The organism is Pedobacter sp. 22226 (assembly GCF_052045455.1).
Lineage (GTDB): Bacteria > Bacteroidota > Bacteroidia > Sphingobacteriales > Sphingobacteriaceae > Pedobacter > Pedobacter jeongneungensis.
In genome coordinates, this window is record NZ_JBQEPB010000002.1 from 230,019 (window position 1) to 460,704 (window position 230,686).

The window sequence follows — 230,686 nt, forward strand, 5'->3', positions numbered from 1 at the left end:
TTACCACTAAAAAAGGAACTTCCAACTCGCAGCGGGTTACTTACGATGCTGATTTTGGCATTAATACCCTGGCTGCGCACCATGTTAAAATGCTCGATGCCAATGAATATGTAAAAGTTCAGGATCTGGCTTACGATAACATTAAAGTGTACGATCCGGTAGGATGGGCAGCAGGTAATTATGCTTCAACGCCTGTTCCTAAAGCAGCAAGGATAGCATTGCCGCAGTTTTTTGACAGTAACGGAAATCCATTGTACAATACCGACTGGTTAAAAGAATCTACCCAGAACAAACTTTCGCAAAACCACCAGTTAGGGTTTACCGGTGGAAATGAAAACAATACATACGGCGTTTTTGTGGGATACCGCGATGATGAAGGCTTGTTATTGAATTCTTATTTAAAGCGTTATTCGGGCAGGTTTAACTTCGAAAGTAAAATTAAAACCTGGTTAAAAGTGGGTGGTAATTTAAGCTACAACAACCAGAACGAAAATATTGTAGATCAGGGAACAGGCGGACTAAACTCAGTGCGTATGATTACTGAAGCATTTCCTTTCCTCCCAATTAAATTGGCTGATGGTAAATGGGGTGATAATAAGCTGATTCCATGGGCTGAGGGCGGTTCTAACCCGGTACACATTTTAACCGATCAGCGTTATGGCATGGTTACACAAACCTCATTGGGAAGTGTTTATTCGACCATCAGTTTCAGCAAAGACCTGGAATTCCGTACCCAGTTGGGCGCCAATATAGTGAGCCGAAACATCAATGAGTATAACGCGAAACAATTATACGGCATCTCAGACGGACAAAACGGAACGGCTAACGTAACCAACGATCGCGAAACTTTCTGGTCGTTAGAGAATTATTTAACCTATAACAAACGTTTTGCCGAATCGCACGCCATTAATGCTTTATTGGGTATTTCGTGGCAGGCCACCAATTTCTTCAGCAATACAAGCCACGCTGAAAACTTTGTGACCGATTTTTACGGAAACAACAATATGGGGTCAGGCAGTAAATCCATTACCGTGGGTTCGAGCCGTAACCGGTCTGCTTTTAACTCTTATTTTGGAAGGGTAAATTATGCTTTTCAGGATAAATATCTCGTAACGGTTACCGGTAGGGTAGATGGATCGTCGAAATTTGGCGATAACCATAAATTTGCCTTTTTCCCTTCGGCAGCATTGGCATGGAAAGCTTCAGACGAAGATTTTCTTAAAGGAAACAAAACCGTTTCTAACTTAAAATTAAGGGCCAGTTACGGTTTAAGTGGTAACTCTGAACTTCCGGCTTACCAGTCATTGGCTACTTTGGTTAACAACTCGGCCATCATTAACGATACCAGGGTAACGGGTATCGGGATCGGAAGGCTGGCCAATCCGGATCTGGTTTGGGAAAAAACTGCGCAGGTTGATGCGGGTCTGGAACTGGGTTTATTTAACAACCGCATTAATTTAGAAGCCGATTTGTATTACAGGAAAACAACTGATATGTTGCTTGACGCACCGGTGCCTCGTACTTCAGGTTTCTCGGTAATCAGGAAAAATGTGGGTTCGATGCAGAACAAAGGTTTGGATTTAGGTATAAACACGGTAAACATTCAAACGGACGATTTTACCTGGAAAACCAGTTTCAACATTTCTCTTAACCGTAATAAAGTGCTTTCTTTGGCTACGCCGGATGATATTTTTGGTGTAGGTAACCCGAATTTCACTAACCAGACGGGTATTATCAGGGTAGGCGAGCCGGTAGGTTCATTCTGGGGATTAGTGCGTTTAGGCACCTGGAGCGAGGCCGAAAGGGCAGAGGCTGCTAAATATGTGAGCTACCGTGGTGGTAAAACATTGCTTCCGGGCGATATTAAATACCTGGATGTAAACGGTGATCATGCCATTACCGATGCCGACCGTCAGATTATCGGAAACGGTACGCCAAAAGGATGGGGATCGTTCTCCAACTCCTTCCGTTATAAAAATTTAGACCTGATTGTAGAACTTCAATATTCTTACGGTAATGATGTACTAAACATGACGCACCACTCTGGTGAAGACAGACAGGTACAGGCCAACAGTTTTGCCAGTGTATTAAACGCCTGGACGCCTCAAAACCAGGATACACCGATTGCGGCGATCAGGGATCAGGCTGCTGGTTATGTTACCAACGTAGATACCCACTGGCTGGAAGATGGTTCTTTCATCCGCGGTAAAAACCTTTTACTGGGTTATACCTTTAACAAAACGCTGGTAGAAAAATTGCGCTTAAACAGGCTTCGCGTTTATGCATCTGTTCAGAATTTCTTCCTGGCTACCAAATATACCGGTAACGATCCGGAGGTAACCACCTATGGAAACGTATTTGCACAGGGACAAACATTTTTTGATTATCCAAAACCAACCACTTTTATGGTAGGCCTAAACATTGGATTATAATATTAACTTAAGAAAGAATATTAAAATGAAAATCAATATAAAAAATATCGCTGCCCTGTTATTGCTAGGTGGCGCTATCATCGGAAATTCGGGATGTAAGAAGTTTTTGGATGAAACCGATCCGACCAATCTTTCGCCCAACAGTTTTTATACTCTGCCAGAACATGCCGAAGCAGGTATTGCAGCGGTTTATTCGGAAATCAGGTTTATTGGCAATGGTGCTGGTATTTTCTCCAACAACTGGCAAATGCTCGATGCACCGACGGGGATCCAGACTACAGAAACTGCGCAAAACTCAGATCTGAACAACTTATATTCACTGATTTATGATGGTTCTAACCTACATATTAACCAAAACTGGAATGGTTTTTACAAAGTGATTGCGCAGGCCAATTTAGTGTTGGATAAAGTACCGGGCATTAACCCGATGGATGCTGCACAAAAGAAAAGGATTCTGGGAGAAGCGTCTTTTATCAGGGCCTGGGCCTATTTCTACCTGGTGCGTTTATGGGGCGATGTGCCGTTAATTACCAAGCCGATTACCAGTCCTAATGATCCTAATTTTGCCCCTTCCAGAACACCACAGGAGCAGGTTTACAAACAGATTGTAGATGACCTTGTTTCGGCGGAAGCTGCAGGTTTACCTTACATGGATGGAAGCGGACGTGTTTCTACAGCTGCTATTAAGTCAGAACTGGCTAAAGTTTATTTAACCATGGCTGGTCAGCCACTGAACAAAGGTGCTGCCTATTACAGACTTGCGGCTGATAAAGCAAAAGAAGTGGTTGATTATGCAACTGCAAATGCAGGAAGTCTTGGTTTGTACACCACTTATGGTGCCATACACGATGCTAAAAACGATAATAAACTGGAACACCTTTTCGGCATTCAATATAATGATGCAGCCGGCGCAGGTAATCCCTTACAATCGTCTTATTTACCATTGCACCAGCCTTTGGTTTCAAAAATCGACGGTATTGGTACTTCAATTCCTACCCAGAGTTTTTACGGCTCTTACGAGGCAGGCGATTTAAGGGCGAAAAACAGGGATGGCTATTTCTTTACCGATTATTATACCGATGGATTTAAATTACCATTGATTAACCGTGGCAAGCCTTATATTTTTAAACACTTTGATATCATCGCAAATGGTACGCTGGGTGTAGAAGGTACCAGCAGGAGTGATTTAAACATTCCGCAGATTCGTTTTGCCGAAACGTTGTTAATTTATGCGGAAGCGCAGAACAGGGCCGATGGAGCGCCAAATGCGGCAGCTTATACCGCGGTAAATGCCATCAGGAAAAGAGCACAACTGGCTGATCTGGCAGGTTTAAGTCAAACACAGTTTGAAGAAGCTGTATGGAGAGAGCGCTGGCATGAACTATGTTACGAAGGTATTACCTGGTTCGATATGGTGCGCCTGCGTAAAGTGTACAATGAAGATACCAATGGTTTCGATAACTTTGTTGGCCACATTAACAAAAGTGTAAACCAACCTTTGCAGACTAAACATTTGCTGTTCCCGATTCCTACACCAGAAATCAAAAATAACCCTAATTTAACTCCAAATCCGGGTTATTAGAAGGGATTTAATGGTCGGTGTTGCACCGGCCAAAAATAATATTTAATAAAGAACGGGTGCCGGATATAGTCTGGCACCCGTTTTTGTTAGCGGGGTTGAATAAAAGTTTCCTCATTCCTGCGCAGGCAGGAATCATTATGTAATCCTAATGGTGGGTGTCTCACCGGCCATAAATATTGGTCACCCGGTTTTTCTAATAAACTATTTTCGAACCATCGTTTTTGTTGCAGTGGGGATGGAAGGAAAAAAACGATTTTATCACTTTTTATTTGAGTAATTGTGCATTACAAATGCAAATCTCACTAGTCCTCGTTAAAGACCGAAGCAACGCGTAGTGAGAATTTACGCATGATTCTCCGTGTTTTTCTGCGCTTCTGTAGCAAACAATTACAGAAAATACATGATACCTTATCTATGTGTATCTGTGTCATCTGTGGTCAAAAATCCTTGTTCAGCCTTCAGGATAACAGCAGCCGAAGAGTCTTTTACAGTTAAAATGTCGAGATCCCCAAATTAATTACATCGTTGTAAATTCAAACTGACGCAGTTTTTGGGCTTATCTGGATTATAGTTTTTTACATCTCGCCCCACTCGTTTTTATATTAGATAAAATAAGCCTAACCAAATAACCATGTTCAAAAATCAACCAACATACCCCAAGGGTGGTATTATTCATTTTTTTTCCGGCTGATTTCTCATTTAATCAGAAAACCTTTTACCAGTTTTTGTTCAGCCGTACCCATTTCAATATTGAGATTTTATTGCGAACATGAATCTGGCAGGTTTTTACTTAGGTAAGAATCAACAGCAACTAACCATTAACTAAACTATAAATATGAGTAAGATTTACAATCAGAGGGGTATATTCCTATACCTCAAGCGCACCTGTACGGGTAAAGCAAAAAAAATAATCATGATGCTCCTCGCGCTCTTTGCAGGTTTCAATGCTCTTGCACAAACCACTGTTGTGGGTACCGTTAAAGATAATAAAGGTGTAACGCTTCCGGGGGTAAATGTAAAGGTGAAAAACACACAGGTAGCTACACTTACAGATGCCCTGGGTAAATACACCATCAAAACCGAAAGCAATAACCCAACGCTTGTTTTTACCTTTGTTGGCTTCACTACACAGGAAGTTCCTTTAAACGGGCGTTCTACAGTTAATATTACTTTAGAGGATGCTTCGCAAGGGCTTAACGATGTAGTGGTAATCGGTTATGGCACGGCACAGAAAAAAGATGTTACCGGGGCTGTTTCGAGCATTAAAGCTACCCAGCTCGAAAACGAAAATCCAAATAGTGTAACCGATATTCTCCGCGGTAACATTCCGGGTTTAAGTGTGGGGTTTAACAATAGTGCCAAAGGTGGCGGAGATCTCCTGGTGCGTGGAAAAACTACCCTTACCGGTACTACCACGCCACTGATTGTGTTGGACGGAGTGATCTATATCGGTCAGTTATCTGATATCAACCCCAACGATATCGAATCAGTAGATGTACTTAAAGATGCCAGCTCGCTTGCTGTTTATGGGGCAAAAGCTGCAACAGGTGTAGTGGCCATTACCACTAAAAAAGGTAAAAGCGGTGCACCAACCATTAATGTAAATGTAAACTTTGGCATGGCAACCCTGGCGGGCGACCAACCGGTGTACGATGGCCCGGGTTTTTTAAACTGGCGTGCCGATGTACAACGCAGTGGTGGTGTTAATCCGCCATACATTTATAATGATCCGAATAATTTGCCGGAAGGGGTAACCCTTACCCAGTGGTTAAACGGGCAAACGACTACCAATCCAACTGACCTTTGGCTAAGCCGGCTGGGCTTATTGGCCAATGAAAAAGCGAACTATCTTGCCGGAAAAACAACCAACTGGTACGATATGCTTTTTGTAACAGGGCAACGCCAGGATCATACCCTGAGTTTGAGCGGTAAAAAAGAAGAAGTTTCCTATTACATGTCCTTAGGGTACCTTAAAAACGAAAGCATTATTGCGGGTGGCGGTTTCAGTACTTTCCGTACCCGTTTAAACCTGGAAGGTAAAGCCGCCAAATTTTTAACCCTTGGTATGAACCTTCAATTTGCCGACCGTGATGAAGGGGCAATTGAAGCACAGTTTTCGCAGCTGCCTGATTTATCTCCTTACGGCGATTTTTATAATGCTGATGGTTCTTTAAGAAGAATCCCGACAGATGATAACGGCCTTAATGCCCGTAACCCCTTTCTCGATCCTACTTATAATTCGAGGTTACAAAAGCAAAGTACCTTATTTGGGAGCATTTATGCCAAAGTACAACTGCCTTTTGGCATTACCTATCAGGCCAATTTCAGTCCGGGTTTAGATCAGTACCGCACTTTTAACCACCTTTCTTCTAAAAACCCTAATGTTGCTACCCCGGGCGGTTCTGCAACAAGGGCACAGGAAACCAGGTACAACTGGCAGTTAGATAACCTCTTAAAATGGAACAAAACTTTTGCTAACGATCATAATGTAGATGTAACCTTACTGGTGAATGGCGAAAAATATTCAACCTGGTACACCCTTGCAGGTAATGAAGGTTTTGCCCCAACAGATGTACTTGGTTACCACAATATACAAAGTGGCAATAAACCAACCGTAAGCAGTGATGATAAGGTATATACCGGCGATGCCTTACTGGCCAGGGTAAATTATTCGTACAAGGGCAAGTACGCTTTAACAGGCTCCATCCGTAGAGATGGTTACTCTGCATTCGGTGCGGCTAAAAAACGTGCTAATTTTCCGGCTGCTGCTGTAGCCTGGACAGTAAGCGAAGAAAGTTTTTTGAAATCGGCTAAATGGATCGACTTTTTAAAACTCCGTTTGTCATACGGTATCAACGGAAACCGGGAGATCCGCGATAACAATAATGTGATCGATCCTTATGTGGCCATCCAAACCTTAGATGGAGGAAAATACCAATCGGTTAATGGCAGCGGAACACCGGCTGAAGTAAATACTGTTGTTAACAGCTCTCGCTTAGGCAATCCAAACCTGGAATGGGAAAAAACCAAATCTTTAAACCTGGGTCTGGATTTTGGCTTTCTGAATAACAGAATCAGCGGATCGCTTGAGTTATACGACAAAAAAACATCCGATCTTTTAATCAGCCAGACGTTACCTTCTGCAGGGGGCTATGTAAATGTTAATGCCAATTTGGGTCGCGTAAACAACAAGGGGATAGAGCTGGGCATTACCACCAAAAATTTTACAGGCGGTAACATTACCTGGAGCAGCACCGCAAATTTTTCGCTTAACCGGAATAAAATTGTGGCTTTGGCAACACCGAATGACGATCCCGGCAACGGATGGTTTATCGGTAAAGATATCGACGTGATCTGGGAGTATAAAATTTTAGGCGTTTGGCAGGAAAACGAAGTGGCAGAAGCCAATAAATTTAATAAAGGCATTAAACCGGGCGATTTTAAATTGTTGGATGTAGATGGTAATTATGTGTATAACGATCTGGATAAACAGTTTATCGGTTACAGAAGTCCGAGGTTTAACTGGTCGTTCCGCAACGATTTCAATATTTATAAAAACTTCGATTTTTCATTCCAGTTCATATCAAGCTGGGGCCAGCTCAGGGCCGATAACCAGACCAAAAACCAGCCGGGAAGCGTTGGCTTTGGCCGCTCGAGTTCGTACGTGGTACCTTACTGGACTCCAGGTAATCCCATTAACGATTATGCGCGTTTAAATTCTGGCTTAAGTGGGGTAAGTTTCAACGCTTATCGCAAAAGTTCATTCATCAGGTTAAATACCATTGCCCTTGCCTACAGTTTGCCAAAAGATTTTTTGGGTAAACTTAAAATCCAGAACGCAAAAATATATGCCAATGTAAGTAATGCAGGCGTATATGCGCCAAACTGGAACCAATGGGATCCGCAAACTGCAGACGGTAACGGAAATCCTGTGCCAACCCCAAGAGTTTACACTTTCGGACTGAATGTTACCCTTTAAAAAAAATGAAGATGAATATCACATATAAAAAAATAATTCAATTTGTAGCCCTCGCTGTGCTTTTATCAGCAAATGGATGTAAAAAATCGAATCTCGATTCAGAATTACTATCAAAGCTGGAGCCTCAAACCGCTTTAACGAGTGTTGCTGCGATGAAAGCGGCCATTGCGGGGATTGGAGCCAATGTGCGTAAAGAGTTTACCGGCGATATGGCACCCATTGTTACCGAATCTATCTTTTCGGAAGTAGCAGTAGATGGAACAACCGATAAAAGTACGCAGGCACAGGATATGGATACCAGGGTAACGCCGGATGCCAATTTGGATAACCCGGATTTTAACAGAATCGGGTTTTACTGGACCGAAGGTTTCAGAGGCGTACGGATGGCCAATACTGTAATTACCTATATCGATAATGTAACCTATAAAGATGAAGCCGAAAAAAATGCCATCCTTAGTGCAGCCTACTTTTACCGCGCTTATTACTATTACCGTTTGGTACATCAGTTTGGCGATGTGCCCTTAAATTTAAAAGACATAACCGCACCAAAGCTGGATTACTATTCGACCAGGCGCGAGGTGATATTGAAAAAAATGCAGGAAGATCTTTTGTTTGCCGAAAAATGGTTAAAAGATGGTGTAGACCGTGGCGATGTAACCAAAGGTGCCTGCAGTCACTTACTTACAAAGATTAACCTGGCTTTAGGCGATTTTGATGCAGCCATTACCTCTGCCAATAACGTAATCAATAGCGGTACCTATAGTTTAATGCGCAACCGTTTTGGCAGTACCGCCAACGACGCTACCAAAAATGTGGTGTGGGACCTGCACCGAATGGATAATAAGGCCATTGCAGCTAACCGCGAAGCCCTGTTTTTAACCATCGACAGGGAAACCTTGCAGGGCGCTACCGACCTCGGCTCGCAGGTAATGCGTAATTGTGTTCCGGCATGGCACTTTGCCAATTTAAAAACACCATCGGGAGCTACCCAGGCCATTGTTGATGGCGTAAATGTAGAAATTCCCTTAACTCTAATGTATGGCAGGGGAATTGGACGTTATCGTGGCACAGCTTACAGCACTAAAAACATCTGGACAGATAATACCGATTACCGCCATGCGCCTGGTATGTGGATGAACATGACCGATCTGGTTTATAACAACCCGGCACTTAAAACCTCTGCCAATGCAACAGAAAAGGCATTATATGGTAAACCATTGGTTGATGTAACACCTGCCAACGTAAATAATATGTTTTTAAATAAAGGATTGGATACCATTCGTCATTTCTTTGGCTGGCCACATTACAAAACATTTATTAATTCTACCAATGCGCTGGCCGTTGATAAATACTGGACGCCACCAAGAGGCACCAATACCGACTGGTACATCTTCCGTTTGGCAGAAACTTACCTGCTAAGGGCCGAAGCATACTATTGGAAAGGTAATTTAGCTTTGGCCATGGCCGATTTAAACCAGGTACGTTCGAGGGCAAATGCCGCATTATTAACCGTTGCATCAGCAATTACCATCGGAACAATATTAGATGAAAGGGCAAGAGAGCTTTATTACGAAGAGCCACGTAAAACCGAGCTTACCCGTATTGCTTATATTTTTGCCATAACCGGGAAGCCAGCATACAATGGGAAAACCTATAACCTGGCCTCTTTTTCTGACAATAATTTCTTTTACGACAGGATTATTGAAAAGAACGATTTTTACCGCAATAAAGTGCCAACCATAATGGGGGTAAACTTTAAAATTTCTCCTTATCATGTACTCTGGCCTGTTCCGGCAGCAGCACAGCGTTTTAATACTGGCGGCCGTATCAATCAGAATAAAGGATATACCGGTTACGAAAATAATGTACCGGCACTTGATAAAATTCAATAATTATTACTTGTTAAGGGGGGGAGCGTTTTTATAAACGCTAACCCCTTATTCTTAACTTTTAGTAAGTTATAAGATACCAAACTTCAAACACTACCCGCCCCACACTTTTGTAACGCCAAATATCCCTTACCTATGGAAAATAAACCTGTTACATTAAAACTGATTGCAAAAGAACTCAAACTATCCATTTCTACAGTTTCCAAATCATTAAAATATTACCCGCGGATAAAAGAGAGTACAAAACTCAGGGTAAAAGAGCTGGCTGCACGGTTAAATTTTACGCCTGATATTTCGGCATTAAGACTCAGGGATCGTAAATCGCGGATTATTGGCATTATTTTGCCCAATCTTTCCGATCATTTTTTTACCCGTAGTATTTATGGAATGGAGCAGCTGGCAACGGCTAATGGTTATAATATCATTATCAGTCAATCGCACGATAATTTTGAAATGGAAGTAAATGCTGCCGCAACACTTTTAGGTTCGCGGGTAGATGGACTGATTGTGGCCATTTCGAAACAGACATCGGATTTTGCACATTTAGACCAGTTCGAGAAAATCGGGATCCCTGTGGTTTATTATACCCGCAATCCTAGTTTTAACCTCAACTGCCATAAAGTTTTAGGGAATACCCATCAGGGCTGCTATATGGCAACCGAATACCTCATCAATAGGGGGCATAAAAAAGTGGCCTACCTTGGCGGACCAAAAATGGTTAATTTTAGTCACGATCGCTTTTCGGGTTATATCAATGCCCTAAAGGATAACGATATACCTTTTAATGCCGATTATGTAGCTTATACCGATTTCGACGATGCAAATACACTTACAGCCATTAAAAACCTGTTCAGTGATCCCGAAAATGGTCCGACAGCATTGGTAGCTTTTAAAGAAAAACTGCTTTTTGATACCATAAAATTCCTTAGGTCTATAGCACATCCCGAACTTAAAAAACTCGAATGTATTGGCTTTGGTAACGATCCGATTATTGCCTACCTCAGTTCGCCTCCAATAGCCTCAATAGAAGAAAATCCCGAATCGCTGGGCGAGCAGGCTGTTGCTTTATTGGTTAAACTCATTCACGGCGATATTGATGCCAAAGATTATAAAAAGGTAATTGTAAACTGTAACCTGAAAATCCACCAAACAGCATAATCAACCATTAAACAAGGGTTTTAGTGCTGTAGCGTATGCCTTAAAGCGATCATTATTTCAATCGTTGTAACAACAACAGGAAGGGGTTTTTCTGTTTTTAAGATGGGCTTCGTCTGTTTGGGCTTACATTTTTATTTAAGTTAGTGTATCAGATAAATCACTAACCAAAAAGATAAAAAAATCATTAACAATCCCGTAATAAACTATCCAGGATAGGAGTTACACTTCGCAAAAACACTAACCAAATTTAAATCTAAACAAAAATTACAATGAGTCAAAAAATGAACCCGATGCATTTTATCGCATCCCTATTGCTTGTACTTTCTCTAAGTTTTTATGGCTGTGAGAAAGATAAAACAGAAGAGTCAACCCCGGGCAGTATTAATTCTCCGGAGAAGCTGGCCGCTGCCAATCCCGCTGCAGCCGCCGCAGCAGTTTATCCAAGTAACATTAACACCGGATTTAACCATGCCGATGGTGCTTATACTTATGGCGAAGCCAGTGCCGATTTTGGTGGTGCCAGTTTAACCGGCTGGAACGAAAGCAGGGCCTATATTTCGGGCAACTGGGCCAGGGCTACTTTAGCGCCCAATTCAGTATCGAATGGTTTAATTGCAGGTGCTGATATTTCGGACGGTTCTGCTTACGAAGCTACTTTTAAAGTCCGTTTCCATAGTCAGTTTGATTGGAGCAGGGGCGGAAAAGTTGGTTTCGGCTTCCTCATTGGTGAAGGAAATACCGGATGCGATATTGCCAGCGATGGTAATGGCGGAAGTTTGCGCCTGATGTGGTACAATACTGGTAGCCGCGTATTCTTTCAGCCTTATGTGTACCACAGAGATATGGCCGGCCCTTGTGGCGATACCTTTGGTAAATCATATCCTTCATCAGGCAGCCTCGTTAAGGGCGATACCTATACCGTTCACCTTTATGTGAAAAGCAACACCGGATCGAGCAAAAACGGTTGGGTACAGGTAATCATCAACGGTACAACGGTATTGGATCAATCAATCCGCTGGACAACCAACGATGCACAACGTTTAATCAACAGGTTATCGTTCCATAATTTTAGAGGCGGAAAAGATGTTGCCGTATGGGGCTCAAGTCAAACCAGTTACATTTATTTTGATGATCTTGTGGTAAATAAGATCAACTAATTATAATCGATCTGTTTTAAAAGAGTAACCGTCATTTCGACTGGAACGCAGTGGAATGCCTGCCCGTACAGGCGGGGAGAAATCTATCTCGGGATAGATTTAGCTTCGCTGAGCCTTCGGGTTCTCGGCTGCATTGCACTCTGCTCGAAATGACGTTATTTTTTTAGGGTGTAAACTCATCTGTTATTCACATTAATTTCAATAAAATACCAGAAATGACGACTTATTTTTCGACCACCTCATCCTTAACGTTTTTAAAGCCATTATCCCTAATCGTATTATTAAAAGGAGCAACATTCTGCATTACCGGCGAAGGATATCTTTTCGTATCAAATTTCCCAGTCCAGTCTGCATCCTTACTATCGCCGATCAAAATTCCTGTTGTGGCGTTTGAAATTGTGTTGTTTTTTATCATACAATCACTTGCAGCAATATAAAAACCAATTTCATCTTTTCCTTTCGCCATGCCATACATTAACCTGATGGCTGTTGCAATGCCATCAATTTTATTATTGATGATCTGATGGCCGGTTCCATTGATGCGGATACCGCCTGTACCACCTTTAAAAGTATTATCCGCAATTACGCAATCGTGACCGCCACGCATCACCAGTTCGCCATCATTATCTTCGAAATAATTGTTCAGGTATTTATTGCCACTGCTTTTATTGCTGATCACTTCATTTTCGCCATTGCAATGGATAAACCGGTTTTTCCACACCGTAGTTTCTGGTTTTTGATTGCCCAGCAATACCGGATCCTGACCAACCTGCACACATTCGCCACCATTCGCATTTGGCCAGCTTACTTTGTTTTTATCCCTGAAAATGTTGTTTTTAATCAGTGTAAATTTTGGGCAGGCATCTTTGGTTATTTTAACCTGCACATCCTGATTATCTATATTCGAAATAAAATTACAACCCTCAACTATGTTATTGCTACCGTTCCCTGAAATAATAACCAGGGGCGTAAATTGAGTTTTAACCTGGTTTGAAGAAAAACTGCAGTCCGATATTCGGCAATTATTACTGATACTAAGTTCGATAAGTACACCAGTTTTAGTTATCACACAATCTTTAAAGTTAATTCCTTTAATAAAAACATATGCTCCTGAAATACTGAATATTGGTTTGGTAACATTACCTGAAAAAGTAACCATACCTGGTTTTTCTGCCCGTATCATGATAGGTTTTGCCGAAGTTCCCTTGTTATGGATACTTAAAGACCAATCAGTATAATTTCCATTTTTAATCTCTACCTCATCTCCAGGTACGAATAAAGATTGAACAGTCTTGAACTCCTGTTCTGAGCCAATATAGTACACTTTGGCAGAGACTTTTTGCATGAAGATTAAAGATAATAAAATGCAGATACTGAGTTTCCGGATCATCATTAGTGCAGGTGTTACGTTTCTTCAAACATACTAAAGCAAAGGCTGATATCATGATTAATAAATCGATTTTATCATCAATTTTACAGCATTTAATAGGCGTATGAATGGTTTTTACCTATGCAGTTGGCGCCTGCCCAAAAAAATAAAAGGTACGAGAGGCCTTTTTTAATTTATTAGGCTTATTTTTGCGGCAATTATAGAACCATACAGGCCATATTTTATGCCTGTAAACCTCGACAATCATTAGAAAACAAATAATTATCAATGACAAACGACAAAAAAGAAATATTCGAAAGCGTAGCACAACGTTTAAAAATTGAAGGTTTTAATGTAGTAAACCGCGATGAAACCCGTCCATGGGGTGGTTTCTTTGTGATAGATGAAGCGCAGGCACAACAATTTGCCGATACTTATTTTGATGGATTAAATGTAGAAGACCTTAAAATTGGTGGTAAATTAAGTCCGAAAATTTTAATCGTTGCTCCAAACACACGTCTTTCGTGGCAATATCACCACCGCAGGGCCGAAATATGGCAAGTAGTAACTGGTACTGTTGGTATTAAAACCAGCCAGACTGACGAAGAAGGTGAAGTGAAAAAATATGCTCCGAAAGATCAAATCAAATTACAACAGGGCGAGCGTCACCGTTTAATCGGTTTAGAAGACTGGGGAGTTGTGGCAGAAATCTGGCAACATACCGATGCTTCGAACCCATCAGATGAAAGCGATATTGTTCGCGTTCAGGACGATTTCGGCAGATAATAAAATATACACATAAGATCCTGTTCTATCACATTGGAACAGGATTCTCTTAGTCTAAACGCTTAAACCAAAGCAGTTTTTCTATACGCTGGAAAACTAAACGCCCTCAAACTACGTTTATAAAGCATACACATCATACATGATCATCTTCATTTTTTTTCTTTGTCATTGGTTTTTATCCCTGTTTAGTCAAACCTTTTTCCTTCACCGTTACTCATCGCACAAGATGTTTAAAATGGAGCTTTTTTGGGAACGGTTTTTCTACCTGGTATTGCTGATCTCGCAAGGTTCATCATTTTTAAATCCAAGGGCTTACGCCATTTTGCACCGGATGCACCATGCATACAGCGACACAGAAAAAGATCCGCATTCTCCACATTTTTTTAAGGATGTTTTCGGGATGATGATTGCTACGAAGAACATGTACATGAATTACCTGCAGTTTAAAATACAGCCTGAGCCTGCTTTTCAGGGAAATTATCCTGAATGGCCGATTGTAGATAAAATTGGCAATTCGTGGGCCTGGAGAATTGCATGTGGTTTATTTTACATCGGTTTTTATATTGCTTTTGCCAACCACTGGTGGCTGTTTATCTTATTGCCGATCCACTTTTTAATGGGACCACTGCATGGTGCAATTGTAAACTGGTGCGGGCATAAATACGGTTACTCTAACCATGATAACGACGACCACAGTAAAAATTCCTTACCCTGGGATTTCTTATTAATGGGAGAACTTTTTCAGAACAACCACCACAAAAAACCCAATAGCCCAAATTTCGCCACTAAATGGTGGGAATTTGATCCAACCTATCCGGTAATGAAAGTTTTGCACTGGATGAGGATTATTAAAATCAGGAAGGTTTAAGAGGAGGGTTAAGCTTAAAGACTTAGCCCAAAGCCATGGTTTGTGTACCATGGTCTGTGTCCCCACAGACCATCAAGTTCTCCTAATTGATTGTTAGGGAACTTATTAGCCACGGATACACTGAAAACACAGATTTGCCCCGCGATCGTCGTTTCGACCGCAGTGGAGAAATCTAATTTGTTTCATACTTTTTTGTGTACCATGGTCTGTGTCCCCACAGACCATCAAGTTTTCCTAATTGATTAATTGTTCGGGGAACTTATTAGCCACGAATGCACTGAAAACACAGATTTACTCCGCGCTCGTCATTTCGACCGCAGTGGAGAAATCTAATTTGTTTCATACTTTTTTGTGTACCATGGTCTGTGTCCCCACAGACCATTAACAAAATTTGGTCGTTTCTTTTTCCTTCCTTATACTATTTTGTGTTCTCTAAACCTGACAGCAGCTAAAATCCTTTTTGATCGCACTACCATTAATATGCTGTCATGCTGAGGCACGAAGCATCTGTTCCCTATAAAACGGACGCCTGAATCAGCGCACAACAGCACCACAAAAAGATTGAAGCGAATGGCAGGACTATCGTAACCGAAACGAACAGGAACCTGCTTTTCAAAAAAACACTACTTCTTTATGCCACGGATGTACAGAAAACACGGAAAATAGCCCGCTTTTGTCATAGAAGCGGAGTTGAAGAATAATTCAGATCTTTTAATCAAATCCTTTTTGCTTATCTTACCGTATATACTCCAACCTGTTTTAAAATTCAATCATTTGATGATCAATTTCCTCAAAATCGTTTTCTCTGCACTGCTCGTTTTTATGTGCTATAAAGTAATAAGTACCTCATTAGAAAGCAATTTGTTCGAACAATGGGATTTTCTGGGCAGCATCCCATGGATGCGTGCCACCTTATGGGATTTTTATGCTAATATCTTCATTATTACCCTTTGGATGTTCTATAAAGAAAAAAGCATTATTCTTAAAATCTCTATTGCCGTTTTGTTCGTATGTTTAGGAAGCATAGCAACCCTGGCTTATGTTTTAGTGCATTTATTCAAACTAAAAGATGGCGAAGGTGTTAGAGAATTGCTGGTAAAAAGGTAGAAGGCAAAAGGTATAAGGCTGAAGGTGAAAACCTAAAGTAGAATGCATTTCCTTAAACCTTATGCCCTAAACCTTAAACCTTTTATGGATTACAAACATCTACTATTCATCGCACTCATTTCGCTAATTGCCTGCTGTTTTATTATGGCCATGGTTTGGCTTTGGGCTAAGAAAATAAAAAACGCTGGCGTGGTTGATGTTTTCTGGGCGCTTAACTTTCCGGTAATTACTCTGATCACTTTTTTTATGTCTGACGGTTATGATCCCCGAAAAATATTAATCTGTGGCATGTTTTTACTGGCCGAATTGCGATTAGGTATTCATCTTTGGCAAAGGGTAATAGGTCATCTGGATGAAGAAGAGGGAAGATACCAACAGCTCCGTAAAGAATGGGGCGATAAAGCCGACCGAAACTTCTTCGTGTTTTTTCAGTTTCAGGCGATTTCCAATGTTATCCTTGCCGTTCCGTTTTTTATCATCACGGCAAATCAATCGCAGGGAATTTCTGTTTTAGAATTTATTGGAGCTTTAGTGTGGGCAATTGCGTTTTTCGGAGAAATGATTGCCGACAGACAGCTTGCTGCATTTAAAAAAGATCCGAGCAATAAAGGCAAGGTTTGCGATACCGGATTATGGTACTACAGCCGCCACCCCAATTACTTTTTTGAGTGGTTAACCTGGATAGGCTATTTTATTTTCGCGCTGGCTTCTCCATGGGGTATTCTGGCCATCATTAGTCCAGCCATTATTTTATATTTATTAACAAAAGTTACCGGCGTTCCAAATAATGAAGAGCAAAATCTGCGGAGTAAACCTGTAGCTTACAAGAAATACCAGGAAACAACGAGCGCCTTTTTTCCGTGGAAGAAAAAATAGTCGGAAGACGGAGGTCCGAAAGACCGAAGTTTAGGGCGGCTGGCAAATTCGAACAAGTAAAATTAACATCAACCAATCCGCCATTAGGCGTTTTGCGTATAAAATAATAACACCGGACATCCGACTTCGGACTTCCGACCATCAAACTCCAAGCTTAAAATGTGGTACGATAAACTTTTAGAAAACGATAAACTTCCGGATACCGCTTTGCGTATCGGCATCAGAAAATTATGTAAACAGCGCCTTGACGATGAAACACTGGGCGATGAAGAATTACAGCAGGAAAAATTTATGGATCTGGTTGCAGAGCTGAAACAATCGCCAATTGCCGTAAACACAGCCGATGCCAATGAGCAGCACTATGAGTTGCCTACCGAATTTTTTCAATACTGTTTGGGTAAAAACTTAAAATATAGCAGTGGTTATTGGAAACCGGGCGTTAAAGATATTGATACTTCAGAAGATGATATGCTTTCTTTAACCTGCAAAAGGGCAGATTTACAAAACGGGCAAAATGTTTTGGAACTTGGCTGCGGCTGGGGATCGCTTTCTTTATATATGTCGGCTAAATTTCCAGAAAGTACTTTTACTGTGGTATCTAATTCGGCCACGCAAAAAATCTTTATCGATGAAACGGCAAAACAACGCGGAATCCAGAATTTAACGGTTTTAACTGCCGATATGAACACTTTTACCATCGCTGATACTTTCGATCGTGTGGTTTCGGTAGAAATGTTTGAGCACATGCGTAACTATAAATTTTTGTTGAACAAGGTGGCTTCTTTCATGAAACCTGATGGAAAACTTTTCGTGCACATATTTACCCATAAAACCCTGGCTTACAAATTTGAGGTGATTGATGAAACCGATTGGATGAGTAAATACTTTTTTACCGGAGGGATTATGCCTTCAAACCACTTGTTTTTCTACTTTAATGATGACCTGAAAATTGATAAACACTGGGTGGTAAACGGAACCAATTATGGCAAAACTTCCGAAGCCTGGTTAAGCAATATGGACAAACATAAAAAAGAAATTATGCCCATTTTAGAACGCACTTACGGTAAAGATCAGGCTGTAAAATGGTGGGTGTACTGGAGGTTGTTCTACATGTCATGCGCCGAACTGTTTAATTACAATAAAGGAAACGAATGGATGGTGTGCCATTATTTGTTCGAAAAAAACAAATAATGTAAAAGGTAAGGATGTAAGATGGATAATGGAGGCAGCGATATGCCCGTCATTCATCTTACATCGTCCATTTTCCATCCTTCATTTATATTACCTTTTCCATCATCCATATTACGTTTTCCATTTTACATTATCATCTTACATCATGCAGACACTCGCCATTATCGGCTCCGGAATAGCAGGCATGGGTTGTGCCCATAAATTGCAGCATAAATACGATATTACCCTTTTCGAAGAGCTCGGTTATATCGGTGGTCATACCAATACCATTACGCTCGAAGAAGATGGCAAACCCATTTATCTGGATAGTGGTTTTATGGTTTTTAACTATCAAACCTATCCAAATTTAACAGAAATGTTTGCTGAAATTAATGCCCCGGTAATTAAAACCGACATGTCTTTCAGTGTGCAGTTTCTGCCTAAAAAATTAGAGTACAGTGGCTCAAGCTTAAACCACCTTTTTGCACAGCGAAAAAATTTGTTCAATGTTTCTTATTTAAAAATGTTGATGCAGATTAACCGCTTCAATAAGCAAAGTGTAGAGATTTTGGATAAACCTGAATATCAGGATTACTCGATTGGCAGATTTTTTAAGGAATTTGGTTACAGTGATGATATGCTCTGGCAATACCTCATTCCAATGAGTGCTGCCGTTTGGAGTGCTCCAATGGAACAAATTCTGGATTTCCCTGCCATTACGCTCATCCGCTTTTTTAAAAATCACGGTTTTTTGGGTCTGGATACCCAGTATCAATGGTACACGCTGCAAAATGGAAGTCAGGCTTACCGCGAAAAACTGATTGCGCCATTCCGCGACAGGATCAAAATCAACAATAAAATCGTTTCTGTAAGGCGTTTGGAAAACGGTAAAGTTGAAGTAGAAAATCAAAAAGGCGAGAAATTCGAATTCGATAAAGTAATTATGGCCAGTCATGCCGACCAGACTTTCGAAATCGTAAAAGATAAAACCGCTTTAGAAGCCGAACTGCTTTCTAAATTTAAATACCAGCTAAACAAAGCTGTGGTGCACACCGACGAAAAGCAGATGCCGGAAACAAAACTGGCCTGGAGCAGCTGGAATTACCGTGTAGAGAAAAAGAACGATAAATTATTGCCAAGCACCATTTACTGGATGAACAGTTTGCAGGGTGTTTCTAAAAAACAGAATTATTTTGTTTCCATTAACCCTACCGGAACGTTAAATCCGGAAAAGGTTATTAAAGAAATAGATTATCATCATCCTTTGTTTGACGTTCCTGCCATGCAGGCGCAGGAACAATTGCACAGGTTAAATGAAACCGGCCCGATTTATTATTGCGGCAGTTATTTTAAATATGGTTTTCATGAAGATGCGTATAAGAGCGCGGTGGATTTGTGTAGGGGACTGTAATGTAAGTTACCGTCATTTCGAGCGAAGTGCAACGTAGTCGAGAAATCTGTCTAGAGATAGATCTCTCTCCCGAATATTCGGGACGTTCCGGTCGAGATGATGAATCGAAAGATAATCCACAAGAAAAAGCGTAAATTGTAATTACAATGGAATTTAACTCAAACATCTACACTATTTTCCTCGGTCTGTGTCCTCACAGATCGAATATTAATTAAATGGACTGTGAGGACACAGGCCATGGAATAGAGCGCGGTGGATTTGTGTAGGGGACTGTAATGTAAGTTACCGTCATTTCGAGCGGAGTGCAACGTAGTCGAGAACCCGAAGGCTCAGCGAAGCTAAATCTGTCTAGAGATAGATCTCTCCGCTACACTGCGTTTCGGTCGAGATGACGAATCGAAAGATAATCCACAAGAAAAATCGTAAATTGAAGTAATAATAATGAATTTTACATCAAACATATATACCGCTAAGGTCATGCACCACCGCCTGGCACCCAAAAAACATTCTTTTTGGTATAACGTGTATATGTTTTACATCGATCTGGATGAGTTAGATCTTCTTGCCCAAAAACTTCGCTGGTTTAGCCGGAATAAATTTAACCTGTTTTCCTTCCGCGATGCTGAGCACCTGCAATTGCCAAAAGAAAATCCGGACCAGAGCAAAAACACAAGGCAACATGTTGAAGATTATTTAAAAGAAAATGGCGTTGATGGCACTCAGCTTAAAATCAAACTGCTTACCAATCTCAATGTTCTGGGTTATAATTTTAATCCCGTTTCCTTTTATTATTGTTTTGATCAGGAAGAAAATCCGGTTTGTTGTGTGGCCGAAATCAGCAATACTTACCGCGAAATGAAACTTTTTTTCTTTGGGAAAGATGAGCTGGACGGCGATACCTTTAAAAAAATCACCACCAAATATTTTTATGTTTCGCCTTTTATCGATCACGATGATTCATTCGATTTTAAATTAAAAGTTCCAGCTGATACGCTCGATATTAAAATTAACGACCTGGATAAGACCGGTAAATTATTTTTTATCAGTACCTTAATGGGTGAAAAAAAACCTTTAACCAACTCGGGATTGCTGCGGTATTTTTTCTCTATACCCTTAATTCCCTTGCAGGTAATGGGCATGATCCACTGGCAGGCCTTTAAGCTTTGGTTAAAAAAAATACCATTTCATCCAAAAGCCAAAAACCCTGAACTGCAACGCAACGTATATAAACCCTATAAACCACAAATTAAATAGATCAAAAATTATGAACACGCTTACCGCTACCAGAACATCATCGGGTTTTTTCGAAAGAGTAGTGCTTAACGCACTTTCCAAAATGACTTTAGGGAAATTGGAACTTTCGCTGCCTAACGGCGAAACTTTGGTTTTTGGAAACGGTGAACATAAAATTGAAGCGCATATCCAGGTTAACCACCCTGATTTTTTTAAATCAATTGCCCTTTATGGCGATATCGGCTTTGGTGAAGGTTATACTTCGGGCCTTTGGGATACCACCAACATCACCAATGTAATTAAATGGGTAATCCTGAATATCGAAAACGCACCTTCGGTTACCGGTAGCAAGGTAAAATCTATTGCGTTGGGCATTTTTAAATGGGTAAACAAGATTTATCATGTGCGCAGGGCAAACACTTTGGCCGGATCGCAGAAAAATATTTCGGAACATTACGACCTGAACAACGAGTTCTTTGCTACTTTTTTGGATAAAACCATGACGTATTCCAGCGGTTATTTTAACCCGGAAGATTTAAGTTTAGAAGAATCGCAATATGCAAAATACGACCGTCTGGCCAGGCAGTTAAAAATTAAAGCGACCGACCATGTGCTGGAGATTGGAAGTGGCTGGGGCGGAAATGCCATCTTTTTAGCCAAAAATTATGGCTGTAACGTTACTTCAGTTACCATTTCGAAAGAGCAGCAGAAACTGGCCATGGAGCGGGTTCGTGCAGAAGGACTGGCCGGTAAAGTTTCGGTCATCATCAAGGATTACCGTAAAATTGAGGGTACTTTTGATAAGATCGTTTCTATTGAAATGCTCGAGGCAGTTGGTCACCAGTATTTGGAAACCTATTTCGAAAAATGCCAGGAGCTTTTAAAACCAGATGGAATTTTTGCTTTTCAGGTCATTACTTCACCCGATTGCAGGTACGATAAATTGCGTAATGGGGTCGACTGGATCCAGAAACATATTTTTCCCGGTTCGCTACTGCCTTCGGTAGCCGCCATGAACAAAGCCATAAATGAAACCGGCGATTTAACCCTGGTCGATTTAAAAGATATGGGTTTAGATTATGCCCGCACCCTTCATTTATGGTTCATCGAATTCAATAAAAACCTCGATAAAGTGAAAGCACTGGGCTTTGATGAAACCTTTATCCGCAAATGGAATTATTACCTGAACTATTGTGAAGCAGCCTTTGCCATGCGGAATATTAACGTAATGCAGATGGTTTACTCGAGACCGAATAATATTTCACGATAGGGATGTAAGATGTATTATGTAAGACGGATGATGGGGAATTTCCATTTTCCATTATCCATCTTCCATTTTACATGTCTCCTTTTACCGATAAAACCATATCATTCACCGAATAAAATATAGAGTTAGAATAAAAAGTATAGCGTATAATTGTAACAAAATGCAATTTGCGCAGACTAATTACAAAAGACTAACTCTTAACATGAAAAAACTTTTACTTTTAACCTTCACCCTCGGGATATTTTTTACTGCACAGGCCCAATTTCCGGGCGGCTTTGGTGGTGGGGCCAAAAAAATTACTGTTACCGGACGTATCACTGCAACTATACTTGATTCAGTAACAAAAAAACCGATTGATTACGCAACGGTTTCATTAATTACCGTGAAAGATAATAAATCTGTAAATGGTGGAGTAACCGACGAAAAAGGAAAATTATCACTGCTAAATATTGCTCCCGATTCTTATAAACTGATGATCGGTTTTATGGGTTATAAAACAAAAACAGTTTTGGTAACCACAACGCCATCAAAGCCGGATAATAACATTGGGACGATTTATATTTCAGGTTCAGAAAATACCTTAGCTGATGTTCAGGTTCAGGGTACAAAAGCAGTTATCGAAAATAAAATCGACAGAATGGTGTACAATGCAGAGGCTGATGGCACCAACGCCGGTGGCGATGCAACTGACGTAATGCGTAAAGTACCGATGTTATCGGTTGATATGAATGGTAATGTGCAACTGCGTGGTGGTGCGGTTCGTGTGTTAATTAACGGTAAACCTTCTGGTACAATGGCAAGCAGCGTTTCTGACGCCTTAAAAATGATCCCTGCTGAGCAGATTAAAAGTGTAGAAGTAATTACCAGTCCGTCAGCTAAATATGATGCTGAAGGTTCGGGAGGTATCATCAATATTATTACTAAAAAATCGAATGCACAAGGGGTAAGTGGTACGGTAAACGCTTCAGCAGGCACACGCCAAAACAATGGGGCTTTTAACATCACGGCAAAAACAGGTCGCTTAAGTGTAAATGCCAACCTGGGTACAAACCTGGCTTATGCACAAAATTCGAGGGTAGTTATTGTAAACAACACTACGGTGATAGATCCCGTAGATAATACGGTTACGGCTAATAATGTATCGCAAGATGGTTATTCGAAATGGAGTCGTAAAGGTTACAACGGCAGTTTTGGCGCAGATTACGATTTTAATGCCTATAACAACATCAGTACAACCGTAAAGATGAACAGTTTCTCGAACGGAGGTCCGGGGGCAGCCAATTATATTATTAATGGCGCACCTGCCAACAATATCAGTGATATGGATATGACTTTCGATAACCTGGACTGGAACGTTGATTATAAAAAGACATCTAAAAAAGAAGGAGAAGAATTTAGTATTTCAGGTCAGCTTTCTACAGGTAAAACCCCACTGCACTTTAGCAATATTTTATTTTCAGACTTATACCCTAACGGAGCGGCAACATCAAGCTCGAATACCGGTAAGAACAAAGAATATACTGCTCAGACCGATTACACCTATCCATTTACCAAAAGCACTATTTTAGAGGTTGGTGTGAAAGGTATTTTCCGCGATATTTCGAGTACTTATGATAATGGTGGAGCACAGGATTTTGATTATAGCCAGAACGTGGCATCGGCATACGGGGTAATTAGTTTCGACCTGACTAAAAAAATTAAGTTTAAAGGAGGTTTAAGGGGTGAATACACAAAAATCGACTTCAATACCAGGGATAATGGAATAGAAACAAATGATTACCTGAATCTCTTTCCAAGTGCAATTATCTCAAGAACCTTAAAAGGAAATGCTACATTGAAATTGAGCTATAACAGAAGGGTTCAACGTCCAAGCCAATCTTATTTAAATCCATTCAGAAATACGAGTGATCAGTTTAATATCATGCAGGGTAACCCGCAATTGAACCCTGAATTAAGTGATAATTTTGAATTGGGTTATTCTACCTTTATCAAAGGATCGGTAATCAATGCCTCAGTTTTCTATCGTCGCACTGGCGGGGTTATTGAGAGCTCAATTTCTTCTACCAGAGATGGAAGTACCAACAAAACACTTACCTCATATTTAAACGTAGGTACGGCACAAACTTATGGCTTAAACGTTTTCGGGTCTTATAATCCAAAACCAAAATGGACTTTAATGAGTAATATCGGTTTAAATACTTATGAGGTATCAAATACCGCAACCAATGTAAGCACCGGTACTTTCCTTAACTATAACATTTTTGCCCGTTCTGCTTATGGGTTTGGTAAAGGATATAACTTTGAATTATTCGGCGTGGTAAATTCTCCAAGAAGAACATATCAGGGTAAAACAGATGCGATGATTTTTTATGGTGCATCATTCAAAAAGGATATTCTGAATAAAAAAGGATCTATCGGGATAAATACCTTGAACCCTTTTACAAAAGATCTTCATATCCAAACCGTAAACAACTCCATTACTTCTACGGGAACAGTTTTTCAGAGTCAAAACATTTACTATCCGTTACGTTCTTTTGGTGTTAACTTTAGCTACTCTTTTGGTAAACTTAAATTTACCGAGAAGAAAAAAATCAAAAACGACGATATCAAACAAGATCAGCAACAAGGTGGCATGGGCGGCGTTCAGCAATAAAAACCCAATCTATATATATCTTTTAAAAGTCTTTCCACTAACCCGGAAAGACTTTTTTGTTTAACACCTGAGTAAATGATGCCTTAAATGACTTAACAGGCCTCAGGTTTTACCTCAAAAGTTTTATCACCCAAACCACCTGAGCACACCTTAGTTTATCTATAATTTTCTTCAGGTTAATAAAGCAATTGATAAAATTGTTCCTTTAATACCATATTATTAATTTTTAAGGTCGTATTCCGGTTTTTTTTAAGGTATTCATAATATTTGTGGCTTTATGCGGTTTTATGAAGCTGTTATTTGCTTGTTTTTGCAGGATATGCAATTTGTAATGTAAAAAATACTTTAAATTCATTGCGCTAATCGCGTTTTATGCGTTTTTGTGTGGTTAAAAACTTATATTGCAATTAACTAACAAATCATTTACCCTAAATAATCCAGATATGAGAAAAATCTTTACCTCACTCGTTTTTCTGTGCATTTTACTTACCGGCCTTACCACATTGGCCCAGGTAAAAACCATAACAGGAAAAATAACTTCTTCTGATGATGGCGGTCCGTTGCCCGGAGTAAGTATAAAAATTAAGGGAACTACAACGGGTACCTCTACAGATGGAAATGGTAATTTTACGATACAGGCACCATCGCCTGCCGCAGTGCTTGTAATCAGCCTTATCGGATATAAAGCACAGGAAATTACCATTGGCAGTAAAACGACAGTTAATGCGGCCCTGGCTTCAGATGCGCAGGAATTACAGGAAGTAACCATTTCTACTGCTTTAGGTATTACCAGGCAGGTTAAATCACTAGGTTATGCCGCGCAAAGTGTTAGCAGCAGCGATTTAAACTATAACCACCAGCCCAACCTCCTTAATGCCTTACAGGGAAAAGTTGCAGGTGCTACCATTTCAAGTACTGGTGGTGGTCCGGGGCAGGGGGCAAGTATCCGCATCAGGGGCGTTAACTCCATCGATCCTAACATTTCAGGTGATCCTTTATACGTAATTGATGGAGTACAGATTGATAACTCAACCTCTACCGCCGGTGCCAATCCTGATGGAACAGCATTTGGCTCGAGAGGGGTAACCAACAGGGCTTCAGATATCAATCCCGAGGATATTGAAACCATCAATATTTTAAAAGGAGGTGCCGCTACCGCACTTTATGGATTAAGAGGGGCTAATGGCGTTGTGGTCATCACCACCAAAAGAGGCAAGCAAAACGGTGTTAGTGTTAACTTTAACAGCAGCTACGGCTTCGATCAGGTACTAAAATCGCCAGATGTGCAAACAGAATATACCCAGGGTGTTTTAGGTGTTTATACCAATCCGCCAGGTGGTATAGGTCCGGCTTGGGGTCCAACCATTGCCGAAGCAAAATTAATCGATCCAACACACCCTGATCAGTTATTCAATAATTACGACCGCGCTTTCGGTACCGGCCAGCAGGTTAAAAATTCATTGTCGGTAACAGGAGGAAGTGATGCCATTAAATTTTTCTCTTCCATTTCGCAGCTTTACCAAAAAGGGATGATGCCCAATACCGATAACAAAAATTTTTCCGGAAGGTTAAATACTGATTTCACCATTAGTCCGAAGTTTAAAGCATCGGTTAATATGAATTTCACCAATTCGGGTGGTTATACGTATAGTGCTGATCGTTTTGGAGAAGGTTTGGCCTATTGGTCGCCACGTTATGATGTTGCCGATTATCAGAACGCAGATGGATCTCAAAAATATTTAGGAACAAACAACCCGATATGGGGTACGGCCAACAACAAGTTTAAAGGCGATGTTAACCGGTTTATTGGTGGGGCCAGCCTGAGTTACGATGCTGCTAAATGGCTTAATTTTTCTTATCGTTTAGGGGTAGATACCTATGGTGATAACCGTGTGCGCACCGCCCGCGGACCAATGTATGCTACTGAAGCCATGTACGACAATGCGCAGGGTTTTTATGGCGAGTACAACACTAAATTCAGAACCATTAACAGCACTTTCGTAGCTACGTTTAATACAAAACTAACTGACGATATTACCGGAACGTTAAGGCTCGGACAAGAACTCTACGACCGAAAATCGAAAGAAGTAGGTACTTTGGGTAGTATTCTTGGCGTGTATAATTTCTTTAATTTAGCCAATGCCGGTGTATTAACCCCAACGCAAACGCTTAAACAAAAAAGACTGGTGGGTTATTTCGGAGAAGCGACTTTTGATTACAAAAATTACCTTTTCTTAACCATTACCGGAAGAAACGATATTACCTCAACACTGCCAAAAGCAAGCAGGTCATTTTTCTACCCTTCAGCAAGTTTAAGTTATGTATTCTCCGATCAGTTTAAGTTGCCTGCTGCCATTAGTCAGGCCAAGTTACGTTTGTCTTATGCCAGGATCGGTAAAGATGCATCCGAATATTCTACTTTTACAGGTTATACACCTTATACCGCTTTGCCAACCGGAACAGGAGGTTTAACCATTGCTCCGAATCTTGGTAACCCCGATCTCCGTCCAGAATTTACCAATACCTACGAGGCTGGTTTGGAAATGTCGTTCTTTAAAAACCGCTTAGGTTTCGATTTTACTTACTATTACTCATTAAGCAAAGATCAGATTATCCAGACACAGGTTTCTTCTGCAGTGGGTTACGTCACCAAATCGATCAATGCCGGCGATATCAGGAACAGGGGAGTGGAGCTGGTATTAAATGGCAAACCCATTGTATCAAAAGATTTCAGATGGGATGTAAACGTTAATTTTTCGGCCAACAGAAATATGGTGCTGAGCATGCCAAACGGGATATCGGAAATTGTATATGGCGCTGCAAGAGGTTATGGCAACGCCGGGGTAACCATGAAATTAATTAAAGGACAGCCTTATGGCAATATTTACGGCAGTTATTTTAACCGTTATTATGGAAGCACGCCTGAAGACCCGGTTGTGCTTGATAAAAACCTTCCATTGTTAATCGGCGCAAACGGTTTCCCGAGTATTTCGGGCGGAAAACAGAAACTTTTGGGTAATTCTCAGCCAAAGTATATTATCGGCATTGGTAACACCTTTAAATACAAGGATTTCAGTTTAAACGTATTGTTTGATGCCCGTTTAGGATTTGAAAAATACAACTGGCTGGAAGATTTTTATTCGGCTTTCGGATTACCGGATTATACTGCAGACAGAAGAACGGTGAAGGTATTTGATGGCGTATTGGCTAATGGTCAGCCAAACACAAAACCGGTTTATATGGGGCAGCGGATAGGTCCTGATGGTGTTGATTACGGTGAAGGATATTACCGCATTTACTACCGTAACGTTTCTGAGCCTTTTGTAAGCGATGCTTCGTGGGTACGTTTACGTTCGGCCAGTTTAACCTATAACTTGCCGGCAAACTGGTTGCCTGCCAAAGCAATCAAGAATGCTTCGCTATCGGTTACCGGAAATAATTTATGGTTGTGGACGAAATATTATGGTGTAGATCCTGAATCTAGTTCTTACGATTCGGGCAGTAATAACGATGGTTCTGCTGGTTTTACCTATCCATCTGCCCGTACAATCATGTTCACGCTTAATGTTGGTTTTTAAATAGAAATACGATGCAAAAAATTATAAAATATACATTGTGCTCAGCTTTAATTGCAACACTAGGCTTGCAAAGCTGCAAAGACAGTTATTTTGATTCACTGTCTGATAATCCGAACCAGGTACCGGTAGCTACATTAAGCACTTTACTGGCTACCTCAACCTATAAAGCAGCAAATAATAATTACTTCATCGGCAGCATTATTGCCCCTTACGTGCAGTACACGGCCAATCCGGCAGCCAATGGAGCTGGTGATACTTATCAGGCCATCGATTTTACGGCCACCTGGGATGCACTTTATTTTGCGATGGCCGATGCCAATGAAATGAAAAAACTGGCGGTGGCACAAAGCTCAAGCGAATATAAAGGCGTAGCCGATGTGCTTATTGCCTATAACCTTACGCTGGTGAACGATTTGTGGGGAGATGTTCCATTTTCGGAAGCTTTTAACATCAATAACCTGACGCCGAAGTACGATAAACAACAGGATGTTTACAATCAGGCCATAGCACTTTTAGATGAGGCCATTGCAGAACTCGCTAAAACAGATGCAACCGTTAAACTGGCGCCAACCAGCGATTTAATTTATGGCAAAAGTACAACTGAAAGGGCAAACTGGTTAAAAATGGCATATGCTTTAAAAGCCAGGTTATTAAATAAGATTAGTAAAACAAGTGCTTATAATCCAACAGCTGTATTGGCAGCGCTCAGTAATGCTTTCACCACAAATGCAGATGATGCCAGTATGGCAACTTTTAAAGAGCGTAATCCATGGGCCAACGTTGCGCTATCAAATTCGCAGCAATCGTTGGGAGGCTGGCTTTCTGAACAATTGATCGACGCTTTAAATGGCACAACATTTAACGTTTTTGATCCCCGGATAGAAAAGATCACCGATAAAACCGTAAATAACATTTACATCGGAACGGTAAACGGTGCAGGTAACAGATTGCCAGGAGCAAATACCACAAAGGATGAATGTTATATTTCGAGAAACTCCCCCTGGACCAGCGATACTTCACCGATATTCATCGTTACCTTTGCTGAACTAAAATTTATAGAAGCTGAAGCTTATTTTAATACCGACAAAACCAGGGCTTATGCCGCATACCTTGCCGGTATAAGTGCCAATATGGATAAGTTTCAGGTTACTGCAGCAAATCGTGACGCTTACCTGGCAAATCCGGTAGTTAATGTTGGAGCCGCTGCTTTAACCAAAGATCTCATTTTTAAAGAAAAGTATATTGCAACCTACTTAAATCCCGAAGCCTGGAATGATGCTCGTCGTTACGATTATAAGTACAAGGATTTTACCCTGCCTGTTAACAAGGCACTTCCTGATTTTATCCGCCGTTTAGATTATACCCAGGGTGAAAGAAGTAAAAACGGCAATAACGTTCCTGTTGATGTGCCAAGAACAACCCGTTTGTGGTGGGATCAGTAAGATAAAGCTAATGGCGTTTGGCGGAGAGCGTTTAATATACTTTTCGCCAAATGTTATTTGCCAAGATTATCCGCTCACCCCCATACGCTTAGCGCCAAACTATATGATAAATGAAAAAAGTATTATTTTTCCTGCTGCTTCTATTCTCTGCCTCCAAGATATTCGCCCAGTCTTTTAGCTTAAAATCTGTTCTATCTTATCCCTTTCCTACACAATTAGTGGCATCGACCATTGATTCTAAAATTGCCTGGGCAGCGAACGAACAAGGAAAAAGAAATATTTATATCGCTCAGGCGCCAGATTATAAGGCCGTAAAAATTACAGATTATACCGAAGATGACGGGCAGGAATTAACCAGCTTATCTGTTTCTGCTGATGGAAAATGGATTGTATTTGTGCGTGGCGGAGATCATGGCGGGCGAGATGGTGGTCCGGTTAATGCAAACTCATCGCCAATAGCGCCGAAAGTGCAGGTATTTAGCGTTCCTTTTGAAGGTGGTAAAGTAGTGGCTTTAGGTGAAGGCGATAATCCGGTAATTTCGCCTAATAGCGACCAGGTTATTTTTGCTAAAAGTGGTCAGATAATGATTAGCCCGGTTGACGGAACATTGGCCGCTAAAAATTTATTTTATGCCAAAGGGATAAACGGTGCTTATAAATGGTCGCCGGATGGAAAGAAGATTGCTTTTATTTCTAACCGTACAGATCATTCTTTTTTAGGGATTTACAGCGACCAGCAAACCCCGGTTAAATGGTTGTCGCCTTCGTTTTCTAAAGATAATACTCCCGTATGGTCGCCCGATGGAAATGATATTGCATTTATCAGAACGTCCGGGGTTGGCGGTGAAACAGATTCGGTTTTAACCAGAAAACATCAGCCCTGGGCCATATGGACGGTTAATGTAAACACAGGGAACGGAAAACAAATCTGGAAAGCGCCCGAAACTTTTCGGGGTTCGTTTCCTTCTATCGATGGTGGCGCAAACTTATTGTGGGCCAATGGAAAAATCATTTTTACTTCTTATGAGGATGGCTGGCCACATCTTTATGCCATCAATCCGGACGGATCAAAGCGGTTGTTGCTTACACCTGGCAATTTTGCAGTGGAGAATATTAAGTTAAGCACTGATAAAAAGATACTGGTTTTTGCGGCTAACGTAGGAAATGATAAGGATGATCTGGATAGGCGCCATATTTATAAGGTTTCGGTAGATAAAGCAAATTTGGAGTCCTTAACTTCGGGAGATGGCATAGAAGCTCACCCCATTATTGCAGCTGATAATCAAACTTTTTTCTGTTTAAGTTCTACTGCCGAAAGGCCACTTTTACCAGCTTTAATTAATAACAAAAAACTAAAACTGATCGGCGAATCGCTTATCCCTGAAGATTTTCCGTTAAAGGATATGGTTGTCCCTAAACATGTAAGCTTTAAAGCTGCTGATGGAAATACCGTTTATGGTCAGTTGTTTTCACCAAAAAAAGCACTTAGAAACCACCCGGCAATTGTTTATGTGCACGGTGGACCGCAACGGCAGATGTTTTTAGGCTGGAACCCGATGGATTATTATTCGATAGATTATGCTTTAAATCAGTTTCTGGTTAATTTAGGTTTTACTGTGCTGTCTGTAAATTACCGATTGGGAATTGGCTATGGTTATGATTTCCATAAACCTGTGCGTGCAGGAGCGCAGGGCGCATCAGAATATCAGGATATTAAAGCTGCCGGCGAGTGGCTGGCTGCACAGCCCAACATCAACAAAGATAAAATCGGGATTTACGGCGGTTCTTATGGCGGATATTTAACTGCATTGGCCCTGGGTAAAGATTCTAAACAGTTTGCTGCCGGAGTAGATATTCATGGCGTTAACAATCGGTTTACAACTTTAGATCAGGAAGGACGAAAACCTGCACCAGATGCAGCACTTGCTGCAAAAATTGCCGAAGAATCATCACCGGTTAGTTATGTAAACACCTGGACTTCCCCCACCTTGATTATCCATGCTGACGACGACCGTAACGTTGCCTTTAATCAAAGTGTCGATCTCGTTAATCGTTTTGAAGATAAAAAATTTGATTTCGAATTTCTGGCCATCCCGGATGATACCCATCACTGGATGAAGTTTTCTAATGGTTTAAAGGTAAGCCAAGCAACTGCTGATTTTCTTAAAAGAAAGTTGATGGATAAAAAGTAAATATAACCCGTCATCTCCGACTAAAACGGAGAGATCTGCCAAGATTAATTTCTTGGCTACTCTGCACTTCGTTACCAATCATGCTATTTATTAATCCATTAATAATAAGTGATTAATTCGTCGCTGGCATTTCCACCCAGCTAGGCCATTGCATTGTGTTCCCGTTTTACTTAAATCCGGCCTAACAAATTTTTCGGGCTCCACCGACCAAGCCAACTTACCGGCTTCAAAAGAAAAATTTTCAGCCGGCGTTTTATTAATAAGCTGTTTATCTTTTTTATTTGCATTAATGAGCTCGGCAAGCCTCGGTTTTGGTTCTTTTTGACGCCAAAAAGAAGGAGCCCTTCGGCGGCGGCGAGCCGAGAAAAGATCGTGAAGATGGGGAAAAAGATAATTCCCAATGTTCGGTAGAAAGATCTACCTAAATAGATTTCCCGGCTTCGTTGCACTCTGCCCGAAATGACGATAACTGCAAGGAGTGACCCCTCGAAGACGATAACCTACTTAACTCTTTTTAATCCTTTTTAAAACCATTAAACTCAACGGATTAAAAGAATAGCCCGAAATATTGTTCTGCAGCATCACAACCGATTGATCATAAAATAAGGGTACAACTGGCGAGTAATCCATCACCATCTGATCCATTTTACGGTAGAGCTCGAAGCGTTTTTCGTTATTTGTTTCGTAATAACTTTGCTCAAAAAGCTGATCAAATGCCTTGTTGTAAAAAGCCGTATAATTTGGCCCGTAAGGTACTTTGTTTTTGGAATAAAACATCGAGAGGAAATTTTCTCCATCACCATAATCGGCCAGCCATGAGCCACGGAAAAAGTTTACATTGTTTTTCGACATTAAATCCCTTAAACTGGCACTCGGACTTACATCTATTTTAACTTTAATGCCAATAGCCGTTAATTCGCCCTGAATAAATTCAATCAGATCTTTATAAGTGGTTGTGGTGTTTAAGGTTACCTCGGGCATACCTTTACCTTCAGGAAAACCTGCTTCTGCCAGCAATTGCGCGGCAAGTTTAGGGTTATAGGCATATCCATGTACAGCCAGACTATCAAAACCAGGCATTCCCTTAGGGATAAAACCGGAGGTTGCGGCAACACCAATGCCGTTTCTTAAATATTTGATTAGCCTGTCGCGGTCAATTGCATAATTAATTGCCTGTCTGATTTTTCGCTGTCTTAACGGCGATTTTTTAACAATAGAAAGGTTCGTATCCACCAATATTCCAACATATTCCGTACACAAATAAGGACTTTTCGTCAGCGTAAACTTTCCCTTATATTTCGAAGTCATCTTGCCGCTTTTAGTAAGAATATCATCGCGGTAACTTCCATCCACATTGTAATAAAAATCCAGATCCTTTTTCAGGAAACTCATAAAGCCACTTTGCTTATCGGTTATAAATGTGGCTTTTACTGCATCAAGGTAAGGCAGAGCTTTCCCTTTTCCATCCTTTTCAAAATAATGCGGGTTTTTCAAAAGCACCAATATTTCACCTTCTTTCCAATACTTAAAAGTGAATGGGCCGGTACCTATCGGATGGCTTCTGAAATCCTTACCATAATGTTCTACCACTTCTTTGGGTACTACCGAACAATATTGCGTGGTAAGCAAACTCATAAACGGCGGAAAAGGACGAACCAGTTTAATCTGGAAAGTAGAATCGTTTATAGCAATAAAATTGTTTTTATCTTTCACCTTATCACTAAAAATCCATCCGCCCGATGAAGCCACTTTTGGATCAATCAATCGGTAAAAACTATACACAAAATCGCTGGCGATTACTTTTCGTCCCTTTCCGTTTTTAAAAATCGGATCGTCGTGGAAAAAGACATCATTACGCAGGTTAAAAGTATAGGTTAGCGCATCATCCGAAACCTGCCAGCTTTTGGCAACGCAGGGAATGGTTTGAAGGGATGAATCGATCTGTACCAGTCCGTTAAAAATCTGGTTGGTCATCCAGATGGCGTTCTGGTTGCGCGCAAAGGCTGGATCGATAGAGGTTAAACCCTGATCGAGGTTGATGTTGAATACTTTTTTGTCTTTATGATCATTATTTTCCTTGCACGAAAAGACTAAAATGACACAAAAAATCCAAAATATATACTTAAATGAGCCTCGCATGCGATCAGGAATGTTATTTTTGCACAAATTAATAAATTTAATGCAGATGTCTTTTTTAAACGATTTATTTATTGGCCTCGATGCTGCTAAACAGGAAGAATTACAGGAACGTTTAGATTTAGTGGAGCACAAAATTAAATTTATGGATAAAATGCCCGTGGCCTGTCTGGATACCAGCAATAATCCGGGTTATTTTTTGTCTGAAGAAATTGCATGGGCAGGCGGCATGTTAGAAACTGATATTTTAAGCGCTGTTTTCATTATTTATTATCAGCCAGGCAAAACCCTTACCGATTTGATGCGCGAAGTACCTTCTGTATTGGATGCCGATTGGCCAGCCGTAAAAAATAACCGCATTATTTTATTAAACGATGATGTAGAACGCGAAAGAACGGCCGAAAATGCAGTTTCCTTAATAGAAGATATTGCCGAAATGTTACATCCGGGTTCATTTATTTTCGGCCATGAAGGCGATAAGTGGATCAGGTTTGAGGTTTAAGGGGGATGTAAGATGGAAAATGTAATAGGTAGGATGGATGATGGAGGATGGAAAAGGTAATATGGAAAAGGTAAGATGGAAAATGGATGATGGGGCTGCAACCTTCCAACATTTCAACCTTCCAACATTTGAATTTTTTAATATTTAGTGCTTGCGCTCGTTTCCAAACGAGTGCATAAATAGCCATACGATTTTATCGTTAAAAAATGACATTCGTTTTAATTCGCCAGGTGGGTTTCCAACTTTAAAACATTTGAACATCGCTTCTCAACCTTTAAACCTCTCTAATCTGGTATTCCTCTATTTTCCGGTAAAGCGTGGTTAAGCCAATACCCAATAACCTCGAAGTTTCAGTTTTATTTCCTTTCGTATGAATAAGCACCTTTTGAATGTGTTGTTTTTCAATTTGTTGCAGGTTATAATCGTTTTCTATCGGTGCAAATTCGAAAAATTCAGGAGGAAGGGCAGTTGCGCTTAATGTATCACCATCTGATAAAATAACCAATCGCTCGATCACGTTTTTGAGCTCGCGGATATTTCCTTTCCAGCTGTGATCGCTTAGAATGGACAAAATCTTATCATCCATTTTTGGTGTTGAGCGGTTTACCTTATCTGCAAATTCTTTTAAATAATGTTTCGCTAAGGCAGGGATATCGGCTTTACGCTCGCGGAGCGGTGGCAGCACAATAGTAAAAACCGAAAGCCGGTAATAAAGGTCAGACCTGAATTTCCCTGATGCGGCATCTGCTTTTAAATCTTTATTGGTGGCGGCTAAAATCCGAACGTTTACCTGTTGGGTTAAGGTATCGCCCACTTTTATAAAAGTCTGGCTTTCCAGTACGCGTAATAATTTTGCCTGCAAATCGAGGTTCATTTCGCCGATTTCATCAAGCAGTAAGGTGCCGCCATTGGCTTCTTCCAATAAGCCTTTTTTATCTTTATTGGCACCGGTAAATGCACCAGCTTTGTAACCGAATAATTCACTTTCCAATAAATCAGGACTAAAACCACTGCAGTTTAAGGCTACAAATGGCTTTGCAGCTCTTGGGCTTTCATAATGAATGGATTGAGCAAAAACCTCTTTCCCCGTTCCGGTTTCGCCTAATAAAAGCACGGTAGTATCGGTTGCACTTACCTTTTTAGCCAGGTCAATGGCTTCTTTTAAGGTTTTTGATTGACCAATAATGGTTTCGAAACTGTGCTTTTTGGCGATTTTGTTTTCCAGATCAGAAACCCTGCGCTGCAGGTTCGATTTATCCATTGCCTTATATAAAAGCGGAATAATTTTATCGTTATCATCACCTTTAACGAGGTAATCAAAACCACCGTTTTTAATGGCTAAAACACCATCGGCAATGGTTCCGTAAGCAGTAAGGTTAATAATTTCTACATAGGGTTTTATGGCTTTAATCTCTTTAACCAGCGCAACCCCATTTACATCAGGCAACTTTACATCACTGATGACAATGCTAACATCATTGTTTTTAAGTAATTTAAGTCCTTCTTTTCCAGTGCCGGCCTGTAAGGTTTTAAAACCTTCAAGTTCTATAATCCTGGAAAGTAAACTGCTGATTTTCTTTTCATCATCGATGATGAGTACCATGCCATTCATAGGTAAAAATTATGCTGCAATATTAAGTATAAAAATGACGAAAGTTAACTGTATATTGGGTTAACTGATTAATTGTTTAAATCGGTTAATTGCGAAACGCTGCATACCAAACTCAAAGCTGCTTAGTTGCGCCTATTGCTCAATCGATATTCACGTTTGATTATTGCAATTTTGATTATTGGTTATTTGAGTTGAATAACTGTCTTTATAGCTAAGTTGAACTATTGTCTTAGGACTATAGACTCTATTTCCCCGGTCTGTGTCCTCACAGAACGGAAGAAAAAGAGCGGGGTGGTCTGTGGAGACACAGACCACGGGACGATGGACTTAGGACTATAGACTCAAGACTAAGGACTAAATTGTACCTTTTTCGTTTCCGTGGCGTTAATTAAAAGCTTTTTAAGCATATTTGATGTGCAAAACAAATACTATGTTTAAAAGATTAACGGCAATATTCATATTATGCTTTCCTGCAATATTTTGCACTGCCCAACAGGTACGTCCGGCAAAATCTGCGGAGATTTACAGAGAACTCAAAACCTTAAAACACCTGCCAAAGGTTTTATATTTAGCTGCCCACCCCGATGATGAAAATACAGGTTTATTATCATGGCTTATCAACGATCAGAATGTAGAAACGGCTTATTTATCGCTTACCAGGGGTGATGGTGGACAAAACCTTTTGGGTACCGAACAAGGTGCAGCTTTGGGCTTGATCAGAACGCACGAACTTTTAGAAGCCCGCAGGTTAGATGGCGCACAACAGTTTTTTACCCGGGCCATCGATTTCGGTTTCTCAAAAAATACCAATGATACCTTTAAGCAATGGGATGCCGATAGCATTACGGCGGATGTGGTTTGGGCGATCAGAAAATTCAGACCGGATGTGATTATCTGCCGTTTTCCTCCAACTGCTGCAGCTGGTCATGGACAGCATGCTGCTTCTGCTGTGGTGGCAGAAAAAGCTTTTAAAGCTGCTGCCGATAAAAATATTTTCTCTAACCAACTTAAATATGTTTCGGTTTGGCAACCAAAAAGGTTATTGTGGAATACTTTTAGGTTTGGCTCAGTAAATACCACAGCCGAAAACCAATTGAAAGTTACCGTTGGTCAGTACGATGCGCAATTGGGCATGGGTTATGGCGAACTGGCTGGCTTAAGCCGGAGTTTGCACAAAAGTCAGGGTGCAGGAACGCAATCGGTGGCGGGTGTACGCTCCGAATATTTTACACCTGTTTTAGGCGATCCGGCTAAAAGAACATTATTTGATGGCTTAAGCCTCAATTGGTCTGATAAAGGCATTGGAGATATCGACGAACTGATTGATATTGTATTATTATCTTTCAATTACAACCAGCCCGATAAGAGTTTGCATGGACTGCTGATGTTAAGAAAGAAAATTGCCGAATTACAAGATCCTGCTTTAAGAAAAGATAAACTGGCCGCTATCGATCACATCATTTTAAGTTGTGCAGGTTTTATGGGCGAAGTGGTAACCAACCAGCCCGAAGCCATCGCAGGCAACGGATATAATTTTCGTTTAAACTTAATTTCGAGATCGGCTACTCCGGTAACTGTAGAAAGTGTAAACTGGTTAAATCAAACCGATAATTTAAACAGAAATCTATCAAGCGATTCACTAATTACCATAGAGCGTAAAATCCAGATTCCTGCAGATGCGGCACCCACTGAACCATATTGGCTCGCCAAACCCGCAAAAGACGCCGCAACTTTCAGCGTAGCCAACGATACTTTAATTGGATTACCAGAAATGCAGTCGCCGCTCAATGTGTTGTTATCATTAAAAATTGAAAGTGAAAAATTTGCCGTACGCTTACCTTTATCCTATAAAAAGCTAGATCCCGTTAAAGGCGATGTGGTAGAAGCCCTGCGCATTATCCCACCACTCGATTTAAGTTTTGCTGAACCTGTTTATTTCGCCAGGGAAAAAGAAGCACTAAGTGTTACGCTGCGCTTAAAGGCAAATAAAAATATCAATTATGGCAAAGTAAGTTTCAAGATCGGTAACCAGGTAATAAAAACTTTTCAGGGAATCAATCTACCCGAAAATACCATTACCACCAAAGATTTCCTGATCCCGGCTGAAGACCTGGCTAAAATAAAAGCAAGCCAGAACAAGCTTGAAGCTGTTTTCTCGTCAGAGGCAAATGAATATTCGAGAGGGCAGGTGTTGATTCAGTATCCGCATTTACCAACCTTGCAATATTTTGTTCCGGCGGCTACCTGGTTAATTAAAGGTGATGTAAAAGTGTTGGCCAAAAAAATCGGGTATATTGAAGGTGCCGGCGATTTAATTCCCGAATTTTTAAGACAGGCAGGTTTACAGGTAGATGTATTAACCGAAGCTGATATACTGAATGCCACAAAATTAGCTAGTTATGATGCGGTTGTAACCGGAGTTAGGGTTATTAATACCGAAAAACGCATTAAAAACTGGCAAACCGCTTTGCGTGCTTATGTAGAAAACGGCGGAACGATAGTAATGCAATATAATACCACGCAGGATATGGCTTTACAGGATTTCGGAATTTATCCGTTCTCTATCGGAGGCAAAAGGGTAACTGAAGAAAATGCCGAGGTTAAATTTTTAAATCCAAACCATAAATTGTTAAATTATCCAAACAAAATTACTGCTGACGATTTTAAAGGCTGGGTACAGGAACGAGGCGCTTATTTCCCTGATCAATGGGATACTAAATACGAACCGCTTTTCGAAATGCACGATACGGATGAAGAACCACTTCAGGGATCAACGCTTTATGCAAAATATGGTAAAGGAAATTTTATTTACACACCTTTAGCCTTTTTCAGGCAGTTGCCTGCAGGTAATGTTGGTGCAGCCAGGTTGTTTTTTAACTTTTTGTCGGCCGGCAAGTGATACTATCACTCAAAAAATAACTAATTTTTATTAAATTTGATATATGGATACCATTAGAATTAACATATTAAATCCAAAAGCTACTAAACTGTTAAAAGACCTGGCAGCTTTAAATCTTATTTCTATTCAAGATGTTTCCAAAAATGGATTTGCAGAAGTATTAAAAAAATTGCGCGCCAAATCTAAAACCGTCCCTACATTCGAAGAGATAACTAACGAAGTAGAATTGGTTAGATCTAAGCGCTATGCAGAATCGGAAAAGTAGAATTATTCTTGATACGAATCTTTGGATTAGCTTTCTGATCACAAAGGACTTTTCAAAGCTTGATGAAATCATATTCTCTAAAAAGAGCACTTTAATTTTTAGTCAGGAATTAATAGAAGAATTTCTTGAGGTAGCTAAGCGTCCAAAATTTAGACGTTATTTTGTTCAAACAGATATAGAAGATTTACTGGAAACTATAGATGAATATGGCGAATTCATTATGGTCAAATCTAAGATTAATGTTTGCAGAGATGGGAAGGATAACTTTTTACTTTCACTTGCGGTTGATGGAAAAGCTGATTTTTTATTAACTGGTGACCAGGATTTATTAATTTTAAAAAAGATCGGCAAAACAAATATTTGTACAATTTCGTCATTTTTTGAAAAAAAGACTGTTAAAGCGAAATAATCATTTTGCAATCCTGGTCATAAAAGTATCATTCCTAAAAATGAAAAATCAATTTAAAAAATGGAATACCTGGTACATATTACTCGCGCTGGCGCTGTTGTTCCAGATCGCGTTTTATTACCTCTTTACTAAATTCTGGGCATGAGTAATATCGATTGGGCAGTATTGATATTTACTTTGTTCGCTGTAGTTGCTTATGGCGTTTTTATTGGTCGTGGGCAAAAAAGCAATGCTTCGTACTTAAAGGCCGATAATAAAATGCCCTGGTACATTGTGTTGCTGGGTATTATGGCTACACAGGCCAGTGCAATTACTTTCCTATCAGCCCCGGGCCAGGCCTATACCGATGGCATGCGCTTCGTGCAATACTATTTTGGTTTGCCATTGGCCATGATTGTAATCTGTATTACGTTTATCCCGATTTTTCAGCGCCTGAATGTTTATACTGCTTATGAGTATCTGGAGAACCGGTTTGATAAAAAAACAAGGGTTTTAACCTCACTGCTTTTTCTTTTTTCCCGTGGTTTATCAACGGGGATCAGTATTTATGCCCCTAGTATTATTCTTTCGAGTGTTTTAAACTGGAATATTTATTTAACCAACATCCTAACCGGTGGAATACTGTTGATTTACACTTATGTTGGTGGCGCCAAAGCCATTGCGCATACACAGAAACTTCAGTTTTTAATTATTTTGGGTACCATGGCTTTTGCCGGATACCTCCTGGTGCAGAACATGCCCAATGGAATTGGTTTTAAAGATGCACTTTATTTAGCGGGCAAATCGGGGAAGCTAAATGTAATTACCACCGAATTCGACTGGAAAGATAAATACAACATCTGGAGTGGTTTAATCGGAGGTTTTTTTCTGGCACTTTCTTACTTTGGAACAGATCAGAGCCAGGTGGGGAGATATATTACTGCAAAAGACAATACCAATGCAAAAATGGGACTGCTCCTAAACGGATTGGTTAAAATCCCGATGCAGTTTGCCATCCTGTTGATTGGAGCCTTATTATTCGCTTTTTTCTCTTTAAAACCTGCGCCCATATATTTCAACGAACGATCTTACCAATATTTAAAAGAAACCCAACCTCAGCAGGCTGCAGCTTTTGAAAAGGAACACAATACCCTGGAGCAGAAATTTAATGCACAATCCAAACATATTTTGGAAGAAAAAGAAAAGCAATCTCCATCTTTAAATAACTTGATAGCAGATTTTAAGTTAACCCAAAAACAGGTAAAAGAATTGCATGGCAGGGTAGAGGAAGCCATCAACAAATCGAATTACAATGCTGAAAAAACAGATACCAACTATATCTTTTTATACTTTGTAAAAAATACGCTCCCCGTTGGGATGATCGGATTACTTTTTGCGGTGATCTTTTTGGCCAGTTGGGGTTCAATTTCGGCAGCGCTGAATTCTTTGGCTGCATGTTCTTTAAAAGATGTACACCTTATTTTTGGTAAGAAAGAAGTAGACGACGAAACCGAATTGAAATATAGCCGACTGCATACCCTGGCCTGGGGTATTTTTTCTATAGCTGTAGCCATGTTTGCTACGCAAATGGGCTCGCTGATTGAAGCGGTGAATGTTCTGGGTTCACTTTTTTACGGACCGATACTGGGGATTTTCCTGGTGGCATTTTATTTTAAAAAAATAAACGGAGCATTGGTATTTATCGCGGCAATCCTCTCAGAAATAGCGGTTATCGCGGTTTACGAATTTGATATTGTTTCCTTTCTGTGGCTAAATGTGATCGGTGCTTTTGCCGTAATTTTATTCTCAGTATTGGGCCTGTTATTTTATCAGCCTAAAAACGCAATTAGCAAATCGCTTTAATTTTTACTTCCGGAAGATATTTGCCACTTAGTTGCATAAACAAAATTCGATACCTTTATTTTAACCAATTAAATAAATTAACGAATATGAACAACGCCTGGGTTGACCGGTGGAACGACCGTTACAGTACCGATGAGTTTGCTTATGGCGAACAGCCGAACAATTATTTAAAAGAACTATTAAAAAAAACTCAATTCCGGTAAAATACTTTTTCCTGCCGAAGGTGAAGGTCGTAATGCTGTTTTTGCAGCCAAACAGGGTTGGGAGGTTTCTGCCTTTGATATTAGCACTGAAGGTAAAAACAAAGCCCTCCGGCTGGCAGAAAATAATCGGGTGAGCATCGATTATCAGGTTGGCGAATTACAAGACTTAAATTATAAAGAAGAACAATTTGATGCCATCGCCCTGATTTATGCACACTTCCCGGCCGCAATTAAATCTGCTTATCATAAATTACTCAGTGCTTATTTACGGAAGGGCGGCATCGTAATTTTCGAAGCCTTTAGTAAAAATCACCTCGATTACCTCGCCAGGAACGAAAGTGTTGGCGGACCGAAAGAAATCGACATGCTGTTTTCTGTTGAGGAAATAAAATCAGATTTCCCTGATTACGAAATTATTATTTTAGAAGAAAAGAAAATTGAACTGAATGAAGGTTTGTTCCATAACGGGCAAGGTTCGGTAATCAGGTTTGTAGGTCAGAAAAAATAAAAAATCTACTTTGAAATAATAAAGCGTTTCTAACGTTTTTAGACACTGGGATTATAGTTTTATTCAACCTAAAGCCATAAATTCGTAAAATCAAAAACAACAAAAACAGATAAATATAATTCTATGAAAACGATGATTAAATCAATCGCGTTGCTATTTACAGCAATTACCGTTTCTGTAAGTGCAATGGCTCAAGATGCTCAGCCAAAGCCAAGTCCTGCGGCTACCGCAACCGGAAAAGTGAAAGGCGCAACCATCACCATCAACTACAGCAGTCCTGCAGTAAAAGGACGTAAAATCTGGGGCGGCCTGGAAGCTTTCGATAAAGTATGGCGTGCCGGTGCAAACGAGGCAACTACTTTCGAAACTGATAAAGATATTGTGGTAGAAGGTAAGCCTTTAGCAGCCGGAAAATACAGTTTCTTCTTAATCCCTAAAGAAAGCGGAACCTGGACAGCAATTTTTAACAAAGAACCTAAGCAATGGGGCGCCTATAAATACGAAGAAGCAAAAGATGCTTTACGCGTAGAAGTGAAAACCAAAGCATTAAAAGCTACACAAGAGCGCTTGGTTTATAAAATTACCAAAAGCGGTTTCTCTTTGGATTGGGATAAAATCTCAGTTCCGATTACCATTAAATAATAAAGAAATAAATTTATTTAGAGCCGTTGCGATGTAAAATCGGGACGGCTTTTTTTATTGATTGTTAGTCGGGATTTGGAATCCCGTCTAAATAACTCAGGATTTGTAATCCTGCTAAAAGGTAAAACCTGATCATAAACTCAGAATATTAGTAAGGACCGGATTGCAAATCCGGACCAGCAATGGAATAGAATTGTAAAGAACCTAACACATAATATCTACTTCACATTAAAACATTATTTTAGGCCGAATTACAAACAAACCCCATAATGAAGTTTTCCATTAAATTACTGGCCTTACTGCCGCTTCTTACATTAAACGTTTTAGCACAAGAAAAAACACAGAATTTTTCAATAAAAACTGCAAAACCTGTAGATCAGGTAAATGTTTTTTTAGGCTCTTCTGCCGATCATGGACAGATGTCGCCGGCCGCTTCGGCACCATTTAGTATGTTAAGCATCGGTCCGCAAACTTATCCTAAAACACATACTGGCTACGAGTACCTGGCGAAGAAATTCGAAGGTTTTACCCACAACCGTTTCGAAGGCGTAGGCTGTCAGGGATCGGGCGGAAATATTTTTATCAAACCTTTTTTAGGTGCCGATCCGGCGCAGTCAGAACTGATTAAAGCTTCAGAAAAAGCAAGTCCCGGATATTACGAAGTAGGTTTCGAAAATAAAATTAAAGCAAGTTTTACCGTATTAGGCAAAGCCGGAAAACATGCCTATCAGTTTCCAAAAGGAGACAAAGGCTTTTACCTTGATTTAGGATATGCTTTTAACGGTGCTTTTGTAGCCGAATCGCATGATGTTAATGGAAATACAGTTAGTGGCTGGATCACTTCAAAAACAACCTGCGGTGCCGGTAAATATAAAATATTCTACTATCTCGAAATTGCCGATAATGTATCGTGGAAAGTGGTTGATGAGCATAAATTAATTGCAACGCTAAAAGGCGATTTAACTTCAACAGGAATCAATATCGCGCTATCTTCGGTAAGTGTTGAGGCGGCCAAAGCTGCTATCAATAAAAATTCCTTCAATACGGTAAAAGAGCAGAGCAAAGCCGATTGGAATACCAATCTTTCTAAAATTGCAGTGAATGGCGATATGGAAAGCGCCAAACTGTTTTATTCACTTTTATACCGTACCATGCAATCGCCTTATGTGATCTCAGAAACGGATGGACAATACCGCAATACCAAAGGAGAAATTCAAAAAGATAAAGAGATCCGATACAATGGCTGGGCCATTTGGGACAATTACCGTACGCAATTGCCATTGCTTTCGCTGATCGAACAAGACCGATATGCTGGCATGATTACCTCAATCGCTGATCTCTATAACTCAGGCAAAAAAGATTACGCCGGGCAAAATGAGCCTTCAAATACCGTCCGTTCTGAGCATGCCATAGTTGTATTGTTAGATGCTTACCGGAAAGGTTATCCGGTGGATTTTAATAAAATTGCCGATTCATTGGTTAAAGAAGTGAATGGACTCGATTATAAATCGCCGGATAAAGCGCTGGAATCAAGCTATGATAATTGGGCCCTGGCTGAAATTTTTAAGATTTTAGAAAACAAGGAGAAATCAGATTTTTACCTGAATAAAGCCCTGGAATACAAAAAATACTGGAATAAGGATTTTAAAGACCTGAGCAAAAATGATGTAGACCGTATGCAGGCACGGGGTTTATATCAGGGAACCATCTGGCAATACCGATGGTTTGTACCTTACGATTTTAAAGGATTGATCGAGCTGGATGGCGGAGAAGAATCGTATCTCGCCAAACTGGATGAGTTTTTCGCCCGTGATCTGTATAACCACGCCAATGAACCCGATTTACAGGTGCCCCTAATGTATAACGTAACCACATCGGGCTATAAATCGCAGTATTGGATGCATCAGTTGGCTGCCGATACGGTGATCCAGAACTATTTTAATGATAACAGTCGCGGAATTGGCAGTTATATTGGTAAAATCTATAGAAACCAGCCCCATGCTTATCTGCGGACTATGGATGACGATGCCGGTGCGATGAGTGCCTGGTATATATTTGCGGCCAGTGGATTTTCGCCCGCCTGTGTGGGCTGGCCGGTATATTACCTAAATGTGCCCTTATTTCCATCGTTAACCTACAATTTGCCAAAAGGTAAAACTTTTACCATCGAAACGGAGAACTTTAGCCTTAAAAACAAATATATCAAAGCAGTTTTCCTCAACGGGATGCCTTTTAAGAAGAATTATATTACCCAAGAGGAGATCAATAGCGGAGGAGTACTCAAGATTGTTGCTTCGGCTGTTCCGGTCAAAATTTCGGATATGGAGAACTGGATTTCGAGCCTCGAAAAATAATTTTAGAAAAATTATCCTAAAATGGCAAACTTATTTTTAAAAAACATGTTGTTCTAGTATAAATTCAAGATCATGGCACCTTTAAAATTAAGCGAAGAACAAAATGCAACACTAGGCAACAAAAACACCTTAGAACAAGTTAACGAACAACCTTTAGAACTTCATCCCGAAGCATATAAAGTAAAAGGCCCGTCACCTGATAAGATGAAGACGGTATCGTCATCATTAAGGAACTATGCCCACGGTTTGTACGGATTGTTGTAAAAACGCCTTCAAAAAAAATCTTATTATACCAAAGTATATCAAAGCAGTTAAAATAATTTTAGCTGCTTTTTTTAATAAGTCAAATTTTAAAAACCTGACTTTTTCAATCCCTATGAAACAAAGCGCCGGAATCCTTCTCTTCAAAAAAACAGATCAACACATCGAATTTTTTCTCGTGCATCCGGGCGGACCTTTTTTTGCTAAAAAAGACCTTGGTTTCTGGACTATTCCGAAAGGAGAACTGAATGAAAATGAAGCGCCTTTAGCTGCGGCTATCCGTGAATTTGCTGAAGAAACGGGTAAAAACTTATCGGGCGATTTTATCGAATTAAGCCCTGTTGTTCAAAAGGGCGGAAAGAAAGTTTTGTGCTGGGCGATAGCAGGTGATATCGATGCTGAAAGCATTGTGAGTAATGCCTTCGAAATAGAATGGCCACCCCGCTCTGGTAAAAAACAAAGTTTTGCCGAGGTTGATAAAGCCGCATGGTTTACATACAACGAAGCGGTTAAGCACATTAACGAAAGGCAAATTGCCTTGCTCGATGAAGTGATTGAGAAATTAGGCAGTTAATTCGAAGTGTGAAATTTCTTTTTCTGCCCCATTGATAATCATCGAAAGCTGATGACTGCCCAAATGGAATTTTCTTGTGGTAATCAGTACAAATTTTTGTTTGCGAATAACGTTAACACTCGCTCTGGCAGGATAAATACGCTCCGAAATTTTATACACTTTTTTAGTATTCTGCCCATTTTGCTTTTTATAATAAATGGCATATTCCAACCGTACTTTTTGTTCTGTTGGATTTTCATTGGTGATGGAAAAAGAAAACTCTAAACTTCCGCCGATTTTAACCTCAGGCGTAAGGATTTTAAAATCACTTAACAAAATGCCTTTATCATCTAAACCATAATGTTTAAGAATGTCGGCATGGCCCTGTTTAAGCAATGTCCGGCTGCCATGTTTAATAATCGCATCGGTATCACTCCCCAAACCCGACCAGTTTTTGGCAATATTTAGCACCACCTGCGGATGATCTTTTGCAATATCGTTTAAACTGTTGGCTACGCTCCGCCTTACATATTCAGACGGATCGGTTTTTAGGTTTTCGAGTATGGGTAAGATTGAGGTTGGATCTTTTTTCAGAAATGGGATGCCCATTGCCCAGGGCAAACGCGGTCTGCTGCCTTCGCTGGCCAATCGCCTCACTTTATGGCTCTCGTGCAGCGACCATTGCTGCATCCTTGAGATCATTTGATTTTCGTACTTTAAAATAAAAGGACGCACCGCAAATTCGCAGCTCACAAACTGGGTAATAAATTCAAGTGCCTCAACTGAGTTTTCAAAATCGTTTATCCCATAAGTTTCGATATAATCTGGCAGAAACATATACGCTAAACCGTCCTCACCAATGCCCTGAATCCTCAATTGTGCGATTGATTTTTTAATCAGCTCTATTGTTTGCGGATAGTTTTCAGGTAAGAAACCGTTCAAAACTTTTGAGGTGTGTTTCATCCGCTCTTTTAGTTCTTTAGACGCAAAATCCGGAGTGAAGATCTTTTTGATAAATTTTTCTTTGCCGAAATCCGGGATGGCAGCCGCTAAGGCACTGGTTAATCGGTCATAGAAAGCAGGAGAATATAAATCTTTAAGCGGACTGGCCATATACTGTAAATCTTGATCTCAAAGTTAAGTTTTCTTTTCCCTGTTCAACATCATTTTTACCAATTATTGAGCGATTTCAGCTTTTTCTTTGTCACATTTGTTTATCATAAAAACAACGAAATGAGCACAACAAAAATAGGTTGGATTGGCCTGGGCAACATGGGAATTCCAATGGCCGGGCAATTAATAAAAGCAGGTTATGAAGTTACCGTTTATAACAGAAGCAAAGATAAAGAAACTGCTTTAAAAGAAATTGGTGCACTGGTTGCCGAAACGCCTGAAAATCTGGTTAGCCAAACCGATGTACTGGTATTAATGGTATCTGATGATGCGGCAATTGAGCAGATTTTTAACGGAGCAAACGGACTTTTCAGCGCCGATGTTTCAGGTAAAGTCATTATCAATATGAGTACCGTTTCTCCTGCTATTTCAAAAGAAATGGCTACGTTAAGTAAAGAGAAAGGCGCTCAATATTTAGATGCGCCGGTTTCAGGAAGTGTAAAGCAGGCCGAAACCGGGCAATTGGTGATTATGGTTGGTGGAGATGAAACTGCTTTTGAACAGGTTAAACCAATCCTCGAAAAAATGGGTAAAATGGCCGTACGTTTGGGCGATACCGGATCTGGTAATGTGGCAAAACTGGCAATAAATTCTTTACTGGCATTGTACACTCAGGGCCTGGCTGAAACGGTGATATTTGCCAACCAACAAGGCATTGAAACCGAGGCCCTGCTTAATCTGATCAATAATGGGGCTATTGCCAATGTTTTTACCAAAATTAAAGGCGATGCCATTGTAGCAGATAATTATAAACCTGCATTTGCCCTTAAACATATTGTAAAAGATTTAAATCTGGCAAAAAATATTGGCCTTGGTTCTCCTTTGGCCAAAACCGCATTAAATACTTTTGAAGCAGCAACTGCAAAGTATGGAGAAGAAGATTTAATTGCAGTAATTAAACAGGTAAAAGGATAGAAAGTTCCCTCTTCAAAATACCGTCATTTCGAGCGGAGCGCAACGGAGTGGAAATCTATCTCGAGATAGATCTCTCTCTCCCGAATATTCGGGACTGCGTTTCGGTCGAGATGACGATTCCTTTTTTATTGCAATACTTCTTAAACTTTCAATCCTCCAAATGTGCTTCCTAAAATAATAGCCAGTACTATTAAGGTAATTACTACATAAAGTTTATCCTTTTCGAGTATAAATGCAAACAGTGAGAATATAATCCGCATAATCGGGGTGATAATTAAAAGCAAAACCCCGAACTGGATAATGGCCATGGGTTTAAAAGTGAAAATGCCCATAAAAATGCCATCAAAAGTAATAAAGTCACTCTCTTCTCCTTTAAAAATGTGATAATCAGGACGACCTTGTGCGCCACTTTGCACCAAAAAAAGTATGCCACCCAATAAAACCACCAAACTTGCAGCGATTACGCCGAACCTTAATAGTTTGCCTACAATCTTTTCAACATCGCGGTCTTGTATTAAGTGTGTTGAGATGATATTTTTCATTTGTATTTAATTTAAAATTTGTGATGATAACCGTTGTAAATCATTTCCAGGGCAACGAATGTGATGGCAACGCAAAAGATAATTCTCAGGGTTGCAGGATTAATTCTGGTTAATAATTTAGCTCCTGTAAAAGCGCCGCCCAATACGCCCAGCACTACCGGAAAAGCAATGCCCGGATCCATATAACCCCGTTGCAGATATACTACAGCACTGGCAGCGGCAGTAACCCCGATCATAAAATTACTGGTGGTTGTACTTACTTTAAATGGTATTTTCATGGCTGTATCCATCGCCAATACTTTTAGTGCCCCTGAGCCTATACCCAGCAAGCCCGACATTACGCCTGCTACCGTCATAATCGAAAAGCCTGCCCCAACATTTTTAAGTTTATATTCAACGGTTCCCGTTTCTGTGGGATAGCTGCCGTTGAGTTTCAACAGGGCAGAAAGTGTACTTCCTTCGGTTAAAGCCTCCTGGTTCTTTTTTCTTAAAGTCATGGCGGCAGAAAAGAGAAGCACTGCGCCAAAAAGAATGGCAATGGTATTGGTTGGGGTATATATCGCAAGTAAAGCGCCTATCACCGCCCCAACGGTAGTGGCAATTTCTAAAAACATCCCCAGCCTGATGTTGGTAATCCCTTCTTTAATGTAAGCACTTGCCGCACCTGATGAATTGGCAATAGACGCCAGCAGGGCAGCACCAATGGCATAGCGGATATCTACATGAAAAACGAGTGTAAGCAAAGGAATTACAACTACCCCTCCACCGAGTCCGGTTAGCGAGCCCACCAGGCCTGCAAGGTATGCCCCGAGTACTAAGATCAGGGTAAAAGTTAAAATTGACATGATTTTATATTTAATGGTTATTATTCAATATGGTAGTAATGATTTCGAGGGCAGCATCAGTATTCCTGTTATTTATGGCATCAAATAATGCCTGGTGCAAATGGTGGCTCATGGCAAAATGGGCAATACCTGAAGGTGCACGTTTGGCAAAAAAATCGCGGATAATTACCGTAAAACTTTCATAAAGATCACTTAATACACGGTTTCCTGAGGCGCGGGCAATAGCGAGGTGAAACTCAATATCGGCATTGGTACAAGCTGTTTTCGATTCATTTTCAATGGCCAGTTTTCGTTTTTCAAGCGCTTCGCTAATGGTTTTAATATCTGTATCATTTCGGTTTTGAGTTGCCAAACGCACAATTTCTTGTTCGAGCAAAGCCCTTACCTGATTAATTTCATCAAAATCAGAACTCCGTAAACGCTGCTCAATAGGTTCGGCGGGAACAGCATTAACCTTGGTCCCAAAACCTTGCTGTACAGTAAGGATTCCGGATAAGGTTAACAATTTTATAGCCTCTCTGATGGTGGAACGGCCAACCTGATATAATTCCATCAAGGCTGGTTCTGAAGGGATTTTTTCCCCTGTTTTAAACTTGCCTTCCTTTATATCATTTCTGATTTTGATCGCTATTTGTTCAAAAAGCTTACTTTTCTGTTTCATGTTTTCTTAAATAACACCACAAACATACGATGTTTTATTTAAACATCAGATGTTTAATGTCTTTTTTATATCATTTTTATCACGAATAGAATTAGAGGCTTCGTCTTGTTTTCCCGCATCTTGCTAACGCTATTTTGAATACTTGCTAATTTTACCTAATTTGTTTTTCGGTGCTTCATCCGGCACTGGTTAACAACTGGTTACTAACAAAAAGATGTGTACCATCGTTCCTGATGTACATACTATTAAACTATGGCTATAATCAAGAAGATCAGATCCATCTTTAAACGCATTACCGACTTCCTTTCCCCGTCAGATCATTTACCTGGCACTGCCGGGAAATTAATCATCGCTTTTGTGGTTGTATTCCTGTCGGTAATGCATGTTTTATACCTTTACGACCATATTCCCCCTTTATATCTTATTGCTTATCTGTTATTTTACATTGCCTGTGGAATCGTTTTATCCATTCTATGCGTTTGGCTGCTAAAATTGCTCAAATGCATTCCTTCAACATATCAGGTTGCCATTGTATTTAGTTACCTGGCGGCTTTTTCTTTTTTTCATCTTCCCACCACCTATGGCTGGTTGTTAATCCTGCTGATCATTGTATTACCGGTACTGGTGCTAACAGGGCTCTACCAATGGAAAAAGGGCAGTTTATTTCCTTTGAAGAGCCCGAAACGGATGCTCTGGTTCTTTATCCTGGTTATTTCTTCTGCGGCTTTCGTTGCCGGGCTAGTTATTTTATTCGGGCAGGGGAGCAAGCCGCAAGCGGTTGTTAATTATAAAATGAAGGGTAACCTGCCTGCAGTGCTCACGCTCCCTGATCCGTCAATAAAAGGGCCTTACAAACCATTTTTTCTCACTTATGGAAGTGGAAAAGATAAATGGCGGAGAGAATTTGGCGACCGTGTAAATATAAAAACAAGCAGCGTTAATGGTTCGCGGTTGCTTACTTCCTGGACCGGCGTTTCGGGAAAACTGAGAACCATGTATTTTGGTTTCGATCAAAAATCTTTACCCATGAATGCATTGGTATGGTATCCCCGTGAAAAAAAGGGACCTTTACCTTTGGTCATGATCATCCACGGAAACCATGTAGGCCAGCAGGCTTCCGATCCGGGTTATACTTTCTTAGGAGAGTTGTTGGCCAGTCGCGGTTACATGGTGGTTTCGGTAGATGAAAATTTTTTAAACCTTTCAATAACCGATCTGGATGTATTTGGTGGCGGTTTAAAAAACGAAAATGCTGCAAGAGCGTGGTTACTTTTAAAACATCTTGAACTTTTGCGCAATTGGAACAAAACACCTGGCAACACTTTTTATAAGCGGTTGGATATGAATAAAATTGCCATCATCGGGCATTCCAGAGGGGGAGAAGCCGTAACCCATGCTGCAGTATTTAATAAACTTAGCCATTACCCTGATGATGCCAGAGAGAAATTCAATTTTAATTTTAATATCGGTGCGGTTGTAGCCATTGCTCCGGTAGATGGTCAGTATAAGCCCGGAGGTACTTTAACAGTTGCGAAGGATATCAGTTTTTTTGTGATTCAGGGCGCACTTGATATGGATATGCAGACTTATGGAGGACTGGCTACACTGAAACGGATTCAGTTTTCGCCAGGTTTTAGTGGTTTTAAGGCGGGTCTTTACTTAAGTGCAGCCAATCATGGTCAGTTTAATTCGGTATGGGGGCGGAGAGATGATACGGGGCCTGGTATCAACAGGTTTAACTTAAAACAGCTGATGGAGGAGGAAGAGCAGCAAAAAATATTGTGCGTGTACATCAGCTCATTTCTGGAAACGACAATTAATGGTGAAGCGGGTTACAAACCCTTGTTTATGGATGCCAGGTTTGGAAGAAACTGGCTACCGGAAAAGATTTACATGAACCAGTTCGAACCGGCCGGCAAAACGATACTGGCTGATTTTGATGAAGATGTAGATGTGAATTCGGCAACGGTGAATGGCGGACGGATTACGACCAGTGGCTTAAGGGAGTGGAAGGAACAACAGAATAAATTTTTGTGGGGAATGCACATTACAAAGGCTATTTATTTAGGATGGGACAGTGTAAAACACCAGAATGGTTTTTTCTCACTTAACCTTACTGCCCCGCTTTCTCTATCCGGAAAAATGTTGAGTTTTTCTCTCGTTGGCGGGAAGGAAAATACTGCCGGCCTTCTCAAACCGATTGATTTTACCATCGTACTAGAAGACAATAACAAACACAAGTTATCCTTTCCTTTGAGCAGTTGTAGCGTGTTGCAGCCTCAGATCGCTAAAAACCTGAGTAAGTTTGCCCTGCTTAACGATTATCCAAATTCGGAAGCGGTGCCTGATTTTTTCTATTTCGATATTGGCAGGCTCATGGGTAACCATACAGAATTTCAGATGAACAACCTTAAAGTCATAAAGTTTATTTTTAATAAAAGCAGGTCGGGAGATATTATTCTCGACGATCTTTCGCTAATCAATAAACTATAAAATCTTTATAATAAATTCATTTTAATCGAGATAGCTTTCTGTAAATCTTTGTGGCGATTGGTTATTGAGCAGGCTTTCTCCGTACAAGCTATCTAACTGCAAATTCTGTTCTGATCTTAAAGTAGAATCCGGATCAAGGTAAGAGATTAAGAGATCCGGAGGGATCCGGTTGTACAGGTCCGGATAAATACGCCTGAATAAGCAAGTCCTGTTTTCGATATTTTGCAACCTGAATAAAATGTTTCTGTTGTTAACGTCAGTGATTGCGTGATACAGAAAATAAAAGTGAAATAAAGAATCGAGCACGGGGTACCATGCACAGCCTTCCTCAAATTCGCAGTGATCTATAATAAATAAGGTTGAGCGCTCTATTGCCAGCACGTTAAAAGTATGACCGGTATAGCTAAAATCGTCACAGATATAGGTGCTGCCTGCGCTTCCCAGCCATATATTAGCCTGTTCCTGGTTTTCATCAGTAACATATCCGTTTACCAATCCTTCAGCTACGTATATAATTTTGCCATTTGCAGCCTGGTTATTGGGTTCAAAAAGTGTTTCTCCCTGATCTATATTTCGGAAGGTCGTATGCCTGTATAAAAACCTTATGGCCGCTCTGTCTTTCTTCCTGTCTAACAATGAAAGAAATACCTTTAAAAAATATTTAGTATAGCCTAGTTCCATGTTGTTTAATTGAGTTGAGTAACATATTTCATTTGTTTTGGTGTTGATAATACGGTATTCTTAAATCCCATACGCCATATTCCGGGCTGGCATTCATATTTAAAACGTTTTAGCTTAACATGGCTCCTGTTTAAATATTTATCCGGTCTGGTTAAAACCGGCAATTGCTAAATTCTATAACTCAGATCAATTTTCATCTGATTTTAATCAATGCGTACCTTGATCTTTCTCATCTGTAGCCTGAATTTAGCTTGTAGCCATTTAAAACTGATGTTATTAACAGGCAATATTAATTTTTCATCATCATTAAGGAATTGATGTCCAGTACAATAATATTATTGCCGTCCTTTTCAATAAGTCCTTCTTTTGTAAAATCGCCTAATACCCGGCTTAAAGTTTCGGTTGCAATGCCTACCAGGCAGGCCAGGTCATATCTTGGGAGTATAAATCTGCCATTTTCCGCATCATGGCCAAGTTTGGTTAGTCCTATAATCGCCTTGGCAATCCGCTTACGTACCGAATAATATGCAATATCCAGCAGCTTCTCGTCGCGTTCGCTTAAGGTTTGTGCAAGATCTTTGGCAAAAACGCTGAATATTTCCGGATAGTCGGTAATCAGGTGCTGCACCTCTGCAAATGGAATGGTTAGTATTTCGGTACTGTCAATGGCTTCGGCAATTTCTTTGTTTTCTGTGCCCAATAATGTTCCCTGTAATCCAAAATATTCGTGCGGACCATACACTCCGGTAATAAGTACATTGCCTGCGGCATCGGCTACATAAGTTTTAATTTTTCCCGATAAAATATAGTGGAGACCCAATGCACGTCTTTCTCCCCTGTAATAAAGCACCTGGTTTTTCTTAAACTTTCTGGGTAAACTTCCTTCAAACCTTGATCTCAGCCACGACATATCGTCTCTGCTGTTGTGTATATTTCTTAGCTGCGTATGCTGTTTCAAAAACAATTCGTGCTGCAGCCTTTTCTTTCTCAGCCTCACCTCCACCTGGTTGAGTAATTCCCCATCATCAAAAGGATCCATGAGGTAACCATCGGCACCGAGTTCCATTACCCTGCGGGCAAGATCATAATCTTTACCGGTTAATAACATAATAAAACTGATGCCTGCGGTTTCCATAAATTTGTTAACCACGCGTAGTACTCCAAATCCATCTATTTCTGACACATTTATTCCTGAAATAATCACATCTACAGGGTTTTTCCTGATGATGTCTATTGCCTGCTTGCCACTGTGTGTCGATTTTACATTGTATTTACCGATTGTAAGTATTTCGGTGATTTTTATTCTTAAATCAAAATCCTCTAGTATAACCAAGATTTTAGATCCCTCCATTTAAATTTTATATTTAATCCTAAAGGCAATAAGTTCCTTTTAGATAAGTAAAAAAGGTATTAAACCTTATTTCCGGACCTTGTATTTCCATGATTAAAAGCTTCCTCACCGATATTAAATATGAATGACTAAAAAAGAGAAAAGACAATTGGTGGCAGTACGGGTTATGTTGAAAACTGAGTGCAACTTTTTTTGGTTAAACTCATCACTTACCGGATAAACCGGAACGGAATGGACAAGTACGGGTATATCATTGTTTAATAAACAGAGAATTTTCATTTATGGTTGTTTAATAAAAACATCTTCCGGAACAGAACCACGCCAAACAGCACCGGCAGGGAAGAACGTATTGATTACACTGGAAATTATATTAGCTGACCTGTTAAAAAAACAGTACATTTTTTTAACATGAGTTTCTAAGAAAAGCATTTCTTTTAGGTTTTTATAGGGATTAATAGACAAATATCCAATAAAAATGAGCATAAATATGCATAAATCGATTGATAATTGTCAATTTAATTGTTGATTGTGATCAAAGAGGCAAAAATTAGTATTCTTGAATGTGGTATAATGTAGTGTTTAGCATTATAAGTTCTGATTTTACTGCCTGATTAAACAAGTAAACGGGCGGTATGAAAAAAGCAAATTGTTTTAAATCTTCTGTATCTGATGTGTTAGCTGGTTATGACAATTTTTAATTCGTTTTAGGTAAAATGATGCTTCTATGCTGTGTGGGGGAATAATACAGGTTAAAGGAGGTGGTGCTGCCAACAAAAACCACAGGACTATTTACCATGACCGGATTTAGTTTTTCAACAGAATCAGTGTTTTTTGTACTGTTTAAACAATGCTGAATATCTTCATCTATCCGCAAAATTGTAGTGAATGTGGTTAAAAGGCAGCAGCTTGCAAACAAATGGAAAGACAGGTAGCTAAACTGGAACATTCTGATGTGAAAAAGAACAATCCAGAGGCAAAGCAGCAGGCTGAGTGAAATACAGATAAATAGAAGTGAGATTTTAATTTCCTGAAAACTGATTAGTGCCGGTAAAAATGCGAAGGGCAACAGGCCGATTAAAAAAGCCGAATTTCTGGTACACCGTTGTGTAGCTGTATCAAAAATCCAGGAGTGAACAACAAAGGCTATCGTGATGATTAAAGGCAAAATGACGATAAACGCTGATTTTTCCAGATAGCTTAATCCTCTTTGCGAGGATGCCAGGTCGGCAAAATCGTAAAGGCTTAGGATTTCGATGTTAAAACTTGCAAAAAAATAATTTTCTCCAAAGCCAGTCAACAGCACAAGGAAAACGGTTGTTAATATCAGGTAACTGATAAATAAGGTTGAGATGTTGTTCGTTTTATCTGCCATCATAATTATAATTAGGTTGTGCAGGGTAGGGGTAAACGGAAACAGGCGACATGGGATAGATTTTATATCCAAATTTGCTGAGCTGCTGTTACATCTCCTTTGATAAACATTAAGACGGTTGATGATTGTAATCAAAATCATTTTTTGATCCTGAAAGATCTGGTAAGAAACCCTTGCAGCTTAATGTTTTTCTGAATGGATTTCTCCAAAGCACAATATTTGTTCATGGTGAATTGTTTATATTTATCTGTAAATCAGTTATTTAAAATATTAATTAAAAAATAAGTATCCTAATATTTGCATCGTACGAAAAACATCGTACCTTTAGCATATGAAAAGTTTACAACCTGAAAATAACCTGCCCGAACCTACCAAAGCTGAACTGGAAATTCTCCAGGTATTATGGGAGTTTGGTCCGTCAACCGTTCGGTTTGTAAATGATAAGCTGAATGAACAAAGAGAGGTTAATTATACCTCAACTTTAAAGCAGATGCAGATCTTAGCTGAAAAAGGAATTTTAAAACGTGATGAGAGCCAAATGAAACACATTTATATTCCGGTAGAAGCAGAAGAAAAAACCAAAGTTCAGTTGTTAGACCGTTTCGTAAATACGTTGTACAAAGGCTCAGCGTCGCAGTTAATGATGCAGCTTTTAGGAAATGAAAAAACATCAAAAAAAGAAATCGAAGAGATTAAGCGGCTATTGGATAGCATGGACTAATTAATAACAACAGATTCTAAAGAACCACGATAATGGAATTCAAATTAATTAACCTTTTGCCTCAAAACTGGCTTCATGCCCTGGGCGCCACCTTGTTCCACTCGTTGTGGCTTGGTATAATTTTAGCTTTGCTGGCCGGTTTGGTGATGTTTACCACCCGTAAGGCAAGCGCTACATGGCGTTATAACCTGCTCACGGCATGTTTAGGTTCGTTTGTAATCGCAATAGGTTTCACTTTTTATCAGGAACTCCAGGAACCGGTTTACGCCGCACAATCTCAGGCCGTTCATCAAACTGGAATTAACCTGCCCAATGTTATTACAAATCAGCAGGCAGTTACAAACGTGCGCTATGATATGTATTCTGGTCTTAACAGAATCCTTTCCTTATGGAATGCTTACGCTTATCAGATCGTATGGGTGTGGTTCCTGATCATCTGTGGAAAAAGTATCCAGTTAATGGTAGGTTTAAACGGTGTATATCACCTGCGTAAGCATAAAACCTATGCTGCCGGTAAAAAATGGGATGAAAAATTAAATGAACTGGCCCAAAAACTGGGTTTAAGTCAACACGTAAAGGTTATGCAATCGGGTATTGCACAGGTACCTATGGTGGTCGGCCATTTTAAGCCTTTAATCCTGATCCCTCTGGGCTTGCTAAATGGTTTGTCGAATGCAGAAGTAGAAGCCATTCTTTCTCATGAGCTGGCGCATATTAAACGTAAGGATTACCTGGTAAACCTGTTACAAAGTTTTATCGAAATCGTATTTTTCTTTAACCCGGCAGTACTTTGGGTATCGCAATTAATAAAAACAGAACGCGAGCATTGCTGCGATGATTTGGCCATCGCCTGTGTAAACGATCGCAAAAACTACGTTCAGGCCCTTATTGTGTGCCAGGAATTTAAGCAGCGTGCACCTGCTTATGCCATGGCCATAACCGGTAAGAAAGGTAGCCTGCTGCACAGGGCAAGCAGGATGTTATTCAACACCAATTCAACTTTAAACAAAATGGAAAAAACAATATTAACCATCGCCCTGGTATCGGTAGTGGTTTGTACTGCAGCCTTTAAAAGCATTGGCAGTGCAAAAACAGTTACCAAAAAAGAGATAAGCACTTCAATTGTAGCTTTACAGGATACCACCAGGAAAAATAAACCTGCCGAAAAAAAATCAGGAGATCAACTGGAAAAAGAGATCAACGCAAAAATGGACCGCCAGTTGAAACAGCTGGATGAAAAACAAAAGCAACAGGAAACAAAGGAAGATTTAAAAGCCAGACAAGCAGATGAAAAAGCTATAAAGGATGATGCAAAAAAAGCAAGGGAAGATGCAAGGGTGAGGGAAGAAGATGCTAAAGCAAGAATTGAAGATGAAAAGCTTAAAAAGGAAGACGAGAGGTTGGCGAAAGAAGATACTAAATTAGCTTCTGAAGATGCAAAATGGGCTCAGGAAGATGCAAAATGGGCAAAAGAGGATGAGAAATGGGCCCAGGATAATAAAAACAGTAAAAGTCATCAGGTACCAAGACCACCTCGTCCGCCACGCCCGGCAAGTGCACCAAGAGCGCCTCGAGCACCAAAACCGCCTGTAGCCGTACCTGCTATGCCAGCTTTACCTGCCGTGCCGGCAACTCCACCTACTCCACCTACTCCTCCAATACCTCCAACACCTCCAACGCCTCCGACTCCACCAATTTATAATGGAAAGACCAGCACAAAAACGGGTTCGCAGCGAACAGTTACTTCAAAAACGGTAACCAATGGCGACGGACATGATTATACCAGCGAAATTAATCAGGAACTGATGAAAGATGGCATTATTAACAGCACCAATAAACTCTCGTACAAACTTAATAAAGACGAGCTGATTGTAAACGGTGTAAAACAAAATGCTGATGTTCAGCAAAAATATAAAAAGAGGTTTTTAAAGAATGATGGCCACTCTTTGATGTACAATTTCCTGGTCGAAAACAATAAAAACTAAAATCTAAAAGCGCTAATCCAATCTCACCATCATGAAATTTAAAATCATGGCTTTTTTAGCCGTATGGATGAATATTGCCCTTACTTTTGCTCAAGCCCAACAATCTCCATCCCGAATTTATGGTCGTGTATTGGATGCCGAAGGAAAAAATATTGAATTTGCCACTGTAGCCTTGCTTAAAGATTCAGTATTGTTTAAAACCACCTTCACTGAGAAAGATGGACTGTTCAGTTTCGATAAACTGGCTTTTGGAAAATACCTGATTAAAATATCGGTGGTTGGTGCTCCGATTTATAAAACCGATACCCTGGTTTTAGACACCAGCCACCCGGTTATGGCCTTATCTGAGATCAAAATTAATACGGGCGCAACCAATTTAAAAGAAGTGAATGTTTCTGGGCAAAAGGCTTTTGTGGAGAGGAAGATCGACCGGACTGTGGTAAATGTTGATGCACTGATTTCTAACGCCGGAACAACGGCTTTGGATGTGCTAAGCAAATCGCCGGGGGTAAATGTAGATCAGAACGGGGTTATTTCGCTTAAAGGCAAAAACGGGGTGGCCATTTTTATTGATGATAAGCCAACTTACCTGTCGGGTGCCGACCTCGATAATTATTTACGCTCGCTGCCTTCTTCGTCGCTTGATCAGATCGAACTGATGACAAACCCGCCAGCCAAATATGATGCTGCAGGAAATGGCGGTGTGATTAACATTAAAACGAAGAAAAGTAAAACTGCAGGGTTTAACGGGGGAATTAATCTGAGTTTAAATCAAGGTGAATTAACCCGATCAAACAATAGTTTTAATTTTAATTACCGTAAGGATAAAATCAATGTTTTTGGAAATTTAAGTTATAACCTGAACAACAGTTTTACTGATCTTGACCTGAACCGGAAATATAAGAATGATGATGGTAGTGCCAAATCCTACTTTAATCAGAACTCTTATTTCCGCAGGCATGGCAATACGCTTAACCTGAAAACAGGACTTGATTATTATGTTTCGGATAATACCACCTGGGGTATAGTGCTTACAGGAATGAACCGGATTTCGAAACAGGTGAACAACAATACCAGTAACTTATCCAATGCATCGATGCAGCTCGATTCGGTAATTAGGGCCGAAAATATCGACCAGATTAAATACCAGAATGCAGGCGTAAACTTAAATTACAGGCATAAGTTTAAACAGGCCGGCAGAGAGCTTACTTTTGATGCAGATTATTTGCTTTACCGCGACCAAACGGATCAGACGTATTACAATTTCAGTTACCTGCCCGGCGGAGCATTAAAATATCAGGATATATTAACGGGTAATCTGCCTTCTGATATTGATATTTATACGGCAAAAATGGATTATTCGCATCCGCTCGAAAACAAGTGGAAACTGGATGCGGGCGTTAAAACTGCTTATACCAAAACAGATAACATTGCCGGTTATTTTAATACTGCCGGAGGAAAAACCAGCGCCGATTACGAAAAGAGCAATCATTTTCTGTATGAAGAAAACATTAATGCGGCTTACCTGAACATGAGCAGGGAAGGAAAGTGGTTTTCGTTACAGGTAGGATTGAGGTATGAAAATACAGTGTCTAACGGGCATCAGCTGGGTAACCTGATTAAACCCGATTCGAGTTTTAAAAGAACCTACAATAGTTTGTTCCCAACCGTTTATTTCTCTTATAAACTGGATACCGCCGGCAATAACCAGTTGGGCTTAAACTATGGGCGAAGGATCGACCGCCCTTATTATCAGGATCTTAATCCGTTTTTTTCTCCATTAGACAAATTTACTTACTATGTGGGGAATCCATTTTTAAAGCCATCGTTTACTCAAAGCATAGAATTGTCGCATACCTATAAAAATAAATTTACCACCACTTTAGGCTATGGCTGGGTGAGGGATGAAGTGAACGAGACCATAGAAATTGTAGATGGTACATATTACAGTCGCCCGGCAAATGTCGGTAAAACAACGGTGGCAAATGTTTCGGTAAATGCAGAAATCGATATCACGAAATGGGTAAAACTGAATGCCTATGTTGAGTATGCCAGAATGGTTTCGAAAACAGATTTTTATACCGGTTTTCTCGAAACACGAGGAAGTTATTTAAGGGCTAATCCAAACCTGCAGTTTAAAATCAGTCCGACGTGGAATGCTGAAGTAAACATGCGTTATCAGAGTAAATTTTCGAATGTACAGTTTTTATTAAGCGAAGTACATGAGTTTGGCGCAGCAGTACAGAAAAAACTTTCAGCAAAAAGTACGTTGAAATTAACGGCTAATGATATTTTCAGAACCCGGGTTTATAATGGCGTAATCAATAACCTGGCTGCAACCGAAGCAAACTGGGTAAACCGGCAGGATTCGAGATCGGTTATGGTGAGTTACAGTTACCGCTTTGGAAAGGCATTTTCTACACCGGCTAAACACGAATCTTCAGGAGCGGATGCTGAAAAAAACAGGGTAAAGAATTAGAAAGCTAGTTTGCCAGTGATTTTTAACTAGCCGTCATCCCGACTGAAGTGCAGCGTAACGGAGAGATCTGCAAAGATTTTTAAGCCAACTCATTAATGTTCTGACCACCTAAGCCACCTGAGAACAGCTAAGTTTAATTTGGAAAGGATGAGACAAAATCGGAGACAATCAATTTCCGTGTTCTCCGAGTTTCCGTGGCAAAAATAAGCAAGGTTCGTGGGGACACGAACCCTGGATGCAGCAAAAAAATAAGAATATATTTCTTTAGTGTGGTCGTCATTCCCGCGCAGGCGGGAATCTTAAAGCTTATTGCATTAAGATTCCCATTCGGAGCTGGGAATGACGATCTCGTTAAACAATCTGGTTCAGCACCAGCACACCAACCAATCCTAAAACAGAAACCAAACTTTCCATCATGGTCCAGGTGCGAAAGGTTTCTTTCAGGCTCAGGTTAAAATATTCTTTAAACATCCAGAAACCCGTATCGTTTACGTGCGAAAACATTAAACTTCCGGCGCCTACCGATAAAACCATTAACTCTGGTGGAGCGCCAGGGCCGATTAATGGCAATACCATTCCGGATGCGGTTAGTGCCGCTACCGTTGCCGAGCCAAGGGTTACCCGGAGCGATGCCGTAATTAACCAAGCCAATAATAACGGCGATAAATTTAAACCTCCGGTAAGTTGTTTTACCGTTTCGCCCATACCGCTATCGATCAATATCTGTTTAAATGCACCGCCGGCAGCAATAATTAAAATAATCATTGCAATACTTTTAACACCTTCAGCGCATGATTCCATTGCTTTTGAAATACTCGTTTTTTGAACAGCAAGGGCAATAATAACCGAAATTAAAAGTGCCGCGGTAGGATCGGCCAGAAAAACAAATAAGGGTTTGCCGGTATAATCCATTTTAAAACTGCTGCCTATTGTTCCGGCGATGATTAGAAATACCGGTAAAAGTGCCGTAATGAAACTGCGGGCAGCCGATGGTAAGTTTTCTTCCTCATCAATTTTGAAATCCTGAAGGTTGGCTGCCTGATCGCGTTTAATAATCAGTCTCGGAAAATAAATCCCAGCAATAATGGCAATCGGGATGCTTAAACCTAAGCCATAAATCAATGTTTTACCAATATCGGCATGGAAAATTCCTGCTAGAGCCACCGGACCAGGATGAGGAGGCAAAAAACCATGTGTTACCGAAAGCGCTGTAGCCATCGGAATGCCAATGTAAAGTTTCGAAAGTCCGGTGGTGGCCGAAATGGCAAATACCAGCGGAATGAGCACTACAAAACCTGCGTTATAAAACAGGGGTATTCCGACCAGCAAGCCTGTTAACAGGACCGCCCACTGGATGTTCTTTTTACCAAAGGCCCTGATCAGGATGAAAACAATCTTTTTAGCCGAGCCACTGTCTTCAATCAGTTTTCCCATCATGGCACCAAGCGCCAAAACCATCACCATACTGCCAAGCGTACTACCTATTCCGTTGCTAATAGAGGTCATTACCTTTGTAGCAGGCATCCCCAATAAAAGGCCTGTAATAATTGCTACTGCAATTAAAGCAATCATCGGGTTGATCTTTTTCAAAATCAGAATGAAAAGCAGCAGGATGCCGAAAAGTAGGATGAGTAATGACATTTGGTTAGGGATTAGGTTAATGTTTTTTTACCACAGATGCACACAGATAAACACAGATCTTAATTTCTAATGCATCGTGTTTACTTTTTTACAGTAATGGTTCTTCCGGTAACGAGGTTAAATTCGTAAATCCGGTACAGGCCATCATCACTAATCTCTATGTTTTCTACCAGGCCGGTTTTGCTAAAGGTATCGGTTACCATATCGCCGATTTTTACTTCCTGAAGAACATCGTTGGGCGTATCGTTATTTAATCTGATCATAAAAGTAAAAGTATTGATTATTCGTAAAACTTAAGGTAGATTAAAATGTAAGATGTAAAATGGTTGATGGAATTAAAATCATTAATAGTAATCGCTTGATATATAATACCTTAACTTTTATTCATAAAAAATAAGTGAAATTAATCCATTCCCGGCTTTGTGTCCTCGATGCCTATATCTGCTTTCCCGGTGATTAAGTTAACGCAAAACACCACACGCTAATCGCATGGCAATTCCTGTTTTACCCCTCCGTTCTCAGTATCTTTAAAGGCGGCTGGTTTAATATACTTCTTGTACTTAATACACCTGTAATCACGACCAGTAATACAATTGAACCAAATAACAGCACAGTTGGTATAAAGGGTGGAACAAATGCAGCATCAAATGTAAATTTGGCCAGTGCCCAGCTTCCGCTGATGGCTAAAATTAACCCTGCGCCGGCTGCAAACGCACCTAAAAAGAAATATTCGATGGCATTGATCGCCAAAATCTGTTTTCTGCTGGCGCCCATCGTGCGCAGTAAAATGCTCTCTTTTATCCGCTGGTTTTTGCTGGTTAACACTGACGAAATAAGCACAATCCACCCGGTAACCATACTAAAGCCCGCCATAAACTGGATTACGAAACCGATTTTACTCAGTAATTCATCCAATAATTTTAATACCAGGTCTAAATCGATCACCGAAACATTAGGGAATTTTTGGACTACTTCGCCCTGAAAACGGGCAGAAACTTCGCCTGATGGCACCCTGGTCATTAATACATGGAACTGTGGCGCCTCTTCCAGTACTCCGGCAGGAAAAACTACCCTGAAATTGGTCTGCATCCGGCTCCAGTTTACTTCCCTCAAACTGCCCACAACGGTAGGGATCATCATACCCTGAACATTGAAAAGGATTTTATCGTTGAGGCCAACATTAATAGATTGGGCATAACGCTGATCTAAAGAAATATAAACCGTTTCATTTGGTTTTATTTTTCCGATCCATTTACCTGATGTAATTTTCTCTGCTGCGGTTAAAGTATCCTGATAAGTGGCCCTGATCTCGTTGCGGTATGCCCTACGGTTATTCGTATCGGCACTAGCTTTCTTCCCGTTAATTTCTTCTATCCGCATGGTAATTACCGGTACCTGGTTCATTAATGGTAATTTGAAAGCTTTGGTTAAACTGTCCAATCCTTCCTTTTGCGTATTCTGGATATCAAACATCACCATGTTGGGCTGGCTGGCTCCTGATGAAAGCGTAACCCGGCTCATTAATATGCCCTGAACAAAAAACAGCGTACAAATGAATGCAGTAGATAAGCCTATGGAAACCGTTAACATCAATGTTTGATTATTTGGACGGTAAAGATTGACAAAGCCTTGTCGCCACAAATAGCTTGATGAGTTGGGCAAGAGTTTTCTCAACAGGAACATCAATAATTTAGACAGGGCAATGAGCAGTACAAAAGCAATGGCTATACTCAGGGTAAAGGCGAATGTTTGTACCCAGGTTTTCATCTGCAAATGGGTAAAACCGGTAATAAAGGCCGCCATTAACAAATACACCAGCCAGGTTAAAGGATCTCTTCTGCCGCCAGCTTTTTCGAAAGATATCCGGATGGCGTTTAATGGCGAAATTTTCCGTACAGAGAGGAGTGAGGGGAGTGCAAACAGGATGGAAATAATCAGTCCCAATAAAATCCCCTGACCAACGGCCGGCCACGAAACCTGCATGGTAATTTCGACCGGAAGAAAATCTTTTAACACCAGAGGCAGTAAAAACTGAATCCCGGTCCCCAAAATTGCGCCCAAAACTGAGGCAATTAACCCGATAATAAACACCTGGATGAGGTAGATTAAAAAGGCATGACGCGATTTTAACCCTAAACAGCGCAAAGTTGCAATGGCGCTTAATTTCTCCTGGATATAAACATGGATGGCACTGCCAACACCAACGCAGCCCAGTAAAAGGGCAATAAATCCTGACAAAGCAAGAAAACGGTTAACATCTCTAAACGACCGACCCGTTTGCTCTTTCCGCGATTCAACCGTGTCGGCATCAAAACCCTCTTTTTCCAGCCGGGCATCCTGTTTTTTTACCCAGGCATCAATACCAGACGGATCGTTATACCTAAAATAGAATTTATTATTGATGCGGCTTCCTGTTTTAATGAGGTTGGTTTTATCGAGAAGCTTCAGCGGGATATATACTGTTGGAGCAATGCTGGCGCCAATCCCGGTTTGTCCCGGCGCTTTGGTGAGCGTGCCGAGTATCTTGAAATTCAGATCACCAATTTTGACTGAATCACCCACTTTGGCATTAAACTGCAACATCAAAGTTTGATCAACAAGGGCAGTTCTTCCGGATTGAAAGTTTTTTGCTGCCTCCAGAGGAATGGTTTCTATCGTGCCATAATAAGGATAATTTCCTTCCAGGGCTTTCATCTGCACCAATCGGCTGCCTCCGCCTTTCTGGAAATAAATCATTGAGGCAAATGTTTTCTCCTGCGAGCGTTCGTCGCCCAGCGTATCGAGTATTTTTTGCATCGCTTTGCTTACCCCTTTGCGGCTATCCAGCACCAGGTCGGCACCTGTAAGTTCTTTAGCCTGTGCATCAATGTCTTTTTGCAGGTTATCTTTAAAAGAATACACGGCCACAAGCGCTGCAATGCCTAAAACGATGGATGATATAAAAAGAAATAAGCGTGCGCGGTTTTTCCGGCTATCCCGCCAGGCCATTTTAAACAGCCAAGAAAATTTAATGCTTTGCGTTGGAAGGCTATTAGGCATAAGAAGGATTTTCGTCTGAAATGATTACGCCACCTTTGATTTTGATCGTTCTGGATGTTCGGGCTGCAAGTTCTAAATCGTGTGTTACAATGATTAAAGTGGTTCCGGCATCTTTATTTAAGTCGAAAAGTAGTTTAATTACTTTCTCACTTGTTTCTGCATCCAGGTTTCCGGTAGGCTCATCGGCAAAAAGAATAGCCGGCTGGTTAGAAAACGCCCTTGCCAGCGAAACCCTTTGTTGCTCGCCACCCGATAATTGAATGGGATAATGATGAGAACGATCGGCAAGGCCAACTTTATCCAGCAACTCCAGTGCATGAGCTTTTATATTTTTTGCACCCCTTAATTCTAAAGGAACCATTACATTTTCGAGCGCAGTTAAAGTAGGTAACAGCTGGAAATTCTGAAAAATAAAACCTACATACTGGTTCCTCACCGCCGCGCGTTCATCTTCACTGAGTTTTTCCAGCGCAATTCCATTCAGCTCAACGGTTCCGTTACTGGCCCTGTCTAAACCTGCACATAAACCGAGCAGGGTGGTTTTACCGCTTCCGGATGGACCGGTTATGGCCACAGTTGACCCAGCTGCGATAGAAAAATTGATGTTATCCAAAACGGTGAGTTCCCGCCCGGCACTTTGGTAAATTTTGCTTACATTTCGGATATTCAATATGCTTTCCAATAGCTTATATTTTTAAGGTTTGCGTATAGATTTTTGGCCAAACATAACCGGGCGATGCCTGTTATTAATGGTTTAACGATAATTAGATATAGTATTATTAAATATGTTACGAAAACGATTAATGGGCCTATTTGTTTTGAGCCTCATGCTCTTAAGCTGTGGAAACCAGCAAAGTAAAAGCAATACTGGTAAAACTTTAGATTCGGCTGACCAAAAAACTGCAGTTCCGTCAGCTAAAAAGAAAAATATCCTCTTTTTTGGTACGAGTTTAACAGCAGGTTACGGGCTCGATCCGACGGAAGCTTACCCGGCCCTGATCCAAAACCGGATTGATTCTTTAAAAATGCCATATAATGTAATTAATGGTGGCTTAAGTGGCGAAACTTCTGCAGGTGGCAAAGGAAGAATCGATTGGCTGCTCAAACAACCTGTAGATATTTTTGTGCTGGAACTTGGGGCAAACGATGGTTTACGCGGATTGCCTGTGGCACAAACCATTAAAAACCTGCAAGACATTATAGATAGGGTGAAGGCAAAATATCCTGACGCAAAAATGGTGATTGCCGGCATGCAGGTTCCGCCGAATATGGGGGCTAAATATGCAGCAGATTTTAAGAATATTTTTCCTGACCTGGCCAAAAAGAACCAGATGGCCCTGATTCCGTTTTTATTGGATAAAGTGGGTGGGGTGCCAAAATTAAACCAGGCCGATGGCATCCATCCAACTGCAGAAGGAGATAAAATTTTAGCCGAGAATGTTTGGGTGGTATTGAAGGGCTTATTGTAAGCTTTCTTAGTTTTTACCGCAGAGATCACAGAGAAAGCAAAGAGGGAACCTGACCAGGGTGAATTAGGGCTGCATTATCTTAAGATGATTGTTTTTATTTGTACCATTAAAGCCGGATAAAATGCGATAAATCGTCATTGCGAGGAACGATGCAATCCTACAACTATGGGTAGGCTCTGCATGAATTTAATTTCAATAATTAACGATCGTATTAAGATTGCTTCGTGCCTCGCAATGACGATCTTTCTATAAAAAGGGTAAAGAACTGCGATTAAACTTCTCACTCCTGCCTGAAACTTTTAAGCGTGCCATCATTGTTAAACTGGATATCGTAGCGCTCGCGGCTGCCGTTTATTGTTCTGGGAGCCCAGCGCATACCCTTATCCCAAATGGTAATGTAAGCAGCTGATGTTGGCTCTGCCCCTTCAACCTGGGTGGCTTTAGCATTATAAAGCTGTATTACCTTATGTGCATCTTTAAAATGCATTCCGCTTAAAGGGAATGTTCTGCGAGTGATATCACTGGCCAGTACCGGCTTCGGTGCAGACCATTTACCATCGCGGTATTCATAAGCATCAACATATTTAGGGTTAACAGGATGCTGCAACATCAGGTTTATGGACCATTATCGTAAAAATGAACCGACTGGTACACCATAATTTCTTTGTTACGGTATTGTGGTAAATTTTTCAAATGATCTTCAGCTTTTTCCAGATCTGAGGCGCTTAACATTCCTTTTTTAGCCTTAGCTACCGGTTTATCTGTATCAGTTTTTTTAAGATCGCCTTGCGGGAGTTCCATCTCCTTTAAAAACTTATTTACCCTTTTCTGAATTTCTTTGGCTGCTAAAGGATCGTTCTTTTGCTTTAACAATTCGATGTCGTGGAACATTTCTTTTGCTTTAAGTTCCATTTCGGGGGTGTTAACAGTATCGTCATTAATCACTATTGTTCTTTCCTGGTGGCGCTGTACAGCAGTGGCTGTACTGGTTTTAGTAGATCCGGTATATTCGCCATTTGTATCAAAGTGATTTTCTTTATTATATTTTTTAACCAGCGAATCGTTTGGATGAAAGGTTTCATCTATGCTTTTGGTAATATGGTTGCAACTCAGTGTAAGCAAGCTGAAAAGTATAAACAGGCTATAAAATTGCTTTGGGTTTTTCATCAGAATTCTCCTTCAACTTCATTTAAATCTCTTTCAAAAGCAGCATGCTGCGGATCCTCCTTAAGATAAAAAATAGAAACATATTCCTGTTTGGTCATATCCAGATCGAGCAGATTTACAATCCTTTTGATGTTCACCCTGTGCTTATGGTAAAACTGATCTGTAAATTCGAGCTCAAAATTAATCATGGGTTGCTCATTGATGTAAGTTCCGGTTTGGCTGGCTTTTAACAATCGGGCGTTTGTTTGCGTACCTTTAAATTTAATCTGGAACAATTTATCAGGTTTGCCAATAAATTTTCGAAGGATAAAAGTTCCAAAAGCACGGTAAAGCAGCAACATAAATGCACAGGTTAACAGAGGATGGCCAATACTCATAAAACGCCAGCCCATGCCCCCGCTTTCCGAATAATAAGAATAAACATAATAAGCAACAACAATAGCAGCAAAGCTTAGCCAGGCCAGGTTGCTAAGCATAATAATCCCTTTTCTGATGCCTGCTTCTGTAGTCGCAAAAATAAAATAGGGAGCATTTTTTACTTCTTTATCCAACAAAATACCAACAGTTTTGCCAACTTCGTAACGGCGCTCATAAGGTTTAGCATCGTTTAACGTGGTTATTTGAGTAACGGTACTGCCCACCAGGTTTTTAAACTGAAGCGTAAGTTCGTAGCTATCGTAAGCTGCTCCCGGTTTCGAAATTTTTGTCGATTTTAATATTTTGGCCTCGCGCGGTTCGCCGGTTATTTTGAGTTTTTCTATGTTCCGTTTGATCAAAAAGGGACGGACTACCCATTTCCGGTAATAACCAATTAACAATATGGTCCAGAACAGGATAGATAGGGTAAGCAAAGCAAGCGAATACCACGCATTGCTGCCTACCAGGTTGGGCATGTTTTCGCTTTTGATGTTGTAATATAACAACATGGGGAATGGGATAGCGAAAAAGAACATATAGATGCTCCAGAATATCGAAAGTCCTTTACTGATGTTGTGGTTCATTACTGCTTATTAATTTAATGTTTTGTATCGTTCAAAACTCGGGTCAATGGCAGGGTAAAATGCAGGTTTTTAATTTCCTGTATCATCGTGTATATTTAATCTTCATTAAAATATTGTCCAAACCATTTATCAAAGTTTTCTTTGTGTTTTTCCTGTGCGGTTTTAATTAATTCGTCAGGCTCTTCAATCTGGGTGAGGTTGTAATCGCCTTTCATCCATTTTAAGTACTGGCTAAAGTCTTCACTTTCTTCGTAGCTCTTTTTATTCTTGTAAAAATAGGCCTGATCAAAATCCACCCAGATTTCGGCATCATAGGTGAGCAGGTGCAAAAGCTGCAAAATGTTTTCAGCAACAATATGAACGCCACCTTCATCTCCAAAAACGACAATAGGCATCTGGTTCAAGGGTTGGTTACTTCCATCGTTCCATATCGTGTAAAAAGATCCGGTACCATTGGCCTGTGCAAAAGGGATTAACCGGTTTAAAAATTCTTCATCTTCGCTCCAGCTACGTAGTCCTGATTTATCGTCTATCAACACACCAAAACCCTGGCTGTAATTTTCGAAGGCAGAAATATTGTTCTGAAAATAAATTAGTTTTTCAAGTTCAACAGGGATTTCCCTCAAACCTAAATTTTCTTTAAAATCTGTTATGTTTATCATAGGTAGGTGAATTATAGAATTAATGAATGATTGAATGTAGGAATTAATGAATGATTGAATGTGGGAATGATTGAATGTGGATTTATTGAATGATTGGATGAAATTGCAATTGTTAAAAAGGCATCTTTTTTACTTCGATTCCGTTATCTTTCGCATATACATCGGCAATTTGCCAAAGCTTATTGTATTTCTGTACAAATGCATCATAACTTTTGTTATCCATTTCGGTTATGGCCACATTGATATCGTTTTCCGGGGCATGGCTATCAATCATTTTTGCAACCTTCAGGTGATCGGTTTTATAGCTTTTCAGCACAAAGGCGTAAAGATCCAGCGCCGCATCAATCATCGGTTTTGTTTTTTTTGTAGGCTGCAGGTCTTTTATCTTTTTTACATTGCGTTCTACAGTTGTGATTGAGTTATTTCGAAGGTATTTCTCACAGGTATTAAAATCCGGGGTGTTTGCACCTCCCTTAATGTACCTTAGATAAGTATTGAAATATTGCCCGCCAAAACGCGATATGGAATTGGTGTTCAATGCTACCCGGTCAAAATATTCTTCGGGTGTGTTTAAAGAAAATTCGCATGCGGTGATGGTTAAAACCATCACCATTAGCATGACATTTTTGAAATTGAGGCGCATAAACATCTTTTTAGTATTTACCCACAAATGATGACTTGTCTTCGAACATTTTACCAATCAGCGGAACAGGTTTCAGTGCGCCATTGGCTGCATTAATAATCCCCAAAATCCACAGGATAATGAAAGCATAACCAATGAGACCTAAAAATGACAAGGCAGGCACTATACTGGCGATAATGGTAAATGCGACATTAAAAATAATGCTTACAATGGCGAGCCCTAACGATTGTCTTAAATGGTATTTAAGTAAGGTGTCAGCTTTGTCTTTCCCGATGAAATAGGCAATTAACCAACCAATAATGGTGATGTAAGAAATGATTGCAAGAGATTTGTTGTTCATGATTTTAGATTTTTAGTGTGAAAATTATTTGATTCAAAGTTGGCGCTAATCATCAGGTTTTTAAAGCTTTTGGCGCCTACAGAGCATCTACAGGTTTTTTAAAAAACGTCTACAATACATCTACAGGTGTTGTTAATCTACTGTTAATCAGCGATTTGTTATTTGTTTCGGTTTTTGTTTTTCGTCTACAATCATATCGGGGTTTCAATCTTTATGTTAATTTTACAATATGAAACATCTTGTTTTTAAAAAGATATTACTCTTAGCCGGAATATTTTCAGGTTGTTTTGCAGCCGGTGCGCAGACTTTACTGGATAGTACTGCGCTCGATAACCTGAGCGAAAAAGATAAACCGGCATTGCTTACACAGCTGGCGGAGCGGAGCAGGATTAACGGCGATTATAAAGCGGGTATTGCAAAAGCCGGAAAGAGTGTAGCATTGGCATTAAAGTTTAAAAACTATACAGAAGCTACAAAGGCCTATACCGTAAAAGTGGCCATATATACCACTACTAAGGAATTTATGCTATCGAAAAAGGCGAGTGATACCACTTTGTCTATTGCCCAACAGTCGCGCAAGCCCATTGCTTTAGCCTATGCTTATTATGCACAAGCCTTGTTCTATAATGCCATTGATAACAGTGAGCAGATTACCAGATACTGCCAGCTCGCGTTAAAATCGTTGGGGGAAACATCAGATCCGTACCTCAGTGCCAAAATATATTACCAGTTATATATGCTAAACTCGCGGAGGGATGATGTTAAAAATGTAAATAAATATGCCATTGCAGCTACTGAAAATGCCTTAAAAACAACCGATTATAACCTGTTGAGCAATTGTTATACTGCTTTATCGGTTGCGGCCGATTATAACTATGCCAGTACCAAAAATGAAGCGTTACGCGATAGCATCATCTATTATTTAAACAAGGCACAAAATCTTTACCTGCAATACCCCAATTATGTTGCCCGAAAAACTTATGCCATTTCCTGTATCAATAGTGCCGATTATTATTTAAGGTACTTCTCCGATACCGATCAAACTGCAAAGGCAAATGCGATCCGTTATGCCAGCATGGCGAATGAGGTGATGAAGGGTGCAATTAATGGTGAAGAAGTACGGGCAAGTAGCCTGGGCATTTTAAGCGAATATGCTAAAAGGGACAAAAACTTTGTAATGGCCGATGCTTATTTGCAGGAAGCCTATAGCGTATTGATAAACAAAAAGGTACCTTATTATTATACTTTAATTAATGTGGTAACCGCACTATCAAACTTTTATGAGCAGCGCGGCAACTACGAAAAAGCACTCGATTTCCAAAAAAAAGCAACGGCGTTTAATAACAAGTATTTCGATGAAAAGCGCACACTAAATGCCCAGAAACTGGAAGTGCAATACGAGGCCGAAAAAAAAAACAATGAAGTAAAGCTGTTAAAACAGAGCGAACAATATGCCAGGCAGCAGAAATACCTTTATATTGGAATTGCCATTGCCTCCATATTAGGCCTTATATTTATGTTCCGCTCTTACCATTTCAGGTTAAGGTATTCGCTACAGCGTGAGAAACAGTTGCATTTGGAAAAACAGGATGCCGAACTGCAAATGAAACTCGAAAAAGAGGAGCAGGCCAGGTTAAAAGCAGAGCAGCTTTTATTGGAAAGCCAGCAGCAACAATTGCAGAAAGAAGTAATGGCCAGTCAGTTACAACTGGAGCACAAAAAGGAAATGCTTTTTCAGATTAAGGAAAAACTTAGCGATAACCACCCGCTTAACATCAATAAAATCTGGAACGAAGAGTTGTTGCTGGATAATGATTTCGAAGAGGCTAAATTTCAGATCCAGCAGGTTCATCCCGAATTTTTTTCTTTATTAAATCAAAGGGCGCAACAAAAACTTACTCCGCTCGATTTAAAACTCTGCGCTTATCTTCATTTAAAACTGGATACCAAAAAAATTGCCCAATTGATGCATGTGGAAGCTAAAAGCGTACGCATGAGCCGCTACCGGATAAAGCAAAAGTTGGGTCTGGGGAAAGATGAAGACCTGAAATTATTTTTACAGGATATGGGTTAAGTGCAAAAATCCGGGTAACTAATCCAAATGATTGTTCAAATTATACTGTTTTTGTGCTTCGGCCAATAGCTGTTCTTTCTTGCGGATCACTTTGTGCAGTTCCACACTACTTTTAAGCAATTGTGAATGTTTTTGTATTGCCGCATCGCGTACTTCCCTTGTATTTGCTTTATCCTGACTTATCTGTTGTTGCGCAATATCCAGCCGGTCAGAAATTTCCAATGCTTTAACCGCTTCATAATAATTAATTGTTGCTGCTTTTAACTCATCGCCATGCTTAATATGATCTGTTTGCAAGGCGTTTATTTCTTTAATAATTTTATTAAAAGCCTGTTCTTCTTCGTTAATGGCCTGTTGGGCGCAATGAAAATCGCCATTAATCAGGCATTTTAGTTTCCGCTCATTAGGACCGTTTTTGCCCACCATAATATTAAATACAGCCCGGCCTTTTTCTTCAAGGGTTATTTTTAAACCGGAAGCTTTTTTCGACTGACAGGAGATTAAACTCAAAATCAGCATCACGAAAAAGATATTTCTTAGTTGCATAACAGTTTCAATTATTGCTTTGCTAAAATTACAGATGCTATTTAAACCCGATTAAATTTCCCGGGTTATTTACGGTTCAGGTCGGTAATTAACAAAGGGTTATCCTTTTTCAGGTTTTTAATCAGTTCTTCAACTGCCCCAACGGTTGGGTTTTTCTTCAGCTCTTCTACCTCAGTATCGGTAATACCCACTAATTGCAGAAAACTGAGTTCGCCATGTGGCGTTTCAATTTTTCCCAGTTCCGGATCCAACGCAAAAACAAAACCCGTTATCTGGGTATCGGTATTTAACCTTATTGGTCCGTTAGCGGGAATGAAGTGGTTTTCTTCAAACCATTTACCACTCGAAAATACATACCTCGCTAAATTGTTCATTACCTCTATGGCCCAGATGGGATCGCTTTCATCATCTTTAAACGGCGCCAACCTGAAGGTAAATTCAAAGCCCCATTTGCTAAATTCGCCACCTGCTTTTTCTTCGTCGTAATAAAGTTCACTCATGCCATAGCTAATGATGTGCCGGTGAAAGTGCTGGTGGTTGCTGTCGTAAATACTCGCACCATCTATCGGGTCCGTTCCGCCGGCCATGTAATGGATTCCGCACAAAGGTGGATAATGGCGTGCTTCAGTTGTACCGTAAATTTTTTCCAGCTGATCATCTATGGCCTGCCATCCGGGGGTATCATCGGTGGTAAACTGTTGTTTATAGGTTTCAGGGTTCATCATAAGGTTGATTAAATGTGTTTTTAATTGCTGTTCAAAGATTTTGCCATTTTAATATTTAAATACGATTACAACATATTTTTACTGGTGCTTGCCGCTTGTTTTTGCAGCGAGAATATGGTTGTTCCGTCAATTGCCAGCATTTTAACATAAAAACTGATCTGAGGCGACGTATTGCTGCCATTTGTGCTGTAAAAACTTTCGGATGAAGCTGCAACCTGTGCATCGGTAAAAGCAATCTTTCGCAATTTTTTAATGTCGTTAATGCTTGCCATCGTAATTATGCCAGAGGTGTTTTTCAGTCCGCCAGCCAGCCATTTCAATAAATATTCATCGGGCGCCTGGCCCAGCTCCATCGAAATGCTGCAACTGCCATCGCTTATTAATTTACCTTCATTAGGTTCGTAAAAAGGATTGTTTAAAGAGTAACTGGCGCCATAAAGCTTATAGCTGTGGCTGGTGTTGGTGGTTTTGTCTGTTAATTTTAATTCTACTTCTGCCTGTGCTTCACTTTGGGCAACTGCATTAAATCCGCAAAACAATAACAACAATATTATCGTCCGGCTATACCATTTCGTTTTCATAGGAGGTGGTTTTAAGTTGAGGTTAAGAAGTGAAATTGAATTTCCCTTCAAATATTTTTCCGATTAGGGGAACAGGTTTTTCCAGCTCATTATTGGCTGCTACAATACCCAGCAGCAACAGCACAAACGGGATTAACAAAATAAGGTAAAAAATAGTTCCAAGAGCGGGGATAATGGCCAGGATAACGCTACTTACTATACTTAACAGGATAGAAGTAATGATGAGGCCAAGCGATTGCCCTAAATGATAATTGACCAAAGTGCTTTTCTCTGTTGATTTTTTAAATTCCAGGTAAGAAATGATCCATCCGATCAGGGTGATGTAGGCAATTACGGCCATTGTTTTCTGTTTCATAACTTTAATTTTTTAATGAATTGAATAACACAAAATTACCTGCACGGTAACCATCAGCCAAGAAAACACAGACTACACTACAACTACCTGTTTCGAAAAAAGCGTCTACAAGGAGACTACAAAAGCCGTTTTAAACCGCTATATCCCAATTATTTGTTGTAATTCTGTTGCTGTAATTATTTCTTTCCTAATTTTGATTATGCAGCTACCACTGAAAACATTATTAAGTATTTTATTTTGCATTATCCTTTTTTCGAAAAATGCAGAAGCACAAAAAATCTATCTCGATTCCTTAAATCATTTACTGGAGCAAAATGGCACCACTAAAGAAACGCGGGTAATTATATTGTGCAAAATGGCCAGGGCTAATTTTGAGAAAAACCTTTCACTTTCTTTTAAACAGGCCGATGAGGCGCTAAAAATCGGATCGGAACTAAAGGACGGGAAAAGCAAGGCAATGGCTTTTGCTACCCTGGTACATTTATATGTTTGGAAAAAAGACCTGAAAAATGCCTACCAAAGCCTTGATAGTGCACTGTATTATGCCCAAAAAACAAAAGATCGTGTTGCCCTTGGTTTTGTATGGTTTAGAAGTGGCTGGTTAGATCTCATCAATGATGAAAATGATAAGGCCACAACCAAGCTTTTAAAAGCACTTGATTATTTTAAGGGGCAAAATGCCAGTGATTACGAAAGTACCATATACCATTACCTCGCCAGCTTTTATGGCTATGGCAACAATCCATCAAAACAGCAGAAATATGCCCGTTTGTGTTATTTAACGGCTATAAAAAGTAAACAGGTTGATTTATTGAATAACGCCTATTTTACCATCGGTCAAACCTATTTTGATCGTTTTAAACTCGATACCCTTAAACGCAGCCTGCTCGATTCGGCCTTGCTTACCTATAAAAAATCACTTCAGCTCTCTAAAAAACAAGAGGGCCGGATGCTTATATACAGTAATACTGCTGCCGCAGCTTTAAATACGGCGAATGCCTATTTTCAGTATTTTCCTGCCAGTTACCGCGATAGTGCCGAAAAGTATGTAGCTATTGCAATGGGAATAGCTGAAAAAACGAATTTAATGGAAGTTTTGCTCAACTGTTATGGTTTAAGAAGCGAGTATGCCCTGCGTGATGGCAATTACGATGCAGCAGAAAAACTGTTGCTTACCGGACTGGGCAAAATTGAGGGTGGAGTAGTGAAAATGCCGCTTACCCAAGCCAGGATTTACCAGGGCCTTGCCAATATTGCAGAGAAAAAAGGAGATAAAGCAGCCGCACTGAAGTATTTAAAAGCTTACGTTACCCATTATAAAAAGGCATTTGATGAAGAAAAAATAAATAACACCATCAGGATTGAAGCACAATACCAATCAGAAAAAAAGGAACAGGAAATTGCTTATTTGCAACAGCAGACGCGATATACCAAAAAACTGAATGTTTTTTACATCATTTCGGGCTTAACAGGTATTGCAGCGCTGCTTTTTTTACTCATCTCTTATAATTATAAACTTAAAGCTTCCATCAGGAAACAGGAGCTGATCGACCAGGAAAAAGGTGCGGCAGAGTTAAGGGCACAGTTAAAAGAAGCAGAAACGATGCAGCTCCAAACCGAGCAGATTTTATTAAAAGAGCGCCAGGAGCGGTTAGAGAAAGAAGTACTGGCCGGTAATTTACAGATTGAAGAAAAAAATGAACTGCTGGAAATTATATCCGGCAAGGTAAACACCGAAAGCCATCTTTCTCTTGATGCGCAGATTAAGAGAATTGTAAACCAGCAGAAAAAGATGGATAAGGATTTTGAAGAGCATAAAACCGATTTTTTCGATACCAATCCTGCCTTTTTCGAACGCCTGCAGCAAAAGGCAAATTATACACTTACCCGGCTCGATTTAAAATATTGCTCGTATATGCTCCTCGGCCTCTCCAATAAAGAAGTTTCTATCCGTTTGGGCATCGAACCTAAAAGTGTGCGCATGAGCCGTTATCGTTTAAAACAGAAACTTGGACTAGGAAAAGAAGACGATTTAAACCTTTTTCTGCAACAGTTGGGTTAGCCTCACTTAAAAAAAGCCGGGAATTTAACTTCCCGGCTTTTAAATTTAATTTTTAGCCAGTGTTGGCCGTGGCTGGTAATAAAATTCCTCTTCGTCTTCTGCTATAACTGCTGTGTTTTTTTGAGCAGGAACAACCGGTGCCGGCTCATCTACCCTTACCACAGGGCCATTTTTTGCCAGTTCGCTGCCTGCAACTTTCGATTTAAATATTGGCCACAATAACTGTGCATACCATTGGTCGCCTTCGTAATGAGAAATGCCATATGCTTTCGGATATTTTCTCGTAATTAAAGCCGTGCCAAAAATTATATCCCATAAAAAAAACATGTTGCCAAAATTACCTTTATAATAGCCCACACCATCATCGGTGGTGGCGGCATGGTGTGCATGGTGGGTAGCAGGCGTAGAAATTGTTCTTTCCAATACCCAGGCCAGTGGATGCAGCACTTTATATTTATAAAAAGGTTTGTCCCACGGAATGCTCGAATGTGCCAATGTGGTAATGGTGCCCTTAATGCCCCGCACCACAATTGCAGGTATGCCCAATCCCAGATATACAAGTGCCGTGGTGAGGTAAGTTTGTGAGAAAAATAACGTATAAATGGCGTTCTGCCTGCTGGCCATGGTCATGCCCATATAGGATGCCGAATGGTGCGTACGGTGAAAACGCCATAACCATGGAATTTCGTGGTGCAGCCTGTGGTACCAGTATTGTGTAAGGTCATCTGCAATGGCAATAATAATGCAGCCCCAAAAAAATGGAACCCACTCAAAGGTGTTTTTTAACCCCGGAAGCACGGCCGGTAAAAATTTTAATCCATAATAAGCCACAACTGGCCTGATCACCAATCTTGGTAACGTAAAGCAGGCAATATCAACAAAACGCTCGTTTTTTGGCCACTTGCCTTTATAAAGTCCAAAAGAGAATTCGAGTACCCCAAGAAAGAATACTAAAAAAGGAAAACCGAAACCATTCAGGTTTTCGATGATGTTTCTGATAAAATTAATCACTGGTTCCATTGTTTGATGAATTTTTAGGGTTTACAGATTTACTTTTTTCAGCTTTATGCTGTTGTTTTAGCCAGGGCCGCTCGCCGGTAATGTAAAAGGTTATAAACATTAACGCAATCGGCAATACATAGATGAATAGGCTTAATACCGCATTTCTAATGATTTTTTGTCGGGTTTTTTCTTCGAGTTTCATGGTTCATGATTTAGTTTTTGTGAATGATCTGGGTTGATGGCTTATCGCCCAATAAACGCTGGGTGAGGTAAAGACCACCAAAAATGATGATAAAGGGGATCAGCGTGACAATGATGCCAACCAATATCTTTTTACCTAAAATGCTAAAGTCTGATGCTGTCATATTTTCTTTCGTTTTTATAAATGAATAATTAATTATATCCCGGATTTTGGGTAAGCAGCGTATTAAGTTCTCTCTCAGTCTGCGGAATAGGGAAGAGGATATTCTTTGAGGAAACAGCCGATTTCTCCGGGATTTTTTTCAGGGCATCCACATAAACAGTTGCGCCCTGCCGTACCAGATCAAACCATCGGTGCCCCTCCTGGATAAACTCTTTTCTGCGCTCTAAAAAAACAGAATCCCGAAAAGCATCTGCGCTTAAGCCTGGGGTTAAATCGGCAATTTTTGCCCTTGCTCTAACCCTGTTTATCGCACGATAAGCCTCAGCATCAGGACCGTTAATGTTATTAATTACCTCTGCATAAAGCAATAATATATCTGCATACCTGATTACCGGGTAATTAACCCCGCTTTGGGCCTGCGTATTTAATGGGGTTAAAGTATAATCAACAAATTTGTTAAAATAGGGGGTATAGGCGTTTTTGAAAACCACATATTTCCCCGTAGCCGCATTATAAACAGAATCGTAAAAGGTGGTTTCGCGCCTCGTATCAGCTGCAGAAAAAAGTTCGTAAACACTTTTGTTTGCCGGCACATCAATAGGGAAAGTGCCCGTATTAAAAGAGGTAAAACTCTGGCTCAGGTTCTGTACCACATTTTTAGCCCCTAAATTGCTTTCAAACTGTACCGAAAAAATATGTTCGATACCATTTTTGGTCGCTTTTTGAAAAACATCCCTATAATTTGGAAACAGGGCATAACCATAACCTCCATTAATTACCGTGTTAAGGTGAACCAGTGCATTTGGCCATAATTTTTGCGTAACATATACCTTGGCCAAAAGTGCATGCGCCGCACCCGATGTTGCCCTGCCCAAATCTGCACTGCCATAACTCTTAGGTAAACTGGTGGCCTCGGTTAAATCGGCAATAATTTGCTGGTAAACCGTTGCAGTAGCACTTCTTTTAACCAATAGATCTTCAATGTTTACGCTTTTAGGCTCGTGCAGCACCAAAGGCACATCGCCATATAATCTTACGAGGTTAAAATAAAGCAGGCCCCTTATAAATCTCGCTTCGCGTACCAGCCTGTTTTTTAATACGGTATCTGCCGAAACATTGGGTATATTATCAATGGCAATATTGGCCTTATTAATGCCGAAGTACAATTGTTGCCAAACCTTCTGTATCCTGCTGTTTGATGGGATATAAGTAGATACACCCAGTGCCCGTACATCGGGGTTGGTGTTGCTGGGACTAAAAATCTGGTTATCGCTGGCATTTTCGACCAGTAAATTAAGCTGACGGCCATATAAAGGGAAATCGCCGTTCGGATCGCTGTTTAAAGAACTGTAAACTGCATTAACCGAAGAAATGGCATCAGACTGTGTTTTAAAAAACTGCGAACCCACAATAACCGAACTCGGATTTTCTTCGAGCTTTTTGCATGCTGTGGCCGTAAATATGATGAGGATTAATAACCAGATTATGGGTTGGGTGATTGTTTTTTTCATCTGTATATCAATATTATAAAGTGATAGATAGGCCAGCCAGAAAGGTTCTGGTGGCGGGATAGGTTCCAAAATCGATGCCCTGCTTAGTATTGTCGTTGTCGTAAAAATTAACCTCAGGGTCTAAGCCGGTGTAATGCGTAACCGTAAATAAATTTTGGGCAGATACATAAAACCTTAAACTTTTTAGCTTAATCTTATTTGCCCAATCCGTTTTAAAGGTGTAGCCTAACGATACATTTTTAAGCTTTAAGTAGGAGGCATCCTCAATTAAACGGTCGGTTACCTGCGGTACAGGCGAATTGGTTACCCGGGCAACCGTAGTGTTTTGGTGCTGTGGCGTCCATCGGTCTAAAAGCGTGGCAGAAGCATTTTGTGTAAGCGTTGGCCGCTCCAAACTCTGCTGCAATAAATTGAATACTTTATTGCCATAAGATCCCTGAAAAAATACTGATAGATCTAACCCCTTGTAATTAAATGTATTGTTTAAACTGCCTGTAAATTTTGGCTGTGCGCTGCCCAGGCTATGTTTATCGGCTGTGGTAATCACTCCATCCCGGTTGCTATCCACATATTTCGTGTCGCCGGCCTGCTGCGGCACCCCGCCCAATAATGGTGTGCCATTGCTAAGATCCGCGCTTGTTAAAAGTCCGTTGGTGTTATAACCCCAAAAAGTACCAACTGGTAAACCAACCTCCACAATTACCGGCGATACCTGCCCTGTTGGTGCTACCGGGAAGAAACTTTTAACATTTTCGCCCAAATTGAGCACTTTATTGCGGTTTGCGCTAAAAATGATCGTGCTTTTCCAGTTAAAATCCTGCGTTTTAATGTTTTCCGTATTCACAGAGAACTCAATACCCCGATTGGATACACTTCCGATGTTTTTTAAGGCACTGGCATAACCCGTGTATAAAGGCAAGGGCACATTAAGTAATAAATCGGTGGTTTTTTTGCTGTAAACATCAAAAGTAACAGAGATGCGGTTGTTTAAAAAGCCCAGGTCTACGCCTGCATTATACTGTGTGGTGGTTTCCCATTTCAGGTCGGGATTTGCAATCTGGATCGGAGATATTCCCGTAACCAGTTTGCTGCCCAGGTAATAATTGCTGGGCGCTAACACAGAAAGCGAACTGTAAGGCGGGATCTCCGAATTACCTGTTTGCCCCGCACTTAAACGGATTTTAAAGCTGTTTACTACATTTTGCAGCGGCTTAAAAAATTCCTCATCATTTACATTCCACGAAACCCCAACGGAAGAAAAGAATCCCCATTTGTTTTCTTTGCCCAGTTTGGATGAGCCATCAGCCCTTTCGGATAAAGTAATGTTGTAACGGTGGAGGTATGAATAATTAATACGCGCCAAAACAGAATTCAGGCTCGAACTGTGTGCCGCCGAGCTGGGCAGGTTGGCAATGCCCGCATACGATAAATTATCAAAGCTGGTTAAATCATTTGGGAACTGTTGTGCAGAGGTGGTAAAAGATTTTCCGTTTTCGTACTGCGTACTGTAACCTACAAGTGCATTAAAAAAATGTTTTTCAGCGAAGGTGTGGTTATACGTTAAGGTATTTTCGTTAAGCCAGCTCAATGCATTTCCCGAGCCCAGTGCAGCATAACCTTTGGTGGCATAGCCTGTAGAGCCCCCGGCGGGTGAGGCCGTAGAAGACGGTGCATAATATTGCTGGTTCGTATTTAAAATATCTACCCCGGCAGTTACCTTTAAGGTAAGGTCTTTTAAAATTTTATATTCTGCAGCCGCATTGCCTAAAATCCTGTTCAGGGTATTCTGGTTGGTGGTTGTTGCAATATCCTGTAGCGGATTGGTTGGCGTGGCATTTAATGGATTGCTGGTATTATAGCTGCCATCGGCATTTTTAATCTGGGCAACAGGAGCCGTGAGGATTAAATTTGCATAAGCATTGCTAAAGTTGATGCTGTTGTAAGCGCTGCCCGCCAGTTTATTTTCTATCGACCTGCTTCCGAAAAAGTTGGCTGTAACCTTAAATTTCTCAGAAATGTCTTTTTCGTAATTAATCCTGGCCGAGTACCTTTCATAACCCGAATTGGTAATTACACCATCCTGCTTAAAATAATTGCCCGAAATTAAGTACCTTGATTTTTCATCTCCGCCTGATACCGAAAGCTCCTGGTTAAAAATTGGTGCACTGCTTAATGCCGAACCTTGCCAGTCGGAACCGGTTCCGAAGGCCGCAATCTGCGCATCGGTATAGGTTTTCGCTACCCCATCGCTCGTGTTAATATCATTGATCAATGCCGCCCACTGGCTGCCGTTTAGTAAATTTAGCTTCCGGGCTACCCGCTGCGTACCGTAATAAGCGTTATAATTGACATTGTTAACTCCTTTTTTCCCTTTTTTTGTGGTAATGATGATCACCCCATTGGCCCCTCTTGAACCATATATCGCTGTTGCTGAGGCATCTTTTAATACTTCTACCGATTCAATGTCGCTCGGGTTAATGGTAGAGAGCGCATTCGAACTTGTACCGATCGATCCCACGTTTGCATTATCATTGTTATTGTAAACGATAAAGCCATCAATTACATAAAGCGGGGCATTGCCGAAAGAAATGGAATTACCGCCCCTGATCCTTACTGTCGCAGTACCACCCGGCTGACCTGAGTTTTGCGTTACACCAATGCCGGATACACCACCCTGCAGCAGGTTATCGAAACTTGCCGATGGCTGTGCCAGTAAGGTTTTAGAAACCGAAGCCACGGAGCCGGTAACATCACTTTTTTTCTGTGTACCATAACCCATTACCACCACATCGTTCAGGTTGCCTGCCTTTTCTGAAAGTAAAATGGCAACCGGACTTCCATCAACCACAATTTGTTTGGTTTGATAACCAATAAAGCTGATGATAAGGGTATAAGGGAACTTTTGGCCGGTACGAAAAGAGAAACTGCCATCGGCAGCAGTAGTAACCGCATGTGTGGTTCCTTTAATGGACAATACCACATTACCGATTGGCTGTTTACTTACCGAATCTTTTACCGTTCCTATTAAAGTAGAATTGATGATCGGGTTACGCTCATCCTGGGCGCTTGCATTTTTTGTAAATATGGCAATTGCAAGAAATACCATCAGCCTAACGGCTATTTTTTTTCTATGGATAGATTTTTCCATATATTTATACAGTTTTATTTAATAATCTTAATTGTTGGTAAAACTTGGTAACCAGAAGTGATTGGCGTTACGCTGGTTATCAAATAATCTCCGGCAGGGCTTCCCTGTCGGTTTTGTTTTTTTATAGACGCTATTTCATTTTCTTATGCTGTTTTAACAGGTTATACGCTTCCAGTTAACCTAGGCCATTAATTATTTTTATTAAAATTTGAGAAAAAGAGCGCTGCCGGTTAGCAACAACAGGAAAGGCACATTCGCATGGTAACAAATTGTAAATGGTGCATTGTTCTTTTATTTATCGTTGGGTTTAACAACATTATTTTGACAAATATAAAAATATATTTTATATAAACTATAAAGACTATGGATTTAGTATTCTTTTTTTGAAACTGAATATTTTTTGTCTTTGTACTTGTCTGTCAGCAGGAAATAAAATTTGTTTTACCACATAAGTTAAAACAGCTGCCCTTGTTAATGTAATCTTCTCTTACAAATTCCACTTTATAAATAGGGTGATTATACGGTGTTTTAATACGTAAAAATGTAGTTATTTAGGGTAGTATATGCCTGTGCATTCCAAAGGTAATATTAACCAAATACAAACATAAACTGCTCAAAAATGAAAACACTCAAACTGGAAGAAAGATTAGATGAAGTATGGAAACACTGCCAGCGGGGATTAGTTTATCCTTCACCCTTCGCTATTTTTACCACTTTTTGGACCAAAATACGCGTACAACGTTCGCAACTGGCCGATCTGATGGCTTCCGTAAGGAAAGAAATCAATACCAATACCGAACTTAAGGATAGAAACACCTCGGTAATATTGGGCGTTTCCTTTAAAAACTGGGCAGGAATCTGCAATAGTGATAAGTTGCCATTGCCAAAAGGGATGCGCCTTAATTTCCCATCTGAAACCGACCCTTATACTTCTGATGTTTTTGATGCCTCAAAAGGTGTGTTCGATGATACCGAAGGCGATATCTGGTTCCACATTAAAAGCGACAGTAAAAATGCCTGCGAAGTGGTGTTGGAGCTGATTGTAGAAGCCCTGAAAGAGGTAACCAAACATTATTTTGCACAGGATGCTGCTTCAAAATCAAACAGTAAAGACGGCAATAAAGGTAAAGTGCTGGGCTGCCGTTTTTCTGAAAACCTCAACAATCCTTCCGATCCGATAACCATTGCCAAACATACCCTGATCGGGGGCGAAGATATGGACCATTTTGGGGGTTCATTTGTACTGGCACAACGTTTTGTGATCAACTGGAACCAGATCAATATGATGACCGAAGATCAGATTGAAGACCTGATTGGCCGTAAAACCGACGATACCATTATCCCGGACCGCGATTCGCGCAGCCACATCAAATCGGCAAGGTTGCAGGATGAGCAGGGCAATACCACACCGATATTGCGTTTAGGTTTGCCTTTTGGCCGTGCAAAACAATCTTCTATCGGTTTCAGGGCGCCAAAATCGGTCACTGTTTCTGATGAAGAAGGCATTTATTTTGCAGGTTTTGCCAAAGAAGCATCCATTCTCGAAAATATCATGAGCAACCAGATTGGTGGCGATAAAGGCTTTATGAACGATCGTTTGTTCAATCACCTCAAATCTGATCTCGGCGGGTTTTTCTATATCCCAAGCATTAACGATCTGGGCCTGGATCAACATCCCGATTACCGCAATAATTTCTCGTTTATGGAAAATGGCGACTGGTCGAGGTTTCCGGGGGTAGACTGGTCGAGGTTAGACCGCCATTATCAGGATGCTTCCAAAAACGGGCTGATGTATTATAACCATCAAAACTACCTGTTTACCATGGCTACGGGCATTAACAGGCACAACCAGTATTTTAAAGTGCCTACTAACCGCATCCTGAGCCTAATGGAAAACATTTTTTCTTTATGGCAGGATAACTGGTATTTTAACCGCAAGCAGGAAGAAATTAAAGAAGACCTGCAATATTATATCAATGCTTACCAGGGCGCCGATAAACCTGCCAACATCATGAAAGAATCCATCATGGTGAGGAAAGGATGGGCCGTACGCATGAGTTTACAGCTGTTTAGCTCGCCCGAATATGGTTTCCGCGGGCGTAAAATCCGCTTTCCTGACGGAAGTTTACATGCCTATTCTGCCTTTATCGAATCGAAAGGAGAATGTGTATATGGCTCGGATACCTACCGGATTTCTCCCGAAGAAATTATTGTGGGCGCCATGCCGAACCTCTCTTTAGGTGAAGGGCGTTATGTGATGAAATACCTTTCAGAAACCGAACGCATGGATGGCTTTTTGAGCAACCTGAGTGAGGCTTCCGGCGTAGGGCACGTTATCCCGCATTATGAAAAAGCCATACAAAAAGGCTTAAAACAGATGAAGGAAGAGGTATTGGCTTACGAACAACAAGCCACCACACCCGAACTGAAAGATTTTTACCGTTCCTCTTATTTATCTTTAGAAGGCATTACCGAATACATCCTGAACTACGAAAAATTAGCCAGGGAAACGGCCGGTAAAATGGCCGAAGGGCAGGCCTGGGAAAAAGCCAATTTACTGGCAATTGCTGAACGGATGAAAAAACTTTCGGCAGATAAACCCGAAACTTTTGTAGAAGCCGTGCAGTTTATCTTTACCCTGCATTCTTGCCTACACCTTAATGGCGAACCTACTGCTATTGGCAGAATGGACCAGCTGTTACAGCCCTTCTACGAAAAAGGGGAGATATCGGAAGATGATGCACAGGAAATTATCGATGCTTTTTACATCAAACTGGATGAAAAAGTGCAGCAGAACCGGATCTTTATGGAAGATCACCAGCCTTTTGGCAACCTGGCCATGGGCGGTGCCTCTGGTCCTTACCCGCAAGGTGCCTCTTTGGGCCAGTGGATCCAGCAGATTACCGTAGGCGGAACCGTTGCGGATGGTGTAGATTTTGCCTTGAGTAAACCTGCTTATAATGAAGTAACCAAACTTTTTATCCGCGCTTCGGGCAGGTTGCCTTTAAACGCGCCTTGTTTATCCCTGCGCACCCGCAAAGATATTCCAAAAGAAATTCTTGAAGAGGCTGCACACGCCATCCTTTCGGGCGGTGCTCATCCGATATTACTTAACGATGAAAAAATTATTGAAGGGCTTTACCACAGTGGCGATGATGTGGGGGGAAATCTCGGCACTGAAAACAAAAGCTGGAATTCTGCCGTAAGCATGCAATCGGCACAGAATTACGCCTGCGATGGTTGTTACGAACCTCAGTTCCCCGGAGAAAACTGGTTCTCGCTCGGTGGATTTTCTACTTTACAACCTTTAGAATGTGCCTTGAACCAGGGCAGAACTTATTCTTCTGCAGGTCAGTCGTACCTTTTCGGACAAAATGTATCCCTTAATTCTAAACCGGCCGATCAGATTAAAAGTTTTGATGAGCTCGTTAAAATCTATTTTCAGCATTTCGAACTGTTAAACCGTAAAGCCTTTAACGGACAGTTGATGGGGTTTGGCGCCAATACCAGATTCTGCCCTTCGCCGATACTCAATGTACTAATGGATGATTGCCTGGCCCGCGGATTAGACTTTTACAGTGGAGGTACCAAATACAACATTTATGGCCCTTGCTACATTTCGTTAAGCTCAACGATTAATTCTTTATATGCCATTAAAACAATGGTATTCGATGATAAAAATGCCGTAACCACCCTGCCCGAACTGTTAGAATGTTTATGCTGCGATTGGGGTTATAAAATGACGGAGCCTTTCATCAGTACTCTGGCAGGAGATTCTCGCATTACCAGCCGTTCTGACCGTTTTAAACGTTTAAGGGATATTGCATTAAGTTTACCACGCTATGGCCGAGGATATCAGGAAATTGATACTTTCGGAAACAAAATTGTAGAAGGCATTGCGAGGATTTCGGTTGAAACCTTTACCAGGCCACTGCCGCAGATGTACAGTGCTTTGCAAAACCTGGCGGCACGTTATGGTACCGAAGAACACCCTTTCGGAATTCAGATCCAACCGGGTGTGGGTACTTTCGAAAACCATGTAGAAATGGGTGCCTGGAATGGTGCCAGTGCCGATGGACGTAGATTGGGCACTGCAGTAGCCTCCGATTTAAGTTCGGCCCCAAGCCCGATGGATTTACCGATCGACCACCAATATGCAGGTTTTGAAAATTCGCTTGCGGGATTTGAAGGAAAAGGTACCGACCTGATGACGGATGGTGCGCCAACTGATTATAACATCGACGAAAATTACCCTGCAGATAAAATTGTAAAGGTGATGCAGCAATTTGCCGAAGGTCATTCTTCGAATATCCTAACCATAACCGTGGCCAGTCCTGATACTTATGGCCAGGCCGTAGGCTCACCCGAACAGTTCGATCTGTTGCGTGTACGCACAGGTGGCTGGTCTAATTTCTTTACTTCGGTGTTCCCGCTTACGCAGGATCAGCACAGAAGAAGACCGGTTTCTAAACCGGAAATGGTAGCAGTTGATAAAATGGAGGGAGATATTAGTAAATGCCCGTTCCATCATAAAATGGTGGAGGGGTAGGAAATAAGGGCAAAAGCCTGAAATATTTTTTCAGGCTTTTGTCCTATAAATACAATTATAGTCCCTCGCTTTCACACGCGTGCCGCGTGTACATTTTTCGCCATAATCAATAAGCCTTGCATAAGTAATCAGCTTTGTTAAACTCATTGATCCTTCATATCAAAAAAATCCAAAACCCTCGGAGCTATTTTCAAATCCGGGCGGAACAACATAATGCCACTAATAAAATGTTTTTTTAATTCCTCTCCATTCTTAATCGAAAAAGATGTTTCAAAAGTAATGGCTTTACATACAATTTCGTTCGCAACATCATCCCGATGGTAAACAAGCAATTCTATACTTACATCATCGCCATCCGATAGATCAATATCGTACTTTTTGCCAGGGTTGGGCCGTAATGCATCAAAAGTAATTGATTTAACCGTTTTAAAATCTTCAACATGATGAAAACCCTGCTGATCAACAAGCACCGCTGTAATTTTATTTTCTTTCGCCTGAGCAAGTTGCTTAAAGAAAGTTCGGAACAGAAAAAACAGTAGACATGTTGCAAATATGGCTGGTAATATCTTTAAGCTAGTATCTGTTTTGTTAGAGAAAAGAATGGTTACAGTTAATGCGATTATACCTAAAGCGGTTATTGCATAAAGCAGGTAGCCAACTGCTTTTGCCAGAAATGTTGCTTTTTCTGCCCGTTCCGATTGTTTGGCTTGAAATTCATTTTCTGGAAAAACCATTGCATTTTAAGCTAATAGAGTAGCGGTATTTTCTTATATACCGGTAGTGTAATCAAATTTATAATAAGAATATTAGATACCCTTGCAGGCGCAAACATGCTGTGGATACGTGTTTTTTAATTTATAATAGCGTAAAGATTAATGCAGTGACCCTTCGTGCCCCAGGATGACAATTAGCGCGCAGAGCTATAAAGTGTTAAAAACGCTTACAGGTTTAAAACTAAATTTTTGAAATAAGGTTGCATGGGCCAGATCATGACGTCCGACCCATTTTTTACAGTTTTTCTCTACGGTTAGGACGACAAAGTTTGATCAAAATCCCGAAGCTCGTAAGAATGGTAAAGGCACCCACAATGACATTAAATTTTTCGATCATATTTGTTTTGGTTTGTTAATCCCAAATTATCAATTTTTCGTTATAAAAGAAATGCCTGTGAATAAAATAGTTATAAAAATTATTAACATTTTAATAAACATGTGTAAAAGACGTTTATTATCAGCTGCTTTAAAATCACTTTACTAAGTCCATCTGTTTTTAAAATTTTAAATCTGCAGGAATGATATAATAAAGACATTTCGGATAGATGATACAGATTATAAGGCAAATTTTAAAATAGCGTTATCTGGATTAAGCTGCTTATATTCAGTTCTATAATAATAATTGATCATCAACATCTCCTCAAGCTGGCGGATTCTTCTCCAGTCTTTACATGCACCTTTCAGGTTTCCGGGCATTTGTTTGTAAATATCCTTCGATAAAGCTTTCTACATCATGAAGTTAATAATTTGTTAGCATTGGTTAAGAAACGAGTGTTTACAAATACTAAATATAATTTACTTTGGTTCGTGCTTAACAACAATTAAACAGTAGGAATTTTTAAAGGAAATATTTGTATTTCGATTTTATTGATCAAAGAATAGCCGCTGTTTGATTTCCTTTAAGTTTTGCCAAAATAACAAACAAATATTAATTACAGTGAATAGCATTTAAATCTTCGATAAGGATACTAACTCTCAAAGTTTCCATACCAGCAAAAAATCACTATACAACAAACAAATTAAAAATCATTCATTATGAAGTTAAATCTCTACAAAAGAAGAATAGAGAGGAATGTCAGCAGAATTGCAATCCTTTTACTCTCGATAATCTTTTGCAACATCCGGGCCAGCTCGGCGGCGGACGGAAAATTACCCCTTTCTACAACAGTGCTGAAAAATCAGCAGAAAATCATTATTGTTAAAGGAACAGTAAAAGAAAAAGTTAATGGAGCAACCATGCCCGGTGTTAGTGTATCTGTTAAAGGAACTTCAACCACAGTATCTACAGATGCAAACGGACAGTACCAGATCTCAGCACCCGAAAACGGCACCCTGGTATTCAGATTTATAGGTTTTAAAATGATGGAAACACCTGTTGAAGGAAGAAGCCGGATAGATGTTTCCTTAACCGAAGATGCTGCACAGCTTAAGGAGGTAAATGTAGTTTCGACCGGTTACCAGGTTTTAGACCGTAAATTATTTACCGGTTCGGCAACATTGGTTAAGGCATCAGATGCACAGCGCAATGGTGTGCCCGATGTAAGCAGGATGTTGGAAGGACAGGTTGCAGGGGTAAGTGTACAGAATGTTTCGGGTACATTCGGAGCCGCTCCAAAAATACGTGTACGTGGTGCAACATCACTTTCAGGTGATAACAAGCCGCTTTGGGTAGTAGACGGGATTATACTGGAAGATGTGGTTAATATTTCTAACGATGCCCTTTCAACCGGCGATGCCAATACTCTGATCGGTTCATCTGTTGCCGGTTTAAACCCCGATGATATCGAGAGTTTCAGCATTTTAAAAGATGCTGCCGCTACGGCTCAGTACGGTGCACGCGCCATGAATGGTGTGATTGTAATTACCACGAAAAAAGGACGCGCAGGCGAGGGGGCTCCTAAAATTTCGTACACAGGGAATTATACCACCTATTTAAAACCACAATATTCGGATTTCGACATTATGAATTCTGCAGAGCAGGTAGGGGTATTAACTGAACTGGTTAATAAAGGTTTTTTTAACCATGCATCAGCATCCAGAGGTGCCGATGGGGGTATTTTCTCGAAGTATTACAATTCATTATACGATTATGATGAGGCTACCCAAACATTTAAAACCAAGAATGATATTGCCACGCGAAAGGCATTTTTACAAAGATATGCTGAAGCCAATACCGATTGGTTTGATCTCTTGTTTAAAAACTCTTTGTTACAGGAACACTCAATAAGTATTAACGGCGGAACTGAAAAATTTCAGACTTACGCTTCAACATCTTACCTGCACGATAGTGGGCAAACATTAGGTAATGGTGTTGACCGATATACCGGTAATTTTAGGGCCAATGTGAAAATGAGCAATAAACTGAGTGCTGAGGTGCTGATAAACGGTTCAATCCGTGATCAAAAAGCTCCGGGGACATTAAACCGGAATTCAGACCCGGTTTATGGTACCTACTCCAGGGATTTTGACATCAACCCTTATTCTTACTCTTTAAACACAAGCCGTGCATTAACCGCTTTTGATCAGAACGGCAACAGAGAATATTTTACAAAGAATTATGCCCCTTTTAATATTTTAACAGAGCTGGAAAATAACTATTTAAAATTAGGTCAGATCGATTTAAAAATGCAGGGCGGAATTAAGTATCAGATCATTCCATCGTTAAAATATTCAATTGACGGCGCTTACCGTTTTGCCAAAACCGAACGCCAAACCTACATCCTCGAAGGCGCTAACCTGGCCCTGGCCTATCGCGCAGATCAGGATGCAACCACAATCGGATCAAACAAATATCTCTACAGCGATCCCGATCAGCCTTATGCAGATCCTACAGTAGTATTGCCTGACGGTGGTTTTTATAATACCCAAACCGATAACCTTAAAAACTTTTATTTCCGCCAGAACCTGGAGTTCGATAAAACATTTAATACAAATCACAGGCTTAACGTATTCAGCTCAATGGAAGTTCGTTACATCGATCGCCAGGCCGAAAATTTTGACGGGGTAGGTTACCAGTACGAAAACGGAGGTGTGGTTAACCCTAGTTATAAATACTTCAAATTTGCACAGGAATCAGGCTTCCCTTACTACGGAATGGCTACCTACAGAGATCGCTTTTCTGCATTTTCGCTAAGGGCTGCCTACTCTTATAAAGATAAATATAGCTTTAATGCTACCACGCGTTACGATGGTTCCAATTTATTGGGCAGTAGCAGGCGGGCAAGGTGGTTACCTACATGGAATGTTTCGGGTGCATGGAATATAGATCAGGAATCTTTCTGGCCTAAAAACAACATTCTTAGTTCTGCCAGGGTAAGGGCAACCTACGGTTTAGTGGCCAATCTGGGCAATGCCAATAACTCATCTGCACTTTTCTATAATCAGATTACCAGAAGACCTTACGAAAACGAAAAAGAAACAGCAACTTACATTTCCAGTCTGGAAAATTCTGAACTTACCTGGGAGAAACTAAAGGAATTTAATTTAGGTGCCGATTTAACCTTGCTTAATGACAGGCTTAACCTTACTGTTGATTTATACAAAAGAAATATTTATGATTTGATCGGCAGCATCCGTACATCAGGTATTGGCGGGCAGTTTACAAAAAATGCCAACTATGCTGATATGAGCGCTAAAGGTTTAGAGTTTACCGTTGCGGGCAATCCCGTTAACGGAACTGATTTTAAATGGCGTACGCAATTTAATTTTGCTTTTAATAAAAACGAAATCACCAATCTTCAGGTAAGTCCGAATATTTTCAGTTTGATTGATGCAGATGGTGGTGCGCTTATGGGATATGCACAAAGAGGACTTTTCTCCCTTCAATTTGCCGGCTTAGACCACAATAATGGTTATCCGTATTATATCGATCAAAACGGTAAAAGAAACTCAAATGTCGATTTACAAAGTACAAAAACCGCTTACCTTAAATATGAAGGACCTGTTGATCCTACTTTTACAGGTGGTTTTTATAACCAGTTCCGCTATAAAGCCTTTACACTTTCTGCACTGTTTACCTTTGCAACCGGTAATAAGGTGCGTTTGGGAAATGTTTATTCGGCAACCTATCCTGATTTTTATGCCATGTCTAAAGATTTGCTTAACCGCTGGATCAAACCTGGCGACGAACAGTTTACCAATGTACCGGCCCTTTTAGATTCGTACCAGACAGGTACACAGGTTAAAGATGTTAATGGAAATACCATTTCCGCAGTATATCCTTACAATTTATATAATTTCTCTTCAGAACGGGTAGCCAGTGGCGATTTCATCAGGTTTAAACAAGTTTCGCTGGGCTACGAACTTCCTAAGGAATTTTTAAGTAAACTGAAAATCGCCTCAGCACAAATTTCGTTTGTAGGCAACAACCTCGCCCTGTTATATTCAGATAAGAGACTTAACGGACAAGATCCGGAGTTTTTTGCCTCAGGTGGCGTAGCCTTGCCTATCCCAAAACAATACACTTTATCACTCAAAGTTGGTTTTTAAACAGCATAACAATGAAATTGAATCATACAAAAACTTTATTTCTTGCACTAACAGCATTGTTAACCACACAATCGTGCAATAAATATTTAGATACAGAACCCGATAACAGAACTGAGATCAATACAATTGACAAATTGTCTCAATTGGTTACTACTGCCTATCCTGACCGCGATTACCTGTATTTTACAGAGGCAGCTTCAGATAATTCAGAGGATAAAGGAAACGGTATTGGCGATTTAACCAATGTGATTTCTACCCCTTATGCCTGGCAGGATTTTATAGGGAACGATACCGGTTCTCCAACCGCTTATTGGAATGCCTGTTACGAAGCTATTGCTGCTGCCAACCAGGCACTTGAATCAATAGAAAAAAATAATTTCGGAAATGCGGCCTTACCATACAAAGGCGAAGCTTTGGTTGCCAGGGCTTACGCACACTTTATGCTGGTTAACTTTTTTGCCAAAGTGTACGAAATCAACGGAGCCAACAATTCGCCCGGTGTACCTTATGTAACTCAGCCCGAAACCAAGGTAATCCAGAATTATGACAGGGGAACGGTAGCTTCCACCTATCAGAAAATAGAAGACGATTTAAAAGCAGGGATGGCTTTGTTAAACGGAACGGCTTACGATGTTCCGAAATATCATTTTACACCTGCAGCTGCCAGTGCTTTTGCTGCCCGTTTCTATTTATTTAAAGGAGAATGGCAGAAAGTTGTCGATTTTGCTACTGCTACAGTGCCGGCAGGCGATTTTCTAAGCAACATCAGGCCCATCAATACCACTTTGAGAACTTATGGCACAACTGAGTTTAATTTGGCTTTTACGCGTTCCGATCAAAAATACAACCTGCTGCTGGCCACCACTTATTCTCTTTTTCAAAGACAAAATAGCCCAAGGCAGGGCTATGGACAAAATCTTGTTAAAATGTTTGGGGTAAACTACAATTTTACAGGCAAAGCAACCGGGCATAAAATTCTGTTTAATGGGGTGCCCAATTATACCACCTATAAATATAAAGAGCTGTTTTTCAGAACAACCCCTAACGCACCAAGCGGTGTACCATACATTATGATGCCGCTTTTTACTGCTGATGAAGCGTTAATGAACAGGGCAGAAGCTTATGCAGAATTAGGACAATTGGATAATGCGGTAAAGGATATCAATACTTTTTACAGCACCAGAATTTTATCTTACAGCCCCGCAACTGATGCGGCCACAGCGGCAAGATTATCAACTTTTTATAATCTTCCTGATCAAAAACAGGCCGTGATCAAAACCATTTTAGAAACCAAGAAATTCGAATTTTTACAGGAGGGAATCAGGTGGCTGGATATCATCAGAAAGGGGCTAACTGTAGTGCATAACAAGTACGATAGCAATAACGATCAAACATTTGTGGAATTAAAAGCCGGCGATAACCGCAGGGTTTTCCAGATCCCAGAAGAGGCTAAGCTTTCAGGCGTGCCATTAAATCCAAGATAATTAAATTAATAAAGTCATGAAAAATAATTTAATCAAAACTTTCTTAGCACTGTTCCTTGTCATCATGATGTTCTCATGTAAAAAGGAAGCGCCTTTAAATGCTGAAAACAGTACAATAAACCTGGATAATCCAGTTGCGAATACCGAGTTAGACCAATGGTTGAAGACCACCTTTTTAGATGAGTATAACATTGATGTGGTTTACCGTTACAACAGGTTTTTGCATGGTAACGATAAAGATATTGCTGCGGTAAACGTAGATAAGGTAAGGCCGCAAATGGAAAACATTTTACAGGGTTTTATTTTACCATATCGTAAAATTGCAGGAGCAACTTTTATTAAAAGGCTGGTGCCCAAACAATTTGTGCTTTACGGATCACCTTCGTATAATACTGATGGATCAGCAATTGCAGCTACTGCATCTGCAGGCCGGAACATTACCATGTATAATGTGAACAATTTTGATGTAAACAGTGCAGCTGTCAATTTTGATAAACTAAGGACTATCCACCACGAATTTACACATACTTTAAACCAGATTGTGCCGATGCCGGCAGATTTTCAGACCATTACAAAATCTACTTACCTGGCCACCTGGACAACCACACTCGATGCAACCGCAAGGGCAAACGGTTATGTAACCAGTTATGCATCATCATCGCCGTTCGAAGATTTCGCAGAAACAACAGCGTATTTACTGGTAAATGGTCAGGCCTGGTTCGATTTAAGGGCCGCAGGTGCAGGCGCAGTTGGTAAAGCTGCTTTAAAAGCAAAAGAAGCCAGTGTGGTGCAATACTTTACAGTTAATTTAGGTATTGATTTTCGTGCTCTACAGCGCGAAATTCAGGGAATTGTGAGAGATGGATACAAATATGTTCCCACCAGTTTTGGTTATTTTGTTGGGCAGGATTTAGGCGCTACCGCAGATAAAACGGTATTACGGACCCTCACCATCAATTTAGAAGATGCATTATATACTAAGTATGGTATTTCTACCGAGTTTGCAACTGCCTACAACAATTTTAAAGCACAGGTGGCTGCCAGCCCGGCGTTTTATGCTTATCACGTAGATAACATCCAGCTGAGGTTCGAAAGTGCAACCTCTATGGTGGTGAGATTAGCCTTTACCGGAACCCAAAATATTGGTCCTACACAATATATGGCTGATTTTTCTTTCTCATTTACTTCCAACTCTAATACCGGAGAACTGGTGTTTACTAAAATTGCACAGGGTACAGGTACAACCTTTGGTAACGCAACCCAGTTCCTTACTGCATTTACCAACACCTTACAACCTTACCTCACGGGCAAAACTTTTATTGCAGACTGGATCCCTAAAAATGTATCACTTACCGATTTCAATACTTTCGGCGGTTTTTATGTAAAGGGAAACCCCGCAAATTATTTTTACGGCCAGTTTGCTTATTAACATAAAGGAAGTCATTCAGCATTTTATCAACAACGATAAAAATTAAATAAATGAAAAAACTATTATTTCTATATATATGCCTGTTGAGTTTAGCAGGCTGTAAAAAATCAGATTTTGAATCTAATTTCGGGCAATCGCCCGAAACAAGGTATCAGGAAGAACTTGTTAAAGTAAATACGGCTTTAACCGGGGCGGACAACGGCTGGGTGGTTAATTTAGCTACCCAGGCTGGAGGTGGTTATGCGTTTTATATGACTTTTGACGGCACCAAGCAAGAAGTTAAAATGTACGGAGATTTGAATGATAACACTGCTACCAGGATCGGTACCTCAACCTACAGGGTGAAGGCCGATGTGGGCGCTACATTAATTTTTGATACCTACAATTATATTAACTGGCTTCAGGATCCTAATCCGGCTGCATTTGGCGGCGATAGGGCTACCGGCTTTAAAAGTGATGTGGAGTTTACCTTCGATCATATGACCGCTGATAGTTTGGTAATGATTGGAAAAAAATATAAGCAAAAACTATCAATGGTGAAGGCAACAGCGGCACAAAAAGCAATTTATGAAACTGGTGGTTATAAGGCAGCTATAGATAACTTTAAGAGCTTTTTTGTAGCTAAAAATCCATACATAGAAATTGCCGTAGGAGGTAAAAATATTAAGGTGGCAATATCTTTAAATACTTCAAATACTGTATTGTCGGGTAAAAGAGTTACCTTTTTAAATGTGAGCGACGATGGTGTTTCCACATCTGTTATCGGAAAATATTCCACAACCCTTGATGGAATTAATATTTTAAATGATGGTTTGGTTTATCAGGGGATAAGGTTTGTTAAGTTTGCTTTAAAAGATGCCACAACCATTGTCCTTTATGATAATACAGGAAAGGAGTATGCCATTAAATATAGTACAATACCCATTTTCCCCTTGTCTCAGCTATTCGGAAAAGTTTATACCAGTCTCTCATTGGTAAATGCTACAACCTATCCGGGTTGGGGTGCCGATTATGTAACCAGAAGGGCTACAGCAGCCAGAGAAATGCTGGTGACCAATAAGTTTGGACTTACCCTTGCTGAGATGTATTACACTTTTAATTTTGTGACTAAAACAATGGTATTAAAAGTAAATCAACCTCAAAATGGTACACTTTACGTGGCCAATATCACTTATGGTTTTACAAAAAGCGATGCAGGTGTATTTAAATTTACGTATCAAACAGCTGATGGTAACGGGGCAGATATTTATCCAAATCTGGCTGCATTACTGGCACAGCGCTTAAATGTTGACGATTTTACAATCGATTACTTTGTGCATCCAATAACAGGCGAAGTTTTGGGACAGTTTAAAAGTGTTCAGAACCCTACTTTTACTTTCTCAGGATCACTTCAATAGAATTTGCTGAAACCACTTTGTACAATTTCTGTAAATGGATCTTCTTTTTAGGAAGATCCATTTTTTATACCTGGTTTTTTAAGTAAACTTAACGCTTTTAAAAAGTTATTTTTTATAAACTTTGTACAGATATACTAAACTTAGCTTTATCTTCGTTTCAAGTATTTCTATATATAAGAATGACCGCTAACCAAATCCCAAATCAAAATTTAATATACCATTTGGCACAAATACATCCCCAGTATGGTTTAAAAGCGGTTAACATTCAACCTATTCAAAGATCTATATTCTATTATTTACCTGTAAAAACCCCTATGAAAACAAAAACTACCCTATCAAACGGCCTTATCGTTCTTGGTTTATTATTATTAGCCATCGGATGTAAAAAGGATCCTAAGCCGGTTGAAACCGGACCAACCACACCAACTTATTCTTTTACAGGTACCACTGCCGACGAACTCATGTTTGAAGATGGTGAGGCAATGGCGACCATGATTAGCGAAAACAGGCGGTTTAATGTAAGCAATGTATTGCGGATAACAGCCGTAAACAATACCACCATCGAGGTGGCTAATTTCGCTCCCGTAGATATTACCGATGCCACCATCCTGACCACTATTGCCGGTCAGCCCCAAAAAATCCAGCTGTTTCATATTGCAACCATTAAAGGGCATCGCGTTAAGCAGATACCTTATCCGTTTATTACCGGACAGACCGAATACCTGGATGTTAATCAGAAAACTGTAGACCTATCGGCTTATAAAACCAAAGGGATTGCTCCCGCTGATATCAGTTTCGAATTTACAGGCACCACGCCGCTTATAGAGAAGCTTAAAAAGCTGAGCATTATAAAGTGGCAGCCTAAAATGGAGGATTTTGATCCTCAGAATTTAGACAATAACTGGCTGGATGAACCAACAGCAAAACAATTCAGGATGTTTACCGGCTTCATGATCAACTTTGCCTACATGTACACCGATGCCACCATGAAAAGCCGTATTGTTAACGAATATGTGATCGGTAACGATGGCACAACCCCACTAACCACTGCCGAAAAGGAAGCAGACTGGATTAAGGCGCAAACACGCACCAAAATCAATTGCGGTTTAACCGATACCCGTAAAGTTAACGGCCTTGGTGGCGGAAGCACTTTTGGTATGCCAGACTGGGTTACTTTAAATTTTATGACCAATAGTTATACCACGCCTTTTCACGAAATGGGGCACGTGCTGGGTTACAATCATAGTTCATCAATGACTTACCCTCAAAACAACAGAGGCAACGTACCCGTATTTATGGCCAGGCAGAATGAAATGAATGCGGCCGGTGATTTCCCGGTGAGGTTAAATAATTACTATAAACCTGATGACATCCCTACCCCTAAAGCAAGTGCTGCGGCATCATTAAAAGCAAATAAATTAACTGAAGAGGGGATTCAGTAACCGGATAAACAGGCTGTAAACTTTTTGGAGATGAATTTCTCCAAAAAGACAGCATTTAAAGGTGTTGTTTAATGCTTCATAGCGTTCTGAGGGCTGGTTGTCGCAATTACCCCCTTAAGATGTCTGGAACATGCCTGACTTTATACCGTATTTAGGTGTTATTTTTGATTAAAATATTTACCTTAAATCATTTAGCTATGTTTCCTATTAAACCACACCTCTGGTTCGCCCAGGATAAAGCCAGAGAAGCCGCCGAATTTTATGCATCACTACTGCCCGGTTCGAGCCTCAATTATGTGAGTCATTTCGACATGCCGGGTGGCGGCCAGTGCGAAACTGTCGAATTTACTGTTGCAGGACAGCCTTTTCTGGGCATTAGCGCAGGGCCGGGTTTAACTGTTAGTCCTGCCATATCTTTCATGATCAATTTTGATCCTTCCCGCGATCCAGATGCTGCCAGACATATCGATGAAGTTTGGAACAAGTTACTCTCTGGCGGAAAGGTGATGATGCCGTTAGACCGCTATCCTTTTAGCGAACGCTATGGCTGGCTAAGTGATAAATATGGCATTTCATGGCAGTTAATCCTCACCAATCCTGCCGGAGAAGAAAGGCCGGTAATTGTTCCCTCCTTGTTATATACGGGCGATGTTGCCGGTAAAGCCAGTGAAGCAATAGATTTTTACTGTTCGGTTTTTAAAGATGGCAAACGTGGCACCACCGCACCCCGTACCGAAGATATTGGCCCCGACAAGGCCGGAACATTAATGTATGCTGATTTTTACATCAACGGTAGCTGGCTCGCTGCAATGGATAGTGCCCATCCGCATGGCTTCGGTTTTAACGATGCCGTGTCGCTGCTGGTTGTTTGCGATACACAGGAAGAGGTTGATTATTATTGGTCGGCATTAACTGCCGGAGGCGAATCCGGACAATGCGGCTGGTTGAAGGATAAATACGGTGTATCCTGGCAGGTAGCTTCAACCTTAATGTTTGAAGCACTTAAAAATGGAAGCCCTGAGCAGGTTGCAAGGGTTACGCAAACATTTATGACCATGAAAAAAGTTGATGTTGCCGCTTTGCAACAGGCCTATAATGGTTAGGTGAACACTTATATTAAATAAAAATGATCATGCGGATACTTAACCCACATGATCATTTCTTCATTTCTCAAAATAACAGGCTTTCTACGGCCGGTTATTTAAATCCTTTTGTTATTCAGCTGCTGCTTCGGCATTTATTGCGCTTACGGCGATTTCAGTAAGTGCTACATCTGTTGCTTTTTCGTTCTCCAGCGTTTGCCCTAAAAGCTCAGCCACATCACTGCGGTCTAAGTTTTCGGCAAAAACTTTTAGTGTACCATAAGTAGCAATTTCATAATGTTCTACTTTCTGTGCTGCAAGGATAAGTCCTGCATCGCGGATCATTGTACCTGCATCCGTGTCTTCAATAATACTTGTTGCCTCTTCAAGTAGTCCAGCCATAGCATCACATTTTTTTGCTGCAGGTTTTTCGCCAAGTAAACCAAATACCTGTTCTAAAGTATCAATGTGGGTTTGGGTTTCCTGTGTGTGTTTCTCAAAAGCTGCAGCAAGTTCAGTACTGGTTGCAGCTTTTTTCATTTTCGGAAGTGCTTTTACCAGATGCTTTTCTGCCCAATAAATATCTTTTAACTCATCCACAAAAAACTCGTGGAATTCAGAAGGTTCTATTTTACCAGCGGTATTGCCACTAGCTTTTTTAGTTGTTGTTTTGCTGGCAGCCTTGGCTGTAGCTGTTTTTGTTGTAGTTGCCATATCCTTAATTATTAATTTTCGTTTGACTTAAGAACTGCGCTCAGCACAAATGGTTTAGGGAAATAAACAAACAGGTAATTTTACGGTGATTTATACGTATTTATCCCATCACGAGTTTGTTACCTTTTTTTGATTTATCTGGTAAAACGCAAAACAATTTTTCAGGTACAGTTATTTTTAATGAAACACCGTTATGGAAAGAACAGGATTTAAGTCGTTCGTGAACAGGTATTTAATTTGCGGAATGTTGGATTGGAGAAACGCTGAAAACAAGAAGTTTAATCCCGGTGAAGGCCGATAAAACCGGACGCATCAAGGCGTTCGGTTTTTTTTGTTGAGTTAAAGATTCACTCCTTTGCTAAAATGAACAGCATTATTTAAAACTTTATGGAATGAGGAGTGTTATTTCAAAGCCTGACAATTTCGACAATCCAAGAAAGCCTTGTCCTGATCAAGGTTTAACCATAATGAAAAATATCATTTTAGCAGAAGATCATAAGGTCATCAGGAACGGACTTAAAATGCTCCTCGAATCTACAAACGAATATAAAATCGTTTATGATGCCAATAATGGTCAGGAAGTGATCGATGCAATCGGTAGGGGAATACAGGCAGACCTGATCGTTTCAGACATTGGTATGCCTGTGATGGATGGAATTACGATGGTTAGCGCATTAAAAGAACAAGGCATTCAGATTCCGGTACTGATTATTTCCATGCTGGAAGATGATTCCCATCTTTACCAAGCCATAAGGGCAGGGGCTAAAGGGTTTCTTACTAAATCTGTAGATTCAGACGAATTGTTTTTTGCTATTTCAAGAATTGTTAACGGAGAGCGCTATATCTGCTCTGGACTTTCTGTAAAGATAGTTGACCGGGTTATTGATTCAACCATTTTACCTGGCGGCGTTATGCAGGGAGCCGAACTTTCTTCCAGAGAGATCGAAATTCTTCAGCTCATTGGCCAGGGACTTACCAATATAGAAATGGCCGATAAGTTATTTATTTCACGCCGGACTGTTGAGGGCCACCGCCAAAACCTGATCGATAAAACCGGTGCCAAAAACACAGCTGCATTAATGCGTTTCGCCTACACCAAAGGAATTCTAAACTGATAAAACGCCTGTCTCATGGTGAAAATAAATGGTATTTATCTTTTAAAGCGAAACTCAAAAAATAGCATTTCAGGTATTTTGCGCAGATAAAAACGTATTTTCCACAAGTAAAGCTTCTGAAGCACCCTATGGTGTTTTTATCATAATGTATAAAAAAGAGGAAAGTAATTTAATCATTGCTTTCCTCTTTTAATTTCTTAGCGGTATTGTTTAAGGTATTTTTTTAACAGGATCCTGGCCTCATGGATGTATGTTTTAACCGTTCCCAGCGGCAGTTGCAGTTCATCAGCAATTTCATGGTATTTGTATCCTTCAAAGTAGCGGATAAAAGGAACTGAATATTTTTCGGGCAACATGGCCAGCGCCAGATTAATATCCTGCATAGCAAAACTACCTACTGAGCCATTGGTGGTTGCACTATGATAAAGATTGGCAGAAGTAATATCGTCTTCCTGTACAGTACGATCGCGGGTTTTAAGGTTTTTTTTGTAATTGTTGATAAAGGTATTCTTCATGATCACAAAGAGCCATCCTTTAATGTTCGTACCATCTTCAAATTTAGATACAAAGCGGGTAGCCTTGAGCAAGGTTTCCTGCAGCAGGTCGTTCGCATCTTCGGGATCTCTTGTGAAATTAAGCGCGTGCGATCTAAGTGACGACGCGTGAAAACTGATGGTCTCACTGAATTCTTTCTGTGTCATAACTTTTTGTTTTAGCGTATAACCATCCGAAACAAATCCTATACCATTTGCACGTACCATTATATGCCTAATGGTACCATACAGGTATTTTTCGCGCACCCCGTATTTATACCTGCCTAAGAAAAATTCGGTAGTCATCATAATGGGATATCACCCTGTGGTTACGTTTAGTATCTGGTTAATATATGGTGCCAATCCGTTAATTGCCGACCACTATTGTGCCTGGCATTTGTTAAATTTGTTTGCCTGTTTTCAAAATCAATAATTGCCTGCATGCCCGTGTAGCATTTATCCCGTTAGTTGCTGTTTATGAGCCATTTCTTTAAACCCTTTTTAACATTTATTCTGGCATTTACGCTATACTTTAATGCGCATGCTCAAAAGCAAAACCTTGCTGCCAAACCGAATATCCTGCTGATTTTTGCTGATGATCTTGGCTACATGGATTGTGGCTTTACCGGAAGCAGGATGATGGAAACCCCTAACATTGATGCGCTTTCGAAAAAAGGTATGGTATTTACCAATGCTTATGCAGGGGCAGGCAACTGTGCACCCAGCCGGGCAGCGTTAATTAGCGGGCAGTATTCGCCACGTACCGGTGTGTACGCAGTAGGGAGTACAACGCGTGGCCCTGTTGATCTGATGCGGCTCGCTCCCGTGCGCAACAATGTTTCGCTCAGTCCATCTTTTAATACCATTGCCGAAGGATTGAAAGGTGAGGGATACGCTACTGCTATTTTTGGTAAGTGGCATTTGGCAGCTTCGAAGGAAACTCAGCCCCAGGCACAGGGATTTGATTTATATACAGAAGGGCCGAAAGAACAATCGGCTAAAGGGAGTAATGAAGCTGCTGATCCAAAAGGCGTGTCTTATTTAACCGATGCGGCCATTAAATTTATGCAAAACACAAAAGATAAGCCGTTTTTCGCTTATCTGGCGCACAATGCAATCCATTCGAAACTCGAAGCAAAAACAGAAACAATAGCAAAGTTTAAGAAAAAGGGATTAAGTGATAAAATGGCCGTTTATGCAGCCTGTACCTACGATTTTGATGCCAGTGTTGGCGTGGTAATGGAGTTTTTAAAAAAATCCGGACTCGAAAAAAATACCCTCGTAATTTTTACCAGTGATAATGGTGCCACACAACAATCTTCGCAGGAACCGCTCAGGGGAAATAAGGGATCGTATTATGAGGGAGGCATCAGGGAGCCGTTTATTGCTTACTGGCCGGGTCATATTAAAGCAGGCTCAGTAAATGCTGCGCCGATTATTAACCTCGATTTATACCCAACCTTTATGTCGTTAGCTGGCAATAATAAATTCAGGGGCGACGGTGAAGACCTGATGCCGCTTTTATCAGGACAAAAAACCGAAACCATCAGGAAATCGATATACTGGTATTTTCCGGGTTACCTCGATAATCCTGTAATCAGGGGAAGGGATAGGGTATTCCGCACCAGGCCGGTTGCCGTAATCAGAAAAGGAGATTTTAAACTTCTGCTTTACCTCGAAGAATGGATGTTAGATGGCGGTAAAACCAGAATTAACGAAAACAACGCTGTAGAACTATACAACATTAAAACCGACGAAGGGGAACATCTGAACCTGGCCAATACCAGCGAAGCAAAAAGAGATGAACTTCTGGCTGATCTTTTAAGCTGGATGGAAAAGACCAAAGCCCCGCTGCCCACTAAAATTACAGCGACCAATAAACCTGTTCAAGGTACGGTAAGCGGCGAAAATTAAGTATAAAATATAGCGAAAGATTTACCACATTTACCAGATGAAACCTGTTTTTTACCTTCTGATTTTAACCAATATATTCCTTACCGGCAGTAGCCTTGCGCAGGAAAAAAATAAAAAGACACCAAATATCATTTTTATACTCACCGATGATTTGGGTTATGGCGATGTTGGTGTATTCTTCCAAAATAAAAGAGCCGCAGATCAGGATAGGAGCAAGCCATTTACCCTAACACCACACCTCGATGAAATGGCCGCATCAGGGGCTACACTTCAACAGCATTATTGTGCTGCTCCGGTTTGCGCGCCATCAAGGGCATCGCTTTTGTTAGGGCAGAGCCAGGGACATGCCAATGTGAGGGATAACCAGTTTGATAAGGCGCTGGCCGATAATTATACCTTAGGTAATGTAATGCAAAAAGCAGGTTATGCTACGGTAGCCATTGGCAAATGGGGATTACAGGGCACCAAAGAATGGTCTGCCCATCCCTTAAACAGGGGTTTTGATTATTATTATGGTTACATGCGCCACTCCGATGGGCACGAGCACTACCCTAAAGAGGGTTTATACAGGGGAAAGAAAGAGGTTTGGGAAAATAAAACCGAAGTGAGTAAAGGTTTGGATAAATGTTATACAGGCGATTTATGGACGGCAAGAGCCAAAAAATGGATCATAGACCATAGCAAAAGCCAACATCCCGGTCAGCCGTTTTTTATGTTTTTAGCCTACGATACCCCGCATGCTGTTTTAGAGCTTCCTGCTTCCGCCTATCCTGCCGGTGGCGGGCTTAACGGTGGTTTACAATGGCTCGGAACTGCCGGGAAAATGATTAATACGGCCACAGGCACACCCGATAGCTATACACATCCCGATTATATTAATGCCACCTACGATGATGACCATAACCCGGCCACTCCTGAAAAACCATGGCCCGATACTTATAAAAGGTTTGCTACTTCAACAAGAAGGATTGATGATGAAGTTGGAGACATTTTACAGCTGCTTAAAGACCTCAAAATTGATTCGAATACGCTGGTGGTTTTCAGTTCCGATAACGGGCCATCGATAGAATCGTACCTTCCGAAACCTCAAGTGCCATACAGTGCTAACTTTTTTGATAGTTTTGGTCCGTTTGACGGAATAAAAAGAGACGTGCTGGAAGGTGGCATGCGGATGCCGGTTATTGCCAGGTGGACAGGGCACATCCCAGCCCACGCTATAGTAAATTCACCCAATATCTCTTACGACTGGATGCCAACTTTTTTAGATGCGGCCAGCTTACCTGCCCCGGCGGTATCGGATGGGGTTTCTTTGTTACCATCCCTAACTGGAAAAGGCAGCCAAAAGGAAAGTATGATTTATTCTGAATATTTTGAAGGCGGTAAAACACCATCTTATCCGGAGTATGCAAGTGTAAACCGTGGGAGGGTAAGGAACCAGATGCAGATGATCAGAATGGGTAATTTGGTGGGCTTAAGGTATGATATAAAATCGCATGCTGATCAATTTCAGATTTTTGATGTACTTAAAGATCCGCATCAGCAGCATAATCTCGCCGGAAGCGAAAATATGACTGCTCTTCAGGATAAAATGAAAAATAAAGTGCTTCAGGTGCGCCGTGTTGATGAAGAAGCTAAAAGACCTTACGATACTGAAGCAGTGCCCGCCATTGCAAATAATGCTGTAGTAAGTAATGGATTGTTATGGAAAACTTACCGTACTGCGGTAGAATGGGTACCCAACACCAATGGGCTAACGACAATTGCCGGTGGAAAAAGTGCAGGCCTAAGTCCTAAAACCAGCGATGCAGGCAACCTGGTTGCTATGGATGGATTTATCAAAATCCCTGCTGACGGAGATTATACCTTTTACCTGAGTGCAGAAGCTAAAGCATTGCTGAGGATCCATGATGCTGTGCTGATTGATGCTGATTTTGGTTATGCTCCAAAAAGTGTAAAACAAAGTACAATCAGGTTAAAAGCAGGTTTGCATCCCATTAAACTTTATTATCGAAAACCTGCAAAAGGGGAAGCAACTGTTAATCTGGAATGGTCTGCCGCTTCATTTAACAGGCAACCTGTTCCGCAGAGCGCATTCTTTAAATAGTGCAAACGAAAAAAGCCTGAAATCTTTTGATTCCAGGCTTTAATTTTTTCGGGCGGAGAGCGAGGGATTCGAACCCCCGGACCTGTTACAGTCAACAGTTTTCAAGACTGCCGCATTCGACCACTCTGCCAGCTCTCCGCTGCAAAAGTAGGAATTTGGAGCAAATCTGCAAACCTTTTCCAGTCAAATATTTTAATTAATGTTTTAAGCCTTGCTAATCATTTAGTTAGAGGGCATAAAAAAATCAAAAACCATCGATATACAGCTCGTTTAAGCCGTTTATATTATAGTTTGGCATTTGTATTTTACACTAAACGGCCTGTTTCGGATAAATTTTCTGATATTCTACCGATAAAATTCCATTTCCTTCGATGGCAAAACAGATTAAACCAACTAATACCGATACCGAAAACCAAAATTCTGAATAAGGCTTAAAAATGCCACCTGAGCTATTGATAAAAAATACGGCACCAATAAGTATGGGTAAATTAATAAGGCAGAATGTACGCGTGTAGGTGCCCAGGGTAATGGCTATGCCCCCTACAATGTGTAATACGATAATAAAATGTGCCAGTAAACTAATGCTTATTGCCGTACCTAAGAAAGCGCCCCTCATTAAATTGCTAAAGGCTTGCATATTGATGTAAAAATCAATGCCCTTCCAGATTAAAACAAGGCCTAATATGATTCTAAAATAGTCTAACCATTTTGGGTGGTGATGATCGCCCCAGTTTTCGATTTTCTTAAGCATGTTCATAACTTCTATATTTTGGTTAATACAATTTACGCATAATAAAGGAGAATAACAATGGCTGCTTAATGGTTTGATTTTGAGGATGTAAATGGAAGCAACTGGTAGATGAGAAGAAATTTCGTTATTGCGGGGAGGAACGATGTTAAGTGCCTGCCCATACATTCGGGGACAAATATTTTACCAGATTATTTAATCAGATTTAAAAGATTTCTCCATTACGCTACCGATGAAAATCGGTGAGCTTCAGTCGAAATGACGGTACTGTTTTAAGTAAATTCTCCTGTTGTTCATATTAATTTTATAACCATAAATTATCCCTTTTTCTTCTCAGCAAGCCTGCTGTTTAAATAATCAGTGGGCGACATACCAAACTGTTTGGCAAAGTTTCTGCCAAAGTGCGATTGTGAGCTGTAGCCTACCATTTCTGATATTTCATATATTTTCAGCATGCCTTCATTCAAAAACTCAGCAGCTTTTTTCAATCTTGCTAAATTGATCAGCTCATTAGGGCTCAGGTTAGAAATAGATTTGATTTTGCGGTACAAGGTAGGGCGGCTCATGTTCATTTTTTCGGCCAGGTGTTCTACATCAAGGTCGGGGTTGCTGATGTTTTTATTAATGGTATCCTGCAGTTTCTCCAGAAAAATCTCATCTGCTTTAGAATAGGCAATACTTTTAATATGCAACAGGGGAGAACTGGAGAAATATTCTTTTATTTTGTTCCTGTTTTTAATCAGGCTGGAAATCTGTACCTGGAGAAATTCTGGCGAAAAGGGTTTTTCTACATAAGCATCCGCACCCAGTTCCAGGCCTTCTATTTTCGATTGCAGCGAATTTTTTGCTGTCAGCAGGATCACGGGGATATGGCTAAACTCCAGGGTTGATTTTACTTTCGCACAAAATTCAAAGCCATCCATTTCGGGCATCATCACATCGCTGATAATGAGCTGAACAATTTCGTGCTTTAAAATTTCCAAAGCTTCCACACCGTTTCGGGCTTGCAATACCTGGTATTTTTCTTCCAGGTCATCAGATATAAAATCGAGGATGTCTTCATTATCATCGACCAATAACACTACGTTTTTCTCTACTTCCTGGTGATCTTTCATGGTGAGCGTACCTACAATTTCTTCCATTTTCCGTTCAGGTTAAATTCTATAAGTTGATGGATGGGCAGTTCTAATACAAATATATTAAAATCGTGGTCATTAATATCCAGGTACAATTCGCCGCTATGCAGCTGTGCGAGCGATTTGGAAATGGAAAGGCCAATGCCGGTTCCGGTAGCAATCTGAGTTTCTTTGGCCCTGAAAAAGGGTTCAAAAATCTTCTCCTTAATTTCGAAAGGTATTTTATGACCATCGCTTTTTACGCATACCTTAAATCTATCCTGTTCGGCCGATTTCGATAAACTGATTTCGGCTGTCGTTTTTCCGTATTTAATGGCATTATCGGCCAGGTTACTGATGATTTTATAAAAAGCTTCAACATCGATATAAGCCTGAAATGCTTTTTCGGGCAGGTTGATGGTATAATTAATATTGTGCTGTTCGGCTGCGGGCTGAAACTGGAGAAAAACATCCTTTAATATCTCCTTAATATCGGCCTTTACAAAATTGAGCGAGAAATCGCTGGTTTCGGTTTTCCTGAAATCGAGTAACTGATTGGTGAGTTTGAGCAGGCGGTCGGTATTGCGCCCCATAATCCTCAAATTCTTTTCAATGGCAGGTACCTCATCAGCCTGTTTAATCAGTTTTTCCATCGGGCCGATAATCAGCGTTAATGGTGTTCTGATTTCGTGGGCAACGTTGGTGAAGAATTCGATCTTTGCCTGATACACTTCCTTTTGCTTTTCATGTTCGAAAACTTCCATGCGCCTGCTGTTTTTCAGTGCAATTTTTTGATGGTACCGCCGCACTAAAAAGAAAATAAGGACTCCGGCAGCCACTACATAAATAAAATAAGCCAACGGACTAAGGTAAAAAGGAGGGAGGATTTTGATGAGCAATTTTACATTTTTGCTGCTCCAGGTATTGCTGCCTTCTACCATTGCCTTTACTTCGAACACGTAAGTGCCAGGTGCCAGTTTGGTAAAATACACCTTCCGGTTGGTTTTTAAATATTCCCAGTCTTTATAAAGCCCGGTCATTTTGTAGGCGTATTCCGTCATTTCGGGCGAGCGGTAACTTAAAGCGGCAAAATCAATGCTGAATGAAGATTGGTTGTGGTTCAGCTCGATGGTATCGGTATATACGATCGATTTATTGGATATCGAATCGGCACCATTTAAACCTGTTCCGGTACTGTTGATCTGAAATCCGGTTAAAAACACTGGTGTTTGGTAAACCGTTGGTTTGAGGTCGGCAGGATCAAAGCTGATTAATCCCTTTACGCTTCCAAAGTAAATCCTCCCATCCTTGTCCTGATAAGCCGAATTGTAGTTAAACTGATCGGTAAGCAAACCATTCGATTTTGTATAGGTTTTGCTCAGGCCCGTAGCCGGGTCAAAATGAATAAGTCCCCTGGTGCTGCTGATCCAGAACTTATGCAAACTATCTTCTTCAATGCGAAACAGATAATTACTGGGGAAGCCGTTCTTTACACCATAACGTTTAAACCGGCGTGTTTTTTTATCAAATCTGGAAAGTCCGCCGCCATCTGTTGTGATCCAGATGTTGTGTTTGCTGTCTTCAAAAACACTGTTAATGGTGTTGTGGCTCAGGCTTTTTAAGTCATTCGCTTTATTACGGTAGTTTACGGCCCCGGGTTTGGATAAATTAAACTGAAAAACGCCATCATTAAAGGTGCCTGCCCAGATATTGCCATCATGATCTTCAATTACCGAATCGTAAAAAAGAAATGGAAGGCCCGCAATAGGTTCAAAATCGTCGCGTTTGCGGTTATAGCGGTAAATGCCATTAATGGTGCCTACTAATATTTCGCCAGCACGTGTTTTACAAAAGGTAACAATAAAATTGGTGCGTAAAGCATTACCAATGCCGGCCTGATAATGTTTAATTACCTTTTCGGTTTTCAGGCTGATCACATCCAGCCCGTGTTCAAAAGTACCTACCCAGAGTTTATCGCCATCTACCAGCAGGCCGTGAATATTGGAATAAGCAATGCTCCCCGGTTTTCCATCCGGAAGAAAATGTTTAAATGTTCCGGTTTTAAGGTCGAGCTTGTTCAGTCCGGCATCTTCCGTCCCGATCCAGAAATTTCCGGCCTGGTCTTTCGTAATTTCCCTTACATCGCTTCCACTGATGGAGTTGCTGCCTTTTTGCGGAAAATATTTGGTGAACAGCGAGGTATGGCTCGAATAATAATTTAGCCCGCCAAAATAAGTGCCTGTCCAAACGCCTCCTTCACGGTCCTGACAGATGGTATAAACCGCATTATCACTCAAAGAATAATCGTTATTGTACTGTTTTTGGATGTGTGTAATCTTTTCCGTCTCGTCGTTATAGATGTAAATGCCCGATTCGGTGGCAATCCAGAATTCATGAAGCCCGGTTTTTTTAATGTCCCTTACAAAAATCGGGGTTTGATCGTCGTTTAGCCTGATGATATTCTTCGATTGTAAGGTAGTCGGGTTAAATAATTTGACTCCCTGGTTGGTGGTACCAATCAGCAGCTGACCACTTTCGGTTTCTGCAATGCGCGATACCCAGCCATATTCGGGCTTTTGGTTTTTACCATTTACATTAAAGCTCTCAAAATTATTTTGTTTCGCGTTGTATTTTTCAAGCGTTCCCCTGCCGGTACTGATCCAGACACTCCCGTTTTTTAATATTGTAACCAGAGAGGCATCGAAAGGGGCATTGCTGGTAAAAAGCTTTATTTTTCTGGTGCTTTTATGATAGAGGTATATTTTAAAGGAAGATAAGATCCACAGGTTTCCGTTTTGGTCGCTACCCAGATCGATAATGCGCATGCCTTTGGTTTCTTTAATGAGGGAAAAGCGTTCTTTTGAGGGATTATAAGCATAAACACCTTCGTTGGTACCTACCCACAGGGTTTGCTCCTTGTCGTAATGCAACGCATAAATGAGGTCGTTGCCTAAACTCCCTGCCTTATCAGGGTCGTGGCGATAGGTTTTAAAAGAATAACCATCAAACCTGTTCAAGCCGTCTTTCGTGCCAAACCACATAAAGCCATTCCCATCCTGTACACTGCAAAAAGCCGTATTGTTCGAAAGTCCGTTTTCTACCTGGTAATGCCTGAAATAGTAAGGCTGTGCCGAAAGCAGTTTGGCAGAGAACAACAGATAGAAAAGGATGATAATTTTTTTCAAGATGTTTTGGTCAGCAGCTTCAAATATATTAAAGAAATGTCTGGCTTTTGGCCTAAATAAAATTTGAGAGGATAAGTAGAAAGATTGAGACGGAGAGGTTTTGTGCTACGGGGCAAATGCTGTTATTTGTTCTCTGCTAACCAAAGCTTCCCACAAGTGAAAATTTTTAAAGCCTCTTTTTTATTGATATTGCTGTTTTTGTCGCTGGCTGTAACCGCACAACAAATGCGCATTGCACCCTCCCCCTTGTATCGCGATCCGGTTTATGATGGCGCTGCCGATCCGGTACTGGTATATAACCATGCCGAAAAAAGCTGGTGGATGCTTTATACCCAGCGGAGGGCGAATGCACAAACCAACGATGTGGCTTATTGTTATGGGACTAATATCGGTGTAGCCACTTCAACCGATCACGGACAGACTTTTGTGTACAAAGGAGCACTCGACCTTGATTTTGAACCCGGTGTAAATACTTTTTGGGCGCCTGATGTAATTTACGAAAACGGTACTTACCACATGTACCTGGCTTACATTCAGGGCGTGCGCAACCATTGGGGCGGCACTGCTAAAATTGCACATTATACCAGCAAAAACCTCTGGAAATGGAAATATAAAGGCTTTATCTCTTTAAACTCAGAACATGTAATTGATCCTACCTTGCTGAAAATGCCTGATGGGAAATGGCACATGTGGTATAAAGACAGCTCGAAAGGCAGCATTACCATGACAGCTGAAAGCAAAGATTTACAGCATTTTACGGCGCAGACCGAGCCTGCCATTGGTGGTGCGCCGCACGAAGGCGCCAAGGCATTTTTCTTTAATAACTGGTACTGGATGATTACCGACGAATGGCACGGGCAAAGGGTGTACCGATCGAAGGATGGCAAAAGCTGGGAGAAACAGGTAATGGTACTGGATGTACCCGGCCACAGGCCTGAAGATACGCCAACAGGCGCCCATGCCGATGTTCAGATAATTGGTGGTAAAGCTTATATATTTTATTTTACGCATCCCGGTCGTAAAACGCATTTTGAAGGAACGCTGGATCAGGATTTTACTTTTTCTTATGCCAATAAACGTACGTCCATCCATGTTGCGGAGCTCGAATTTAAAAACGGTACGCTGGTTTGCGACCGCGATAAACCTTTCGATTTTTACCTGGGGCCTTAATTTCCAATGATTTGTTGCCGCGCATGGCGGGAAGGTTTTATTGCCACAATGATTTGACGCTGCGCACGGCGGGAGGCTTCATTGCCACAATGATTTGGTGCTGCGCATGGCAGGAAGGTTTCATTGCCACAATGATTTGGTGCTGCGCACGGCGGGAAGGTTTTATTGAAACTTTTGAATGTATCCGTTAAATGGAGCGATTTGCGCATTTTAAAGATCCTTCGCTGCGCTCAGGATGACAAGCAAAACAGGATGAGAAATTATTTTTTAAAGATCCTTCGCTGCGCTCAGGATGACAAAAAAATCCCTGATGTAAATGTCATTTTCAATGAATCCCTTGAAAACCCATCCACACAAATCGAGACAAAATGAAGAAATATTGATACAAATGCGTATCCCGCTCTAATGCTAAAAAGCGAATCTTTGGAAAGAAATAAATCGAACTAAAACCATTTACTTCTAGTAACTAACCAAATCCCTAACCTAATATGAAAAGAAGTTTATTCTCCTATGGCGGCTTTGTACGCATGGATTGGTACCTGCTTCAAAAAGTGTTTTTGAAACGCAAAATCCTTTCCGTTATTCTTACTTCAATTACCTTACTCTTACTTTCATTTCAACTCAGCGCGCAGGAACAAAATACCGTTACCGGAACCGTTACCGACGAAAAGGGCGAAACTGTTGTGGGTGCGAGCATTAAAGTAAAAGGTACCAGCACCGGAGCTACCACTGATGCCGATGGAAAATTTAAAATTCAGGTGGCCGATAAAAATGCAACGCTGATTTTTATTTACGTAGGCTATGTCAATCAGGAAGTTGCACTTGCCGGTCGTACACAGGTTAACGTTAAACTTAAACCTTCCGATAACGACCTGAGCGAAGTTGTGGTGGTGGGTTATAACACCCAGAAAAAGGAAGCCATTACCGGAGCCATCTCTTCCATCAGCAGTAAAGACCTCGAAAAAGTACATGGCGGTTCTACCGTTAGTACCGGCCTTGCAGGGAAACTGCCGGGTGTATCGTTCAGGATGCCTGACGGCAGGCCGGGTTCGAGCGCCAACATCCAGATCCGTAATATGGGTAATCCATTATATGTTATCGACGGGATCCAGCAGGATGCAGGGCAGTTTAATAACATTTCGCCCAACGATATCGAAACCATTACCGTACTTAAAGATGCTTCGGCTGCAATTTATGGCAGCAGGGCCGCTAACGGCGTAATTTTGGTAACCACCAAAAGGGGGAAAAACAGTACACGCAATACGTTCAGTGTTGATGCCTACACCGGTTGGCAAAACTGGGTACGTTTCCCCGAAACTACCGATGCTTACCAGTGGAAACTTGGGCAAGCTACTGCCGAAATGAATCAGAACGGGACTACCAATGTTACACAGGCAGAACTCGATAAATGGAAGGCCGGAACAGAATATGGCTATCAAAGCCAGAACTGGAAGGATATCATCATCGCGCCAAATGCACCACAGAGCTCGGTAAATTTAAGTGCCTCTGGTGGTACCGATAAAGTGAACTACTATTTTTCAGCTACCCGCTTAGATCAGAAAGGTGTTTACGGAACAGCACGTGAGTTCGATTTTAACCGGACCAATATCCAGAGTAATATCGAAGCCAAAATAACCGACCGTTTTAAAGTTGGTATGTTGATTAACGGCCGTATCGAAAGCCGCGATCAGCCGGGTGTACCGGGTGGCGACGATTATTTTGCAGCCCGTTTTGCCCTGTTGCGTAACCGTCCCACTGAACAGGCTTATGCCAATGGAAATCCAAATTATCCGAATGATATCGGCCACAATACCGAACAGTTTGCCGTACAGAGTAAAGCCTTAACCGGTTACTGGAAATCAGACTGGAGGGTTTTGCAAACCAATTTATCTGCAAGTTACGATACGCCTATAAAAGGTTTGGAGATAAAAGGTTTGTACTCTTATTATATTGCTGATAATGTAATTAATGGGCATGAGTACACTTACAATGTATATACCTACCACCCTGAAACTGGTATTTATGAAGAAAAAATAGGAAGCTCTAATCCCTACAGGGAGCGTAGAAACGAACAAATTTATACCAATACCTATCAGTTACAGGCCAACTACAACCGTACTTTTGGTAAACATACCGTTGGTGGCGTTTTGGTAGCGGAGCGTTTAGACCGTTTTAGAACTTACACTTTCCAGCATGCGGTACCACAAACCAATATTCTGCCTGTATTGCAGTTCGCTGATATGGACGGGCAGGATTTTGCCGATATTCAGGAAGAGGAGGCCCGCGTTGGTTATGTAGCCAGGTTAAACTATAACTACGATAACAAATATTACCTGGAACTTTCCGGTCGTAGAGATGCCTCATGGAAATTTGCACCCGACAGACGCGTAGGTTACTTCCCTTCAGCTTCAATAGGATGGAGAATTACCCAGGAAAAATTTATGAAGTCTCTTCTTGGAGAAAGCACCATCTTAAACGATTTGAAATTGCGTGCTTCTTATGGGGTATTGGGTGATGATGATCTTCGCATATTAGGCGGTAGCGTTCCCCTCGATCCGTTTGCTTATATTCCCGGGTACCGTTACAATCAGGGTACAGTAATTCTGGATGGAAAAACCATTACCACCTCAAGAGATAAAGGGCCGATTATTAACAATTTAACCTGGTTAAAAAGTAAGATTACAGATATCGGCTTGGATTTCACCATGTTCAACAATAAACTTAGCGGAACAGCAGATTATTTCTATAGAAAACGTAGCGGTTTACCTGCAGTTAAAAAAGATGTGGTGGTTCCGATAGAACTGGGTTACTCTTTAACAGAAGAGAACCTGGAAAGTGATGCCCAGTATGGTGGAGAATTTGCCCTGAACTACCACGATAAAATAGGTGAGTTTAATTATAACGTTGGCGGAAACATTTCCATTAGCAGGAAAAAACTTCTGGATGAGTATAAACCACGTTACGGCAACTCGTGGGACAATTACAGAAACAGCAGAAACCAGCGTTACACTGATATTTTCTGGGGGTATGAAGTAACCGGACAATTCCAGAGCATTGATGAAATCAACAATTACAAGGTGAACATTGATGGTCAGGGAAACCGTTCTTTATTGCCCGGCGATTTAATTTATAAAGATCAGAATGGTGACGGGATCATTGATGGATTGGATCAAAGACCCATCGGATACACCACAACCGGGCAGCCAAATGTTGGTTTCGGGTTCACCATTGGTGGTTCTTACAAGAACTTCGATTTTACTGCCGATTTTTCAGGCGGTGCGTTGTACTCCTGGAACCAGAACTGGGAGCAGCGCTGGGCATTCCAGAACGGAGGCGCCCTGCTTCAGAATTTTGCTGATGATAGCTGGCACCGTACCGATCCTTACGACTTAAATAGTACCTGGATACCCGGTAAATACCCTGCACTCCGCTTTAATGATAGCGGCCACAGCAACTATAACAAAAATTCTACTTTCTGGCTGCACAATGTAAGGTACCTGCGTGCCCGTACGCTTGAAATTGGTTATACCATACCAAAAAGATGGGCCGAAAAAATCAAGATCCAGAATGCAAGGGTATATGTAAACGGTTATAACCTCTTCTCTTTCGATAACCTGAGCGATTATGGTGTAGATCCTGAAATTGCAGACGATAACGGGTTGCAATATCCACAGAACAAGTTTTTTAATATCGGTATTAAATTAACGCTGTAACATGAAAAAGACTAATCAGATGAAAAAAATTATATATGCATTTGCTGCCATCTCCGTGTTGAGTTTTGCGCAGTCGTGTAAAAAAGATTCAGAATTTTTAGATAAACAACCCACCAGCACCCTGCCAATTGAGGCGGTATGGAAAGATCCGAACCTGGTACTTACCGTTGTTGGCGATCTTTACGACCGTTTTCCCGATTACCAAACCATAGAGGCATGGTGGGCCTTTACCGATTTCGACGAAGGCTTTGCCTCTGCCGGCGGCGATTATTTCCGTCACCAGAATTTAGAGTATGGTTATGATGCCTGGAGATACTGGGACATGGGTGTTTATGGTTATATCCGCGACCTGAATATGTTTATTAAACGCGGACAGGAATCTACCGCTTTAAAAGCAGAAGACCGCGATCGTTTCCTGGCCGAAGCGCGCTTTATCAGGGCAGGAGTTTATTTCGAAATGGTAAAAAGAATGGGCGGAGTGCCGTTGGTCACCACCGTTTTAGATTACGATTATAGTGGCGATCCAAGCTACCTTCAGTTTCCAAGGGCAAAAGAAACCGAAATTTATGATTTCGTAATTTCTGAGCTCGAAGCGGTAAAAACCATATTACCCGATAATGCAGGCATTCAAAGCAGGGCTACAAAAGCTGCGGCACTTGCCATGGAAGCCAGGGCAGCACTATATGCCGGATCGATTGCCAAATACAGCAACTCGCAGTTAACCTTGCCGGGTGGCGAAGTAGGTATTCCATCGGCCCTGGCCAATGGCTATTTCACCAAAGCCTTAGCTGCAGCCAAAGAGATTATTGATGGTGGTAAATATTCATTGTATAAAAAGAACCCAAATTTATCTGAAAATTTTTCTGCATTATTTACCGATAAAGGCAATAATCCTGAGGTGATTTTTGCAAAGGATTTTAAATTAAAAACCAATAAAGTACATGGTTTTACCATCGATAACCAGCCACGTTCTTCTGCCGAAGAAGCACAGGGCGGGCGTTTAAATCCATCCCTTAACCTGGTTCAATCGTTCGAAAAGCTGGATAATACTTATGCTTCCCTTGCTTCAGTTGATGTAAATGGCAATCCGGTTTATTATGCTAACATTACCGATATTTTTGCAGATCGCGATGCACGTTTAGCCGGCACCGTAATCCTACCCGGAACACAGTTTAAAGGTAAAACCGTTGATATCTGGGCGGGTATTCAGCTGGCAAACGGTTCAATTATTACAGGCGATAATTTTGGACAGATAAAGGACAAAGTTTTGCCGGATAACCAGGCTGCCGTACAGGTAGTGGGTAAAGATGGCCCTGTTGACGGACTCGAATTTAGTGCACAATCAGGTTTTTATGTCCGCAAGTATTTAGATCCTGCAACCGGCTCCGGTCAGATTGGTACCCGGAGCGATGTTTGGTGGATCCGCTACCGCTATGCCGAAGTATTATTAAATGCGGCCGAAGCCGCTTTCGAACTGGGTGATCCGGCTACTGCCGCTAATTACATCAAACCGGTAAGAGATCGTGCAGGATTAACTACCGCATTAACTCCTGCGCAAATCACTTTCGATCGCATTGTACACGAACGTAAAGTAGAATTTGCTTTTGAAGGACATGAACTTTGGGATATGAAACGCTGGAGACTGGCCGATAAAGTGTGGAACGGCAATAACATGTCGGCGGCAGATTTTATCAATGCCACCAACATTGGCAGCGCTACACGTACCAGTACACAGGTATTTGGTTTGTGGCCGTACAAATATTATAATCCCGGCAACGCCAACCATTTGAAATATATTTTTAAAGTGATTAAACCAAGCCGCGTAACCGCTGCGCACCGTTTCCGCATCGGTAATTACTACTCTTCAATCGGGCAGGATGTGCTTAACGGAAACCCTAAAATTGTAAGAAACCCTAACCAATAAGCAGATATAGATATGAAAATTAAATTTTATTTCATGATTGGGGCACTTATTGCCGTACTTTTTGCTTCATGTAAAAAAGATAACTACGATGCACCCGAAGCCGACTTTACCGGAAGGATCGTTTATAAAGGAGAACCCATCAGTGTTCAATACGGACAAGTTAATTTCGAACTCTGGCAATCAGGTTTTGGCAATTACTCTGCGCTTAATGTCAATGTAAGCCAGGATGGAACCTATTCTGCTAAATTGTTTAACGGAGATTATAAATTGGTTTTTTCGCCAAACCAGGGACCGTTTTTATGGAAAAAGAATGCTGCTGGCAGGCAGGATACCATTGCTGTAAACATTAATGGAAATAAAACCCTGGATATAGAGGTAATGCCTTACTATATGATTCGCGGGGCAACACTTACCGCTGCAGCAGGTAAAGTAAATGCTTTTTGCAAACTCGAAAAAATCATTACCAATGCCGATGGCAAGGATGTCGAAAATGTATCCCTGTACATCAACAAAACGCAGTTTGTAGATGGTGGCAATAACATTGCCACCCAGCAGATTAGTGGTGCAGCCATCGCCGATCTAAATAACCTGAACATGAGTGTAACGATCCCGGTCATAACGCCCACCCAAAATTATGTTTTCGCAAGGATTGGTGTTAAAATTGCGGGAGTAGACGACCTTATTTTTACGCCTGTTACTAAAATAAACTTTTAGTTAATGACAGTTATCCAAGAAAAAAATCGTCATCTCGACTGTAGCGCAGCGAAATGCCCGCCTGCTTCGGGCAGGGAGAGATCTAATAGATTTCTCGGCTACGTTGCACTCCGCTCGAAATGACGATCTCTTAAGATGATATATTTATACTTAAAGTTTCGTCATTCCCATGCAGGTTGGGAATGACGATTAATCTAAATATTATTGATTATCAGTATCTTACCTTTATTTAATCATGATTAAATGAAATATCTTTTTACCCTTTTTTTATGCTTTTCCTTATGTTTCATTAGCAAAAAAGTTCTTTCTAAACAGCTGAATGATACCCTTTACCTTGCTGATCCAACCATTTTTGTAGATAATGGCACTTATTATTTATATGGAACCAGTAGCGATGAGGGTTTTTTAGTATATATTTCTAAAGACCTTAAAAACTGGAGCAAAAAGCCTGAAAATAATGGTTTTGCCTTAAAAAAGGGCGATGCTTTTGGCACGAAAGGCTTTTGGGCACCTCAGGTATTCAAGAGAGGCCATACTTATTTTATGGCTTATACTGCCGATGAGCAAATTGCCATTGCCCGGAGCGAAAGTCCGCTGGGGCCATTTAAACAGGAAACACTGAAAGCAATATCAGGGGCAGGAAAACAGATCGACCCTTTTGTATTTACTGATAGCGATGGGAAAAATTACCTCTACCATGTTAAACTTGACAGAGGCAACCGCATTTATGTATCCGAACTGAAGGCTGATTTTTCCGATGTAATCCCTAATACTGCAAAAGAATGTTTATCCGGAACTGAATTGTGGGAAAATACGGCTAAAACCGATTGGCCAGTAACTGAAGGTCCAACTGTTTTGAAAAAAGATAAACTTTATTACCTTTTTTATTCTGCAAACGATTTTCGAAATCCTGATTACGCGGTGGGTTATGCCACTTCGGGCTCAGCAACGGGGCCGTGGACGAAACATGCGGGAAACCCGATCATTAGCAGAAAAATTTTAAAATTTAATGGTACCGGTCATGGAGACTTTTTTACCGATAAAGATGGCCATTTGCAGTATGTATTTCACACCCACCACAGTAACCAAAAAGTATCGCCAAGGGCAACTTCAGTTATTAAAGCAACTTTTGTGAAAGATAAAAACGGCATAAATCAGATGCAGATTGATCCCGAAAGTTTCCGGTTTTTAAGGCAAGGTGTAAATTGATTGCTTTTGTAGAAATATTGAAACAAATAGAAGCAGATTTAAGAAAAGAAATTGCTTTTTTTAAAATTTTAAGAAACACATCAAACAGACCAATAGAAAGTAAGGCTTAATAATGAATAACTGGAAGATAAAATTGCTTTTTGCTTTATGCCTGTTGATGACGGGAAGATTAAACGCACAAACATTTACCAACCCGCTATTGCCCTCTGGTGCCGATCCTTACAGCTTTTATAAAGATGGTTATTATTACTATACAAATTCTTTAGGCAACAGGGTCGATTTATGGAAAACCAAAAGTTTGGCTGATCTTAAGAATGCAGAACGGAAAACCATCTGGAAAGCACCCGCCGGAACAATGTACAGTAAAGAAATCTGGGCACCCGAAGTGATGTTTTTAAGGGGGAAATGGTACGCTTATTTTGCTGCCGATGATGGCAACAATGATCACCACCGGATGTATGTACTGGAAAACGCATCGGCCGATCCGATGAAAGGAGAGTGGATATTTAAAGGTAAAATTACCGACCCCACTGATAAATGGGCCATTGATGGCGATGTAATTGATTTTAAAGGCCAGTTATACATGATCTGGTCCGGTTGGGAAGGAGACCGGAACGGTAAGCAGGAAATTTTTATCGCCAAACTTAAAAACCCATGGACGGTAGATGGAAACCGTGTTAAAATTTCTACCCCAAAATTCGATTGGGAAAAAATAGGTGATTTGGGCGGTGGTGCACATGTTGATGTAAATGAAGGACCGCAATTTTTGGTTCATGACGATAAAATTTTCATCATTTACTCGGCTAGTGGCTGCTGGACAGATTTTTACGCACTGGGTATGCTTTCTGCCTCAGCAAAAAGTAATCTGCTCGATCCTAAATCATGGACAAAAGCTGGTCAGCCTGTTTTTCAGCAGTCGTCAAAAGATGGCGTTTATGCCCCTGGTCATAATTCGTTTTTCAAATCGCCCGATGGAAAAGAAGACTGGATTCTTTATCACGCCAACGATAAACCAGGGCAGGGTTGTGGTGGTTTCCGCTCGCCAAGGGCACAACGATTTGACTGGAATGCCGATGGTACGCCAAACTTTGGGATCCCCATAAAGCCTGGCGAAAGTTTAGCCATCCCCTCAAACCGCAATAAAAAATAAATCAGATATAACAGATATGAACCTAAAAAACTATGTTTTCCTTGCTGCAATGAGCCTTAGCATCAGCACAGGGTTTGCACAAAAAACAAAGAAAAACCCCGAACCCGCAAAGGTTTGGTCGGTAGAGAAAGCCAATGCCTGGTATAGCGAGCATAAATGGCTCACCGGCGCAAATTATATTCCATCTAACGCCATTAACCAATTGGAAATGTGGCAGGCTGATACTTTTTCGCCCGATCTGATTGATAAAGAACTCGGCTGGGCCGAAGGCATCGGCTTTAATACCCTGCGTGTTTTCCTGTACAGCAAAGCCTGGAGCCAGGATCCTGCAGGTTTTAAAAAACGAATGGACCAGTTTTTAACCATTACGCAAAAACATGGCATAAAACCCATGTTTGTATTTTTTGATGATTGCTGGAACAAAACTTCTGCCATTGGCAAACAACCAGAACCCAAAACAGGCATCCATAATTCTGGCTGGTTACAGGATCCGGGCGATCCGGCTTTTAAAGAAGAAGCCAATTTCCCTGAACTGGAAAAATATGTAAAAGATGTGCTTACCCATTTTGCACACGATAAAAGAATTTTGCTTTGGGATTTATATAATGAACCCGGAAACAGTGGCAAACTGGAAGCAACTATTCCTTTGTTAAACAAAACCATCAGTTGGGCGCGTGCCGTTAATCCCGATCAGCCGATTTCTATCGGTTTGTGGAGCTGGGGTTTCGAAAAACTGAATGCCATTCAGCTGGCCAATTCAGATATTGTAACTTATCATAACTATGAGGCACCAGATTGGCACCAAAGAACCATCGATCTGTTAAAAGCCAGCGGCAGGCCATTGATTTGTACCGAATACATGGCACGATCTCGCAACAGCCGTTTTTCTAATATTCTGCCTATGCTTAAAAATGAAAACGTTGGCGCCATTAACTGGGGCTTTGCTGCAGGCAAAACCAATACAAAATACGCCTGGGATACCCCATTAGCCGATGGATCGGAGCCGATTGAATGGTTCCACGAAATTTTTCAGCCCGACGGAACACCATACCGCCAGGATGAAGTTAACCTGATTAAAAAACTCAATAATAAATAAAACATTATTGTCAGATTATAAAGATATTGTCATCTCGACCGGAGCATCGCGTAGTGGAGAGATCTGCCCGGATAGATCTCTCCCTGCCCGAAGCAGGCGGGCATTCCACTGCGTTTCAGTCGAGATGACGACAGTATGTCAATGGTAGCCTGTCGAATGAATGCTGATCTAATAATATTGCCAAACCTAACCTAAACACACAAATTTTAAACCAATGAATAAAAAAGTATCTGTTTTCTTATCACTGCTGGGGCTCTCACTTTCCCTGTCCGCACAGCAGCAAGACAAATCTTGGAGCATGGTAAAGGGAAAAATTACCTCACCATGGGCACTGGATGTAAACCCTAAAAACGTATTGCCGGAGTATCCCCGCCCACAACTTGAACGGACAGGCAACTGGAAAAACCTGAACGGCCTTTGGGATTATGCCATTTCCGGTAAATCACAACGTCCGGCCATTAACCAGGGTAAAATTTTAGTTCCTTTTGCTGTAGAGTCTGCACTTTCGGGTGTTGGTAAAACAGTTGGCAAAGATAGCCTGCTTTGGTACAAAACTGTATTTACGGTGCCATCGAATATGAAGGGTAAAGAAATTCTGCTTCATTTTGGTGCGGTAGACTGGAGGACAACAGTAAGCCTTAATGGTAAGGAAGTGGGTAAACACGAAGGCGGTTTCGATCCTTTTAGTTTTAATATCACCCCATTTTTAAATAAAAGTGGCAATCAGACGTTAACTGTAGAAGTTTGGGATCCGACAGATGACGGCCCTCAGCCAAGGGGAAAACAGGTAAAAAAGCCAGAGGGAATCTGGTACACTCCGGTAACCGGAATCTGGCAAACGGTGTGGATTGAAGCCGTAAATAAAACACACATCGATCACATTAAGATAACGCCTGATATCGATCAGCAATCGTTAGCGGTTACCCCATTTTTAACCGGCGCTGCTTCAGGCAATCAGGTAAAAGTTTCGGCTTGGGATGGTACAACAAAAGTAGCAGAACAAACAGGCGATGGCAGCAATGCGATTACCCTAAAAATTGCCAATCCAAAACTTTGGAGCCCAAAAAGTCCGTTTTTATATGATTTAAAAGTAGAATTGCTTGCCAAAAATAAGAAAGTAGACGAGGTGAAAAGTTATTTCGCCATGCGCAAAAGTTCGGTCGGAAAAGATGAGAATGGCATTCAGCGCATGTTGTTGAACAACGAATTTGTTTTTCAGTATGGTCCGCTTGATCAGGGATGGTGGCCGGATGGTTTATACACCGCGCCAACCGATGCTGCTTTGAAATTCGATGTAGATAAAACCAAAGAAATGGGTTTTAATATGATCAGAAAACACATTAAAGTAGAACCAGCCCGTTGGTATTACTATTGCGATAAAGCCGGAATGCTGGTTTGGCAGGATATGCCAAGCGGCGATTTGGGTAACGGCTGGGAAAACCGTCCGGGTATTTTAGACCATGGCTCAGATCAAAACAGAACTGCAGAATCAGAAGGTTATTACAAAAAAGAATGGAATGCCATTATCGATGCACTTTACAATGTACCATCTATCGTAGTTTGGACACCTTTTAACGAAGCCTGGGGACAATTTAAAACCGTAGAAATTGCCAAATGGACCAAAGAGAAAGATCCTTCGAGATTGGTAAATACCGCAAGTGGAGGTAACTTCCATCCGGTTGGCGATATCATCGACCTTCATAATTATCCACATCCGGCAATGCCAAGCCCTGATTATTTTGGCAAAGATTATGCCCTGGTACTGGGTGAGTTTGGTGGTCTTGGCCTCCCGATTGATGGCCATGTGTGGCAACAGAAAAATAACTGGGGTTACCAGAGCTTTAAAAACAAAACCGATTTATTTAACAAATATGCCGAGTTTACTAAACGCCTGGAACAATTGATTCCGCTTGGGCTTTCGGCAGGTGTGTACACCCAAACCACTGATGTAGAAGTAGAAACGAACGGTTTGATGACTTACGACAGAAAAGACATCAAATTTTCAGAAACACAAATGAAAGGGCTGCACGATAAATTATACCAGATAAACGTACCGGTGCAGAAATAAACCGAATTTTATCACTGCAAAATTTTAATAAAGCTGGATCATTTAATAATGGTCCGGCCTTATTTTTTGTTCAGGTTTAATTAAATAACTTTATGAAAGATTTATCAGACAACCCATGCAGCAACAAAATTTTTCAAAATTCCCGGTTTTAAATACAGAGCGGTTAGTACTTCGCAGGCTGGCTTTAACTGATGCCAACGAAATTTACCAATCGCGCTCAGATGCTACAGTTGCTGAACTAATAGGAAAAGCCCCTTTTACAACTATTGATCAGGCTGTTTCCTATATCAATATGATTGATGGCGTAATCAATAAAAATGAATCCATATTCTGGGCAATTTCTTATCAAAACACTCCAGCAATGATTGGAACCATCTGCCTGTGGAATTTCGATATACCAAATGCAACTGTAGAACTCGGGTATGAATTGCTTGAGGCGTTTCGAGGCAAAGGAATTATGGCAGAGGCCATGGTTTCGGTTCTTGAATATGCATTTATCGAAATGGGAGTTGAAAAAATAATTGCATGCCCGTCCGGCGATAACCTGCCCTCAGTAAAACTGCTCGAAAAAATGGGATTTGAACTGTCTCAAGATCATTTTTCAACTACACATGAAGGCGTTCCCGGTATGCTTACCTATGTTATTACTGCAGGAAAATAAAGTTTGCATTTTCCTGTAATGGCATGCAGTCTGCAACGATTTAACCAAATTAAACACCAGCTTAAAGGCTATAGCATGATGATAAAAACAAATAACCGTCTTCTTTTGCGCTACGTAATGGCAATAACTATTAATCTGCTCCTCATAGCGAATATTTTATATGCACAAACTGTTATAGAACCAGTAATTGCCGGCGATTTTGCCGATCCATCAGTTATCCGCGCTAATAATCAGTATTATGCCGTTGGTACTTCTTCCGAGTGGGCGCCACATTTCCCGGTTTATACCTCTAAGGATTTGTTAAACTGGAAACAATCAGGTTATGTTTTTGAGCGTGCACCAGAGTGGACTTCGGGATCGTTTTGGGCGCCTGAATATGATTATCACGACAAAACCTATTTCATTTATTATACCGCAAGGCGGAAAAAAGATAATGTTTCGTGCATTGGCGTGGCTACCTCAAGATATCCCGACAGGGGCTTTGTTGATCAGGGCGTTATTATTGACTATGGGAAGGAAGCCATTGATGCATTTGTTTACCTTGATGGCGATACGCGCTACATTACCTTTAAAGCTTATGGTTTGGATAAGCGCCCGATTGAGATTTTAGCGTATAAACTCGCTAAAAATGGACTTAAAACAACAGGTGAGCCTTTTTCATTGCTTAAAGACGATCAGCGGATAGGTTTAGAAGGGCAGAGTATTATGAAGAAAGATGGATATTTCTATCTTTTTTATTCGGCCGGAAACTGCTGTGGGGCACAATGCGATTATAACGTAAGGGTGGCGCGATCGAAATCATTTGCGGGGCCATACGAGCTTTATGTTGCCAATCCGTTATTAATGGAAAACGAATACTGGAAATGTTCTGGCCACGGCACTTTTGTAAAGGCAGCAAATGGAAAAGATTATTACCTCTACCACGCCTATAACAAAAAGACCAATGTTTTTTCGGGCAGGCAGGGGATGCTTGCGCAATTAAGCTGGCCTGAAAAAAATGGATGGCCCGTGCTTAAAGAACAATCAGGCCCAACGCTTAATCAGGATTTAAAAATAACATTTACCAGCCCTGAATTTGATAAAAGATGGCAATGGGATTTCAGAAACTCAATGCCGGCAATTAAACAGCAAAACGGGCAGCTTCATTTATCCGGAAGTATAAATAAAGATAACCTTAGTGGGATCGCATTAACTCTGAGGCCTGTATCAGCAGTTTTTGAAGCAACTACAACGGTAACCAATACCAATAATGCCTTAAAAGGTTTAGTGTATTATGGCGATGCTGGTGCCGCTTTAGGAATAGGGGTAATTGGAAACGAAATAGAATTTTGGAAAGTAGAAAATAAGATCAGAACCGTGCTTTCTAAAATAAAAATACCCTTCAATAGTCCGGTAGAACTTAAAATGAAAATTGAGGATGATTTGAGTGTTATGGCTTTTTTTAAGCAGGAAAATCAGGGGTGGCAAAATGTTCCGGTTAATGAAAAAATTACCGTTAATTTCTTACCACAATGGGACAGGAGCCCTCGTATTGGTCTTCTCTTTAAAGGCAGTGTTAATCAGGGTGCTGATTTTTCTGCTTTTGAATTAAAGTATTGATTTGTTGGAGGTTGCATCATAAACAGGATTGCTATGCTGAGCTTGTTGAAGGATCTGCCTTAAAACCGTAAAAGGCGTTTCGACAAGCTCAACGCGACAAAATTCCAGAATAATCGGGTATTTATGAAATCAATTAATTCTACCACTAAGCCCTCGCTAGTCTAAACTCATTGTAACACATAATTACATTAAACCCGAGGAAAATGATGGTCTCTGAACTTACTTTCAGTTTATTGATGTCAACCCCCAAAACTGAGGAAATAAATAAAGTAGCGAAAACCAGAATCGCACTTAAAAAGATGCTGATAAAGGCCGAACGCAATAACATGGTAATCCTGAACAGGTTTGCCTTAAAGAAATATTCCGGACTCCGGATCATCTGCACCAGATTCACCATGATGAAAAATCCGATGAGCAGCACGTAAATGTTCATGTAAGGCGTTGCATTATCCCACGATAGCAGGTTAAAATATCCTTTAGAAACAAAATAAGCAACAATGCCGAGGCAAATGATGATTTTAACAATCATCCAGAATTTTTTACCTGAAAGCAGGACGTACAATTTTGGGTATTTAAGCCTGTCAATTTGCTCAGCAATTCTCATTAACTTTAACGATGGGGGTAAGAAAGGGTTAAACATGCCCAATAGTATAAGCATAATGGTGCTGCTAAACTGAAAAACAGCATCACTCATCAGGCGGTCCATCTTTTCCTGATTCAGTATCGCATCATTTGAATAGGTAAATATTGATAACGAAATCAGCACAATAACCACAAAGTGAAAGATAACGCCGGTATAACTGCTAAAACCTGGTGTACTTAATTGCTCACCTTCATCATTTTGTTGCTTGTTACCGGATGAAAATTTTGCGGAAAGCGCTTTAAGAGAATCTGCTGTGCCCCTTGCCATTAATGCGATGGCCAGCACAAAAATCCCGATACCTAAAATTAAACTGGCTATACCTGCCGCTTCGAAACTAAACAGGCCCAGCAAAAATATGATGGCACCAATAGTAGGAGCAACATGTTTATACTTTATTTTGGTTAAGCCATGCATATTAAGCAGCAGCGTGTAAAATAACCCGAATGCAGCACCTATTGCAATGGCCATGAATAATTTTTCGGTGATACTTCCGGGCATAATTTAGCTTAATAATTTTTTAGAGATCATCATCAAAAAAATCAGGATTTTAATTCCATCGATAATATAGGGAAGGGCTTGCCGGCAGCATCGTACTCACTCCGTTCGATGGTTACAAAACCTAGTTTTTCGTAAAAACCTACCGCCTGATGGTTCTGCTCATTTACATCAACCAAAGTTGCACCATGTTCTTTTTTTGCAAAATCGATCAACTTTCTTCCCAATCCTTTTCCACGTGTTTCCGGATGAATAAAAAGCATCTGGATCGATTCACCAGTAATGCCAATAAAGCCCATAATATTCCCTTCAACCCCGATGCTATACAATTTTACCTGATCAAAATATTCAGTTAAAATTAACGAACGGTACGTAATAATATCACTTTCAGAAAGGAAATGGTGTGTTGCCCTAACCGAACTTTCCCACACGGTAATCAGTTTTTCGTACTCCTTTTTGCCCGCCTGTTCAATTATGGCTTCTTTCATTCAATGAATATTTAATTATTATAGTTGCCTGTTTCTATGATGTAAGGCAGTTTTTAAACATTTTGTGTTGATATTTTGATTTTGCATCGTGCCACAAACTTAGCTGATCTCAGTTGGCTAAGTTGCTTATAATAAATTGTTTATTGTTAATTTTTTCTCGCAAAATCAATTCTGTTATCCGTTTTCCACCTTCCATTTGATTACTTTCAGTTCATCGCCTATACTAATGATTCCCGGGTGCTGGTGCAGTAAATTTTGCCCGAACAGGATTTTTTTGTTGATGGTGCGGTAGCTGGCTAATGTTCTCAGCGGTTCCTGTCCTTTTTCGCCCGTTTGCTGATCGATGGTAATCAGTACGCATCTGGCGCAGGGTTTTACGGCAGAAAATAAAGTTCCGCCGATGGAAAAAGTATCAAATCGGTCTTCAATATGTGGTGTTCCACCCGTAAACACAAAATTAGGCCTGAAACGGTCCATCCTGATTGGCTTTTGAAGTTTTTCATTCAGTCCGTTCAAAGAAGACTGGCCAATAAGCAAACAGGGATAACCATCGGCAAAACTCACCACTTCATCATTTAAAGCATACCTCGGGTCAACCATCCGTTTCTCTGCCACAGGCATTTTTACCAGTTTTACTTTAAATTGCAGGAAATCAGAAAACCAGTTGCTTACCTCTGTATTTACTTCAACGCCGGCAGTGGTATCATTCCAGATTACAACGGGAATCTGCGTTCCATTATCTTCCTCCAGATCAAAAGAAATACTTTGGTTGGCTTGGATTTTATGCGAAATAATTAACCGGTTATCACTGATTGATACCGCAAGTAAAGCCAGTTCGAAATATTTTCTTTGGGTAATAAATGTTCCTTCTTCATCAACAAGCATCCATCTCCTGTCGTATTGGAGGCCTTTTTCTTCCAGCCTGGCCTTTTCCAAACTGATCCCTCCCAATGATTTGATGGGATAAATGTGGAGCTCAGAGAGGAAAAAACTGTCCATGTCATCCATCATTTAAAGTATTTCGATCCCTTTCTGTTCAAATGCTTCAAAAATCTGTGCATTAATCATGCTTTTAGTCAGATCGGCCTTCGAAATATCCTTACACCAGAAATAAATATTGATCTTACTGTTCAGTTTACTCACCGGACTGATCATAATTACCGGTTCTTTGCTGATAAAAACATTGTTGTTTTCGGTAATAATTTCCCTGATCAGGTTTACCACATCTGTCGTATTAAATGGCTTGGCAACGGATAAAGTAATATTTACCCGCATCTGGTTGTTGCTCAGCGTCCAGTTGATGATATTGTTGGACAGAATAGCGCCATTTGGAATGATGATTTCGGCACCTTCATCGCTAAGCAGCGTACTGGCCCGAACGCCGATTTCTTTTACACGGCCTTTTTTATCGCTCAGTTCTACAATGTCGCCGATACGGATTGTTTTATCAAAAATAAGGATGATACCCGAAACAAAATTGCTTACAATATTCTGTAAACCAAGTCCGATACCCACACCTAAAGCACCCAATATCACCGTGATTTTATCAATAGGCAAACCTGAGGCCGCAACAGCAATTAAAAAGCCTCCGATTAGTAAAACCAAGCGGGTAACCAGTAATTTCGATCGTTCGCCCTTATTATCATCAAAGCTGTCGTCGCCTGTATCGCCAAAGAAATAAGCAATGTATTTTTGTAAGAAATTGGCAATCCAGATAATGCCCAGAAAGAGCACCACCCCGCCGAAAGTAAAAGAGAAACTGCCGATAATTCTTTTTTCATTCAGGATTTCCATTACCGATTCGTACAGGCCGTTAAAAATATTCAGGTTGGTGGTAAAAATCACAAACCAGATAATGGTGGCACCTATACCTGTAAGCCTTTTCAGTCCTGCAATTACCGGCTGCCAGTCAAAATATTCAGGAAAACCCTTGCGGATCCTGCTGCTTTTCATCTGCAATAAAAACGCCTCCACCAGCACTTTTGCCAAAATGGTGAGCGATATCGCATTTAACAGCGAACTTACCCCTGTAGAATAAAAAATCTGTGTAAGGGTAAAACGGCCAAATAAATTGCAAAAAGTGGCTATAATGGCAAATCCCGTGTAAATAAATCCGGTAAAGAGGATCATCCGGTATCTTTTTGTTTTTTCATCCAGCATTTTCCAAACCATAATGCCGTAAGCTACCGAACTCACTGTTAAGAAAAGCAAGAGCCAGCGCTGGTACCTAGGTGGCATGCCTAAAAGACGAAGAAAAACCGGTGCAAGCAGCAGTACCACAAAAATGCACCAGTAGTAAAATAACTTTTTGCCCAGTTTTTTACGGAAAAATACCGTAAGCAGTATGGCGAGTATCACCTGTACAGCTTCTATGTAAAGTGCCGGTGCCCTAAGGTCGAAAATTGGGGCCAGGGTAAAAAGTGTGATAAAAGTAATCAGGTAAGGCTGAGGACTAATCAGTGAAAAACCATCAAGCGTTTCTAAGCGGCCGCGTTGTTTCACACTCCTGAAATTAAAAAACACCCAGAAGAAAAATACAGCGCAGGTAAATAGTAAAAGCAACCGGCTGCTCCGTGTATAAACAAAATAATAGCCCGATATTTCCTGTTCGCCCTGAATGAACCTGCGGAACCCTACACTTTTATTGGCTGGTTTATTTACCGATTCCCAAAGGTAACGGCGCTCCTTGCCAAAAGCTTTAATGCTTACTGCTTCAAGTTGATTATCAGTAAGGTACATCAATTCCTTAATGTTGATCAGATTGGCCGAAGTTCTAGCCTGAAAATTATTGATCGTTAAGGTCGTATTTTTAAGCAGGCTATCCATCACCACCCGTTTCTTGCCCAGTTCGCTAAACTGATCCTTAAACAAAATGCGCACGGTAGGCGAGGTAAATAATTTAATCAGCACTGTATCTTTCCGCAGGTTCAGGATTTCCGTTTTCAGTGCCCGCAGTTCTTTTTCATATTCATCAAGATCAGCTAAACAATCTTTATTATTGCTCCGAAGCTCTTCCAGTAAAGTCTGGTCCATCTGCAGGTTCTGCAGGTTCAAGGTACGATCGCTCTGCGTTAACCTGCTTTTTAAAAGGGCCAATGCAGCTTCATCTTGTGTTAAATGTGCCCCAATGGGCTTTAGTTTCTTAAAAGAAGCTACGGTAACCGGCACTTTGTTCACCGTTTCAAATACTTTTTCCAGATGTGCAAGATAATCGCCCTTTGTTAAGGTAGCAGAGTCGGCAAGAATCGATACATCCTGACCTTTATCTCCCTGGTTCTTTTTCTGAGCAAATGTATTTGTTGAAAAAAAGAAGGTAAAGAAAATTAGAGAAATATAAATGATGGTTATAGGAAATGGTTTTCTGATAATCATTGATTTGAAAAGTATGGATTAAGTACCTCAATAGAAACTTATTGTTCAAAAATAGGGATTAGAATTGGTTTTATGCATGGTTTACAAGTCGATTACGGCAATTGTAGACCATTAAGCTTAAATGAATCAAAATTAATGCCTTTCTTGACAGAGATTAACCGATTTATACTAACATTTACCTGTATTTGCAGTTTAAACAACAGGATAACCCGGGCGATAATTAATTAACGAACCAACCGATGAGTAAAGCCGGCATTTATTATACCACAATATTATTCTTAACTATCTTTTCAACCACCGCACTTGGTCAGAGTACACGGCGATTGGTAAAAGATTTCGACCACGACCTTAAAAAAGATACCGTGTACATTAATAGTGATACCAAAACACTAGTATGTAAACTGTCTGGTCAGAAATTTAAGAAAATAGAGAGTCAGAAGATCTGGAAACTCAATTTTGGGAATACGCTCGTTGCCCTTAAGGATGGTTTCGAATTTTGGAACGATTACGGCAGGTCGGGCTTTATAAGCACATTTGCCTATAATAAAAAAGAGAAAAAAATGCAGCTGGTGAAGATGAAGCAGACAGATTATGAAATAAGCGGTACCTATTCAGGAGAAAACGGCGGGACCTCAGTTGTAGATTTGCTGACCAATAAATATACTGCTCATTTTAGGGTTTTACGCAATAAAAAGATTGTCGAATTACCTGTAATCAATCGTATAATGATTTTTCCTAAAACCTACCTTGAAAATTTTAGTGATGATATTAACTTCGATTATGAGGAAAAATGTGTGGCCCTTTATAATCAGTACCAGGCAAAAAAATAAATAGTATTCGAAATCTGAAAGAATAAGGAACCAGGGAATTTATTCCCCGGTTCTTTAATTTTAATCCGGTTAAGAAACCAGATCCGGATTGATCATGTTAACTAATTATTGCTTTCCTAAAAGGTAATAAATTGCTACTTTATCGTTAGCGGTAAAAGCGCCTGGCGCATTGCATGAACGCATCCATGAATTAGCATCAGTTTTTGGCGTTCCAGGGATTAAACTGGCAGTTAATGTTAAATCAGGAATTTTTTTGCCATTCGCATCAAGCAAATATTTGGTTCCTTCCGGATTGGTCAGATAAACAATCGTTGGTTCACCTGTTGATCCGATACCGCAAGATCTTCTGTCCACATAATCTGTATGTCTGAATCCAACGCAATGTCCGAGTTCATGGGCAACCACCGCTGCAAGCTCAGTAGCAGTAAAATCTGTTGCATTGTAATATTGATTATTTAGCGCAAATCCCGGACCAGGCTTACCATCTGCAGTTGGAAATCCGCCTGCCTGTCCTAAAATAATCTGGCCGTTAGCATCTCTGCCACCAAGATCTTTCATGGTAACTACAATATCTGATGTTCCGGTCGAACTTGTCTCCAAAACAAAAGTCGTTTTCAGTTTTAGGTCATTATATCTCTTAATGGCTATCGTAGTGGCATCCGTTACAAGTTTTTGTAGATTACCACCATCAACCTTAATTTTTATTTGTCCGTTGTTAATATATTTAGCAGCTAAAGTATAACCCGATTTATACTGCTCGGTGCTGGGGCCGGTTTTTGCCGTTAGTTGCTCCCTTAGCTCTTTTTGGTGGGTAAGATCTTTTGCAGACATTAAAATATCTCCCTCAACAAGATAAGAATCTCCTATTTTTTCTGCGTCGGTAGTAGAAAATCCAGCTTTCATGATAAGGATTTCTTCTGCCTCCGTTAACTTCGATTGGTTTGGCGCTTTTGTATCAGATAATTCATCACCTCCATTTTTTTTACAAGATGGCAGGGCCATAATCAGAAATACAGCAAATGAGCATATCATCAAACCCAGCTGCTTTGTTTTTTTAAAGTTTTTCATTTTTAGTTAAAATAAGTGGTTAAAAAATAGTTAGTTCTCCGCTTGCAGATCGCGACTACAGGCAGATAGTTACCCAGGTGTTTTAACAAAAAAGGATGTGATGAAATTTATTTTAGGAATAATACTCAAAGCTAGGAACATATTAACTGCCTCAAAATCCTTTATCAGAATTTTACACGAATCCTGAGTAAAAGGCCTTAATATTTTACTGTGTAGGTATTTTATTACTTTTTTTTACACGAAACTATTATTCTGACTGTTGATTTATAATACATTATGAGGTGATAGTAATGTTATAATGAGAAAAACCGCGTTCAGTTTAAGATTGAATGGCCTGATCGTATTTGAAGATATTATATGTTTTTTTCAAATTTTCTTGTCCTGATGAAATGAGAAATTTATCCTGTAAAGAAAATTGAATTACCTTTATACCAATACTGCAAAGGTTTTAACATCTGAATTATTCCGGCAACCTTATGAAAAAACAAAGCAAAATTATCGCCCTTTTAGCATTTGTACTTTTGTTGGCCATTGTATTGGGTTATAAATATCATTGGCTTAATGCTGATAAATCACCTCAGCAAACAACAGATAGCGTGGCCAATGCCATTGTACACGTTGCTGCGAAAGAAACGTTGGTAACTATCTCAAAAAAAACAGAAGAACAAAAAGAAATAGGCGGTGCCGAATTTCCGGAGAGCGGTAATACCATTGATGACTTTGTAACCAGCCCCTATATTATCGCGATGGATGCTAAAGGTTTGTTAGATGACGACGATCTGGAAGATGTGGTTCTGGTACTTCAGAACAAAACAGACAGCACCGATCTCAGGCCGGTTTTGGTGTTGTTAAAACAGGCTACGGGTGGCTATCGTTTGTACGCAACCTCCTGGCAGGCTATTGGTGCAGCATATATTAACGGCGATTATCAACAGTATGATAGTGAGGATATTACAATAGATAAAAATAAAACCTTAATCATATCAACTTACGGTAGTGGTCCGGTTGGTAACCGCGAAACCAGATATAGTTTTAAGAACGGTGAACTTGTTCTTACTTACATGGAAACATATAATGCCGGGGCAGGCCAGCAAACCATTGCGAAATATGATGTACTGGCCCGAAAAATAACAGTTGAAGATATTAATACCATGAAAGAAGACATGCCCGCAAAGCTCAGTTACGGAAAACTGCCTCCGCATAAGCCATATCTCTTTAAAGAAGTTGATCCGGTAAGTGTTTTCTCAGAGTAAATATATTGAGAATCAATTTTTTTAATTGTAGCGGCAGGGGTTTATTATCCGTTTATAACTGTAAAATCAAACACCTAACCAAAATAATGAAAAGATTATTACCGATGATGTTATTGCTGATCGTGATTTCAGCATGTAAAAAAGAGAAACAGGGAGATTATTCTGAAACAATTACCAAAGGCGAAAAATGGGGCATTCAGATTGGCAGTACACCAGCTGAGGTATTTGCCCAGTTGCAGCAGGCCGGCAAAACACTTGATTTTCAGAATGTAGCAATTTACGGCCGTAAGCCCTATAGTTCTCCGGAAAAACTTGCCGGGATTCTTCCATTTTACTATGCACTAACGGTGTATAATAATACCGGAACTTTAGATCGCGCTGTATTTTTATTTAGCGGGGATAAAGTGCAACAAATTGCAACAGGTGGCGGACTTACCTCTGATGTTACGAAATGGCCAGATGGAGCTGCTGATGATACGGCAATTAAAATAGATGATCCTGTTAGTGAAATGGGGGCAAAACTGCTGAAAATTCATCAGCTGCCGGCCTATGCTGCTTATGGATTTGTGCTTTCTGATAAACCTTTAAACAAAGCGTATGATCCTGATCTGAATAATTATACCGACTGGCAGTTTGTATTTTCTGATTTTATAAGTTCGAACGTTATCGGATCATCAACTGTAAAATTACATTTTAGCGCAGGCAGGTTAGAGCGGATGGACCACGATTACCGGGAAGGGCAAATTTTTAATTAAATGGATTGAATTAACAAAAAAGGGCGGCAAAATTATATTTTGCCGCCCTTTTATATATGCTGATGACTTATTTAGCCAGTGATGCAATTTGAAGTGTTTGCTGATTGTTCATTTCGGTTTTTAAAGCTGCAAAGCGATCTAAATTTAACTTTTGTGTTTTTCCCATTACCAGAATGTGGTTTTGAGTAGCGCCTTTCAGTTTTAAATCGGCTTTACCTTCAATCACAGTATATAAACTCTCTGTTTTTGAGTTGATTTCGGCAACAGCGTTTTCTTTTAAGAATAACTGAAGATATTTGGTGTCTAATTTACCTTCTGTTTTTACCACTGCATTTTCAGAAGCCTGTACCCTGTAAATGTTTTTTACATAAACTGTAATTTTCGCAACATCTGTACTTGCAGAAGTAATTTTTAGCGCATCTCCATCCTGAATCACTTTAACACTTCCGGCATTGTCGTCATTATAACTTACGCCTTCTTTTTGGCACTGCACCAGTGTAACTTCTACATTTCCGCTTACAACAACTTTACTGAAGTTGTGTGGAGCCGAAACTTTGACTGGTTGTTTTTCATCAGCCATTACGCTGGTGGTAAAAATAGATGATGTTAAAACGATTGCTGCTAAAAGCGATTTTGTTAAGGTTTTGATTGAGGTTTTCATAATGCTGTTTTTTATATTTTTAAATAATATTTTGTTTCTGTTTTTGTAGATAAGATGCCGTTAAGGGCAAAACGTTGCACCAGAAAACAGGGTATTATACCAACACAGCGTATTCGTCGACGAACGCCCGATATCAACAGGTGAAAAGATGAAATTATTTTTTCGGAGATTGTAATTATTGGCTGAATGCCTGAACTACAGTAAGCATTAGAATGATGCCCGGGGGAAGATTATTAACGATTGATTTCCAGCACGTAAAAATTCATCGTCATTTTATTTTTTGGCCTGTAGGTAGAATCGTCCGATTTGACTTTCTTCAGGAACTCCTCTTTATCATATGCTGCTACCAATTTATTCAGCGAATCTTTAACCTGGATTTTAAAGTCATTTGGGAAATAGGTGCTGTCGCCCACCTCTACAGGTAGCATGTGTTGCGAGGAATGGTATGTTCCTGTAGTTAAATTTAAGGTATCACTTACTTTTTTAATTTTATTTTCCTTTTTATATGCATAAGAAATAATTATGCTGCGACTGGATTGGGAGCGGTTTTTCATATCTAACCATTTATGCCGTGCCGCTTCCTCAGCATTTCTTTCCCGGGGATCGGTTGAAGTAAGAAAAAGGATGGCAGCTATGGCAACAAGGAGAACAATTATGCCTGCCAACAGCCCGACGGTGCCAATAATTTTAACTTTTAAAGACTTTTTTCTAAAAAATAAAAGGTTTGCAAGCAGCAGTATGGCGAAAATGCAAAAAAGGAAAAAAATAGTCATAATGTTGCGTTTTTAACGGTCAAATGTTATTAGCTTGTCGTTTGGTAAGTCATATTCATACAGTTTATCTGCCTCATTGTCGAAATATAGCCATTGTATAGTATTTATGCGATGTTCTGCACTTGCAGCAATACCAATCAGCACATATTCCTTATTGTTACGGGTTTGTTTTTCAATGGAATAATTTATTTCTTCCTTATTTTTTACCAGTTGTTGTAAAAGTTCATTTTTCGAATTGGCTACGTAATATTCAACCATTGTATAAAGTTGATCCAGGTATGGTTTTGAATAATTTTCTTCTTGTGGCCAATGGTATTTTAGTGGTTTGCGGTATGCTTTTCTGAATTTTGAAGCGTTTCCGTCTTTCAGCTTTGCTACAGAAACAAGCTTATCTGCCTGTTGTGGCGTATCGCCATCGCCTGCAATATAAATGGTGTCGGTAGTCCATGTAACAGCTATAGTATCACCTCTTAACAAGCTTCTGTCGTCGTTACCATCATTAACAAATGAAAATTTTTTATCCTTTCTGCGGGCTATAAGTAAAAAATAATCTCCGTCATCATTATAGCCCACAAATTCCATGGTATCCGTTTTATGAGGATTATTTTCAACTGTCTTTTTTACTTCGATTGTTTTTTTGTTTGTGTCGGCAACCGTAAGCTTATTCTTTTTCTCTGAATCTGCATGACAGGAAATTAAGGTGCAGATCACTAAAATCTTCCATACGTTGCTCAGTTGAACCTTCATTTGTTGAGTAGCATTATTTTTTATAGGATGAGCCGTAAATATATGTTTTGTAGCTGAAAAATTTGAGCAAAAAAAAAGCGACAAATCAATTGTCGCTTTGTATGATTATTTGTAGTTAATTATTTGCTTAATGAAGCAGTTTGGATAGTTGCTGGCGAAGTCATTTCTGTATTTGAAGCCGCAAATTTATCCAGGTTTAATTTTGGTGTGCTGCCCATTACTACGTTGTGGTTTTGAGTAGCTCCGCTTAATTTTAGATCAGCATAACCTTCCATTACAGTATATAAACTTTCTGTTTTCGAGTTGATTTTGGCAACAGCGTTTCCGGTTAAGAATACCTGAAGGTATTTAACATCAAGTTTACCCTCTGTTTTTACGCTGGCATCATCAGAGGCCTGTACCCTGTAAATGTTTTTCACGTATACCGTAATTTTTGCCGGACTGTTATCTGTTGAGGTAATTTTTAGTGCCGATCCATCCTGGATCACTTTTACATTTCCGGTATTTTCATCGGCATAGCTTACACCTTCGGTACCATTCTGGATCAGCGTAACTTCTACCTTTCCGCTTACTACTACTTTATCGAAGTTTTTTGGTGCCGACATTTTTGCGGGTTGTTTTTCGCCAGCCATTACACTGGTACTGAAGATTGAAGCGCTTAATACTAAAGCTGCCATTAAAGATTTTGCTGAGGTTGAGAATAAAGTTTTCATAATGCTTTTATTTATATTTTTAATTAATAATTTGTGATTGTTTGATAATGAGACGCAAGGAATTGGGAAACGTTTCAGCCCGTTTGGCCGTATTATACCAACACAGCGATATTCTCGACGAACGGCTGTTAAAATCGGGCGAAAAAGATTGCATCTGGCGTTATTTATCTTGTTACTGTTTGAATCGTTACCTTTAAAAACCAATATTAATGACATGCATGCTTTAGTTTCACATAAAAGAGCGGATTTGTTTCACTGGCACATAAATCTGGTGCAAATCTTATTGATTTTTTTTCCTTTTTTTATTTTCGAAAAGGCCATTGCACAATCTTCCTCACAGAGCCGGATAATCCAGGTGGAGAATAGCCTTACTGAAAGAATCCGCTTCAGTGGTTCAAAGCCAATGAATATAAAGGACAGAATGAAATTCTATAAAGTGCCCGGATTGAGCATTGCAGTAATCAAAAATTATAAGATCGATTTCGTAAAAGCTTATGGAATGGCTGATGCTGAGTCAGGTATAGCAGTTAACGATAAAACGCTTTTTCAGGCCGCATCCATAAGTAAATCGCTGAATGGGCTGGCGATCATAAAACTTTTCGAATCTAAAAAGCTCGATTTATATGCTGATATCAATCAATATCTTAAAAGCTGGAAGTTCCCTTATGATTCGCTTTCTAAGGGAAAGAAAATCAGTACCGCGAATCTGCTCAGTCACACCGCGGGCCTGAATGTGCATGGTTTTGCAGGATACGAAAAGGGTAAGCCTCTTCCTTCCCTTATCCAGATTTTAAACGGAACCCCACCTGCAAATTCAGCGCCAATACGCTCCATATTTGCACCGGGCCTGCGCGATCAGTACTCTGGCGGTGGGATAACCATCAGCCAATTACTGTTAACGGATATTTCTGGTCAGCCTTACGAAAAATATTTAGCTGAACAGGTACTCAGGCCCCTGGGGATGCTCTCGAGTACTTTCGCCCAGCCAGCGGTAAATGTAGCAAAAGGCTTGTTGGCAACCGGATATAATTCAGAAGGAAAACCGATTACTGGAAAATACCACATTTATCCAGAACAGGCCGCCGCCGGGTTATGGACAAATCCGACAGATCTCTCTAAATATATTATTGAAACGCAGCTCTCTCTGGCTGGAAGATCTTCAAAAGTGCTCGATCAGCAAAACACTAAACTACGTCTCAGTCCTTATATGAATGTTGACGGAGCTGCTTTAGGTGTTTTTATTGAAGATTATAACGGGATAAAATATTTTGGGCACGGAGGAGCCAATGAAGGATTCAGGTGCGGCTATTACGGAAGTATGGAAGGCGGCAACGGTCTGGTAATTATGGTCAATTCAGATAATGGAGAAATTATCCAGGAACTCATCAACAGCATTTCTACGGTATATAGTTTTAAAGGGTTGAGTAAATCCAGGACCATTACTATCGCATCGGTTTCAGATCATGATCTAAACAGTTATCCGGGCAAATACCAGCTTACACCCGATCTGGTGTTAACCATCAGCAGGGAAGGGAAAAAACTATATGCCCAGGCCACCGGACAATCACGAATTGAAGTTTTCGCAGAAACCAGTTCGAAGTTTGTTTTTAAGGATATACAGGCAACAATGGAATTTGTAAAAGATGAGGACGGTGTGGTTAAAGAACTTATTTTCATCCAGGGGGATACCATCCATGCAAAGAAACTTTAGGTTTGCCTTTAAATCCAGCCTTTTCTTTTATCCACGGGGCTAAAACGCAAAAAAAGAGCGGTGGGTGTCCATCGCTCTTTTAATTTTTTAGTATTGCTTATTTAGACAGCGCTGCAGTTTGGATAGTTGCTGGCGAAGTCATTTCTGTTTTTAAAGCCGCAAATTTATCCAGGTTTAATTTTGGTGTGCTGCCCATTACTACGTTATGGTTTTGTGTAGCTCCGCTTAATTTTAGATCAGCATAACCTTCCATTACAGTATATAAACTTTCTGTTTTCGAGTTGATTTTGGCAACAGCATTTCCGGTTAAGAATACCTGAAGATATTTAACATCAAGTTTACCTTCTGTTTTTACGCTGGCATCATCAGAAGCCTGTACCCTGTAAATGTTCTTCACATATACCGTAATTTTTGCCGGACTGTTATCAGTCGAAGTAATTTTTAGTGCCGATCCATCCTGGATCACTTTTACATTTCCTGTATTTTCGTCTGCATAGCTTACACCTTCGGTACCATTCTGGATCAGCGTAACTTCTACTTTTCCGCTTACCACTACTTTATCGAAGTTTTTTGGTGCCGACATTTTTACCGGTTGTTTTTCGCCAGCCATTACACTGGTACTGAAGATTGAAGCGCTTAATACTAAAGCTGCCATTAAAGATTTTGCTGAGGTTGAGAATAAAGTTTTCATAATGCTTTTATTTATATTTTTAATTAATAATTTGTGATTGTTTGATAATGAGACGCAAGGAATTGGGAAACGTTTCAGCCGGTTTAGCCGTATTATACCAACACAGCTATATTCTCGACGAACGGGGGTTAAAATCGGGCGAAAAACAGTTCATTTTTAATAGAAATTTTAGATCTGTTGCTTAAATGCGTTAGAATTAACATTCATAAAACACCTGCTTAACGGCCTGTTAATATTTTTGCGCATGAATCACTTTTGTAGTATCGTATGAAAATCTCCTGTAGTATTCTTATTTTGTTATTATCCAGTATTGCAATTGCTTCGCAAGCGCAAAGTCCTGCTGAAAAATTAAAGACGGTTTTTAGGGCTAATAACAAGCATATTTTAGTGGCAGCACACCGTGGCGACTGGAGAAATGCACCTGAAAACTCTTTGAATGCACTTTACAACAGTATCAAAAAAGGATTCGACATCATGGAGCTTGATGTGAAGATGAGCAAGGATAGCCAGATGGTGGTGATGCATGATAATACCATCGACCGCACCACCAATGCGAAAGGAAAAGTAGGTGATTTTACCCTTGAGGAACTTAAAAAGTTCAGGCTAAAAAATGGCCTGGGCCGTGTTACGGAAAACCAGATCCCAACCATGCGCGAAATGATGCTGGCGGCAAAAGGTAAAATCATCATTAATGTAGACAAAGGAAATGATCATCTTGATCTGGTATTTAAGGTGCTGCGCGAAACTTCCACCATTGATCAGGCCATTGTGAATGTGGGTGATGATGTACCTTATGGAGAACTGAAAACCAAAAACGTTATCCCGGAAGATGCTTATTTAATGGTGGTGGTTAATGCGAAAAAGAAGGAAATGCAGGATGTCATCAAGTCTTACCTGCCTAACCAAAAAACGATTATTCAGCCCGTTTTCGATACCGATACTTTAAGCAATCTAAAAACGGTAAAGAAACTGAACGGTAAACCATTAATCTGGCTGAACAGTTTGTGGCCCTCATTGAACGGAGGCCATGATGATGACCGCGCCGTTGAAAGAGGAGAAAAAGAAGAAAGCTGGGGCTGGCTGATTGCTTATCACCCTGCAATCCTGCAAACTGATCGTCCGGCTGACCTGTTGATTTACCTGAAGGATAAAGGATTGCATCAATAAAGATTATACCAATGATGCACCCGGTTGGAGTTCGTAAGGGGCTTTGCCGGGTTCGAAAATTCTGGTTTCTTCACTTCCTTCTGTAGTGATGTTATTACCCGATATTCTGATCCAGTTTCCTTCACGTAAGCCAACCACTTTGATGTTGTTCTGGGTTAAAAATTCATTGATTCTGGTTTCCCTTGTTTCCCCGTTATGTTTTAGATCAGGATTTGGGTCGAGATAATGTGGATTAAGGTTAAAGGGTACCAATCCCATACAATCGAAAGAAGAAGGATAAACAATCGGCATATCATTAGTGGTTTTCATGTTAATGCCGCCAATATTACTGCCTGCGCTACAGCCTAAATAAGCTTTTCCCTGTTTAATGTTATTACTCAGTACCTCCATCAGCCCAAGTTCGTGCAATGTTTTTACCAAAAGGAAAGTATTCCCTCCACCGGTAAAATAACCCTTTGCATGATTTATGGCCTCAACAGGGTTTTGAAATTCATGCAAACCTTTTACCTTAATGTTTAATGTTTCGAAAAAATCGCTGGCTTTTTTGGTATATTCTTCATGCGAAATGCCACCTGGCCTGGCAAAGGGTATAAAAATGATTTCATCTGTTCCTTTAAAAAGGGTAATAAGTTCATTTGTTAAATATTCCAGGTAATTTCCACCGAAGAGGGTAGAAGTAGAGGCCAGTATAACATTCATTTTAGTAAAGTTCTTTTGCTACAAAGTTAAAAAACGGATAGCATTTTGGATTCCCAAAGATGCGTTATAAATTTAATTTGACAGGAAATTATGCTAGAATCATTAAGTCAAGCTCAACAGTTCTGTTCTATATTCTGCTCAAAATTTCTAAGCGCATACCCAGATAACTGGCGAAATAACATTGGGGTATCTTTAATACAAAGAAGTAAAGTAAAAAAAATACCTGACAAGAAATTTCAAGAAATTAATGCTGTGGATTGGATATTCTAGGTGTAGTGATATATTTCCTTTTATCGCTGATCCATTCTTTTAGCTTTGGGAAAACGATCAAAATTACAAATGCCAATATGGATATAATCAGTTGTAATGTAAGGTTTACCTTGGTTACAGGGTTCACATCCATATCGCCCATTACAATATATAAGCGGTACATACTTCTTATAATGATGAATATCAATAGATATTTGCTCCATTCGAATCTGCGTTTGATGAGGATAAATAACAGGTAGCGAAGGGTTAATATTGATATAAAAATAATAGTTTCCTGCGTACTCTCGTAATCGTATAAGAAAAGATTTACGATTCCGATTAAAAAAGTAATTAAAATAAGTTTTGAGGACAAGGAATACTTGTTCTGCACTAGTTTAAAATTCACCAACTTATACTTTTAGGACGATAGACAGTACAAAGGTCAAAATAATTTTTAACATCAGATAACTTACATGGTAAAAGAACTGTAAAGCTTTGATAATTGTCATTGTGTTTTTTATCAAATAAGAAGTTAAAAACAAAAGCCGCTGTTAAGCGGCTTTTAGGTATATTATATTGAATTTAAAATTATTCCTTTATTGACCTTTCTTTGATTTTTACAGCCGGATTGCCCTGATAAATAGAATATGGCATCAAATTTTTTGTTGTAACGCTACCCAATGTAAGTACCGAGTGACTTTGAAGTATTACACCGGGGCCAACTTTGGCTGCGGCTCCGATCCACGCACCATCTTCCAGAATGATGGAGGAGGTTATCAGATCAAACCCCGTACTTTTATAGTTGTGGTTGCCCGTAATTAAAATGGCCTGTTGAGAGATACAACAGTTTTTGCCGATTTTAACATGATCAAGATTGTCTATATAACAATCGGCCAGCCAGCTATAATCACCCACCTCCAATTTCCAGGGATATTTAATATGGATGCCTGGTTTTATACGTACCTCTTTTCCTATCTTAGCTCCAAATAATTCCAGGAAAAAAACAAGTACAGCGCTAACAGGCATCATCCTGCTTTTAAAAAAGAATACATCTGTAAAATACCACAGAAACTGTTTAATTACAGAAGCACCTATCTTAAAATCCCCCGTGTCAAAATTTTTATTTAACTGTGTTTTTAACAAATTTATTATTCTGTAGGTGGTAATGGCTTAAACCTTCACTAATTTATTGCTTTTTTTGATCCAGAAGTATAACATCGTAAAAACGCATATATATACAATAATATTGAATACCTCGTGGTGATAAGTAAAATTATTGCGTTGCGATTTGAAGAATCCGAGTAAAACGCCCAGGCCCGCAATACGGAGCACATTTAACACATAAACGGTTATTAAACCGATTACCAGCATTTTAAGAGTTGATTTCCTTGATGCGGGAAATGCTAATACAAAAGCAGCCAAAAAGCTCATCACGCCTAATCCCAGGCAAGAATAATTAACACGAAGGTATGGGCCTGATACAACCATCACATCCATTTCATTGTAAATGGCATAAAACCCAAATGCCTTTATAATCCATACTGCAGGCACAATCAAAGCGGACTTTAAGCCCTGAATATAGTTTAAATGCTCAGAAATAAACGGATTGTAGAATCTGGAGCCTGGTGTCATCACGCTGTTCATAAACAGGTTGCCCTGGCTAAACAGAATATAAAGTATAAAAAGGGCAACCACAAATTTGATTGCTTTTTTATTGGCCTGTTTTTTTGCTTCTTCTGGGGTCATATATTATCGGCACTTATAAATTTAACGGTATGTTTTCTGTAGGGCCTTAATTTTTCTATCCACCAGTCGTCTAAACCAAAAGCCCTGGAGATAATGAAATTTAATACCGGTGCGGCCTTCAAATATACCGAGTTTAAAAAACATCCGGTAACTAAAATAAAGATAGGGTCTTAAACCCAGTGGAAGCTTCCACCACAAGCGTTTTAGCCAAGCACGTTTTTCGTCAGGACTGCCCAGTAAATTAGGCTTTAAGCTCTGGTTTCTTAATTTTAGTATCCGTTCTATTTCTTCCTGTGCTACCAGATCACTATAACGTTCGTGTTTGGCTTTCCAGAAAGCAATATCATTTTCTTTCAGGTTTTCTTCCAGTATCCAGCCTTTCTTCCAGATTTTAGCTTTACCTGGCGCAATAAACCGGTGGTCCATGTTTTCATTCAGATCAGAGAAGCCTAACCCTGTCCTAAACATTTTTAAAAGGTAAAAGGGGTAAAATGTACCAAACCTGATCCAACGGCCCTGAAAGAAATTTTTACGGTTAAAGTAAATGCCATTGATATCTTTATTATCATCCTCTTTAAAGTTGGCAAGCATTTCGAACAATTCAGGTGTAACGGTGTGATCGGCATCGAGTCCAATGGTCCATGGGGTTTCTACTTTGAAATTCTTTAAGGCGAAATCCCATTGTTTTGGGTGGTTTATAAAAGGATTTTGTTTTACCTCAGCGCCATATTGCTCAGCGATTTTCAAGGTTTCATCGGTACTTCCGCTATCTAGAATGAATGTTTTAGCATTCAGGTTTTTGATAGAATTTAATAACCTTGGCAAATGAATTTCTTCATTGAAGGTTAATATGATGAAACTGAAATTTTTATTCATACCAGCTTATATCAGATTCTATAATAAAGTTCAATGTATTTGTTTGCTAAAGTAATATCGTTAAAATCGTCTTTAATTATTCGCGGAGCTACAATTCTTATCTTTTTTCTTTTAACAGTATCACGGTAAGAAGAAACCAATTCTGTTTTAATTTCATTAATATTAAGACTTGTAATCCAGCCCAATTCTTTATCTGCTACATAATCGGCCAAACCAACGTGCCCGCTTATCAGAACAGGTGTGCCTACACTTAAACTTTCTATCACCACATTGGCAAAATTTTCATTGTATGAAGTGAGTACAGTTAAATCATGATCAGCCATTAAATTAAATTTATCTTCTTTATTCACCAGCCCAAGCCAGTTAATCCGGTCGCTAAGTTTCAGGTTTTCAGCTTTAAGTTTCAAACTTTCTATATATTTTGCATTTCCTGAGCCACCTATGGTTAAACGCCAGGGAATTTTTATACTTGCCAGGGCTTCAAAAAGTAATTCCAGGCCTTTTTTTTCTTCTATACGGGAGAGGAAAAGTAAACGAAATGGATCATCAGTTAATGCCTGCAAACCAGAAGCCGTTAACGGAAAACTGACTAAATTTGGGATGACCGTAATACTTTTTGGTTCAATAATTTTCAGAATATCTTGCTTCTCCTGTTCGCTGGTAGCATGGATATGGCAATATTTTAATAGTTTTTTGCCCAGAAGTTTATGGATTAAATTTTTTGAAACTGATTTTCGGTTGTTGAAAGAATAGGAGGTAAGCATGCCACGTGGCGATAACATTACAGGTATTTCGTACCATTTAGCAATTAAGCAGCTTAGTACCGAAACTAAATTCCACCAGGCATGTATGTGGATAATGAGTTTCGAGTCTGGAGTTTGGCGTATCGCTCTCCTCAACTCAATCAATAGTTTAGGAGAAAAATGACTGTGATCCTTTGTAAGGCGTTTAAAATAGGTAACTGGAACGCCATCAATTAAATTAACTTTACCCGGTTGTACCTCTAATTCTTCGGTGCCATTTGCAGTGGTTGTTAATACCTGTATTTCCTCACCATCACCAACCTTTAGTAATGCTTCGCATAAACTTGCTACACTCTGAATTGGTCCACCGTAAATATATGCGGGTTTATAAGAAGCAGTGATGTGGATAATCTTCAATTTTTATCGTATTAGTCAAATGTCGGTTTTAATACTTTTATGGTTCTAAGCAGGTAAAACAGAAACCACATAATTACATAACCCCAAAAAATATTATTGAACATAAATTCAAAGTTATTCCCTCTCCAGAGTCCCTGAAAAATACTATTGAACATAATTACACAGCCGAGTTCGTAGCCGCCGAATAAACTTTCTGCCAGATCAGAAAAATGTTGGACCAGCATGCCATATAAAAGCATAAAGAAAAATACACCAGCAACACCCCAGCTTAGATAGGCATCTACAACGGGGCGTGTTTTTGCAGATACTGTAGACATTTGATGTGCTACACCTGCATCATAAACCCGCTGCATGGATACAGTTTCCATGTTGGGTTTTCCTGACCAGAAAATTCTGGGAACGAGTCCTTCTAAAGAATTTTCTACAATTTCCCAATCATAATAAGGATGATGACTGGGTACATAGTCTACAAATTGGGTGAACATTTCTATTTCGCTTAGTCTTCTGGTAAGAAACCCCCAGTTGGTATCTTCAATTTGTTCTTCGTTTTTTGAACCCAAATTCTCAAACGCCTGGTTTTGTGCTTCTTCTGCACTTACTTCACCGCTCCAGCTTTGTCTTACAGTGTTATTATACGTTGGTAGGAAATAGAGTAATATGTAAGCGACAGGAATGCTCAAATAAAGTATGGCCTTTTTATAATAGGGAAAAAATACACAAGCTATAACGATCACATTGATAATGATCGGTTCTTTGTATCCAGATAGCGAGGCATGTATAAAATTAAGAATGAAAATTGTAGCGCCTATACCAAGATATCTGATATTTTTTGTGTTGAAACCTTTAACAAATAATACGGCTGCACAAGAGATTCCGACTAAGGTAAGTGGAAGGGCAACTTGGCTAAGCCCAGAAAAACGTTGTGCTAATGAACCAATCCCGAAGACAATAATGCCCAGCCAGATTAAAAAATCATCACCTTCAAAGGTTTTTACACTTTTAATGGTAATACGATTCTTTTGAACTATAAGCATGCCTGTAACTAAGGCTGCATGAGCCAATAAACTCATTCGTTGGCAACTGGCAATCAGTGCAGTTTGTTCACTTTCTTTAAACTGTGCGCCATAATTAACTTCTGTTAAATACCGGTAGCCCAAATGATCCATAAAGTAAAAAATGGAAGTGGTACACATAAATCCTGCAAAAATGAGCTGCGTAAGAAATATGGGTCGCATAATTTGCTTATGGATAGGTAAATCCTGCTTAATAATTGCTGCTGGTGATAGTATGGTAGTATAAAAAATAAATAGCGAGCCAAACCAAGCCACAAAATAAGATATGATCGGGCTATTGATTAGTAAATAACAAACCAGAACAGGAAAGTACAAAGTTAAAATAAGTCTTGTAGGATTATTATTTTGCATCGCTGTAAATAGTATCTACAATTGCTTTCACTTGTTTTTCGAATGACCAGTTTTGAATGATCTGTTGGGATTGGATGCCCATTTTTGTTAATTTTTCTTTTCTATCTGTTAGTTCTCCTAGTTTTTTCACAAGATCATCTAAGTCATTCGATTTAAATACTTCTCCATTAATTCCTGGCTTAACAAGATCTACGGCACAGCCAACTTTTGTGGAAACCAAAACCGCTTTACCTGCTGCCATAGCTTCATTGACAGCTAAGCCCCATGTTTCTCCTGGCCCCTTTGATGGTAAACAAAAGAGATCGCAGGCCTGATACACAACAGGCATTTCTCTTTGATTCTGAAAATCCATAAAATGAATTCTCTTTTTTATACTGTCATCCTGGGTGTATTCGAAGGATTTCTTCGCTCCTAATCCGTCAACTTTCCTTTTCAAACTCCCCTCTAACACTCCATTGCCGACAAATAGTAAATGGGCATTGGCCAAATTCAATGCATTAAAAGCTTCCAATAGTAACGATGGATTTTTTTTTACTTCAAATTTACCGGCGAATAAAATTAATATTTCTTGATCAGCAACGCCAAATTTTTGTCTTAAACGATCCGCCTCTACTTTTCTCCCCTGTGAAAATCTTTCATTATCAACAGCATGACAAGCAAAATGCAATTGCTGATCTTTTAATCCATATTTCTCGAAGTAATTTTTATTTGCCTCTCCGACATAAAATGCTTTATCAATATGGCTATAAACCCATTTAAGAAAGTATTTTCTTAATACGCTCTTAAAGCTTTTTTGTTGATCTAATAAGGTGGAATCGCCCCTGAAGTAAGTTGGTACCTTTCCTTTAAAAAATCGCAATATCTTTAAATGACTTTTCGATGCCCAGCCATAAATCAAAATTGCATCTGGTTCAAATCCCTCTACTTCTTCAATCAATCTGGGATTAATTATACCATTTAGATGGTGGGTGCCAGGATCTTTTGAAATATTTTCTAAATATATATAATCATAGCCCTCTAATAAGGGGATGTCCCATTCAATTTGTCGGCCAAAACCTTGGTCATATTTAGCTATTGATTGTTCACCCCAGGTATAAAATACTTTTAGTGCTAACTGTTTAGCCAGTAATTGAAATACTGGGGTGTAATACTGTATCGGATGACTGATTATAATTGCTAGCTTTTCTATTTTGTGCATTCTATTGCTACGGCCTCATTAAAGCGGTTGGCTTCTTCAACAAATTTAAAATGTTCATCTTTGCTATCGTTAAAAAAGCAGATTCTACAGCTTTTAAACCCACTTTTTTCCAGTTCGGACACCAGCGATTTTTCGTCCCACATCCATAAATGTTTGGAGTTGCCCGCATAATCTTTAATTACACCTGTTAAACCTTTGCTTCTTTTTTCTTTGCCTAGTAAGGTTCTCCGCATAAACTCAGATGCTGGATTTTCTACCGAATCATAATCTTCTAAATACTTTGCTATGGCAAATTTCAAATCTGGCACCACGCACCTAAAAATTCTACCTGGTTTTAAAATGTGATAGGTATTTTTCAATGCCGACTGAAAGTCTTGGTAAGACAAATGTTCAAGAACATGCGAACAGTAAATCCCGTCGCAGGTATTTTCTTGCTCGGGCAAACCTTTTACAATATCTCCGTACAGCACATTTTCAGGAAAGGGTTGAATGTTTTTTTTGTAAAATTTGCCAATTAGCCAAGTTCTCTCAAATCTTAAAGTAGGAGAGGCATCATAATTTTTCCAGGTATTTGGAGCGCTAAAACCGCAGCCATATTGTACGTATAACGGCATATTTAAAATTTACTTTTTAGGTGTTTGCTGTGTTTCAAATCCAGTACTTCATCAAACAGATCTACCTGTTTTTTGGTTAAAGATTTTGCGGTATATTTTTCAAATTCTTTCCAATTTGTGTTGGGTGATTTTTTCTCGATTACCTGTTCCAAATATGCTTCAAAAATACGCTTTACTGCCAGATAAGAATGATCAAGTGTGATTAAATTTCCGGCATTACAATCTTTAATTACAGTTGCTGCTTCACTTTGTTGATGAAATAACGCGAGTAATGGTTTTTTCGCCATGATGTAAGGATAAAGTTTGGATGCCGTATATGATGCATCATTTGAGCCGACAATGAGCAAACCATCTGCTTCTTGCAAATTTCGAATGCTTTGGTAAAAACCTATGCGATCTGTATATTCTGTTACTTTCTTGCTTAAACCCATTTCTTTTGCGGTAGGAGCTACTGTTGGAACGCCGGTCCCATTTGCAGAATAACTCGTACCAATAAAATGTAAATGTAGTCGAGAAAAGATAGCCGGATTGGTTTCTTTATAAGCTAAGATTTCTTCAAATAATAATTTAATTGCAGGGTGAATATCATACCCTCCTCTGCCAATATAAATCAGGTTAATTTGATTCGGATCTGTCTGATACACCAATTTAAGTTTCGATTTGTTTTTCTCAGCAATCACAAAATCCTGTTCCAAAGCGCCAAATGTAATTATCCTGGAAGGTTTATTTTTTAACCAAGCGTATCTACTTTCCAAAGTTTCGATATATGCGCCAGATACGCTGACGATGCCATCAACATTTTTCATCGCGATTGGTTCCAAATATTTATTTAACCGATAAGAAAACCAATACTTTGGAGGTCGTTGCGATTTCGGTTTATCTAGATAATAGGTAGAATGCCAAGGATCTTGCATATCAATGACGTACGGAATACCAAATTTTTTCTTCCAATAACTACCCAAAATACATACCGGAAACTGTGTTGTAGAGAAATAAATTAAATCGAATTTTTGCGATGCTAGCAATCGACTAATTTGTTCTCTATAATGATAAATTGAGCGCAAGGCTAAACCGCCCATCCCAATTTTACTGGTCCATTGTTTAGCCAACGCTTTCACCTTGTGGATGACTGTGTTTGCTGGTACCGTTTGTAACAAGAGCTCGTCCTTTGCCAAATCTGAGTATTTTTGATTTACAACTGCTACTTCTGCAGTCCATCCAAAACTTTCGAAATAAGGCAAGCTCATTCGCACCCGTTGCATGTCGGCAGCGTTAATGGGCGGAAAGTGTGGCGATATGATTAAAACCCGTTTCAATTGGCTAAAGTATTGGCTACAAGTTCTAAAAATGTCTGCTGTTCCAGGTTCCAATTCAACTTTTCGTTTCCATAGGTTAACGCGTGTTTTTTTCTGGCTGCTAGTTTTTTCCGATGATTTGCGTACAAAGTGAGTAATTTTTTAAGCGCTTCAATATTACCATTTTCGTAAGTATCTCCCATATGTGGGTAGTTTTCAAGTAATTGGCTTTGAGCGCTCGTATCAGTTGCGATAATTGCCAAACCTGCTTGCACGTAGGTGAAAATTTTATTAGTAAGGCAAATATCCCTATTTTCGGGATAACTAAGCTCAGTTGCTAAGCCGATGTCAAATTGTGAGGCAAATTTAAAAATCTCATCCGCTGGAATTGGACGATGATAAAAGATTTTACTTTTTTTGGCAGATTTTAACCTACTGTTAAAATTTTCTATAATTTCCACATCATGGTTACCTAGCAAATGTAGCTCAAACGCCAATTCGTCCAGGTGGTTTATCACGTCAATTACAGTTTCCAATCCCCTTGCCAGGCCAATAGTTTGCGAAAACCAAAATAGCTGTAATGGCTTATCCGTCTGATCAACCGTTGGAATATGTTGTTGTGGAAAAACATTTAATAGTGTGATTGGCTTTAGTTGCGGATAACACTCCTGATAAGCAGCACTTATAAGTGGACTTGACGTTGTTAGATAATCAACCTGAGCAAGATACTTGTCTTCAATATACTTTTTGATTTTATAATCAAGTGATGTTTTGTTATTTGTTACTTCATATCTGTGAAAGTCTTCGGCATCGAATCCGCATTTCGCCTTGTTCTTTTTCGATGCCGAAACAGCTGCTGGCAATGCGCCTAAATTATGTGCAATATATAAATCTGCTTTGATTGATTGCGCAAAGTTTGTTTGTTCAGCCAGGCATCTGGTTATAGCGGTTTCTGCGAAACCAAACCCAAAACCGAGAATATTGGACAACTTCATGGCTAATTTTTGACGAATGCGCGATTTCAAATAAACAAATTTTGCTGCACTCGGGTCGCCGCCAACTCTAATTGATTTCCATTTTTTTGTTTGCAATAATTGCATGTCCAATGCAGTTCCCCACTCGTTCCAATACTGGTAAATTACAGTAACAGTATATCCGGCTTCTTTTAAACTATCCGCTTCTTTTACCAATCGGGGGTTGAGCGAGGGTTGACCTGAAGAAATTAATACGATGTGGTATGAGGATTTCATTTAACCGTACTCGGATGCATTGTCGTTTTTGGACTAAACTTCGACTTTAACTTAATGAAATATTTTTCATAATAATTATAGGAAAGGTAGCTAATAGCAGCGATACCGATGATTGTCAAATGTGGAGCTGTAAAAATAACCGGTAGTTTATAATCTTTTGCTGTAAACGGTTGTTGCCATATATAAATGCTATAGGAATAAATCCCGATAGTTGTGATTACTTTGTTGTTTAAAAATTTAAAGGTGATGCCATTGCTTTTAGTTATATTAATTACAATCAGCAAGCCGATGACGAAAGATGTAATCAATCCGACAAGAATATTCTTCAAACTGAAAAAGTTGTCATATCTGATAAGAACAATAAAAGCAAAACCAACAAGGTTAATAAGATCTTTATTGCCCATTCCCGGAAATTTAAAGCTAGGGTATTTGAACCATAAGATTGCAAACAAACAGCCCACGGCAATCGGTTGGAATTTGATGGAGTAATGTGTCAGACTATAAAATATTGGTGAGCTTAAAAGAGGTATAGTCTCTTGCAAGCCAATAAAAATCGGCAGCAAAAATACTACCGTGAGTATTGTTAAGAAGAAAAATCGGAATTTGAATTTAAGCAGGGCCGGAAACAACAGATAAAATTGCTCTTCTACAGAAAGTGACCAAAAATGTCCAACGAACCATGAAAGGCCATGCACTCTAAATATAGAGGTTAGGTTGGTAATGTAAAGTGCCGCGCCGATAAAATTCAATTTGCTGATCCCCAATTCATAATAGTAATTTAAGATTAACAAACTGCCTAAAAAAAGATAGGCAACAGGAAAAATCCTCAAAATTCTACGGATGAGGAAATTCTTCAAAGAAATTCTGTTTGTCGATATTTTTTCTTTGAGCATTAGCGTTGTGATTAAAAAACCACTCAATACAAAAAAAATAAGCACACCAAGTTTTCCGCTGAAAATGATATAGTAGATTTCTAAATCTGATAACTTGAGATGAGACAAAACAACCATGGTAATTGCAAGCCCTCTAAACCCATTTAAAGAATGATAATACTTATTGTTTAGCTGATCAGGTATTTTTGTCGGCGCAGTTAAAAATGATAAAACTTTATCCATTATCTGTAAAGACCTAAATAATCAGCTGCAACGATCGGTGTATCAAAACGTTCTTTTGCCTGCGCTCTGCAAAGCGTTCTGTCAATTTTAGCAATTTTATCCACCGCATCTATCATTTCTTCTCTGTTTTTTACCACAAAACCAGTAACTCCTTCATCAACAACTTCTGGTACAGCTCCCATTGGAAATGCAATTACCGGCGTTCCACATGCCATGCTCTCCGTCATGACCATTCCAAAAGCCTCCCTCACATCAATAGGGAAAAGCATAGCTTTTGCCATACCGAGGTAATGGTTTTTCTGTTCATCATTAACTTCGCCGACATATTTAATCTGTTTACCATCAATTTTTGGCTTTAACATCTTTTCAAAATAGGCTTGTTCGTGTTCAATATTTGAAATGTTGCCTGCAATAATCAGCTTCTGATTGGTAGCTAGGGCAACATCAATTGCGATATGGCAACCCTTTACTTTGTCTAATCTCGATAGAAAAATAAGTGGTGCATCATTAGGCAGATTGGTCGTTAAATCGTATTTTGAAAAATCGATAGCGTTGTAAACCCTTGTCCAATCTCCAATATGCTGTGCGGTGCTGATACAATCGTAACTTGGAGCAGTAAATTTTAAATTCTGGTGAGGAAATCGATTAGTCCAATAGATATTTTTTGCATCGACTTGCCTACCGTAAGTCATGATTTTGTTTACTGGTTGATTTAATATCGGTAAAAGGTAGGCTAACCTTCCAAAATTGTGGATGAGGTTATATTGTTTGCTTTTCTGCAACAGAAATTTCCAGGCAAAGAGCGTTTCTTTTAACCGCTGCCATTTTCCCCGCTTTAGATCGTTGATCCCAAAACTGTAATTTTTGCCAGAAATCTTTGAATTTGGACCAGCCAAAAGTTCAACTTCATGCCCCAAAGCAGTATATTCTTCGGCAAACATATAAACTAACCGCTCATGACCACCATATTTTGGCGGTGGAACCGAAATTCCTGGATCCATGATTAAGAGGATTTTCATTTATATACTTCTTCTAAAATTTCTAGCATTCGGATTCCACTTTTTTCCAGTGAAAGATTATTGACAATGTATTTTCTTGGCTGAAATTTCTGTTGAACTACTCCTTGAAAAAACAGATCGAACTTCCCGGTAAAACTTTCGAAATTTTCAAATGTTGATCCACATTCTTCGCTAAAAAATGGAGCAGAGGTGGCTGGGATTAGCGGATCATTCCAAGAAAATCGGTTTGGATCTAAACAAAAACCTTGGTCCCAGGCATATATCGGAACATCCATAGACATCGCTTCGCAACAGGCAAAACCCTGGCTTTCATGTTCACATAAAAATACCATACACTTACATTCTTCCAATAATGCCTTGTAATCCTGTTCCTGATAATCGCCATAAACGATTTCCTTGTAACTTATATTTTTTTCATTTAAAAAATTAATAATCGGATTTCTCAAAACTTCGTTATAGTGATCATGTTCCCACCTTATCTTATTATAAATTAAAATATCGTAACTTTTTGGTTTTAGAGACGGAAGCCATGCGTCTGTATCAATTCCTACAAACCAAGTATCGCAAATATGATTACCATAATAAGGCACATATACGTTTTTCGCCCAGTTTGAATGCTGAAGGTATTTGGCGATTGGGTAATCATCGCATAGAGTAGGCCACTCGGAAGGATGTGTCATTAATGCAATCCCAGCTACGATTTTATTCGTTTTCTGATAACCTTTTAACGCATATCTTCCTGCACCAAGTACAATCAATTGATCTTTAGGTTTGATTTGTTTAAATGGAATGTTTATCTGATAGTTAACTTTTAATTGATCAAAAGAACGGCGGAGGTTCAAAAAAACTTTCTCAACGCCGCCAATTTTTTCTTTTTTAAAGAGACTTTTGAACAGCATTCGCAAGAACCTATCACCATAAAACCATCTATCTTCCAACGGTTTTTTTCTAAAATATATGATAATTCTACTGTTCACCTCTTTTGTATTTTAAGCGTCTTGACAGCGCTACAAAATGTTGTTCGACCAGAAAATAATAAATTCCAGCACCGCAAATAGATGTCATGATTAAAACTATAAAAGTTGACAATGGATTAATAGTTATAGGAAGTATCCAAGGTAGTAGAAGTGATGCGACCAGCATGTGAACAAGATAAAGCGAATACGAAATTTTCCCTAAAAAAATCAGTATTCTGTTTTTTATTGGTGGAACTACCATGATCAATAAAATAGTAAACAAACAAATTACCATATATCTGATCGCAATTAAAAAGGCCATTTCCAAACATAGAAAGATCAGCAACCGAATGCCAAAATTGGCGGGTATTTTTTTTACTTTAACCAAAAAAGCTAAAAAACCCAGTGCGAAAAAATGTCCATAAGCAAGGATAAATCTGCGATCGGCCCAACCTGCAAATTTTACTGAATGAAAACACAGTAATAAAATAATAATCAGATAGGGCATTTTGAGTTTCATTAATAATGGGTAACAGAGCCCAAGAATAATATAAAACTGGATTTCAATTCCCAGGGTCCAAAAAATGGTGTCGTACCAATATGACGGTTTAACAAAGGGAACGAGATAAAAAATGTTATATATGATGTTTTTTAAATTGATTTGCTCTGATTTAATTAAGAATAAAAGCGTTAATGCCAATACGATATAATAAGGCGGATCAATTCTGATTGCTCTTTTTGTAATAAAATGGAAAAAGTCGTTTATCTTGTAATTGTTTTTGTATAAGGAATAAGGCATTATAAACCCTGAAATGATGAAAAACATTAAAACACCTAATTGCCCGCTGTTTACGATATAATTTACTACCGGATAACTGTTATATTCTGCCAGCATACCCATATGTACTACACAAACCCCTAAACTTGCCAAGCCTCTGGTCACTTCAATGTTTTCAATTTTTGTTTGGTTGATTTGAGCGGGCATAGATTTGAGTTAAAATTGTGAAGTGATTTTTTTGATGGTTGCTGCAATGCTATGTTGACTTAGCGCCTGATGTTGGGCATTTTTCCTCAATAAAGCTCTCCTTGAAGATGATTTGCTTAATTCGTTAATTTGTTCAATTAATTCTTCCGCAGTGCGATAAGTTGAAATGTCATCTTTTAAATCGTAAAGTTTATCAAGTCCTTCGGTCCATTCCGTTAAGTAACAAGCTCCAAGCATTGGCGCTTCAATATCGCGCAACCTCGAGTAGGTATCCGGTTGATGAAGTGGAAAGTTAAAGCTGGGGTAACGATTGATCCCCAATGTAACTTTACTTTCTCTTGTTATTTTTACGTAGTTTTCAAAATCTGGTTTTCCTTGAATTAATTGCTGTAATTCTTTTGAGGTCTGTGGGTGTAGTTTACTTTGTTTCAGTTTGTTGAGATAAGGATTTAAGCCATTTCTCCTTAAAAATTGAAATTGGTTTTTAATTTTTTCAACGACCGACTGCCGTTTAAAATTAGGCATTCTTGCCTCATCATTCCAGCCGCTACCATAAATATCCAAGTCTATCGACGGCGAAATATTTATCAGCTTTTCGAAGAATAAATGCCGCTGAATATCTTTCGATCCGATAAACGATATGCGCTCATTTTCGTGATCTGGCATATTGCGATATTTTGGATCTACCCACATCGGCATGGGCAAATGCAAGTAATGTTGTTTTGCTTTTTGGTAGAGTTGTATGGCTTTATATTCCGGTACCCAGTTTAAATCGAATACTTTAAACTCAGCTGGCAGTTTTTTGAAAAAGCGTAAATGATCACAGAAAAAATTTACGCAATAGACACCCATTCTTCTGATTTCATAAATCGCTTGAATATCGATTTGCTGAGGATACAAATAGCTGAGAAATATATCAGGATGATTTTTTTTAATCGCTGATACTGTTTTTTCCCAAGTTAAGGTTTTCCACTTTTCATGCTCTTCCTCAGTTTTCTGTACTAATCCAGCGGCCCAATCTACTTCATCAACTTCTAGCCAGGTATGTTCAGTTTCTTCAATTCCATTTTTAATGTAATATTCCCAAAAGCTATAGGCTGCAATCGGATGTTGAATTTTAGACTGTAAAAACGAAAGAAAGATCTTCAAATTATGATTTCAATACAAATTGTAGTAACCGCGCTGTTTTCCAGCCGAAATATTTTGCCAATCGCTGAATTTTCGGTCCGCCAAGTTGTGGCAAATACCCCTCTTTTTCAATTTTTGGCATTATCTTCATCGCCTGTTGATATATTTTGTAATATTTTGGGAAACTTCGCACGGCGATGTCCAGCAATAATTTATAGCTTGCTAATTTTGCGGCTTCGCTGGAATTTTGTTGGAGTAAAAGATGGGTTTTGATTTTTGCAGCCGCCAAAGAACTTTTCAGTTTTTTCTCTGAATTGATATTTGATAGGGAAGAGGATTGATTTTTTCTATAAAACACAAAAACATCGGGTGTGTACACAATGCCGCTAGCGTTTAATATCATTCTGGCAAAAAATTCTCCGTCGTCATCAGTTGTAATATTTTCGTTCCAGTTTCCGGCTATGTCAATTAACGTTTTTGGAATTAGCCAAGCATGCGTAGTAACCATGGACCCGCTTTTCGAGTAGCCGCCCCAAAGTTTGATCAAAAACTCATCGGTCTTATCAGTAGTTTCGTAAAAAGCGTCTTCGTAAGCACTCGGTACAATGTTTTCGGGCTGGTCGCCATCATTGAAATGTTTCGTTCTGCAATTTGCGATATAATTTTTCCTTTCCAATAACTGATCAAGCTGAAATTTGATCTTATTTTCGCCCAAAAGGTCATCGGCATCAAGAAACTGCAGATATTTTCCTTTGGCGATAGTGATTCCCAAATTTCTGGCTGCGCTGGCACCTTTATTAAATTGCTGCAGCACAGTAATGTTTGCACCTTCAAATGATTTTGCTAGTGCATAAGAGTGATCAGTCGATCCGTCATCAACCAAAATAAGCTCAATATTTACACCGCTCTGTGCTAAAACAGATTGGATCGTTTCTGGAAGATACTTTTCAGCGTTAAAAACTGGAATGATTACACTAACTAATGGGTTCATTGTAGTAAGCTCACTTTTCAGGCGTGACACCAAAAATTTCTAGCCACCTATTTTTAGAAAGCGTATGTTCGGGAACTTGATTGTTGATCAGCCAAGGTTGTTTGAGATAAGAAATATATAAATCCGGATTGTTATCGATCTCTTTGATCCGATCTATTAATGGCGAAAAATTGAGGTTGAACTGGTATTTCATCTTAAACCTTCGGCCATACAACTTAAGTTTTCTGCTGAGATGATTTTGCGGCTTCCGAAAATGCTGCGGCCGGATATCTACAAAAGTTTGTTGAGAAAGCTGTTCTATCTTTTTCAAAAACTTTCCTTTTTTGTCATCTACATAATTGGCAAAATTAACAAAGCTGTTCTTGTTAAAAATTTCATCAACAAAATCATCACCACAGTAAATTGGTAAACTGTTTATTAGCATCGCATCGTACAATTTTTCCGTCTGGTATCCCGGATAAGCATAATTTTCAAAAGCGATGGTAAATTTGTACTGATTTAAAAACTGCCGTTTTTGATCCCAAAAATCGCCGCTAAATTGAGAATCGATACTCTTCATATTGTTCATCGACTTACTTGGAGCATCTACTTTTTTATATTTAGATAGCTGTTTAAAAAACTCTTCACGGTAAGGTACAGGGTTTGAATAAATGAAGTTGCAGAATTTTGTCTTTTCGCTCAAAATCCTGTCAATATCGTTATCCGATAAATTTTTGATTAATAATTTTGGCTCAAATCCATGCCATTGGATCCTTTTATATTTTGAACTTCTAATTTCTTCTTCTCTCGGAACACCAAATGCCCAATCGCAAATAGAAAGATCGGGGGTAATATTTTCGCAGAAATAACCGATCCGCTGATAATTTCCGGGTTTGGGAACATCGTTTCCATATGGGCCAAAAATGATAAAATCCGGATCAGAAGAATTCTCGAACGCTACAAAATCACTAACTCCATTCACATCGAAAACTTCTCGTTTGAAGATTTCAAAGTCTAAACCATTTTGCATCTTTACTTTGATAGCTTTTTTTATCTCTGGACTATCCGAATTTTGCATATAGAATTTTCAATCTGTATTTTATAAGTTCAAAGAGATAAACCATAAAATTGTGATGCTGCCACTTATATTTATACAAAGCGAAACTAATGTATTGGAAATAGCTTTTTTTGTAATCACTTTCATTACTCAGGGTTTTACTTGCTAGGTGCGTTACTAGGGAATCTCGAATAAGCGCATTTTTGATTCGATACTTCTCGAGAGTGAGCCTGAAATCATCATCGCAGAACCAAAATTTGAATCGTTCATCAAATAAGCCAATTGAATTAAAAATTTCCCTTTTTACAAGAAAACACCAGCCAGTAAAAAATAACGCATTGGTGTAGCCGTAATTTATAGGCTCTTTTTCTACTTCAATTTTTCCATGATGAAATTTTGGACAAAATGGGTTGAAACTTTTTATGGCGGGATCTATTTTACTGCTTTCTAAGATAGCTGTCGCCCAGCCCTTGTTAAAGATAAGGTCATTATTACAAAAACAAATTAACTCGTTTTGAGTTAATGAAATGCCTATGTTTAAGAATTTATGAAAACCAAATTCTTGCTTAGGATAAATGGTTCTGCTATTTGGGTATTGAAAAGGTGAAAGTACCTTGTTTGATTCGATGACAATTACATTGAATTTAATCAAACGAGAATCTTCACTTGCCAACAAAGTGCTGATTGTTTGTAGCGTGATGTTTTTTAGTGCTTCGTTTTTGGCGTAACTTAAAATAATAATATCAATATTGGTCATTAACTTTTTTAGCTACTGTTGCATATTGTTGAAACTTCGTGTCTTCAAATTTATTGTTTGTGATTAAATTCAACAGTTGAACAATAAATTTAAATCTTGGAGCTAAAGATTCATTAATACCTATATGTTGGATTACTTCAAAACCTAAAGTTTCATACATTCTTTTAATGCTTTTTTTTGTGAAAAACCTCAGGTGTGTTTTGTCCATTATTCCCGAATCTTCGTAGGTAAATTCGCCAAGGTAAAATAGCCGGTAAAGATAAGGGGCATGCCTGATATTTGGAATTGAACTAACAATCACGCCATCTTTTTTTAGAAAAGCTTTACAATTCCTTAATGCAATTTGAGGTTCGGCCAAATGCTCTAGCACATCATTAAATACAATACAGTCGAAGTGATTATGCGGTAGTTTACTTTCAGAAGTAAATAACGTGTTATCGAAATGGTCAAGCTTTTCAATTGCAGATTTATTAAATCTTCTATCAGGCTCAATACCGTAATAGATGCAAGAAATGTTTTTTTTGACATAAGCTCCAAAAGAGCCATCCCCACAGCCAATTTCCAGAATATTCGCAGCATTTTTGGGTATAAACTGTAACATTTCTTTCCTTATGTGTAGAAAGTAGCTATCTTCCTTCTCTTGATAGTCAGTTGTATTGTACATTAGTGAAAAGTCCCATTAGCGGAAATTTCTCTTTGGTTAATTTCCTGATAAAAACAGTTGTAAATCGCTGGTAAATCGAGGCTCAAGGTTTCAACTGTTAACTCAGTGTTTTTATTCCCTTTTTTCAAAATTTTGCCTGCAAATATTTTCATTTTGCTCCATTGGCTGATATCTTTACTATCGCCTTCATATTCGTATAAAAATGCTCCAATCCTTCCTTCCTTTTTTAAAGTTTCTTTAGAAGTAAGCGACGTGATGTTTGAAGGAGTACCTACACCCATTGCCATATACCCTGTGTAATAAATAATGTTACATTTTAAATAACTTATCCGCAGTGCAAATTCCCAATCGAGCATTACAAATTTTGTATTGTATAAACCTGTGTAAGCTAAAGCAGATTTTCTAATCATCAAATATACATCACTAAAGCTGAAAGATTTTGCAGATCCCCTTTTCCAAGCCATAAATGATTCAAACCTGGAGCTATGACCAATTAACTCGGGATTTGATAAATTAACAGAAAGCGAATTTGAAATACAGAAGTCAATTTCGGAATGAATTAGCAATTTATTTTTACATTTTCTAATCGCTTCAAAACAAAAAACATCATCATCAATAATTTTTTTGAGTAAAATTCCTTTTGCCATCATCATGGCTTTATTCCAGCCATGAGCTTGGTTTTTATCTGGTTCTGATATGAATTGATGGATTTTACCTTGATTAAATAAATCAGTTAAGTATTCTTTAGTCCCATCTTTGCTGTCTGAATCAACTATTATTATTTCTTCATCTGGTAAGATATTTGACATTAGCTTTTCTAGAGAAATCTTTAAAAAAGGAAGTCTATTTTTTGTTGAAATTAAATAGGATAAAACTGGTTCGCTCATCTTATGGACATTATTTAAAAATTTGTATGAAAGATTTGGCAAATTGTTTCACATTATTTGCATAATTATTTTGATCAAACAACCGTGGTTGAAATTGATTTGAGGTTTTTTGAATGTTATCTGCCAATTTTACCATATCATTAACCTCAAAAAATAATGCGTTAGTATGCTGTAACTGTTCTTTATGTACGTCAATGTTCGATGCAATTACTATTTTGTTAAATGATTTTGCATCTTCGATAACAGTACTCCAACCTTCAAAAAGCGAAGGCTGAATTACGGCAATGGCGTGTTTCATTAATGTTAATTGGTCGGTTCTATCTACAAAACCTAGAGAAAAAGTTAGGTGACTTAGCCCATTCTCTTCAATAAACTTTAAGAAATGTAGATAGTATGCTGGGTTGCGATAATCGGCAGTATTTCCTGTAAACACAATCGGTATGTTCCATTGACCGCTTGTGTTTAAATAATTTAAGGCCTTTAAGATAACCATGTGGTTCTTATGCTGCCAAAATTGGTTGCAACAAATGAAAAACCGTTCCGGCAAATTATACTTTTTAAGTAGTTGATTTAATGGCTTAAGGTCTCCATGCTTAGAAACCGCAAAAGGAAGAACATAGATTTTTGCGCGGTTTGCCGGATAAATTTCTTCAAAATGATTGCGCGCGTTTTGACTGCTTAATACCAAAACATCGTTACTTATTGCAATTGCTTCTTGAGAAGATTTTCTTTGAAAAATATCGCTTTCGGAAAAAAAATGAGGAAGATAATGTTCTTGAAAATCGGCAATCCAATATGCCCTAATTTTGGCTTGATCTTGTTGTTCGCATTTATAATATGGAAAAACTCCATCCAGATTTTCAATCGCTCTACTAAAAATTCTCTTTCCGATGGTACGAAATAAGATTGTATTTATTACTTTCTTTAAAAGATTACTTTCTCCTGTGTTAATTTGATAAGTAAGATATGGGTAAGCTGTAGCCTGTTTTAAAATATCGAAATATGTCTTTTTAGCTGTTATTACAACAATATTGGGCTTTTCAACATCCATTAAGGTATCTAAAGCGCGAACCAAATTATCAATATAATATGTTCCGCCAATCCAACCTTCATCATAATTATAGCTAATGCCAATTTTTAGCCTCTTAACCATGAAATATAATCTTTTAAACCATCGTTTAACGAAATGCGGCTTTGATATCCCAGTTTAACAATTTTACTGATGTCTGCTTCCCAATATAAAGGATCGCCGGTTCTATTGTCGCCTAAAAATTCAACTGTTTTTTTGTCAAAATTTCCAAGGGTTTTAAAAACTGCAACCAGGTCTTTTATCTTCAGTTGCTTGCCATTTGCAATATTATAGATGTCAAAGCCCACTTCAGCATTTTTAATGATCATTTCAAAACATTGAACAATATCATTCGCGTGAATGAAATCTCGGGTTTCATTTCCCGTGCCAAACAGCGTAACCGTATTGTTTTCGAAGTTAAATTTTTGATAGAGATCCCAAAATAACTGTTTGGTTAATCCGTCGCCGTATGCAGAAAAAATTCGGAGAATATAGGTGTTGACGCCAAAATATTTATGATAGGTTTCACACAATTCTTCAGCTTGTTTCTTATGGATTCCGTAAGGAGAAAGTGGGTTCAGAGTAGCAGATTCTTCAATTGGCAGTTTGGTTGCATTGCCATAAACGGCTGCGCTGGAAACCTGAATAAATTTACATGAAGGATGTTCTTCTTTAATGGCAAATAATATTTTCTGCACATTATTTACATTCAACGAAAAATCTCTTAAAGGTTTAATAAAAGAATCCTGAACGGAAGCTGCGCCAGCACAGTTGATACACCAATCTGGTTTTAACTTTCTAACAAGCTGCGTAAAATCGGCATCACTAGAGCTAATCTGAAAATAGTTCGGATCGTTATAATCATTTACAATATCGCTGGCATAGGTAATGTATTCTTCCGTATTTTTAAAATGTTGATAGGCATGCGAGCCTATAAATCCTTTGGCACCGATAATCAATAACTTAATCATGAGGAATCTGTTTTAAAACTCTTGCTGGATTTCCCCCGGCAACTGTCCATGCAGGAACATCTTTTGTGACTACACTTTTTGCAGCAACTACCGCTCCTTCGCCAATGGTAACACCTTTTAATATACAAACATCAAAGCCAATCCAAACTTTATCACCAATTGTTATTGGAGCGCTATTAACCCCTTCCCAGTTTTTATTTTTGATACTATTTCCATCAAATTTATGATAATCAGAATAACATTGATGGTTGTCGTTTTTTCTATATTCCCAGTAAATGCTATGAGAATCATGGTCGTATAGGGTGATACCCCAAGCCATCGTTACATCATTGCCAATGGTGATGTTATTCCTGGAAATTAGAGTTGCACCACCAATATGGACATTATTTCCAATCTGGATGTTGCCGTACTGGGTTTCAAATATAAAATCAGCATTAATAATGCCTTCACGTCCGATAACCACATATTTTCTTTCCTCAATTTCAGTATCGAACCTGATATTGAGTCCGTTTAGAAGATATGAAGATGGCTCTATAACCACATACTTTGTGAAATCAGGTTTTGATTTTACAATCAGTGATAACTTAACTAATATTCTATAAATGAAATTACGCATCTAATTTTTTAATTACTTTCGCAGGATTTCCTGCTACCAAAGTAAAATCTGGAATATCTTTCATTACCACCGAGCCAGCTCCGACAATTGCTCCACGACCAATGGTCACTCCCTTCAAGATCGTTACGTTAAAGTTAATCCATACATCATCTTTAATGTGGATAGGGGCAGTAACTATGTTTTGTTTTTCGTCCCAATGACCAACTTCAACAATGTATCTGAACCTTTCTGCTCTTTCTAAATGGTCAACTTCGTGAGAATTGGTATCAATTATATTTACGTCGTGAGAAATCAGTACATTTTTTCCAATTCGAATACTTTCCGCAGACCAAATCCGTGTGTTTAGTCCGATATACGTATTTTCTCCAATTTCGATTTTTCCTCCAAACTTATAAGTTAAAAGATTTCCTTTAAGGCAACTTCCTTTATTAATTGTTATTGCTTTTTGATCGTTTTGTAGGTTCGTTACATTAGCCTCAGCAAAAATTAGGGCATTGTTATTTGTGATTTGATTGTTTACGTTTTCAATTTTTCTTTGATCACTCACGCTCTGTATCATCAAATCAATTTTGTAAGTTTTGATAAGCTTGTAGATCAGGTTTTTAATAAAAGATTTCATAAAAACTTTTTAATCTTGGCGTAAAGTTTACTTAAAAGTTGATATTTCTGTTTTGAGGTGAATATTTTACTCATCATTTGATCCGATTTTTTATTTACAGCAATAATTTTCGGATGTTTAATTATAGCCGAAATATTTGCTCTTTGAAGATTGCTAAATTGATTTTCACCTGTTGTATGTGTTGCAGCTGCGCCAAATCCGATATTGGTAATCATATTTTCTACAGGAACAATGCACAAACCTTGGTTCATCCATAAGGTGTAAACCCATTGGTAATCCCAGGTGTCAATTTTTTTTTCATAAACGTCAGAAAAGCTATTCATCCAATCATTAAAATCGGACTGATGCCCATGTTGTTGAATTAATTCTTCTTTTTGTAATGAAAAACCGCTTATGTTAAAATCATATTTTTCCCAAGCACGCTTCCATGTAGCCCAACCCCAAATAGATCCGTAGGAAGAATAATAATAGGAATCTTTATCTAAGTTTAATTTTTTGGCTAGCACATTTGTGCCGGTTATCTCCATTATCCGATTATTGTTTTGATGATATTTTAGTAATTCAGCGCAAAAAACAAAAAAGGAATGATTTGGTAAACAGTCATCCTCCAAGATAATGCCTTGTTCTACATGTTCAAAAAACCAGTTAATTCCACCGCTGACTGCTTCTCCGCAACCACAATTTTCTTCCCTAAATAAAGTTTTTAGTTCGCACGGCCAATCTATTCCATTTAAAATAAGATTTCTGGTTACGGCACATTTCACCAAATCATTCTCATTACCTTTTCGTGGACCGTCTGCAGCTACAAAAAGCTGCTTCGGTTTGGCTTTTTTAATTTCCTCAAAAACAGCAATTGTTGTTTCTGGCCGGTTAAAAATTAAAAATAGAACCGGGGTATCTAACACTTAATCCAATTTTTGGGTATAATACTATTTGGTAATTCCTCGTTCTGTCCAAGCCAAAATTTCGGCGCATATATTTGAGGTTGTTTTTTGTTCAGAAATGCGCCCCACCAAGAGAAACTACTATTTGCCAATATGCAAACATCTGCATTTAAAAGAAACTGAAAATCGATTATTTCTTCGTGGTTAGAAATGTATTTGTGAGGTACATCACTAAATTCTTCAGCAATTGTGGCAGGTTCATCAGATAAAAAAACGAAAAAAGAACTTTCCTTTTCAAATTGCTGTAAGATTTTATGGTAATAATCAGTTGATAACGCCCAGCCTAAATTAATATAATCGCCCTTTCTGATATGAACGGCAATTACTTTTTTATCAGCAGGAAAATTTTTAACCACTTTTTGATAGTTGTCTTTAAATTCTTCCTTCAGGTTAAATAAAGAACCAATTTCTTCTTTAACATTTGCAAAATAGATTTCTGATTGAAAAAATCCAGTATAAAGTATTTGGTCTTTTAATTTTAGCAAATTCATCTCAGGACTGCTTCCATTGGAAAATTCTATTGGTTTTAATTTGAAAAATTTAGGCAGAAAGCTATAAAAAGCCATTTTTAGCCGGTGTGAAAATATATTTCTAAAACCTTTAATCCTAAACAACGATTCGACTTCAAAATTAAATTCTTTTACCAAAGAGAAATATTTTGGAAGGACAAATAACTCGCTTCGCTGATCAATGTAAAATTTCGTGTTTAAAGACTTGGAAGCTGCGTAAGCAAATGCATACTGAAATAATTGATTTCCTAATCTTCCCTGCAAGACAACTCCAATCATTTTCTATATGGAACAACAAAAAGTAAATCTTTTAACTTCCCCATGTTCTCCTGATCGTCATACTTTCCAAAAACATGTTTTCTATAATTTTCAAAGAATTTTCGATATTAAAATGATCCGTTAAATTTTGATTTTTCGTTTTAATATTCTGTTTATCGAATGTTTCCAGCTCGATTAATGAGTTGAGAATAGAATGTTTATCTTTGGGATCAAAATAAATGGCATTGTCCCCCATCATTTCTTGATGTCCTTTAAGATTTGAGCATGCAAGGTTGCAGTTGAAATAATTTGCTTCTAATAATGGCATATTGGTTGGACCCAAAAATGATGGGAAAACTGTGCCAACAGCCTTTTTATACATCCATTTTAATTCTTCGTTGCTCACAAATCCAGGAATTACCACATTGGCATTGATATTTAATTCGTTGACAATTTCTTTGATATATTTTTGATTGACGTGATCAGCTCCGGTTAATACCAATCTGAAATCAGGATGTTGCTGCAAAAAAAGATGAAATGCTAAAATTAAATTATAGTGGTTTTTGTGTGGCCAGAATTGAGCGGGATACACAAAAAAACGTTCATTTTCATTAAGCCAATTTGGTTGACCTGGAATAATGGTGTCAGAAATAATCTTGCTTGGAAATAGGGGTAAAATTTTTAACTTTTCCTCAAAAACATGGTAATTTTCTAAAATTTCTTTCTTTCCCTGTTCCGATTCTACGCCAACAAGTAATGCCTTGCTCAAATTTTTGGCAATTGTTTCTTCTCTATAATCCCAATTTCCATCCATTGCCATTTCAGGAAAAGGATAGGTGGTTTTATGCCCTAAATCCCAATGTACTATGATGAAAGGGAAGTTGTTAATGATTTTATCTGGCGTAGCATAGAAAATAAGGTCAATTTTATTTTCCTTTAAAATTTTTACCGCGTTCGTAAAATTCCTTTGAATGTCTTGTCTGGGTACATGAGATCTAAAAAACTTGTGATAAAAATTTGTCCTTTTTTTCTCCAAATAGCTTTCTGTGAATGGAATATTAATTACTGGTTTATTTAAGGTGATATTTAGGTTAAACCCAGCAAAATAAATTTCGATCCCATTTTCAAAATTTCGATTATCGAGCCCAGAAATGATTTGTGAAAAAAAACCATATCCACCACCAGCTTCAGGAGCGTAATTCAGGTCAACCCAAACTGCAATTTTAAAAGCTTTCATATATTGTTTTAACTACAATATCAATATCTGTTTCTTTCAAACCCAATCCGCTCGGCAAGTAAAAGCCATTTCTAGCTAATCTTTCTGCAACGGGGTAATTTTCGTTTTTAAACAACCCCATCTTTTGAAATACAGGTTGTTCATGCATGCACCAAAAGAAAGGCCGGGTACCGATTTTGTTTTTGGTGAGATGAGCTATTATGTTTTCTTTTTCGGCTAAGGTTGGTGCAATCAAACCGAATATCCAATAAATATTCTTGCTAAAATCTGTTTTTGCAAGAGGCAGTTGGTACCCTTTTTCTTGTAAGAAAGAAAGCCTTTGTTGGTAATTTGCACCTATTTCTCTTTTCTTAATTATAAAACCTTCAAGTTGTTCCAATTGTGCTACACCTAGTGCTGCCTGTAGGTTTGTCATCCGGTAGTTCCAGCCTATTTCGTGGTGGACAAAGCGGGGACCATTAGGCTCAAAGCAGAGGTTCCGGAGTTTTTTACATCTATCTGCCAGCTTTCTGCTGTTAGTGAGAAGCATGCCACCTTCACCGGTAGTAATGTGTTTATTTGGATAAAAACTAAAAATGCTAATATCGCCGAAACTACCACAGATTTTACTGTCATAGGTTTGCCCGTGCATTTCGGCTGCATCTTCGATTATCTTGAGCTTGTATTTTTTTGCTAGCGTCAACACCGGCTCCATATCCACTGGTAATCCATAGACATGAACTACTAAAATGGCCTTAGTTCGGGCGGTAATCTTCGCTTCGATTTGCATTACATCCATATTCCAAGTGAGTGGATCACTATCTACTAAAACTGGCAACGCACCGGCAGTAACAACAGATTGCGCTGGAGAGATAATCGTGAAGGTAGGCATAATCACTTCGTCTCCAGGGCCAATATTTAAAGCTTTAATTGCAATATCTAAGGCTGCGGAACCATTACTAACCGCAATTCCATGCAAACTACCAATATATTTACTAAATTGTTCTTCAAATTTGTTAATAAAAGGCCCTTCACTACTGATCCAGCCAGTTTCAATACATTCAGTTACATATTTTAACTCATTGCCATTTAGAAGTGGGGTATTAACAGGAATAGGTTGATGCATTTTTAAATTTTCTTTAAAATATAAGAAACTCCCCAAGTGTGTATTGAAGGACTTTCTTTAGTAAGAAATGCTTCGGTATGCACGAACTCAAAACCAGTTGCATAGGCTAAAATCTCAATTTCTGGTCTGCTGAAATGTCGCATGGGATGTTGCTCCTTAAAGGAATGAATTGTACCGTCTTTAAGTTCGTTTACAGTAATATCATAATTAACTTCAACAACATTTAATTCGGCATAGATTACAGGATTTGCAATTCTAGTGACCTCAATATTTTGATTTCGAAGTATTTTAGTTCGTTTTTCCGGTATTTGGAAATTTACAGCAGCACTGTGCCAAACATCGAAAATGAATAGACCATCTATGTTTAAGCTCTGATGAACATTCTTGAATGTTTTGATCAAATTATCATTGTTAGTTAGGTAGCTGATCACATGAAAAAGAGATAGAGCGATATCAAAAGAGGTGTTTGATCTAAAGTCAGTAATATCTGCAACCTGAAAAATCACTCCTTCTTTTTTATTTTGGTTTGCAATTTCGACCATTTCTGGACTCTGCTCAATACCGAGAATTTGATATCCTTTCTCTGCTAACAAATTTGCATGTTTGCCAGTTCCCGAGCCTAACTCTATAATTTTATTGCCTTTAGAATGGTATTTATCAAGTAAACTAATTAGATAGTCGGTTTCTGCCGCATAATCTTTGTCTCTATAAAGCAAATCGTAATATTGGCTGTAAAGCTTAAAGTTCTGGCTCATCACCTTTGGTTATTATATTAATGTTTTCTGGCTTGTGGTCAAATTTAACTTTGTCTTCATCACCACAATAAGGACCTTGTTTAATTTCGATCATTTCGGCATTTTCTAAGATTTCAAATCCATGTCCACCTGCAGCTAATAAAATTACATCGCCAGTTTCCAAAATTCTGCTTTCTAAATAGTCTTGGTCATCATTATAAAAATCAACTCTTACTTTTCCATTTTTAACATATAAAACTTCTTGCGTTAAAGTTACTTTTCGCTCAACCAGATTATGTACATGCGGTTCGATGATATATCCTTTCGGCCTGTTCATATAGCCCAATTGTTGAGAAAAGTCTCCTGGAGTAAAGAAAGATATCCCTTGCTTTTTGTAATTGGCTCTAATGATAATGGCCAATTGATTTTCTTGGTAAATTATTTTTTCGATCATGAATTTGGAAGGTTATAATCCCAATAGTTTTCTTTCAATACCCACTCCTTTACAATTCTGTCGTTATTAAAATGGCTTTGATGAAAATTGTAACCGTCTGTTTCCGTTTGCGCTAGACTATTGAATAGTGCTTTTATCTCCTTGGGAAGCGGTTTTTTGCTTTTCGAAACAAAGATTTTTACCCATCTATAATAAGGATGCAGCCTATCCCTCAGTTTTTTCTTCAGTGGTTTTACCTCTTCTTTGCCTTTATTAGTCTCTTCTTGAGGCTGGTTAGCAATTCTTAAATTTGTATAAGAGTTGCATACACCTTGATAAAAAGCTCTTTTTTTAAAATATTCAAAAGTTAATCTACTCTTCGGTACATAATGTTTTAACATTAAGCCTGGAATGTATTTTGCTGACAAATTATTTTTTATCGCCCGTAACGTAAGTCCCGTTTCACCATCTCCTTGAAATTTCTGTAAGTGCTCCGGTATGCAATCCGGATGAAAGCCACCAAGAGAAATTAAAGTGCTTTTTCGGATACAGAAATTGAGACCCCATACAAAATTTGGGTCAATGTCGACTTCATTATTCCCAAAATCTAAGAGACTTAACCAAGAACAGTAATTGCCTTCATAGGCTTTTTCCCAAAAATATCGCAACCAAACTGGTGGAGCAGTTTCATAATCGGGTAAGCAAGGACCAGTTGCTAAATGCAAGTCATTATTCATTAGAAAAGAATCATACAAGTTCTTGACGTAATTGGAATTTAATTCTACATCATCATCTAAGAAACATAGCACCTCTCCGGATGCCATTTCGGCACCACGGTGCCTACCAGTGAGTAAGCCAGGTATTTCATTGAATTCGTAAAGAATAGTCGGTATTTTTGTTATAAAACATTCAACAATCTCTTTTGTGTTATCTATTGATCCATTATCAATAATGATAACCTCGATGTTATTGTCTAAATTTTGCCTAGCAATACTTTCTAATGTTGCTTTTAGGAGCGTAGCTCGATTAAGCGTTGGAATGATAATCGAAATAGTCAAAATTACTCTTGATTAAAATATTTGATTTCAGCTGTAGTCGGTGCTGAGATAAATCCATCGCTTTTATAATATGGAAATACACGATCTTTGGTGGGACTTTGTGTAATTTCGAATACTAACACGTCTTCATGGCGATCGTAAGTAATTGTATTTTGTGGACCGATCCATGGACTTATGGAATAAAAACCAGGAACCAGACCAGTAAGTGCAATAACTAAATCAATATCAATTATACCTTTTTGAATAATAATAAATGGAGTTGCTGAGGGCATTGATTGGATTATAGGTTTGCCTTGATCATCTTTTATATCAAAAGTAATGAATGCTGGAGCATTTTTAGAATCAGAAACCAGTTGGGCTTTAATATTTAATAATAGATTAGGTTGGCTCCCAGTGATGTTAATGGTAACGAAATCGAACCTCGGAAAATAGTTATTATGAAGGTTGTCCCATCTCAATATTTCATTCTGATTAAACTGTTGATATATTCTAATCGCTTCCTCAACGTTTGAAGCGATTTTTACTTTACCATTTTCTAATACTATACCATTTTTGCAAAGAGAAGATACCGCATCCATATTATGGCTCACAAAAAGTACAGTCCTTCCTTCGCCCTTACTTACTTCGCCCATCTTGCCCAAACACTTTTTCTGAAATTCTGCGTCACCTACAGCAAGTACTTCATCTACAATTAATATTTCGCTTTCTAAATGCGCAGCAACGGCAAAGGCCAGACGCACATACATGCCTGAACTATATCTTTTTACTGGTGTATCCAAATAACGTTCAATTCCTGCAAAATCTACAATTTCATCCAGTTTGCGTTGGATTTCTTTTTTACGCATACCTAAAATAGCACCATTTAAAAAAATATTTTCCCTACCGCTAAGCTCTGGATGGAAACCGGTACCTACTTCCAATAAACTTGCAATTCGGCCCTTGCCTGAGATTTTACCGGTAGTAGGGGCTGTAACTTTGCTTAATATTTTGAGTAAAGTACTTTTTCCTGCTCCGTTTCTGCCTATAATGCCTACTGCATCTCCTTGCTCAATTTCGAAATTAATATCTTTTAAGCTCCATACTACATCGCTTTCACTTTTGGTATTTTGGTCATTACTTTCCCCGATCCGCAAAAATGGATCTTCTTTACCCCGAATGCGCGCATACCAACGTTCTAAATCGCGGCTGATCGTTCCTGTACCAATTTGGCCCAATTGATAAGCCTTACTTAGGTTTTCTACTTTTATTGCAATGTTAGACATTTAAAATATGCTTAAAGTTGTGCTTTCCGTTATCCATCTTCCATTTCCCATTTATACGGTGTCAACAAAATTCCGTTCTACCTTATTAAAAACCACAGTACCAACCAATAGTAAAACTATAGTAACAATTGTAGCACAACCTAAACTAAACCAGCTAAAGCTCCCTTGTCCTAAAAATCCATATCTAAAAGTTTCAATAATTGGCGTCATCGGATTATACTCAATAATCCAGGCATATGCCGGATATTTCTTAATAGCCTCAGATAGGGGGTAGATTACAGTAGTAGCGTACATTAATAACTGCACACCAAAACCGATGAGAAAAGCCAGATCCCTATATTTCGTAGTCATGGCTGAGATAATCATCCCTGCACCCAAACCCAATAAAGCCATTAATATTACAATTACCGGGAACAGACAAATTGCCCAGCTGATGTTGAAATTTGCGCCTGAAAAATAATAATAGGCCATTAATATGAGAAATAACAACATCTGTACGCCAAATCGCACCAGATTACTTACCACAATACTTAATGGCATAATTAACCTTGGGAAATATACTTTGCCGAAAATACTAGCATTATCCCTAAAAACAGATGATGTTTTGGTTAAACAATCAGCAAAGTAATTCCAGGCCGTAATGCCGGCCATGTAAAATAAGGGCTTCGGCAGGCTATCAGTTGAGATGCCTGCGAGGTTGCCAAAAATAAAGGTAAAAATGATGGTGGTAAACAGGGGTTGAATAAAAAACCAGAGCGGGCCTAAAATGGTCTGTTTATAAAAAGAAACGAAATCTCTTCTCACTAATAATACCAACAGATCCCGGTATGCCCAAACCTCATTCAGCTTTAAATCGAGTAAGGATGATTTTGCCTCGATGGTCCATAGTTGTTCCTCTTTAACCATAAATTTTGGGGTTAACCAATCCTGAATATTGTATTTGATCCATTTTTTCGGTGTGATTAATCATCCCGTTTAAAAGCAAGCTTTTTACGGATTGAAGATAAGGTGCATATCCAAATGCCTCCATACATTTTTCCTGAAGATTTTTTTTATCGCTTTCGTTTTGTTTGTGCTCCAATAAATTACAAATACTAATTAAAATGCCTTCCTGATCATCAGGATCAACAAGTACCCCCAGGGTTCCTCCCTGAAGTGCATCTACACTTCCGTCTTTATTGCCTGCAATTACCCTTAAACCGCTGGCTAATGCTTCGATAAATACAATGCCAAATCCTTCTTTTTTACTTGGCAAAATAAAGATGTCGGATAATAAAAAATGTTCGGTAATTTCCGTCTCATCAATAAAACCAATCATTCTAATGTGATTCTGAAGATTGTTTTTTATAATTAACTCATCTAATCTTTTCTTTTCTATCGCATCCCATTTGCCGCCTAATAAATAAGTTAGCGTTGGGTATTTCTCCAGTAGTTTTGGTAAAAGTTCAATGGTATGGTCGTATCCTTTATATTTTTCAGAAGAGGATAAACGCGATAGTGAGAACAAAATTATATTTTCATCATTTAAACGGTACCTATTCAATAAATCCTTTGGTTTTTCAAACTGCGTAGAGAGGTGGTAAAATGGGTCGAGGCAATTATTTAATATTTCGATTTTTTCAGCCGGTATATGGTGCATATCCATAATCTTTTGAGCTGTAAAATGACTGACACAGATGATTTTATCTAACTGGTTTAAAATCTTGAGTTTGGAATCTGATAACTTTTTCCAGATTTCAATTCCATGCGCCATCAGGTAAATCTTTTTATGGGGATAAACTTTCTTGATGAAATAAACAATATTGATTAAATGAATATGGCTCAATAAAATAACATCTGCCTTTAACCCACTTAAAAAAGATTGAACAACGAACTGCTCTTTTTTTCCTCCAAAGCCTTTAAATTGTTGTTTACTCAAATACCTAGAATCGCGGTCTGTATTTTTATCATACATCGAATACACGGTAGATTGAACAATTTCTTCTTCGCTCAGATCGTATAGAACACGTGATATACTTCTGCACACTTTTTCAATACCGCCGGTTAAACTAAAAGTTTTAAGCGTTAAAAATAATACTTTAACTGGCATGGTAAGTTCTATATAAAGCCAAGGCCGAGCTCCAATGTAATTTGTTTTCTCCGAAGCTTTTGATGAGCGATTTTGCGCGTTTATTGTGGTAACGTGAGGGATCGGCAATATCGCTGTTTTTCCTCATCCACTCCTGAAAAGGAAAGGTGAAGCCCATTTTTGATCTTTTCCATGTTTCTACCGGCAAATCCTCCTTATATGCTTCTACCAGAAGTTTCTTTTTTTGTTCGTAGCTGAATTTGATCTCTGTTGAAATAGAAAGCACTAGGTCAACAAAGTTACGGTCGAGAAAGGGCACCCTAACCTCAACACCATGGCTCATGCTCATAAAATCAGTATCTTTTAACAGCTGGTTTTGCATGTACATGTTAAACTCGAACCAGCTTGCCCGGGTTTCGTTACTGGTTTTTTTGATGCCGGGCTGCAACGGAATTTCTTCCAGGCAATCGATCACCGTTCTCATATCGAGATCCAGTAATTCTGCTATAACATCGGGAGAATACACCCCCCTCAAACATAAATACTCGCCAATGGGAGAATTTAAACTGAGATAATATAACCTTTTAAATTTGGTATTGTTGGAGAAACGCATGCTTCGTAATACGCTTTTACTTAACCAGTTTAAGTTTTGTATTTTATGGATCCTGTCAAAAGAAGGGTAACCGCCAAAAAGTTCGTCAGCCCCCAGGCCAGATAGTACCACTTTTATTCCTTGCTCTTTTGCTGTTTTACATACAAACCAGGTATTAATTCCATCATTTGTAGGTTGATCCATGTTGCTTAATACAGTTTCAAAATTCTGTACAAAATCACGATAGGTAATAAGTTTTTCTATCTTTTGTACTTCAATTTTTTGAAGCAGGCTATTGCGTTGTTTTTTTTCAGAAAAATCTATTTCATTAAAGTTGGCAGAAATGCATGATAGTTTCCTTCCGTTATGTTGATTGGCCAAAATGGTGAGAATACTCGAATCAAGGCCGCCACTAAACAGTACGCCAACATCAACGTCTGATATCATCTGCTGTTTAATGGAGTCCCTCAATTGTTCGCGAATTAGCTCAATGGCGTAACTCTCGTTTCTGATATAAGAAGTGTTTTCAAATTCATGATAGGATTGCACATCGTATTCTGCACTTCTAACATGATATTTTAAAAAGCAGCCCTTCCCCAGGCTGCACACATTTTTTAGTGTAGTATAAGGCTCAGGTATATGTCCGAACGCAAGATAATAAATCCGCCAGTTTTCATTTTCCTGTGAAATTCCGGCATGTTTAAATGCCTTTACTTCAGAAGCAAAAGTTAAGGTTTCATTATTAAAATGGTAATATAAGGGCTTTATGCCATTCTGATCGCGTACCAGGTACACACATTGATGCCTTTTATCATAAATGCTGAACGCAAAAATACCATCCAGTTTTTCGAAAGCATTTTCTCCCCAGTGCTGGTAGGCATAAAGTATTACTTCTGTATCAGTTTGGGTTTTGAATATGTAACCCAGATTAATTAATACAGTCCTGATTTTTTGATAATTGTAAATTTCGCCATTGTAGGTAATGGCAGTATCTTCTTTATGGCTTACCATGGGTTGATGACCATTGGTGGTAAGATCGAGGATTGCCAGTCTTCTGTTTCCCAAACAAACAGATGCATCTTCAGCCATATAAATGCCATGGTCATCTGGTCCACCGTGGTGCATACTATCACACATGGTTTTTACCTGGTAGTTAACTTTTTCTAACGAATTCTTGCTATTTATAATACCTGCTATACGGCACATTGTATTTTAATCCCGACGAATTTTGATACGATCAGATCGCGCTGGATACAGCTTCGCCCTTTCAGTCACATTTTATTTTTAAAAATGAACCGATTAATTTTATGAATAATGTTGATGCTAAAGCATCAGTATTTGCTAAATTAACTCCTCCTCAGCCTATCTCCACATCACTATCCAATCTTTTACATTTCTATAGCGGTTCTACAAAAGCTACGGATGTGTTGATGTTAATTGAATAGCCCATATTTTGTAAACGTAAAATAATACGCTGTTTATTTTGTATAGATACCAATTCGGCAATTATTCCTTTAAAAGGCCCGGCTTTAATCAAAACCCTTTCTCCTGGTTTTATATCATAATCGATCAGCTCAAGATCGGTATCTGTAGCAAGTAAGAGTTTAAGATCATTAATTTGTTGGTCAGGGATAGGGGCGATTTGGCTGGAGAAATAAATAAACCTGGCTACACCATTGGTCATCAAAACTTCTGCATATTCTTTAGCCGAAATATACGCAAACAGATACGATTTAATCAAGGGCTCCTCTACGATTTTTTTACGATCGCTCCATTGTTTAACTGTCTTTTTTAGAGGTAAGTAACTTAAAATCCCTTTTCTGTTTAATTCTTCATGAGCCTTTTTTTCTGCTCTCGACCGCGTATAAACCGGATACCACCTGTAATTTTGATCAATCATTAAACTTAATCTTATTTCGATCTCCCATCATCCTTCTTACCTTTTCAATCTTATTTCTTTTTCCAAAACTCCCACCAGCTCTTCTCATCATCGTAATAGCCACTTTTTCCATAACCGGTATAATTCGAATAATAATATGTTCCGGTATTGCTATGGGCGTAGTTAGTGGTATAGATATTGGCATGTAATTTCTCATCACCAAAAGAATTTAATATAATGGCAATGTTGTTAAGCCCGTATTCTTTTGATAAACGATCAGGGATGGTTGCCGCCCTGAATTTAGAAACACCCGAACGGATAATAAAGAGATTAACATCTGCTTTTCTAATCAATGGGATTGAATCTGATACCAAACCAACAGGTGCTGTATCTATAATGATATACTCATAAGTTTCCCTAAGTTTTTCGAGTAATGTTTCCATTGCTTTGTGGTGCAAAAGCTCCGAAGGGTTTGGCGGTACAGGCCCGGAGGTAATGTAATCAATGTTGTGCCTTTCGTCGGTAAAGATAATATCGGACAAACCGGCCTGTTTAGACAAATAACTGCTCAGGCCAATCCTGTTATCGGAACCAAAAGCATGATGAAGTTTTGATTTACGTAAATCGGCAGCTATGATGATTACTTTTTTCTCAATAATGGAAAGTGTTCCGGCAAGATTTAAACTTACAAATGATTTCCCTTCACCCGAAACTTCAGAAGTAATAGCGATTACCTTGGTATCTTTGTCGCTTGCCATAAAGCTTAGGTTAGTTCTCACAGACCTAACCGATTCAGCAAATATTGACTTTGGCCGCTCTATTGACAAAACACTTTCGCCCGGCTGAACTTTTTTGGGATATTTTAAAATTACCCCGATAATCGGTGTTGTAGTTAAGCCTTCAATGGTTTCTATATCGTAGAGGTAAGGATTTAAAATCCTGACCAGTAAAATTAAGCCAAGGCCCGAAAATAAACCCATAAAGAGGTAAGAAGAATAGATTTTTTTAGGGACTGGGGAAATAGGATAAAAAGAAGGCTGTGCCACGCTGATAATGGTTGCGCCGGATATTACTGCCGCAGAGCTGATCTGTGCTGAAAGTTTTCTTTCAAACAACATGGAGAACATCCTCTGATTGATATCAAAGTTGCTCTGTAACTTGGCGAAATCATTTTGTTTGGCTGGTATGCTGCTAAGTGCCTGATTGGCCTGGCCAATCTGTCCGTTAATATAACTGATGGTTTTTTGGTTGCGCTCATGCAACAACCGGATATTGGTTACAATGGCCTGCTTTACTTCATTAATCTGCCTGTTAATATCCTGGATGGGCTGAGCATCGGCATTAAAGTTTTGTAACTTGTTTTCCCGGTTTATAATAAGCCCGTTAAGTTGGGTTATCAGGCCTGTTAACAGCGTGCTGTTGGTGCCTTCTAAATTAAGGTTGAGTTGAATCCGATCTTTATTATTTTTTACCTGAGTTTCTAGTTGTTGAATGCCAAGTTCCTGCAGCTGTAGCTCAGCAATCTGGTTTTGTAAATTACCAAGTTTAGAACTGCTAATTTGCTTGTCGCTATTTGGATCTATGAGTTTGTTATTGCTTTGAAAGCTAGAAAGTTTATTCCCCGATTTATTTACTTGTGCATCTAAAAAGGCAATCTGGCTGTCTAAATAATCAATGGTTTGTTTGGCCGACCTTTTCTTAAGTGTCGCATCATTTTTTACATATTGTTTTATAATTTCATTAAGTACATTCGCAGAGAAAACCGGGTTACTATCTGTGTGGGTAACGCCCATAATATTCGTATTTTTCTCCTGTTCAAATACGTTTAATCCTCCTGCAGCTCTGCCATATAAATCTCTAAGTCCATTGAATTTGAAACTATAATTCCCGGCAGATGGAATTTCGCTTTTAACAGTAAACACCATATTTCCGGCATTGATGGCCTGACCGTAATGATATTTTTTGAAAACCTTATTATTGTCATCGCTGCTCGATAACTCAAAAGTTTTGCTGTCAACGGGTTTAACAGAATAGGTAGCCCTGCTGAAATTAACAGAATCCTGAGTTAAAATATCAACCTGAAAAGGCTGCTTAGGATAAAGTTCTGTCACCCGTACACGTCCTTCAAGATAATAACTGATTTTATAATCGAGGTTTTTTAAGGCATTTAAAATCACATCTTCCGAGCGCATAATAATCCCTTCAGTCTGTATCTGATTTTGATTAAAAGGACGATAGTTTACAGGTGAACCTGGAAGTGAAGCCATTTGTTGCTGCTGATCGCCATCTAATTTTAGCGAAGCAGAAGTAATGTAAATAGGGGTAATGCTACGCACGTACAGCCAGGCCAGGATAAAACTGATCAGTACCGTTCCGGCAACCCAATACCATCTGCTCAGGAAAATTAAGGTAATTTTCCAATAATTAATGGTTTGGCTGGCTAGTTTCCTGTTTTCGGTTGTTGTTGTATTATCCATTAGCGGGTAAGGGTAAAGATTAATACTGCTAAATTGACTACTACAAGAAAGGGTTGTACAATATTGTTTACACTGGTTAGTTTCTCGCTAAGCGCAGCACTTTTGGTCTGTTGAAGTACAATGATGTCGTTATTTTGAAGCACAAGCTTTTTGCTTGCCAAACTGTTAATGTCGTTCAGGTTGACATAAATAATTTCCGGATGACTTCTATCACCACGAATAATTTTAAGCGTTTTAGGATCGGCTGTTTTATTTATCCCACCTGCTTCACCAATAATGTCAATAAGGGTGGTGTTTTCCCTTTCTAGTAAAAAATTTCCCTGCTTGCTAAATTCACCTAATAAAGTAACCTTTAAATTTACCACACTGAGTTCTATAATAGGGTCGCGTAGCAATTGTTTCGAATATAAGTCCTGTATTTTTATAGCAGCATCCCTTCTGCTCAGGCCTATTACCTCTACTTTTCCGATAGCGGGGAGGTTTACTTTGCCATCAATATCAACTAAATAAGAAAGGGTATTATTGATGGTTCCACCCGCTGTCTGATTACCGCTTGTACCGCTGTTAGTAGAGGCTGTGGCACCAAATTCTTTATTTTGTAAATTTCGGATGGCCAACTGATCATTCACCTTTATTTTATAGTAAGCATCACTAATGCCCTGATCATTTACCACATATACCTGTTTAATAGTGTCGGTAACAATATCACTTGGCGCATTAAACAGACTATGTTCTTTCCTCGAAGCACAGCTTACAAACATTGCGCAAACAGATAAGATGCAAAGAAATTTGATAATTGCTTTTGTTGGGATCATATTCAAGAATCGGGATGTTATATAGTAACTGCCCATGGCAATACACGCAAAATATGGGTTAAAGATGCTCAAAAAAAAATTAATGGGAAAATGATTTCGGGCTTATCCGATATTATGTCCCTCCATCGGGCTGATTAATTTAAATATTTAATGCTTATATTGATGTACTATCCCGCTTATAATGTAGGAATACATGATTACAACGGTTCTTTTGATCTAATCAGAAAAATTGAGTTAGCATGTTTACAACTTACGGTTGTATTTGATGAAGACATTATACATTATGCGGGCTTATACATTATTCATTTTATTCTTTTTATGGTTTTCGAACTTAGCTTTGGGGCAAACCTATACATGTCCTGATAATAATGTACTCGGCGCTTCGCCCTGCTACATCAGTAATGGATGTATATATAAGGATTTAGGGTTAACCTTACTTGTATGTGCCGATAATTCACATTATTATATTGATAATGGTGATGGAGGAATTGGAGGAAAACGAACGTTCAGCTATTTACTATTACCACTTGATGATTACATTTTTTTATTTGGATTGTTCCCGGTTATTTATTCGTTTTATCATTTAAGACGCAAAGCCGTATAAGATTGGGCAGCTTAGTTCACTAAAAGTTTATTAATATTTTAAAAATTTTATCCCAAGCTAACGTTTTTCATATTATTTCTTTTGAAATGAAAAAAAACAAGCACTGAGGAAGATAATAGTAATAGATAAATATTTGTATCCAATGGGCATACAATTGTAAAGCCGGATTTTGATGGATTATGTACCGTTGATGCGTAATCGAGCTTATTAATGTCACAACCAATTGCAACTGTACCGGAACCACCAGGACTTGGGCCATAAAAATCACTTCCGCCATTTACACAGCTTTCAGGGGCAGAAGTATCATCACTAAATATATAGCGATACTCATTAACTCTTGATGCATCATTTGGATCATATTCATATACTGTCTTGATATATCGGGTGTACATTCTGCCACCAACAAGGCAACCATTAGGTGGAGGAGGGACTGAACTGATAGGGATTGATGCTGAACAGCTTAAACTCCACAACAAACCCGTACAAATTATTGTAACGGCTATACCGATAAATTTATTCATCTTCTGGAAATAAACGACTATGCTTGCAAATATAAGATTTTAAACGAAAACTACAGTTAACAGGTTTTTATCCTTTGCGCAGCCTGTTTAGATTTTGTTATAATCTTTAAACCATAATATTAAGAAAATATTAAATATCGGATACTCATAAATAATGATCGAAAAAATATTTTTCGTATGATTTTATTTACATTTTGGTATTTTTAAAATGCTTTTTAGGACATTTGTGTAAAATTGTACTGGCAATGGTGAAGATTCTATCCCTACTTTTAATTTTGCTTACTACTTCTTTCGGCGCTGTGGCCCAAACAGGATGTTTAGTGCTAAATTTTGATACTTATAGTAAGGTTTTTAATAACCATGAAACTTCTACTCAATTTTACACTGGAAATGGAAATAACTTTGTTTGGTGGGAGGGCGTATGCGGACCACACACTTATCTCGCAACTTCTGGTCCATCTTTAGGTCCCTGTACCTTAAACGGATCTACCAAAACAGGACAGATCTATGCAATTTCTGATACATTTACGGCTCCCTGCGGACTTCCCCTTGATAGCTATAGTATAGTTCTTTTATTTTTTTCAGCAATTGGTGGTATCTACATGCTAAGAAAAGATGTGGTTTTCCTTCATTAGCAGCATCTTAAATTGTTGATATTTCAGCCTCATCCTTCTCAAAAAAAGCATTTATACTGAAGATTAGTTATTATTATAATTTCTAAATTAATACTTTCCAATCTTTTGATTTTGTGACATGATTTATTCGATTTATAAAATCAAAATCTGTAAATCAGCATTTTGTTATTGATAAAAATCAAGCCTTAATTTTGCTAAAAATCTTCCTCTAAAACCATTTCATGCGTATTTATCCAATAGGGCTATCTTTTTGGATTTTTCTGTTTAATCTGTGTAGATGCAATTGTCATATCAATCTGATTTCGTTTATTGTTCATTTTGTTCAAGTGTAAATTAGGTCTATTTTTGTAGTTGTAGTAATACGATTTGTTTGTTTTTTGTTATTTACTGAACGCGTAGTCGCCAATCGAATTTTTGTTAATCCCTTATAAATTGAAACATAGTTTTTATATCCCGTTCTTACTTTTTGTTATTATTTCTTTAAAAAGTTTTGCATCAGATCCAGGTCCAAACTATGGTTGTGTAATCCAAGGTTCACCAGCCAGATTGTATTTTTCTTATAGCACTGATGGTAACCCATTTAATTGGGGAGCAAACCCAAGAACGAGTAACGGGCTATATCACATTTACAATAACAATTCCAGTAATTATGATATATATAACGATACCCAGGGTGATGGATATCATTGTGGTGTAATCAATAGTAAATATGGAGAATATACCCAGGTTGGAGAAGTTTGTTTTGTATCTAATGGAGGCGGCTATACACAGGGTGACTTGGCAACGTATAGTGTGAACAATTCTACATACTGCGGCACCAATTCGTTGCCTATCGACAACCATGCAGTTATTGTTTTTGTATTAATAGGAATTGGAGGCTTCTTCTATATCAGGAAATATGGGGTTGGTTTTTTTGATCTTCCCTCTAAGGGAAGTGCAGTGGTGTAACTGATATTGGGTGGATTCAATATTAAAATTATTCTTAAAAAGAATGATAGTGTTAGGTTACATAGTACATTTCTTAATTAATGTTCACTTTGTAGTTGAATAAAACGAACAACTAATTCATCAGTTCAGCTGGCTAATTTTATCACAAATCAATAATTGATAGGTGATGAAGAGATTAGTTTTTGCTATCTTATTTCTATTTAGCGTTAAAAACATTTTAGCTCAAGGATCAGCAACAGGGTGTTTAATTCCTTATTATAATAGTGTTTATACATCTAATGCACTTGAAATACTTGGTACATCCCAGTTATATAACAAATCTCCATCAACACCCTTATCTGCTAATTACTGTAGCTGGACCCCAAGTAGTACTGCAGCATCGTGCGTAATCTGTGATGGTACACTAGGTGTTGACTTGCTTGGCATCAAGATATGTTTGTTGGGAAGTTTTCGGTACGGTTCAGAAGGAACATTTACCATGGTCGAATGCAACCTCGACGATTACTCCTGGACCTTTGGCGCCGCTGCAAGCATATTCGGTATATTCGTAATCAGAAGAAGAAATAAATTTTAGTGATTTCAGATCGGCTTTAACATTCGGGTTGATATTGTATTTTCTTATATTTACCTCAATTTTTTGCCTTCATCCCAACAAGAAAGCCAAAGAATCCCATTTGGTAACATGAAAATATCCCTGATCACTGTAGTTTATAATGGTGAAACATTTTTAGAAGAATGTTTTAAGTCAGTGATTGCACAAACGTATTCTGATATAGAATATATTGTCATCGACGGGGGATCGACGGACCAGACACTCAGCATCATTCAACGAAACCGGTCTGATATCGATTATTTTGTTTCAGAGCAAGATAAGGGACTTTACGATGCGATTAACAAAGGGATTCGAAAATCTACTGGTGATATTATCGGAATATTAAATGCAGACGATATGTTTGCAGATATCAATATACTCGCTTCAGTAGCAGAAACATTTATAACTAATCCGGCGATAGATGGAGTATATGGCGATCTGGATTACATTCACCCTATAACAAACAAAATAGTAAGGAAATGGCGATCAGGACAAACAACAGCTGAAGAAATTAAAAAAGGATGGATGCCCGCTCACCCCACTTTGTATTTAAAAAGAACTTTATTTGAAAAGTATGGAGATTACGCCCTCGATTTAGGCACAGCAGCAGATTACGAACTTATATTACGTTATTTTTATACCCATAGAATTAAAGCGGTACATATGCCGGTATTAATGGTTAATATGCGGATGGGAGGGGTAAGTAATCAATCTTTAAAAAGCAGATTTTATGCGTTTATAAATGATTACAAGGCACTAAGGAGGAATAACTTATCAAATGCACTCTTAGTTTTGCTTAAAAAGAAACTAAGTAAAATCAGCCAGTTTTAGTAGTATAGGGCGTTCTGAAATTTGATATTTATCATGTAAAACCTTTATTGCTTTCATTTAGTTAACACTACTATAGTTATATTTGCTTTAAGTCCCACAAGTTTTGTTAGAGCGTGTACTAAATACCCATCCCAGTTATTTCTATCTTGCCATTTTTATACTGGCTTTTTCCATTGTAATTTTAAGTATTCCGAGTGTAATTTATACCTCGTTAAAATATGGGCTTTTCGATAAAAATGATCTTCACCGAAAAACCCATAAGCGTAATATTTCCCGTTTGGGTGGTTTGGCCATTGTAGGAAGTTTTACCATCAGTATTCTTCTTTTTTCCTCCATCATTAACTTTAAAGAAGCTAACTTTTTAATTGCATCCAGCATTATTCTCTCCGCCCTCGGGTTAAAAGATGATGTTTACGGAACCAATACCAGTACTAAATTTGTTCTGCAAATTGTGGTGGCCTTTATACTTGTGTTTTTTGGCGCGTTTCGTTTAACCAGCCTGTACGGTGTATTAGGTATTGGAGATATGGCACCCATCTGGGGAGGCGTGTTTTCCATAGCTTTGATTATTTTTCTGAACAATGCATTTAACCTGATTGATGGTATAGACGGCCTGGCAAGTGGAATAGGCATTTTTACCAGTTTAACCTTTGGGGTGCTGTTTATGCTAATGGGACAGATTCCTTACGCATTCATTGCATTTGCACTGGCAGGGGCCATCGGTGGTTTCTTAAAATACAACTGGTTCCCGGCGAAGATTTTTATGGGAGATACCGGAGCACTTATTATTGGTCTTATTTCTGCCGCATTGGCCATTAAATTTATAGAACTTAATAAGTTTACAGGCAAAAATCACCCGGCCTTTTATTCTGCACCTGCAATTGCAGTATCGATACTAATTGTACCTATATTCGATTCGTTAAGGGTTTTTACCATCAGGATATTAAAAGGTAAATCGCCATTCAGAGGCGACCGTAATCATATTCACCACCGTTTAGAAAAACTGGGCTTAAAGCCAAGTTTGATTGTTGTTTCCACTGTAGGGTTTAACATTATTATTCTTGCTGCAACCATTGCACTACAGGATTTGGGAAACTTTGTTTTAATCCTGATGATTATCGGTATTTGTATGGTTTTTAATAGCGTGCTCACACTAAGTTTATTACAAAAGGCAAAGAAATAATTCAGCCGTTACCTCAAATTTGCCACCTTTTAAACCCTTTTATCATGTCTTTTCCATCTTACATTATAAGGGCTTTGCTTTCATAAATAAATACTAATTTTGCGCTCTAATTTTTAAGATAAATGAGGCTGGCAATAAATGGTTTTGGTAGAATAGGAAGAACATTTTTACGTTTGGCATTGGCTGAGGGATTCGAAGTGGTGGCAATTAACGATCTGGCAGATGCAAAAACAATGGCCCATTTATTTAAGTACGATTCGGTTCATGGCGTATTTGCTGATAAAGTTTCGGCTAAGCCGGATGCACTGGTGATTGGTGAGCTTTCTATCCCCGTATTTGCCATAAAAGAGGCCGATGAATTACCCTGGTCGGCATTGAGGGTGGATGTGGTGATCGATTGTACCGGTAAAAATTTAACCAGACAGGCGGCCGAAAAGCACATTACAGCAGGAGCTAAGCAGGTTCTCATTTCAGCACCGGCTGCAGATGATATCCCGATGGTGGTGTTGGGGGTTAACGATGATCAGATCGATCTGAAAAGCCCTATATTATCCAATGCAAGTTGTACAACCAATAACATTGCACCAATGATCAAAATCCTGAACGATAACTGGGGGGTAGAAGAAGGCTATATCACTACCATTCACTCGATGACGGGCGATCAGAACCTGCACGATGCCAACCATAAAGACCTCCGCAGGGCAAGGGCAGCATCTTCTTCCATTATTCCAACTACAACGGGAGCCGCAAAAGCCATTACGCACATTTTTCCGGAGCTTGACGGCCGATTAGGCGGTGCAGGCATCAGGGTTCCGGTTTTAAACGGATCTTTAACCGATTTTACCTGTCTTTTAAAAAAGAAAACAACCATCGGAGAAATTAATGCGGCCTTTAAATCAGCTGCAGATAATGAACTGAAAAACCTGCTCGAATACACCGAAGATCCAATTGTATCTGTCGATATTATCGATAACCCGCATTCGTGCATATTCGATTCCCTGTTAACCTCTATTGTTGGCGATCTGGTTAAGGTGGTTGGCTGGTATGATAATGAGTATGGTTACAGCAGCCGTTTAATCGATGTAGTGAAAAAAATTGATTTGCTTTCTAAAGCCTGATTTTAGATTTCTCTGTAGATTTTAATGCCCAATAAACCAATACCGGCTGAAAAAACAAGCGTAAAAAACGTTTACCGTCAGTATTGAGCCCAAAAGCACTGCGTTTATGGGTGTATTGAGAAATATTCCCTGGAAACACACCAACAAATAAGCCAGCAGCAATTTTGCCTGCCGTATCTTCATATTTTTTAGGAGTAATTACTAAGGCGGTGCCTAATGCAATTTCGACTAAACCTGAATAAACTACCGTATCGTCCTTTTTTAGCGGTACCCAATCTGGTACCTGTGCCCGGAAAGGTTTACGGGCAAAAGTTAAATGACCAATTCCGGCGGCAATTAAACCTGCCCCAAGTAGTATTCTGGCTGTTGTTTTGATGTTTTCTTCTTTCACTTTAATCCTGTTTAGATAATACATTACATACACTGTAGTTATCAACAAAGCACACTGGAGGTCTGTTTGCCATCATCTTAATTTTAGTTATTTCTGCTACCATTACATGTTTGTCAGATGGCTTATCTATCCAAAATGTTAACACTTTCTGTCCATTATTATTATTGGGTTTCAATTGCTTTATTAACTTTGCAAACGTTTGCGGCGCACTCTATAGCATTATCCTGAGTTCAGGTATAAGCTGATTGATAAAGAAAATATGGTTAAATTTATTCTTCCCGAAGAAGTTCTACCTTTAAGAAGCCTGGTTTTACGCAATGGTAAACCATTAGAACAGTGTGTTTTTGATGGCGATACCGCCTACGATACCTTTCACCTTGGTTTTTTAAAAGACGGAGAGATCAAATCGATCGCTACTTTTATGCGGAATGATTTTTTTCCGGAAGAGGGCGAAGGCTACCAGCTTCGTGGCATGGCAACGCATCCCGATGCTGGGGGGAAAGGCTATGGCGCTGCCTTGGTTACTTTTGCCATCGAATACCTGAAAGAATACAATACCGATTATTTATGGTGCAATGCCCGTTCAACTGCGGCCGCCTTTTATAAAAAGATCGGTTTTACTACCGAATCGCCAGAATTTGATATCCCGGGTATCGGTTTCCATTACGAAATGAAATTAAACTTAAAATCAAAATAATTAACATGAATACAATTGACCAGTTCGACTTTAAAGACAAAAAAGCCTTAATCAGGGTAGATTTTAATGTGCCTTTGGATGATGAATTTAAAATCACCGATGATAAAAGAATCAGGGCTGCTTTGCCAACCATTTCTAAAATTTTAAAAGATGGTGGTTCAGTGATCTTAATGTCGCACTTAGGCCGTCCGAAAGATGGACCAACCGATAAATATTCTTTAAAGCACATCCTAACTGATTTATCTGCTTTAACCGGTGTTGAAGTTAAATTTGCGGATGATTGTATTGGCGAAAGTGCCGTAAAACAAGCTGCTGATTTAAAACCAGGTGAAGTTTTATTATTAGAAAACCTGCGTTTTTACAAAGAAGAAGAAAAAGGTGATGTTGCTTTTGCAGAGAAATTATCAAAATTAGGTGATGTTTATGTAAACGATGCATTCGGTACAGCACACCGTGCACATGCTTCAACCTCAATTATTGCGCAGTTTTTCCCTGATGCAAAATACTTCGGTTATTTAATGGCTTCGGAAGTAGAAAATGCAGAAAAAATCCTGAACCATGCTGAAAGACCTTTTACTGCCATTATGGGTGGTGCCAAAGTATCAGATAAAATTCTTCTGATCGAAAAATTATTGGATAAAGTAGATAACCTGATTATTGGTGGTGGCATGGCTTATACTTTTGCCAAAGCACAGGGTGGCGAAATCGGTACTTCATTATTAGAAGCTGATAAACAGGAACTTTCTTTAGAACTGATCGAAAAAGCAAAAGCCAAAGGGGTAAACCTGATTTTGCCTGTTGATACCGTAATTGCAGATCGTTTTGCAAATGATGCAGATAAAAAAGATGTAACATCAGGCCAGATTCCGGCAGATTGGATGGGACTGGATATCGGCCCTAAATCAGTTGAATTGTTCCAGGATGTAATTAAAAACTCTAAAACTTTATTGTGGAACGGTCCGATGGGTGTTTTCGAAATGGAAAGCTTTCAGGTAGGTACCAAAGCAGTTGCTGATGCAGTTGTGGCAGCTACTAAAGATAACGGTGCATTTTCATTAATCGGTGGTGGCGATTCGGCCGCTGCGATTGCTAAATTCGGTTTAGAGGATGAAGTAAGCTACGTTTCTACAGGTGGTGGCGCTTTGCTTGAATATATGGAAGGTAAAGAATTACCTGGTGTTAAAGCCATTAACGGCTAAACGGCAATCCTGATATAAAGAGCCCTTGCAGATAAAATTCTGTAAGGGCTTTTTTGTTGGTTAAATTTCAGTTCACCCATTTTACCAGATACTTGCACCTGATCAAAATAAGTTTTACCTTTCTTAACATTACCAGGCATCAAATTAATAATGAGATGGCTTAAGAAATAATAAACTACCCAATAAATATTAAACCTATGAGAAAGAAAGCCTTTTTGTTATGCCTGAGCTGTTTGCTGATGGCCGGCATAACTGAAAAAACATTTGCAGGAAAAAGAGTGAAACCTGCTCACATCCAGATGCTTGCTGAGCCAAAGGAACTGATTGGCCGATGGGACATCACCATCGATATAAATGGAAAACCAGCACCCGCCTGGCTGGAGGTTAAACTTTCTGGCGTAAAAACGTTGGTGGGCTATTTTGTATCTACTGCAGGAAGTGCACGTCCGGTTGCTGAAGTAAAATTTACCGGCGATAAGTTTAAATTCGAAATTCCGCCTCAATGGGAAAGCGGTACAGCCAACCTAATTATGGAGGGAAGTTTAACAGATGATGGTATTAAGGGCACCATGACCGAATGCAATGGTAAACAATACAGCTGGAAAGGTGTTAAGGCACCTTATCTAAAAAGAACAACTGCAACATGGGGCAAGCCGGTCAATCTTTTTAATGGCAAAGATCTTTCTGGATGGAAAGCCAGCGGACAAAACCAATGGGTTGTAAAGAATGGTATTTTAACTAGCCCAAAACCCGGATCTAACCTGATTACAGAACAAAAGTTTAGTGATTTTAAACTTCATGTTGAATTTAAATATGCAAAAGGAGGAAACAGCGGGATCTATTTAAGAGGCCGTTATGAAGTGCAGATTGAAGACAGCCCAAAAGATGCACACCCCAACAGCGTATTATTCGGTGGCGTTTATGGGTTTCTGGCTCCAAACGAAATGGTAACTTTAGGTCCGGATGAATGGCAAACATACGATATCACCCTTGTTGGCCGCTTGGTAACGGTAGTAGCCAATGGCAAAACCATTATCAGTAACCAGGAAATTCCCGGAATTACCGGAGGGGCATTGGATAGTAATGAGGGCGAACCCGGCCCAATTTATCTTCAGGGGGATCATGCGCCTGTCGAATTTAGAAAAATTGTGATTACTCCCGCGAAATAATCGAATTGAATCATGGTGTCAGATATTACCATCTGACACCTGAACTACACTAAAAAACTTCAAAACCTGTATTCAGCAGCAGCATATAAACAGCTAAATAGCAAATCAAAAAAGCGGTTGATAATGCAAAATACTTGGTTACTTTATGGCTTCCTTTTTTAAAAGGAAGTAAAAATAGTATATTAAATATTTCAGATAATAAGGCACATATAAAATTCAGGCAGACCATTACGCAACTAAATGCCACCACAAAAATGGCCGGCTGTATAATAATACCCGAAGGAAGTCCGTATAATGCACCCATTATAAAACTGACTGCAAGAATTATCCCGGCATACTTAAAACCCGATTTAAACTGGATAATAAAATACCTTCCCAGTTTGGGCAATGGTAATCTAATTTTCGCGGGTTTTAGTTCTTTTTCAGCTACAGGAGTTTCCGGTTGCCCATCCAGTACCAATTGCTTTTTCTTTCCCTTCTTTTGTTTTTTATAACGCGGCCACCAGATAATAAATCCCGTTATAAAAAGTGCAAGCGGCATTAAACCCGCAACAATAGCGATTATCTGCGTTGGCCTTCCTCCAAAGCTACCGTAATGGATCGGGGTTAACCAACTCAGATAGGCATTACCCACATTTGGAAAATCCTTGCGGCTATTCAATAAAGTTTTTCCGGTATATTGATCAACAATTAACATTTCCCTTTTTCCAACCCTGGGCAAATTGCCGCTTACTACATCGATGCGATAGGTACCCGTTTTATCTGCCGGGAAAGCCATACCGCCTATGTAGCCGTTTGGCATTTTTTCTTTTGCTGCGGCAACAATATCTTTAAGCGGAAGCGGAACCGCCTGTGCATGCCATGCCGATTTTGCGCCCAACAATTTGGCAACACCCTGCGGCGATTTACCACTCAATAAGAACAATAACGGGATAACCAATGTAGAAAAAGTAATGGAAAACCCGGTTAAACTTAATATGGCTACAATAGGAGAGGAATAAAAACCCAATGAGTTATGCCAATCGTAATTCTGTCTTTTAAACGAACCACTAAACCTTACGGTAAGTACTGCTTTTAGTTGTTTCCATTTCCTGGGGATCCATAAACGCAGGCCCGAAATGGTTAAAATTAACAGGCAAAGTGATGCCAAACCGCAGATATACCGGCCTGCAACAGGAATAAGGAGCGTTCTGTGTAGTTCGGTCACTATGCGGATAAAAGAACTGGTATAGATTCTTTTCCCACTTATTTTTCCATTGTATGGATTGATAAAGGTTTGTTCATTTGTTTTTAAGTTGGTAATGCTATAAGCCTCGTTGGGATTTTTCACCTCGCCAAGGAACAGGTAATCTATTTTTAATGTCGGGTTATTCTTTTTGATTAAGGGCACGATTTCCTCAACAGGTATTTTTTGTTTCTGGGCCACTACTTCGAAAAGTTCCGGATTCAGGGGCCGGTCAATTTCATCCTGAAAAACAAGAATACTACCCGTAAGACCAATAAAAGCTACAATTGCCCCGGCAATAATGCCAATATATAAATGCCATTTGCCAAACCATCTTTTCTGATGTTTTGCCCAGTTTAAACTTTTAGAATTAGTTTCCGATTTCATTTTAGAGCGCAGTTAACCGCTGTATTAATTTGTAAGGTATTACATTACAAAGAAATCGTTTTATATGCATTGATGCAAATTATATTTAATCAGTCTAAATAAGTTGATGTTTATTTGGGTTAAGTTTATGGATCGCTCTGAAGTGATAATGTCCCAAAGGGTCGTCATCTCGACTGAAGCGTAGCGCAACGGAGAGATCTACCTCGAGATATTTCTCTACTACGTTGCATTTCGCCCTTAATGAGGTGAATTCTATCTCGGCTCTATCACATTCAACCGATCAAACGGGCTTAAATTATAAGTGAAGTTTCCTTTGCTATCTGTGCCGTTAATGCCTTTTACACTTGCCCGTAACGTGTATTTTGCTTTAGGGTTATAGTTATTCAGTTGTAAATGGTACAAAAAGCTCTTTGTTTTATGTGTTCCCCTAAATTTATCAGCAATTCCTATATGTTCATCCTGAACCACAACCTTTCCGTTTTCCAGCAACTCCACTTTTTTAATTTCCATAAAATTAGCCCCACTGGTATGATAAAAGCCTGCAATAATCCGCCCGTTGGCATATGTTTTTTTAGTTACATCCCATTCTATGTTCTGGTAATCATTGGTCAGCTCCTCAGGTTTCCATTTGCCCGTAATATATCCGCCAGGTTTATAATAGTCAATTTTTAGCGCATCTAAACGACTGAGGTTTAAATTAAGACGATCTTTAAATAGGTTCAGGTCACGATTTCCCTTAGGGATCCAGCCAATTTCAGCCAGCGCCAAAAGCCTAGGGAAATTTTGTACATTCATATCTTTCAGCTCCTGGGTTATCGCTGTCCATTGGTTGGCCTGTACACCCAGAACAAATTTTGATTCTTCATCGTTTAATCCCGTTTCTGGTTCGTAATTATATACTTTTTCTAACGAATTGATATTGCCATAAGCCAGATCAGTCATGGTACCGTCATTGCGGTCGGCCTGGGTAATATCAAAATAAAACGGATCAGTAGGCGTAGCCACCGCATAAAAACCATTTTTAGCTGCATCGGCAATCGCCTCATCACCCAGCCACGACATGATTGCGGTTTCCTTCGTCAGGTTTTTCTTATCGCTTAAAATGTCGTTCCAGCCAATCGGTTTTTTACCCTTTGCTTTGATAATGGCCGAAACACGGCTTGCAAAATAACTTTGAAGCTCATTGGTGTTTTTTAACGACTTCTCTTTCATAAAAGCCTGCACATGTGGTTCCTTTTCCCAAAGCACATGGCGCACCTCATCGCCACCAAAGTGAATGTATTCTGCAGGAAATAATTGAGCAAGTTCAGTAAAAACTCCATCTAAAAATTCGTAAACCTTTTCATTGGTCGGATCCAGAGTATTTGGCGTGAATTGATTGCCCCAGTGCGACCAGGAATCTAAAAACGGAAAGATATAATCCGGCTTGTGGTTTTGGTTTACGCCCAATTCAGGGTAGGCGAGCACCGTTGGCCACGAATGTCCCGGAACATCAATTTCCGGAATGATCCTGATGTTTCGAGCTGCGGCATACTTAACCAGTTCGCGGATCTGATCCTGGGTGTAAAAACCACTTCTTTCTGCAGGTTGATTTGAGCTTGCATCGAAAACCGTCGTTTTTGCTGAAGTAAGCTTAGGATATTTTTTGATTTCGATCCTCCAGCCCTGATCGTCGGTTAAATGCAAATGGAGCACATTTAATTTGTAAAGCGCCATCACATCCATGTATTTTTTCATTACATCCACGCCATAAAAAGTGCGGCTCACATCCTGCATGTATCCGCGCCAGCTGTAGCGTGGTTTATCAGTAATCTCACCACAGGGGATAGTCCAGTTTGCTTTATTGGTCTTTTTGCCTTCAATAGCTACAGGCAATAACTGCCTTAAAGTTTGCGTCGCATTAAAAATACCGGCGCCTGTTTTGGCATAAACCTTAATAGATTGCGGACTAATTTTTAACCGATAACCTTCTTCTCCCAAACTCTTTAGAGTGTCTGACGTGATAAAAAATACACCCTGTTTTTCCTCTATTAAGGCTGCTGTTTTAAAATTTAATCCGGTGCTCTTTTTTAATAATGCGGTAAATATACCTGTAGGTGCTAATGCATCCTTACTATAATAAAATGTGGTACCGGGTTTGAGCTCAAATTTGCCCTGAGCTGCTATTACCGATAGTGGTTTTGGGATAATGTGGTTTAAAGAAAGGTTGCCTGGCTCCGCTTCCTGCGAGAAGCAGACTGAAAAACTGATACTTAATAGGAGTGAGATTTTTAGAATTTTGGTTATCATTTGTGAGATTTTGTATTGGTTATTTATCCAAATTAGAGATAAACAATTAATAAAAAAAGACAAAATACCGGTCAAACGTTTGCGTAATCGTTCTGAATTTACACGATGATTAAAGCATACTGCTTTTTTTAAAAAGAGATCATATTTGAACGAAAAATGGGCAGATCCCCCACCTTTTAAATGCTATAAATGAGCGGATTTCGATCAGAATCCGAAAAATATGGGTGAAAATGGGCAGGCATGACACTTTATAATAAAATTTTTTAATCGGCTAATTATCAGTGTTTAATGGGTTTTAAGGTGTGCTGATTGGTTTATTCTGAGTATATTGTGACGCCCTTAATGTAACAAAAAGGATGTGGAAAACTTTTTTGTGGTAAAAAGTGGTAAAAAGTGGTAGAACTCTTTACTTTTACACTAGATAAAAAGTGTAGATACCACTATGACCCAACTTTTAGGAGAATTCGATTGTAAACTTGACGCAAAGGGCCGCCTTATGGTACCTGCTGCGCTTAAGAAACAATTGCCTAATGCCGAGAATGATGGGCTCATTATTAACCGTGGTTTTGAGAAAAATCTGGTGATCTACCCCAAGCAAGTTTGGGATGCTGTTGTGGCCGATCTGGCCAAGCTTAATATTTACGATCAGGAAAACCGTGCCTTTGTGAGGGCTTTTACCCGTGGAGCAACCGAGCTTTCGCTTGATGCTGCCGGCCGTGTGCTTTTGCCTAAATCGCTGGTAGAGTATGCAGGTATCGGTAGCGATCTGGTATTGGCTTGTCAGTTGGATCGTATCGAGGTGTGGGACAAAAAATCATACGAAGATATTTTTGATGATGTTCCGGCCAATTTTGCAAGCCTTGCTCAAAAAGTAATGGGCGATAAGAAAGGAGGCGCTGATGGCGAATAATTACCATGTTCCTGTAATGTTGCAGCCTTGTATTGATGGTTTAAATATCAAACCTGATGGGGTGTATGTGGATGTTACCTTCGGTGGCGGCGGTCATTCGAAAGAAATTTTAAAACATCTTGGCCCTAAAGGTAAACTGATTGCTTTTGATCAGGATCCTGATGCGCAGGCTAATATCCCGGCTGATGACCGTTTTATTTTTATCGATCAGAATTTTGGTTTCTTAAAAAATAACCTCCGTTTAAAAGGTTTCAGGCAGGTAGATGGTATCCTGGCCGATCTTGGTGTTTCCTCGCATCAGTTTGATGTGCCGCAACGTGGTTTTTCTATCCGTCATAACGCTGATCTCGATATGCGTATGGATCAGCACCGCGATTTAACTGCTGCAGAAATACTAAATACCTATACGGAAGATAAACTGCATAAAATTTTCGGGATTTATGGTGAGGTGAAAAATGCAAAATCATTAGCTCGTGCCATTGTTACTTCGCGTTTGGAGCAACCTTTTACTGATATCGACAGTTTAAAATCGGCTATTGCATCTTATATCCCGAAAGGAAAAGAAAATAAATATTTGGCGCAGGTTTTTCAGGCGCTGCGTATTGAGGTGAATGCTGAAATACAGGTGCTTGAGGATTTTTTACAACAAGCGGCTGAGGTGTTAAAGCCCGGCGGTCATTTGGTGGTGATGTCGTACCATTCATTGGAAGACAGGCCGGTAAAAAACTTTATGGCTAAAGGTAAATTTCAGGGCGAGGTGGAAAAAGATTTCTTCGGAAACCAGCAAAAGCCATTTAATGTGATTACACGTAAGGCGATTGTGGCCACGGATGAGGAGATTGCTCAGAATAACAGGGCCCGCAGTGCGAAACTTAGAATTGCAGAAAAGATATGAACAGGTTTAGGGAAGAGATAGAGGAAGAAGAGATTGGGCCCGAACCAGAGCTGAAAGCTGCGCCCAAACGGCCAAAAACTGCTGAAGAAAAAATGGACAGTAATTCATTTATCAGCAAGCTTTTTAATGATGGATTAGTAAGTAAAGAGGCGGCAACTGATGCGCTGCCTTATTTGTGTTTTTTGGCCCTTTTGGGAATGGTGTACATTGCCAACAGCCATTTCGCGGTAAACAATGTTCGCCGTATTGATAAATTAAATAAAGAAGTAAAAGAATTACGATGGGAGTATAAATCGCTAAAGGCCGACCTGATGTTTAAAAGCAAATTAACAGAGGTTGCTAAAAAGGTTGATACCCTTGGGATAAAAGAACTGATTGAACCACCAAAAAAAATAATTGTTAAAAGCGATGAATATTAGAGCAAACATCTTGCTTCGTGTATATCTGGCATTTGGCTTAATTGTGCTTTTTGCTTTCGCGGTGTTTTTACGCCTCGGTCAGGTGCAGTTTGTACAAGGAAAAAAATGGAAAGCTATGGCAGATAGTCTTTCTACACGATACGTTAATGTAGAGGCTACCCGCGGAAATATCTATTCTAATGATGGCAGTTTGTTGGCTACCTCTATACCTGAATACGAACTGCGCATGGATATGTTTGCCGGTGGTATTGCCGATGATAAGGTATTTAACGAGAAAGTAGATTCACTGGGTTTTAAACTCTCAGAACTTTTTAAAGATAAAACCCCTAAAGAATATGCCCGATATCTGCGTTTGGGCCGTCAGGATAGTGCCCGTTATTTATTGATTCACCGTAAAGTGGGTTATGCTGATCTTAAAACCATCAGGTCTTTTCCGTTATACAACATCGGTAAATTTAGCGGGGGCTTAATCGCCGTTCAGCAAAACAAGCGTATTCTTCCTTTTCAGGCTCTGGCTGCCCGTACCATTGGTTACAAAAATGAAAATGTTAAAAATGGCGTAGGTTTAGAAGGTGCTTATAAAGAATACATCAACGGTGAAACCGGAAAAAGATTGATGCAGCGTATTGCAGGTGGGGTTTATATCCCGGTTAACGAAGAGGCTGAAGTAGCGCCAAAAGATGGTGCCGATATTATTTCGACCATCGATGTGAACATGCAGGATCTGGCACAAAGTGCTTTAGAAAAACAACTGATCAAATCGCAGGCCGACCATGGTGCGGTGATTGTGATGGAAGTGGCTACAGGCGAAATCCGTGCAGTAGCCAATTTCTCCAAAGTAGAAGAGGGAGTGTATAAGGAAAAGTTTAACTACGCCATTGCGGGTAACCAGGATCCGGGCTCAACTTTTAAACTGGCTTCATATATGGCTTTGCTGGAAGATGAATTGGTTGATACCAATACTATGGTTGGAACGGGTACTTATAAAATCCCTGGTCATACAATTAAAGATTCTCACGGAAGCATCGGTGTGGTAACTGTTAAAAAAGCATTTGAACAATCCTCAAATGCAGCAATTGCATATCTGATCAACAGTAAATATGGTGCTAACCCTATAAAGTTTACTGATCATTTATATGATTGGCATTTGAATGAAAAAATGGGTTTGCAGATTCCTGGGGAAGCGATGCCGGCGGTAAAGAATCCAAAATCTAACAAAAGCTGGAACAAAAATATGACCCTGCCTCAAATGGCTTACGGTTATGAAATGCAGCTTACGCCGTTAAAGATGCTTACCATGTATAACGCGGTGGCAAATAACGGCAAAATGGTAGCGCCAATTTTTGTAAAAGAGATCAGGAGGTTGGGCAATCCGATCGAGCAGTTTAAGGCTAGGGTAATTAACGATAAAATCTGTTCTGATGTAACGTTGAGTAAGATCAAAAAAATGCTTGAAGGCGTGGTGACAGAAGGTAGCGGAAAGCGATACGTTTACAATTCGCTATATCCAATCGCAGGTAAAACAGGTACGGCCCAGGTAGCTGATGCAAATAAAGGATATAGGGCAAATAAGCAGTATCAGGCTTCTTTTGTAGGTTATTTTCCTGCTAATAGACCAAAATATTCTATGATAGTGGTGGTTAATGATCCAAAAGGCGATTATTACGGTGGATCAGTGTCAGGGCCTGTGTTCAGGGAAATTGCCGACCGCATTTACGCCAGCGATATGCAGATGTACAACGATGTGCCAAAGCGCTTGGTGGGGAATACAGGTAATCCGCCAACAAAGGCAGGACAGAGCAAAGCGACTCAGAAAGTATATAAAGCATTTGGTTTTAAACCACTTTTTGCCTCAAAATCGGAATATTACAATATTATAGATACCAGTGCCGGAACAATTTTTCAGGAGAACAACGAGCGTAAAGGTGTAATGCCAAATGTTGCGGGTATGGGCTTGAAAGATGCGTTATACCTTTTAGGAAATGCAGGTTTAAAAACCAGGGTTCTGGGATCAGGAAAAGTAGTCAGCCAATCCATTATCGCCGGAACGAAGGTGGGTAAAGGAGTTGGTGTACAAATAGAGTTAAATTAAATGATAGAATGGGGAGTTTTGAATGAGTGAATGTTTTACAGGCTATAGCCACATTCTATCATTCTCTAATTCAATCATTCAATAAAATAAGTGATTAAATGAATAAATGATAGAATTATAGAATGACATGGTAGCAATTAAGCATTCAATCATTCAAAATTCAATCATTCAATAAATAACAAAATGCAATTACAGGATTTACTTTACGGCGTAACGATTAAAGAATTGGTTGGAAAAACCGATAGGGAAATCAATGCGCTTAATTTCGATTCGCGTAAAGTAGGAAAAGATGATGTTTTCTTCGCTGTAGTTGGCACGGTTGCAGATGGTCACCAGTTTATTGATCAAACCGTAAAACAGGGTGCGGGGGTTATTATTTGTGAGAATTTGCCGGAGATTGACGATTTTACCGTAACCTACGTTAAAGTAGAAAATACTTCGGTGGCGCTGGGCATTATAGCCGGCAATTATTTCGGGAATCCATCTGCAGATTTAAAACTGATCGGCATTACCGGGACAAACGGAAAAACCACCATCGCCACAATTCTTTTTAAATTATTTAAAGATTTAGGTTATAAAACTGGACTGCTATCAACGGTAGAAAATTACATCAATGATACCGTAGTTACTGCAACACATACTACACCAAATCCGATTGCATTGAACGAACTGTTAAGACAAATGGTTGATGCAGGTTGCGATTACTGTTTCATGGAAGTGAGTTCTCATGCCGTATCGCAACACCGAATAGAGGGTTTGACATTTGCCGGAGGGGTATTTTCAAATATCACACATGATCATTTAGATTTTCATAAAACCTTTGATGCTTATCTGAAAGCTAAAAAAGCATTTTTTGATGGCTTGCCAAAAGCTGCATTTGCATTAACCAATATCGACGATAAAAACGGTATGGTGATGCTGCAGAATACTAAAGCCTATAAAAAAACTTATGCGCTAAAACAACTGGCCGATTTTAAAGCAAAGATTATCGAAAATCAGTTCAGTGGTCTGCATTTAGATATCGATAACGAAGATGTTTATTTCAAACTGGTAGGTTCTTTTAATGCCTACAACCTTTTGGCAGTTTACGGAACAGCAGTTTTGCTGGAGCAGGATAAATTAAAGGTATTAACCTTGTTAAGCCGTTTATCTGGTGCAGAAGGAAGGTTTGATTACATCACTTCGGCTGATAAAATTATCGGTATTGTTGATTATGCCCATACGCCGGATGCTGTTCAGAATGTATTGAGCACTATTGCTAATATCCGTAAGGGTACTGAACAGGTAATCACCGTGATTGGTTGTGGTGGAGACAGGGATAAAACCAAACGCCCGATTATGGCACAGGTGGCCTGCGATTGGAGCGATAAAGTGATTTTAACATCTGATAATCCGCGTACCGAAGATCCGCAAACGATCATCAGCGAAATGGAAGAAGGTGTTTCACCAACCAATAAGCGTAAAACCTTATCCATTTTAGATAGAAAAGAAGCCATAAAAACTGCATGCCATTTGGCAAAACCAGGAGATATTATCCTTGTAGCAGGTAAAGGACATGAGAAATACCAGGAAATTAATGGCTTAAGGAACCATTTTGATGATAAAGAAATTTTACTTGAACAATTAAAACCAATCAGCTAATGTTATATTTATTATTCGAATACCTGCATAAGCATTACGATATCCCCGGGTTGAGGTTGTTCCAGTACATCACGTTCCGTGCTTCCGTTTCTATTATTTTATCGCTGATCATTACCACGGTTTATGGTCGCAGACTAATCGATTTTTTGCATAAAAAACAGGTTGGCGAAACAGTAAGGAATTTGGGCCTTGAAGGCCAGATGCAAAAACAGGGTACCCCTACAATGGGTGGTATTATTATCCTGTTGGGCATTTTGATTCCTACCTTACTATTTGCCAATATTTCTAATATCTATGTGATTTTGATGATCATCACCACGATCTGGATGGGGGCAATTGGCTTTTTAGATGATTATATCAAAGTGTTCAAAAAGAATAAAGAAGGTTTAGCAGGTCGTTTTAAAGTGGTTGGTCAGGTTGGCTTAGGATTGATTGTTGGTACCACCATGTATTTCCATCCGAATATTGTGGTGAGGGAAACTGTTCAGGATAATGTGAAAAATACTTCTTCTGTGCCAATGGTATTGCGCCAGAAAGGTGAAACTTTTTATTATACCCAGGACGTAAAATCGACCAAAACCAATATGCCTTTTTATAAGAACAATGAGTTCGATTACGCCAAAGTATTAAAATTTTTGGGTGGCGATTATCAGAAATATGCTTTTATCATTTTTCTGGCTTTTACTGTATTCATTATTACAGCGGTATCCAACGGGGCAAATATTACCGATGGTATTGATGGCCTCGCCACCGGAACCTCGGCCGTAATAGGGATAACACTTGGTATTCTGGCATATGTATCGGGTAATACGATAATGGCCGATTACCTCAACATTATGTATATCCCTAATTCTGCAGAGCTGATGATTTTTGCAGGTGCATTTGTGGGGGCATGTGTTGGTTTCCTTTGGTACAACTCTTACCCCGCTCAGATTTTTATGGGCGATACCGGAAGTTTAGCCATTGGCGGCATCATAGCTGCTTTTGCATTAATGATCCGTAAAGAATTGTTGATCCCGATTTTATGTGGAATCTTCCTCGTAGAACTCGTGTCGGTAATTATGCAGGTATCTTATTTTAAATATACCAAAAAGAAATTCGGCGAAGGACGAAGGATTTTCCTGATGTCGCCCCTGCACCACCATTACCAAAAGAAAGGTTATCACGAAGCCAAAATTGTAACACGTTTCTGGATCATCGGAATCATGCTCGCAATTATGACAATAGTGACGTTGAAGTTAAGGTAGGTTGAAAGGTTAAAAAGTTGAAGGTTTAAATGTTGAAAAAAACTAAAGCTAAAAAGAAAATAATAAAAAAATAAACGTGGTGGTATTGCTGTCTTGATACTCACCACTCAATACTAAAAAAAATGAGCACAAATAATACTACATCAGTCAATACTACGTCAGCAATGGCAGGGCATGGCCGTGTGGTAATTCTTGGTGCAGGCGAAAGTGGAGTGGGCGCCGCAAAACTGGCTCAGACGAAAGGTTTTGATGTTTTTGTATCCGATTATGGTGTAATTACCGATAAATATAAATCTGCTTTAGAAAAACTAGGCGTTCCTTATGAATCTGAACAACATACCGAAGAACTCATTTTGAATGCTACGGAGGTAATTAAAAGTCCTGGGATTCCGCCAACCGCACCGATTATTAAAAAATTGGTATCGAAAGGAATTCCGGTGATTTCAGAAATTGAGTTCGCCAAAAGATACACCGATGCCAAAACCATTTGTATCACCGGTTCAAACGGAAAATCGACCACCAGTTTGTTAACCTATCACATTTTAAAAAATGCAGGTTTAAATGTGGGTTTGGCCGGCAACATTGGTCAGAGCTTTGCCGCGCAGGTGGCTACAGAAGATTACGAATACTATGTTTTGGAAATCTCGAGTTTCATGCTCGATGATATGTTCAAGTTTAAGGCCGATATCGCGGTTTTACTGAACATCACGCCAGATCATTTAGACCGTTACGAATATAAACTGGAAAATTATGCTGCATCAAAAATGCGCATTGTTCAAAACCAGACAGCAGCAGACGTTTTCATTTACTGTGCCGATGACGAAGAGAGTTTGAAAGCCATTGCGTTAACCAAACCTCAGGCCAAAACCTATCCATTTTCAATTGTAAAAAAAGTTGAAAGTGGTGCTTATTTAGAAGAAACTACAATACATATCCTTACAGAACCAAATAACGAACTAACCATGTCTATTTCAGATTTAGCCTTACAGGGCAAGCACAACATTTATAATTCTATGGCATCAGGCATCGTGTCGAAAGTTTTAGAATTAAGAAATGAAACCATCCGCGAAAGCATGGGCAATTTCAAAAATATTGAGCACAGGTTAGAGCATGTGGCCAAAATTTCGGGAATTGATTTCATCAACGACAGTAAAGCAACCAACGTAAATTCTACCTGGTATGCTTTGGAGAGTATGACCAGCGACGTGGTGCTGATTATGGGCGGTGTTGATAAAGGAAACGATTACAACATGCTTAAAGATCTGGTAAAAAGTAAGGTAAAGGCCATTGTCTGTTTGGGTAAGGATAACAAACGGATCCACGATGCTTTTGAAGATGATGTTGACGTAATCGTGAACACTTTTTCTGCAGATGAAGCCGCACAGATTGCTTTCCATTTGGCCAAGCGTGGCGATGCGGTATTATTATCGCCGGCCTGTGCAAGTTTCGATTTATTTAAAAATTATGAAGACCGCGGTAACCAGTTTAAAGCGGCAGTTAGAGAATTATAATAGGAGGCTTAAATATGTTTCAGGCGTTACTTAATAAAACAAAAGGCGACAGGTGGATCTGGTTGATCATCATCCTGCTTTCGCTTATATCAGTAATGGCTGTATATAGTGCAACAGGTACCCTGGCCTATAAAAAAGGAGAAGCCGTAGAAAAACTTCTGCTTACCAAGCACCTTATTTTTGTGCTGATGGGTATCGGGATGATTTACATTGCCCACCTGCTCGATTACCGCTATTATGCCGGTATTTCGAAGGTTTTAATGATTGTAACCATTCCTTTGCTCTTTTATACGCTTATATTCGGTACCAATTTAAATGATGCTTCGAGGTGGGTTAAAATTCCCGTAATCGGATTAACATTTCAAACTTCCGATTTAGCGAAACTGGCATTAATTACCTTTTTGGCGCGCATGCTTACCAAAAAGCAGGAAAATATTAAAAACGTAAAAGAATCATTTATACCAATTATGGGGTCGGTTTGTGTGGTGTTTGTTTTAATCGCACTGGCCAACTTATCTACCGCCTTAATGCTGTTTGGTGTAAGTATTTTGCTGTTAATTATCGGCAGGATCAGTATTAAACAGATTGCCATTGTTTGTGCGGGCGGCTTCGTGCTGCTATTGTTCGTTTTCTTTTTGGGCCCAAGGAGAAAAACATACATGTCGCGTATTAATACATTTATGCATCCCGAAATGCAGCATTCAGACAAAACTTTCCAGGCAGATCAGGCAAAAATTGCCTTAGCTACTGGTGGTGTTTTTGGTAAAGGACCAGGTAATAGTACACAGCGCAATTTCCTGCCACATCCGTATTCCGATTTTATTTTCGCCATTATTATTGAAGAATGGGGAACGGTGGGAGGAATTGTAATCATGATACTATACCTGGTGCTTTTATACCGATGTATCAAGATCGTAACCCGGGCACCCAAGGCTTTTGGGGCGTTGCTGGCAGCAGGATTGAGTTTCAGTCTCACCATACAAGCCTTTGCAAACATGGCCGTAGCTGTAGGTTTGGGCCCGGTAACAGGGGTGCCGCTTCCGCTGGTAAGTATGGGCGGTACATCAATGATTTTTACCAGTGTGGCCTTCGGTATCATTTTGAGCGTAAGCCGCGATGTAGAAGAAAATGCAAAACTGACTACGAAAGAAGAAAAAACAAATAATAAAATAATCGTTGGAGAGATTCCGGCGATTGCATAGATCGCTAGTCCGTCATTGCGAGGAAGTATGACGAAGCAATCTATTTAAAGAAAATATTAAAGAAATAACCACAGGGGCCATAGAGGAAGACACAGAGATACACAAAGAAATGTTTATACAGTTGTTTAATCTTTGATACCTCGGCAGTAAATATTCGTGCCTTGGTGCCCTTGTAGTGAAAAAATAAAGCTTAGTGCGCTCTGCGGAAAACTCAGCGCTCTTTGCGGTTAAAATAAATAAATATTAAAAATGAATAATTCCCCAAAAATTATCATATCAGGTGGTGGCACCGGCGGGCACATTTTTCCCGCCGTAGCCATAGCCAATGCGCTAAAGCGCTTGGTGCCCGCTTGTGAAATTTTATTTGTGGGCGCCAATGGCCGTATGGAAATGGAAAAAGTTCCTGCTGCCGGATATAAAATAATCGGTTTAAATATCAGTGGAATGCAGCGCGGCTCCATCGTTAAAAACCTGTCGCTTCCCTTTAAGGTAATTGGCAGTGTGCGCCGGGCAATACAGATCATAAATGATTTTAAACCCGATGCAGTGGTGGGTGTGGGCGGTTATGCCTCCGGACCTTTATTGTATGCAGCCTCTTTAAAAGGGATTCCGTACCTCATCCAAGAACAGAATTCTTATGCAGGTGTAACGAATAAATGGCTGGGCAAAAAAGCATCAAAAATATGTGTGGCTTTTGATGAAATGGATCAGTTTTTTCCTGCAGACCGAATTTTAAAAACCGGAAATCCTGTACGCAAAGAAGTGGTTGATATTAAAGGTAAGCACCATGCTGGTGCTGAGTTGTTAAAACTCGATCCTTTAAAAAAGACCATTATGGTTACCGGAGGAAGTTTAGGTGCCGGAACACTAAATAAAGCAATTGAAAAACATTTGCCCGAAATCCTCGCACAAGATGTGCAGGTGATCTGGCAAACAGGAAAATATTATTACCAGGGGATTATTGAAAGGTTAGGACTTGAATATCATCCTAACGTTCGCATCCTCGAGTTTTTAAATAAAATGGATCTGGCTTATGCCGCTGCAGATGTAATCATTAGCCGTGCCGGGGCAGGAACCATTGCTGAACTTTGTTTAATTAAGAAACCGGTAATCCTGGTGCCTTCGCCTAATGTGGCAGAAGACCATCAAACCAAAAATGCGATGGCTTTGGTAAAAAACGGAGCGGCACTTTTAATTAACGACCGTTCTGCTGAAGATACCTTGGTTAATGAAGCACTGGCACTGTTAAACAATAAAGAACAAAGCGACAAGCTTGCAGAAAACATAGGTAAAATGGCCCTGCCCGAAGCCGACGAAATTATTGCGGGCGAAGTATTAAAGTTGATTAAATAAGAGATATGAAAATAAAGATGTGAGATATGAGAAATTAGATTTGAGATAGGCGTTATGTCGCATTCTCAGGTCTCAAATCTCACATCTGGCATCTCAAATCTAAAAAAATGGAATTAAGTAAAATAAACAGGGTTTTCTTTGTAGGTATCGGTGGTATCGGCATGAGTGCGCTTGCCCGTTATTTTGCTAAACGCGGACAAGTGGTTTGTGGTTACGATAAAACCCGCACCAGGCTCACCGAAACATTAGAACAGGAGGGAATTTTGATTACCTATCTTGATGACGATGCTTCCTTGCCCTGTGCATTTTTAGATCATCATGAAGATACCCTGGTGGTATATACGCCAGCAATTCCAAAAGATTCGAAAATTTTAAATCATTTTATTGATAAAGGTTTTTCGCTTAAAAAACGTTCAGAAGTTTTGGGTATCATCAGTAAAGGCATGTTTTGCATCGCCGTTGCCGGGACACATGGTAAAACCACTACGTCATCCATTGTGGCTCATATTTTAAAAGATACCGGTTACGATTGTACAGCCTTTTTGGGTGGCATAACCAGTAACTACAATAGCAATGTACTTTTTGGCGATAATAATGTGGTGGTGGTAGAGGCTGATGAATATGATCGCTCTTTCCTTACCCTGCACCCCGATGTAGCTGTGGTGACCTCGATGGATGCCGATCATTTGGATATTTACGGAGATAAAAGCCATCTTGAAGAATCGTTCAGGTTGTTTGCAGGTCAGCTTAAGGCCAAGGGTACATTGTATGCACACGAAGGATTGCCCTTAGAAAACAGCATCAGTTACGCGGCAAGCCCTACAGCAACAGCAAAGGCTGAAAATTTACGTGTAGAAGGATCGAAATTTGTATTCGATTATACCGATGCCACGCAAAGCATAAAGGATATCAGTTTGATGCTTCCGGGAAAACACAACGTAGAAAATACAACTGTTGCCATCGCCATCGCTTTACAATTGGGTATTGATGCAGAAAAAGTAAAACAAGCCGTTGCTAACTTCAAAGGAGTGAAACGCCGTTTCGAATATATTGTTAACAATGGCAGCCAGATTTACATTGATGACTATGCGCATCACCCTGAAGAACTGAAAGCCTGTTTTGATGCCGTACGTCAATTGTATCCGGATAAAAAATTAACCGTGATTTTTCAGCCGCACCTGTTTACACGCACAAGAGATTTTGCAGATGAATTTGCAAAAGTTTTAAGCACGGCCGATGAACTGTTGCTGTTGGAAATTTATCCTGCAAGAGAATTGCCCATTGAAGGCATAAATGCACAGTTTTTACTCGATAAAATCACGTTGTCGGATAAAAAAATATGTGGAAAAGATTATGTGGTTCAGCACATTAAGGATACAAAACCTGAATTAATTTTAACAGTAGGTGCGGGCGATATCGATACCATTATAGAGCCCCTTAAAAATACATTAAACAATGCTTAAAAGGATAAACTGGAGCGCAATTTTTACCGGCTTTGCCTGGCTGATCAGCCTGGCAGGGGTGGTGGTGCTTTTGAGTTTCATCAACGTGAAAAAGCAGACGGTTAAATGTACCGATGTTAAAATCCTGATCCCGGGTGCCGATAATTTTATCGAGCGAGAAGAAATTGATGCCATCCTTAAAGAAGATCAGGGGGTATTATTAGGTCGCAACCTCGAAAATATCAATATCCATAAAATAGAGAAAAAACTGCAGTCTAACCCCTACATCGGCTTTGCAAAGGTTTATGTAGATATGGACGGTATATTGCATATCGAAGTAAAACAAAGACAACCTATCCTCCGCATTTTGAATGAGAACGGACAGGATTTTTACATTGATAACGATGGACTGAAAATGCCTATTTCATCAAACTTTACGGCTAACGTATTGGTGGCAACAGGCCACATTAGCGAGGTTTTTGGTAGTCGTGTAGATACTTTGCATACGCAATTGGCAAGAGATTTGTATAAAACCGCTCAATACATTAAAAAAGATACGCTTTGGGATTCACAAATCGAACAAATTGTGGTTGATCAGAAAAATGATATCGAACTGATTCCGAGAGTTGGCAATCAGCGCATCATTTTAGGTGATGCAGATTCATTAGAAAAGAAAATGAAAAACCTTTTATTGTTTTATAAAAAAGCAATGCCGCAGGTAGGCTGGGATACGTATAAAACCATCAATATAAAATATACCAACCAGATTGTTTGCGAAAAAAGAGATTCAACAGGTTTAGGAAAAAAAGCAAAAACATTTTCGGCAGCTGATAGTTTGAGGATACAGCGGAATGTAACTGATTCACTGATCAGAAATACCATTAGTTCGGTAATGGACGATCGCCCTGAAGCCGATCAGCCAAAAGCCATAGAACCTAAAAAGCCCGAACCTAAAAAAACCGAGCCAAAAAAGGTAGAAATAAAAAAGGTAGAGCAAAAGAAGGTTGAACCTAAAAAAGCCGAACCGGTTAAAACAGAAACAAAAAAACCGGTAGTTGTGCTGGCCAAACCAAAGGAAACCAAACCAGCGGATAAAAAAGAAAAACCGAAACAAACGGGAACAACACAGCCAAAGCCGGCAAAATCTGAGGCGCAATTGAAAAAAGAGAAAGAAGCAAGAGAAAAAGAAATCAAAGCCCTGGAAAAACAGTATAAAACTCAGCAAAATTAACGAATATGGACAAGGCAAAATTTACCAGTCAGTCGCCCATTGTAGTAGGATTGGATATCGGTACTACAAAAATTTGTGTTATCGTTGGTCGTAGAACACAACACGGTAAGATAGAAATCTTAGGAATAGGCAAGGCAGAATCAGCGGGGGTAACACGTGGAGTGGTTTCTAACATTCAAAAAACCGTACAGGGTATTGCTCAAGCAGTTGAAGTAGCAAGCGGACAATCCAATGTAGAAATACAGGTGGTAAATGTGGGTATTGCGGGTCAGCACATTAAGAGCTTACAGCACAGAGGAATTTTAACAAGAAGAGAATTAAACAACGAAATCGGTAAAAGAGACATCGATAAGCTGATTGATGATATGTTTAAACTGGTAATGCCACCGGGTGAGGAGATCATCCATGTATTGCCGCAAGAATTTACCATCGATAACGAACCGGGAATCAAAGATCCTATCGGTATGGCAGGAGTACGCCTTGAAGCTAACTTCCATATCATTTCTGGTCAGGTTACTGCCGTAAAAAACATTATCAAATGTGTAAACAATGCAGGCTTACAAACTCAGGATTTAATCCTGGAGCCATTGGCTTCTTCCGAATCGGTGTTGAGCGAGGAAGAAAAAGAAGCTGGTATTGCATTGGTTGATATTGGTGGTGGTACTACAGATATTGCCATTTTCCACGAAGGTATTATCCGCCACACCGCAGTGATCCCCTTTGGTGGCAACAGTGTTACCGAAGATATCAGAGAAGGTTGTTCAGTAATGCGCAACCAGGCTGAGTTATTAAAAACACGTTTTGGTTCTGCACTTGCTGAGGAGAACAAAGAAAACGAAATCATCTGCGTTCCTGGCTTACGTGGCCGCGAACCAAAAGAAATTTCAGTTAAAAACCTGGCTTACGTTATTCAGGCCCGTATGGAAGAAATTATTGAGCACGTATATTACGAGATCAAATCTTCAGGTTACGAGAAAAAATTAATCGGTGGTATCGTAATAACCGGTGGTGGTGCTTTGCTGAAACACTTATCGCAGGCTGTAGAATATGTAACCGGTTTAGATTGCCGCATCGGTTATCCGAACGAGCATTTATCTAAATACGAAGATATGCCTAAAGCCATTTATGATGATTTGAAAAGCCCGATGTATGCAACCAGTGTTGGTTTGCTGATCAAAGGAATCCAAAAGGCAGAAGAACTGATTGAAGAGATGAAACAACCGGGTGTTTTTGTAGAAAAGCCCAAAACAGCAAAGGAAAAAGAAAAACGCGGACCAGGTTTGTTCGATAAATTACTTGCAAAAACAAGAACTTTCATTCAGGATGATATGAATGTAAGTGATGAAGATTACTTAAAAAGTTAATTATTTTTCCACAAAGAAAGAGTTTTCCACATTATTAACACTTGTGGAAAACGTCTGTTGAAAAAGTGTTAATATTACATTGAGTAATGAACAGATTTAAAAATTTTTAAACAACTGATTCATAAAGATATGCAGTTCGAAATGTTAAAAGATAAGTCTTCAATCATCAAGGTAATTGGTGTTGGAGGCGGTGGCGGCAACGCAGTGAACCATATGTACCTTTCAGGTATCACTGGTGTGGATTTTATTATTTGTAATACAGATGCCCAGGCTTTGGAATCTAGTCCTATACCTAACAAGGTACAATTAGGCGCTAGTTTAACCGAAGGTATGGGGGCTGGTTCTATTCCTGAGGTGGGTAAAAACTCGGCGATAGAAAATATAGATGATATTAAGGCAATGTTAGGCAATACCACAAAAATGCTGTTTATTACAGCAGGAATGGGTGGTGGTACCGGTACAGGCGCCTCTCCGATTATTGCCAAAGCCGCTAAAGAACTTGATATTTTAACTGTTGCCATCATCACAACCCCGTTTTCTTTCGAAGGAAAAAGACGTAGGTTGCAGGCTGATGAAGGAATGGAAGAGTTAAAGAAATACGTAGATTCTTACCTGGTGATCTCTAACGACCGCCTGCGCGAAATCTTCGGAAACTTAACCTTAGGTTCTGCTTTCGGTCAGGCCGATGATATTTTAACAACCGCTGCTAAAGGGATCGCAGAAATCATTACTGTTCCGGGTTATATCAACGTGGATTTTAAAGATGTGCGTACCGTAATGAAAGATAGCGGTGTGGCCATCATGGGTAGTTTTGCTGCCGAAGGTGAAGACCGTGCTCTACAGGCTGTAGAAGGTGCTTTGGCTTCTCCGCTTTTAAAAGATAACGAAATCGAAGGTGCCCGTTACATTTTATTAAACATAAGTTCTGGTTTACGTGAAGTAACCATGGATGAAGTTTCGATCATTACCGATTACATCCAGGAAAAAGCAGGCTTATCAGCCGATTTAATCTGGGGTAACTGTACGGACGAATCTCTGAGCGATAAACTTTCGGTAACCATTATTGCTACCGGATTCCAGACTTCAGAAGAACGCGTAAAAGAAGAAAAAAATAAAAAGAAAATATCACTTTTAACCCCGGAAGAAGCACCGTTGGTTCGCCCTGTTGAGCCCGTAAACTCTTTCATGCAGCCAAAAGAAGTTCACTCATACGAACCTGTTTTAAAAGCTAAAGAAGAAGTATCGCAGGCAGATCTTTTTGGTGGAATGTTCAATAAATCAGAAGCTCAGAAAAATCAGGAGCCTGAAAATAATGTAGTTCGCCATACCTTAATAGAAGAAGAGCCGCATGTTGAAGAAGCACAGGAAACCGGATTTGAATTTGAGGTAAAACTGGCCGAAACCAATTTTGTGTTCGAAACACCGGTAGCCCAGATGCCGCCAATGCCGGAGCCTGAGCCAGAAATCGAAATGCCGGTTGTTGGTTTAGACGACGATAAAAACGACGAATCGATGGAAGAGCAGTTGAAAAAATCTAAAGAACGTATCTTACGTTTAAAAGATTTAAGCATGAAATTGCGTACCACCAACGGTTTACAGGAGCTTGAAAACGAACCTGCTTACAAACGCAAACAAATGCAGTTGCAACAGGTACAGCATTCATCTGAATCGCAGGTGAGCCGCTTTACTTTAAGCAACGATCAGGATGGCGGTACAGAAATCAGACCGAACAATTCTTTCTTGCACGATAACGTTGATTAGATCAAACCAAATATAATTTTAAAGCCCCGATGTAAAACCGGGGCTTTTTTGGCATAAAATTAGCGTGTTACTATCTTAATTGACATCTAAAAGATCATTAGGTTGATTTTAAGACGAATAAAGCTTAAATTTGCAAAATTCTTATTATAAAAAAACAGATAATACATTGGATATATTTGATAAAATAGCAAAACACATGGGGCCGCTTGGGCAACACCAGAAATGGTCTCATGGGTATTTCTCTTTTCCAAAATTAGAGGGAGAAATTGCACCTCACATGCAGTTTCGCGGAAAAGAGCATTTGGTTTGGAGCTTAAACAACTACTTAGGTTTAGCCAATCACCCGGAAGTTAGAAAGGCAGATGAAGAAGCTGCAGCTAAATTTGGTATGGCTTACCCGATGGGTGCCCGTATGATGAGCGGTAACTCTAACTACCATGAGCAGTTAGAGCAAGAACTTGCAGCATTTGTTGGTAAGCCTGATGCATTTTTATTAAACTATGGTTATCAGGGCATGGTATCCATTATCGATACCTTGGTCGACCGCAATGATGTGGTGGTATATGATGCAGAATCTCACGCCTGTATTGTAGATGGTTTACGCTTGCACATGGGTAAACGCTTTGTTTATAAACATAATGATATAGAAAGTGCACGTAAACAATTAGAACGTGCTACAAAACTTGTTGAAGAAACAGGTGGCGGTATTCTTTTAATTACCGAAGGCGTTTTTGGAATGAGCGGTGCCCAGGGGAAATTAAAAGAAATTGTAGAGCTTAAAAAAGAATTCAATTTCCGTATCCTGGTTGATGATGCGCACGGTTTCGGTACAATGGGTAAAACAGGTGCGGGTACGCACGAAGCGCAGGATTGTATCGATGGGATTGATGTTTATTTTGGTACTTTTGCCAAATCTATGGCGGGTATTGGTGCTTTTGTGGCATCAACCGAGCAGATCACCAATTTTTTAAGGTATAACATGCGTTCTCAGACATTTGCCAAAGCATTGCCAATGCCAATGGTAATCGGTTTATTAAAGCGCTTAGAATTGCTGAAAAGCCAGCCTGAGTTAAAAGATAAACTGTGGGAAATTGCCATGACTTTACAAAAAGGTTTACGCGAACGTGGATTTGATTTAGGGGTTACCGATTCGGTAGTTACCCCGGTTTTCTTAAAAGGAGAACTTTCTGATGCAACTGCAATTACCTACGATCTACGCGAAAACTACAGCATTTTCTGTTCAATTGTTGTATATCCCGTAATTCCGAAAGGAATGATCGAGCTACGTTTAATTCCTACTGCCGTTCATACATTAGAAGATGTACAGCGTACTTTAGACGCTTTCAGCGAAGTAGCCGAAAAATTAGAAAGCGGATATTATAAAGAGAATCTTTTCGCAACCGTTTAAGATCTATTAAAATTTTACAAAGCCCTTTAAACCAGTTTAAAGGGCTTTTTTATTTTGTAATATTTTGTAATATTCTGTTTATCAAGCGTTTAATTATGTTTTTCAAGTCCGATATGTGTATAATCACGATAAGTGTGGAAAAAAACGGTAAATAAGCCTGTTTTTTATTCTTCTAAAAATTTTTTTATTTCATCAAACCCTTTAAATTAGAGTACATAATTAAAAATCAAACCTTAAAAGAACCATAAATTAATTAAAAATGAAAAAATTCGAAGAAGTAAAGAGTTTAGTGGCAGCTTTGGAAGCTGATGCAGACAAATTTTATAACAAAGGTAACAGCGCTGCTGGTACCCGCGTACGTAAAGGTATGCAGGATCTTAAAAATTTAGCTCAGGCAATCCGTTTGGAAGTACAAGACACTAAAAACAAAGCTTAAAAATCAAAATATTTTTATCTGAGCCTTAGGATATTTCCTGAGGCTTTTTTTGTTCAACATATTTTTAAAAAACTTAAAAGCATAAACATATTCATACTGTAAAATATATAAGACAATTTATCCTTGTCTGCGTAATTTATTAGCTTTCTTCTTTTACAAAGCGTATATTCATTTCAGGTTAATCCGCCTAAGCATCCAAAATACTAATTTCACTACTTAAGCATTATTAATGCCTGGCCATTAAATGTAAAAGATAATACGAATACCATACCGCTCTCAAAAAGATATCCGGTTTATCTGGCATGCAGATAAACATGTATAAATAATTTACATTTTTAACGGTCTTAAGTGTCAGAATATTTACATTACAATCGTGCAAATAACGAAGATGTCGGGCTTATCCTCGACGTGATGCGCGCTGTACATCCCGTAGATATTAAATTGACTCAGGCATTTGAGGAACACCTTTTAAGTTTAAAAATAAAAAAAGGGCAAATTCTTTTCAGAGAAGATGAGGTTTGTGAGTATGTGTATTTTATCGTTAAAGGTGCATTAATGGGTTGTACCACACATAATAAACGAAAAATTACCACTTATATATCTGTAGAGGATGATTTTGTCAGTTCCATATCAGGCCTTCATGGATCTGATTATTCGAAGGAATATGTGGTAGCAGTAGAAGACACCGAACTGCTGGCCATACACAATGATGTGTTAAACCGGCTCTTTTCGCATCATTTTGAGCTGAATTATATTTTTAGGGTAGTTTTGGAAAAATATTATAAAGATGCCCAGCAACGTGCACATATCATACGCGTTGGAAATGCCAAAGAAAGATATTTGTATTACGCAAAAACAAACCCCGGCTATTTAGACCGCTTGCCTTTAGAACTTATCGCTTCTCTGCTGAATGTTAAACCATCAACGCTTTTATCTATAAAAAAAAGTTTTTCACTTCCTCACGATCAGCAAGAAGAACTACAGCATTGTGGACAAAAGTTAGAGTTGTATGTTAATCAGCACCAGTCATTCCGTAATAAAAATATTAGGATCCATGCTCTTGCTCTTGAAATTGGGATTAGCAGTCACAGGTTGTCGGTGGTACTAAACAACTATTTTAATAAGAGTTTTATCGATTACATTAATCAATACCGAATTAACTGGATTAAAGAGAGCATCAGAAATCCTCAAATCATGCAAAACTTTACCCTGGAGGCATTGGCCTATAGTGCTGGTTTTTCTTCCCGGAGTGCCTTTTATAATGCTTTTAAAAAGCTTGTAGGGATGAGTCCGGTTGCATATTTAAAAAATATCTCTGATGAAAAACGTTAGTTTAACGTTTCTGTTACGCAAACACTTTTTTGAGGTGCTTTTTTTGATATAATTGTGTTGAATTATAATACAGGACAAACTTGTTTCAGCTTTATATGTAATAAGCATTTTGTTTAATTATTTTAGTATATCAAACATAAACTATAGAATTTATAGGTTAATAAAATTGCTAAAATTGATTAAACTATGATTAGAATTATGCGCTCATCAGATTGGGACGAAGTCAGTGCTATCTATCGTGAAGGAATAGAAACAGGTACTGCAAGTTTCAGAAGCCCGGATATTTCATGGAAAGACTGGGATTTATCACACCTTAAAGCCTGCAGGTTTGTGGCCTTAAAAAATAAAGAAATTATAGGCTGGAGTGCGCTTTTGCCTGTGGTAGCCAATTATGATGTTGGTGGTGTTGGAGAAATTGAGGTGTACGTTAAACCGGGTTACAAAGGGCAAGGGATCGGTTCTTCTTTATTAAATGCTTTGATTGCAGAGAGCGAAAACAAAGGTATCTGGATGCTTCAGGCGGGTATTTTTCTTCAGAATTCTGCTTTGTTAAAAATCCATGAAAAGGCTGGCTTTAGGGTAGTAGGGTACAGGGAAAAAATAGGTAAAGCCAAAGGTGTGTGGCAGGATAACCTGTTAATGGAACGAAGAAATAAGTTAATTGCCTGATCTGATAAATAAGAAGGTTTCATTATCGAGATTTTCTTTAGAAGCTGTCATATTGAGCCTGTCGAAACACATTAAGCAAGTCCTTCGGCAAGCTCAGAATGACAATCTATTTCCAATAGGTTCCTTTTTTTACCTGATAAATTTATAATCATCAATTCGATCTGATTTAATAAACCGGATCAGTTTTCCCTGATAAAAATAAAAGAAGGTGTATGGTTCTGGCTTAGGAATAAAGGTTGTAGAGATAATGCGGTAGATCTTTGTACCATCATCATTAGCCAACATCAGTTCAGCAGAACGGTTAACCCGTTTAAATTCATTTTCTGGCATGCCAATAGCGATTGAAGATTCCTGGTACGCCCTGCTTTTGCAGCCCATGGCCATTATTGCCATCAGGCCAATTAAAATTAAATTTTTCATTGTGTGTGTTTATTTGTGTGTATAGAGCGCAAATCAATAATAATGCCCTGATTCTCACTAAAATCCCCTTCAAACTAAAATTTTGGTTTATAGTTCTAATGTGTTGATTATGAATTAATTTCTTTTGGTAATTTTTTATTTACACACAAAAAAAACAGACTGCTTTCTTCTGCTTTTTAGCAAAATCAAACAGTCTGTTTCAGAATATAATTTTTATAAGAATTAAGCTACTACACTTAATTTTTCTACCTCTGCTATAATTAATTGTTCTAAAGCTGAAGAAGCTTTAACCAATGGCAAACGCACGGTATCTCCGCAAATACCGAGGTGTTTCAGGGCAGCTTTAACGCCGGCAGGATTGCCTTCTGCAAATGCTAAACGGGTAAATTCGATTAAGCTTAAGTGTGCAGGTAAAGCTGCTTTATAATCGCCGGCCAGGCACAGGTTTACCATATCGGTAAACTGTTTAGGCAAGGCATTTCCGATTACCGATATAATGCCGGCAGCGCCTAAAGCGATCATGGGCAAAGTAACCGGGTCATCGCCAGAGATTAGAAGAAATTCTGCTGGTTTATCCCTCATAATCTGGTTAAACTGATCAAAACTTCCTGAAGCTTCTTTTGTTGCAATGATATTTTTAAAATCATGCGCCAGTCTGCAGGTTGTTTCCGGACTCATGTTGCTACCGGTTCGGCCTGGTACATTGTATAAAATCAGATCTAAAGGAGAAATTTCAGCTAAATATTTATAGTGCTGGTAAATTCCTTCCTGTGTAGGTTTATTGTAATAAGGACTAACGGATAAAATTGCGCTGTAACCTGTAGTATCGAATGATTTAATGTCTTCAGCAACAGCAAGTGTATTATTACCGCCAATTCCGGCAACCAATGGTAATCTGTTGTTGTTAATTTCAGCAGTATAGGCCCACACCTTCTTCTTCTCGTCCTTGGTCATTGTAGCGGTTTCGCCGGTTGTACCTAAAGAAACGAGGTAATCTATCCCTCCGTCTACCAAATGATTAATCAGGTTTTTTAAGCCATTATAATCAACTGATCCATCTGTGTTGAAAGGCGTAACCAATGCTACACCAGTACCCTGAAATTTGTTCATTTTTAACTTATAATTATTGAATTTTGAATGAGATATCGAATGGTGCATTTTATCATTCAATCATGCTCTCATTTTATTTTCTAATTGAATTTTGAATAAATCACTAAATGAGTACTTACCGCATTTAATCATTCAAACTCAATCATTCTATCATTTTTACTTTATCATTTCCAATAACTCAGCATCCCTGATAATCGGCACATTTAACTTGTTTGCTTTTTCAAGTTTCGACGGACCCATGTTATCTCCTGCAACGAGGTAGTTCAGTTTACCCGAAATACCACTTAGCATTTTGCCTCCGTTGGCCTCAATCATATCTTTTAGTTCATCGCGGCTATAGTTCTCAAAAACGCCCGAAATTACGAATGTTTTTCCAATAAGTCTATCACTGTCAAGCGTAATTACTTTTTCTTCAATTTCGAACTGCAATCCTGCTAATTTTAATAATTCTACCTGCTTTAAATGCTCCGGTTTTCCAAAATACTCAACAATGCTCTCTGCAATGCGCTGCCCGATTTCATCAATGGCAATTAATTCTTCTACGGTAGCTTTAGAAAGATTGTCGATATTTTTTACACCGGCAGCTGTTTTTTTAGCAACGGTTTCGCCAACATAGCGGATACCCAAGCCGAAAAGTACTTTCTCGAAAGGCATTTCCTTCGATTTTTCAATCCCGGTTAGCATATTTTCGATCGAGCGCTCGCCAAAACGATCTAAAGTTTTAAGCTGATCAGATTTTTGGTGCAAAGTATATAAATCGCTGATGTGTCTTACTAAACCCTGTTTATAAAACGTTTCGATGGTTTCGTCACCAAGCCCGTCAATATTCATTGCCTTACGGGAAATAAAATGCTGTATTTTTCCCACAATCTGTGGTGGACAACCTTCATCGTTAGGGCAGTAATGTACCGCTTCACCTTCTTTCCTGATTAGTTCGGTGCCACATTCAGGGCAATTGTGCAGGTAATGTACTTTTGCAGCCCTGGCTAAACGTTTATCAAGATTTACCTTAATAATTTTCGGGATGATCTCGCCGCCTTTTTCTACATAAACGGTATCGCCTTCATGAAGGTCTAAACGCTCAATTTCGTTGGCATTATGCAATGTAGCACGTTTAACGGTAGTTCCGGCCAGTAAAACAGGTTTTAAATTGGCAACAGGGGTAACAGCACCAGTTCTGCCAACCTGGTAAGTTACTTTTTCTAAAACGGTTTCTACTTCTGCCGCTTTGTATTTATAAGAAATTGCCCAGCGTGGCGATTTAGAAGTAAAACCAAGCTCCTGTTGCTGTGCATAACTGTTTACTTTGATTACAATTCCATCAATATCGTAGCTTAATTTAAAACGCTCATCTTCCCAATAGTGAATAAATTCGAGAACGGCATCTATGCCCGAAACCAATTTTGTATGCTCACAAACATGGAAACCCCATTCTTTTACAGCATTTAAGCTATCCCAATGGGTTTTAAATTCATTTTTATCGGTATATAAAAAGTAGATAAAACCATCTAAAGGTCTTTTGGCTACTTCTTTACTATCCTGCATTTTAATAGTGCCTGAAGCAAAGTTACGCGGATTGGCATATGGAATTTCGCCCAGTTCTTCGCGCGCTGCATTTAAGCGTAAAAAAGCCGCTTTGTGCATAAAAATTTCTCCACGGATTTCGAAATGCTCAGGTGCAACAGTCGATTTAATCTGATGGGGAATGGTGTGGATGGTTTTAACATTACTGGTTACATCATCACCTTTGGTACCATCGCCACGGGTAACGGCACGTAAAAGTTTACCGTTTTCGTAAGTCAGGCTGATGGATAAACCATCAAATTTCAATTCACAAACGTATTGGAAATTATCGCCAATGGCTTTACGGATCCTTTCGTCAAAATCGCGGAGATCCTGCTCGTTATAGGTATTCCCCAGCGATAGCATGGGGTATTTATGGTTTACGGTGATAAAATTTTTGGTAATATCGCCACCCACGCGTTGTGTTGGCGAGTTCGGGTCGGCGAAATCAGGATTTGCTTTTTCCAGTTCGGTCAGATGCTTTAGTTTTTTGTCAAACTCGTAATCGCCAATGGTGGGCATAGCCAACACATAATAGTTGTAATTATGCTGGTTTAATTCGGCCACAAGGGCATCCATTTCTTGTTGTATTGCAGATAGGGGCATCTACAAATATAAAAAAAGGATGAAAGGGTTTTTGATACGTAGCGAAAATAAATCTTAATGATTTATTGCTATAATGTGTTAGGTGTCTTAAAATGAATACGGGTTTATAACTGCTTGATTTTATATGGTTTCTATGGTTTTCTTTTGTTCAATGGCATTAAATTTGTATTTTTACGTTAGAAAATGGATTCAATTATGTCGGTAGTTAACATAGAAAAAGAAACAAAACACGGAAAATATCTTGATGTTTTGCGTAATCTCCGTACAAAAAACTTTAACCGCAATCTTCCTTTTCTTATCCTTTCCAATAGGCTTCCAAAAGGCCAGGTTTATAAAGAATATGCTGATGGACGTATAGAGGTTCAGGAAGTTTCTTCAACAGGTGGGAATTTTAATGTTAAGGTTTTGAAGACGCTTCCAGCCAAGGAAGCTGATCTTTTACGTCTTGACTATGGACTACTCTAAGCCAACACTTTTGGTGATTTCTGGTCCTAATGGGGCAGGAAAATCTACCTATATACAAAGTATGCTTCCTGAAGAATTTGCAGATATTTTGTCTTTTAACAGGGATGAAGTTCGCATTGATTTTGAGAATCAGCTCATCAGCGAAGGAGTTCCTAAAGCGGATCGATTAAAAAAAGCGACAGTAATGATGGAAGCACGACTTGTTTATGAGATGAAAACAGCTATCTCTAACCAAGAAAATTTTGTACTGGAAACTCCTCTATCTGATCCATATTATTGGACGTATATAGATTTATTTGATAACGCAGGTTATAAGATTCAGTTAAATTATTTATGCCTTGATACTATCGAACAATGTAAAGCCAGGGTGCAGCAAAGAATTTCAGAAGGTGGTCATGCTGTTTCCCCGGATACAATTAAAGGGGTTTATAATATGAATCTGGTTCATATAAATAGTCAGCTAAATAGCTTTACCAGATTAGAATTGTACGATGGGACCATTATTCCAACCTTGCTTTGTGTGATTGATGACAACCAGATAGAATATGTTATTCCTGAAGCTTTAAAAAAACACTGGATAAAAAAGGGACTTCCTGCCATATATAAAATGCTGGCTGATGTTAAGATATAAACCTGATTCTACAAGTTTATCTTCCCTTCAATCTCCTTAAAAATATCCATAAAATCCTTTTGTAAAACTTCTTTAAAAATTCCAAGTTCAAAAGTGAGTTGTTGCAGCTGTATTTCGTTCAATGTTTCCGGCCATAAGCGCATACAAATCCTGTTGAGCGCATAGCTGATGTTTTCGAGTTTTTGATAACTCAACAAATATTTGCTGCTGATAAATTTCTCAAGAAAGTTAAAAAACACTTTCGGTTCTTTTAGTTTACAATGTTCGAGGAAATCGCTTAACGAATCTTTGTTTACATCACCGAGTTTATCATAAAAATGGTTCACCTGAATTAAATTACGCTTAACCAGTAAATGATCCAATAAAAGTTCTAAGCCGATATGAGCAAGAAAGGAAGGTCTAACAGGGGTGTTTTCTACAATCGGTTTAATCAGCTGTTTAAGTTCGGTGGTTTTTTCCAGGAAGAAATTAGAAGAATGAAAAAACAAGTCTACAGCAAGATGTCTTTTCCAGCCGGCCAGCAAACTTTCTTCATCCGGGTTTCCCTTAAACAGGAACTCGTTTTTCTGAGGGTATAAATTGGCTTCTTTCGACGCATTTTTAATCAGATCTGGCAATACTGTTCCCATTACCACATTGGCGTCTTCACTTGTCCTGTCGAAATAATAATGTGATAAAAAGTTCATGCTGCAAGGTAATATTTTCTGTTATGGTTGTAAAGTTTGTACGGTAAAATATTAACGCCGTTAAAACCTGTTTTACAAAACCAACTAATTTGCTTTAAACTAAGCTAAAATTTTATCTTTGCACGCACATTATTAAAGTGTTTGTACAATGACGAATTTTGTTGAAGAGTTAAGATGGCGTGGCATGCTGCATGATATTATGCCGAATACTGAAGAAAAGTTAAACGAAGGTATGACCTCGGGTTATATCGGTTTCGACCCGACTGCAGATTCGTTGCATGTTGGGCATTTAACGCAGATCATGACACTGATCCATTTTCAAAATGCCGGGCACAAACCATTTGCTTTGGTAGGTGGTGCTACAGGTATGGTAGGCGATCCGTCAGGGAAATCTGATGAGCGTAACCTTCAAACGCCCGAAATGATTGAGCATAACCTTAAAGGAATGAAAAAGCAACTCGCTAAATTCCTGAAATTTGAAGAGGGTGGAAATGGAGCCGTAATGGTAAATAATGCCGATTGGTTTAAAGATATGAACCTTTTTACTTTCATCAGAGACGTGGGTAAACACATTACCGTTAACTACATGATGGCGAAAGACAGCGTTAAAAGACGTTTGGAAGGCGATTCTGGTTTATCATTTACCGAATTCTGTTACCAGTTGATTCAGGGTTACGATTTTTACCATTTATGGAAGAATGAAAACTGTTTGGTGCAGATGGGCGGGTCCGATCAATGGGGAAACATTGTTACAGGTACGGAGCTGATCAGAAGAAAAGATGCCGGAACGGCTTATGCCATTACCACACAATTGATTAAAAAAGCGGATGGCACTAAATTTGGTAAAACAGAAAGTGGTGCGGTTTGGTTGGATCCTGAAAAAACTTCTCCATATAAATTTTACCAGTTTTGGTTAAATGCATCAGATGATGATGTAAAAAAATGGATCCGCATTTTTACGCTGAAAAATAAAGAAGAAATTGAAGCTTTAGAAAAAGAGCATGATGCTGCACCACACCTGCGTATCTTACAGAAAGCTTTGGCTGAAGATATTACCATAAAAACCCACTCAGTAGAAGCTTTAGAAACAGCTATAAAAACATCTGAATTTTTGTTCGGAAACGGATCTTTAGATTTTTTGAGGGGCTTATCTGATGCAGCAGTATTAGATATATTTGACGGGATACCACAATATAAGATCTTAATTGAAGAACTTGGAGCCGGAATTGATGCCGCAAGTTTACTGGCAGAAAAATCTGCTATTTTCCCCTCAAAGGGAGAGGCTAAGAAAACCATCCAGGGTGGTGGCGTTTCTGTAAATAAGGAAAAAGTAGCTGAAATGGCCCAGGTTTTTAATGCAGATCACCTGATCAACGATAAATTCATTGTGGTACAAAAAGGAAAGAAGAACTATTTTCTTTTAATCGCTGAATAACATTTACAAGCCCAATGAAAATAAATGTAAAAGGTTTTTTCATTGGGCTTGAATTTAAAATAGAACGGAAAGTTATCATTTTTGATGATTTTTTTTGAGTTCCCGTCATCTCGACTGAAACGGAGAGATCTACCTAAGCAGATTTAGCTTCGCTGAATACTTCGTGGTTCTCGACTGCGTTGCACTTCGATCGAAATAGTGACATTGGCAGGATGGCTATATAACAGAGCGGTGGAATTTTGCATATCATTCTCCGTGATAATCTGTAAATCTGTGGCAAACCAGATTACTCAGCTGAATTTATGAGCCAAAAAAAGCCACCTTTTGAGCAGCTTAAATGAGGTGTTAATCTATACAGGAAACTATTTAAAAACGTAAAATTTATTAAAACATTTATAGCATTTGTATCGCTTGATCGATACCCATGGCATTAGTGTTTTAAATATAAAACCTCTCGGTACCCTGTAAGTCTCAAAATTCTTACATTTCGGACAGGTAGGACAGGTTGAAACCACAGTTAATTCCTTTGGGGATATCATAATAAGTATAGTTGTTTGGGACAATCAAATCTAAACAAAATAAACTTAAATAATGTAGTATAAAAAACTACCATTTTGTTCGTTTCGTCGACTTTTTTATGATATTATATGCTCAAAGGGGTTATTAAAGGCTTTTCCTGCTTTAAAATCTGTAATTTCGTTAGTAGTTAATAAACATGTAGTTAGTGATTTTTTGAGTTCCTCACAATCCATTTCCTGACCGATAAAAACCAGTTCATTCTTACGGTCGCCAAAATCATTGTCCCAGCTGGTATGTATATCAGTCCTGTTTTCTACATAATCATTGTATAGTTCCCTTTCCTGCGTACTCATACTGGCCCACCATACCCCTGCCGGATCAATGCGTAACGAGCCACCGGCCTGCGAAAAGTTAATGGCTTGTTCTGGCATTGCAGCAAGATAAAATATGCCTTTCGAACGGATAATATTCTGTGGAAATTCTTTAGTAATGTAATTCCACAGCCTTTCTGGGTGAAAGGGTATTTTAGAGCGAAATACCGTCGAACTGATACCATATTCTTCTGTTTCGGGCTGATGGATTTCTTCCAGTTCCTTTTTCCAGCCTGCACCTTCTGATGCTGTTTCGAAATCAAATAATCCCGTATTTAAAATCAGTGCAGGATCTATTTCTCCAAAAAGTGTTTCGTAAATTTTAGCGCCGGGATTTAATTTGCCGATCAGTGCCTTTAATACTTTGATATCGTTATCGCTTACCAGATCAGTTTTGTTTAATAAAATCACGTTGGCAAATTCAATCTGGTCGGTAAGCAGGTTTACAATCGTGCGCCTGTCTGCAGCATCATCTGCCATATTACGGTCGGCAAGTTTTTCAGCTGAGCCAAAATCTTTGTAAAAATTATAGGCATCTACTACTGTTACCATGGTGTCCAGCTGGCTAAACCGGCTAAGGTCAATGTCCGATGTTTCATCAATAAACGAAAACGTCTGCGCCACTGGGATCGGCTCCGATATGCCGGTACTTTCGATCAATAAATAATCAAAACGGTTTTCTTTTGCCAGTTTTTCTACTTCGATCATCAGGTCTTCCCGTAAAGTGCAGCAAATACAGCCATTACTCATTTCTACCAGCCGCTCTTCTGTTTTGGATAAGGTGTTTTGGTTTTTAACCAGGGTGGCATCTATGTTTACCTCACTCATATCGTTCACAATTACGGCTACTTTTAAATCCTGTTTATTCTTTAAAACAGCGTTTAGTAAAGTGGTTTTGCCACTGCCCAGGAAGCCGCTTAATACGGTTACCGGTAATTTCTTTATCATGTTAATGCAATTATGTTGCAAATATAGCGTTGAATATTTTAAATGCAACTGTATTGCTTTTATATTTGTAGACAAAAATTATTCAATGAAATTACGGAGCTACAAAATTAACCTCGACCGGATCGGCATTACCGCCTCAACACTTTGTGCCATACACTGTGCGGCCTTACCATTTTTAATTACTGTATTGCCAATGTGGGGAATGGGTTTTCTGGCCAATGAAGCGGTTGAAATTGCAATGATCGCAGTTTCATTAATCCTTGGTATATGGAGCTTAAGTTCTGCTTACCGGAAACAACACCGCCGCATTTCACCAATTTTAGTGCTTATTGCAGGTTTCGCCTGTATTGCAACAGGGCATCTTTCGGGGATTGAACTGCTGGAGCCTGTTTTGATCCCTTTAGGCGGCTTTACCATTGCCGCTGCGCATTTTATCAACCTGAAGATGCTTAAATCTTGCCCGTTAGATCATCAACACTAAAAAAATATCCTTATGTCTAAGAATTATAAAATCCTGTTTATCCCTGCCTTGCTGTTTATCACGATGCTGAATCCGGCCTGTAAGCACGGCACAAATGATGGTATAGAAATTTACAGGCGTTATGCCATTAAAAATATTGTGGTCAAAAAAATGCAAAAGGCAGTGCGGCATGATTAACATTAAATCATTATCTCATGTTTATGAGCAGGGAAGAAGGATAAAATTTCCAGATTGGGAAATTGCAGATATGGACCAATGGCTTTTGCTTGGTGCATCGGGCTGTGGCAAGAGTACCTTACTGAATATTATTTCTGGTTTATTAAAGCCAACGTATGGTGAGATTTTGATCAACGATACCAATCTGTATGATTTAACCGCCAGGAATATGGATCGTTTCAGGGGAAGGCATATCGGCATCATTTTTCAAAGGTCTCATCTCATTCGCTCGCTTAATGTACTTGATAATCTTGAACTTGCTGCGGTAATGGCTGGTTTACCGATTGATGAGGAACGTAATCTTTTACTTTTAAACGACCTTGATATTGCCGCGCTGGCCAAAAGATATCCTGATGAACTGAGCCAGGGACAATTACAGCGTGTTTCAGTTGCGCGTGCATTGGTTAACAAACCTGATCTGCTGATTGCCGATGAACCTACCTCGAGCCTGGATGATGAAAACGCAGCACAAGTGATCCGGATGCTTACCAGCCAGGCGAAGGATAATGGTGCAGCACTGATTATCGCGACGCATGATCAAAGGGTTCGTGATCACATTGCCAAAACCTATCTACTCTAATGAATATTTTTAAAATCAGCAGTAAAAACCTCGTCAGGAATAAACTTTCAACCATCCTGAATATTATTCTGGTGGCCTTTGGGGTGGGCATCCTGTCTATTCTTTTTCTTGCTTCGAATCAGATTGGCAATAAGCTCGAAAAAAACGCAAAAGATATTGATCTTGTGGTGGGTGCCAAGGGAAGTCCGTTACAATTGATATTGAGCAGCATTTACCACATCGATTATCCAACAGGCAATATTCCGGCCAGAGATGCTTATCAATTAGCTCATAACCCGATGGTTAAAAGGGCTGTTCCATTAGCCCTGGGCGATAATTACAATGGTTACCGTATAGTGGGCACCGACAGCACGTTTAACCATCTTTATGGTTTGTCTGTTGAGAAAGGAAATTTCTGGCAGAAAGATTTAGAGGTTACCATCGGCAGCACGGTAGCTTCTGCATCGAAATTAAAAATAGGCGATTCATTTTTCGGTGCGCACGGACTAACGGGCAATGGAGATATCCATAAACAACATGCTTATGTGGTAAAAGGAATTTTAAAGCCGCAGGGAAATATCACCGATAATTTAATCCTCACCAATATTGGCAGCGTGTATAAAATGCACGAAGAAAAGCACGAGGAAACCCATCATTCATCCCCAGCAGAAGCCAAAGAAATTAATGATAAACAGATTACAGCGTTATTGATCCAGTATAAATCTCCGATGTCAGTCATTCTTTTCCCAAGGATGGTAAACCAGAGTACCAATATGCAGGCAGCTTCACCAGCGATGGAGAGCGCCAGGCTATTCTCATTGATAGGGGTTGGAATCGATACTTTACAATGGTTCGCCATATTGATTATGGCCATTGCAGCACTCAGTATTTTCATCAGCCTTTACAATGCCATGAAAGAGCGGAAATACGACCTGGCGGTGATGCGTTGCCTGGGTGCATCAAAACCGAAACTATTTTTTCTGGTGATGTTTGAAGGGATTTTGGTTACGCTGATTGGTGCCTGTTTTGGTCTGGTGATCGGGCATATTGCGCTCGAAGTAATCGGAACCTATCAGGAATCTTCACAGGCTAAGCTAACGGGACTGACTGCAGTACCTCAGGAAGTTTATTTAATCTGGATCGGACTGTTTATCGGAGCTTTAGCCTCGCTTATTCCAGCTATGCAGATATACAAGGTTGATATTGCTCAAACTTTAACGAAAGACCGTTAAGTGATGAAGAAATTAGGTTTGTTAGTTTTTTTATGTTTAGGTGTCCGGGTATTGGCGGCGCAGGTTCGGGTACATACCGACATGCGCACGCCCACCTGGAATTTGATCGGTTTAAGGTACGATGCCGAAATTGCACCAGGTAAATGGGGAAGTGTTTTTCCACCTGCTTTAAAAGCTTTAAATAATAAAGTAATCGAATTGCCTGGCTACATTATCCCTACCAAAGTAGGTTCGAAATTCAGCGAATTTATGTTTTCTATCGTACCGATAGCTTCCTGTCCTTATTGTGGCTCGGGCGATATTCCTGCAATGATCCAGGTGAAAATGTTAACCGCTATTCCGATTACCGAAAAACCAATCAAACTTAAAGGGATATTTATCATCAATGATTCGGGTGATGACCGCAGTGAATTTTTCCTTTTGAATGCAAAACAGCTGTAATGAAAAAATATATAACGGTTTTATTAATCTTGATCTCTTTTGCAGCGGCTGCACAGGTAAGCGTCCATACCGACATGCGTACCCCAACCTGGAACCTGATAGGCCTGAAGTACGATAAACAGGTAAAGCCGCTGGTTTGGCAGGCTGTTTTTCCTCCTGCATTAAAAGCAATCAATAATAAGATCATTGAACTGCCTGGTTTTATTATCCCTACAAAAGTTGGCAATAGCTTTACTGAATTTATGTTTTCAATCGTTCCTGTTGCTTCCTGTCCGTATTGTGGTACAGGAGATATTCCGTCGATGATTGAAGTTAAAGCGTTAAAACCGGTTACCTGGACAGAAGAACCCATTATCCTTAAAGGGAAGTTTGTAATCAATGATTCGGGAGATAGCCGTTCTACCTTCTTTTTATTAGATGCTGTAAAAAAATGAAAAAAATATATCTCCTGTTTCTTTTGCTATGGGGAAATGTTGCGCTGGCACAAAAGCAAAAGCATAATCCCAACGATCAGTTACGTTCGCTAAACTGGGATGTTATTGGTTCAGTAAAATTTGAACTGACCGGGAAAAATGAACTTTTACCACTATTTTCTGAAACGGTTAAACGGTTTGATAACCGCGAATTTGATCTCACGGGTTACCTGATTCCGATAAAAAGCGGGCAGAAACAACAGAAATTTTTGCTGGCCACGCTACCCATCAACCAATGTTATTTTTGCGGGCAAAACGGTGTTCCCGTAATGATTATGATCGAAATGGAAAGTGCCACCGCCTACAGTGAAAAACCGATCCACGTAAAGGGAATGTTGAAACTGGAGCAGAAAGATGCGAGCTATGCACCGCCAATCACGATCAAAAATGCCAAACTCATTAATTAATTGCTTATTTTTGTATTGCTATGGAAAACAAGACAGAGCGTTTCGAGAAACTTTTAGTTAAAAACGGTTTAAAAAGGACCGCGCCGCGTTTACAGGTGCTGGAAATTTTGAGTGGGAGAGATTCTGCAACTTCGCAACCTTATTTAGAACAGGTAATGGGTAAAGATGCAGATCGCGTTACTTTATACCGCGTGTTGCAGGCTTTTGAAGAAAAGGGGATCATTCATAAGGTTTTAGATCAGCAGGGAACAGCAAATTATGCCATTTGTTCGGATGGTTGCAGTGCGCACGAGCATCATGATGAACATGTGCATTTTAACTGCGATAACTGCCATAAAATTTATTGTTTAGATGCCGTTAAAATCCCGGCGTTAAAAGTTCCTGCAGGTTTTAAAGTAGAACATTTAAACCTGATTGCTACCGGTGTTTGCGCAAATTGTGCTGATAAGGTAAATTAATTACTGCACCAAAAGGTTACAGCCCCTGATATCGGCATTGTCGAACCTGCCCAAAACTTCAAAACTCTGATCAGGGTTGATCCGGCCCAGATCCTGCGTAGCGATAAATGAGCAAGAATTGATATTGGCCAGATCGATTACATTAATGCCACCTGTTCTGCCATTTTTGATTAAACTCAACGGATCATTGGTATCGCGGATCAGCACCTTCATCCAGTTAGGACAATTGAAAATGCCTTCGCCCAAAGAATAGGCCTGAGAAAGTAATTCTGTCATCCCATATTCACTGTGAATGGCTTTTACACCAAAACCTTTGGTTAATTGCTCATGCAGTTCTTCTCGGACCATTTCCTTACGTTTACCCTTCATTCCGCCGGTTTCCATCACAATCAGCTCAGGGAAATCGATATCGAAATTTTCGATAAAATCGAGCAGGGCATAGGTAACCCCGATTAAGACGGTTTTCTGTTTTTTTGATTTCAGATCGAGTAGGGTTTGCAATAACTCGTCGTGGTTGTATAAAAAATATCCGCTTTGCGGATGTGCGCTTTTTTCGATCAGATCGTTCACCATGTAAATCAATGATGAACCGGAGCGCTGTTGGTAGGAGGGTAACAATGCTAAAAAACAATATTCTGTAACCTCTCCATAAAACTCGGTAAAGGCCTGCAAATAACTCTGTTCATACAGTTTTACATCGGTTACATGATGACTGCTCTGCACCATACCGGTAGTGCCCGAGCTGCTAAAAGTAACTTCAACCGGATCGGTACTACTTAAAACCGAATGGCTTTTAAAAAAGCTGATGGGCAGAAATGGAATTTGCGAAACTTCGGTTATCTCATCAGCATCAACCCCCAGGTGGAAAATATATTCGCGGTACACATTACAGTTTTGCGCCTGTAACTTAAAAATATTCAGGGCAAGAGTATCAAACTCTTCCGCATTTTTTATAGAAAATATATCCTCAGCTGTTAAATTCACGCTGCAAAAGTACAAAGCATTATGCTATTTTCTCGTCAGTTTTTTTTGCCAGCATCGCCATGCGGAATTGATAGCCGCAATAACCGCTGATTCCGGCAACCAAACCGCTTAAAATACCGGTAACCAATAACAATGCCCACCAAAGTTTTATGCCCGTCATTACCGCTACGCGGCCGGCCAGTACATTATCATTAGGCAGACTTTTAAAAAGTGCATAACCGATCCAAAGCAGAAAAATAGCAAGAAATGATTGCCAGAAAGCGATTTTTCCTGTTTTGCCAATAATGCCACAGGTAGCGAAAGAAATTACAATAATGGTCCACCAGGGAGCGATCATTTGTAAGAAAAAACAGATTATTACGATAACTATGAAAACCATTTTACCTATTTAGAAATTTTTAAACGAGAGATAACTGTGCCCGATTTATCATCAGGACTTTGCATATAAAACAGATCGTAAAGTTTACCATTGGCCCAGGTATCGATCATATTATCATAGAATTTACTTCCGGGATTGCCTGATTGTCCCCCTGGATAAACGCCGTGTCCTTTTGGCGTTTTACCAAGCTCAATCACCATTCTCCATGATGGTCCGTTGCTTTCGCCCAGTGCATTAATGGTCGATTTTGCACCGCCAATCTGTAAAATTTTAGATCCA

General features: G+C 39.4%; 195 protein-coding genes and 1 tRNA gene (2 of these 196 only partly in view). 98 read left to right on the plus strand and 98 right to left on the minus strand.

From position 1 onward, the window contains the following. The 6 genes from ACTJKC_RS04435 to ACTJKC_RS04460 form a co-directional block, all read left to right on the plus strand. Positions 1–2,432 carry the 3' portion of a SusC/RagA family TonB-linked outer membrane protein gene (locus ACTJKC_RS04435; RefSeq protein WP_440790456.1) on the plus strand. It extends 769 nt beyond the left edge of the window, so only the last 2,432 of its 3,201 coding nucleotides appear in the window; its start codon lies off the left edge, out of view; its stop codon occupies positions 2,430–2,432. Between the two features lie 25 nt (positions 2,433–2,457). After that, positions 2,458–4,014 (plus strand): RagB/SusD family nutrient uptake outer membrane protein, encoded by a 1,557-nt coding sequence (locus ACTJKC_RS04440; RefSeq protein ID WP_440790457.1) that lies wholly within the window; start codon positions 2,458–2,460, stop codon positions 4,012–4,014. An 835-nt stretch (positions 4,015–4,849) separates the two neighbouring features. Next, the gene (locus tag ACTJKC_RS04445) at positions 4,850–7,993 is read left to right on the plus strand and encodes a SusC/RagA family TonB-linked outer membrane protein (RefSeq protein ID WP_440790458.1); all 3,144 of its coding nucleotides are present in this window, start codon (positions 4,850–4,852) and stop codon (positions 7,991–7,993) included. An 11-nt stretch (positions 7,994–8,004) separates the two neighbouring features. Continuing rightward, on the plus strand, positions 8,005–9,885 hold the full coding sequence (locus tag ACTJKC_RS04450; protein ID WP_440790459.1) for a RagB/SusD family nutrient uptake outer membrane protein: 1,881 nt from the start codon (positions 8,005–8,007) through the stop codon (positions 9,883–9,885). A gap of 132 nt (positions 9,886–10,017) precedes the next feature. Next, the gene (locus tag ACTJKC_RS04455) at positions 10,018–11,040 is read left to right on the plus strand and encodes a LacI family DNA-binding transcriptional regulator (RefSeq protein WP_440790460.1); all 1,023 of its coding nucleotides are present in this window, start codon (positions 10,018–10,020) and stop codon (positions 11,038–11,040) included. 269 nt (positions 11,041–11,309) lie between these two features. Beyond that, positions 11,310–12,197 carry a polysaccharide lyase gene (locus ACTJKC_RS04460; protein WP_440790461.1) on the plus strand — a complete coding sequence of 296 codons (888 nt, stop codon included), beginning with the start codon at positions 11,310–11,312 and terminating at the stop codon, positions 12,195–12,197. A 223-nt stretch (positions 12,198–12,420) separates the two neighbouring features. Here the strand turns inward: ACTJKC_RS04460 and ACTJKC_RS04465 are convergent, their stop codons facing one another. Beyond that, complete coding sequence (locus ACTJKC_RS04465; protein WP_440790462.1) at positions 12,421–13,542, minus strand: chondroitinase-B domain-containing protein; 1,122 nt, start codon at positions 13,540–13,542, stop codon at positions 12,421–12,423. A 312-nt stretch (positions 13,543–13,854) separates the two neighbouring features. Between ACTJKC_RS04465 and ACTJKC_RS04470 the strand changes: the two genes are divergently transcribed. From ACTJKC_RS04470 to ACTJKC_RS04525, 12 genes are all read left to right on the plus strand, one after another. Then, on the plus strand, positions 13,855–14,352 hold the full coding sequence (locus ACTJKC_RS04470; protein ID WP_025142534.1) for a phosphoheptose isomerase: 498 nt from the start codon (positions 13,855–13,857) through the stop codon (positions 14,350–14,352). Between the two features lie 139 nt (positions 14,353–14,491). Continuing rightward, positions 14,492–15,220 carry an acyl-CoA desaturase gene (locus tag ACTJKC_RS04475; RefSeq protein WP_316826196.1) on the plus strand — a complete coding sequence of 243 codons (729 nt, stop codon included), beginning with the start codon at positions 14,492–14,494 and terminating at the stop codon, positions 15,218–15,220. Between the two features lie 777 nt (positions 15,221–15,997). Beyond that, positions 15,998–16,327, plus strand: coding sequence for a DUF1475 family protein (locus tag ACTJKC_RS04480; RefSeq protein WP_344848684.1), 330 nt, complete (start codon positions 15,998–16,000; stop codon positions 16,325–16,327). A gap of 42 nt (positions 16,328–16,369) precedes the next feature. Further along, positions 16,370–17,203 carry a DUF1295 domain-containing protein gene (locus ACTJKC_RS04485; RefSeq protein ID WP_440790463.1) on the plus strand — a complete coding sequence of 278 codons (834 nt, stop codon included), beginning with the start codon at positions 16,370–16,372 and terminating at the stop codon, positions 17,201–17,203. Between the two features lie 159 nt (positions 17,204–17,362). Beyond that, on the plus strand, positions 17,363–18,394 hold the full coding sequence (locus ACTJKC_RS04490) for an SAM-dependent methyltransferase (RefSeq protein ID WP_440790464.1): 1,032 nt from the start codon (positions 17,363–17,365) through the stop codon (positions 18,392–18,394). A gap of 145 nt (positions 18,395–18,539) precedes the next feature. Continuing rightward, complete coding sequence (locus tag ACTJKC_RS04495; RefSeq protein WP_440790465.1) at positions 18,540–19,784, plus strand: NAD(P)/FAD-dependent oxidoreductase; 1,245 nt, start codon at positions 18,540–18,542, stop codon at positions 19,782–19,784. 441 nt (positions 19,785–20,225) lie between these two features. Then, on the plus strand, positions 20,226–21,038 hold the full coding sequence (locus ACTJKC_RS04500; protein ID WP_440790466.1) for a DUF1365 domain-containing protein: 813 nt from the start codon (positions 20,226–20,228) through the stop codon (positions 21,036–21,038). 10 nt (positions 21,039–21,048) lie between these two features. Then, positions 21,049–22,287, plus strand: coding sequence for a class I SAM-dependent methyltransferase (locus tag ACTJKC_RS04505; RefSeq protein WP_440790467.1), 1,239 nt, complete (start codon positions 21,049–21,051; stop codon positions 22,285–22,287). A 199-nt stretch (positions 22,288–22,486) separates the two neighbouring features. After that, the gene (locus ACTJKC_RS04510) at positions 22,487–24,937 is read left to right on the plus strand and encodes a TonB-dependent receptor domain-containing protein (protein WP_440790468.1); all 2,451 of its coding nucleotides are present in this window, start codon (positions 22,487–22,489) and stop codon (positions 24,935–24,937) included. A gap of 443 nt (positions 24,938–25,380) precedes the next feature. After that, a complete protein-coding gene (locus tag ACTJKC_RS04515) occupies positions 25,381–28,515 on the plus strand; it encodes a SusC/RagA family TonB-linked outer membrane protein (RefSeq protein ID WP_440790469.1) in 3,135 nt (1,044 codons plus the stop codon). 11 nt (positions 28,516–28,526) lie between these two features. Beyond that, a complete protein-coding gene (locus tag ACTJKC_RS04520) occupies positions 28,527–29,957 on the plus strand; it encodes a SusD/RagB family nutrient-binding outer membrane lipoprotein (RefSeq protein WP_440790470.1) in 1,431 nt (476 codons plus the stop codon). A 110-nt stretch (positions 29,958–30,067) separates the two neighbouring features. Next, complete coding sequence (locus ACTJKC_RS04525; protein ID WP_440790471.1) at positions 30,068–32,149, plus strand: S9 family peptidase; 2,082 nt, start codon at positions 30,068–30,070, stop codon at positions 32,147–32,149. A 504-nt stretch (positions 32,150–32,653) separates the two neighbouring features. Here the strand turns inward: ACTJKC_RS04525 and ACTJKC_RS04530 are convergent. Then, entirely contained in the window at positions 32,654–34,288 is a 1,635-nt protein-coding gene (locus tag ACTJKC_RS04530) for an ABC transporter substrate-binding protein (protein WP_440790472.1), read from the minus strand. Positions 34,289–34,334: 46 nt separating this feature from the next. Here ACTJKC_RS04530 and ACTJKC_RS04535 point away from each other — a divergent pair, with 46 nt between their 5' ends. Continuing rightward, positions 34,335–34,787: a hypothetical protein gene (locus ACTJKC_RS04535; protein WP_440790473.1), complete on the plus strand. Its 453-nt coding sequence runs from the start codon at positions 34,335–34,337 to the stop codon at positions 34,785–34,787. 274 nt (positions 34,788–35,061) lie between these two features. On the opposite strand, the gene ACTJKC_RS04540 is transcribed toward ACTJKC_RS04535, so the two are convergent. Continuing rightward, complete coding sequence (locus ACTJKC_RS04540) at positions 35,062–36,399, minus strand: sigma-54-dependent transcriptional regulator (RefSeq protein ID WP_440790474.1); 1,338 nt, start codon at positions 36,397–36,399, stop codon at positions 35,062–35,064. 430 nt (positions 36,400–36,829) lie between these two features. Between ACTJKC_RS04540 and ACTJKC_RS04545 the strand changes: the two genes are divergently transcribed. The 9 genes from ACTJKC_RS04545 (at position 36,830) to ACTJKC_RS04585 (ending at position 46,356) form a co-directional block, all read left to right on the plus strand. Next, positions 36,830–39,298 (plus strand): PIG-L family deacetylase, encoded by a 2,469-nt coding sequence (locus ACTJKC_RS04545; protein ID WP_440790475.1) that lies wholly within the window; start codon positions 36,830–36,832, stop codon positions 39,296–39,298. Positions 39,299–39,341: 43 nt separating this feature from the next. Next, positions 39,342–39,563, plus strand: coding sequence for a hypothetical protein (locus ACTJKC_RS04550; RefSeq protein ID WP_440790476.1), 222 nt, complete (start codon positions 39,342–39,344; stop codon positions 39,561–39,563). Then, the gene (locus ACTJKC_RS04555; protein ID WP_344848713.1) at positions 39,544–39,972 is read left to right on the plus strand and encodes a putative toxin-antitoxin system toxin component, PIN family; all 429 of its coding nucleotides are present in this window, start codon (positions 39,544–39,546) and stop codon (positions 39,970–39,972) included. Before ACTJKC_RS04550 ends, ACTJKC_RS04555 begins: the two co-directional genes overlap by 20 nt. A gap of 141 nt (positions 39,973–40,113) precedes the next feature. Next, entirely contained in the window at positions 40,114–41,814 is a 1,701-nt protein-coding gene (locus tag ACTJKC_RS04560; protein WP_440790477.1) for a sodium:solute symporter, read from the plus strand. Between the two features lie 204 nt (positions 41,815–42,018). Next, positions 42,019–42,525 (plus strand): class I SAM-dependent methyltransferase, encoded by a 507-nt coding sequence (locus ACTJKC_RS04565; protein WP_440790827.1) that lies wholly within the window; start codon positions 42,019–42,021, stop codon positions 42,523–42,525. Between the two features lie 123 nt (positions 42,526–42,648). Continuing rightward, positions 42,649–43,167, plus strand: a complete 519-nt coding sequence (locus ACTJKC_RS04570; protein ID WP_440790478.1) for a DUF2911 domain-containing protein — start codon at positions 42,649–42,651, stop codon at positions 43,165–43,167. 269 nt (positions 43,168–43,436) lie between these two features. Further along, on the plus strand, positions 43,437–45,521 hold the full coding sequence (locus ACTJKC_RS04575) for a glycoside hydrolase domain-containing protein (RefSeq protein WP_440790479.1): 2,085 nt from the start codon (positions 43,437–43,439) through the stop codon (positions 45,519–45,521). A 72-nt stretch (positions 45,522–45,593) separates the two neighbouring features. Next, positions 45,594–45,785 carry a hypothetical protein gene (locus tag ACTJKC_RS04580; RefSeq protein WP_138820422.1) on the plus strand — a complete coding sequence of 64 codons (192 nt, stop codon included), beginning with the start codon at positions 45,594–45,596 and terminating at the stop codon, positions 45,783–45,785. A 112-nt stretch (positions 45,786–45,897) separates the two neighbouring features. Then, positions 45,898–46,356: an NUDIX domain-containing protein gene (locus ACTJKC_RS04585; RefSeq protein WP_440790480.1), complete on the plus strand. Its 459-nt coding sequence runs from the start codon at positions 45,898–45,900 to the stop codon at positions 46,354–46,356. Here the strand turns inward: ACTJKC_RS04585 and ACTJKC_RS04590 are convergent. Then, positions 46,345–47,448: a DNA alkylation repair protein gene (locus tag ACTJKC_RS04590; protein ID WP_440790481.1), complete on the minus strand. Its 1,104-nt coding sequence runs from the start codon at positions 47,446–47,448 to the stop codon at positions 46,345–46,347. The two genes, ACTJKC_RS04585 and ACTJKC_RS04590, sit on opposite strands and share 12 nt — an antisense overlap. Before the next feature lie 120 nt (positions 47,449–47,568). Here ACTJKC_RS04590 and ACTJKC_RS04595 point away from each other — a divergent pair, with 120 nt between their 5' ends. Then, a complete protein-coding gene (locus tag ACTJKC_RS04595) occupies positions 47,569–48,423 on the plus strand; it encodes an NAD(P)-dependent oxidoreductase (protein WP_440790482.1) in 855 nt (284 codons plus the stop codon). A 140-nt stretch (positions 48,424–48,563) separates the two neighbouring features. Here the strand turns inward: ACTJKC_RS04595 and ACTJKC_RS04600 are convergent, their stop codons facing one another. The 3 genes from ACTJKC_RS04600 to ACTJKC_RS04610 are packed head-to-tail and all read right to left on the minus strand — an operon-like array spanning position 48,564 to position 50,471. Continuing rightward, entirely contained in the window at positions 48,564–48,965 is a 402-nt protein-coding gene (locus ACTJKC_RS04600) for a DUF1634 domain-containing protein (RefSeq protein ID WP_440790483.1), read from the minus strand. A gap of 11 nt (positions 48,966–48,976) precedes the next feature. Then, positions 48,977–49,810, minus strand: coding sequence for a sulfite exporter TauE/SafE family protein (locus tag ACTJKC_RS04605; protein WP_440790484.1), 834 nt, complete (start codon positions 49,808–49,810; stop codon positions 48,977–48,979). Between the two features lie 10 nt (positions 49,811–49,820). Further along, the gene (locus ACTJKC_RS04610) at positions 49,821–50,471 is read right to left on the minus strand and encodes a FadR/GntR family transcriptional regulator (RefSeq protein ID WP_440790485.1); all 651 of its coding nucleotides are present in this window, start codon (positions 50,469–50,471) and stop codon (positions 49,821–49,823) included. A 252-nt stretch (positions 50,472–50,723) separates the two neighbouring features. On the opposite strand from ACTJKC_RS04610, the gene ACTJKC_RS04615 reads away from it, so the two are divergent. Further along, entirely contained in the window at positions 50,724–52,964 is a 2,241-nt protein-coding gene (locus ACTJKC_RS04615; RefSeq protein ID WP_440790486.1) for a hypothetical protein, read from the plus strand. 21 nt (positions 52,965–52,985) lie between these two features. Here ACTJKC_RS04615 and ACTJKC_RS04620 read toward each other — a convergent pair whose 3' ends face one another. From ACTJKC_RS04620 to ACTJKC_RS04630, 3 genes are all read right to left on the minus strand, one after another. Further along, entirely contained in the window at positions 52,986–53,645 is a 660-nt protein-coding gene (locus tag ACTJKC_RS04620; RefSeq protein WP_440790487.1) for a hypothetical protein, read from the minus strand. 289 nt (positions 53,646–53,934) lie between these two features. Then, positions 53,935–54,996 carry a response regulator gene (locus tag ACTJKC_RS04625; RefSeq protein ID WP_440790488.1) on the minus strand — a complete coding sequence of 354 codons (1,062 nt, stop codon included), beginning with the start codon at positions 54,994–54,996 and terminating at the stop codon, positions 53,935–53,937. A gap of 694 nt (positions 54,997–55,690) precedes the next feature. Then, positions 55,691–56,371, minus strand: coding sequence for a hypothetical protein (locus ACTJKC_RS04630; RefSeq protein ID WP_440790489.1), 681 nt, complete (start codon positions 56,369–56,371; stop codon positions 55,691–55,693). A gap of 328 nt (positions 56,372–56,699) precedes the next feature. Between ACTJKC_RS04630 and ACTJKC_RS04635 the strand changes: the two genes are divergently transcribed. Genes ACTJKC_RS04635 through ACTJKC_RS04645 form a run of 3 tightly spaced genes read left to right on the plus strand, consistent with a single transcriptional unit; the run spans position 56,700 to position 61,553 of the window. Continuing rightward, positions 56,700–57,089 carry a BlaI/MecI/CopY family transcriptional regulator gene (locus ACTJKC_RS04635; protein WP_344848743.1) on the plus strand — a complete coding sequence of 130 codons (390 nt, stop codon included), beginning with the start codon at positions 56,700–56,702 and terminating at the stop codon, positions 57,087–57,089. Positions 57,090–57,121: 32 nt separating this feature from the next. After that, positions 57,122–59,074: a M56 family metallopeptidase gene (locus ACTJKC_RS04640; protein WP_440790490.1), complete on the plus strand. Its 1,953-nt coding sequence runs from the start codon at positions 57,122–57,124 to the stop codon at positions 59,072–59,074. A 31-nt stretch (positions 59,075–59,105) separates the two neighbouring features. After that, positions 59,106–61,553: a TonB-dependent receptor domain-containing protein gene (locus tag ACTJKC_RS04645; protein WP_440790491.1), complete on the plus strand. Its 2,448-nt coding sequence runs from the start codon at positions 59,106–59,108 to the stop codon at positions 61,551–61,553. A 351-nt stretch (positions 61,554–61,904) separates the two neighbouring features. Here the strand turns inward: ACTJKC_RS04645 and ACTJKC_RS04650 are convergent, their stop codons facing one another. The 4 genes from ACTJKC_RS04650 to ACTJKC_RS04665 all read right to left on the minus strand — a co-directional run bounded on the left by ACTJKC_RS04650 (position 61,905) and on the right by ACTJKC_RS04665 (position 66,915). Continuing rightward, positions 61,905–63,194 (minus strand): gluconate:H+ symporter, encoded by a 1,290-nt coding sequence (locus ACTJKC_RS04650; RefSeq protein ID WP_440790492.1) that lies wholly within the window; start codon positions 63,192–63,194, stop codon positions 61,905–61,907. A gap of 80 nt (positions 63,195–63,274) precedes the next feature. Then, positions 63,275–63,457: a hypothetical protein gene (locus ACTJKC_RS04655; protein WP_344848753.1), complete on the minus strand. Its 183-nt coding sequence runs from the start codon at positions 63,455–63,457 to the stop codon at positions 63,275–63,277. A 241-nt stretch (positions 63,458–63,698) separates the two neighbouring features. Further along, on the minus strand, positions 63,699–66,233 hold the full coding sequence (locus ACTJKC_RS04660; RefSeq protein ID WP_440790493.1) for an ABC transporter permease: 2,535 nt from the start codon (positions 66,231–66,233) through the stop codon (positions 63,699–63,701). Beyond that, a complete protein-coding gene (locus ACTJKC_RS04665) occupies positions 66,226–66,915 on the minus strand; it encodes an ABC transporter ATP-binding protein (protein ID WP_344848757.1) in 690 nt (229 codons plus the stop codon). The genes ACTJKC_RS04660 and ACTJKC_RS04665 overlap by 8 nt, the downstream gene beginning before the upstream one ends. Positions 66,916–67,018: 103 nt before the next feature. Between ACTJKC_RS04665 and ACTJKC_RS04670 the strand changes: the two genes are divergently transcribed. After that, a complete protein-coding gene (locus ACTJKC_RS04670) occupies positions 67,019–67,702 on the plus strand; it encodes an arylesterase (RefSeq protein ID WP_440790494.1) in 684 nt (227 codons plus the stop codon). Positions 67,703–67,982: 280 nt separating this feature from the next. Here the strand turns inward: ACTJKC_RS04670 and ACTJKC_RS04675 are convergent, their stop codons facing one another. The 6 genes from ACTJKC_RS04675 to ACTJKC_RS04700 form a co-directional block, all read right to left on the minus strand. Next, positions 67,983–68,312 (minus strand): hypothetical protein, encoded by a 330-nt coding sequence (locus ACTJKC_RS04675; RefSeq protein WP_440790495.1) that lies wholly within the window; start codon positions 68,310–68,312, stop codon positions 67,983–67,985. 5 nt (positions 68,313–68,317) lie between these two features. Continuing rightward, the gene (locus ACTJKC_RS04680) at positions 68,318–68,869 is read right to left on the minus strand and encodes a hypothetical protein (protein WP_440790496.1); all 552 of its coding nucleotides are present in this window, start codon (positions 68,867–68,869) and stop codon (positions 68,318–68,320) included. Next, positions 68,869–69,870 carry a hypothetical protein gene (locus ACTJKC_RS04685; protein WP_440790497.1) on the minus strand — a complete coding sequence of 334 codons (1,002 nt, stop codon included), beginning with the start codon at positions 69,868–69,870 and terminating at the stop codon, positions 68,869–68,871. Before ACTJKC_RS04685 ends, ACTJKC_RS04680 begins: the two co-directional genes overlap by 1 nt. A gap of 95 nt (positions 69,871–69,965) precedes the next feature. After that, positions 69,966–70,532 carry a hypothetical protein gene (locus ACTJKC_RS04690; protein WP_440790498.1) on the minus strand — a complete coding sequence of 189 codons (567 nt, stop codon included), beginning with the start codon at positions 70,530–70,532 and terminating at the stop codon, positions 69,966–69,968. A 112-nt stretch (positions 70,533–70,644) separates the two neighbouring features. Next, on the minus strand, positions 70,645–71,175 hold the full coding sequence (locus tag ACTJKC_RS04695; protein ID WP_440790499.1) for a hypothetical protein: 531 nt from the start codon (positions 71,173–71,175) through the stop codon (positions 70,645–70,647). A 10-nt stretch (positions 71,176–71,185) separates the two neighbouring features. After that, positions 71,186–71,515, minus strand: a complete 330-nt coding sequence (locus tag ACTJKC_RS04700; protein WP_344848771.1) for a DUF4870 domain-containing protein — start codon at positions 71,513–71,515, stop codon at positions 71,186–71,188. Between the two features lie 229 nt (positions 71,516–71,744). Here ACTJKC_RS04700 and ACTJKC_RS04705 point away from each other — a divergent pair, with 229 nt between their 5' ends. Next, entirely contained in the window at positions 71,745–73,589 is a 1,845-nt protein-coding gene (locus tag ACTJKC_RS04705; RefSeq protein WP_440790500.1) for a helix-turn-helix transcriptional regulator, read from the plus strand. A gap of 18 nt (positions 73,590–73,607) precedes the next feature. Here the strand turns inward: ACTJKC_RS04705 and ACTJKC_RS04710 are convergent, their stop codons facing one another. The 4 genes from ACTJKC_RS04710 to ACTJKC_RS04725 form a co-directional block, all read right to left on the minus strand. Beyond that, positions 73,608–74,135, minus strand: coding sequence for a hypothetical protein (locus ACTJKC_RS04710; RefSeq protein WP_440790501.1), 528 nt, complete (start codon positions 74,133–74,135; stop codon positions 73,608–73,610). Positions 74,136–74,200: 65 nt separating this feature from the next. Continuing rightward, positions 74,201–74,860 (minus strand): suppressor of fused domain protein, encoded by a 660-nt coding sequence (locus ACTJKC_RS04715; protein ID WP_440790502.1) that lies wholly within the window; start codon positions 74,858–74,860, stop codon positions 74,201–74,203. A gap of 65 nt (positions 74,861–74,925) precedes the next feature. After that, positions 74,926–75,441 carry a type VI secretion system tube protein TssD gene (tssD, locus tag ACTJKC_RS04720; protein WP_440790503.1) on the minus strand — a complete coding sequence of 172 codons (516 nt, stop codon included), beginning with the start codon at positions 75,439–75,441 and terminating at the stop codon, positions 74,926–74,928. A gap of 22 nt (positions 75,442–75,463) precedes the next feature. Further along, on the minus strand, positions 75,464–75,796 hold the full coding sequence (locus tag ACTJKC_RS04725; protein WP_440790504.1) for a DUF4870 domain-containing protein: 333 nt from the start codon (positions 75,794–75,796) through the stop codon (positions 75,464–75,466). A gap of 199 nt (positions 75,797–75,995) precedes the next feature. Here ACTJKC_RS04725 and ACTJKC_RS04730 point away from each other — a divergent pair, with 199 nt between their 5' ends. Beyond that, the gene (locus ACTJKC_RS04730; RefSeq protein WP_440790505.1) at positions 75,996–77,858 is read left to right on the plus strand and encodes a LuxR family transcriptional regulator; all 1,863 of its coding nucleotides are present in this window, start codon (positions 75,996–75,998) and stop codon (positions 77,856–77,858) included. A 45-nt stretch (positions 77,859–77,903) separates the two neighbouring features. On the opposite strand, the gene ACTJKC_RS04735 is transcribed toward ACTJKC_RS04730, so the two are convergent. Genes ACTJKC_RS04735 through ACTJKC_RS04755 form a run of 5 tightly spaced genes read right to left on the minus strand, consistent with a single transcriptional unit; the run spans position 77,904 to position 83,883 of the window. Continuing rightward, positions 77,904–78,878, minus strand: a complete 975-nt coding sequence (locus tag ACTJKC_RS04735) for a sterol desaturase family protein (RefSeq protein WP_440790506.1) — start codon at positions 78,876–78,878, stop codon at positions 77,904–77,906. Then, positions 78,862–79,062 carry a hypothetical protein gene (locus ACTJKC_RS04740; protein ID WP_344848785.1) on the minus strand — a complete coding sequence of 67 codons (201 nt, stop codon included), beginning with the start codon at positions 79,060–79,062 and terminating at the stop codon, positions 78,862–78,864. The genes ACTJKC_RS04735 and ACTJKC_RS04740 overlap by 17 nt, the downstream gene beginning before the upstream one ends. A gap of 10 nt (positions 79,063–79,072) precedes the next feature. Continuing rightward, the gene (locus tag ACTJKC_RS04745; protein ID WP_344848787.1) at positions 79,073–79,225 is read right to left on the minus strand and encodes a hypothetical protein; all 153 of its coding nucleotides are present in this window, start codon (positions 79,223–79,225) and stop codon (positions 79,073–79,075) included. Between the two features lie 28 nt (positions 79,226–79,253). After that, positions 79,254–80,735 carry a RagB/SusD family nutrient uptake outer membrane protein gene (locus tag ACTJKC_RS04750; RefSeq protein ID WP_440790507.1) on the minus strand — a complete coding sequence of 494 codons (1,482 nt, stop codon included), beginning with the start codon at positions 80,733–80,735 and terminating at the stop codon, positions 79,254–79,256. 13 nt (positions 80,736–80,748) lie between these two features. Beyond that, positions 80,749–83,883: a SusC/RagA family TonB-linked outer membrane protein gene (locus ACTJKC_RS04755; RefSeq protein ID WP_440790508.1), complete on the minus strand. Its 3,135-nt coding sequence runs from the start codon at positions 83,881–83,883 to the stop codon at positions 80,749–80,751. 619 nt (positions 83,884–84,502) lie between these two features. Between ACTJKC_RS04755 and ACTJKC_RS04760 the strand changes: the two genes are divergently transcribed. Next, positions 84,503–88,432, plus strand: a complete 3,930-nt coding sequence (locus ACTJKC_RS04760) for a Dyp-type peroxidase (RefSeq protein WP_440790509.1) — start codon at positions 84,503–84,505, stop codon at positions 88,430–88,432. Positions 88,433–88,575: 143 nt separating this feature from the next. On the opposite strand, the gene ACTJKC_RS04765 is transcribed toward ACTJKC_RS04760, so the two are convergent. Next, a complete protein-coding gene (locus tag ACTJKC_RS04765) occupies positions 88,576–89,166 on the minus strand; it encodes a hypothetical protein (protein ID WP_440790510.1) in 591 nt (196 codons plus the stop codon). A gap of 594 nt (positions 89,167–89,760) precedes the next feature. Further along, a complete protein-coding gene (locus ACTJKC_RS04770; protein ID WP_440790511.1) occupies positions 89,761–89,901 on the minus strand; it encodes a hypothetical protein in 141 nt (46 codons plus the stop codon). A 339-nt stretch (positions 89,902–90,240) separates the two neighbouring features. On the opposite strand from ACTJKC_RS04770, the gene ACTJKC_RS04775 reads away from it, so the two are divergent. From ACTJKC_RS04775 to ACTJKC_RS04800, 6 genes are all read left to right on the plus strand, one after another. Further along, positions 90,241–93,693 carry a SusC/RagA family TonB-linked outer membrane protein gene (locus tag ACTJKC_RS04775; protein WP_440790512.1) on the plus strand — a complete coding sequence of 1,151 codons (3,453 nt, stop codon included), beginning with the start codon at positions 90,241–90,243 and terminating at the stop codon, positions 93,691–93,693. 11 nt (positions 93,694–93,704) lie between these two features. Next, the gene (locus tag ACTJKC_RS04780) at positions 93,705–95,177 is read left to right on the plus strand and encodes a RagB/SusD family nutrient uptake outer membrane protein (protein WP_440790513.1); all 1,473 of its coding nucleotides are present in this window, start codon (positions 93,705–93,707) and stop codon (positions 95,175–95,177) included. Positions 95,178–95,193: 16 nt separating this feature from the next. After that, positions 95,194–96,606: a substrate import-associated zinc metallohydrolase lipoprotein gene (locus ACTJKC_RS04785; RefSeq protein ID WP_440790514.1), complete on the plus strand. Its 1,413-nt coding sequence runs from the start codon at positions 95,194–95,196 to the stop codon at positions 96,604–96,606. A 50-nt stretch (positions 96,607–96,656) separates the two neighbouring features. Further along, positions 96,657–98,003 (plus strand): DUF4302 domain-containing protein, encoded by a 1,347-nt coding sequence (locus ACTJKC_RS04790; protein ID WP_440790515.1) that lies wholly within the window; start codon positions 96,657–96,659, stop codon positions 98,001–98,003. A gap of 314 nt (positions 98,004–98,317) precedes the next feature. After that, the gene (locus tag ACTJKC_RS04795) at positions 98,318–99,445 is read left to right on the plus strand and encodes a hypothetical protein (protein WP_440790516.1); all 1,128 of its coding nucleotides are present in this window, start codon (positions 98,318–98,320) and stop codon (positions 99,443–99,445) included. Positions 99,446–99,642: 197 nt separating this feature from the next. Further along, complete coding sequence (locus ACTJKC_RS04800) at positions 99,643–100,548, plus strand: VOC family protein (protein WP_440790517.1); 906 nt, start codon at positions 99,643–99,645, stop codon at positions 100,546–100,548. Positions 100,549–100,659: 111 nt separating this feature from the next. On the opposite strand, the gene ACTJKC_RS04805 is transcribed toward ACTJKC_RS04800, so the two are convergent. Next, positions 100,660–101,241, minus strand: a complete 582-nt coding sequence (locus ACTJKC_RS04805) for a YciE/YciF ferroxidase family protein (protein WP_344848809.1) — start codon at positions 101,239–101,241, stop codon at positions 100,660–100,662. Positions 101,242–101,708: 467 nt separating this feature from the next. Between ACTJKC_RS04805 and ACTJKC_RS04810 the strand changes: the two genes are divergently transcribed. Next, a complete protein-coding gene (locus ACTJKC_RS04810) occupies positions 101,709–102,356 on the plus strand; it encodes a response regulator (RefSeq protein ID WP_440790518.1) in 648 nt (215 codons plus the stop codon). A 197-nt stretch (positions 102,357–102,553) separates the two neighbouring features. Here ACTJKC_RS04810 and ACTJKC_RS04815 read toward each other — a convergent pair whose 3' ends face one another. Further along, on the minus strand, positions 102,554–103,198 hold the full coding sequence (locus ACTJKC_RS04815) for an RNA polymerase sigma factor (RefSeq protein ID WP_440790519.1): 645 nt from the start codon (positions 103,196–103,198) through the stop codon (positions 102,554–102,556). Positions 103,199–103,366: 168 nt separating this feature from the next. On the opposite strand from ACTJKC_RS04815, the gene ACTJKC_RS04820 reads away from it, so the two are divergent. Both ACTJKC_RS04820 and ACTJKC_RS04825 read left to right on the plus strand, forming a co-directional pair. Further along, positions 103,367–104,803 carry a sulfatase gene (locus ACTJKC_RS04820; protein ID WP_440790520.1) on the plus strand — a complete coding sequence of 479 codons (1,437 nt, stop codon included), beginning with the start codon at positions 103,367–103,369 and terminating at the stop codon, positions 104,801–104,803. A gap of 37 nt (positions 104,804–104,840) precedes the next feature. Further along, a complete protein-coding gene (locus ACTJKC_RS04825) occupies positions 104,841–106,907 on the plus strand; it encodes a sulfatase-like hydrolase/transferase (protein ID WP_440790521.1) in 2,067 nt (688 codons plus the stop codon). Between the two features lie 53 nt (positions 106,908–106,960). Here ACTJKC_RS04825 and ACTJKC_RS04830 read toward each other — a convergent pair. The 4 genes from ACTJKC_RS04830 to ACTJKC_RS04845 all read right to left on the minus strand — a co-directional run bounded on the left by ACTJKC_RS04830 (position 106,961) and on the right by ACTJKC_RS04845 (position 111,955). Beyond that, positions 106,961–107,045, minus strand: a tRNA-Ser gene (locus tag ACTJKC_RS04830). A gap of 172 nt (positions 107,046–107,217) precedes the next feature. After that, a complete protein-coding gene (locus ACTJKC_RS04835; protein ID WP_344848817.1) occupies positions 107,218–107,664 on the minus strand; it encodes a DoxX family protein in 447 nt (148 codons plus the stop codon). Between the two features lie 308 nt (positions 107,665–107,972). Further along, entirely contained in the window at positions 107,973–108,797 is an 825-nt protein-coding gene (locus ACTJKC_RS04840) for a response regulator transcription factor (RefSeq protein ID WP_344848819.1), read from the minus strand. Next, a complete protein-coding gene (locus ACTJKC_RS04845) occupies positions 108,782–111,955 on the minus strand; it encodes a ligand-binding sensor domain-containing protein (RefSeq protein WP_440790522.1) in 3,174 nt (1,057 codons plus the stop codon). Before ACTJKC_RS04845 ends, ACTJKC_RS04840 begins: the two co-directional genes overlap by 16 nt. Positions 111,956–112,111: 156 nt before the next feature. On the opposite strand from ACTJKC_RS04845, the gene ACTJKC_RS04850 reads away from it, so the two are divergent. The 10 genes from ACTJKC_RS04850 (at position 112,112) to ACTJKC_RS04895 (ending at position 127,259) form a co-directional block, all read left to right on the plus strand. Continuing rightward, positions 112,112–113,125, plus strand: a complete 1,014-nt coding sequence (locus ACTJKC_RS04850) for an exo-alpha-sialidase (RefSeq protein ID WP_440790523.1) — start codon at positions 112,112–112,114, stop codon at positions 113,123–113,125. A 488-nt stretch (positions 113,126–113,613) separates the two neighbouring features. Next, positions 113,614–116,838 carry a SusC/RagA family TonB-linked outer membrane protein gene (locus ACTJKC_RS04855; protein WP_440790524.1) on the plus strand — a complete coding sequence of 1,075 codons (3,225 nt, stop codon included), beginning with the start codon at positions 113,614–113,616 and terminating at the stop codon, positions 116,836–116,838. 19 nt (positions 116,839–116,857) lie between these two features. Continuing rightward, positions 116,858–118,762: a RagB/SusD family nutrient uptake outer membrane protein gene (locus ACTJKC_RS04860; protein WP_440790525.1), complete on the plus strand. Its 1,905-nt coding sequence runs from the start codon at positions 116,858–116,860 to the stop codon at positions 118,760–118,762. Positions 118,763–118,774: 12 nt separating this feature from the next. After that, positions 118,775–119,476: a DUF3823 domain-containing protein gene (locus tag ACTJKC_RS04865; RefSeq protein ID WP_440790526.1), complete on the plus strand. Its 702-nt coding sequence runs from the start codon at positions 118,775–118,777 to the stop codon at positions 119,474–119,476. 243 nt (positions 119,477–119,719) lie between these two features. Beyond that, positions 119,720–120,685 (plus strand): glycoside hydrolase family 43 protein, encoded by a 966-nt coding sequence (locus ACTJKC_RS04870; protein WP_440790527.1) that lies wholly within the window; start codon positions 119,720–119,722, stop codon positions 120,683–120,685. A gap of 112 nt (positions 120,686–120,797) precedes the next feature. Then, complete coding sequence (locus ACTJKC_RS04875; RefSeq protein WP_440790528.1) at positions 120,798–121,835, plus strand: glycoside hydrolase family 43 protein; 1,038 nt, start codon at positions 120,798–120,800, stop codon at positions 121,833–121,835. A gap of 16 nt (positions 121,836–121,851) precedes the next feature. After that, positions 121,852–122,931, plus strand: coding sequence for a 1,4-beta-xylanase (locus ACTJKC_RS04880; RefSeq protein WP_440790529.1), 1,080 nt, complete (start codon positions 121,852–121,854; stop codon positions 122,929–122,931). 214 nt (positions 122,932–123,145) lie between these two features. Beyond that, a complete protein-coding gene (locus ACTJKC_RS04885; RefSeq protein WP_440790530.1) occupies positions 123,146–124,999 on the plus strand; it encodes a glycoside hydrolase family 2 protein in 1,854 nt (617 codons plus the stop codon). A gap of 115 nt (positions 125,000–125,114) precedes the next feature. Then, on the plus strand, positions 125,115–125,660 hold the full coding sequence (locus ACTJKC_RS04890; protein WP_440790531.1) for a GNAT family N-acetyltransferase: 546 nt from the start codon (positions 125,115–125,117) through the stop codon (positions 125,658–125,660). 75 nt (positions 125,661–125,735) lie between these two features. After that, complete coding sequence (locus ACTJKC_RS04895; protein WP_440790532.1) at positions 125,736–127,259, plus strand: glycoside hydrolase family 43 protein; 1,524 nt, start codon at positions 125,736–125,738, stop codon at positions 127,257–127,259. Positions 127,260–127,404: 145 nt separating this feature from the next. On the opposite strand, the gene ACTJKC_RS04900 is transcribed toward ACTJKC_RS04895, so the two are convergent. From ACTJKC_RS04900 to ACTJKC_RS04915, 4 genes are all read right to left on the minus strand, one after another. Continuing rightward, positions 127,405–128,400 carry a hypothetical protein gene (locus ACTJKC_RS04900; protein ID WP_440790533.1) on the minus strand — a complete coding sequence of 332 codons (996 nt, stop codon included), beginning with the start codon at positions 128,398–128,400 and terminating at the stop codon, positions 127,405–127,407. A gap of 41 nt (positions 128,401–128,441) precedes the next feature. Next, complete coding sequence (locus ACTJKC_RS04905; RefSeq protein ID WP_440790534.1) at positions 128,442–128,885, minus strand: GNAT family N-acetyltransferase; 444 nt, start codon at positions 128,883–128,885, stop codon at positions 128,442–128,444. A gap of 174 nt (positions 128,886–129,059) precedes the next feature. Next, positions 129,060–129,884, minus strand: coding sequence for an MOSC domain-containing protein (locus ACTJKC_RS04910; RefSeq protein ID WP_440790535.1), 825 nt, complete (start codon positions 129,882–129,884; stop codon positions 129,060–129,062). Between the two features lie 12 nt (positions 129,885–129,896). Next, a complete protein-coding gene (locus tag ACTJKC_RS04915) occupies positions 129,897–132,257 on the minus strand; it encodes a mechanosensitive ion channel family protein (protein ID WP_440790536.1) in 2,361 nt (786 codons plus the stop codon). A 239-nt stretch (positions 132,258–132,496) separates the two neighbouring features. Here ACTJKC_RS04915 and ACTJKC_RS04920 point away from each other — a divergent pair, with 239 nt between their 5' ends. Continuing rightward, on the plus strand, positions 132,497–133,087 hold the full coding sequence (locus ACTJKC_RS04920; RefSeq protein ID WP_440790537.1) for a hypothetical protein: 591 nt from the start codon (positions 132,497–132,499) through the stop codon (positions 133,085–133,087). Positions 133,088–133,192: 105 nt separating this feature from the next. Here the strand turns inward: ACTJKC_RS04920 and ACTJKC_RS04925 are convergent, their stop codons facing one another. Continuing rightward, positions 133,193–134,155: a M57 family metalloprotease gene (locus ACTJKC_RS04925; RefSeq protein WP_440790538.1), complete on the minus strand. Its 963-nt coding sequence runs from the start codon at positions 134,153–134,155 to the stop codon at positions 133,193–133,195. A gap of 476 nt (positions 134,156–134,631) precedes the next feature. Here ACTJKC_RS04925 and ACTJKC_RS04930 point away from each other — a divergent pair, with 476 nt between their 5' ends. Beyond that, a complete protein-coding gene (locus tag ACTJKC_RS04930) occupies positions 134,632–135,408 on the plus strand; it encodes a hypothetical protein (protein ID WP_440790539.1) in 777 nt (258 codons plus the stop codon). 86 nt (positions 135,409–135,494) lie between these two features. Next, on the plus strand, positions 135,495–136,163 hold the full coding sequence (locus ACTJKC_RS04935) for a hypothetical protein (protein ID WP_440790540.1): 669 nt from the start codon (positions 135,495–135,497) through the stop codon (positions 136,161–136,163). 67 nt (positions 136,164–136,230) lie between these two features. On the opposite strand, the gene ACTJKC_RS04940 is transcribed toward ACTJKC_RS04935, so the two are convergent. From ACTJKC_RS04940 to ACTJKC_RS04955, 4 genes are all read right to left on the minus strand, one after another. After that, positions 136,231–136,824, minus strand: a complete 594-nt coding sequence (locus ACTJKC_RS04940; protein WP_440790541.1) for a GIN domain-containing protein — start codon at positions 136,822–136,824, stop codon at positions 136,231–136,233. A gap of 233 nt (positions 136,825–137,057) precedes the next feature. Next, complete coding sequence (locus tag ACTJKC_RS04945) at positions 137,058–137,597, minus strand: hypothetical protein (RefSeq protein ID WP_440790542.1); 540 nt, start codon at positions 137,595–137,597, stop codon at positions 137,058–137,060. Between the two features lie 12 nt (positions 137,598–137,609). Beyond that, the gene (locus ACTJKC_RS04950; RefSeq protein WP_440790543.1) at positions 137,610–138,344 is read right to left on the minus strand and encodes a hypothetical protein; all 735 of its coding nucleotides are present in this window, start codon (positions 138,342–138,344) and stop codon (positions 137,610–137,612) included. A 119-nt stretch (positions 138,345–138,463) separates the two neighbouring features. Further along, positions 138,464–139,057, minus strand: a complete 594-nt coding sequence (locus tag ACTJKC_RS04955; protein WP_440790544.1) for a GIN domain-containing protein — start codon at positions 139,055–139,057, stop codon at positions 138,464–138,466. A 421-nt stretch (positions 139,058–139,478) separates the two neighbouring features. Here ACTJKC_RS04955 and ACTJKC_RS04960 point away from each other — a divergent pair, with 421 nt between their 5' ends. Continuing rightward, positions 139,479–140,768 (plus strand): serine hydrolase, encoded by a 1,290-nt coding sequence (locus tag ACTJKC_RS04960; RefSeq protein ID WP_440790545.1) that lies wholly within the window; start codon positions 139,479–139,481, stop codon positions 140,766–140,768. Between the two features lie 97 nt (positions 140,769–140,865). Here ACTJKC_RS04960 and ACTJKC_RS04965 read toward each other — a convergent pair whose 3' ends face one another. Beyond that, positions 140,866–141,459 (minus strand): GIN domain-containing protein, encoded by a 594-nt coding sequence (locus ACTJKC_RS04965; protein ID WP_440790546.1) that lies wholly within the window; start codon positions 141,457–141,459, stop codon positions 140,866–140,868. 267 nt (positions 141,460–141,726) lie between these two features. On the opposite strand from ACTJKC_RS04965, the gene ACTJKC_RS04970 reads away from it, so the two are divergent. Then, a complete protein-coding gene (locus ACTJKC_RS04970; protein WP_440790547.1) occupies positions 141,727–142,626 on the plus strand; it encodes a glycerophosphodiester phosphodiesterase family protein in 900 nt (299 codons plus the stop codon). Positions 142,627–142,629: 3 nt separating this feature from the next. Here ACTJKC_RS04970 and pepE read toward each other — a convergent pair whose 3' ends face one another. The 39 genes from pepE to ACTJKC_RS05165 all read right to left on the minus strand — a co-directional run bounded on the left by pepE (position 142,630) and on the right by ACTJKC_RS05165 (position 181,267). Beyond that, positions 142,630–143,325, minus strand: coding sequence for a dipeptidase PepE (pepE, locus tag ACTJKC_RS04975; protein WP_440790548.1), 696 nt, complete (start codon positions 143,323–143,325; stop codon positions 142,630–142,632). Between the two features lie 244 nt (positions 143,326–143,569). After that, complete coding sequence (locus tag ACTJKC_RS04980) at positions 143,570–143,980, minus strand: hypothetical protein (RefSeq protein WP_344848871.1); 411 nt, start codon at positions 143,978–143,980, stop codon at positions 143,570–143,572. Positions 143,981–144,162: 182 nt separating this feature from the next. Beyond that, entirely contained in the window at positions 144,163–144,717 is a 555-nt protein-coding gene (locus tag ACTJKC_RS04985) for a WcaF family extracellular polysaccharide biosynthesis acetyltransferase (protein ID WP_440790549.1), read from the minus strand. Positions 144,718–144,744: 27 nt separating this feature from the next. Then, a complete protein-coding gene (gene xrtY, locus ACTJKC_RS04990; RefSeq protein WP_440790550.1) occupies positions 144,745–145,320 on the minus strand; it encodes an exosortase Y in 576 nt (191 codons plus the stop codon). 21 nt (positions 145,321–145,341) lie between these two features. After that, positions 145,342–146,196, minus strand: coding sequence for a glycosyltransferase family 2 protein (locus ACTJKC_RS04995; protein ID WP_440790551.1), 855 nt, complete (start codon positions 146,194–146,196; stop codon positions 145,342–145,344). Between the two features lie 11 nt (positions 146,197–146,207). Beyond that, positions 146,208–147,356 (minus strand): XrtY-associated glycosyltransferase XYAG1, encoded by a 1,149-nt coding sequence (locus ACTJKC_RS05000; protein ID WP_440790552.1) that lies wholly within the window; start codon positions 147,354–147,356, stop codon positions 146,208–146,210. Positions 147,357–147,367: 11 nt separating this feature from the next. Beyond that, positions 147,368–148,780, minus strand: coding sequence for an exosortase Y-associated Wzy-like protein (locus ACTJKC_RS05005; protein ID WP_440790553.1), 1,413 nt, complete (start codon positions 148,778–148,780; stop codon positions 147,368–147,370). Then, the gene (locus ACTJKC_RS05010; RefSeq protein ID WP_440790554.1) at positions 148,770–149,978 is read right to left on the minus strand and encodes a glycosyltransferase family 4 protein; all 1,209 of its coding nucleotides are present in this window, start codon (positions 149,976–149,978) and stop codon (positions 148,770–148,772) included. The genes ACTJKC_RS05005 and ACTJKC_RS05010 overlap by 11 nt, the downstream gene beginning before the upstream one ends. Continuing rightward, positions 149,966–150,592, minus strand: coding sequence for a class I SAM-dependent methyltransferase (locus ACTJKC_RS05015; RefSeq protein ID WP_440790555.1), 627 nt, complete (start codon positions 150,590–150,592; stop codon positions 149,966–149,968). The genes ACTJKC_RS05010 and ACTJKC_RS05015 overlap by 13 nt, the downstream gene beginning before the upstream one ends. A gap of 2 nt (positions 150,593–150,594) precedes the next feature. Continuing rightward, positions 150,595–151,908 carry a hypothetical protein gene (locus ACTJKC_RS05020; RefSeq protein WP_440790556.1) on the minus strand — a complete coding sequence of 438 codons (1,314 nt, stop codon included), beginning with the start codon at positions 151,906–151,908 and terminating at the stop codon, positions 150,595–150,597. Beyond that, complete coding sequence (locus ACTJKC_RS05025; protein ID WP_440790557.1) at positions 151,905–153,137, minus strand: hypothetical protein; 1,233 nt, start codon at positions 153,135–153,137, stop codon at positions 151,905–151,907. Before ACTJKC_RS05025 ends, ACTJKC_RS05020 begins: the two co-directional genes overlap by 4 nt. Continuing rightward, the gene (locus tag ACTJKC_RS05030) at positions 153,134–154,252 is read right to left on the minus strand and encodes an acyltransferase family protein (RefSeq protein ID WP_440790558.1); all 1,119 of its coding nucleotides are present in this window, start codon (positions 154,250–154,252) and stop codon (positions 153,134–153,136) included. The genes ACTJKC_RS05025 and ACTJKC_RS05030 overlap by 4 nt, the downstream gene beginning before the upstream one ends. Next, a complete protein-coding gene (locus ACTJKC_RS05035; protein ID WP_440790559.1) occupies positions 154,252–155,253 on the minus strand; it encodes a glycosyltransferase in 1,002 nt (333 codons plus the stop codon). The genes ACTJKC_RS05030 and ACTJKC_RS05035 overlap by 1 nt, the downstream gene beginning before the upstream one ends. 14 nt (positions 155,254–155,267) lie before the next feature. Beyond that, positions 155,268–156,248, minus strand: coding sequence for a glycosyltransferase (locus ACTJKC_RS05040; protein ID WP_440790560.1), 981 nt, complete (start codon positions 156,246–156,248; stop codon positions 155,268–155,270). Beyond that, positions 156,238–157,212 carry an acyltransferase family protein gene (locus ACTJKC_RS05045; protein ID WP_440790561.1) on the minus strand — a complete coding sequence of 325 codons (975 nt, stop codon included), beginning with the start codon at positions 157,210–157,212 and terminating at the stop codon, positions 156,238–156,240. Before ACTJKC_RS05045 ends, ACTJKC_RS05040 begins: the two co-directional genes overlap by 11 nt. Before the next feature lie 9 nt (positions 157,213–157,221). Continuing rightward, positions 157,222–158,361, minus strand: coding sequence for a glycosyltransferase family protein (locus tag ACTJKC_RS05050; protein WP_440790562.1), 1,140 nt, complete (start codon positions 158,359–158,361; stop codon positions 157,222–157,224). 1 nt (position 158,362) lies between these two features. Further along, on the minus strand, positions 158,363–159,331 hold the full coding sequence (locus tag ACTJKC_RS05055) for a glycosyltransferase family 2 protein (RefSeq protein ID WP_440790563.1): 969 nt from the start codon (positions 159,329–159,331) through the stop codon (positions 158,363–158,365). A gap of 10 nt (positions 159,332–159,341) precedes the next feature. Next, entirely contained in the window at positions 159,342–160,340 is a 999-nt protein-coding gene (locus tag ACTJKC_RS05060; protein ID WP_440790564.1) for a glycosyltransferase family 10 domain-containing protein, read from the minus strand. 31 nt (positions 160,341–160,371) lie between these two features. Continuing rightward, positions 160,372–161,124, minus strand: a complete 753-nt coding sequence (locus ACTJKC_RS05065) for a glycosyltransferase family 2 protein (protein WP_440790565.1) — start codon at positions 161,122–161,124, stop codon at positions 160,372–160,374. Further along, positions 161,111–161,788, minus strand: a complete 678-nt coding sequence (locus ACTJKC_RS05070) for a class I SAM-dependent methyltransferase (protein ID WP_440790566.1) — start codon at positions 161,786–161,788, stop codon at positions 161,111–161,113. The genes ACTJKC_RS05065 and ACTJKC_RS05070 overlap by 14 nt, the downstream gene beginning before the upstream one ends. Further along, positions 161,788–162,675, minus strand: a complete 888-nt coding sequence (locus ACTJKC_RS05075) for a glycosyltransferase (RefSeq protein ID WP_440790567.1) — start codon at positions 162,673–162,675, stop codon at positions 161,788–161,790. Before ACTJKC_RS05075 ends, ACTJKC_RS05070 begins: the two co-directional genes overlap by 1 nt. Positions 162,676–162,685: 10 nt before the next feature. After that, entirely contained in the window at positions 162,686–163,828 is a 1,143-nt protein-coding gene (locus ACTJKC_RS05080; RefSeq protein ID WP_440790568.1) for a glycosyltransferase, read from the minus strand. After that, positions 163,813–164,715 carry an NAD-dependent epimerase/dehydratase family protein gene (locus tag ACTJKC_RS05085; RefSeq protein WP_440790569.1) on the minus strand — a complete coding sequence of 301 codons (903 nt, stop codon included), beginning with the start codon at positions 164,713–164,715 and terminating at the stop codon, positions 163,813–163,815. The genes ACTJKC_RS05080 and ACTJKC_RS05085 overlap by 16 nt, the downstream gene beginning before the upstream one ends. Next, positions 164,708–165,331, minus strand: coding sequence for an acyltransferase (locus tag ACTJKC_RS05090; RefSeq protein ID WP_440790570.1), 624 nt, complete (start codon positions 165,329–165,331; stop codon positions 164,708–164,710). The genes ACTJKC_RS05085 and ACTJKC_RS05090 overlap by 8 nt, the downstream gene beginning before the upstream one ends. Then, a complete protein-coding gene (locus ACTJKC_RS05095; protein ID WP_440790571.1) occupies positions 165,324–165,950 on the minus strand; it encodes an acyltransferase in 627 nt (208 codons plus the stop codon). Before ACTJKC_RS05095 ends, ACTJKC_RS05090 begins: the two co-directional genes overlap by 8 nt. Continuing rightward, positions 165,947–166,855 (minus strand): nucleotide-diphospho-sugar transferase, encoded by a 909-nt coding sequence (locus ACTJKC_RS05100; protein WP_440790572.1) that lies wholly within the window; start codon positions 166,853–166,855, stop codon positions 165,947–165,949. Before ACTJKC_RS05100 ends, ACTJKC_RS05095 begins: the two co-directional genes overlap by 4 nt. After that, positions 166,849–167,682 (minus strand): alpha-1,2-fucosyltransferase, encoded by an 834-nt coding sequence (locus tag ACTJKC_RS05105; RefSeq protein WP_440790573.1) that lies wholly within the window; start codon positions 167,680–167,682, stop codon positions 166,849–166,851. Before ACTJKC_RS05105 ends, ACTJKC_RS05100 begins: the two co-directional genes overlap by 7 nt. A 31-nt stretch (positions 167,683–167,713) precedes the next feature. Continuing rightward, on the minus strand, positions 167,714–168,898 hold the full coding sequence (locus ACTJKC_RS05110) for a glycosyltransferase (protein WP_440790574.1): 1,185 nt from the start codon (positions 168,896–168,898) through the stop codon (positions 167,714–167,716). Continuing rightward, positions 168,885–170,003 carry a DegT/DnrJ/EryC1/StrS family aminotransferase gene (locus ACTJKC_RS05115; protein WP_440790575.1) on the minus strand — a complete coding sequence of 373 codons (1,119 nt, stop codon included), beginning with the start codon at positions 170,001–170,003 and terminating at the stop codon, positions 168,885–168,887. The genes ACTJKC_RS05110 and ACTJKC_RS05115 overlap by 14 nt, the downstream gene beginning before the upstream one ends. A 2-nt stretch (positions 170,004–170,005) precedes the next feature. Next, a complete protein-coding gene (locus ACTJKC_RS05120; RefSeq protein WP_440790576.1) occupies positions 170,006–170,758 on the minus strand; it encodes a class I SAM-dependent DNA methyltransferase in 753 nt (250 codons plus the stop codon). Next, positions 170,742–171,191, minus strand: a complete 450-nt coding sequence (locus ACTJKC_RS05125; protein WP_440790577.1) for a hypothetical protein — start codon at positions 171,189–171,191, stop codon at positions 170,742–170,744. Before ACTJKC_RS05125 ends, ACTJKC_RS05120 begins: the two co-directional genes overlap by 17 nt. Further along, complete coding sequence (locus ACTJKC_RS05130; RefSeq protein ID WP_440790578.1) at positions 171,188–172,228, minus strand: glycosyltransferase family A protein; 1,041 nt, start codon at positions 172,226–172,228, stop codon at positions 171,188–171,190. Before ACTJKC_RS05130 ends, ACTJKC_RS05125 begins: the two co-directional genes overlap by 4 nt. A gap of 2 nt (positions 172,229–172,230) precedes the next feature. Then, a complete protein-coding gene (locus ACTJKC_RS05135; protein WP_440790579.1) occupies positions 172,231–173,490 on the minus strand; it encodes an ABC transporter ATP-binding protein in 1,260 nt (419 codons plus the stop codon). Positions 173,491–173,541: 51 nt separating this feature from the next. Continuing rightward, positions 173,542–174,396 (minus strand): ABC transporter permease, encoded by an 855-nt coding sequence (locus tag ACTJKC_RS05140; RefSeq protein ID WP_344848926.1) that lies wholly within the window; start codon positions 174,394–174,396, stop codon positions 173,542–173,544. Then, positions 174,389–175,579 (minus strand): glycosyltransferase family 4 protein, encoded by a 1,191-nt coding sequence (locus tag ACTJKC_RS05145; RefSeq protein ID WP_440790580.1) that lies wholly within the window; start codon positions 175,577–175,579, stop codon positions 174,389–174,391. Before ACTJKC_RS05145 ends, ACTJKC_RS05140 begins: the two co-directional genes overlap by 8 nt. Continuing rightward, on the minus strand, positions 175,569–177,356 hold the full coding sequence (gene asnB / locus ACTJKC_RS05150) for an asparagine synthase (glutamine-hydrolyzing) (protein WP_440790581.1): 1,788 nt from the start codon (positions 177,354–177,356) through the stop codon (positions 175,569–175,571). Before asnB ends, ACTJKC_RS05145 begins: the two co-directional genes overlap by 11 nt. Positions 177,357–177,546: 190 nt before the next feature. After that, entirely contained in the window at positions 177,547–178,050 is a 504-nt protein-coding gene (locus ACTJKC_RS05155; RefSeq protein WP_344848932.1) for a UpxY family transcription antiterminator, read from the minus strand. Positions 178,051–178,100: 50 nt separating this feature from the next. Further along, positions 178,101–180,506 (minus strand): GumC family protein, encoded by a 2,406-nt coding sequence (locus ACTJKC_RS05160; protein ID WP_440790582.1) that lies wholly within the window; start codon positions 180,504–180,506, stop codon positions 178,101–178,103. Continuing rightward, positions 180,506–181,267 (minus strand): polysaccharide biosynthesis/export family protein, encoded by a 762-nt coding sequence (locus ACTJKC_RS05165; protein ID WP_440790583.1) that lies wholly within the window; start codon positions 181,265–181,267, stop codon positions 180,506–180,508. The genes ACTJKC_RS05160 and ACTJKC_RS05165 overlap by 1 nt, the downstream gene beginning before the upstream one ends. A 319-nt stretch (positions 181,268–181,586) precedes the next feature. On the opposite strand from ACTJKC_RS05165, the gene ACTJKC_RS05170 reads away from it, so the two are divergent. Then, entirely contained in the window at positions 181,587–181,925 is a 339-nt protein-coding gene (locus tag ACTJKC_RS05170; RefSeq protein WP_440790584.1) for a hypothetical protein, read from the plus strand. A 47-nt stretch (positions 181,926–181,972) separates the two neighbouring features. Here the strand turns inward: ACTJKC_RS05170 and ACTJKC_RS05175 are convergent, their stop codons facing one another. Beyond that, on the minus strand, positions 181,973–182,446 hold the full coding sequence (locus ACTJKC_RS05175; protein ID WP_440790585.1) for a hypothetical protein: 474 nt from the start codon (positions 182,444–182,446) through the stop codon (positions 181,973–181,975). Positions 182,447–182,691: 245 nt separating this feature from the next. Between ACTJKC_RS05175 and ACTJKC_RS05180 the strand changes: the two genes are divergently transcribed. From ACTJKC_RS05180 to gap, 5 genes are all read left to right on the plus strand, one after another. Continuing rightward, the gene (locus tag ACTJKC_RS05180) at positions 182,692–183,081 is read left to right on the plus strand and encodes a hypothetical protein (protein ID WP_440790586.1); all 390 of its coding nucleotides are present in this window, start codon (positions 182,692–182,694) and stop codon (positions 183,079–183,081) included. Positions 183,082–183,513: 432 nt separating this feature from the next. Beyond that, on the plus strand, positions 183,514–184,029 hold the full coding sequence (locus tag ACTJKC_RS05185) for a hypothetical protein (RefSeq protein ID WP_440790587.1): 516 nt from the start codon (positions 183,514–183,516) through the stop codon (positions 184,027–184,029). Positions 184,030–184,711: 682 nt separating this feature from the next. Further along, positions 184,712–185,452 carry a glycosyltransferase family 2 protein gene (locus ACTJKC_RS05190; protein WP_440790588.1) on the plus strand — a complete coding sequence of 247 codons (741 nt, stop codon included), beginning with the start codon at positions 184,712–184,714 and terminating at the stop codon, positions 185,450–185,452. Positions 185,453–185,555: 103 nt separating this feature from the next. After that, entirely contained in the window at positions 185,556–186,635 is a 1,080-nt protein-coding gene (locus ACTJKC_RS05195) for an MraY family glycosyltransferase (protein WP_440790589.1), read from the plus strand. Between the two features lie 122 nt (positions 186,636–186,757). Then, on the plus strand, positions 186,758–187,753 hold the full coding sequence (gap, locus tag ACTJKC_RS05200; RefSeq protein WP_440790590.1) for a type I glyceraldehyde-3-phosphate dehydrogenase: 996 nt from the start codon (positions 186,758–186,760) through the stop codon (positions 187,751–187,753). Here gap and ACTJKC_RS05205 read toward each other — a convergent pair. Continuing rightward, positions 187,743–188,144, minus strand: coding sequence for a DoxX family protein (locus ACTJKC_RS05205; protein ID WP_440790591.1), 402 nt, complete (start codon positions 188,142–188,144; stop codon positions 187,743–187,745). The genes gap and ACTJKC_RS05205 overlap by 11 nt on opposite strands. 259 nt (positions 188,145–188,403) lie before the next feature. Between ACTJKC_RS05205 and ACTJKC_RS05210 the strand changes: the two genes are divergently transcribed. From ACTJKC_RS05210 to ACTJKC_RS05220, 3 genes are all read left to right on the plus strand, one after another. Next, a complete protein-coding gene (locus ACTJKC_RS05210) occupies positions 188,404–188,841 on the plus strand; it encodes a GNAT family N-acetyltransferase (RefSeq protein ID WP_440790592.1) in 438 nt (145 codons plus the stop codon). A gap of 5 nt (positions 188,842–188,846) precedes the next feature. Then, positions 188,847–190,040: a phosphoglycerate kinase gene (locus ACTJKC_RS05215; protein WP_440790593.1), complete on the plus strand. Its 1,194-nt coding sequence runs from the start codon at positions 188,847–188,849 to the stop codon at positions 190,038–190,040. 197 nt (positions 190,041–190,237) lie between these two features. After that, positions 190,238–191,209, plus strand: coding sequence for a 3-keto-disaccharide hydrolase (locus ACTJKC_RS05220; protein WP_440790594.1), 972 nt, complete (start codon positions 190,238–190,240; stop codon positions 191,207–191,209). Between the two features lie 49 nt (positions 191,210–191,258). Here the strand turns inward: ACTJKC_RS05220 and ACTJKC_RS05225 are convergent, their stop codons facing one another. Together ACTJKC_RS05225 and ACTJKC_RS05230 are read right to left on the minus strand one after the other, a co-directional pair. Further along, positions 191,259–192,821 carry a PepSY-associated TM helix domain-containing protein gene (locus ACTJKC_RS05225; RefSeq protein WP_440790595.1) on the minus strand — a complete coding sequence of 521 codons (1,563 nt, stop codon included), beginning with the start codon at positions 192,819–192,821 and terminating at the stop codon, positions 191,259–191,261. Between the two features lie 252 nt (positions 192,822–193,073). Further along, the gene (locus tag ACTJKC_RS05230; RefSeq protein ID WP_440790596.1) at positions 193,074–195,110 is read right to left on the minus strand and encodes a beta-N-acetylhexosaminidase; all 2,037 of its coding nucleotides are present in this window, start codon (positions 195,108–195,110) and stop codon (positions 193,074–193,076) included. A gap of 442 nt (positions 195,111–195,552) precedes the next feature. On the opposite strand from ACTJKC_RS05230, the gene mraZ reads away from it, so the two are divergent. The 17 genes from mraZ to ACTJKC_RS05315 all read left to right on the plus strand — a co-directional run bounded on the left by mraZ (position 195,553) and on the right by ACTJKC_RS05315 (position 216,023). Then, entirely contained in the window at positions 195,553–196,020 is a 468-nt protein-coding gene (mraZ, locus tag ACTJKC_RS05235) for a division/cell wall cluster transcriptional repressor MraZ (RefSeq protein ID WP_025144486.1), read from the plus strand. Then, positions 196,010–196,915, plus strand: a complete 906-nt coding sequence (rsmH, locus tag ACTJKC_RS05240) for a 16S rRNA (cytosine(1402)-N(4))-methyltransferase RsmH (RefSeq protein WP_440790597.1) — start codon at positions 196,010–196,012, stop codon at positions 196,913–196,915. The genes mraZ and rsmH overlap by 11 nt, the downstream gene beginning before the upstream one ends. Then, positions 196,912–197,334 carry an FtsL-like putative cell division protein gene (locus tag ACTJKC_RS05245; RefSeq protein ID WP_025144488.1) on the plus strand — a complete coding sequence of 141 codons (423 nt, stop codon included), beginning with the start codon at positions 196,912–196,914 and terminating at the stop codon, positions 197,332–197,334. The genes rsmH and ACTJKC_RS05245 overlap by 4 nt, the downstream gene beginning before the upstream one ends. Further along, the gene (locus ACTJKC_RS05250) at positions 197,324–199,426 is read left to right on the plus strand and encodes a penicillin-binding protein (RefSeq protein ID WP_440790598.1); all 2,103 of its coding nucleotides are present in this window, start codon (positions 197,324–197,326) and stop codon (positions 199,424–199,426) included. The genes ACTJKC_RS05245 and ACTJKC_RS05250 overlap by 11 nt, the downstream gene beginning before the upstream one ends. A 183-nt stretch (positions 199,427–199,609) precedes the next feature. Beyond that, positions 199,610–201,067 carry a UDP-N-acetylmuramoyl-L-alanyl-D-glutamate--2,6-diaminopimelate ligase gene (locus tag ACTJKC_RS05255; protein ID WP_440790599.1) on the plus strand — a complete coding sequence of 486 codons (1,458 nt, stop codon included), beginning with the start codon at positions 199,610–199,612 and terminating at the stop codon, positions 201,065–201,067. Then, the gene (mraY, locus tag ACTJKC_RS05260; protein ID WP_440790600.1) at positions 201,067–202,314 is read left to right on the plus strand and encodes a phospho-N-acetylmuramoyl-pentapeptide-transferase; all 1,248 of its coding nucleotides are present in this window, start codon (positions 201,067–201,069) and stop codon (positions 202,312–202,314) included. The genes ACTJKC_RS05255 and mraY overlap by 1 nt, the downstream gene beginning before the upstream one ends. A gap of 122 nt (positions 202,315–202,436) precedes the next feature. Further along, positions 202,437–203,825, plus strand: coding sequence for a UDP-N-acetylmuramoyl-L-alanine--D-glutamate ligase (murD, locus tag ACTJKC_RS05265; protein ID WP_440790601.1), 1,389 nt, complete (start codon positions 202,437–202,439; stop codon positions 203,823–203,825). A gap of 14 nt (positions 203,826–203,839) precedes the next feature. Beyond that, complete coding sequence (locus tag ACTJKC_RS05270) at positions 203,840–205,027, plus strand: FtsW/RodA/SpoVE family cell cycle protein (RefSeq protein WP_344848974.1); 1,188 nt, start codon at positions 203,840–203,842, stop codon at positions 205,025–205,027. A gap of 249 nt (positions 205,028–205,276) precedes the next feature. Beyond that, positions 205,277–206,380 (plus strand): undecaprenyldiphospho-muramoylpentapeptide beta-N-acetylglucosaminyltransferase, encoded by a 1,104-nt coding sequence (gene murG, locus ACTJKC_RS05275; RefSeq protein WP_344848978.1) that lies wholly within the window; start codon positions 205,277–205,279, stop codon positions 206,378–206,380. Positions 206,381–206,487: 107 nt separating this feature from the next. After that, complete coding sequence (gene murC, locus ACTJKC_RS05280) at positions 206,488–207,843, plus strand: UDP-N-acetylmuramate--L-alanine ligase (RefSeq protein WP_440790602.1); 1,356 nt, start codon at positions 206,488–206,490, stop codon at positions 207,841–207,843. Then, on the plus strand, positions 207,836–209,053 hold the full coding sequence (locus ACTJKC_RS05285) for a cell division protein FtsQ/DivIB (protein ID WP_440790603.1): 1,218 nt from the start codon (positions 207,836–207,838) through the stop codon (positions 209,051–209,053). Before murC ends, ACTJKC_RS05285 begins: the two co-directional genes overlap by 8 nt. Before the next feature lie 5 nt (positions 209,054–209,058). Continuing rightward, positions 209,059–210,417 carry a cell division protein FtsA gene (ftsA, locus tag ACTJKC_RS05290; protein WP_344848984.1) on the plus strand — a complete coding sequence of 453 codons (1,359 nt, stop codon included), beginning with the start codon at positions 209,059–209,061 and terminating at the stop codon, positions 210,415–210,417. A gap of 129 nt (positions 210,418–210,546) precedes the next feature. Beyond that, positions 210,547–212,178: a cell division protein FtsZ gene (ftsZ, locus tag ACTJKC_RS05295; RefSeq protein ID WP_344849532.1), complete on the plus strand. Its 1,632-nt coding sequence runs from the start codon at positions 210,547–210,549 to the stop codon at positions 212,176–212,178. 166 nt (positions 212,179–212,344) lie between these two features. Next, positions 212,345–213,586: an aminotransferase class I/II-fold pyridoxal phosphate-dependent enzyme gene (locus ACTJKC_RS05300; protein ID WP_440790828.1), complete on the plus strand. Its 1,242-nt coding sequence runs from the start codon at positions 212,345–212,347 to the stop codon at positions 213,584–213,586. 259 nt (positions 213,587–213,845) lie between these two features. Continuing rightward, positions 213,846–214,022 carry a hypothetical protein gene (locus tag ACTJKC_RS05305; protein ID WP_010602932.1) on the plus strand — a complete coding sequence of 59 codons (177 nt, stop codon included), beginning with the start codon at positions 213,846–213,848 and terminating at the stop codon, positions 214,020–214,022. A gap of 348 nt (positions 214,023–214,370) precedes the next feature. After that, complete coding sequence (locus tag ACTJKC_RS05310; protein WP_440790604.1) at positions 214,371–215,354, plus strand: helix-turn-helix domain-containing protein; 984 nt, start codon at positions 214,371–214,373, stop codon at positions 215,352–215,354. A 186-nt stretch (positions 215,355–215,540) separates the two neighbouring features. Further along, positions 215,541–216,023: a GNAT family N-acetyltransferase gene (locus tag ACTJKC_RS05315; RefSeq protein WP_344848990.1), complete on the plus strand. Its 483-nt coding sequence runs from the start codon at positions 215,541–215,543 to the stop codon at positions 216,021–216,023. Between the two features lie 129 nt (positions 216,024–216,152). Here the strand turns inward: ACTJKC_RS05315 and ACTJKC_RS05320 are convergent, their stop codons facing one another. The 3 genes from ACTJKC_RS05320 to ligA form a co-directional block, all read right to left on the minus strand. Next, positions 216,153–216,443: a hypothetical protein gene (locus tag ACTJKC_RS05320; protein WP_440790605.1), complete on the minus strand. Its 291-nt coding sequence runs from the start codon at positions 216,441–216,443 to the stop codon at positions 216,153–216,155. 222 nt (positions 216,444–216,665) lie between these two features. Beyond that, positions 216,666–217,553, minus strand: a complete 888-nt coding sequence (gene dapA, locus ACTJKC_RS05325) for a 4-hydroxy-tetrahydrodipicolinate synthase (protein ID WP_440790606.1) — start codon at positions 217,551–217,553, stop codon at positions 216,666–216,668. Positions 217,554–217,709: 156 nt separating this feature from the next. Further along, complete coding sequence (gene ligA / locus ACTJKC_RS05330) at positions 217,710–219,722, minus strand: NAD-dependent DNA ligase LigA (protein ID WP_440790607.1); 2,013 nt, start codon at positions 219,720–219,722, stop codon at positions 217,710–217,712. Positions 219,723–219,917: 195 nt separating this feature from the next. On the opposite strand from ligA, the gene ACTJKC_RS05335 reads away from it, so the two are divergent. Then, a complete protein-coding gene (locus tag ACTJKC_RS05335; protein ID WP_440790608.1) occupies positions 219,918–220,187 on the plus strand; it encodes a hypothetical protein in 270 nt (89 codons plus the stop codon). Beyond that, complete coding sequence (locus ACTJKC_RS05340) at positions 220,174–220,818, plus strand: zeta toxin family protein (protein ID WP_440790609.1); 645 nt, start codon at positions 220,174–220,176, stop codon at positions 220,816–220,818. The genes ACTJKC_RS05335 and ACTJKC_RS05340 overlap by 14 nt, the downstream gene beginning before the upstream one ends. A gap of 8 nt (positions 220,819–220,826) precedes the next feature. Here ACTJKC_RS05340 and ACTJKC_RS05345 read toward each other — a convergent pair whose 3' ends face one another. Next, the gene (locus tag ACTJKC_RS05345; RefSeq protein WP_440790610.1) at positions 220,827–221,504 is read right to left on the minus strand and encodes an ACP phosphodiesterase; all 678 of its coding nucleotides are present in this window, start codon (positions 221,502–221,504) and stop codon (positions 220,827–220,829) included. A gap of 148 nt (positions 221,505–221,652) precedes the next feature. Here ACTJKC_RS05345 and tyrS point away from each other — a divergent pair, with 148 nt between their 5' ends. Then, on the plus strand, positions 221,653–222,939 hold the full coding sequence (tyrS, locus tag ACTJKC_RS05350; protein ID WP_344849004.1) for a tyrosine--tRNA ligase: 1,287 nt from the start codon (positions 221,653–221,655) through the stop codon (positions 222,937–222,939). A gap of 635 nt (positions 222,940–223,574) precedes the next feature. On the opposite strand, the gene ACTJKC_RS05355 is transcribed toward tyrS, so the two are convergent. Next, complete coding sequence (locus ACTJKC_RS05355; RefSeq protein ID WP_440790611.1) at positions 223,575–224,777, minus strand: GTP-binding protein; 1,203 nt, start codon at positions 224,775–224,777, stop codon at positions 223,575–223,577. Between the two features lie 85 nt (positions 224,778–224,862). Here ACTJKC_RS05355 and ACTJKC_RS05360 point away from each other — a divergent pair, with 85 nt between their 5' ends. The 8 genes from ACTJKC_RS05360 to ACTJKC_RS05395 are packed head-to-tail and all read left to right on the plus strand — an operon-like array spanning position 224,863 to position 229,044. Next, on the plus strand, positions 224,863–225,258 hold the full coding sequence (locus ACTJKC_RS05360) for a MerC domain-containing protein (RefSeq protein ID WP_440790612.1): 396 nt from the start codon (positions 224,863–224,865) through the stop codon (positions 225,256–225,258). Positions 225,259–225,270: 12 nt separating this feature from the next. Beyond that, the gene (locus tag ACTJKC_RS05365; protein WP_344849013.1) at positions 225,271–225,435 is read left to right on the plus strand and encodes a hypothetical protein; all 165 of its coding nucleotides are present in this window, start codon (positions 225,271–225,273) and stop codon (positions 225,433–225,435) included. Further along, positions 225,428–226,054: an ABC transporter ATP-binding protein gene (locus tag ACTJKC_RS05370; RefSeq protein ID WP_440790613.1), complete on the plus strand. Its 627-nt coding sequence runs from the start codon at positions 225,428–225,430 to the stop codon at positions 226,052–226,054. Before ACTJKC_RS05365 ends, ACTJKC_RS05370 begins: the two co-directional genes overlap by 8 nt. Then, positions 226,054–227,265, plus strand: coding sequence for an ABC transporter permease (locus tag ACTJKC_RS05375; protein ID WP_440790614.1), 1,212 nt, complete (start codon positions 226,054–226,056; stop codon positions 227,263–227,265). Before ACTJKC_RS05370 ends, ACTJKC_RS05375 begins: the two co-directional genes overlap by 1 nt. Continuing rightward, positions 227,266–227,706 carry a hypothetical protein gene (locus tag ACTJKC_RS05380; RefSeq protein WP_440790615.1) on the plus strand — a complete coding sequence of 147 codons (441 nt, stop codon included), beginning with the start codon at positions 227,266–227,268 and terminating at the stop codon, positions 227,704–227,706. Next, positions 227,706–228,140 carry a hypothetical protein gene (locus tag ACTJKC_RS05385; RefSeq protein ID WP_440790616.1) on the plus strand — a complete coding sequence of 145 codons (435 nt, stop codon included), beginning with the start codon at positions 227,706–227,708 and terminating at the stop codon, positions 228,138–228,140. Before ACTJKC_RS05380 ends, ACTJKC_RS05385 begins: the two co-directional genes overlap by 1 nt. Continuing rightward, positions 228,137–228,586: a hypothetical protein gene (locus tag ACTJKC_RS05390; RefSeq protein WP_440790617.1), complete on the plus strand. Its 450-nt coding sequence runs from the start codon at positions 228,137–228,139 to the stop codon at positions 228,584–228,586. Before ACTJKC_RS05385 ends, ACTJKC_RS05390 begins: the two co-directional genes overlap by 4 nt. A gap of 20 nt (positions 228,587–228,606) precedes the next feature. Beyond that, a complete protein-coding gene (locus ACTJKC_RS05395; RefSeq protein WP_344849025.1) occupies positions 228,607–229,044 on the plus strand; it encodes a Fur family transcriptional regulator in 438 nt (145 codons plus the stop codon). Here ACTJKC_RS05395 and ACTJKC_RS05400 read toward each other — a convergent pair whose 3' ends face one another. The 3 genes in view from ACTJKC_RS05400 to ACTJKC_RS05410 are tightly spaced (at most 19 nt apart) and all read right to left on the minus strand, a layout consistent with a single transcriptional unit that may run on beyond the window. Beyond that, complete coding sequence (locus ACTJKC_RS05400) at positions 229,045–230,028, minus strand: LuxE/PaaK family acyltransferase (RefSeq protein ID WP_440790618.1); 984 nt, start codon at positions 230,026–230,028, stop codon at positions 229,045–229,047. It lies immediately after the preceding gene. A 19-nt stretch (positions 230,029–230,047) separates the two neighbouring features. Further along, positions 230,048–230,407, minus strand: coding sequence for a hypothetical protein (locus ACTJKC_RS05405; protein ID WP_344849029.1), 360 nt, complete (start codon positions 230,405–230,407; stop codon positions 230,048–230,050). 5 nt (positions 230,408–230,412) lie between these two features. Next, on the minus strand, positions 230,413–230,686 hold the 3' portion of the coding sequence (locus ACTJKC_RS05410) for a penicillin acylase family protein (protein ID WP_440790619.1). The gene runs 2,156 nt beyond the window's last position; the window shows 274 of its 2,430 coding nt (coding positions 2,157–2,430); its start codon lies beyond the right edge, outside the window — the gene reads right to left on this strand; its stop codon occupies positions 230,413–230,415.

Excerpts from the sequence above, each read along its gene's own strand:
- tyrS (WP_344849004.1), top strand. The coding sequence starts at position 221,653 with ATGACGAATTTTGTTGAAGAGTTAAGATGGCGTGGCATGCTGCATGAT.
- ACTJKC_RS04955 (WP_440790544.1), bottom strand. The coding sequence starts at position 139,057 with ATGAAAACTTTATTCTCAACCTCAGCAAAATCTTTAATGGCAGCTTTA.
- ACTJKC_RS04920 (WP_440790537.1), top strand. The coding sequence starts at position 132,497 with ATGAGTAAAGCCGGCATTTATTATACCACAATATTATTCTTAACTATC.
- ACTJKC_RS05140 (WP_344848926.1), bottom strand. The coding sequence starts at position 174,396 with ATGGTTAAAGAGGAACAACTATGGACCATCGAGGCAAAATCATCCTTA.
- ACTJKC_RS05015 (WP_440790555.1), bottom strand. The coding sequence starts at position 150,592 with ATGCCGTTATACGTACAATATGGCTGCGGTTTTAGCGCTCCAAATACC.
- ACTJKC_RS04690 (WP_440790498.1), bottom strand. The coding sequence starts at position 70,532 with ATGATAAACATAACAGATTTTAAAGAAAATTTAGGTTTGAGGGAAATC.
- ACTJKC_RS04555 (WP_344848713.1), top strand. The coding sequence starts at position 39,544 with ATGCAGAATCGGAAAAGTAGAATTATTCTTGATACGAATCTTTGGATT.
- ACTJKC_RS05190 (WP_440790588.1), top strand. The coding sequence starts at position 184,712 with ATGAAAATATCCCTGATCACTGTAGTTTATAATGGTGAAACATTTTTA.
- ACTJKC_RS05345 (WP_440790610.1), bottom strand. The coding sequence starts at position 221,504 with ATGAACTTTTTATCACATTATTATTTCGACAGGACAAGTGAAGACGCC.
- ACTJKC_RS04725 (WP_440790504.1), bottom strand. The coding sequence starts at position 75,796 with ATGAAACAGAAAACAATGGCCGTAATTGCCTACATCACCCTGATCGGA.
- ACTJKC_RS05115 (WP_440790575.1), bottom strand. The coding sequence starts at position 170,003 with ATGCATCAACCTATTCCTGTTAATACCCCACTTCTAAATGGCAATGAG.
- ACTJKC_RS04505 (WP_440790467.1), top strand. The coding sequence starts at position 21,049 with ATGAACACGCTTACCGCTACCAGAACATCATCGGGTTTTTTCGAAAGA.
- ACTJKC_RS04510 (WP_440790468.1), top strand. The coding sequence starts at position 22,487 with ATGAAAAAACTTTTACTTTTAACCTTCACCCTCGGGATATTTTTTACT.
- ACTJKC_RS04905 (WP_440790534.1), bottom strand. The coding sequence starts at position 128,885 with ATGAAAGAAGCCATAATTGAACAGGCGGGCAAAAAGGAGTACGAAAAA.
- ACTJKC_RS05135 (WP_440790579.1), bottom strand. The coding sequence starts at position 173,490 with ATGTCTAACATTGCAATAAAAGTAGAAAACCTAAGTAAGGCTTATCAA.
- ACTJKC_RS05175 (WP_440790585.1), bottom strand. The coding sequence starts at position 182,446 with ATGAATAAATTTATCGGTATAGCCGTTACAATAATTTGTACGGGTTTG.
- ACTJKC_RS04820 (WP_440790520.1), top strand. The coding sequence starts at position 103,367 with ATGAGCCATTTCTTTAAACCCTTTTTAACATTTATTCTGGCATTTACG.
- ACTJKC_RS05125 (WP_440790577.1), bottom strand. The coding sequence starts at position 171,191 with ATGATCGAAAAAATAATTTACCAAGAAAATCAATTGGCCATTATCATT.
- mraZ (WP_025144486.1), top strand. The coding sequence starts at position 195,553 with ATGACCCAACTTTTAGGAGAATTCGATTGTAAACTTGACGCAAAGGGC.
- rsmH (WP_440790597.1), top strand. The coding sequence starts at position 196,010 with ATGGCGAATAATTACCATGTTCCTGTAATGTTGCAGCCTTGTATTGAT.
- ACTJKC_RS05285 (WP_440790603.1), top strand. The coding sequence starts at position 207,836 with ATGCTTAAAAGGATAAACTGGAGCGCAATTTTTACCGGCTTTGCCTGG.
- ACTJKC_RS04460 (WP_440790461.1), top strand. The coding sequence starts at position 11,310 with ATGAGTCAAAAAATGAACCCGATGCATTTTATCGCATCCCTATTGCTT.
- ACTJKC_RS05060 (WP_440790564.1), bottom strand. The coding sequence starts at position 160,340 with ATGCAAAATGGTTTAGACTTTGAAATCTTCAAACGAGAAGTTTTCGAT.
- ACTJKC_RS04910 (WP_440790535.1), bottom strand. The coding sequence starts at position 129,884 with ATGGACAGTTTTTTCCTCTCTGAGCTCCACATTTATCCCATCAAATCA.
- ACTJKC_RS04945 (WP_440790542.1), bottom strand. The coding sequence starts at position 137,597 with ATGACTATTTTTTTCCTTTTTTGCATTTTCGCCATACTGCTGCTTGCA.
- ACTJKC_RS05065 (WP_440790565.1), bottom strand. The coding sequence starts at position 161,124 with ATGACCAATATTGATATTATTATTTTAAGTTACGCCAAAAACGAAGCA.
- ACTJKC_RS04875 (WP_440790528.1), top strand. The coding sequence starts at position 120,798 with ATGAATAACTGGAAGATAAAATTGCTTTTTGCTTTATGCCTGTTGATG.
- ACTJKC_RS04470 (WP_025142534.1), top strand. The coding sequence starts at position 13,855 with ATGACAAACGACAAAAAAGAAATATTCGAAAGCGTAGCACAACGTTTA.
- ACTJKC_RS05070 (WP_440790566.1), bottom strand. The coding sequence starts at position 161,788 with ATGTACAATACAACTGACTATCAAGAGAAGGAAGATAGCTACTTTCTA.
- ACTJKC_RS04960 (WP_440790545.1), top strand. The coding sequence starts at position 139,479 with ATGAAATTCTATAAAGTGCCCGGATTGAGCATTGCAGTAATCAAAAAT.
- ACTJKC_RS04835 (WP_344848817.1), bottom strand. The coding sequence starts at position 107,664 with ATGAACATGCTTAAGAAAATCGAAAACTGGGGCGATCATCACCACCCA.
- ACTJKC_RS04825 (WP_440790521.1), top strand. The coding sequence starts at position 104,841 with ATGAAACCTGTTTTTTACCTTCTGATTTTAACCAATATATTCCTTACC.
- ligA (WP_440790607.1), bottom strand. The coding sequence starts at position 219,722 with ATGCCCCTATCTGCAATACAACAAGAAATGGATGCCCTTGTGGCCGAA.
- ACTJKC_RS05245 (WP_025144488.1), top strand. The coding sequence starts at position 196,912 with ATGAACAGGTTTAGGGAAGAGATAGAGGAAGAAGAGATTGGGCCCGAA.
- ACTJKC_RS04500 (WP_440790466.1), top strand. The coding sequence starts at position 20,226 with ATGAATTTTACATCAAACATATATACCGCTAAGGTCATGCACCACCGC.
- ACTJKC_RS04745 (WP_344848787.1), bottom strand. The coding sequence starts at position 79,225 with ATGACAGCATCAGACTTTAGCATTTTAGGTAAAAAGATATTGGTTGGC.
- mraY (WP_440790600.1), top strand. The coding sequence starts at position 201,067 with ATGTTATATTTATTATTCGAATACCTGCATAAGCATTACGATATCCCC.
- ACTJKC_RS05055 (WP_440790563.1), bottom strand. The coding sequence starts at position 159,331 with ATGAACCCATTAGTTAGTGTAATCATTCCAGTTTTTAACGCTGAAAAG.
- ACTJKC_RS04550 (WP_440790476.1), top strand. The coding sequence starts at position 39,342 with ATGGATACCATTAGAATTAACATATTAAATCCAAAAGCTACTAAACTG.
- murC (WP_440790602.1), top strand. The coding sequence starts at position 206,488 with ATGGAATTAAGTAAAATAAACAGGGTTTTCTTTGTAGGTATCGGTGGT.
- ACTJKC_RS04890 (WP_440790531.1), top strand. The coding sequence starts at position 125,115 with ATGCAGCAACAAAATTTTTCAAAATTCCCGGTTTTAAATACAGAGCGG.
- ACTJKC_RS04570 (WP_440790478.1), top strand. The coding sequence starts at position 42,649 with ATGAAAACGATGATTAAATCAATCGCGTTGCTATTTACAGCAATTACC.
- ACTJKC_RS04675 (WP_440790495.1), bottom strand. The coding sequence starts at position 68,312 with ATGTTGCAGCATCCTGTTAACCCTAAATATGTTGATGCTTATGAATAC.
- ACTJKC_RS04735 (WP_440790506.1), bottom strand. The coding sequence starts at position 78,878 with ATGGAACCAGTGATTAATTTTATCAGAAACATCATCGAAAACCTGAAT.
- ACTJKC_RS04800 (WP_440790517.1), top strand. The coding sequence starts at position 99,643 with ATGTTTCCTATTAAACCACACCTCTGGTTCGCCCAGGATAAAGCCAGA.
- ACTJKC_RS04710 (WP_440790501.1), bottom strand. The coding sequence starts at position 74,135 with ATGCAACTAAGAAATATCTTTTTCGTGATGCTGATTTTGAGTTTAATC.
- ACTJKC_RS05405 (WP_344849029.1), bottom strand. The coding sequence starts at position 230,407 with ATGGTTTTCATAGTTATCGTAATAATCTGTTTTTTCTTACAAATGATC.
- ACTJKC_RS05230 (WP_440790596.1), bottom strand. The coding sequence starts at position 195,110 with ATGATAACCAAAATTCTAAAAATCTCACTCCTATTAAGTATCAGTTTT.
- ACTJKC_RS04970 (WP_440790547.1), top strand. The coding sequence starts at position 141,727 with ATGAAAATCTCCTGTAGTATTCTTATTTTGTTATTATCCAGTATTGCA.
- ACTJKC_RS05030 (WP_440790558.1), bottom strand. The coding sequence starts at position 154,252 with ATGGATAAAGTTTTATCATTTTTAACTGCGCCGACAAAAATACCTGAT.
- ACTJKC_RS05105 (WP_440790573.1), bottom strand. The coding sequence starts at position 167,682 with ATGATTGGAGTTGTCTTGCAGGGAAGATTAGGAAATCAATTATTTCAG.
- ftsZ (WP_344849532.1), top strand. The coding sequence starts at position 210,547 with ATGCAGTTCGAAATGTTAAAAGATAAGTCTTCAATCATCAAGGTAATT.
- ACTJKC_RS04605 (WP_440790484.1), bottom strand. The coding sequence starts at position 49,810 with ATGTCAATTTTAACTTTTACCCTGATCTTAGTACTCGGGGCATACCTT.
- ACTJKC_RS04685 (WP_440790497.1), bottom strand. The coding sequence starts at position 69,870 with ATGAACCACAACATCAGTAAAGGACTTTCGATATTCTGGAGCATCTAT.
- ACTJKC_RS04625 (WP_440790488.1), bottom strand. The coding sequence starts at position 54,996 with ATGGAGGGATCTAAAATCTTGGTTATACTAGAGGATTTTGATTTAAGA.
- ACTJKC_RS04880 (WP_440790529.1), top strand. The coding sequence starts at position 121,852 with ATGAACCTAAAAAACTATGTTTTCCTTGCTGCAATGAGCCTTAGCATC.
- ACTJKC_RS04520 (WP_440790470.1), top strand. The coding sequence starts at position 28,527 with ATGCAAAAAATTATAAAATATACATTGTGCTCAGCTTTAATTGCAACA.
- ACTJKC_RS04635 (WP_344848743.1), top strand. The coding sequence starts at position 56,700 with ATGAAAAGTTTACAACCTGAAAATAACCTGCCCGAACCTACCAAAGCT.
- ACTJKC_RS04895 (WP_440790532.1), top strand. The coding sequence starts at position 125,736 with ATGATGATAAAAACAAATAACCGTCTTCTTTTGCGCTACGTAATGGCA.
- ACTJKC_RS04935 (WP_440790540.1), top strand. The coding sequence starts at position 135,495 with ATGAAAAGATTATTACCGATGATGTTATTGCTGATCGTGATTTCAGCA.
- ACTJKC_RS04795 (WP_440790516.1), top strand. The coding sequence starts at position 98,318 with ATGAAAACAAAAACTACCCTATCAAACGGCCTTATCGTTCTTGGTTTA.
- ACTJKC_RS04790 (WP_440790515.1), top strand. The coding sequence starts at position 96,657 with ATGAAAAAACTATTATTTCTATATATATGCCTGTTGAGTTTAGCAGGC.
- ACTJKC_RS04640 (WP_440790490.1), top strand. The coding sequence starts at position 57,122 with ATGGAATTCAAATTAATTAACCTTTTGCCTCAAAACTGGCTTCATGCC.
- ACTJKC_RS05170 (WP_440790584.1), top strand. The coding sequence starts at position 181,587 with ATGAAGACATTATACATTATGCGGGCTTATACATTATTCATTTTATTC.
- ACTJKC_RS04450 (WP_440790459.1), top strand. The coding sequence starts at position 8,005 with ATGAATATCACATATAAAAAAATAATTCAATTTGTAGCCCTCGCTGTG.
- ACTJKC_RS05145 (WP_440790580.1), bottom strand. The coding sequence starts at position 175,579 with ATGCCAGTTAAAGTATTATTTTTAACGCTTAAAACTTTTAGTTTAACC.
- ACTJKC_RS05340 (WP_440790609.1), top strand. The coding sequence starts at position 220,174 with ATGGACTACTCTAAGCCAACACTTTTGGTGATTTCTGGTCCTAATGGG.
- ACTJKC_RS05360 (WP_440790612.1), top strand. The coding sequence starts at position 224,863 with ATGAAATTACGGAGCTACAAAATTAACCTCGACCGGATCGGCATTACC.
- ACTJKC_RS05025 (WP_440790557.1), bottom strand. The coding sequence starts at position 153,137 with ATGAAATCCTCATACCACATCGTATTAATTTCTTCAGGTCAACCCTCG.
- ACTJKC_RS05095 (WP_440790571.1), bottom strand. The coding sequence starts at position 165,950 with ATGAAATCTTTTATTAAAAACCTGATCTACAAGCTTATCAAAACTTAC.
- ACTJKC_RS04965 (WP_440790546.1), bottom strand. The coding sequence starts at position 141,459 with ATGAAAACTTTATTCTCAACCTCAGCAAAATCTTTAATGGCAGCTTTA.
- ACTJKC_RS04475 (WP_316826196.1), top strand. The coding sequence starts at position 14,492 with ATGATCATCTTCATTTTTTTTCTTTGTCATTGGTTTTTATCCCTGTTT.
- ACTJKC_RS05335 (WP_440790608.1), top strand. The coding sequence starts at position 219,918 with ATGTCGGTAGTTAACATAGAAAAAGAAACAAAACACGGAAAATATCTT.
- asnB (WP_440790581.1), bottom strand. The coding sequence starts at position 177,356 with ATGTGCCGTATAGCAGGTATTATAAATAGCAAGAATTCGTTAGAAAAA.
- ACTJKC_RS05395 (WP_344849025.1), top strand. The coding sequence starts at position 228,607 with ATGGAAAACAAGACAGAGCGTTTCGAGAAACTTTTAGTTAAAAACGGT.
- gap (WP_440790590.1), top strand. The coding sequence starts at position 186,758 with ATGAGGCTGGCAATAAATGGTTTTGGTAGAATAGGAAGAACATTTTTA.
- ACTJKC_RS04780 (WP_440790513.1), top strand. The coding sequence starts at position 93,705 with ATGAAATTGAATCATACAAAAACTTTATTTCTTGCACTAACAGCATTG.
- ACTJKC_RS04465 (WP_440790462.1), bottom strand. The coding sequence starts at position 13,542 with ATGCAAAAAGTCTCTGCCAAAGTGTACTATATTGGCTCAGAACAGGAG.
- ACTJKC_RS05315 (WP_344848990.1), top strand. The coding sequence starts at position 215,541 with ATGATTAGAATTATGCGCTCATCAGATTGGGACGAAGTCAGTGCTATC.
- ACTJKC_RS05370 (WP_440790613.1), top strand. The coding sequence starts at position 225,428 with ATGATTAACATTAAATCATTATCTCATGTTTATGAGCAGGGAAGAAGG.
- pepE (WP_440790548.1), bottom strand. The coding sequence starts at position 143,325 with ATGAATGTTATACTGGCCTCTACTTCTACCCTCTTCGGTGGAAATTAC.
- ACTJKC_RS04930 (WP_440790539.1), top strand. The coding sequence starts at position 134,632 with ATGAAAAAACAAAGCAAAATTATCGCCCTTTTAGCATTTGTACTTTTG.
- dapA (WP_440790606.1), bottom strand. The coding sequence starts at position 217,553 with ATGAACAAATTTCAGGGTACTGGTGTAGCATTGGTTACGCCTTTCAAC.
- ACTJKC_RS04560 (WP_440790477.1), top strand. The coding sequence starts at position 40,114 with ATGAGTAATATCGATTGGGCAGTATTGATATTTACTTTGTTCGCTGTA.
- ACTJKC_RS04705 (WP_440790500.1), top strand. The coding sequence starts at position 71,745 with ATGAAACATCTTGTTTTTAAAAAGATATTACTCTTAGCCGGAATATTT.
- ACTJKC_RS04645 (WP_440790491.1), top strand. The coding sequence starts at position 59,106 with ATGAAATTTAAAATCATGGCTTTTTTAGCCGTATGGATGAATATTGCC.
- ACTJKC_RS04950 (WP_440790543.1), bottom strand. The coding sequence starts at position 138,344 with ATGAAGGTTCAACTGAGCAACGTATGGAAGATTTTAGTGATCTGCACC.
- ACTJKC_RS05305 (WP_010602932.1), top strand. The coding sequence starts at position 213,846 with ATGAAAAAATTCGAAGAAGTAAAGAGTTTAGTGGCAGCTTTGGAAGCT.
- ACTJKC_RS05110 (WP_440790574.1), bottom strand. The coding sequence starts at position 168,898 with ATGAAAGCTTTTAAAATTGCAGTTTGGGTTGACCTGAATTACGCTCCT.
- ACTJKC_RS05080 (WP_440790568.1), bottom strand. The coding sequence starts at position 163,828 with ATGGTTAAGAGGCTAAAAATTGGCATTAGCTATAATTATGATGAAGGT.
- ACTJKC_RS04630 (WP_440790489.1), bottom strand. The coding sequence starts at position 56,371 with ATGATGGCAGATAAAACGAACAACATCTCAACCTTATTTATCAGTTAC.
- ACTJKC_RS04775 (WP_440790512.1), top strand. The coding sequence starts at position 90,241 with ATGAAGTTAAATCTCTACAAAAGAAGAATAGAGAGGAATGTCAGCAGA.
- ACTJKC_RS04865 (WP_440790526.1), top strand. The coding sequence starts at position 118,775 with ATGAAAATTAAATTTTATTTCATGATTGGGGCACTTATTGCCGTACTT.
- murG (WP_344848978.1), top strand. The coding sequence starts at position 205,277 with ATGAATAATTCCCCAAAAATTATCATATCAGGTGGTGGCACCGGCGGG.
- ACTJKC_RS05005 (WP_440790553.1), bottom strand. The coding sequence starts at position 148,780 with ATGCAAAATAATAATCCTACAAGACTTATTTTAACTTTGTACTTTCCT.
- ACTJKC_RS05075 (WP_440790567.1), bottom strand. The coding sequence starts at position 162,675 with ATGAGCGAACCAGTTTTATCCTATTTAATTTCAACAAAAAATAGACTT.
- ACTJKC_RS04525 (WP_440790471.1), top strand. The coding sequence starts at position 30,068 with ATGAAAAAAGTATTATTTTTCCTGCTGCTTCTATTCTCTGCCTCCAAG.
- ACTJKC_RS05155 (WP_344848932.1), bottom strand. The coding sequence starts at position 178,050 with ATGATTGATCAAAATTACAGGTGGTATCCGGTTTATACGCGGTCGAGA.
- ACTJKC_RS04620 (WP_440790487.1), bottom strand. The coding sequence starts at position 53,645 with ATGGAACTAGGCTATACTAAATATTTTTTAAAGGTATTTCTTTCATTG.
- ACTJKC_RS04590 (WP_440790481.1), bottom strand. The coding sequence starts at position 47,448 with ATGGCCAGTCCGCTTAAAGATTTATATTCTCCTGCTTTCTATGACCGA.
- ACTJKC_RS04730 (WP_440790505.1), top strand. The coding sequence starts at position 75,996 with ATGCAGCTACCACTGAAAACATTATTAAGTATTTTATTTTGCATTATC.
- ACTJKC_RS05320 (WP_440790605.1), bottom strand. The coding sequence starts at position 216,443 with ATGAAAAATTTAATTTTAATTGGCCTGATGGCAATAATGGCCATGGGC.
- ACTJKC_RS05220 (WP_440790594.1), top strand. The coding sequence starts at position 190,238 with ATGAGAAAGAAAGCCTTTTTGTTATGCCTGAGCTGTTTGCTGATGGCC.
- ACTJKC_RS04940 (WP_440790541.1), bottom strand. The coding sequence starts at position 136,824 with ATGAAAACCTCAATCAAAACCTTAACAAAATCGCTTTTAGCAGCAATC.
- ACTJKC_RS05270 (WP_344848974.1), top strand. The coding sequence starts at position 203,840 with ATGTTTCAGGCGTTACTTAATAAAACAAAAGGCGACAGGTGGATCTGG.
- ACTJKC_RS04740 (WP_344848785.1), bottom strand. The coding sequence starts at position 79,062 with ATGAAACTCGAAGAAAAAACCCGACAAAAAATCATTAGAAATGCGGTA.
- ACTJKC_RS04655 (WP_344848753.1), bottom strand. The coding sequence starts at position 63,457 with ATGATCAGATTAAATAACGATACGCCCAACGATGTTCTTCAGGAAGTA.
- ACTJKC_RS04530 (WP_440790472.1), bottom strand. The coding sequence starts at position 34,288 with ATGCGAGGCTCATTTAAGTATATATTTTGGATTTTTTGTGTCATTTTA.
- ACTJKC_RS04700 (WP_344848771.1), bottom strand. The coding sequence starts at position 71,515 with ATGAACAACAAATCTCTTGCAATCATTTCTTACATCACCATTATTGGT.
- ACTJKC_RS04755 (WP_440790508.1), bottom strand. The coding sequence starts at position 83,883 with ATGGAAAAATCTATCCATAGAAAAAAAATAGCCGTTAGGCTGATGGTA.
- ACTJKC_RS04815 (WP_440790519.1), bottom strand. The coding sequence starts at position 103,198 with ATGATGACTACCGAATTTTTCTTAGGCAGGTATAAATACGGGGTGCGC.
- ACTJKC_RS04650 (WP_440790492.1), bottom strand. The coding sequence starts at position 63,194 with ATGTCATTACTCATCCTACTTTTCGGCATCCTGCTGCTTTTCATTCTG.
- ACTJKC_RS04480 (WP_344848684.1), top strand. The coding sequence starts at position 15,998 with ATGATCAATTTCCTCAAAATCGTTTTCTCTGCACTGCTCGTTTTTATG.
- ACTJKC_RS05045 (WP_440790561.1), bottom strand. The coding sequence starts at position 157,212 with ATGCCCGCTCAAATCAACCAAACAAAAATTGAAAACATTGAAGTGACC.
- ACTJKC_RS04495 (WP_440790465.1), top strand. The coding sequence starts at position 18,540 with ATGCAGACACTCGCCATTATCGGCTCCGGAATAGCAGGCATGGGTTGT.
- ACTJKC_RS04785 (WP_440790514.1), top strand. The coding sequence starts at position 95,194 with ATGAAAAATAATTTAATCAAAACTTTCTTAGCACTGTTCCTTGTCATC.
- ACTJKC_RS05225 (WP_440790595.1), bottom strand. The coding sequence starts at position 192,821 with ATGAAATCGGAAACTAATTCTAAAAGTTTAAACTGGGCAAAACATCAG.
- ACTJKC_RS04670 (WP_440790494.1), top strand. The coding sequence starts at position 67,019 with ATGTTACGAAAACGATTAATGGGCCTATTTGTTTTGAGCCTCATGCTC.
- ACTJKC_RS05375 (WP_440790614.1), top strand. The coding sequence starts at position 226,054 with ATGAATATTTTTAAAATCAGCAGTAAAAACCTCGTCAGGAATAAACTT.
- ACTJKC_RS04760 (WP_440790509.1), top strand. The coding sequence starts at position 84,503 with ATGAAAACACTCAAACTGGAAGAAAGATTAGATGAAGTATGGAAACAC.
- ACTJKC_RS04545 (WP_440790475.1), top strand. The coding sequence starts at position 36,830 with ATGTTTAAAAGATTAACGGCAATATTCATATTATGCTTTCCTGCAATA.
- ACTJKC_RS04855 (WP_440790524.1), top strand. The coding sequence starts at position 113,614 with ATGAAAAGAAGTTTATTCTCCTATGGCGGCTTTGTACGCATGGATTGG.
- ACTJKC_RS04925 (WP_440790538.1), bottom strand. The coding sequence starts at position 134,155 with ATGAAAAACTTTAAAAAAACAAAGCAGCTGGGTTTGATGATATGCTCA.
- ACTJKC_RS05355 (WP_440790611.1), bottom strand. The coding sequence starts at position 224,777 with ATGATAAAGAAATTACCGGTAACCGTATTAAGCGGCTTCCTGGGCAGT.
- ACTJKC_RS04915 (WP_440790536.1), bottom strand. The coding sequence starts at position 132,257 with ATGATTATCAGAAAACCATTTCCTATAACCATCATTTATATTTCTCTA.
- ACTJKC_RS04445 (WP_440790458.1), top strand. The coding sequence starts at position 4,850 with ATGAGTAAGATTTACAATCAGAGGGGTATATTCCTATACCTCAAGCGC.
- ACTJKC_RS04455 (WP_440790460.1), top strand. The coding sequence starts at position 10,018 with ATGGAAAATAAACCTGTTACATTAAAACTGATTGCAAAAGAACTCAAA.
- ACTJKC_RS04765 (WP_440790510.1), bottom strand. The coding sequence starts at position 89,166 with ATGGTTTTTCCAGAAAATGAATTTCAAGCCAAACAATCGGAACGGGCA.
- ACTJKC_RS05165 (WP_440790583.1), bottom strand. The coding sequence starts at position 181,267 with ATGTTTGTAAGCTGTGCTTCGAGGAAAGAACATAGTCTGTTTAATGCG.
- ACTJKC_RS05390 (WP_440790617.1), top strand. The coding sequence starts at position 228,137 with ATGAAAAAAATATATCTCCTGTTTCTTTTGCTATGGGGAAATGTTGCG.
- ACTJKC_RS05035 (WP_440790559.1), bottom strand. The coding sequence starts at position 155,253 with ATGGATCCAGGAATTTCGGTTCCACCGCCAAAATATGGTGGTCATGAG.
- ACTJKC_RS04870 (WP_440790527.1), top strand. The coding sequence starts at position 119,720 with ATGAAATATCTTTTTACCCTTTTTTTATGCTTTTCCTTATGTTTCATT.
- ACTJKC_RS05385 (WP_440790616.1), top strand. The coding sequence starts at position 227,706 with ATGAAAAAATATATAACGGTTTTATTAATCTTGATCTCTTTTGCAGCG.
- ACTJKC_RS05365 (WP_344849013.1), top strand. The coding sequence starts at position 225,271 with ATGTCTAAGAATTATAAAATCCTGTTTATCCCTGCCTTGCTGTTTATC.
- ACTJKC_RS04860 (WP_440790525.1), top strand. The coding sequence starts at position 116,858 with ATGAAAAAAATTATATATGCATTTGCTGCCATCTCCGTGTTGAGTTTT.
- ACTJKC_RS04770 (WP_440790511.1), bottom strand. The coding sequence starts at position 89,901 with ATGCCCGGAAACCTGAAAGGTGCATGTAAAGACTGGAGAAGAATCCGC.
- ACTJKC_RS04660 (WP_440790493.1), bottom strand. The coding sequence starts at position 66,233 with ATGCCTAATAGCCTTCCAACGCAAAGCATTAAATTTTCTTGGCTGTTT.
- ACTJKC_RS04995 (WP_440790551.1), bottom strand. The coding sequence starts at position 146,196 with ATGAATAAAAATTTCAGTTTCATCATATTAACCTTCAATGAAGAAATT.
- ACTJKC_RS04885 (WP_440790530.1), top strand. The coding sequence starts at position 123,146 with ATGAATAAAAAAGTATCTGTTTTCTTATCACTGCTGGGGCTCTCACTT.
- tssD (WP_440790503.1), bottom strand. The coding sequence starts at position 75,441 with ATGAAAACGAAATGGTATAGCCGGACGATAATATTGTTGTTATTGTTT.
- ACTJKC_RS04695 (WP_440790499.1), bottom strand. The coding sequence starts at position 71,175 with ATGCGCCTCAATTTCAAAAATGTCATGCTAATGGTGATGGTTTTAACC.
- xrtY (WP_440790550.1), bottom strand. The coding sequence starts at position 145,320 with ATGACCCCAGAAGAAGCAAAAAAACAGGCCAATAAAAAAGCAATCAAA.
- ACTJKC_RS04585 (WP_440790480.1), top strand. The coding sequence starts at position 45,898 with ATGAAACAAAGCGCCGGAATCCTTCTCTTCAAAAAAACAGATCAACAC.
- ACTJKC_RS05085 (WP_440790569.1), bottom strand. The coding sequence starts at position 164,715 with ATGATTAAGTTATTGATTATCGGTGCCAAAGGATTTATAGGCTCGCAT.
- ACTJKC_RS05090 (WP_440790570.1), bottom strand. The coding sequence starts at position 165,331 with ATGCGTAATTTCATTTATAGAATATTAGTTAAGTTATCACTGATTGTA.
- ACTJKC_RS05215 (WP_440790593.1), top strand. The coding sequence starts at position 188,847 with ATGAATACAATTGACCAGTTCGACTTTAAAGACAAAAAAGCCTTAATC.
- murD (WP_440790601.1), top strand. The coding sequence starts at position 202,437 with ATGAGCACAAATAATACTACATCAGTCAATACTACGTCAGCAATGGCA.
- ACTJKC_RS04715 (WP_440790502.1), bottom strand. The coding sequence starts at position 74,860 with ATGATGAACCCTGAAACCTATAAACAACAGTTTACCACCGATGATACC.
- ACTJKC_RS04610 (WP_440790485.1), bottom strand. The coding sequence starts at position 50,471 with ATGAAACAGAAAAGTAAGCTTTTTGAACAAATAGCGATCAAAATCAGA.
- ACTJKC_RS04595 (WP_440790482.1), top strand. The coding sequence starts at position 47,569 with ATGAGCACAACAAAAATAGGTTGGATTGGCCTGGGCAACATGGGAATT.
- ACTJKC_RS04900 (WP_440790533.1), bottom strand. The coding sequence starts at position 128,400 with ATGCCCGGAAGTATCACCGAAAAATTATTCATGGCCATTGCAATAGGT.
- ACTJKC_RS04810 (WP_440790518.1), top strand. The coding sequence starts at position 101,709 with ATGAAAAATATCATTTTAGCAGAAGATCATAAGGTCATCAGGAACGGA.
- ACTJKC_RS04600 (WP_440790483.1), bottom strand. The coding sequence starts at position 48,965 with ATGAAAAATATCATCTCAACACACTTAATACAAGACCGCGATGTTGAA.
- ACTJKC_RS05255 (WP_440790599.1), top strand. The coding sequence starts at position 199,610 with ATGCAATTACAGGATTTACTTTACGGCGTAACGATTAAAGAATTGGTT.
- ACTJKC_RS05210 (WP_440790592.1), top strand. The coding sequence starts at position 188,404 with ATGGTTAAATTTATTCTTCCCGAAGAAGTTCTACCTTTAAGAAGCCTG.
- ACTJKC_RS05160 (WP_440790582.1), bottom strand. The coding sequence starts at position 180,506 with ATGGATAATACAACAACAACCGAAAACAGGAAACTAGCCAGCCAAACC.
- ACTJKC_RS04615 (WP_440790486.1), top strand. The coding sequence starts at position 50,724 with ATGGCTATAATCAAGAAGATCAGATCCATCTTTAAACGCATTACCGAC.
- ACTJKC_RS04485 (WP_440790463.1), top strand. The coding sequence starts at position 16,370 with ATGCATTTCCTTAAACCTTATGCCCTAAACCTTAAACCTTTTATGGAT.
- ACTJKC_RS05250 (WP_440790598.1), top strand. The coding sequence starts at position 197,324 with ATGAATATTAGAGCAAACATCTTGCTTCGTGTATATCTGGCATTTGGC.
- ACTJKC_RS04840 (WP_344848819.1), bottom strand. The coding sequence starts at position 108,797 with ATGGAAGAAATTGTAGGTACGCTCACCATGAAAGATCACCAGGAAGTA.
- ACTJKC_RS04540 (WP_440790474.1), bottom strand. The coding sequence starts at position 36,399 with ATGAATGGCATGGTACTCATCATCGATGATGAAAAGAAAATCAGCAGT.
- ACTJKC_RS05010 (WP_440790554.1), bottom strand. The coding sequence starts at position 149,978 with ATGCACAAAATAGAAAAGCTAGCAATTATAATCAGTCATCCGATACAG.
- ACTJKC_RS04680 (WP_440790496.1), bottom strand. The coding sequence starts at position 68,869 with ATGAAAAACCCAAAGCAATTTTATAGCCTGTTTATACTTTTCAGCTTG.
- ACTJKC_RS04805 (WP_344848809.1), bottom strand. The coding sequence starts at position 101,241 with ATGGCAACTACAACAAAAACAGCTACAGCCAAGGCTGCCAGCAAAACA.
- ftsA (WP_344848984.1), top strand. The coding sequence starts at position 209,059 with ATGGACAAGGCAAAATTTACCAGTCAGTCGCCCATTGTAGTAGGATTG.
- ACTJKC_RS04580 (WP_138820422.1), top strand. The coding sequence starts at position 45,594 with ATGGCACCTTTAAAATTAAGCGAAGAACAAAATGCAACACTAGGCAAC.
- ACTJKC_RS05120 (WP_440790576.1), bottom strand. The coding sequence starts at position 170,758 with ATGAGCCAGAACTTTAAGCTTTACAGCCAATATTACGATTTGCTTTAT.
- ACTJKC_RS04750 (WP_440790507.1), bottom strand. The coding sequence starts at position 80,735 with ATGAAAAAAACAATCACCCAACCCATAATCTGGTTATTAATCCTCATC.
- ACTJKC_RS04535 (WP_440790473.1), top strand. The coding sequence starts at position 34,335 with ATGTCTTTTTTAAACGATTTATTTATTGGCCTCGATGCTGCTAAACAG.
- ACTJKC_RS04440 (WP_440790457.1), top strand. The coding sequence starts at position 2,458 with ATGAAAATCAATATAAAAAATATCGCTGCCCTGTTATTGCTAGGTGGC.
- ACTJKC_RS04515 (WP_440790469.1), top strand. The coding sequence starts at position 25,381 with ATGAGAAAAATCTTTACCTCACTCGTTTTTCTGTGCATTTTACTTACC.
- ACTJKC_RS04575 (WP_440790479.1), top strand. The coding sequence starts at position 43,437 with ATGAAGTTTTCCATTAAATTACTGGCCTTACTGCCGCTTCTTACATTA.
- ACTJKC_RS04490 (WP_440790464.1), top strand. The coding sequence starts at position 17,363 with ATGTGGTACGATAAACTTTTAGAAAACGATAAACTTCCGGATACCGCT.
- ACTJKC_RS05180 (WP_440790586.1), top strand. The coding sequence starts at position 182,692 with ATGGTGAAGATTCTATCCCTACTTTTAATTTTGCTTACTACTTCTTTC.